207 protein-coding genes and 3 pseudogenes (2 of these 210 only partly in view) are annotated in these 230085 nt (G+C 65.3%); 98 read left to right on the top strand and 112 right to left on the bottom strand.

From position 1 onward, the window contains the following. Both OVY01_RS05795 and OVY01_RS05790 read left to right on the top strand, forming a co-directional pair. Positions 1 to 139, top strand: partial view of a VOC family protein gene (locus OVY01_RS05795; protein WP_267846350.1) — the end only. Its footprint begins 692 nt before the window's first position; the window shows 139 of its 831 coding nt (coding positions 693–831); the start codon falls outside the window, past its left edge; its stop codon occupies positions 137 to 139. Beyond that, positions 136 to 1785, top strand: a complete 1650-nt coding sequence (locus OVY01_RS05790; protein ID WP_267846348.1) for a class I adenylate-forming enzyme family protein — start codon at positions 136 to 138, stop codon at positions 1783 to 1785. The genes OVY01_RS05795 and OVY01_RS05790 overlap by 4 nt, the downstream gene beginning before the upstream one ends. Here the strand turns inward: OVY01_RS05790 and OVY01_RS05785 are convergent. From OVY01_RS05785 to OVY01_RS05775, 3 genes are all read right to left on the bottom strand, one after another. Further along, positions 1778 to 1987, bottom strand: coding sequence for a hypothetical protein (locus tag OVY01_RS05785; protein WP_267846347.1), 210 nt, complete (start codon positions 1985 to 1987; stop codon positions 1778 to 1780). The genes OVY01_RS05790 and OVY01_RS05785 overlap by 8 nt on opposite strands. Before the next feature lie 409 nt (positions 1988 to 2396). Then, on the bottom strand, positions 2397 to 2813 hold the full coding sequence (locus tag OVY01_RS05780; RefSeq protein ID WP_267846346.1) for a MarR family winged helix-turn-helix transcriptional regulator: 417 nt from the start codon (positions 2811 to 2813) through the stop codon (positions 2397 to 2399). Between the two features lie 85 nt (positions 2814 to 2898). Continuing rightward, entirely contained in the window at positions 2899 to 3219 is a 321-nt protein-coding gene (locus OVY01_RS05775) for a hypothetical protein (protein ID WP_267846345.1), read from the bottom strand. A gap of 91 nt (positions 3220 to 3310) precedes the next feature. On the opposite strand from OVY01_RS05775, the gene OVY01_RS05770 reads away from it, so the two are divergent. Both OVY01_RS05770 and OVY01_RS05765 read left to right on the top strand, forming a co-directional pair. After that, a complete protein-coding gene (locus OVY01_RS05770; RefSeq protein ID WP_267846344.1) occupies positions 3311 to 3523 on the top strand; it encodes an antitoxin MazE family protein in 213 nt (70 codons plus the stop codon). Next, positions 3520 to 3843, top strand: coding sequence for a type II toxin-antitoxin system PemK/MazF family toxin (locus OVY01_RS05765; protein WP_267846341.1), 324 nt, complete (start codon positions 3520 to 3522; stop codon positions 3841 to 3843). The genes OVY01_RS05770 and OVY01_RS05765 overlap by 4 nt, the downstream gene beginning before the upstream one ends. Before the next feature lie 328 nt (positions 3844 to 4171). Here OVY01_RS05765 and OVY01_RS05760 read toward each other — a convergent pair whose 3' ends face one another. Both OVY01_RS05760 and OVY01_RS05755 read right to left on the bottom strand, forming a co-directional pair. Continuing rightward, positions 4172 to 5437: a DUF1835 domain-containing protein gene (locus OVY01_RS05760; RefSeq protein ID WP_267846339.1), complete on the bottom strand. Its 1266-nt coding sequence runs from the start codon at positions 5435 to 5437 to the stop codon at positions 4172 to 4174. A gap of 196 nt (positions 5438 to 5633) precedes the next feature. Next, a complete protein-coding gene (locus OVY01_RS05755; RefSeq protein ID WP_267846337.1) occupies positions 5634 to 6254 on the bottom strand; it encodes a TetR/AcrR family transcriptional regulator in 621 nt (206 codons plus the stop codon). Positions 6255 to 6339: 85 nt separating this feature from the next. Here OVY01_RS05755 and OVY01_RS05750 point away from each other — a divergent pair, with 85 nt between their 5' ends. Continuing rightward, positions 6340 to 7446 (top strand): MBL fold metallo-hydrolase, encoded by a 1107-nt coding sequence (locus tag OVY01_RS05750; protein ID WP_267846336.1) that lies wholly within the window; start codon positions 6340 to 6342, stop codon positions 7444 to 7446. Between the two features lie 329 nt (positions 7447 to 7775). Beyond that, positions 7776 to 8312, top strand: a complete 537-nt coding sequence (gene traF, locus OVY01_RS05745; RefSeq protein ID WP_267846334.1) for a conjugative transfer signal peptidase TraF — start codon at positions 7776 to 7778, stop codon at positions 8310 to 8312. A gap of 68 nt (positions 8313 to 8380) precedes the next feature. On the opposite strand, the gene OVY01_RS05740 is transcribed toward traF, so the two are convergent. The 13 genes from OVY01_RS05740 to OVY01_RS05685 form a co-directional block, all read right to left on the bottom strand. Continuing rightward, the gene (locus OVY01_RS05740) at positions 8381 to 8686 is read right to left on the bottom strand and encodes a conjugal transfer protein (RefSeq protein ID WP_267846332.1); all 306 of its coding nucleotides are present in this window, start codon (positions 8684 to 8686) and stop codon (positions 8381 to 8383) included. A gap of 23 nt (positions 8687 to 8709) precedes the next feature. Continuing rightward, complete coding sequence (gene trbL, locus OVY01_RS05735; protein WP_267846331.1) at positions 8710 to 10137, bottom strand: P-type conjugative transfer protein TrbL; 1428 nt, start codon at positions 10135 to 10137, stop codon at positions 8710 to 8712. Positions 10138 to 10141: 4 nt separating this feature from the next. Continuing rightward, entirely contained in the window at positions 10142 to 10378 is a 237-nt protein-coding gene (locus OVY01_RS23235) for an EexN family lipoprotein (RefSeq protein ID WP_432422186.1), read from the bottom strand. A 14-nt stretch (positions 10379 to 10392) separates the two neighbouring features. Beyond that, complete coding sequence (trbJ, locus tag OVY01_RS05730; protein ID WP_267846329.1) at positions 10393 to 11154, bottom strand: P-type conjugative transfer protein TrbJ; 762 nt, start codon at positions 11152 to 11154, stop codon at positions 10393 to 10395. Further along, a complete protein-coding gene (locus OVY01_RS05725; RefSeq protein WP_267846328.1) occupies positions 11151 to 12539 on the bottom strand; it encodes a TrbI/VirB10 family protein in 1389 nt (462 codons plus the stop codon). Before OVY01_RS05725 ends, trbJ begins: the two co-directional genes overlap by 4 nt. Continuing rightward, complete coding sequence (locus OVY01_RS05720) at positions 12536 to 13039, bottom strand: conjugal transfer protein TrbH (protein WP_267846326.1); 504 nt, start codon at positions 13037 to 13039, stop codon at positions 12536 to 12538. Before OVY01_RS05720 ends, OVY01_RS05725 begins: the two co-directional genes overlap by 4 nt. A 2-nt stretch (positions 13040 to 13041) precedes the next feature. Beyond that, the gene (trbG, locus tag OVY01_RS05715) at positions 13042 to 13932 is read right to left on the bottom strand and encodes a P-type conjugative transfer protein TrbG (RefSeq protein WP_267846325.1); all 891 of its coding nucleotides are present in this window, start codon (positions 13930 to 13932) and stop codon (positions 13042 to 13044) included. A 15-nt stretch (positions 13933 to 13947) separates the two neighbouring features. Further along, a complete protein-coding gene (locus OVY01_RS05710; RefSeq protein WP_267846324.1) occupies positions 13948 to 14709 on the bottom strand; it encodes a VirB8/TrbF family protein in 762 nt (253 codons plus the stop codon). Beyond that, complete coding sequence (locus OVY01_RS05705; RefSeq protein ID WP_267846322.1) at positions 14658 to 17204, bottom strand: VirB4 family type IV secretion/conjugal transfer ATPase; 2547 nt, start codon at positions 17202 to 17204, stop codon at positions 14658 to 14660. The genes OVY01_RS05710 and OVY01_RS05705 overlap by 52 nt, the downstream gene beginning before the upstream one ends. Beyond that, positions 17201 to 17512, bottom strand: coding sequence for a conjugal transfer protein TrbD (locus OVY01_RS05700; RefSeq protein ID WP_267846321.1), 312 nt, complete (start codon positions 17510 to 17512; stop codon positions 17201 to 17203). The genes OVY01_RS05705 and OVY01_RS05700 overlap by 4 nt, the downstream gene beginning before the upstream one ends. A 2-nt stretch (positions 17513 to 17514) precedes the next feature. After that, complete coding sequence (locus OVY01_RS05695) at positions 17515 to 17907, bottom strand: TrbC/VirB2 family protein (RefSeq protein ID WP_267846319.1); 393 nt, start codon at positions 17905 to 17907, stop codon at positions 17515 to 17517. A 131-nt stretch (positions 17908 to 18038) separates the two neighbouring features. After that, the gene (gene trbB, locus OVY01_RS05690; RefSeq protein ID WP_267846317.1) at positions 18039 to 18998 is read right to left on the bottom strand and encodes a P-type conjugative transfer ATPase TrbB; all 960 of its coding nucleotides are present in this window, start codon (positions 18996 to 18998) and stop codon (positions 18039 to 18041) included. Between the two features lie 199 nt (positions 18999 to 19197). Next, positions 19198 to 19806, bottom strand: coding sequence for a hypothetical protein (locus OVY01_RS05685; protein ID WP_267846316.1), 609 nt, complete (start codon positions 19804 to 19806; stop codon positions 19198 to 19200). A gap of 405 nt (positions 19807 to 20211) precedes the next feature. On the opposite strand from OVY01_RS05685, the gene tkt reads away from it, so the two are divergent. Then, the gene (tkt, locus tag OVY01_RS05680) at positions 20212 to 22263 is read left to right on the top strand and encodes a transketolase (protein WP_267846314.1); all 2052 of its coding nucleotides are present in this window, start codon (positions 20212 to 20214) and stop codon (positions 22261 to 22263) included. Between the two features lie 70 nt (positions 22264 to 22333). Here the strand turns inward: tkt and OVY01_RS05675 are convergent, their stop codons facing one another. Next, positions 22334 to 22960, bottom strand: coding sequence for a LysE family translocator (locus OVY01_RS05675; RefSeq protein WP_267846312.1), 627 nt, complete (start codon positions 22958 to 22960; stop codon positions 22334 to 22336). Positions 22961 to 23073: 113 nt separating this feature from the next. Here OVY01_RS05675 and OVY01_RS05670 point away from each other — a divergent pair, with 113 nt between their 5' ends. The 3 genes from OVY01_RS05670 to OVY01_RS05660 all read left to right on the top strand — a co-directional run bounded on the left by OVY01_RS05670 (position 23074) and on the right by OVY01_RS05660 (position 28483). Beyond that, complete coding sequence (locus OVY01_RS05670) at positions 23074 to 24675, top strand: aminotransferase-like domain-containing protein (protein ID WP_267846310.1); 1602 nt, start codon at positions 23074 to 23076, stop codon at positions 24673 to 24675. Positions 24676 to 24801: 126 nt separating this feature from the next. Beyond that, positions 24802 to 25740 carry a glycoside hydrolase family 6 protein gene (locus OVY01_RS05665; protein ID WP_267846309.1) on the top strand — a complete coding sequence of 313 codons (939 nt, stop codon included), beginning with the start codon at positions 24802 to 24804 and terminating at the stop codon, positions 25738 to 25740. Between the two features lie 562 nt (positions 25741 to 26302). Then, the gene (locus OVY01_RS05660) at positions 26303 to 28483 is read left to right on the top strand and encodes a response regulator (protein ID WP_267846307.1); all 2181 of its coding nucleotides are present in this window, start codon (positions 26303 to 26305) and stop codon (positions 28481 to 28483) included. Between the two features lie 144 nt (positions 28484 to 28627). On the opposite strand, the gene OVY01_RS05655 is transcribed toward OVY01_RS05660, so the two are convergent. Further along, positions 28628 to 29002, bottom strand: a complete 375-nt coding sequence (locus OVY01_RS05655) for a gamma-glutamylcyclotransferase family protein (protein ID WP_267846305.1) — start codon at positions 29000 to 29002, stop codon at positions 28628 to 28630. Positions 29003 to 29191: 189 nt separating this feature from the next. Between OVY01_RS05655 and OVY01_RS05650 the strand changes: the two genes are divergently transcribed. Then, on the top strand, positions 29192 to 30016 hold the full coding sequence (locus OVY01_RS05650) for a phosphate/phosphite/phosphonate ABC transporter substrate-binding protein (protein WP_267846304.1): 825 nt from the start codon (positions 29192 to 29194) through the stop codon (positions 30014 to 30016). 438 nt (positions 30017 to 30454) lie between these two features. Then, positions 30455 to 31444, top strand: coding sequence for a fatty acid desaturase (locus OVY01_RS05645; protein WP_349293490.1), 990 nt, complete (start codon positions 30455 to 30457; stop codon positions 31442 to 31444). 283 nt (positions 31445 to 31727) lie between these two features. On the opposite strand, the gene OVY01_RS05640 is transcribed toward OVY01_RS05645, so the two are convergent. The 5 genes from OVY01_RS05640 to OVY01_RS05620 form a co-directional block, all read right to left on the bottom strand. Beyond that, a complete protein-coding gene (locus tag OVY01_RS05640) occupies positions 31728 to 33125 on the bottom strand; it encodes an LLM class flavin-dependent oxidoreductase (RefSeq protein ID WP_267846303.1) in 1398 nt (465 codons plus the stop codon). Between the two features lie 86 nt (positions 33126 to 33211). Then, complete coding sequence (locus OVY01_RS05635) at positions 33212 to 34468, bottom strand: ABC transporter substrate-binding protein (protein WP_267846302.1); 1257 nt, start codon at positions 34466 to 34468, stop codon at positions 33212 to 33214. 129 nt (positions 34469 to 34597) lie between these two features. Continuing rightward, positions 34598 to 35299, bottom strand: coding sequence for an ABC transporter ATP-binding protein (locus tag OVY01_RS05630; protein ID WP_267846300.1), 702 nt, complete (start codon positions 35297 to 35299; stop codon positions 34598 to 34600). Continuing rightward, complete coding sequence (locus tag OVY01_RS05625; protein ID WP_267846298.1) at positions 35296 to 38175, bottom strand: ABC transporter permease subunit; 2880 nt, start codon at positions 38173 to 38175, stop codon at positions 35296 to 35298. The genes OVY01_RS05630 and OVY01_RS05625 overlap by 4 nt, the downstream gene beginning before the upstream one ends. 149 nt (positions 38176 to 38324) lie before the next feature. Then, the gene (locus OVY01_RS05620; RefSeq protein ID WP_267846297.1) at positions 38325 to 40331 is read right to left on the bottom strand and encodes a putative bifunctional diguanylate cyclase/phosphodiesterase; all 2007 of its coding nucleotides are present in this window, start codon (positions 40329 to 40331) and stop codon (positions 38325 to 38327) included. A gap of 291 nt (positions 40332 to 40622) precedes the next feature. Between OVY01_RS05620 and epsC the strand changes: the two genes are divergently transcribed. Further along, positions 40623 to 41594, top strand: coding sequence for a serine O-acetyltransferase EpsC (gene epsC, locus OVY01_RS05615; protein ID WP_267846295.1), 972 nt, complete (start codon positions 40623 to 40625; stop codon positions 41592 to 41594). Here epsC and OVY01_RS05610 read toward each other — a convergent pair. Both OVY01_RS05610 and OVY01_RS05605 read right to left on the bottom strand, forming a co-directional pair. Then, positions 41573 to 41749, bottom strand: a complete 177-nt coding sequence (locus OVY01_RS05610; RefSeq protein ID WP_267846294.1) for a hypothetical protein — start codon at positions 41747 to 41749, stop codon at positions 41573 to 41575. The two genes, epsC and OVY01_RS05610, sit on opposite strands and share 22 nt — an antisense overlap. A 6-nt stretch (positions 41750 to 41755) precedes the next feature. Beyond that, positions 41756 to 42769 carry an aliphatic sulfonate ABC transporter substrate-binding protein gene (locus OVY01_RS05605; RefSeq protein ID WP_267846293.1) on the bottom strand — a complete coding sequence of 338 codons (1014 nt, stop codon included), beginning with the start codon at positions 42767 to 42769 and terminating at the stop codon, positions 41756 to 41758. A 296-nt stretch (positions 42770 to 43065) separates the two neighbouring features. Between OVY01_RS05605 and OVY01_RS05600 the strand changes: the two genes are divergently transcribed. From OVY01_RS05600 to OVY01_RS05585, 4 genes are all read left to right on the top strand, one after another. After that, positions 43066 to 44319: an acyl-CoA dehydrogenase family protein gene (locus OVY01_RS05600; protein ID WP_267846290.1), complete on the top strand. Its 1254-nt coding sequence runs from the start codon at positions 43066 to 43068 to the stop codon at positions 44317 to 44319. 86 nt (positions 44320 to 44405) lie between these two features. After that, complete coding sequence (locus tag OVY01_RS05595) at positions 44406 to 45425, top strand: ABC transporter substrate-binding protein (protein ID WP_267846288.1); 1020 nt, start codon at positions 44406 to 44408, stop codon at positions 45423 to 45425. Between the two features lie 142 nt (positions 45426 to 45567). Next, on the top strand, positions 45568 to 46413 hold the full coding sequence (locus tag OVY01_RS05590) for a substrate-binding domain-containing protein (protein WP_267846287.1): 846 nt from the start codon (positions 45568 to 45570) through the stop codon (positions 46411 to 46413). 85 nt (positions 46414 to 46498) lie between these two features. Further along, complete coding sequence (locus OVY01_RS05585; protein WP_267846285.1) at positions 46499 to 47275, top strand: L-iditol 2-dehydrogenase; 777 nt, start codon at positions 46499 to 46501, stop codon at positions 47273 to 47275. 30 nt (positions 47276 to 47305) lie between these two features. On the opposite strand, the gene OVY01_RS05580 is transcribed toward OVY01_RS05585, so the two are convergent. Next, complete coding sequence (locus OVY01_RS05580) at positions 47306 to 48649, bottom strand: MFS transporter (protein WP_267846283.1); 1344 nt, start codon at positions 48647 to 48649, stop codon at positions 47306 to 47308. Between the two features lie 145 nt (positions 48650 to 48794). Further along, on the bottom strand, positions 48795 to 50345 hold the full coding sequence (locus OVY01_RS05575; protein ID WP_267846281.1) for a sensor histidine kinase: 1551 nt from the start codon (positions 50343 to 50345) through the stop codon (positions 48795 to 48797). 632 nt (positions 50346 to 50977) lie between these two features. On the opposite strand from OVY01_RS05575, the gene OVY01_RS05570 reads away from it, so the two are divergent. Continuing rightward, positions 50978 to 51217 (top strand): hypothetical protein, encoded by a 240-nt coding sequence (locus OVY01_RS05570; protein ID WP_267846280.1) that lies wholly within the window; start codon positions 50978 to 50980, stop codon positions 51215 to 51217. Between the two features lie 46 nt (positions 51218 to 51263). Here OVY01_RS05570 and OVY01_RS05565 read toward each other — a convergent pair whose 3' ends face one another. Beyond that, positions 51264 to 55034 (bottom strand): hypothetical protein, encoded by a 3771-nt coding sequence (locus tag OVY01_RS05565; RefSeq protein WP_267846278.1) that lies wholly within the window; start codon positions 55032 to 55034, stop codon positions 51264 to 51266. A 280-nt stretch (positions 55035 to 55314) separates the two neighbouring features. Here OVY01_RS05565 and OVY01_RS05560 point away from each other — a divergent pair, with 280 nt between their 5' ends. The 5 genes from OVY01_RS05560 (at position 55315) to OVY01_RS05535 (ending at position 59791) form a co-directional block, all read left to right on the top strand. Further along, positions 55315 to 55743 (top strand): ester cyclase, encoded by a 429-nt coding sequence (locus OVY01_RS05560; RefSeq protein WP_267846277.1) that lies wholly within the window; start codon positions 55315 to 55317, stop codon positions 55741 to 55743. Beyond that, on the top strand, positions 55740 to 56192 hold the full coding sequence (locus tag OVY01_RS05555; RefSeq protein WP_267846276.1) for a MarR family winged helix-turn-helix transcriptional regulator: 453 nt from the start codon (positions 55740 to 55742) through the stop codon (positions 56190 to 56192). The genes OVY01_RS05560 and OVY01_RS05555 overlap by 4 nt, the downstream gene beginning before the upstream one ends. Positions 56193 to 56449: 257 nt before the next feature. Then, entirely contained in the window at positions 56450 to 58000 is a 1551-nt protein-coding gene (locus OVY01_RS23060) for a methyl-accepting chemotaxis protein (RefSeq protein ID WP_284700741.1), read from the top strand. 187 nt (positions 58001 to 58187) lie between these two features. Continuing rightward, entirely contained in the window at positions 58188 to 59282 is a 1095-nt protein-coding gene (locus OVY01_RS05540; protein WP_267846274.1) for an alpha/beta fold hydrolase, read from the top strand. Positions 59283 to 59386: 104 nt separating this feature from the next. After that, positions 59387 to 59791, top strand: a complete 405-nt coding sequence (locus tag OVY01_RS05535) for a cupin domain-containing protein (protein ID WP_267846273.1) — start codon at positions 59387 to 59389, stop codon at positions 59789 to 59791. Positions 59792 to 59812: 21 nt separating this feature from the next. Here the strand turns inward: OVY01_RS05535 and OVY01_RS05530 are convergent, their stop codons facing one another. Next, entirely contained in the window at positions 59813 to 60235 is a 423-nt protein-coding gene (locus OVY01_RS05530) for a nuclear transport factor 2 family protein (protein ID WP_267846272.1), read from the bottom strand. Between the two features lie 227 nt (positions 60236 to 60462). Between OVY01_RS05530 and OVY01_RS05525 the strand changes: the two genes are divergently transcribed. The 9 genes from OVY01_RS05525 (at position 60463) to OVY01_RS05485 (ending at position 71587) form a co-directional block, all read left to right on the top strand. Next, complete coding sequence (locus tag OVY01_RS05525; protein ID WP_267846271.1) at positions 60463 to 61419, top strand: LysR substrate-binding domain-containing protein; 957 nt, start codon at positions 60463 to 60465, stop codon at positions 61417 to 61419. Between the two features lie 50 nt (positions 61420 to 61469). After that, complete coding sequence (locus OVY01_RS05520) at positions 61470 to 61991, top strand: P-loop NTPase family protein (RefSeq protein WP_267846270.1); 522 nt, start codon at positions 61470 to 61472, stop codon at positions 61989 to 61991. A 307-nt stretch (positions 61992 to 62298) separates the two neighbouring features. Then, positions 62299 to 62394, top strand: coding sequence for a K(+)-transporting ATPase subunit F (gene kdpF, locus OVY01_RS05515; protein WP_267846269.1), 96 nt, complete (start codon positions 62299 to 62301; stop codon positions 62392 to 62394). Next, positions 62391 to 64247 carry a potassium-transporting ATPase subunit KdpA gene (gene kdpA / locus OVY01_RS05510; protein ID WP_267846268.1) on the top strand — a complete coding sequence of 619 codons (1857 nt, stop codon included), beginning with the start codon at positions 62391 to 62393 and terminating at the stop codon, positions 64245 to 64247. The genes kdpF and kdpA overlap by 4 nt, the downstream gene beginning before the upstream one ends. Positions 64248 to 64405: 158 nt before the next feature. Beyond that, positions 64406 to 66481 carry a potassium-transporting ATPase subunit KdpB gene (gene kdpB, locus OVY01_RS05505; protein WP_267847675.1) on the top strand — a complete coding sequence of 692 codons (2076 nt, stop codon included), beginning with the start codon at positions 64406 to 64408 and terminating at the stop codon, positions 66479 to 66481. 88 nt (positions 66482 to 66569) lie between these two features. Next, positions 66570 to 67223 carry a potassium-transporting ATPase subunit KdpC gene (kdpC, locus tag OVY01_RS05500; RefSeq protein WP_267846267.1) on the top strand — a complete coding sequence of 218 codons (654 nt, stop codon included), beginning with the start codon at positions 66570 to 66572 and terminating at the stop codon, positions 67221 to 67223. Next, the gene (locus OVY01_RS05495) at positions 67223 to 70018 is read left to right on the top strand and encodes a DUF4118 domain-containing protein (protein ID WP_267846266.1); all 2796 of its coding nucleotides are present in this window, start codon (positions 67223 to 67225) and stop codon (positions 70016 to 70018) included. Before kdpC ends, OVY01_RS05495 begins: the two co-directional genes overlap by 1 nt. After that, the gene (locus OVY01_RS05490) at positions 70015 to 70713 is read left to right on the top strand and encodes a response regulator (RefSeq protein ID WP_267846264.1); all 699 of its coding nucleotides are present in this window, start codon (positions 70015 to 70017) and stop codon (positions 70711 to 70713) included. The genes OVY01_RS05495 and OVY01_RS05490 overlap by 4 nt, the downstream gene beginning before the upstream one ends. Before the next feature lie 220 nt (positions 70714 to 70933). Beyond that, on the top strand, positions 70934 to 71587 hold the full coding sequence (locus OVY01_RS05485; protein ID WP_267846263.1) for a hypothetical protein: 654 nt from the start codon (positions 70934 to 70936) through the stop codon (positions 71585 to 71587). Between the two features lie 7 nt (positions 71588 to 71594). Here OVY01_RS05485 and OVY01_RS05480 read toward each other — a convergent pair whose 3' ends face one another. The 4 genes from OVY01_RS05480 to OVY01_RS05465 all read right to left on the bottom strand — a co-directional run bounded on the left by OVY01_RS05480 (position 71595) and on the right by OVY01_RS05465 (position 75048). After that, a complete protein-coding gene (locus tag OVY01_RS05480) occupies positions 71595 to 72743 on the bottom strand; it encodes an aromatic ring-hydroxylating oxygenase subunit alpha (protein WP_267846262.1) in 1149 nt (382 codons plus the stop codon). A 75-nt stretch (positions 72744 to 72818) separates the two neighbouring features. Then, positions 72819 to 74069: a flavin-containing monooxygenase gene (locus tag OVY01_RS05475; RefSeq protein ID WP_267846261.1), complete on the bottom strand. Its 1251-nt coding sequence runs from the start codon at positions 74067 to 74069 to the stop codon at positions 72819 to 72821. Between the two features lie 30 nt (positions 74070 to 74099). Continuing rightward, entirely contained in the window at positions 74100 to 74540 is a 441-nt protein-coding gene (locus OVY01_RS05470) for a type II 3-dehydroquinate dehydratase (RefSeq protein WP_267846260.1), read from the bottom strand. Positions 74541 to 74622: 82 nt separating this feature from the next. Then, positions 74623 to 75048, bottom strand: a complete 426-nt coding sequence (locus tag OVY01_RS05465; protein ID WP_267846258.1) for a RidA family protein — start codon at positions 75046 to 75048, stop codon at positions 74623 to 74625. 135 nt (positions 75049 to 75183) lie between these two features. On the opposite strand from OVY01_RS05465, the gene OVY01_RS05460 reads away from it, so the two are divergent. The 5 genes from OVY01_RS05460 (at position 75184) to OVY01_RS05440 (ending at position 80434) form a co-directional block, all read left to right on the top strand. Next, positions 75184 to 76158 carry a LysR family transcriptional regulator gene (locus OVY01_RS05460; RefSeq protein ID WP_267846257.1) on the top strand — a complete coding sequence of 325 codons (975 nt, stop codon included), beginning with the start codon at positions 75184 to 75186 and terminating at the stop codon, positions 76156 to 76158. A gap of 331 nt (positions 76159 to 76489) precedes the next feature. After that, entirely contained in the window at positions 76490 to 78013 is a 1524-nt protein-coding gene (locus tag OVY01_RS05455) for an amino acid ABC transporter permease/ATP-binding protein (protein WP_267846255.1), read from the top strand. An 81-nt stretch (positions 78014 to 78094) separates the two neighbouring features. Next, positions 78095 to 78928, top strand: a complete 834-nt coding sequence (locus OVY01_RS05450; RefSeq protein ID WP_267846253.1) for an ABC transporter substrate-binding protein — start codon at positions 78095 to 78097, stop codon at positions 78926 to 78928. A 55-nt stretch (positions 78929 to 78983) separates the two neighbouring features. After that, complete coding sequence (locus OVY01_RS05445) at positions 78984 to 79715, top strand: class II aldolase and adducin N-terminal domain-containing protein (protein WP_267846251.1); 732 nt, start codon at positions 78984 to 78986, stop codon at positions 79713 to 79715. 41 nt (positions 79716 to 79756) lie between these two features. Beyond that, a complete protein-coding gene (locus tag OVY01_RS05440) occupies positions 79757 to 80434 on the top strand; it encodes a DUF1028 domain-containing protein (protein ID WP_267846250.1) in 678 nt (225 codons plus the stop codon). A 101-nt stretch (positions 80435 to 80535) separates the two neighbouring features. On the opposite strand, the gene OVY01_RS05435 is transcribed toward OVY01_RS05440, so the two are convergent. Further along, the gene (locus tag OVY01_RS05435; protein WP_267846248.1) at positions 80536 to 81501 is read right to left on the bottom strand and encodes a CysB family HTH-type transcriptional regulator; all 966 of its coding nucleotides are present in this window, start codon (positions 81499 to 81501) and stop codon (positions 80536 to 80538) included. Positions 81502 to 81846: 345 nt separating this feature from the next. Further along, positions 81847 to 82905 (bottom strand): YeiH family protein, encoded by a 1059-nt coding sequence (locus OVY01_RS05430; RefSeq protein ID WP_267846246.1) that lies wholly within the window; start codon positions 82903 to 82905, stop codon positions 81847 to 81849. A gap of 544 nt (positions 82906 to 83449) precedes the next feature. Here OVY01_RS05430 and OVY01_RS05425 point away from each other — a divergent pair. Beyond that, complete coding sequence (locus OVY01_RS05425; RefSeq protein ID WP_267846244.1) at positions 83450 to 83788, top strand: HdeA/HdeB family chaperone; 339 nt, start codon at positions 83450 to 83452, stop codon at positions 83786 to 83788. 97 nt (positions 83789 to 83885) lie between these two features. On the opposite strand, the gene OVY01_RS05420 is transcribed toward OVY01_RS05425, so the two are convergent. The 5 genes from OVY01_RS05420 to OVY01_RS05400 all read right to left on the bottom strand — a co-directional run bounded on the left by OVY01_RS05420 (position 83886) and on the right by OVY01_RS05400 (position 89391). Beyond that, entirely contained in the window at positions 83886 to 84242 is a 357-nt protein-coding gene (locus OVY01_RS05420) for a cytochrome o ubiquinol oxidase subunit IV (protein WP_267846241.1), read from the bottom strand. Beyond that, a complete protein-coding gene (locus OVY01_RS05415) occupies positions 84239 to 84862 on the bottom strand; it encodes a cytochrome c oxidase subunit 3 (RefSeq protein ID WP_267846238.1) in 624 nt (207 codons plus the stop codon). Before OVY01_RS05415 ends, OVY01_RS05420 begins: the two co-directional genes overlap by 4 nt. Beyond that, entirely contained in the window at positions 84859 to 86970 is a 2112-nt protein-coding gene (locus OVY01_RS05410) for a cbb3-type cytochrome c oxidase subunit I (protein WP_267846236.1), read from the bottom strand. Before OVY01_RS05410 ends, OVY01_RS05415 begins: the two co-directional genes overlap by 4 nt. Further along, positions 86967 to 88010, bottom strand: a complete 1044-nt coding sequence (locus tag OVY01_RS05405) for a cytochrome ubiquinol oxidase subunit II family protein (RefSeq protein WP_267846235.1) — start codon at positions 88008 to 88010, stop codon at positions 86967 to 86969. The genes OVY01_RS05410 and OVY01_RS05405 overlap by 4 nt, the downstream gene beginning before the upstream one ends. 97 nt (positions 88011 to 88107) lie before the next feature. Continuing rightward, positions 88108 to 89391, bottom strand: coding sequence for a DUF2254 domain-containing protein (locus tag OVY01_RS05400; RefSeq protein ID WP_267846233.1), 1284 nt, complete (start codon positions 89389 to 89391; stop codon positions 88108 to 88110). A gap of 319 nt (positions 89392 to 89710) precedes the next feature. On the opposite strand from OVY01_RS05400, the gene OVY01_RS05395 reads away from it, so the two are divergent. The 3 genes from OVY01_RS05395 to OVY01_RS05385 are packed head-to-tail and all read left to right on the top strand — an operon-like array spanning position 89711 to position 93202. Further along, positions 89711 to 90301, top strand: a complete 591-nt coding sequence (locus tag OVY01_RS05395) for a DUF4396 domain-containing protein (RefSeq protein WP_267846231.1) — start codon at positions 89711 to 89713, stop codon at positions 90299 to 90301. Between the two features lie 43 nt (positions 90302 to 90344). Then, a complete protein-coding gene (locus tag OVY01_RS05390; protein WP_267847674.1) occupies positions 90345 to 91340 on the top strand; it encodes an SDR family oxidoreductase in 996 nt (331 codons plus the stop codon). Positions 91341 to 91369: 29 nt separating this feature from the next. Then, positions 91370 to 93202 (top strand): glycoside hydrolase family 15 protein, encoded by a 1833-nt coding sequence (locus OVY01_RS05385; RefSeq protein WP_267846230.1) that lies wholly within the window; start codon positions 91370 to 91372, stop codon positions 93200 to 93202. Between the two features lie 63 nt (positions 93203 to 93265). Here the strand turns inward: OVY01_RS05385 and OVY01_RS05380 are convergent, their stop codons facing one another. Then, the gene (locus OVY01_RS05380) at positions 93266 to 97645 is read right to left on the bottom strand and encodes a DUF748 domain-containing protein (protein WP_267846229.1); all 4380 of its coding nucleotides are present in this window, start codon (positions 97643 to 97645) and stop codon (positions 93266 to 93268) included. Further along, a complete protein-coding gene (locus OVY01_RS05375; protein ID WP_267846227.1) occupies positions 97646 to 99016 on the bottom strand; it encodes a sugar porter family MFS transporter in 1371 nt (456 codons plus the stop codon). It abuts the gene before it with no gap. A gap of 308 nt (positions 99017 to 99324) precedes the next feature. On the opposite strand from OVY01_RS05375, the gene OVY01_RS05370 reads away from it, so the two are divergent. Next, positions 99325 to 101502 carry an amylo-alpha-1,6-glucosidase gene (locus OVY01_RS05370; RefSeq protein ID WP_267846226.1) on the top strand — a complete coding sequence of 726 codons (2178 nt, stop codon included), beginning with the start codon at positions 99325 to 99327 and terminating at the stop codon, positions 101500 to 101502. A gap of 31 nt (positions 101503 to 101533) precedes the next feature. Here OVY01_RS05370 and OVY01_RS05365 read toward each other — a convergent pair whose 3' ends face one another. Beyond that, positions 101534 to 102121, bottom strand: coding sequence for a glutathione S-transferase family protein (locus tag OVY01_RS05365; protein WP_267846225.1), 588 nt, complete (start codon positions 102119 to 102121; stop codon positions 101534 to 101536). Next, on the bottom strand, positions 102118 to 102546 hold the full coding sequence (locus tag OVY01_RS05360) for a VOC family protein (RefSeq protein WP_267846223.1): 429 nt from the start codon (positions 102544 to 102546) through the stop codon (positions 102118 to 102120). The genes OVY01_RS05365 and OVY01_RS05360 overlap by 4 nt, the downstream gene beginning before the upstream one ends. Before the next feature lie 115 nt (positions 102547 to 102661). Here OVY01_RS05360 and OVY01_RS05355 point away from each other — a divergent pair, with 115 nt between their 5' ends. Continuing rightward, positions 102662 to 103570 (top strand): LysR family transcriptional regulator, encoded by a 909-nt coding sequence (locus OVY01_RS05355; RefSeq protein WP_267846221.1) that lies wholly within the window; start codon positions 102662 to 102664, stop codon positions 103568 to 103570. Between the two features lie 28 nt (positions 103571 to 103598). Here OVY01_RS05355 and OVY01_RS05350 read toward each other — a convergent pair whose 3' ends face one another. The 12 genes from OVY01_RS05350 to OVY01_RS05295 form a co-directional block, all read right to left on the bottom strand. After that, entirely contained in the window at positions 103599 to 104753 is a 1155-nt protein-coding gene (locus OVY01_RS05350; protein WP_267846217.1) for a porin, read from the bottom strand. A 258-nt stretch (positions 104754 to 105011) separates the two neighbouring features. Beyond that, positions 105012 to 106514, bottom strand: a complete 1503-nt coding sequence (locus OVY01_RS05345; RefSeq protein ID WP_267846215.1) for an amidohydrolase family protein — start codon at positions 106512 to 106514, stop codon at positions 105012 to 105014. 12 nt (positions 106515 to 106526) lie between these two features. After that, positions 106527 to 107471: an ABC transporter permease gene (locus OVY01_RS05340; protein WP_267846213.1), complete on the bottom strand. Its 945-nt coding sequence runs from the start codon at positions 107469 to 107471 to the stop codon at positions 106527 to 106529. Then, complete coding sequence (locus tag OVY01_RS05335; RefSeq protein ID WP_267846211.1) at positions 107464 to 108324, bottom strand: ABC transporter permease; 861 nt, start codon at positions 108322 to 108324, stop codon at positions 107464 to 107466. Before OVY01_RS05335 ends, OVY01_RS05340 begins: the two co-directional genes overlap by 8 nt. Beyond that, on the bottom strand, positions 108321 to 109376 hold the full coding sequence (locus tag OVY01_RS05330) for an ABC transporter substrate-binding protein (protein ID WP_267846209.1): 1056 nt from the start codon (positions 109374 to 109376) through the stop codon (positions 108321 to 108323). Before OVY01_RS05330 ends, OVY01_RS05335 begins: the two co-directional genes overlap by 4 nt. Positions 109377 to 109446: 70 nt before the next feature. Then, complete coding sequence (locus tag OVY01_RS05325) at positions 109447 to 110631, bottom strand: ABC transporter ATP-binding protein (RefSeq protein WP_267846208.1); 1185 nt, start codon at positions 110629 to 110631, stop codon at positions 109447 to 109449. A gap of 2 nt (positions 110632 to 110633) precedes the next feature. Further along, positions 110634 to 112082, bottom strand: a complete 1449-nt coding sequence (locus OVY01_RS05320; RefSeq protein ID WP_267846207.1) for an amidohydrolase family protein — start codon at positions 112080 to 112082, stop codon at positions 110634 to 110636. 4 nt (positions 112083 to 112086) lie between these two features. Further along, complete coding sequence (locus tag OVY01_RS05315; RefSeq protein ID WP_284700740.1) at positions 112087 to 112965, bottom strand: amino acid ABC transporter ATP-binding protein; 879 nt, start codon at positions 112963 to 112965, stop codon at positions 112087 to 112089. A gap of 21 nt (positions 112966 to 112986) precedes the next feature. After that, entirely contained in the window at positions 112987 to 113634 is a 648-nt protein-coding gene (locus tag OVY01_RS05310; RefSeq protein WP_267846205.1) for an amino acid ABC transporter permease, read from the bottom strand. 11 nt (positions 113635 to 113645) lie between these two features. Continuing rightward, the gene (locus OVY01_RS05305; protein WP_267846203.1) at positions 113646 to 114506 is read right to left on the bottom strand and encodes a transporter substrate-binding domain-containing protein; all 861 of its coding nucleotides are present in this window, start codon (positions 114504 to 114506) and stop codon (positions 113646 to 113648) included. 100 nt (positions 114507 to 114606) lie between these two features. Next, positions 114607 to 116097 (bottom strand): dihydropyrimidinase, encoded by a 1491-nt coding sequence (gene hydA / locus OVY01_RS05300; protein WP_267846200.1) that lies wholly within the window; start codon positions 116095 to 116097, stop codon positions 114607 to 114609. Then, positions 116094 to 116822 (bottom strand): maleate cis-trans isomerase family protein, encoded by a 729-nt coding sequence (locus OVY01_RS05295; protein WP_267846198.1) that lies wholly within the window; start codon positions 116820 to 116822, stop codon positions 116094 to 116096. The genes hydA and OVY01_RS05295 overlap by 4 nt, the downstream gene beginning before the upstream one ends. Before the next feature lie 418 nt (positions 116823 to 117240). Between OVY01_RS05295 and OVY01_RS05290 the strand changes: the two genes are divergently transcribed. Next, positions 117241 to 117951: a GntR family transcriptional regulator gene (locus tag OVY01_RS05290; RefSeq protein ID WP_267846196.1), complete on the top strand. Its 711-nt coding sequence runs from the start codon at positions 117241 to 117243 to the stop codon at positions 117949 to 117951. Positions 117952 to 118117: 166 nt separating this feature from the next. Here OVY01_RS05290 and OVY01_RS05285 read toward each other — a convergent pair whose 3' ends face one another. Next, on the bottom strand, positions 118118 to 118327 hold the full coding sequence (locus OVY01_RS05285) for an IS3 family transposase (RefSeq protein WP_432422185.1): 210 nt from the start codon (positions 118325 to 118327) through the stop codon (positions 118118 to 118120). A gap of 675 nt (positions 118328 to 119002) precedes the next feature. Here OVY01_RS05285 and OVY01_RS05280 point away from each other — a divergent pair. The 4 genes from OVY01_RS05280 to OVY01_RS05265 all read left to right on the top strand — a co-directional run bounded on the left by OVY01_RS05280 (position 119003) and on the right by OVY01_RS05265 (position 122670). Continuing rightward, on the top strand, positions 119003 to 119620 hold the full coding sequence (locus OVY01_RS05280; RefSeq protein WP_267846195.1) for a UbiX family flavin prenyltransferase: 618 nt from the start codon (positions 119003 to 119005) through the stop codon (positions 119618 to 119620). A 47-nt stretch (positions 119621 to 119667) separates the two neighbouring features. Continuing rightward, positions 119668 to 120159, top strand: a complete 492-nt coding sequence (locus OVY01_RS05275) for a pyridoxamine 5'-phosphate oxidase family protein (protein WP_267846193.1) — start codon at positions 119668 to 119670, stop codon at positions 120157 to 120159. A 150-nt stretch (positions 120160 to 120309) separates the two neighbouring features. After that, positions 120310 to 121812 carry a UbiD family decarboxylase gene (locus OVY01_RS05270; protein ID WP_267846191.1) on the top strand — a complete coding sequence of 501 codons (1503 nt, stop codon included), beginning with the start codon at positions 120310 to 120312 and terminating at the stop codon, positions 121810 to 121812. 138 nt (positions 121813 to 121950) lie between these two features. Next, positions 121951 to 122670: a DUF554 domain-containing protein gene (locus tag OVY01_RS05265; protein WP_267846190.1), complete on the top strand. Its 720-nt coding sequence runs from the start codon at positions 121951 to 121953 to the stop codon at positions 122668 to 122670. A gap of 113 nt (positions 122671 to 122783) precedes the next feature. Here OVY01_RS05265 and OVY01_RS05260 read toward each other — a convergent pair whose 3' ends face one another. Further along, positions 122784 to 123014, bottom strand: coding sequence for an IS3 family transposase (locus tag OVY01_RS05260; protein ID WP_432422184.1), 231 nt, complete (start codon positions 123012 to 123014; stop codon positions 122784 to 122786). 94 nt (positions 123015 to 123108) lie between these two features. Here OVY01_RS05260 and OVY01_RS23230 point away from each other — a divergent pair, with 94 nt between their 5' ends. Next, on the top strand, positions 123109 to 123324 hold the full coding sequence (locus tag OVY01_RS23230) for an integrase core domain-containing protein (protein WP_432422183.1): 216 nt from the start codon (positions 123109 to 123111) through the stop codon (positions 123322 to 123324). A 112-nt stretch (positions 123325 to 123436) separates the two neighbouring features. Here the strand turns inward: OVY01_RS23230 and OVY01_RS05255 are convergent, their stop codons facing one another. From OVY01_RS05255 to OVY01_RS05235, 5 genes are all read right to left on the bottom strand, one after another. Further along, positions 123437 to 123994, bottom strand: a complete 558-nt coding sequence (locus OVY01_RS05255; protein ID WP_267846189.1) for a GNAT family N-acetyltransferase — start codon at positions 123992 to 123994, stop codon at positions 123437 to 123439. A gap of 2 nt (positions 123995 to 123996) precedes the next feature. Next, positions 123997 to 124716 carry a haloacid dehalogenase type II gene (locus OVY01_RS05250; RefSeq protein WP_267846188.1) on the bottom strand — a complete coding sequence of 240 codons (720 nt, stop codon included), beginning with the start codon at positions 124714 to 124716 and terminating at the stop codon, positions 123997 to 123999. A gap of 315 nt (positions 124717 to 125031) precedes the next feature. Beyond that, on the bottom strand, positions 125032 to 125913 hold the full coding sequence (gene cysE, locus OVY01_RS05245) for a serine O-acetyltransferase (RefSeq protein ID WP_267846186.1): 882 nt from the start codon (positions 125911 to 125913) through the stop codon (positions 125032 to 125034). A 74-nt stretch (positions 125914 to 125987) separates the two neighbouring features. Continuing rightward, positions 125988 to 127256: an MFS transporter gene (locus tag OVY01_RS05240; protein WP_267846185.1), complete on the bottom strand. Its 1269-nt coding sequence runs from the start codon at positions 127254 to 127256 to the stop codon at positions 125988 to 125990. 3 nt (positions 127257 to 127259) lie between these two features. Beyond that, on the bottom strand, positions 127260 to 128726 hold the full coding sequence (locus OVY01_RS05235) for a M20 family metallopeptidase (RefSeq protein WP_267846183.1): 1467 nt from the start codon (positions 128724 to 128726) through the stop codon (positions 127260 to 127262). Between the two features lie 136 nt (positions 128727 to 128862). Between OVY01_RS05235 and OVY01_RS05230 the strand changes: the two genes are divergently transcribed. The 8 genes from OVY01_RS05230 to OVY01_RS05195 all read left to right on the top strand — a co-directional run bounded on the left by OVY01_RS05230 (position 128863) and on the right by OVY01_RS05195 (position 135634). After that, positions 128863 to 129771, top strand: a complete 909-nt coding sequence (locus OVY01_RS05230; RefSeq protein WP_267846180.1) for a LysR family transcriptional regulator — start codon at positions 128863 to 128865, stop codon at positions 129769 to 129771. Positions 129772 to 129968: 197 nt separating this feature from the next. Beyond that, a complete protein-coding gene (locus OVY01_RS05225; RefSeq protein ID WP_267846179.1) occupies positions 129969 to 130850 on the top strand; it encodes a PhzF family phenazine biosynthesis protein in 882 nt (293 codons plus the stop codon). An 85-nt stretch (positions 130851 to 130935) separates the two neighbouring features. Further along, complete coding sequence (locus OVY01_RS05220; protein ID WP_267846178.1) at positions 130936 to 131568, top strand: LysE family translocator; 633 nt, start codon at positions 130936 to 130938, stop codon at positions 131566 to 131568. 99 nt (positions 131569 to 131667) lie between these two features. Further along, entirely contained in the window at positions 131668 to 132102 is a 435-nt protein-coding gene (locus OVY01_RS05215) for a GNAT family acetyltransferase (protein ID WP_267846177.1), read from the top strand. Between the two features lie 146 nt (positions 132103 to 132248). Beyond that, positions 132249 to 132671 carry an FKBP-type peptidyl-prolyl cis-trans isomerase gene (locus OVY01_RS05210; RefSeq protein ID WP_267846174.1) on the top strand — a complete coding sequence of 141 codons (423 nt, stop codon included), beginning with the start codon at positions 132249 to 132251 and terminating at the stop codon, positions 132669 to 132671. A gap of 342 nt (positions 132672 to 133013) precedes the next feature. Beyond that, a complete protein-coding gene (locus OVY01_RS05205) occupies positions 133014 to 134348 on the top strand; it encodes an MmgE/PrpD family protein (RefSeq protein WP_267846173.1) in 1335 nt (444 codons plus the stop codon). A gap of 11 nt (positions 134349 to 134359) precedes the next feature. Next, complete coding sequence (locus OVY01_RS05200; protein ID WP_267846171.1) at positions 134360 to 135037, top strand: aspartate/glutamate racemase family protein; 678 nt, start codon at positions 134360 to 134362, stop codon at positions 135035 to 135037. A 24-nt stretch (positions 135038 to 135061) separates the two neighbouring features. Next, a complete protein-coding gene (locus tag OVY01_RS05195) occupies positions 135062 to 135634 on the top strand; it encodes a DUF4865 family protein (protein WP_267846169.1) in 573 nt (190 codons plus the stop codon). A 41-nt stretch (positions 135635 to 135675) separates the two neighbouring features. On the opposite strand, the gene OVY01_RS05190 is transcribed toward OVY01_RS05195, so the two are convergent. The 6 genes from OVY01_RS05190 to OVY01_RS05165 all read right to left on the bottom strand — a co-directional run bounded on the left by OVY01_RS05190 (position 135676) and on the right by OVY01_RS05165 (position 144557). Beyond that, positions 135676 to 137574, bottom strand: coding sequence for a potassium transporter Kup (locus tag OVY01_RS05190; protein WP_432422182.1), 1899 nt, complete (start codon positions 137572 to 137574; stop codon positions 135676 to 135678). 182 nt (positions 137575 to 137756) lie between these two features. After that, positions 137757 to 139115 carry a D-serine ammonia-lyase gene (gene dsdA, locus OVY01_RS05185; protein ID WP_267846168.1) on the bottom strand — a complete coding sequence of 453 codons (1359 nt, stop codon included), beginning with the start codon at positions 139113 to 139115 and terminating at the stop codon, positions 137757 to 137759. A gap of 53 nt (positions 139116 to 139168) precedes the next feature. Beyond that, on the bottom strand, positions 139169 to 140731 hold the full coding sequence (locus tag OVY01_RS05180) for an amidase (protein ID WP_267846167.1): 1563 nt from the start codon (positions 140729 to 140731) through the stop codon (positions 139169 to 139171). A gap of 203 nt (positions 140732 to 140934) precedes the next feature. After that, the gene (locus tag OVY01_RS05175) at positions 140935 to 141861 is read right to left on the bottom strand and encodes a LysR family transcriptional regulator (protein ID WP_267846165.1); all 927 of its coding nucleotides are present in this window, start codon (positions 141859 to 141861) and stop codon (positions 140935 to 140937) included. A 129-nt stretch (positions 141862 to 141990) separates the two neighbouring features. Beyond that, positions 141991 to 143235: an MFS transporter gene (locus OVY01_RS05170; protein ID WP_267846162.1), complete on the bottom strand. Its 1245-nt coding sequence runs from the start codon at positions 143233 to 143235 to the stop codon at positions 141991 to 141993. A gap of 221 nt (positions 143236 to 143456) precedes the next feature. Then, positions 143457 to 144557, bottom strand: coding sequence for a DSD1 family PLP-dependent enzyme (locus OVY01_RS05165; RefSeq protein WP_267846160.1), 1101 nt, complete (start codon positions 144555 to 144557; stop codon positions 143457 to 143459). Between the two features lie 279 nt (positions 144558 to 144836). Between OVY01_RS05165 and OVY01_RS05160 the strand changes: the two genes are divergently transcribed. Next, positions 144837 to 145079: a hypothetical protein gene (locus OVY01_RS05160; protein WP_267846158.1), complete on the top strand. Its 243-nt coding sequence runs from the start codon at positions 144837 to 144839 to the stop codon at positions 145077 to 145079. 67 nt (positions 145080 to 145146) lie between these two features. On the opposite strand, the gene OVY01_RS05155 is transcribed toward OVY01_RS05160, so the two are convergent. Beyond that, positions 145147 to 145725: a chorismate mutase gene (locus OVY01_RS05155; protein WP_267846156.1), complete on the bottom strand. Its 579-nt coding sequence runs from the start codon at positions 145723 to 145725 to the stop codon at positions 145147 to 145149. A 156-nt stretch (positions 145726 to 145881) separates the two neighbouring features. Between OVY01_RS05155 and OVY01_RS05150 the strand changes: the two genes are divergently transcribed. Beyond that, positions 145882 to 146151, top strand: coding sequence for a hypothetical protein (locus tag OVY01_RS05150; RefSeq protein WP_267846155.1), 270 nt, complete (start codon positions 145882 to 145884; stop codon positions 146149 to 146151). A gap of 87 nt (positions 146152 to 146238) precedes the next feature. On the opposite strand, the gene OVY01_RS05145 is transcribed toward OVY01_RS05150, so the two are convergent. The 3 genes and pseudogenes from OVY01_RS05145 to OVY01_RS05135 all read right to left on the bottom strand — a co-directional run. Beyond that, a complete protein-coding gene (locus OVY01_RS05145) occupies positions 146239 to 147795 on the bottom strand; it encodes a GMC family oxidoreductase (protein WP_267846154.1) in 1557 nt (518 codons plus the stop codon). Continuing rightward, positions 147792 to 149138, bottom strand: a complete 1347-nt coding sequence (locus OVY01_RS05140) for an alpha/beta hydrolase (RefSeq protein ID WP_267846153.1) — start codon at positions 149136 to 149138, stop codon at positions 147792 to 147794. The genes OVY01_RS05145 and OVY01_RS05140 overlap by 4 nt, the downstream gene beginning before the upstream one ends. Before the next feature lie 234 nt (positions 149139 to 149372). Further along, positions 149373 to 149528, bottom strand: a pseudogene (locus OVY01_RS05135) (IS3 family transposase); the annotation flags it as partial. 269 nt (positions 149529 to 149797) lie between these two features. Between OVY01_RS05135 and OVY01_RS05130 the strand changes: the two are divergent. Continuing rightward, complete coding sequence (locus tag OVY01_RS05130) at positions 149798 to 150124, top strand: hypothetical protein (protein WP_267846150.1); 327 nt, start codon at positions 149798 to 149800, stop codon at positions 150122 to 150124. 333 nt (positions 150125 to 150457) lie between these two features. Here OVY01_RS05130 and OVY01_RS05125 read toward each other — a convergent pair whose 3' ends face one another. Beyond that, positions 150458 to 151357 carry a LysR family transcriptional regulator gene (locus OVY01_RS05125; RefSeq protein ID WP_267846149.1) on the bottom strand — a complete coding sequence of 300 codons (900 nt, stop codon included), beginning with the start codon at positions 151355 to 151357 and terminating at the stop codon, positions 150458 to 150460. Positions 151358 to 151454: 97 nt separating this feature from the next. Between OVY01_RS05125 and OVY01_RS05120 the strand changes: the two genes are divergently transcribed. Genes OVY01_RS05120 through OVY01_RS05105 form a run of 4 tightly spaced genes read left to right on the top strand, consistent with a single transcriptional unit; the run spans position 151455 to position 154807 of the window. After that, complete coding sequence (locus OVY01_RS05120) at positions 151455 to 152333, top strand: alpha/beta fold hydrolase (RefSeq protein WP_267846147.1); 879 nt, start codon at positions 151455 to 151457, stop codon at positions 152331 to 152333. A 56-nt stretch (positions 152334 to 152389) separates the two neighbouring features. After that, the gene (gene leuC, locus OVY01_RS05115; RefSeq protein WP_267846146.1) at positions 152390 to 153802 is read left to right on the top strand and encodes a 3-isopropylmalate dehydratase large subunit; all 1413 of its coding nucleotides are present in this window, start codon (positions 152390 to 152392) and stop codon (positions 153800 to 153802) included. Next, complete coding sequence (leuD, locus tag OVY01_RS05110; protein ID WP_267846144.1) at positions 153795 to 154460, top strand: 3-isopropylmalate dehydratase small subunit; 666 nt, start codon at positions 153795 to 153797, stop codon at positions 154458 to 154460. The genes leuC and leuD overlap by 8 nt, the downstream gene beginning before the upstream one ends. Then, entirely contained in the window at positions 154421 to 154807 is a 387-nt protein-coding gene (locus OVY01_RS05105) for a hypothetical protein (protein WP_267846143.1), read from the top strand. The genes leuD and OVY01_RS05105 overlap by 40 nt, the downstream gene beginning before the upstream one ends. A 121-nt stretch (positions 154808 to 154928) precedes the next feature. On the opposite strand, the gene OVY01_RS05100 is transcribed toward OVY01_RS05105, so the two are convergent. Next, positions 154929 to 155186 (bottom strand): hypothetical protein, encoded by a 258-nt coding sequence (locus tag OVY01_RS05100; protein WP_267846141.1) that lies wholly within the window; start codon positions 155184 to 155186, stop codon positions 154929 to 154931. Positions 155187 to 155452: 266 nt separating this feature from the next. On the opposite strand from OVY01_RS05100, the gene OVY01_RS05095 reads away from it, so the two are divergent. Continuing rightward, positions 155453 to 156811 carry an LLM class flavin-dependent oxidoreductase gene (locus OVY01_RS05095; protein WP_267846139.1) on the top strand — a complete coding sequence of 453 codons (1359 nt, stop codon included), beginning with the start codon at positions 155453 to 155455 and terminating at the stop codon, positions 156809 to 156811. A gap of 41 nt (positions 156812 to 156852) precedes the next feature. Here OVY01_RS05095 and OVY01_RS05090 read toward each other — a convergent pair whose 3' ends face one another. The 4 genes from OVY01_RS05090 to OVY01_RS05075 are packed head-to-tail and all read right to left on the bottom strand — an operon-like array spanning position 156853 to position 162283. After that, positions 156853 to 158724 (bottom strand): ATP-binding cassette domain-containing protein, encoded by a 1872-nt coding sequence (locus OVY01_RS05090; protein WP_267846137.1) that lies wholly within the window; start codon positions 158722 to 158724, stop codon positions 156853 to 156855. 34 nt (positions 158725 to 158758) lie between these two features. Next, entirely contained in the window at positions 158759 to 159631 is an 873-nt protein-coding gene (locus OVY01_RS05085; RefSeq protein WP_267846135.1) for an ABC transporter permease, read from the bottom strand. Further along, a complete protein-coding gene (locus OVY01_RS05080; protein WP_267846134.1) occupies positions 159628 to 160566 on the bottom strand; it encodes an ABC transporter permease in 939 nt (312 codons plus the stop codon). The genes OVY01_RS05085 and OVY01_RS05080 overlap by 4 nt, the downstream gene beginning before the upstream one ends. Before the next feature lies 1 nt (position 160567). Next, positions 160568 to 162283: an ABC transporter substrate-binding protein gene (locus tag OVY01_RS05075; RefSeq protein ID WP_267846132.1), complete on the bottom strand. Its 1716-nt coding sequence runs from the start codon at positions 162281 to 162283 to the stop codon at positions 160568 to 160570. Between the two features lie 340 nt (positions 162284 to 162623). Between OVY01_RS05075 and OVY01_RS05070 the strand changes: the two genes are divergently transcribed. Both OVY01_RS05070 and OVY01_RS05065 read left to right on the top strand, forming a co-directional pair. Further along, positions 162624 to 163070 (top strand): ribosomal maturation YjgA family protein, encoded by a 447-nt coding sequence (locus OVY01_RS05070; RefSeq protein WP_267846130.1) that lies wholly within the window; start codon positions 162624 to 162626, stop codon positions 163068 to 163070. A 10-nt stretch (positions 163071 to 163080) separates the two neighbouring features. Continuing rightward, the gene (locus OVY01_RS05065) at positions 163081 to 163551 is read left to right on the top strand and encodes a YbaK/EbsC family protein (protein ID WP_267846129.1); all 471 of its coding nucleotides are present in this window, start codon (positions 163081 to 163083) and stop codon (positions 163549 to 163551) included. Positions 163552 to 163617: 66 nt separating this feature from the next. On the opposite strand, the gene OVY01_RS05060 is transcribed toward OVY01_RS05065, so the two are convergent. Then, entirely contained in the window at positions 163618 to 163755 is a 138-nt protein-coding gene (locus OVY01_RS05060; protein ID WP_267846128.1) for an N-acetyltransferase, read from the bottom strand. 172 nt (positions 163756 to 163927) lie between these two features. Between OVY01_RS05060 and OVY01_RS05055 the strand changes: the two genes are divergently transcribed. From OVY01_RS05055 to sfnG, 6 genes and pseudogenes are all read left to right on the top strand, one after another. After that, positions 163928 to 164755 carry an ABC transporter permease subunit gene (locus tag OVY01_RS05055; RefSeq protein WP_267846127.1) on the top strand — a complete coding sequence of 276 codons (828 nt, stop codon included), beginning with the start codon at positions 163928 to 163930 and terminating at the stop codon, positions 164753 to 164755. Next, on the top strand, positions 164752 to 165507 hold the full coding sequence (locus tag OVY01_RS05050) for an ABC transporter ATP-binding protein (RefSeq protein WP_267846125.1): 756 nt from the start codon (positions 164752 to 164754) through the stop codon (positions 165505 to 165507). The genes OVY01_RS05055 and OVY01_RS05050 overlap by 4 nt, the downstream gene beginning before the upstream one ends. Before the next feature lie 50 nt (positions 165508 to 165557). Beyond that, complete coding sequence (locus tag OVY01_RS05045) at positions 165558 to 166562, top strand: NrtA/SsuA/CpmA family ABC transporter substrate-binding protein (RefSeq protein WP_267846123.1); 1005 nt, start codon at positions 165558 to 165560, stop codon at positions 166560 to 166562. 14 nt (positions 166563 to 166576) lie between these two features. After that, positions 166577 to 167941, top strand: coding sequence for an NtaA/DmoA family FMN-dependent monooxygenase (locus OVY01_RS05040; protein WP_267846121.1), 1365 nt, complete (start codon positions 166577 to 166579; stop codon positions 167939 to 167941). A 29-nt stretch (positions 167942 to 167970) separates the two neighbouring features. Beyond that, complete coding sequence (locus OVY01_RS05035) at positions 167971 to 169236, top strand: acyl-CoA dehydrogenase family protein (RefSeq protein ID WP_267846119.1); 1266 nt, start codon at positions 167971 to 167973, stop codon at positions 169234 to 169236. A gap of 268 nt (positions 169237 to 169504) precedes the next feature. Then, positions 169505 to 170602: pseudogene (sfnG, locus tag OVY01_RS05030) on the top strand (dimethylsulfone monooxygenase SfnG); the annotation flags it as partial. 11 nt (positions 170603 to 170613) lie between these two features. Here sfnG and otnI read toward each other — a convergent pair. The 7 genes from otnI to OVY01_RS04995 all read right to left on the bottom strand — a co-directional run bounded on the left by otnI (position 170614) and on the right by OVY01_RS04995 (position 178001). Then, positions 170614 to 171399 (bottom strand): 2-oxo-tetronate isomerase, encoded by a 786-nt coding sequence (gene otnI, locus OVY01_RS05025; RefSeq protein ID WP_267846118.1) that lies wholly within the window; start codon positions 171397 to 171399, stop codon positions 170614 to 170616. A 27-nt stretch (positions 171400 to 171426) separates the two neighbouring features. Continuing rightward, a complete protein-coding gene (locus OVY01_RS05020; RefSeq protein ID WP_267846117.1) occupies positions 171427 to 172884 on the bottom strand; it encodes a GntT/GntP/DsdX family permease in 1458 nt (485 codons plus the stop codon). Between the two features lie 185 nt (positions 172885 to 173069). Next, complete coding sequence (gene otnC, locus OVY01_RS05015) at positions 173070 to 173723, bottom strand: 3-oxo-tetronate 4-phosphate decarboxylase (protein ID WP_267846116.1); 654 nt, start codon at positions 173721 to 173723, stop codon at positions 173070 to 173072. A 3-nt stretch (positions 173724 to 173726) separates the two neighbouring features. After that, positions 173727 to 175040, bottom strand: coding sequence for a 3-oxo-tetronate kinase (otnK, locus tag OVY01_RS05010; protein ID WP_267847671.1), 1314 nt, complete (start codon positions 175038 to 175040; stop codon positions 173727 to 173729). A 40-nt stretch (positions 175041 to 175080) separates the two neighbouring features. Next, positions 175081 to 175989 carry an L-threonate dehydrogenase gene (gene ltnD, locus OVY01_RS05005; protein ID WP_349293489.1) on the bottom strand — a complete coding sequence of 303 codons (909 nt, stop codon included), beginning with the start codon at positions 175987 to 175989 and terminating at the stop codon, positions 175081 to 175083. A gap of 273 nt (positions 175990 to 176262) precedes the next feature. After that, positions 176263 to 177159, bottom strand: coding sequence for a PfkB family carbohydrate kinase (locus tag OVY01_RS05000; RefSeq protein WP_267846112.1), 897 nt, complete (start codon positions 177157 to 177159; stop codon positions 176263 to 176265). Beyond that, positions 177156 to 178001 (bottom strand): BtpA/SgcQ family protein, encoded by an 846-nt coding sequence (locus OVY01_RS04995; protein ID WP_267846111.1) that lies wholly within the window; start codon positions 177999 to 178001, stop codon positions 177156 to 177158. The genes OVY01_RS05000 and OVY01_RS04995 overlap by 4 nt, the downstream gene beginning before the upstream one ends. Positions 178002 to 178407: 406 nt before the next feature. Here OVY01_RS04995 and OVY01_RS04990 point away from each other — a divergent pair, with 406 nt between their 5' ends. The 7 genes from OVY01_RS04990 to OVY01_RS04960 all read left to right on the top strand — a co-directional run bounded on the left by OVY01_RS04990 (position 178408) and on the right by OVY01_RS04960 (position 185605). Next, positions 178408 to 179478, top strand: a complete 1071-nt coding sequence (locus OVY01_RS04990; protein ID WP_267846109.1) for a LacI family DNA-binding transcriptional regulator — start codon at positions 178408 to 178410, stop codon at positions 179476 to 179478. Positions 179479 to 179601: 123 nt separating this feature from the next. Continuing rightward, positions 179602 to 180549 (top strand): substrate-binding domain-containing protein, encoded by a 948-nt coding sequence (locus OVY01_RS04985; RefSeq protein ID WP_267846108.1) that lies wholly within the window; start codon positions 179602 to 179604, stop codon positions 180547 to 180549. Between the two features lie 140 nt (positions 180550 to 180689). After that, positions 180690 to 181487 carry an ATP-binding cassette domain-containing protein gene (locus OVY01_RS04980; protein WP_267846107.1) on the top strand — a complete coding sequence of 266 codons (798 nt, stop codon included), beginning with the start codon at positions 180690 to 180692 and terminating at the stop codon, positions 181485 to 181487. Between the two features lie 2 nt (positions 181488 to 181489). Further along, positions 181490 to 182491 (top strand): ABC transporter permease, encoded by a 1002-nt coding sequence (locus OVY01_RS04975; RefSeq protein WP_267846106.1) that lies wholly within the window; start codon positions 181490 to 181492, stop codon positions 182489 to 182491. Between the two features lie 2 nt (positions 182492 to 182493). Next, positions 182494 to 183624 (top strand): phosphotriesterase family protein, encoded by a 1131-nt coding sequence (locus OVY01_RS04970; RefSeq protein ID WP_267846103.1) that lies wholly within the window; start codon positions 182494 to 182496, stop codon positions 183622 to 183624. Between the two features lie 68 nt (positions 183625 to 183692). Next, positions 183693 to 184448 carry a glutamine amidotransferase gene (locus OVY01_RS04965; RefSeq protein WP_267846100.1) on the top strand — a complete coding sequence of 252 codons (756 nt, stop codon included), beginning with the start codon at positions 183693 to 183695 and terminating at the stop codon, positions 184446 to 184448. A gap of 11 nt (positions 184449 to 184459) precedes the next feature. Beyond that, positions 184460 to 185605 (top strand): M20 family metallopeptidase, encoded by a 1146-nt coding sequence (locus tag OVY01_RS04960; RefSeq protein WP_267846099.1) that lies wholly within the window; start codon positions 184460 to 184462, stop codon positions 185603 to 185605. A 92-nt stretch (positions 185606 to 185697) separates the two neighbouring features. Here the strand turns inward: OVY01_RS04960 and OVY01_RS04955 are convergent, their stop codons facing one another. The 5 genes from OVY01_RS04955 to OVY01_RS04935 form a co-directional block, all read right to left on the bottom strand. Further along, entirely contained in the window at positions 185698 to 186543 is an 846-nt protein-coding gene (locus tag OVY01_RS04955; protein ID WP_267846098.1) for a DeoR/GlpR family DNA-binding transcription regulator, read from the bottom strand. 206 nt (positions 186544 to 186749) lie between these two features. Further along, the gene (locus OVY01_RS04950) at positions 186750 to 187913 is read right to left on the bottom strand and encodes an MFS transporter (protein ID WP_267846096.1); all 1164 of its coding nucleotides are present in this window, start codon (positions 187911 to 187913) and stop codon (positions 186750 to 186752) included. Positions 187914 to 187992: 79 nt separating this feature from the next. Further along, entirely contained in the window at positions 187993 to 188847 is an 855-nt protein-coding gene (gene ssuB / locus OVY01_RS04945; RefSeq protein WP_267846094.1) for an aliphatic sulfonates ABC transporter ATP-binding protein, read from the bottom strand. Further along, the gene (gene ssuC, locus OVY01_RS04940) at positions 188844 to 189635 is read right to left on the bottom strand and encodes an aliphatic sulfonate ABC transporter permease SsuC (protein WP_267846093.1); all 792 of its coding nucleotides are present in this window, start codon (positions 189633 to 189635) and stop codon (positions 188844 to 188846) included. Before ssuC ends, ssuB begins: the two co-directional genes overlap by 4 nt. Before the next feature lie 13 nt (positions 189636 to 189648). Beyond that, positions 189649 to 190617, bottom strand: a complete 969-nt coding sequence (locus OVY01_RS04935) for a sulfonate ABC transporter substrate-binding protein (protein WP_267846091.1) — start codon at positions 190615 to 190617, stop codon at positions 189649 to 189651. Positions 190618 to 190967: 350 nt separating this feature from the next. Between OVY01_RS04935 and OVY01_RS04930 the strand changes: the two genes are divergently transcribed. After that, a complete protein-coding gene (locus OVY01_RS04930; protein ID WP_267847670.1) occupies positions 190968 to 191858 on the top strand; it encodes an ABC transporter substrate-binding protein in 891 nt (296 codons plus the stop codon). Between the two features lie 28 nt (positions 191859 to 191886). Here OVY01_RS04930 and OVY01_RS04925 read toward each other — a convergent pair whose 3' ends face one another. Beyond that, the gene (locus OVY01_RS04925; protein ID WP_267846090.1) at positions 191887 to 192081 is read right to left on the bottom strand and encodes a hypothetical protein; all 195 of its coding nucleotides are present in this window, start codon (positions 192079 to 192081) and stop codon (positions 191887 to 191889) included. Between the two features lie 202 nt (positions 192082 to 192283). Here OVY01_RS04925 and OVY01_RS04920 point away from each other — a divergent pair, with 202 nt between their 5' ends. Further along, positions 192284 to 193117, top strand: coding sequence for an alpha/beta fold hydrolase (locus OVY01_RS04920; RefSeq protein WP_267846089.1), 834 nt, complete (start codon positions 192284 to 192286; stop codon positions 193115 to 193117). Positions 193118 to 193162: 45 nt separating this feature from the next. Here the strand turns inward: OVY01_RS04920 and dgoD are convergent, their stop codons facing one another. From dgoD to ssuD, 3 genes are all read right to left on the bottom strand, one after another. Then, positions 193163 to 194311, bottom strand: a complete 1149-nt coding sequence (gene dgoD, locus OVY01_RS04915) for a galactonate dehydratase (RefSeq protein ID WP_267846088.1) — start codon at positions 194309 to 194311, stop codon at positions 193163 to 193165. A gap of 40 nt (positions 194312 to 194351) precedes the next feature. Next, positions 194352 to 194900 (bottom strand): SDR family oxidoreductase, encoded by a 549-nt coding sequence (locus tag OVY01_RS04910; RefSeq protein ID WP_267846085.1) that lies wholly within the window; start codon positions 194898 to 194900, stop codon positions 194352 to 194354. A 173-nt stretch (positions 194901 to 195073) separates the two neighbouring features. Continuing rightward, on the bottom strand, positions 195074 to 196222 hold the full coding sequence (ssuD, locus tag OVY01_RS04905; RefSeq protein WP_267846083.1) for an FMNH2-dependent alkanesulfonate monooxygenase: 1149 nt from the start codon (positions 196220 to 196222) through the stop codon (positions 195074 to 195076). A 334-nt stretch (positions 196223 to 196556) separates the two neighbouring features. Here ssuD and OVY01_RS04900 point away from each other — a divergent pair, with 334 nt between their 5' ends. Both OVY01_RS04900 and OVY01_RS04895 read left to right on the top strand, forming a co-directional pair. Next, positions 196557 to 197750, top strand: a complete 1194-nt coding sequence (locus OVY01_RS04900; protein WP_267846081.1) for an acyl-CoA dehydrogenase family protein — start codon at positions 196557 to 196559, stop codon at positions 197748 to 197750. A gap of 1 nt (position 197751) precedes the next feature. After that, a complete protein-coding gene (locus OVY01_RS04895) occupies positions 197752 to 199155 on the top strand; it encodes an LLM class flavin-dependent oxidoreductase (RefSeq protein WP_267846079.1) in 1404 nt (467 codons plus the stop codon). A 17-nt stretch (positions 199156 to 199172) separates the two neighbouring features. On the opposite strand, the gene OVY01_RS04890 is transcribed toward OVY01_RS04895, so the two are convergent. The 5 genes from OVY01_RS04890 to OVY01_RS04870 all read right to left on the bottom strand — a co-directional run bounded on the left by OVY01_RS04890 (position 199173) and on the right by OVY01_RS04870 (position 205680). Next, positions 199173 to 200024 (bottom strand): carbohydrate ABC transporter permease, encoded by an 852-nt coding sequence (locus OVY01_RS04890; protein WP_267846077.1) that lies wholly within the window; start codon positions 200022 to 200024, stop codon positions 199173 to 199175. A gap of 55 nt (positions 200025 to 200079) precedes the next feature. Beyond that, a complete protein-coding gene (locus OVY01_RS04885; RefSeq protein ID WP_267846076.1) occupies positions 200080 to 200985 on the bottom strand; it encodes a carbohydrate ABC transporter permease in 906 nt (301 codons plus the stop codon). 35 nt (positions 200986 to 201020) lie between these two features. Beyond that, positions 201021 to 202292: an ABC transporter substrate-binding protein gene (locus OVY01_RS04880; RefSeq protein ID WP_432422221.1), complete on the bottom strand. Its 1272-nt coding sequence runs from the start codon at positions 202290 to 202292 to the stop codon at positions 201021 to 201023. Between the two features lie 86 nt (positions 202293 to 202378). Continuing rightward, positions 202379 to 204472 carry a beta-galactosidase gene (locus OVY01_RS04875; RefSeq protein ID WP_267846075.1) on the bottom strand — a complete coding sequence of 698 codons (2094 nt, stop codon included), beginning with the start codon at positions 204470 to 204472 and terminating at the stop codon, positions 202379 to 202381. An 11-nt stretch (positions 204473 to 204483) separates the two neighbouring features. After that, positions 204484 to 205680 (bottom strand): ABC transporter ATP-binding protein, encoded by a 1197-nt coding sequence (locus OVY01_RS04870; protein WP_267846073.1) that lies wholly within the window; start codon positions 205678 to 205680, stop codon positions 204484 to 204486. Between the two features lie 203 nt (positions 205681 to 205883). Between OVY01_RS04870 and OVY01_RS04865 the strand changes: the two genes are divergently transcribed. Then, a complete protein-coding gene (locus OVY01_RS04865) occupies positions 205884 to 206900 on the top strand; it encodes a LacI family DNA-binding transcriptional regulator (RefSeq protein WP_267846072.1) in 1017 nt (338 codons plus the stop codon). 34 nt (positions 206901 to 206934) lie between these two features. Here OVY01_RS04865 and OVY01_RS04860 read toward each other — a convergent pair. Further along, positions 206935 to 207576: pseudogene (locus tag OVY01_RS04860) on the bottom strand (LysR substrate-binding domain-containing protein); the annotation flags it as partial. Positions 207577 to 207661: 85 nt separating this feature from the next. On the opposite strand from OVY01_RS04860, the gene OVY01_RS04855 reads away from it, so the two are divergent. After that, positions 207662 to 208852 carry a YbfB/YjiJ family MFS transporter gene (locus OVY01_RS04855; RefSeq protein WP_267846071.1) on the top strand — a complete coding sequence of 397 codons (1191 nt, stop codon included), beginning with the start codon at positions 207662 to 207664 and terminating at the stop codon, positions 208850 to 208852. Between the two features lie 164 nt (positions 208853 to 209016). Then, positions 209017 to 209868 carry an archaetidylserine decarboxylase gene (asd, locus tag OVY01_RS04850; protein ID WP_267846069.1) on the top strand — a complete coding sequence of 284 codons (852 nt, stop codon included), beginning with the start codon at positions 209017 to 209019 and terminating at the stop codon, positions 209866 to 209868. A gap of 29 nt (positions 209869 to 209897) precedes the next feature. Here the strand turns inward: asd and OVY01_RS04845 are convergent, their stop codons facing one another. The 5 genes from OVY01_RS04845 to OVY01_RS04825 form a co-directional block, all read right to left on the bottom strand. Beyond that, positions 209898 to 210620: an oxygen-binding di-iron domain-containing protein gene (locus OVY01_RS04845; protein ID WP_267846068.1), complete on the bottom strand. Its 723-nt coding sequence runs from the start codon at positions 210618 to 210620 to the stop codon at positions 209898 to 209900. Continuing rightward, on the bottom strand, positions 210617 to 211342 hold the full coding sequence (locus OVY01_RS04840) for a DUF6875 domain-containing protein (RefSeq protein ID WP_267846067.1): 726 nt from the start codon (positions 211340 to 211342) through the stop codon (positions 210617 to 210619). The genes OVY01_RS04845 and OVY01_RS04840 overlap by 4 nt, the downstream gene beginning before the upstream one ends. Beyond that, the gene (locus OVY01_RS04835; protein WP_267846065.1) at positions 211343 to 211609 is read right to left on the bottom strand and encodes a hypothetical protein; all 267 of its coding nucleotides are present in this window, start codon (positions 211607 to 211609) and stop codon (positions 211343 to 211345) included. 93 nt (positions 211610 to 211702) lie between these two features. Next, positions 211703 to 213391 carry an amino acid adenylation domain-containing protein gene (locus tag OVY01_RS04830; protein WP_267846064.1) on the bottom strand — a complete coding sequence of 563 codons (1689 nt, stop codon included), beginning with the start codon at positions 213389 to 213391 and terminating at the stop codon, positions 211703 to 211705. 105 nt (positions 213392 to 213496) lie between these two features. Then, on the bottom strand, positions 213497 to 213706 hold the full coding sequence (locus OVY01_RS04825; RefSeq protein WP_267846061.1) for a hypothetical protein: 210 nt from the start codon (positions 213704 to 213706) through the stop codon (positions 213497 to 213499). Positions 213707 to 213779: 73 nt separating this feature from the next. Between OVY01_RS04825 and OVY01_RS04820 the strand changes: the two genes are divergently transcribed. From OVY01_RS04820 to OVY01_RS04790, 7 genes are all read left to right on the top strand, one after another. Then, positions 213780 to 214043, top strand: a complete 264-nt coding sequence (locus tag OVY01_RS04820; protein ID WP_267846060.1) for a D-glutamate cyclase family protein — start codon at positions 213780 to 213782, stop codon at positions 214041 to 214043. A 113-nt stretch (positions 214044 to 214156) separates the two neighbouring features. Beyond that, on the top strand, positions 214157 to 215950 hold the full coding sequence (locus OVY01_RS04815) for a site-specific integrase (RefSeq protein WP_267846059.1): 1794 nt from the start codon (positions 214157 to 214159) through the stop codon (positions 215948 to 215950). 192 nt (positions 215951 to 216142) lie between these two features. Then, positions 216143 to 216439, top strand: coding sequence for a hypothetical protein (locus tag OVY01_RS04810; RefSeq protein WP_267846058.1), 297 nt, complete (start codon positions 216143 to 216145; stop codon positions 216437 to 216439). A gap of 38 nt (positions 216440 to 216477) precedes the next feature. Then, positions 216478 to 216843 carry a hypothetical protein gene (locus OVY01_RS04805; RefSeq protein WP_267846056.1) on the top strand — a complete coding sequence of 122 codons (366 nt, stop codon included), beginning with the start codon at positions 216478 to 216480 and terminating at the stop codon, positions 216841 to 216843. 180 nt (positions 216844 to 217023) lie between these two features. After that, positions 217024 to 217923 carry a hypothetical protein gene (locus OVY01_RS04800; RefSeq protein WP_267846054.1) on the top strand — a complete coding sequence of 300 codons (900 nt, stop codon included), beginning with the start codon at positions 217024 to 217026 and terminating at the stop codon, positions 217921 to 217923. Between the two features lie 233 nt (positions 217924 to 218156). Then, the gene (locus OVY01_RS04795) at positions 218157 to 219086 is read left to right on the top strand and encodes a copper resistance D family protein (RefSeq protein WP_267846051.1); all 930 of its coding nucleotides are present in this window, start codon (positions 218157 to 218159) and stop codon (positions 219084 to 219086) included. 267 nt (positions 219087 to 219353) lie between these two features. Beyond that, complete coding sequence (locus tag OVY01_RS04790; RefSeq protein WP_267846048.1) at positions 219354 to 220955, top strand: methyl-accepting chemotaxis protein; 1602 nt, start codon at positions 219354 to 219356, stop codon at positions 220953 to 220955. Between the two features lie 116 nt (positions 220956 to 221071). On the opposite strand, the gene OVY01_RS04785 is transcribed toward OVY01_RS04790, so the two are convergent. Then, on the bottom strand, positions 221072 to 222124 hold the full coding sequence (locus OVY01_RS04785; protein WP_267846046.1) for a chemotaxis protein CheB: 1053 nt from the start codon (positions 222122 to 222124) through the stop codon (positions 221072 to 221074). 308 nt (positions 222125 to 222432) lie between these two features. On the opposite strand from OVY01_RS04785, the gene treS reads away from it, so the two are divergent. After that, entirely contained in the window at positions 222433 to 224499 is a 2067-nt protein-coding gene (gene treS / locus OVY01_RS04780; protein WP_267846045.1) for a maltose alpha-D-glucosyltransferase, read from the top strand. Here the strand turns inward: treS and OVY01_RS04775 are convergent. Then, entirely contained in the window at positions 224474 to 225175 is a 702-nt protein-coding gene (locus tag OVY01_RS04775; RefSeq protein WP_267846042.1) for a DUF998 domain-containing protein, read from the bottom strand. The two genes, treS and OVY01_RS04775, sit on opposite strands and share 26 nt — an antisense overlap. 189 nt (positions 225176 to 225364) lie before the next feature. On the opposite strand from OVY01_RS04775, the gene OVY01_RS04770 reads away from it, so the two are divergent. After that, positions 225365 to 227362 carry a putative bifunctional diguanylate cyclase/phosphodiesterase gene (locus tag OVY01_RS04770; RefSeq protein WP_267846040.1) on the top strand — a complete coding sequence of 666 codons (1998 nt, stop codon included), beginning with the start codon at positions 225365 to 225367 and terminating at the stop codon, positions 227360 to 227362. A 39-nt stretch (positions 227363 to 227401) separates the two neighbouring features. Here the strand turns inward: OVY01_RS04770 and OVY01_RS04765 are convergent, their stop codons facing one another. Continuing rightward, positions 227402 to 228232 (bottom strand): L,D-transpeptidase, encoded by an 831-nt coding sequence (locus OVY01_RS04765; RefSeq protein WP_432422220.1) that lies wholly within the window; start codon positions 228230 to 228232, stop codon positions 227402 to 227404. A gap of 312 nt (positions 228233 to 228544) precedes the next feature. On the opposite strand from OVY01_RS04765, the gene OVY01_RS04760 reads away from it, so the two are divergent. Together OVY01_RS04760 and OVY01_RS04755 are read left to right on the top strand one after the other, a co-directional pair. Next, positions 228545 to 229357 carry an ABC transporter ATP-binding protein gene (locus tag OVY01_RS04760; protein WP_267846036.1) on the top strand — a complete coding sequence of 271 codons (813 nt, stop codon included), beginning with the start codon at positions 228545 to 228547 and terminating at the stop codon, positions 229355 to 229357. Further along, positions 229350 to 230085, top strand: partial view of an FtsX-like permease family protein gene (locus OVY01_RS04755; protein WP_267846035.1) — the start only. The gene runs 1880 nt beyond the window's last position; the window shows 736 of its 2616 coding nt (coding positions 1–736); the start codon lies at positions 229350 to 229352; its stop codon lies off the right edge, out of view. The genes OVY01_RS04760 and OVY01_RS04755 overlap by 8 nt, the downstream gene beginning before the upstream one ends.

Raw genomic sequence — 230085 nt, 5'->3', positions numbered from 1 at the left:
GGCGTCGCTGTCGGCCCTCGCCGAGCGTGGCCGACAAGCCGGACTGCCCGTGCGGCACCACCCTGCGCAAGACGGCGCCGGCGCGCGACTCATGATTGCCTTGCCCACCTTCCATACGCTACTGGAGTTTCTGGGATGACGCGTACGACCAATCTCGGCACGATGCACGACGTGACGTCGGTGGCGAACCGGACCGCGTTCTTCAGTCTGAACGAAGGCGACGCGCAGGGCGAGCAGGGGATCACGTTCGCCGCGCTCGACGATCTGGCGAACCGCATCGCGCTCCGGTTGCGCGCGGATCCGCGGGACGACGGTTTCGCGCTTCTGCCGGGCGAGCGCGTGGTGATCCTCGCCGCGAACTCGATCCGCTATATCGCCGCGATACTCGGCATCATGCGCGCGGGCGGCGTCGTCGTGCCGGTGAACTTCAAGTTCCCGCGGCCGATGACCGATTTCGTGATCGATGACAGTGGCGCGCGTCTGGTCTTTTGCGATGGTGCCCGCGAGACCGCCGTGCCCGCGCATCTGCCCTGCATCGTGTTCGATGCGGCGGCGGGCGGGCCCGGGGCGCGGGATTTCGATACGGTCTTCGCGCCGCGCCGCGACGATCGTGGTTTCGTCGCTACGGCGCCGGCGCCGGACGACGTCGCGATGATCCTGTACACCTCCGGCTCCACGGGGACCCCGAAAGGCGTGCGGCTCTCGCATGCCAGTCATGCCTGGGTCGTGGATACCCGCTTGCGCGACACCCCCCTGCACGACGAGCGCGTCCTGATTGCCGCGCCGCTCTATCACATGAACGCACTGGCGCTCGCGTTGTTGAGCATCGCCGCCCGCGCGACCACGGTTTTGATGCCGCAATTCGACGCCCGCCGCTATATCGAGGCGATCGACCGCTTCCGCTGCACCTGGTTGACGGCAGTGCCGCCGATGATCGCGATGATGCTGCGCGAGCAGGCCGCGCTCGCGAAGGCCGATCTCCGCTGCGTGACGGTGGTGCGCATGGGGTCCGCGCCCGTCAGCGAAAGCCTGCTCGCCGGCATCCACGCTCTCCTGCCGAACGCCCGCGTCATCAACGCCTACGGTACGACCGAGGGCGGGCCGGTCGTCTTCGCCCGGGCGCCGGATGGCTGCGCGACGCCGCCGCTCGCGCTCGGCGTCGCGCACCCGGCGGTCGACGTCAGGCTGCGCGCCGAACCGGAATCGGCTCGGGAGTCGACCGATCCGAATCCCGCGAAGGCCGACTCCTTCACACGATCCGCCGATGATGACGCGGTCGCCGCGACCGGCGCGCGACAAGGCGTGCTGGAATTGCGCAGCCCGGCCCTGATGCTGGGCTATCACCAACGCCCGGACTTGCCCCTGCCATTCACCGAGGATGGGTATTACATCACCGGCGACGTATTTCGTCGCGACGAGGCGGGGTTTTATTACTTCGTCGGCCGCAACGACGACATGTTCGTCTCCGGCGGCGAGAACATCTTCCCCGGCGACGTCGAGCGCATGCTGGAAACCCATCCGGCCATCCAGCAAGCCAGCGTGGTCGGCATCGACGACGAGATCAAGGGCACCAAACCCGTGGCCTTCGTGGTGCGCAGCGTGTCCGACGAAAGCGCGTTGAGCGAGGCGGACGTCAAGACCCATGCGCTGACCCACGCGCCGGCGTACCAGCATCCGCGGCATGTCTGGTTCGTCGACAGCCTGCCCTTGGCGGCAACCCACAAGATCGACCGACGCGCGTTACGCGAGGACGCGATGCGGCGCCTGCGGGCGCCGTTTACGTAACGCGCGTGAACGGCATCGCGTGCATCACCGCGCCAGGGGCCCGCAGAATCCGTGGGACCCGCGCGGCCTGTCCTTCGAAAATTTCCTCGTGCGATCCGCTGGTGACGCCGATTTCGAGGAACGCTTTCTGCGCATGCGCGCTGGTGGCGCCGAATGGGAGCGTCAGGCCGGGAAGCGGGCCGGGAAGCAGGCCGAGAAGCACGACGATCGCGAATCACGTGCGACTTTTCGCCGATCCTTCGCTCGCCCAATTCAGGACGCCTGGTCGCGTTCATTCAGCCTGTGCACCTGGCGATCGTCTGGATGAAAAAGTCCCTATCCACCGGTTCTTGCCGCATGCGTGGCGGCGGTCCCGAATCCCGCGCACGTGATTGAAGGCACCGCTGCAGGTTTGCCCGGGCGCTTTGGGGCGCTTGCCAAGTCGCAAAAAAAACAATAAGCAACAACGCACACGCACTTGCGCATTGCCGGGTGCGACCGGCGCGATAGGTCGTTTCCGCAAAATGCCCCGACTGGCGGAAGCGCTTTGAAGGCATGGATCGTGACGATTGCTTCATATTCCTTCTCAACTGATTAGCAAGGCAACTATATAAGAAAATCTTTCGGTCTCGTTATCGCAGGGCGGTCCGCGTGTCGTGCATGCTGGAAACGGTCGCCTCGAATAACGTGGGTCCCACCCGAGCGCGCAGTGTTTGAGCGATCGCCGCGCTGGCTTCGGCGATCGGTTGCGCGAGTTTCGTGCCGTCTTCGGTGGGATAGACACACCATTCGCGCGCGTCTGACACCGCCTGGCGGCGCTCCACCAATCCTTTATCGCACAGTGTATCGATCAGGCGCGTGGCGGTGGAGCGGGCAATACTCAACGTATCCGCGATCTGGCTGCTGAGCGAACCAGGCGTTGTCAGAACGACACGCAACACGAACCCCTGCGCAGGCGTGAGGCCGAAGGGCGCATACGCGACGATCCATTCCCGCTCGACGAGGCGGGCGAGTGCGGCGGAATTGAAATAAAGGCAGTGATCGAACATGATGTTATTAAACCTCTATATGGTTAGCAATGCAACCATAAATGCGTGTTGCGCGAAGCATCCGGTAGGATCGGGCGCATTTTGGCTAAATTTTGGAATGCTTGGTTTTCGGGGCAGGTCGCGTGGTGTTGATAGGAATGAACAGCGGAGTTTCCCGGGGTTCAGGTGAGTGGATCCAGACCGCGGTAGGCAGTTCTGGCGGTTGTCGGCATTGCCCTTTGAAGCGGTGCGGGGTCGCGGTGAACGCGGTATCAAGGCTTGTTTGTCGCGCGAGGCGCACGTCGCGGGCGAGGCGATTGCCGGTAGCGGTGGCCAGATATCCGCCCACGTTGCGGATGTACGACGACGATGGAGGGCCGGTGCCGACACGAACAGTTCTAAGCAACTTACCGTCGACAAATTCCATCGGGCGTACGCCATCCCTTCCGTCGAGGCTCAGGAAACTTGACACGTTACATGTAACGTCCTATATTCGTTACATGTAACAGGAGAACGCTATGGCCGCAAACGTAAGTGAACGTGTGAGCACCTACCGCCAGAACCTTCGCAACGCCGGTTTGCGACCGATTCAGATATGGGTGCCGGATACCCGCCGCGCGGGCTTTGCAGAGGAGTGCGTGCGTCAGTCCCAAGCAGTGCGCGAAAGTCAGGGTGAAGCGGACATGCTTGATTTCATCGAAAGCGCTTCTGACCTGGACGGGTGGAAATGAAGCGAGGTAGCATCGTGACGGTTGCGCTGCAAGGCGATTTCGGTAAAGGGCGCCCGGCCCTTGTCGTGCAATCCGACCTCTTTGCCACGCATCCGAGCGTAACCGTCCTTTTGATGTCGCATGAACTGGTTGACGCGCCTTTAATTCGTATCCTTGTGCTTCCGTCCGAGAAAAATGGCTTACGCATGCCTTGTCAAATTGGTGTGGACAAGGCTTTTACCGTGAAGCGTGAAAAGATCGGTAGCGTCATCGGTGAAATGGAACACGAGACAATGCTCGCGGTAGATCGTGCTATGCCGGTTTTCTTAGGACTTGCATAGTCCAAGACTTAGAGCACGCAGACCGATATGGCAAGCTGCAAATACATTCGGATGCTCGTGAAGTAGCGGCACGCTCGCTTGTGGACTGGCAGCAAGCACTGGCGGAGCAGGCTTTGCCGGATGCGCTCGTGGCCCACGCGCATGCCATCGGCATTCCAAATGCTGCCAGATACGACGCCGACCATACGAGCGGCGGCGGCCGACGTGTATCTGGGCGACTTGCGCATCCAAAAGTGTGTTCTCGCAGGTGCGTTTGCTGGGTGCCCGCACTCGCCATTGGCAGTAACCGGAGCGCGACACACTGCGCTGTCGGCGCAGCCGGATGATGCTAAAACCGGCGATCACGCCAGACAGGCAGCGATGCATCATCGATAGTCCAGTGCGGTTGTCGCGGCGACACGCATATGCCACCGATCCAGCGAGATTCATCCGCGTGATCGAGCCAATAGGCGTCGCCGGCGAGCGTACGGCGTCCCAGTTCGGTCAGCGTCACCGGCCGGCGCTCCCAGGCCGTGTTTTCATCGGGTACGTGCAACAACGGATTGGCGCATTCGATCAAAGGCCGAATCAATGCGTAATACATGGCGTCCCCGAGAAACGGCAGGGGCTCGCTGATCAGCATCAATACACCGTATGCTTTACCCAGCGTCATGTCGCTTCGATCGCGGATGGTTTCGAGCGTCAACCGTTGCGTCAGCGAAAGGCCGTCGCGCGAGGATGGCAACTCCTGAAGTTGACGCCTCATGGCGGATCCTAAAAAAGGAAGGGAATCCGCCGCACGGCGGGCGATCTCCGCCCACGCGAGCGGGTCGGGTGCACGATAGGCATCCCATGCCTCACGGGCGAGAGCGAATGCCCGATCGTCGACCACCCTGCGTTTCTGCCAAAGCCATGCAAGGATACTGGGCGCCAACTGTCCGATGCCGATGAAGCGTCGCACGCCCGGCACCCGGTCTATTGCAATCACTTCCATTCGTTTTGGCCGGGGCCGGGCATTCGCGAGCACATACACCAGAAAAAGTTGGTCATACGCATCCGCGTCGCACCACAGGACCACGCGTTCGGCCTGGCCGATTGCCGCCAGTGCGCGGTATTCTTCGCCCAGCCGGTTTCGCGCTTCCGTGATCGAGAGGCTGAATACCTGGCTGACAAATCGACTGCGCACTTCCAGAAAGCGATCGGTGTCGAGGCGGCGCACCGGTCCCATGCACAACGGGTCTGTAAACGCCTGGAAGGCGCCCTGAAATCCGGCGGTACGAAGCGAGTGGGCGATGTCGTTTCCGCAACGCCAGTGCTGTGTTTCGCGTTCGTCATCGGCGGCAAATCCCGGATGCGCTGCTGCAAACGCCAGGGCATCGACGTGGGCTTTCAGCTTTGGCCAGTCGGCGAAGCCGAGGTCTTGCGCAATGAGCCATTGCGCGTCGGAGAGTCCGGGGAGCCGAGCAGGGTCGGACGACTTTCGTGTGAGTCGGGCCATTTGAGCCGGGGCGCTGCCGTCGCGCAGAAGCCGCAACAGCGTCTTTGCCCGCTTTCGCTCTATATCGAGGTCGATATGGCCATGGGTGGCGGCGTCGGAAAAGGCGTGATTCGGCATACGATCTCCACTGGAGCCGGTCCGCTACCTGGCCAGGAGTCGCATCGATATGCGGTGTAGAAATGCCGATTCCTGGGTCACACCCTTTCCGCGGACAGGTGGCGTGGAGTACGCACGCGATTATTCTACCCATATTCCAATAAAGTGGCGCGACAACCGATCATCGATCGCTGCAACCGCAGCACGAATACGCCGCTCATCTCACCGCGTATTGTGCGAGAAACATATCGGCCGTCGATTCCGCCACTTTCCGTTGCTCCGCGGGCGATAGCGGCGGTTGTCCCATCGCGACCTGCGGCCAGAAAGCGAACGCCTTGATCAGTCCCACCAGCTGCTGCGAGGCAAACAAGGGGTCGGCGATGCGCAAACGGGGATCGTCCGCCGCCGCTCGCATCCATACCGCCAAGTCCTCCTCGCGTTCGCCCAGGCGCGCCACCATGCCCCGGGCGCGCTCGGGCGAATGCATGCCCGCGGCAATGGCGACGCGCGCGAACGACAGCAGGGCTTCGTTGTCCGACAGGCGTACTTTTCGCATCAATAATTCGAGCAGTTGCGCATGTAACGGCAGGTCGGCGCGAAAAGCGGGCGCCGCACCGCTATGACTGCTGCGCCACAAGTGCAGCAGAATCTCTTCGAACAATGCTTCCTTGCTCGGAAAATGATTGTAGACGGTGCGCTTCGAGACATGTGCCCGCTCGGCGATGCGATTCATGCTGGTGGCATCGAAGCCGGCGAGCAGGAATTCTTCGATGGCGGAATCGATGATGGCGACGCGTTTACGGTCGGTGAGGCGTTGCGGTGTGCTGTTCGGTTCCATCGTTAAATTTTACACCGATCGGTTTACTTCCATCGCGCAAAAATTTACACTGAACGGTGTACTTTTTACTTCGGGATGCAGCCAGATGCCATCGTTTGCCGCTTCGATACGCCATGTCCTGGGTCTTACCGCTGCCCGCCGCGGACGGCGGCGGTTTCATGCGTCCGCCCAGCATGACGGCACGCGCTTTCGCAACGTCGCGCCGGCGCCCGTGGAGAGCGCTCGCACGATGGCCGGCATTGCTTGGCGGATGCTGTTCAACAAACCGGCGGATACCACGCCGTCGACGAGCCTGCCGGTGGACGCGTTGACGCGCGAGCAGCTCGACGCGGCGCCGGATCGCAGTCTGTATCGGCTCGGGCATTCGACGATGTTGTTCAAGTTGCGCGGCCGATTCTGGTTGACCGATCCGGTATTCATCGAGCGGGCATCGCCGTTTCGTCGCATCGGTCCGAAACGGTTTCATGCGCCGCCGATCGCGCTGGCCGATCTGCCGCCGCTGGCCGGGGTCATCCTGTCGCACGATCACTACGATCATCTGGATCGTGAGACGGTGATCGCACTGGCCGGGAAAACGACGGTCTTTCTGACGCCGCTGGGTGTGGGAGACCGCTTGATGGCGTGGGGTATCGATGCGGCAAAGGTCCGTCAGCTCGATTGGTGGCAGAGCGTCGAGCGGGACGGCGTGACGTTTTCCGCAACGCCCGGACAGCATTTCTCGGGGCGCAGCCTGCTCGACCGCAATAGCACCCTGTGGGCATCGTGGGTTATCGTCGACGACGACTTGCGCGTGTTTTTCAGTGGCGACACCGGCTATTTCGACGGTTTCAAGACCATCGGCGAGCGCCTGGGTCCCTTCGATGTCACGCTCGTCGAGACGGGTGCCTACGACGCGCAATGGCCTTATGTGCACATGCGGCCCGAAGAGACCGTGCAGGCTCACGCCGATCTACGAGGCCGCTGTCTCGTGCCCATCCACAACGGCACGTTCGATCTGGCTTTTCACGGCTGGCGCGAGCCCTTCGAGCGGATCACGGGGTTGGCCGCCGCGCGTGGTATCGCCATTTCCACTCCGCGCATGGGCGAACGGCTCGATCTCGCCGCGCCGCACCGTGGCGAGCGGTGGTGGCAGGACACGGGGGAGCGCGTCGAAGTACCGAATGAGGAGAGGCGGCGCGTCGCGTCCCGGTGAAAGGGCCGGCCGGCGGATCGCAGGTATTCGGCTGCGCCGCCTTCCAGAGCGGAGCGAATCCGCGCGGCAAGGCGGGGCGCGCTTCATGTTTCATGCGGGTCGAAGCCGTGCCGCACTTCTTCATGCGCCAGGTCTCCAGCGCGAATTCGAGGTGAGGGTGTGCATTTTTTCAAAATAATTTTATGATACGTTTAACTAAGTGTATCGAGATGCCGTATGGTGAAATCGCTTGCTTCGGCGAAGGTTTATCGTGTATGCCGTGCCGCCGGAGCCTCGGGACGGCAGCAGCGTGCGGTGCGTGATATGCCGGCAGGGTGGAGGATCGCAGGATGAGGCGTTTTATCGAACGCGTATTTCTGGTGTCGGTTGCGGGCGGTGTTGGCGTGATGATGGCGGGTGGAATGATGTACTACGCGGGCGCGCGCGTGAACACGAGCAAAAGTATTCCGCGTGGTCTGTACTGGACCAGCGGCGAGCCTTTCGAGAAGGGTAGATACGTCGCTTTTTGCCCGCCGCCGGATCCCTTGTTGGACACCGCCAGGGCTCGGGGCTACATCGGTTCAGGATTCTGTCCCGGCGGCTATAGCTACATGATGAAGACAATTTCAGCAGCCAAAGGCGATACCGTTTCGGTGACGTCGCAGGGCGTGACCGTCAACGGCGAATTGCTACGGGGCAGCGCGCCCCTGGCATTCGACGCGATCGGCCGACCGCTGCCACGTTTGCACGTCGCGCGACGCACGCTTGGCGATGCGGACCTGTTATTGATGGCTGAACGTAGCGCAACGTCGTTTGACGCGCGTTACTTCGGGATTGTCACGCGCGACCGGGTGCAATCCATAATCCGGCCGGTCGTGGTCTGGTAAATGGACGAATTGCGTCGGTGACGGCGGGTGGGTTCGTTGCGGAAGGGCCTTCATTCACTGTCATGGGGTCACAGGACGGTCGAACCGAAGCGGTCGTTTATTTTTCTCGCCCATCCGTCATTGGCGGAACACTCATTGAGAAAATCGAGCCGTTTTCGACCCATCGCATTGAAGTCGATGTGGCCGTGGCGATAGCTGACGATGTTGAAATAGTCCGCTATGGCACCGTCGCATCCGTCGGCCTTCCCCTGACCCTGAAGCATTCCGGCCATGCACAGGACGGTCGCGCATGCATCCTTTGCCTGCGATTCGGGTACCCACGCGCTTGCCGCCGCGGCGATAAGCAGGCCGAGTTTCAGGACATTGTCGGTCACTGTTCAATTCTCCGGTCCATCCCTCATAAGGGGTCGCTTCTACCGACGAAATCGGCCGATTCACCGGCACTCGGGGCTGCCCGCCCCGCATGGCCACCGTTTTCCGAGTTGCCCCCGCGCCGTTGCGCGTGCGCGACTTCGACAGGCGGCCCGGCTTGCGGCGTGTTCTGTCGAGCTTCGCGCGCGTGCGCCGTGGACCCGGGGATGCTGCTTTGCGGCGCGATCGTGCTTCCGTCGGCGTGTGCAAGCCGCTCTTTTGCTGTATTCGCCTTGGTTGCAAGGCCGTCTTTGGCGGTCAATTCCGCGTGTTTGGCGGCATTCGCACTCTTGTCGGCGGCGAGATGAGCGGCTGTCCCCATTGCGGACATGAAGCCGCGACTACCGCCGGACGAGCGGGCCGCGTGATTGCTGCTGCCGTTGCTATCGCCCGGGAACGTACCGGAACCTGCGGCCGTATGCTGTTGGGCTTGGGTAAAGGCCGCTTTGAGTGCAGAAGCGCCACCTGCTACCGAAGCACCGCCTGCGACCATCGCCGTACTTGCCGTAGCTGCGGCGCCGACAAGCGCACCGGCCCCCAGGTTACCGATACCCGCTGTGGAGCTGCTGCTGCCCACGATACTTGCCATCATCGGCGGAACCTTGTTCACAAGCACGAGTAAAAGAATCGATGCCACAAGCACGACGCATAAGCTTTTGAGGTTCATGCTGCCTGTCTGGACCAGTTGGTAATACTGGTCTATAAATGATTGTCCAATGCCTACGATAAAAATCATACAAAACAACTGGACACCCAAACCTAGTACGGTTTTGTAATAGTTGATGGCAATGTCGGTGGTCCAGCGACCTCCTCCGAAACCGAGAAGAAAAACGCCGCCAAAAGCAAGCATCCATCCCGCGATCAAGAGAAGAAGCATATTGACGGCGACCAAGGAGAGCACGCAAAGAATCACGATGCCTACCAATATTCCGACTGCGGAATCGACGGGTGACCAGAATGAGGAGTGATCGATCACTTTCGAGACGATGCGGAAACCGATGTCTGCGATTCCAGAGGGTGAGAATGAATCACTCGATCCGGAAGCGTTGGCTGCGATTTTCCGCATCGAATTGATAATTGACATTGCTATTTCCGGGCCGTTATACAGTAGCCACCAGAAAAAACCTGTCGTCGATAAAAATCGGACTGTTTCCGCAAATACTTCCGATATGTCCGAATTTTTCAACGCCAGCATGCCGAACGTCCATACCATGCTCAGTAGCGCCAGCGTCCAAAATAGCCAAGTTGCGTAATCGATAATTGCCGTCCGCCAGTGACTTGCTGCATTCGAAAATCGCTGAAGGATGTTGTCCATGATTCCCGAACTGTCTGCGGGTGAAGCATGTACCTGCACCGTGAAAAGAAAAAATGCAGTTGCCAGAAAAACCAGCAGCAATGATGGCGATTTTCCCATGCTGCTACCATTTCATTTCTGGGCTGCGAGTGAAGGTTCCAGACGAAGCTTCGGCATCGATAGCGTTCCGGCAGTCCTGATTCCAGTCAGCCCGATTCGCGACTTTCTTGCATGTCGCTAGAGTGGCGTTCCTTTCCGCCTCGTGTTGCCTGTACCATTCGATCGACTCAGGGGACTTTCCGCACGAGAAAAGCAGAGTCAACGCCGTTCCTACGCATATAAAGTTCAGTTTTTTTTCCATCATTAGTTCCTCGATTACCAAGATCTGGACGGACTTTCTGTATAGCTTCCTGATCTAAACTGCGAACCCGCTGCCGCCTCCATCGCTTCCCGATCGGCGACGTTCTGGGCACGCGTTGCCTGCGCCGTCGCCTGTGCCGCCAACATGCCGCGAATTTGCAGGAGCTGGTTGTTCTGCGCGCTTGCCAACTGGTTGGCGGCCTGGATCGCCTGCATCTGCCCTTGCGCACCCGTGGCTTGCGATTGAAGCAAACGCAGCTTTGCCGCATCGCTCGCAAGGGTCTCCTGCTGGACATCGACGGCTTTCAGCACGGCATCGTTGGCTATCTTTTGCGCGGTCGAACCGTTGGCGCGAGATGCCTGCAAAGCTTGCATTTCGTTGGACGAGCAACCGCCATCCTTGAAGCATGGGGACGTTCTGTAGTAATTCACATCGCCGAAGCGCGACAGATACGCATCGAGGCCGCCGGCCTGTTCCTTGAAAATCTTCAGCGTATCCTGAGCTTGCAGCAGCCTGGTTATCGTCTGCTGTGCCTGATCCCATACCCAGTCTGACGGCGCGAGCGTGTTCTGCATCATGTTTTGATACTGTCGCAACTGCGTTTTGTATTGCTCGATCTGTTTCTTGACGGCCGCTACGTTCTGGATGGCACTGATCGTGGTTTGCGATGCGGTTTTCAAATCAAGTACCGCGATCTGGGCAACGACCGAATGCGGATGACCGATACCGAGTACCACACCCACGTATCCGGCCGAGAAAATGGTCCTCATGCTCATGGCCGACCTCCTTCGCGTCGGTAGTCGAATGACATATACGGCTGCGTGAAATCCAAATCCTTGGTCACCACGATATTGAACCGGTAGCCAGGGCGAATTTCGATAGTCGGGGCGATGTTCAGGTTTTTCGCGATCATCTGCGCCGTTACATTGCCGAGTTGCTGACCGAGCGCCTGGCTCAATTCGCCGTTCACCGTCGGTTGCTGGTTGACGCCGCCGTTGCCGTCTCTGCGCGCGGTCGCGTAAGAGGCCGCAGCGGTCACGCCCGACATGAGAATCGCCGAAGCGAAAATGCGGAGGTAGTGGTTGTTGACCTGATCGCGGAATCCGGCATAACCGGCGCTGTCGGCACCCGGCATGGCGCCGATGTCGAGCGCTTTTCCGTCGGGAAATACCAGGCGCTGCCAGGCGATGAGCACCGCGTTCTGACCGTATGCGACATTGCTGTTGTAGGCGCCGATCAGGCGCGTTCCCTGGGGAATGAGCAAATGCCGCCCCGTGGCCGTATCGAACACATTTTGCGATATCTGCGCGAAGATTTGACCTGGAAGGTCCGAATCCACGCCGCTTATCATGACGCCCGGCAACACGCTGCCGGCGCGAATTTCAAAACGTGAACGGGGCGGCTGTACCGCTTGATCGAGCATCCAGCGGTCACTTTTTCCGCTGCCATCGAACTGTCGAACGTCGTTCCGCAAGTGGTCGGGCGTTCGGCGTCTTTCCGGGCCATCGTGCGGGGCGCCAGGCAGGTCACCGTCATGAGCGTCGTCGGCGATACCCAGTATCGCGTTGGCTTTCGTCAACTGTGCTTTGTAATCGAGCGCGGGATCGGCGGCGTCCGCCGCGTCGATTTGACGCCCGACGGAGGCGATGCGCGCGAGCAGGCCGTCGCGCGTCGGCGTCGCGGGATCGTGCGTGGCGGCTGCGCCGGAAAGCGCGACGCTTGTCCTGGCTTTCACCGCACGCTCGAACATTTGCATCTTTGCCGCGCGAATCTGCTGCAGATGCGGATCTTCGGTGACCGTGGGCGCGCCCGTGTCCGACCGCTGTAGAAGTGCCGGCGGGGTGTCGGCGTTGTCTACGGACGCTTCGGGTGCGGCGGCCGGGGCGGGTACATCAGCGGGAATCAGGCCGACCCGATGTTCTCCCATGATCTGGAGCGCCATGGCCGACGTGTCGGTGTACTGCCCTGCCGTTTGCGCCACGTCCTGCGGCGACGCGATAGCATCGTTCGAGCGTTTGACCGCCACCATGGCAATGAGCGCGGCAAACACGCCCAGCGCGCAAACCGCGAGAATCAACGGCACACTGTTGACCCGCCGCACTCCGCCTCCAGGTGTCGAGCCGGGTGACGTTGCGCCGGACATCTGGCCGTTGTCGTTCATCGTCCCGGCTCCTTGCGAATCCACAGGCCCGCGGGGTGAGGCATGCCGCTTTCGGTGATGCCGAAAGCCCGGCTGATCGACTGCGCGCCTATCTGCAGGGTCACGCGGTACAGAGCCATTGGCTCGACGGCGTCCACTGCATAGCGTAATGGGACGCCCGGCACGACAGGCGGCACCAAGGGCAAACTGGCGGCGTCCGCTACCGTGTCGGTCCCGGCGGACTGCGGTGACGGGTCGTACTCGAGAATGGCATAGCCTTTCTCGCGCAGGGACGACAGCAGTGTGCGGCCGTAGTCGTCGCTGGCCGGATGCTGTATGTCGAGGCGCGTATGCGCGGGCGGATACAAGACCATAAGTTGCGTTACCGTGTCATCCGCCATCGTCTTGTTGGCGTCTGACGAGGCTGCCGCATGATTGCCGTGCGGACGTTGCGTAACCGTGCAGCCTGCCAAGCCGACCAGCGCGGTCACCGCGACGGTGTTCAACACGAATCCGCGCATTGTCATCTTCCTTTCGTGATGGTGACCTTGTCCTGGCTCGAACCGACGCCGGACACCAGCACCGCCTTGTCGAATATCGTGTCTACGATGTAGCGGTCTCCTTGGACGCGATAGTTCACCATGTGCGTTTCGGGCTCGTGGAATGGTCCCCCCTCCTTGCGTAAAACGAGTAACGCCGGCGCTTCGCTTTGGCGCATGGCAGGCGGCATCTGAATGATGGTCTTGCTGCCATCGTTGTAGACGCGTATCGGCTTCCATCGCGCCGCGCCGTCGATCGCATAATCGAAGTCCAGGTCGCCGAGGTATTCCCCCGTCTTTGGCATCGTGCGCTGCTCGCGGGTTTGGGCCTCGCGCGCCCGGATCGTCTTCCACTTCGTCATCGCGTCCTCCGGATAGGTGAAGGACATGAATGGCATCAGATGCGAGCGGCTCGACCGCAGGCGGAAATGATACGTACGTCGATTCGTCGTCAATACGAGGGTGGTATCCAGACCGACGTCGAGCGGCTTCAGGATGAGATGCACCACCTGTTCCGCCCCCGAGCCCGTCACTGCCGGCTCGATCGTATAGCGAGGGTCTCCCACATTCACGCCGTTGACCTTTTCGCCAGCTTGCAGCGCAACGTCGCAAACATGTAAAACGGCGCACATCACCGGATATTGCTTGCCCGGCAAATAGGGCCAGTTGATCGATCCGTTCGTGCCCTGATAGGGTTTCACGTTCTGCCCTTCCTGCCACTTCTTGCCGATGGCGATGGCCGCTCTTTCCTGCGCGGTGAGCCGGGGTTCGTCGCGCGAGAAATATTGATCGGCAAATGGGCCGGTGCCGGGGGCAGCGTGAATCGCCGCCGGCAGCAGGCTGAAAAGCAGCGTGAAAATCGGCGTTTTTTTCATGGTTCTGTCCCGGTCCTAGAACTGCTTCGTCCAGTTGAAGTCGGTAATGAAAACATGGTGCGGGTTCCAGAACATGTTTTGATCCTGTAATTTCGCCCCGGTGTTTTGATAGATCGTGACGAGGGCACGCATGGCGTAGGGCGGTTCTCTGGGCGTGCCGTCCCGCGCGCGAATCGTTTCCATCCAGTCGACCTGCCAGGTATGACGTGATTGCTGCAACACCGACTTCAGCTCGATGCTCACCGTTTCGGTGCCGGCGCGGGCGTAGGGGTTGGCTTCCTTCGTACCGTTCAGGTATTCGTTCGCCTTGGAGATGGCCGGGTCGCCGGATGCCAGATAGGCGTAGGCATGCCGAACGGCTTTCCCCTGCAATTCCGCGTCGGGTGTGACGAGGCGCAGGTTGCCGATAAATTCACCTACCGCGGAACGATAGTCGGCGACTCTGGCGTCAGGAATGCGATCGGCGCGCGTCATCGAGATTTTGTTGCCGCTGGCGTCCTCCTGAAACACCAAAGGGATGAATTTCGACTGACTGCCGATGTAGATGATGCCGCCTACCGAGGCAAGCGTGATCAGCAGACACAGCAAACCGAGAAAGAAGCCAATCGTGCCGTACTCCATGACGCTGCCGACATGGCTGTTCCAGGAACGCCGGGCGTTCACATAGGGATTTGCGGTATCCGGTTTCGGTGGCTTCGTGCCGAATACGCCTCGCGGACCGATTCTCATGCGGCCGCCTCGTATCCGTTCAAATTCAATCCCTTGATACGCAACCATTCATGCACCCAGGCATCGCCGTGCGCCGCCTCGAGCCTTTTCATCGTGGCAATGGATTCCTTGTCGGTGGCGCCGACGAAGGCGAGCGCGAGAGGGCCAAGAGCCAACTGATACAGGCGCCGACCCTGTTCCGAAACGTAGTAGTAGTCGCGCTTTGGTACGGCCCCTGCGACGATCTCGATCTGACGCTGATTCAGCCCCATACGGTGATAAATCTCGGCGGTCCGTTCTTCGCGTGCGTTGGGGTTGGCGAGATAGATCCGGCACGCCGTGGATTCGGTGATGAGATCCAGAATGCCCGACCGTGCCGCCTCGGAAATGCTTTGCGTCGCCATGAGTATCGCGCAATTTTTTTTCGCCATCGAGCGCAGCCATTCCTCGATCTTGTCCCGGAAGGCGGGGTGGGCCAGCATCAGCCAGGCCTCGTCGAGAATCAGCAGCGTCGGCCGCGCATCTTCCGCGCTCAGCGACTCCTCGATGCGCATGAACAGGTACAGCAGCACCGGCAAAGCGTACTTCTCCCCTAGGCCCATCAACTGTTCGATTTCGAAGGTCATGAAGTCGGCCAGATCGAGGCCATCGTCTTCCGCATCGAATAGATGCCCCATGCCGCCATCCACGGTGTAGGGCCTGAGCGCTTCGCGGATGATTTCGTCCTGCACGGTTACGGTGAATTCCGACAGCGTGCGGGACTCGCTGGTGTGCATGTTCAGAATCGCTTCGGCGATCGCGTTGCGCTGCGCGGGCGTCGTCGTCACGCCCGTCAATGCGAGGATGGTGTCGATCCATTGCACCGCCCATGCACGGCGCGAACGGGTATCGAGGCGGGAGAGCGGCGCGAAGGCGAGCGTGTCGGCATCGGATGCGACGGTGTAGTGACGCCCGCCGGCAGCCTTGCAGGTGGGATACATCGACAGGCCTTTGTCGAACGCGTAGATCCGCGACCCATGATAACGGCGCCATTGCAACGCGATCAGGCCGAGCATCGTCGACTTGCCCGTTCGAGTGGGACCGAAGATGATGCCGTGGCCCAGGTCGCGGACGTGCAGGTTCACGCGGAATGGCGAATTTCCGCTTGTGACCGCGTGCAGCAGCGCGGGCGCATTGGGGGGGAATAACGGCGAGGGCGCGCGGTTTTCGCCGGTCCAGATGGTGCTGGTGGGTAGAAGGTCGGCAAGATTCAGTGTGTTCAGCAATGGCCGCCGTACGTTTTCCACGCCATGCCCCGGCAGCGAGCCGAGATAGGCATCCATCGTGTTGATCGTCTCGACGCGCGCCGTGAATGCCAGTGCATTGATGGTCTTTTCGAACCGACGAGCGGACAGCTCAAGTTCCGCGCGGTCTTCGCCCATCAATACGACGACACTGGTGTAGTAGCCCTGCGAAACCATGCAGCTATTGGTCTCGGCGATGGCCGATGAAGCGTCTGACACCATCGTCGCCGCGTCCTCGTCGACGTGGCTGGTGTGGGTGTTGAATACTTGATCGAAGAACCCGCGGATCTTTTGTTTCCACTTTTTCCGGAATTTCTCGAGTTTCGCGACGGCTTCGTGATGATCGAGAAAAATGAAACGCGACGACCATCGGTATGCCACGGGCAGTTCGGCCAGTGAGGAAAGGATGCCGGGGTAGGATTCCAGCGGGAAACCCTCCACGGCGACTACCTGAATGAAGTTTCGGCCAATTTTCGGTACCACCCCGGTATGGAGTTCCTGGCCGCCGATGAGCGAGTCGATATACATGGGGTTGCGAGGAAGCTGGATGGGATGATTCAGGCCGGTCACGCAAAATTGCAACCATTGCAGTTGCTGGTCGTGGGTTACGGTGGAGCCGTCTTCCCGCGCGAGCTTGACGCCGCACAGCCGCTCTAGCGCGACAGCCGCCGAAAGACGGCCTTCGACGTTGGCGACTTCCCGTTTGAACTGTTCGATGAGATGCGCCGTGCGGCGATTGCGATCGGGTTTTTCCGCCTCGTCGTCGAACATCAGTTCGACGAACCTGCGTTCGGCCAGCATCGGGGGGAACCACGTGATCGTGACGACGAAGAAACCTTCGTACAGCGTTCCCATATTCTCGAACAAGCGACGCCGTTCTTCGTCTATGGCCGCCGAGACCCGATCGGGAAAATGCGAAAGGCTCGGATCGCTGTAGTTCGGGGCGGGCCGGCGTATCGCATCGACATGCATCATCCATCCGTTTCCCAGTGGGGCAAGTGCCTGATTGATCCGGAATGAAATGATTTCGCGCTCGGCCTCGGTCGCGCTGGCATTATCCGAACCGCGATAAAGCCAGGACGCCATGAAAGAACCATTTTTCCCGACAATCACGCCGTCATCGACCACCGCGGCGTAATTGAGCAGGTCCGCCAGCCCGGCGTCCTTGGAACGATGCTTCTTCAGCCGCAAATCGGCGTTTGTTTGTCGAACGAGTAGGAATAAGCCTACCAGCAGCGCTGTGCCCGGCACCGCAATGACGAGAGTGATGACCGGGATCATGTATATTGCTTTCCCTGGGTGCCGGTGTTGTCGCGAAACGGGGTTGCGCGAGGCGGGTAGTAGGCGTCGTATCGCCGACTGCGCACGTAAACGAATCGCATCTTCGGATCCGCCTTCGCCATCTTTCGGAAAGTCCACAGGGCGATGCACCATGCGCCGGCGCCGAATCCGGCGGCAAGCCAATCCTGTGCGGCGAAGATCAGAACGGCAGCCAGTAATCCCGAGAACATCACCAGTTCCCGATCGCCACCCATGAACAGGTTTTCCCGGTTGCCTGCCCGCCGAATGGGAATCGCTCGCAGGGCCATGATCAGGCGGTCCGCGTGCGTCCGATGGTGGAGAACATGTTCGTCCAGGCCGTGATTTCGGCGCCTTGCCCGGTGATCCCGGAAAGCGTGTTCTGCGCGGCGATGATGAAACTCAGAACGAGCGTCAGAAAAATAATGGTGCGCAGGAAACCATTCATGTCGCCGCCGAAGATCAGCGTGGCGCCCGCGCCCACGATACCGAGAATCGAAATGGTAAATGCCCAGGGTCCCGTAACCGATTGCCGGATTTTGGTGAACCAGCCATCCGAGGGAAGGCCGCCGCCACTCGTGGCCGCCGCAATCGCGGATTGCACCGCAACCAGCAATAGCAGTGCAATCGCGAGGCCGAGTATGGTGCGGTTGCTGATATCGAAGCGGAGCCGAATGAACTGCATGTGAAGGATGTCCTCAAAGAATGCGATGCATTTCCGCTGGCGTGCGGAAGCGGGAAACCATCGTGGGCAGCGTCTGCATCGCCATAAACGTTTGATCCCACATGTGGGTCTGTAGAAGTGGATCACGGCGCCTAAAGGTTGCGGGTCATATAGCCGCCATCTTCATATCCATCGATTGCAATAATTTCCTGAACGCGGCGACCGCATGCGACTCTGGCGATGTGGACGATGATATGAACCGCCTCGCCGATCAGGGGCTCAATCTCGTCGGGTGCCGCATCGTTACGGGTCACGAGCGATTTGAGGCGAATCAGTGCGGCATGCGCGTCGTTGGCATGTAGGGTGGCCGCACCCCCCTCATGGCCGGTGTTCCAGCAATCGAGCAGGTCGAGCGCCTCGGCGCCGCGTACCTCTCCGACCACGATCCGGTCCGGACGCATCCGTAAAATGGTCTTCAGCAGCAGGGTCATCGTCACGTCGATCGTTGTGTGGTACGCCACCTTGTTTCCGGCCGTGCACTGCAATTCGCTGGTGTCCTGGAGGAGAGCGAATCGCTCGTATGGATCGTTCTGGACCATTTCATGCAGGACGGCATTCACCAGAGTGGTTTTGCCGGAACCCGTTCCGCCGATGACGAGGATGTTCCTGTGGGCCTTGACGGCGGCTTTGATGACAACGGCCTGGGAAGGGGTCAGGATGCCCGATTCGACGTATTGGTCGAGCGTGAAGATCGAAACAGCCTTCTTGCGTATGGCGAAGGTAGGCGCTTCGACGACGGGAGGAAGCTGCCCGGCGAAACGCGAGCCGTCGGTCGGAAGCTCGCTTTCAACGAGAGGCGTTGCGCGGGTAATGGTTTTGCCATGGTAGCCAGCGACGGTCTTGATCACGGCTTCGCCTCGTTGCGCGGTCATCGTGCCGATTTGCTGCATCCTTTCCCCCAAGCGTTCTTGCCACAATGCCCCGTCGGGATTCAACAGCACTTCGACTGTTTTCGGGTCCGCGAGAGCGTGCATCACTGTCGAACCGAGGTCGCGACGAAGTTTTTCCACCGCGCGTGCACGAACCGATGCCTGAAGATTTTCGTCCTCCATCGATGAGATATCCTAACGATAATCACGGGAGAGTTGCCAACGATATACAGAAAAGAAGCGAAGTGCAATATCGTACGCCCCTGTCCGAACGGCTAGGTTATGGTCGCTGGCCGTTCAGTCCCTGTCGCACCCGCTAGCTGAAAGTGCCTGGGCGACATGGCGCAAGTCCTGCGGCAAACTTATCGGCCGTACCCTGCCTTTATCGCACGACGAGCATTCGTTCGCTTGCGTTGTCAACGCTTCGCTTTGTGGCCCGGCCGGTTGGTCCGGGCACGGAATTATCGCGGTAAGTCACTTCTCCACTCCGCAAGGTCGTGTCCATCCCGCTTGCACCGCCAATGTCCCGCCGGACACCACGCCGCAGCGGGCCATTCCTCCTGCCATGCGCGGCGATCCGCGGCGCACGGCGACAGCCCGGGCCGACGGATGCGTGGTGATCGGGAGGCCGCCGGCATTTGGCGATGGGCGGCATACCTTGCCGTCGTACGGTTTCTTCGGCTGCGTGCGACGATGCCTTTCCGGTCGGCCGGCTCGGAGAGCGGGCCAGAAGCGCCGACAGGACGGCTGGCGTCCGATGCGACGGATGGGTGTTGAACGCCTGCACAAACCAGCAGGTTTGCGATTCGGGAGCCAGCGCCGCATAGGCGACGAGTATCGTCGCCTTGCGTACCAGGCAAACCTTGCAACGTTCGAGCATGCCCCGCACGCGGACAGGGTGCAGATCGGCATCGAGGATGTCACCCGCGCGCTCGGTATGCGCTCGCAAGGTAAGCAGATCGAGCGCGACGATTTCCTGGAGTGTCGTCAAGTCGTTGAATGGTGAAAGTACTGAATCGGGCCCCGGTCCAAGCGCAAATCTCCGCAGCGCTTGCTTCATTCCACGAAAGTACCATCGAACCGATCAACCTGCGGTCCCCTGACAGGGCGTCCCACGCGGCATTTTCATCGGACGTACTCGCACACGCAATGCCCTACAGTGGTATAAAAGCTGTTGAGGCGCCCGCGCCGAGGCCAGGCGTCGTGTCGAGACCGGGCGTATGGAGAACGCAGCGCGCCCTACGAACGCGCGATTTCCTCCTCCCGTTTGCCGACCGATCTGGCGCGAAACAGGCTCCCGCTCGCCGGTTCGAGCGAAACGCCGCAGCAGGCGCGATATCGCCAACCGTGGCCGGGTGGAGTGCGCCATCCGTTATTGACCTAAAAAGGTATACCGATGACAGAACAATCTTCCGCAGCACCCGTGGCACCGAAAAGCGTGCCCGCACCGCGTGACCAGCATCTTCGGGACATGGCGGACTGCATTCGATTCCTTTCCATGGACGCCGTGCAGAAGGCGAAGAGCGGTCACCCGGGCGCGCCGATGGGGATGGCCGATATCGCGACGGTATTGTTCAAGGATTTCATGCAGTTCGATGCTGCCGATCCGCACTGGATCGATCGCGACCGCTTCATTCTGTCCAACGGTCATGGGTCGATGCTGCTGTACAGTCTGCTCTATCTGACCGGTTACGCGGACATGCCGATCGAGCAATTGAAGCAATTCCGCCAGGTGGGCAGCAAGACCCCGGGTCATCCCGAATATCGGCACGCGGACGGCATCGAGCTGACCACCGGCCCGTTGGGACAGGGCATCGCGGAGTCGGTCGGCATGGCGCTGGGCGAGCGCATCATGAATGCGAGCTTCGGCAATGAACTGGTCAACCATTTTACCTATGTGTTCCTGGGCGATGGCTGTCTGATGGAGGGCATCAGCCAGGAGGCGATCTCGCTGGCAGGTCACCTGAAGCTGGGCCGTCTGATCGCGTTCTGGGACAACAATTCGATATCGATCGATGGCGCGACCAGCCTGGCGGTGTCCGACAACGAGGTGGAACGTTTCCGGGCGTCCGGCTGGCACGTGCTGGAAATCGATGGCCATGACACCGACGCCATCCGCGAGGCGATCACGACGGCGCGCGAGAACGACGGTCAGCCGACGCTGATCGCCTGCAAGACGATCATCGGTTTTGGCTTTCCGACGAAGGCGGGCACGCAGAAGGCGCACAGCGACGCGCCTGGCGAGGACGAGATCGCCGGGGCGCGCAAGCTGCTCGGTTGGAACTCGGCGCCGTTCGAGATCCCCGAGGCCTTGCTCAGCGAGTGGCGGGAGATCGGTTCGAAGGGCCGGTCCGCGCGCATGGCCTGGGCGGATCGCGTGAAACAGGCGCCGGAACCCCTGCGCGGCGATTTCGAGCGTCGCACCAAGGGCGAGCTTCCGGTCAACTGGAAGGACGCGATCGCCGCCGCGCGCCGGGAATTCATCGAGAAGGGTGGAGAACTCGCGACGCGGCAGGCCAGCGGCGCGGTCCTCAACCACCTGTTCGATGCCATCCCGGAATTGCTGGGCGGATCCGCCGACCTCACGCCGTCGAACAACACCAAGGCGAAAAACCAGGTCGAGGTGAAGCCGGGCAGCTATGACGGTTCGTACATCCACTATGGCGTGCGCGAGCATGGCATGGCCGCGGCGATGAACGGTCTGGCGCTCCACGGCGGCCTGATTCCCTACGGCGGCACCTTCCTGTGCTTCTCGGATTATTGCCGTCCGGCCATTCGTCTCGCGGCGATGATGCAGATTCGCACGACGTTCGTGATGACCCATGATTCGATCGGCCTGGGCGAGGACGGTCCGACGCACCAGCCGGTCGAGCATCTGGCGGCGCTTCGGGCGATCCCGCATCTGGGCGTGTATCGGCCAGGCGACGCGGTGGAAACGGCGGAATGCTGGGAACTCATCCTGGATCAGCCGCGCCGCGCGGCGTTGATCGCGTTGTCGCGCCAGCCCATGCCGCTGTTGCGCACCGAAGCGGGTACCGAGAACAAGTCCGCCCGCGGCGCCTACGTGCTGCTGGACGCGGAGGGCGGTTCCCGTCAACTGACGTTGCTGGCGACAGGCTCGGAATTGCATCTTGCCGTGGAAGCGCGGGAGATCCTGCAAAAGGAAGGCGTGCCGACGGCGGTCGTATCGATGCCTTGCAGGCTGCTTTTCGAGGAGCAGGACCTGGCGTACCGCAAGCAGGTGCTGGGCGAGACGCGGGCACGGGTGGCGGTCGAGGCAGCGGTTGAGCTGGGCTGGGACAAGTACCTGGGCCTGGAGGGCAAGTTCGTGGGCATGCACAGCTTCGGCGAGTCCGGCAAGATCCAGGACGTGTACGCGAAGTTCGACATCACGACCGACGCCGTCGTGCGTGCCGCGCGCGAAGTGCTGGCGAACGTGAAGGGTTAGCCGTTCATGGGGGCCGCCACTAGGCGGTCTCCGACGCGGTGGACCGGATGTAGCTGGACCACATCGCGCATCATTCGAGCGTCGACCACGCAATCAGGCTCCCAAAACCGATCAACACCGCGCCGGTGAGCCGTTTGCCCCAACGCGCGTTGCCTTCGCTTTGCAGAAGCGGCAATACGCGCGCGGCGGCCATCGCATAGCCGCCCAACACCAGCAACTTGATCGCGACGAACAGCGCGACCAGTCCGAGCAGCCTCGCCGGACCGGCACGAACCGGATCGACGAATTGCGGCAGGAGCGAGGAAAAGAACAGGATCGCCTTGGGATTGCTGATGCCGATCAGGAAGGATTTACCCCACAGCGCACGATCCGACGCACGACGAACGGTGTCCACCGGGTGGCGGGTCGCCCCACGCGCGCCGAACCACTGGTTCGCGCCGAGCCAGATGAGATACAGCGCGCCCGCCACTTTCAGGGTGGCGAACCATCGGGGATGGGCGAGCAGCACCGCGTCGACACCCAACAGCGACAGCAGCGCGAGCACGCCGATCGCCAGCAGGTCGCCGGTGAGAATGCCGACCGCGCGTGACCAGCCTAGCGCCACGGCGTTGTTGACGACGAAGACCGTCGAAGGTCCGGGCGAACCGACCTGCACCACGCAGATTCCGAAAAACAGCAGTGTGTGCGCGAAAGACATGGATCGAGCCAACCGAAAGAGTGAGGAAAAGCCGGGCAGAGCGACCAGCCCCACGATGAGGCCTTTATGGTCTAATGCATAGACCCGTTTGACCGTTACTGGAGTGGACCGCTATGGCGCGCGGCAAAACGCCGATTCCGCTGGATCTGCCATTGCTCGCCGCGCAGCCGGTGAAGGACGGCTGCGTGACCAAGCAGGAGGGCGCCTACCGCGCGCTGCGCGACGCGATCCTCGAGCGTCTGTTGCCCCAGGGCACGCGATTGCCGTCGAGCCGGGTGCTCGCGCAGCGCTGGCGGTTGTCGCGCGGCACCGTCGAGTGCGCGTTCGACCGGTTGCGGGCGGAAGGGTATGTGACGCGGCTGGGCGGATCCGGTACGCGCGTGTGTGCGGTGATCCCGGACAGTTATCTTCGACCCGCGCCGGGTCGGGCAGGGGGCGCGGACGCGGGCCGGGTCGCGTCCACGCCAAGCCCCCTGTGCGGCGTGGTCGAGGCATCGGCGGTGGGTGCCTCTATGGCCGGGGCACCGAAACTCGGAGCGCCGGAGGCCGAAACGGCGGTCCGTGGGATACCGGCGCCTGCCGCGCCCGTCACGGCGGGCGCGCAGGTCGGCGTGCCCTTCGTTGCGAAGCTCGCGAACCCGCGGCTTTTCTCGACCGCCACCTGGGTGCGGCATGTGCAGCGCGCGGTCGCGGCCGCCTCGCCCGAACAGTGGAGTTCGGCGCAAGCGAACGGGATGGCGGCCCTGCGGGAGCAGATCGCCGGCACGCTGCGCCTGCACCGCGGCATCGCGTGCGGGGCCGACGACATCATCGTGACGACGGGCATTCGCCATGCGATCGATCTGATCGCGCGCAGCCTGCTGGGTCCGGGTGACAAGGTGTGCGTCGAAGATCCGGGCTATCGGGCGGTGCAGTCGATTTTCGAGCTGGCGGGCGCCGCGCCGGTGCATGCGCCCGTGGATGACGAAGGCATCGATATCGACGTGATTCGCGGCCACGACGCGGTGCGCCTCGCCTATGTGACGCCCGCGCATCAGTCGCCCCTGGGCGTCACGATGTCCGCGTCACGGCGCCTGGCCCTGCTCGATTGGGCCGCGTCCCGCGATGCATGGATCGTCGAAGACGACTACGACAGCGAATTCAACTACCAGAGCTCGCCGCTGCCCGCGTTGAAAGCGATCGACCGCGCGGATCGCGTGATCTACTGCGGCAGTTTCAATCAGGCGCTGTTCTCGAATCTGCGCATCGGCTACATGCTCGCGCCGCCGGATGTACGTACGCGCGTGCTGGCGTTGTGGCGGACCATCGGACGATCGGTCGGCGTCACCGAGCAACTGGGACTCGCGGACTTCATCCGCGGCGGCGCGTTCGCGCAGCACCTGCGGGTCGCCCGGATCGAATATCTCGCATTGCGCGACATCGTGCTGCGAGAATTCGCGGCGCTGGCGCCAGGCCGGTACGGGATCTCCGGCAGCGAGGCCGGTTTTCATTTCATTTTATGGCTGCCACCCGGGTGGCGCGAGGCGGCATTTTGCGACGCGGCGGCGGACGCGGGCGTCGCATTGCAGGCGCTGGGCTCCCTGTGTCACCGGGTCGTGCTCCCGCCGGCGGTGGTCGTCGGCTATACGGGGCTGCGTCCCACGCAGGCGCGTTTCGCGGCACGCAAGCTGGGGCGCCTGCTGGCAAGCGAGCCGCCGGTTTCGCCCGGGACGTGATCGACGCTGCGCGTGACGCCTCGCCGCGCGACCGCCGGCGACGCTGGACGAGCGTCGCCGCGCGATGCATGCGGCCTCCTTTTGGTACGATCCGGCATAGACATGTCAATCCTGCCTCTTCGTACCATGGCGATCACGCGCACGACCATCCTCGGCCTGGCGGCCAGCCTGTTCATCGGATTTGGCCAGGGACATGCGGCCGAAACGTATTACGTCGACCCGAATTCCAGCGCAGCGGCCTGGGTACGACAACATCCGGACGATCCGCGTGCGCAAGCGATCGCCGCGCGGATCGCGCGGGTTCCCGCCGCACGCTGGTTCGGCGACTGGAACGCGGACATCGGCGCGGCGGTGGCGAAATTCGTGGACGCGGCCGCCGCCGCGCAACGGGTGCCGATGCTGGTGGCGTACGACATTCCCGATCGCGACTGCGGTGGCGCATCCACGGGCGGCGCGACGGACGCCGATACGTATCGGCACTGGATCGACGCTTTCGCGCGCGGCGTCGGCGCAAAGCCCGCCATCGTCATCGTCGAACCCGATGCGTTGGCCCAGGCCGAATGCCGTCACTCGCGTGAAGCCGGTGAAGCCCGGTTGGGTTTGCTGCACTACGCGCTGTCGAGCTTGCGACGCAATGCGCCCGGCGCGAAGGTGTACCTGGACGGCGGCAACGCCCACTGGGTTCCGGCAGCGGAAATGGCGCGGCGAATGGAGGCTGCCGGAATACGGGAAGCACGAGGCTTCGCCTTGAACGTGTCCAATTTCCATCCCACGGGGGAGGGGGTTGCATATGCCGCCGCGATCAACGCCGCGTTGGCACAAGGTTATGGTTTTACGAAGGCCGTCGTCATCGACACCAGCCGTAACGGCAACGGGTCCACCGGACAGTGGTGCAATCCGCCGGGCGCCCGGCTGGGTGAGACGCCGGTCGCCCAGTCGGCCCGGCTGCTACTGGTCTGGGTGAAAGGTCCGGGTACGTCCGACGGGCCCTGCGGGGTCGGACCGTCGCTGCGCGCGGGGACGTTCAGCCCGGATCTGGCCATACGGTTGATCGAAGGGCGGTGATACGCCACGCGCCGGTGCCGCATGCCGATGCTGTCGGGAATGGCGCCGAACGAACGATGTCTTGCCGCGGCCGTTCTTTCCGGATCCCTGCGTGACGCCCGGTGCGTTCACGACCTTGATCGCCCGGCGGTCAATATTTCGTTATGCAGAATATGACGTTTTCTTCGCGCTGGCACCGCGATGAGGGCACCGCGATGCACGTTCCCGCCGGGTCGCCACGTGCCCGCACGGCTTCCGGATCGTGCAACGCGAGAGGCGCTGCTGCACGGGGTCCGGGAACCGAGGAAAGCAGGGGCACGCGGTGCCGGATCGGTGCGGTCGACGTCCGGTGTCGTCGCGCATGAATAGGCACCCCTGCCACGGTCAGCGTCGGGAACGGGATTTGCTGCACTGTCCGGCGTACCTCCGTCGACATCGGGCTGTGGCACGATGTATCCTGAGCGGATTCTTGGCATACGAGATTGCGTGGTCGTGAAAAAGCGTGGGTCCGGTATTTTTTTGCGACAAACGCGCACCGAGCGTCCGATCGTCTGGCCGTCCCCATTCATAAATATTCTCACCCGTGTCAGAACATAACGAGAACGTTTCGAGGTCGGACGCAGCGCAATGGCTGGCACCGGGCACGCAGGTCGCGGACCGGGCCCGCCTGCCGTTCGAGAGCCGGGCGCGCAACGCACTGATCGAACTCAACGCCCGTTTGCTCAGCCTGGAGGAACCGGCGGACCTGTCGTTTGCCGCCGCGGAGATCGCCGCGCAGACGCTGGGCGTCAGCCGCGCCGGCTACGGAACGGTCGACAAGGCTGCCGAAACGATCACCATCGAACGAGACTGGAATGCGCCGGGCATTCTCAGTCTGCGCGGCGTGCTCAAATTTCGGGATTTCGGCTCCTATGTCGAGGATTTGAAACGGGGCGACACGGTGGTGTTCGCCGACGCGGAACTCGACTCACGTACCGGCGCCACCGCTTCGGCGCTGAAGGCGATCAGCGCCCAGGCGGTCGTGAACATGCCCGTGTCCGAGCAAGGCGGATTGGTCGCGCTGTTTTACCTGAATCACAAGGACGCACGCGAGTGGACGGAAGACGAGTTGCGTTTCATCCGCGACATTGCCTCGCGAACCCGAAGCGCCGTCGAGCGGCGCCGGGCCGAACACGCGTTGCGCGACCTCGCCATGTCTCTCGAATCCAAGGTTCAGGCTCGCACCGCCGAATTGCACGCCAGCGAGGCGCGGATGCGGGCGGTTTTCGAGACGACGTATCAGGTGCAGGGTCTGCTGTCGCCCGACGGCGCGGTGCTCGACGCGAATCAGACGGCGATGCGTTTCATCGGCGGGAGCCTGGACGATGTCATCGGTCTCCCGTTCTGGGATACACCGCTGTTTGCCACGACGTCGGGCACGCCGGAGCGTATCCGCGCGGCCATCGTGGCGGTGCGCAACGGCCAGGACTTCCGCGGCGAAGTCGTGCTGGATCTGCCAACCGGTACCCGGACGTTCGACCTGTCCATCCGCGCTTCGCGCGACCGCCAGGGCACGATCGTCGCGTTGGTGCTCCAGGGCGTCGACATCACCGAGCGTCGGCTGATCGAAGAGGCCCTTCGACAATCCCAGAAAATGGAAGCGGTCGGGCAGCTCACGGGCGGTCTCGCGCACGATTTCAACAATTTGCTGATGGGCATCACCGGCAGCCTGGAAGTCTTGTTGATACGGCTGGCGCAGGGCCGCACCGACGAACTCGAGCGATACGTGAACGTGGCGAAGGCCGCCGCGAAACGGGCCTCCGCGCTGACGCATCGCCTGCTGGCCTTCTCCCGCCGACAGACGCTCTCCCCGAAACGCACGGACGTGAATACCTTGGTGTCGGGGATGTCCGAATTGATCCGCCGCACGATGGGACCCGGCATCGTGATCGAGGCCGTCAGCGCGGCCGGACTGTGGACGACGCTGATCGATCCGCATCAACTGGAGAACGCGTTGCTGAATCTGTGCATCAACGCGCGGGACGCGATGCCGGATGGCGGCCGGCTCATGATCGAGACCGGCAACACATGGCTTGACGAACGCGCGGCGGCGGACAGGGATCTGCCTGCCGGGCAATACGTCTCCCTTTCCGTAAGCGATACCGGCTCGGGCATGCTTCCCGAGGTAGTGCGGTGTGCATTCGATCCGTTTTTTACGACCAAACCGCTCGGCATGGGAACGGGACTGGGTCTCTCGATGGTGTACGGCTTCGTTCGGCAGTCCGGGGGGCAGGCGCGCATCTACAGCGAACCCGGCAAAGGGACCATGGTATGTCTTTACCTGCCGAGGCATGCGGGCGACGCCGAACTCGACGATGCGCCGCTTCCCGAGCCGCAAATGGCGCGCGCGCATGACGGCGAGACGATACTGGTGGTGGATGACGAACCGGCCATCCGCATGCTCGCCAATGAAGTGCTCGCGGATCTGGGCTACCGGGTGCTGGAGGCCGGCGATGGCGAGGCGGCTTTGAAAATCATCCGCTCTTCCGCCCGTATCGATCTGCTCGTCAGCGATGTCGGTTTGCCAGGCGGCATGAACGGGCGCCAGGTGGCCGAGGCCGCGCGGGTCGAGCGGCCGGCGTTGAAGGTGCTGTTCATCACCGGATATGCCGAGAACGCCGTCCTCAGCCATGGCCATCTCGACGTGGGCATGCATGTCCTGACCAAACCGTTCGCGCTGCAGACGCTGGCCGATCGCGTAAAAACGCTCATGGGCGGTGCCTAGGGCGGTCGATTCGCGCGCCACGGCGCGGTCGTGCGACGGCCGGGCGCGTATCGGGGTGCCTATCCGGGCGCGTATCGGGGTGCCTATCCGGGTGCCTATCCGGGCGTGACGGCCGGTGGCGAACGGATCCGGTCGCGCCGCCGCTCACCCCTGCCGGGGCGAGGTCGCGTCCACGTACACCCATGCCGCGATCCCCGAGGCCAGCACCACGCGGTCGCGTCGGTAGGCGCTGACCTCGTAATCGTCCGATTGCCTCAGTTCCTCCGGGGTGATGGCGAATACCATGCCTTCCACCTTGTCTTTCGCATCGCCGCTGTAGCGGACCACCGGGTGATGTGTCTTGCCGCTGGTCGCGACGACTTCGGGGTCGTCGATCCGAAGCATGTCGAGAGAGAAACCGGGCATCTCGTCCGCTTTGCCGTCGAGCTTGCGGCCGAACGTGGCGAGTTGCACGGGTTCGAGTTGCAGCGTGCCGTATGAAAAGAGATTTTCCGTGGCGGTCGGATCGGTCTGGGTCATCGTGAATGAATTGACGGAAAAGGGGAGGGGAAGGAAATTTCCGACAGAATACGGATTTACCTGGACGGTGTACAGTCGCCGCAACGTTCCCGATGCCGCCGCCCGGGCGACTTTTTTCCGGCCGAGGCGCACGTGCTCTGCGCATGACACCCGCCGCCGCGGTCTCGACAGAGGACAGGACGATCGATCATGAAGGAATGGCGCATCGCATTGCCGATGTACGGCATTACGCCCGTGGCGCGCGCGAACCAACGGCATCTGCTCGAGCGCCTGACAGGCGTGCTCGAGGAGCGCGGATGGACGGAGACGATTCGCATCGTCGACCCGCCGGCGCCGCTCGCGACGCACTGGCTCGACCCGGGGTTGCTGCTGTCGCAGACTTGCGGCTATCCCCTGATGACGACATTGCGGGACCGCGTCGCGCTGCTCGCCACGCCCCGCTATGACTGCGAAGGCTGCGCCGGGGGGGAGGCGGCGAGCCGTTTCGTCGTGCGGGCGGATGCGCCCGGAGACACGCTGGTCGATTTCCGTGGTGGTGTGGGGGCGGTCAACGGCATGGATTCGAACAGCGGCATGAACGTTTTCCGGCATGCGCTCGCGCCGCTGGCGCAAGGCCGCCCCTTTTTCTCGAAGGTGGTGCTCACGGGCGGCCACCGCGCCAGCGTGGACAACGTGCTCGCGGGAGATGCCGACATCGCGGCCATCGACCCGGTGACCTGGAGCCTGCTTGCGCAGGACGGCGGCGGCAGGCTCATGGGTTTGCGGACCCTGGGGTTTTCCACGCATGCGCCGGGGCTTCCGTTGATCGGCTCGCGTCTGCTGGGCGAGCCGCAGCGCGCGATGGTGCGCGACGCCCTCGATACGCTGGCGCAACGCGAGGCCGGGTTACTGCGGACATTGTGCATCGGCGGCTTTCAGGCGGCGAACTGGACGGACTACGAGCGTATTCTGGATATCGAGCGCGACGCGTTGCGGCATGGAACGGCAAGCGTTTTCGCAGAGGGATGGCCATAGCGGAGCCAAGAGCAGGAAGGCGAGCGGTGGACGGTGCGTTATCTCGAATAGTGTCGTAACCGGTTCATTTCGTGCATTGATTGATCTGCGGAAAGCAGTCGACGATCCGAGTCGGGGGACCAGGATGCGTGGCCCGGATGGCAAGAAGCGCTGGATCGTGTGTCATCCTCCTTCGCATGACGGGGGATGACAAGCGACATTGGCATGCTCGGCCGTCTCTCGCGTGGTGATCGCCGGGCGAAATTGCCGTGGCGAGGGCGCGCGGTTTTCCCGTTCGCATCGAAGCTAATGCCGAATCGTTCGTTGCCGGCGCGTTGGGGGCGGCGAACAATGGCATCGTGACACGCGCGGGGCCGACCGGCCGGCGCGTGCGCATACCGGGCACGTATCGGGCATGCAGGGCCGGTGCGCGCCGGGAAACCGCTTCGGGAATCTGACTTGGCCGACTATTTCGACCCCATGCACCAGGCCGCGGTGGGCCGGATGCGCCGCGGTCTGACCGCGCGCACGGAATGGCCCACCTGGGCACTCGTGCTCGTCATCTACGGCGGATGGCTCGGCACGATGACGGCGTTGCACCGGCACGCGCTGCCGCCCTGGCTGGCGACGCCGCTGCTGATCGTGCTGACCGTCTGGTATCTGTCGCTGCAGCATGAACTGCTGCACGGGCATCCCACGCGTTCCGTCATCTTCAATAAAATGCTCGGCTTCGCGCCGCTGGCGGTCTGGTATCCGTACACCTTGTACCGGGACAGTCATCTGCGGCATCACCGCGACGAGGACCTGACGATGCCCGGCATCGATCCGGAAACGAACTACGTGCATCCGGATACGTGGCGGGCGATGCGCCGCTGGCGTCGCGCGCTCTGGCACGCCAGAAAAACTTTCCTCGGCCGGTTGCTGCTCGGCGCGCCGCTGGCCGTCGCGGCGATGGCGTGCGATGCGTTGCGCGCGTTGCGCCGGGGCGAACTGCATTATCTGCCGATGTGGCTGACCCATCTCGCGGCGGTGGGCGCGCTGCTGTGCTGGGTCGCCCGCTACACGGGCCTGCCCGCCTGGCATTACCCGCTGCTGGTCGCCTGGCCGGCGCTCGCGCTCGCGATGGTGCGCTCGTTCTACGAACATCGCGCCGCGCCCGGCGCCGCCTCGCGCATTGCCATCAACGAGGCGGGCCTCTTCATGCGTTTGCTTTACCTGAACAACAATTATCATCTGGTGCACCACGACCTGCCGGCGCTGGCGTGGTATCAGTTGCCGACGGTCTACCGGATGCGCCGGTCGGCCTATATCGAGAAAACCGCGGGGTTCTGGATCGAGGGCGGGTATTGGTCGCTGTTCCGCCGGTACGCGCTGCGGCAGATCGATGGGCCGGTCCATCCGTTCGTCGTTTGTACGGACGGCGCCGAGCCCGGTTCGACCGGTCGCTGACGCGTCCACGGTGGGCGGCCATCAGCCGGATCGGCACGCTCGGGGCGCAGAAAGCGGATGCGTGCCCGACCTGCTGGGAAGACGCCGCCGCCGGTCCGGCCGTTCTCCGGTTTGTTTCCCGCCTCGTTCTCCAGGACCCCGGCGCCGAAGATGCGGGCGTAGAGGGCGGCAGTGGCGGCGGGTGCCGACGAACGGAACACGAAGCCCGCGATGTCCGTCACGCCGTTCGGATGCCCGCGCCATTCGTCCCGCCAGATCAGCTGCGGCGTGAACGCCACGCCGCTCACGCCGGCCGCGGCACGGTATCCACTGCATCCAGTGCGCGCACCGCCGCGCGCGTGCGGCGCGCGGGATGGTGATCGGGAAGAAAGGCGCCGCGCCCGTGGAGCTTTTCCCGCAGCGTGCCGGGGGTATAGGCGGTCTGCATCAGCCCACGACGCTGCAGTACCGGCACGACCTCGTCGACGAATTCGTCCCACCATCCCAGCGTCGCGACCGGAAAGACGTTGAAGCCATCGACGCCGGCCGCGGCGTAGCGTTCGACCTCGTCGGCGATCTGCTCCGGCGTGCCGGCGAAGCGCGCCGAGTTGGTTTCCTTGAGCAGGTCGCCGAAGGTGAAGGCGTGTTTCGGCGCGGATTCGACGAAGGCGCGCACGTTGCCGCGCACGTGATTGGTCGCGAGCAGGTCCGACAAGGGGCGCGCCGGATCGATGTCGGCCAGATCCACCCCGAGACTGCCGCTGTAGAACGCCTGCAACGCTTCCAGGCTCAGCCACGCCTTGATCTCGCTGCGGCGCCGCAGCGCTTCGGCCTCGGTGGGGCCGATGACGGGCGCCAGCGCGACGATGATCTTCAGTTCGTCGTCCGCGCGTCCGAGCGCCCGCGCCCGGGCGCGCAGGTCCGCGACCGTACGGGCGGCGCTCTCGGGCGTGCGCGAGGCGATGAACGTGGCTTCCGCGTGGCGCGCGGCGAAGTCGCGCCCGGCCTCGGAGCCGCCCGCCTGGAAAAGCAGCGGCGTGCGCTGCGGCGACGGCTCCGACAGATGCGGCCCTTCCACCGCGTAGCGCGCGCCGCGATGATGGATTTTGTGGACCTTCGCCGGGTCGGCGAAGACGCCCCGCTCGGGGTCCGCGACGAGCGCGTCGTCCTCCCAGCTCGCTTCCCACAGCTTGTAGGCGACATCGACGTATTCCTCCGCCCAGCGATAGCGTTCGTCGTGATCGGTGAGCCGCGCCGCACCGAAATTGCGCGCGGCGTTGTCGAGATAGGACGTCACGATGTTCCAGGCGACGCGCCCCCCGGTCAGGTGATCGAGGGTCGACATCTTGCGGGCGAAATCGAAGGGATGACTCTGGATGACGGAACTGGTGACGGCGAAACCGAGATGTTCGGTGGCGGCGCCCAGGGCGGAAACGATGCTGGCGGGATCGAGGCTGGGAAACTGCATGCCGGTGCGGATGGCGGTGTCGCCGTTGCCGCGGAAGGTGTCGTAGACGCCGACGACGTCGGCCAGGAATACCGTGTCGAACTTGCCGCGTTCGACGGTGCGGGCGAGGTCGATCCAGGGCTGGAGCCGGTGGTAGTCGCGCTGGATGCGGCCGTCCGGATGGCGCCAGTAGCCATGCGTGTGGTGGTTCGGCGTGATGTGGGCGAAGGCGTTGAATAGCAGGCGTCGGGTCATGGCGGCAGAGGGGCGGAAAGTGGAAAGGGCGCGACGGCGCGAGCCGCGCACCCGTGAGGCGCGGGTGGCGCCGTGGCGCGTGATCTTCAGTGACCGGTGGCCGCCTGGACCTGGGCGGGCGTCCAGGGCATGACCGGGGTTTTCTCCCACGCGCTGAACGGCGTGACGTCGTCGACGACCTCGTGCCCGCCGGCGACGTGTCCGGCGAACGCCCAGATGTTCTCCTGGCGCGGCATGCCTTCCACCGGCGCCTCGCGGGTGAAGTCGATGGGATGCAGCACATCGACCGCGAAATGCCGGTCCTGACTCACGCGCTCGCGAAAGCTGTCCACGGTCACGGTGGGCAGCTCGCGGGCGATCTGCGCGAAAGTCCAGACGGCGAGCCAGTCGGTGGTGACGCTGCCGTCGGTCGGGCCCTTGACCGCGCCCTGCGGATCGTATTTCGCGAGTTGTCGCTGGTATTCGGCCCAGGTTGGAAAACGCCGGGCGTCCTCGCCTTTTTCCAGCGCGATCGAGTTGGGGAAGGGGGCCTTGCTCAGCGCGGCGAGCGTGGCGTTTTCGATCACGTTGTTGCTGCTGACGAAGGGGATCGTCACACCCTGCTGCGCAGCCGCCTCGACCAGCAGCGTCTGTTGCTCGGGCGGATACAGCATGCCGCCCCAGACGTCCGGATGCAGCGCCTTGATCTTCGCGACATACGGCGCGAAATCCGTGGTGCCGGGAGGAATCTCGACGATCCTGACGTCGGAGACCCCCGCCTGCGCGTAGCCGAAGCGGGCGGTGCCCTGGTAGGTCGTGTTGCCGAGCATCGAGACATAGACCGCGCTGTGCGCGCCGAAGCGCCGGGCGCCCAGATACGCGCCCTGCGCGGCGCCGGCGGAATTCAATGCCGTGATGAAGGCAAGCGGATTGCGGATATCGGCCTGGTTGCTGCCCATCGGGAACCAGGCCGCCATCTTCCGGGCGCGCAGGATCTTGTCGACGCCATTGCCGCTGTTGCCGCCGATCAGCGTGATCGCGCCCGCGTCCGCCAGACGCCTGGCGCAGGCCAGGCTCGCCGCGGCCTGACCCTTCGTGTCGCAGATATCGACGACAAGCCGGCGGCCGCGGATGCCGCCGCTGTCGTTGACCGCGCGCGCGGCGATCTGCGCGACGCGGCCGGGGTCGGTGACCGCGAACGGCGAATTGGTCTGCGCGATGATGAAGCCGACAAGGATCGTGGGGGCGTTCGCATCGACGGGCGCGGCGACGGCGGAAACGGCGGCAGGTGTCACGGCGGGTGCGGTGGATGCGGCGCTCGCGAGCGCGGGCGACAGGCCGGCGAGAAGCGTCGCCGACAGCATGGCAAGCGGCGTCGCAACACGTGCCCCGATAAGTGCGGACTGTCGCGAGCGGTGATGGCGACGAGGGAATCTGGACATCATGGAGTGCGGGTATCCCGGTGGAAGGTTGGAAAAAAAAGGGCGCGGGCGTCAGACGTCCACCGGCAGACCCAGGTAGATGGCTTCGATCTCGGCGGCGCGGCGCAGCAGTTCGTCGCGGTGCAGATGCAGCCGCACCACGCCCTCGCCGATCACCGCGGCGTGGGTGGCGATGCGTTCGGCGATATGGATATGCTGTTCGACCGCGACGACGGCGATGCCGTCGCGCGCGGCCTGCGCGAGCACGGCGTCCACGACGCGGCGCGACATCGAGGGGCTGAGGCCGAATGTCAGTTCGTCGAGCAATACCAGTTGCGGCCGGCGCAGCAGTGCCCGGCCGACGGCGAGCATCTGCTGTTCGCCGCCGCTGAGCTGCCCCGCGGCCACCGTCATGCGGCGTTCCATCTCGGGAAACAGTTCCAGCAATTCCTTGCGCGAGACGCCGGCGAGCCGCAGGTTGTCGGCCACGCTGAGCGAGCCCGACAGGCTGCGCCCCTTCACCACGAGCCCGAGCGCCTGACGCATGCGCGCGTGCGGGGGTCCGCACAGCGGCTGTCCGTTCAGCAGGATTTCGCCTTGCGTGTTCGGGACGAAACCGGCGATCGCGAGCAGCGTGGTGGATTTGCCCGCGCCATTGCGGCCGAGCAGCGTCAGGACGTCGCCAGCCGCCACGTTGAACGTCACGTCGCGCAGAACCTGGCGCCGGCCATAGGCCGCCCGCAGGCCGCGCACTTCCAGCACGGGGCGGCTCATGCCCCGGCCTCCACGGGGCGGGGGGCGGAATGGGCGTCGGGACCCGCTTCGGGACCCGCGGCGGCGGTACCGGCGTCGCGATCTTTTTCGGGACGGCTGTCGCGGCCGGGGTCAGGGGGGGCGTTGCGACGGCCGGCGGGCGCCACGTCGGGCGACGGTTCGCCGAGATAGGCGCGTATCACCTCGGGACGGCGCAGCACTTCGGCGGGCGGGCCCTGCGCGATGACGCGCCCGGCGTCCATGACGATCACCGTGTCGCATGTCGCCAGCACCACGTCCATGTTGTGTTCGACCAGCAGGATCGCGATACCGAGTTCGCGCGCTGCCGCGCGGATCGCGTCGATGACATGCCGCCGCGCTTCGGGGCTGAGCGCCGCGGCCGGTTCGTCGAGGCACAGCACGCTCGCACGGGCGGCGAGCGCGCGCGCCAGCGTGACGCGCGCGTGCCAGCCCAGCGAGAGGGCGGCCACGATCTGGTCGAGGCAGGTGTCGGTGCCGGTCAGCGCCGCCGCCGCGGCGACCACTGCACCGGGCGCGGCGGCGGCGGAAGACACGCTGTGTCGCGGGCGCGGCTGAGCGCGGGCGACGTCGGCCGCCGCGAGCAGGTTCTCGCGCACGGTCAGGTCCTCGAACAGCAGATGGTCCTGGAAGGTACGGGTGAGGCCCCGAGCGACGCGCGCGTGCGGCGCGAGCGCATCGAGCGCGGCGCCGCTCACGCGGACCTCGCCGGTACGGATAGGCACGAAACCGGTGATGGCATCGATCAGGCTGCTTTTGCCCGCGCCGTTCGGACCCAGGACACCCAGCACCTCGCCCGGACGAATCGTCAAGCTGACATCGTCGACCACGACGATGTGTCCATACCGCACGCTCAGATGGTCGACCTGCAATGCGGCAGCGTTCGCGCCGCCGGGCAACCGCGGCCGCAGCGTGTGGACGAGCGCGGCGCGATCCGGCGGGGCGGCGCATGCCGCGGCGTTGGGTGCCGTGCTTCGGTGTCGATGGCCGTGCCGCGGCGCCAAGCCCAGCCGCGCCGCGCCGCGCAGGAATTGCGCGACTACGCCGTCCGGTTCGCCGAGCAGCACGAAGACGAGGTTCGCCGCCAGCAGCAGCGCCAGCCAGTCGTTGACCCGGGGTCCGAAAGACAACCACTGCGCCAGCAGCCCGCCCGGCACGAAAACCCCCGTGAGTACGCCGCCAACGAGATAGCCGGCGCCCGACAGCACCGTCATGCTGATCAGCGCGAGCGAATCCGCGTACAGAAAGCCTTCGCCGAAGCGCTGTCCGCCCACGGTGCCGCCCTGCAGCGCGAGAAGCGCGCCGGCGAGACCGGCGAGCGCTGCCGCGACGGTCATCGCGAGCTGTTTCGCGCGGGGCACGGAGACGCCGCTGGCGGCGGCGCCGCGTTCATCGGAGCGGGCGGCGAGCAGACGCCGTCCGGCGGCGCTGCGTCGCAGTGCCGCGAGCAGCAGTCCGGCGGCCAGCACCAGCGCCCAGGCGAGCAGGGCGAAGCGCTGCGGCGCCACCGCGTTGTCGAAGGACAGGCCAAGAACCGACATGTCGCGCACCGTCCAGCCGGTGACATCGTTGACGAGACGGCTCGATGTGAACGCGCCGGTTTCCACGATGGCCGTGATCGCCAGCGTCGCGATCGTCATGCCGATGCCGCGCAGCCGTGCGGTGACGCCGCCGATCACGCCGCCCGCGACACCCGCGGCCCCGGTGGCAAGCGCCAGCGTCAACGGCAACGATGCGCCCCGCTGACTGACCCAACCCGCGAACAGCATCGACAGCGCCGCGAGCGCCAGCGGCAGCAGGCTGATCTGTCCCGCGTAACCGGTCGACACGACCACCGACAGGCCGACGAGCGCGAAGATCGCCGTGAGTGCCAGGGTGTCGGACCACTGGTCGGGGAGCGCGGTGGCCGCGGTCACGACGAGCGCCGCGCCCACCGCGATACCCGGCCAGCTCACGTGCCCCGATCCGACGCGGAACAGACGCGGTGCATCGACGGTGCCGCGCCCGGGCAGATGGCGTCCCGCGATCACCAGCGCGAGCAGCGTCACCGCGTAGGGCAGCGATTTGCCCACGCCCGGCGCCACGCCGAAACCGATCGCCAGGGACTCAACCAGGCCCGCGAGCAGGCCCACCGGCAGCGCGATCCAGAAGTGGCGAAAGGCGGCGATCAGTGCCGCGCCGAGCGCGGGAATCACGAGCGTGCTGAGCGCGTTCGGGCTCAATGCCGTCACGGGCGCGAGCAGGATGCCGGCCGCGGCGGCGAGCACGCCGCTGATCGCCCAGGCGCATGCCCCCCAGGGATGCGGCGAATAGCCGAGCGACTGCGCGCCCATCGGACTGTCCTGCAACGCCGTGGTCACCCGCCCGAAGCGGGTGTATCGAAACAGGCCGTGCAGCGCCAGCGTCAGGAGCGTGGCCGTGACCACCAGCGCGATCGACAGGTCGGGCACGGGGGTGCCGGCGATGCGCGTGGCGCCGGGGAACAGGACGCTGTCGACCCGCTCCTGCTGATTGGTCCAGAAGATGCGGACGACGGCCTGCAGCATCAGCAGCAGGCCGAGCGTCACCAGCGTTTTCGTCGTGGCCGACGCGCCGATCAGACGGCGGCCGACGAACGCGTAAAAGACGACGCCGATCAGCGCGCCGACCGCGAGTCCGAGGACGACGGCCGCCCAGAGCGGCACGCCCGCATGCGCGTAGAGTTTCCAGAACGCGTAGGTCGACGCCATGCCGATCGCGCCTTGCGCGAAGTTGACGACGCCGGTGCCACGGTAAACCGCCACGAGTCCGAGGGCGATCAATGCATAGGCGCCCCCGGTGGTGAGGCCAAGCAGGGAGAATTCGAGGAACTGGGACATCGGTGTGGCGAGGCGGCAGACCCCGGGAGACGGCAATGCGCCAATCATCACACGACGTGCGCGTCGCGCTAACCAACGATCATTGGTTAGCTATCCACGCTTCCTTTCCCGTCGTCCGGTCTGCCCGTGCCGGCCAGGCTGCCGCGGGTTCAGCCCGCCCGGTTCGCGATCCACGTCATGACCGCGGCGGCCGGCATCGGCCGCGCGAGATAATACCCCTGCATGTTTTCGCAGCCGAGCCCGCGCAGGATATGCAGGTCCTCCGCGCTCTCGACGCCCTCGGCGACGATATCGATATCGAGCGAACGGCCCAGATTCAACACCGCCTCCACCAGCACGCGGTTGTCGGGCGTGGCGGTCAGGCCCGAGACGAAGGAGCGATCGATCTTGACGCGCTGCACCTGCCGGTGCCGCAGCGAGGCGAGCGAGGAAAATCCGACGCCGAAATCGTCGATGGCGATGCGGATGCCGGCCGCGCCCAGCGCGGCGAGCTTTCCCTGTACCGCGTGGACGTCCATCGCGGTCTCTTCCGTAATCTCGATTTCCAGCAGGTCGGCCGGCACGCCCAGGCGCGCCAGCGTCTGCGGCACGATGCGTTCGATGTCCGCCTGCGCCATTTCCAGCGGCGACAGGTTCATCGCGACGCGTACATGGGCGTGGCCCGCGTCCTTCAGGTCGCGGATCATCGCGCAGACCCGCGCGAGAATGTAGCGGGTCAGCGTTTCGGACATGCCGGTGACGGCGGCGGTGAAGATCATCTCGGGCGGCGGCACCCAGCCATGCGCGGCGTGGTTCCAGCGCAGCAGCGCTTCGAGACTTTCCAGATCGCGGCCGCCTTTCTTGAAAATCGGCTGAAACCAGACCTCGAGGGATCCGGCGTTCAACGCCGCGGGCAGGTCACGCTCGATGTCGCGCCGCATTTCGAGACGTACCAGCAGCGCCGCATCGAACAGACGGAATTGATTGCGCCCGGCGCTCTTGGCGGCGTGGAGCGCCTCGTCCGCGTACGCGAGACGGTCCGTCAGGGCGACTTCGGCCGCATGATGGACGCCGATGCTCGCTCCCAGACGGCCACCATCGAAAATCGAAAATGGCACGACGCTGATCAAGCGGCTGGCGAGGGCCGTGGGCGCTTCCTGCAGCGCATCGGGATCGTGCAGAATCGCGAACTTGTCCCCGCCCAGGCGGCCGAGAAGGGCACTGTCGGGGACGGCCGCGCGCAGGCGCCGGGCGACTTTGATCAGCACCTGATCGCCCGCGTGATGTCCGAACGCGTCGTTGACCGCCTTGAACCCGTCGAGATCGAGCAGCATGAAGCAGAAGTGCTTGTGCGGGTGCGCATGCAACCGCTGCTGTGTCTCCTGCATGAAGCCCGTGCGGTTCAGAATTCCGGTCAAACCGTCGTGCCACGCCAGATCGCGCATCCGGTCGCTGACCTGCAATGAATGCGCATGCGAGCGGTCCAGCGATTCGGCCAGCGCGGTCGCTTCGTTCTTTCTTTCGCTGGATTCGCGAAACGCCGCCTCGTTTTGGCGGGCGCTGCGCAGCAGCGCGGCCAGGTACAGTGCGGCGGCGGCGGCCAGGCAGTCATGGTCGAATCCGCCGACGTACACCAGACAGCCGACGACCGACGCAAGTGGCGGGATGATGAAGCAGGTGGGAATGAGCGCACAGGCCGTGCCGTGCGTTACCGAACCCGCGGTGATGCCGCAGACGACGGCCAGGAAGAAGATCGCCTCGGGGTGGGTGTAACCGGCACAGAGGGCCGGCACCCACGCCCAGACCGTGCCCGACAGCCATGCGGTGACGGCGTGGAGCCGCAAGTGACCTGTAACCGACGGCATCCAGGCGTGTGGCTTTCCGTTCCGTGGGCGGGGGTTTTCCGGGAAAGCGGGTAGCGACCAGCGACATACCGTGATTCGTACGAGATTGACGAGCGAGGAGGCCAGGAACCAGACCGTGGCCACGCGGCCCAGACCGTGGTGGCTCGCCATCAGCCAGCACGCCGCACCCAGCAGGACGTTGATGGGGAGCGCGATCGAGACGCTGCGGCGCAGGGCGACCAGCTGGTCGCGGCGGACGCGCTCGCTCAGTGCCGGGCCGGCCTCGCCGAAAGCACGCGGCGTGGCGCCTGAAGAGAGTAGAGGAGAATTCATGTATGAGGCCGTGCCAGGAAGGTCGGGTTGGCGGACGCCCGACCGATTGGCCGTCATCATAACGTCAGATGTGCCCGACAGGCGGGGCGCGGGTGGAAAATATTGCCGGTGTATGCGCAATTGCCGGGCGTTCGGTCCGCCGCCGCGGGCATATCGAATCCACGATTGCTTGGTTCGCATGCCGGCACGATGGCGCTACCCTCGGGGGGCACGATGGCGGCGCGACGGCATTCCGGCCGCCGCGCGCGCCGAGCGTCGGTCTTGCCACCGGCGACGATCAGGAGGGCGAACGTGACCGCATTCGATATCGACGAGATTGTGTCGTCGCTGCGTGGCGTACGTCAGGAATGGCGCACGCAGCAAAAGCGCTCTCGCGAGGCGGGCGGGCGCGACCTGCCGACGCGCGAAGCGTTGCAGGACATCGTCGACGCGCTCAAGGGCGCGTTGTTTCCCATGCGCCTCGGGCCGCCGGACCTGCGTCAGGAAAGCGAGGATGTCCATGTTGCGCATGCGCTGGACACGGGGCTGCATCGCCTGCTCGGGCAGGCGCGGCTGGAGCTGCGATTTCGCGCCCGGCATCTGACGCGCGACGACGACGCGATCGAGCGTCGGGCGGGCGACGCGGTGCGGGCTTTCGCGAAGGCGCTGCCGCGCGTGCGGGCACTGCTCGACAGCGACGTGTCCGCCGCCTTCCAGGGCGATCCGGCCGCTGGCAGCGTCGACGAGGTGCTGCTGTGCTATCCCGGCATCCTGGCCATGATCCACCACCGGCTGGCGCATGTCCTGTATCGCCTCGACCTGCGGCTGCTTGCGCGCATCGTCGCGGAAATCGCGCACGGCGCGACGGGCATCGATATCCACCCCGGCGCGCAGATCGGGGCGGGTTTCTTCATCGACCACGGCACGGGGGTGGTGATCGGCGAGACCACGGTGATCGGCGAGCGCGTACGTCTCTACCAGGCGGTCACGCTGGGCGCGAAGCGGTTTCCTCGCGACGCGGATGGGCATTTGCAGAAAGGCTTGCCGCGGCATCCCATCGTCGAGGACGATGTCGTGATCTACGCGGGGGCGACGATCCTCGGACGCGTCACGCTGGGACGCGGCGCGTCGATCGGCGGCAACGTCTGGCTGACCGACGACGTCGCCCCCGGCGCGCGCGTGACCCAGGCGGTGTCGCGCAACGAGGCACACCCGGCGCGGCGGCCGTCGCCGGAAAGGGGGAACGGACTCGGGTCGGGCTCTCAGGCGAGCACGTCGGTATAAATGCGCTGCGCGAACTTCGCGGAATCCGTGCTCTTGTTCAACACGTGGATCAACTTCAGGTCGTCAGCGTAGGCGGCCAGTTCCCGCTGCAGTCCCGGGTCGTGCGGGTGGTGGTGGTGATTCATCGATTGCAGCATCGCAACCCGATCGTCCACCGGCACCTATCGGCCGGCGGGATGCAGCCGTTTGCCGTCGACGTCCCACAGTTGCGCCTGGGCGGGGTCGACCGGTTGCGGCAGCAGCCGGGCACGATGGAACGCGTCGGCGATGGCCGCCTGTTCGCCGAAATTCTGCGTCAGCACCGGCCGCACCGCATAGCTGCGGCGTGCGTTCGCACGCTCCGCCGTCGCCGCGTCCAGCCCCCAGACCGGCGCGAGGAGGCGCGCCGCTTCCTCGGGATGCGCCTTCACCCAGCGGCCCGCGTCCGCCAACTGCGTGTAGAGGAGCGCGAGCAGATCCGGATGGGCCTGCGCGAACGCCGTGCTCACCAGGTAATAGCGTTGATACGAAGCGAAGCCGTCGCCTCGCGTCAGCACGCGCGCGCCGGCCTCCCGCTCGACGGAAGCGACGTAGGGATCCCACGTGAACCACGCGTCGATGTTGTTGCGCTCGAAGGCCAGCCGGGCGTCGGCGGGCGTCAGGTAACTGATGCGGACGTCATCGTCGGACAGTTTCGCCCGGGCCAGCGCCGCGAGCAGGAAGTAGTGGCTGCCCGCCGCCTTGGTGACCGCGATGCGCTTGCCCTTGAGATCGCCCAGGGCGCGGATCGGACCGTCGCGCTGGACGATGACCGCCTGCGCGCCGGGAGACGGCGCTTCCTGCGCGAAATACGCGAACCGCGCGTGGGCGGCCTGCGCGAAGATCGGCACCGTGTCGGCGACGTCCGCGGTGACATCGATCGCGTCGGCGTTCAGCGCCTCGGTCAACGGCAGGCCGCTGGCGAATTCCGCCCACGAGAGTTTTACGTGCAGCGGCAGAAGTGCCTGCGCGAGCGTGCCGCGCGCCTTGAGGACCGCCATCAGGGTCGACGATTTTTGATAGCCGATGCGCAAGGCGGTCTCCTCGGCGGCGGCGGGCGGCGTGAACAATGCGGCGGCGGCGGCCGCGATCGCGATCGCCAGCATCGCGACACGGTGCGCGGAAGAGACGGGGAAAGGACGTGTGGGATGCTGCATCGGCTTGGGCGGGCGGCGAGGGCGCGTAGTGAGACGAACGCGGATACTAGCGCGATCGACGGGCGCCGCCATATGATGAATTGTGCTATCGATATCCTTTTTTCGGGGTGGCGCGGTCCGTTTCACGCGTGCGTGCCAAGCCCGCGCGGCAATACCTGCGAGCTGCCGCTGCCTTTCTACAAAACCGCCTAACGCTAGCACCATCGCTTGTTTGTGCGGACCGGGCATTGTCGCTAAGGTGACGTTTTCTCATTGTTGTGTCCCTGGAAACAGGGGCGGACTTCCTGGAAACTGTCATGGCGCTGTTCGATTTCAACCCGGCGACGGCAAGCGACGCCGCTTCCGCCGCCCCGTCCGGCGAGAGCGCGCTGCTCGCGCGCTTCGCGCCGGTCTTCGACAGGATCGCCGCGGGAGCCGTCGAGCGGGAACACAACCGGACATTGGCCTACGACGCGGTCGAATGGTTGCGCGAGGCCGGTTACACGAAGCTGCGGATACCGAAGCGATATGGTGGCGATGGCATCGGCCTCGCGGCGTTCTTCTCGCTGGTGACCCGCCTGGGCGAGGCGGATTCCAATCTGCCGCAGATCCTGCGCGTGCATGCCGGCTTCATCGAGGCGCTGCTCGAGGACAGCGACGAAACCGCCCGTGAACGCTGGTTCAGGGAAATCGTCGACGGCGCGATCATCGCCGGCGCGGTTTCCGAGCGCACCGGGACCACGAACAATTCGGTACGGTTGAGCCGGCGGGCCGAGGGCCCGGACTGGCAACTCGACGGCGAGAAGTTCTACACCACCGGCAGTCTGTACGCGGACTGGATCGACGTATCGGCGAACGACGGCGAAGGCGACGTGCGCGTGCTGGTGCGGGCTGACACGCCCGGTTTGCAGCGCATCGACGATTGGGACGGATTCGGTCAGCGGCTCACGAGCAGCGGCACCGTGCGGTTCGATGCGGTACGGGTGCCGTACGATCAGGTGTACCGCCGCTTCGACGCCAGCAGGCCGCGCCGGCATACGTTGCAGACCGCCTTCTTCCAGCAGATTCATCTCGCCAATCTCGCAGGCATCACGCGCGCGATCCTGCGCGATGCGGTGGGCTTCACGACGCCTCGCACGCGCACCTTCGGCGTCGCGGGCGCGTCGCGTCCGGCGGAAAACCCGCTGGTGCAACGCGTGGTGGGGCGGATCGCGAGTCTGGCCTTCTCCGTGCAGAACACCAGTGAAGCGGTGTCGCGCGCCCTCGATGCGGTGTCGGTGGCGCGGGCCGCGGGCCGCACCGACGACGGGACGTATATCCATCTCGAAATCCAGGTGTTCCAGGCCCAGCAGATCATTCTCGAGCAGACCTTGCAGGCGGCCACCTTGTTGTTCGAGGTCGGAGGCGCCACCGCCACCAGCGAAACGCGGCGTCTGGACCGGTATTGGCGCAATGCCCGCGTGCTCGCCTCGCACAACCCGGCGACGCTGCGCGAGGCCGCGATCGGTGCGTTCTATCTGAACGGGCGGGGCCAGCAGGAAACATTCGGGCTGGGTCGTCTGGAACGGTGACGGTTCGCCGCCAGCGCGGTGCCGGGCCGGTGTCACCGTGCTGGCGGCGACGCCTCCCATCCGGCGTTTTTTTACAAGGGCCATCCATGCCGCTGATCGATTACCCCGTGGGTCATTCCTCCGAGCGCCTTGCCGGTCGCCGGCGCGCCCTGCGGCTGCTGGGCTGCGCGCCGCTTGCGGCCGCGTGCGGCGTACCCCGCGCGAGCCAGGCGCGCGTCGCCGATGCGGCGCTCGCCAAAGTCACGTTGATCCTGGGCGACCAGGCAACGGGCACGCGGTCCCTCGCGCAAGCCGCGGGGGTGCTCGACGACACCCCTTATCGATTCCGCTGGGCCAACTTCCAGGGCGCCGCGCCCCTGTTCGAAGCGCAGCGCGCGGGGAGCGTCGATCTCGCGCCGGCGGGCGATCTGCCGGTGCTGGCCGCCGCCACGGGCGATCCCTCGCTCAAGATCGTGGCGACGCGCGCCGGTTCGGCTGCGGCGCTGGGCATTCTCGTTCATCAGGCTTCCAGCGTCCGGCGGGTCGCCGACCTGAAGGGCCGCACCGTCTTCGTATCGTCGGCGCGCGGCAGCATTTCGCAGTTCCAGCTCTACGGGGCATTGGCGGAAGCGGGACTGTCGGTCAACGACGTCACGATTCGCTTCGTATTGCCCACCGATGCCTTCTCCGGCTTCACCTCCGGCGCGATCGAGGTCTGGGCGACCTTCGATCCGTATTTCGGCATCGCGGCGCAGCACGGCGCGCGCGTGTTGCGCGACGGCGTGGGCATCAATAGCGGATTGGGCTTTTTCACCGCGTCCGCGAGCGCGGTGGCGGACTCCGCCAAGCGTGCGGCACTGGCCGATGTGCTCAGACGCTTGCAGCGCGCGGGCGACTGGGCGCTGGCGCATCCCGCGGCCTATGCGCAGGTCTATTCGACGACCACCCGCGTGCCCCTGGAAGCGGCGGCGCAGATCACGAAGCGCGCGCCCTTGCAGCAGCGCTTCGTGACCGATGCCGATATCGCCGCATTGCAAAGGGTCGCCGATGTCGCGTGCCGCAGCGCGATCCTGCCCCGTCGCATCGACGTCCGGGCGATTTCGGATCCGGGGCTCGCGACGGCGTGACGCTTCGCCGGGGGGGATGGTGAGGAGGTGACGCGGTCAACCGCGCGCCGACGGCGGACCTGCCAGGAAAGCCGTGATATACGATGGTATATTACGAGCCCATGATGTTCCCTTCCTGGCTTTCCCACGACAAGAACCCACAATGAGATCCAACGGACGCGCGGCGCGACACGTGAAATTTTCCATCGCGGTGGCATGGGGCGCCGCGACACTGGGACCGTTCGCGCCCGCATGGAGTGTGGAGCCCGCTCGCGTATTCGCGGCCGGCAGTCTGGTCGCGGCCGTCAACGATGCCTTGACGTCATCGGGCATCGCCGCCGCTGACTTCGCCAAACCGGTATTCGGGCCGGCGGGCGCCCTGCGCGCGCGACTGGAGGCCGGGGAGCAGGCCGATCTGTTCCTGTCGGCGGATCTGGCGCAGCCGCGCGCTCTGGCGCGAGGCCATGAAGGCACCTATGTCGTGCCGTTCGCGCGCAACCGGATGTGCCTGTTTTCGCATCGTCCGCTGGGCGCGAACGCGGCGGACGTCGTCGCCACGCTGCTTGCGCCCGATTTCCGGCTGGCAAGCTCCACGCCGAAGGCGGACCCGGGCGGCGACTACGCGTTCAAGGTGTTCGCGAAGGCGGATGGCGTGAAGCCGGGCGCGACGCAGGTGCTCGAGAAAAAAGCCCTGCTGCTGCTTGGCTCGCCGAACGCGATGACGCCCATCGCCGGGAAATCGCCGGCGGCGTCGATCTTTCTGTCGGATCGCGCGGATGCCCTGCTGTATTACTGCAGCAATGCCGCCGACATCAAACGCGAGGTGCCCGATCTCCTGGTGGCGCCGCTGCCCGCCGCGCTCGACGTGCCGGTCGTCTACGGCATGGCGCTGCTCTCGGACCAGCCGGGCGCCGAGCGTTTCGCCCTCTTCCTGTTGTCGGAAAAAGGGCAGGCGATATTCTCGAAATACGGCTTGCTGCCGTTGTCGCCCGCGCCGGATAGTCTTTGACGGCCTGTCCGATCGAAACTAAGATCGTCCCAAACAAAACACACGGGCGCGTCATCCGCGCGCAGTGTTTCAATGGGAGACAGGCATGCAGCTCGAGAACAGGATCGCCATCGTCACCGGCGGCGGCGCCGGTATCGGACAAGCCGTCGTGCGTCGCTACCTGGCGGAGGGTGCGAGGGTCGTCGTCGTCGACGTCAGGCCGTTGTCGGACATGGCAGCGGATTATCGCGACGTGCCGGCCGAGCACATCGCGTTGCTCCAGGAGGACGTCACCACGCGCGACGGCATCGAGAACATCGTGCGGGCGACGCTCGAACGCTTTGACCGGGTGGACATCCTCTTCAACAACGCGGCGATCTTCGACATGCGCCCGTTGCTCGACGAATCGTGGGACATCTTCGATCGCACCTTCGCGGTCAACGTCAAAGGCATGTTCTTCCTGATGCAGCGTGTCGCCCGGCAGATGGTGGCCCAGGGCGACGGCGGCAAGATCATCAATATGGCCTCGCAGGCGGGGCGCCGCGGCGAGGCGCTCGTCTCGCACTATTGCGCGAGCAAGGCGGCGGTCATCAGCTACACGCAGTCGGCCGCGCTGGCGCTCGCGCCCCATCGCATCAACGTCAACGGGATCGCGCCCGGCGTCGTCGACACGCCGATGTGGAAGAACGTCGACGCGCTGTTCGCGCGTTACGAAAACCGGCCGGTCGGCGAGAAAAAGCGCCTGGTGGGCGAAGCGGTGCCCTGGGGCCGGATGGGCCGTCCGGACGAACTGACCGGCGCGGCCGTGTTCCTGGCCTCGGCGGATGCCGAGTACATCACCGCGCAGACGCTGAACGTGGATGGCGGCAACTGGATGAGCTGAGCGTGTGCGGCGGTGGCGCGTGCGCTGCCGCTACACACGCCGATTCTCGTTCGCCGCGGCCGGCGTCGCCCCGCCCGGCGCCTCCACGTAGCGCCGGACGACGACGGTCAGCAGCACGCCCAGCAGCAGGACCCCCGCGGCCAGAAAGTATAGTCCGTCGGCGAGGCGGCCGGTGTACTGCTTGATCGCCCCCACCGTGAACGGACCGAGATAGCCTCCCAGATTGCCGATCGCGTTGATCATCGCGATACCGGCGGCGGCCGACGTTCCGCTCAGAAAGCGGCTGGGCAGGGTCCAGAAAATGGGTTGCGCGGCGTACAGGCCGAAGGCGGTCAGGCACAGCGCGGCGAGCTGCACGACATGCGAATGCGCGGTTGCCGATACGGCCAGCCCGATCGCTCCCAGCGCCGCGGAGCCGGCGATGTGCCACATCCGCTCATCGCGCCGGTCCGAACTGCGGGGGACGGTGAGCAGGCCCGCGATCGCGAAAAAATAGGGAATCGCCGACAGGAAGCCGGTCGTGAGATTGGACACGCCGAATGCCTTGATGATGGTGGGCAGCCACATCGACATACCGTACACCGCCAGCGGATAGGGCAGAAAATAGAGCGCGAGCAATACGATGCGGGCGTCCCCGAGCGCGCGCAGCGGATGCGCCTGCGCTCCCGCCGCATCGAGGACGGGGCCTTTCTCGCGACGCTCGCGTGCCAGCTCGGCGTCCAGCCAGACGCGGTCCGCCGCGGGCAGCCAGTGCGCATCGCGCGGCCGGTCCGGAAGCAGCCGCAGGGTCGGCCAGGCGAGCAGCATCGCCGGCAGGCCCGTCAGAATGAACAGCCACTGCCAGCCGTGCAGTCCGGCGATCCCTTCCATGCCCAGCAGGCCGCCGGACAGCGGGCCGGTCACGATCAACGCCAACGGCTGCGAGAGCAGGAACAGCCCGAAGATGCTGGCCCGGTGCCGCGCCGGAAACCATTGACAGAGAAAGTACACGACGCCGGGATAAAAGCCGGCTTCGGCGGCCCCCAGCAGAAAGCGCAGCAGGTAGAAACTCGCGGGCCCGCGGATCAGCGCCATCGCGACCGTGATCGTGCCCCACGTGACGAGGATGCGCGCGAACCAGCGGCTCGCGCCGATGCGGACCAGGAAAACGTTGCTTGGCACTTCGAACAGGAAGTAAGCGATGAAGAAAAGCCCCGCGCCGAAACCGTACGCGGCATCGCCGATGCCGATGTCGGCATTCATCTGCAATTTCGCGAAACCGAGCGTCGAGCGGTCGATATAGGCGGCGAGGTAGAGCAGCACCAGGAACGGCACCAGCTTGAACGTGATGCGGCGGATCGTGCGGGTTTCCTGGCGCGTGCCGGTCTCGTCCATGGCCGAAATTCCTGTGTGGGGCCGGCCATTATAGTCAGACTATTTTGGGATTAACGTTCGGGTATACGCCCATCGCGGCATGGGTTCGGCGGGGGGATGCCGCCGCCGCGGGTGGCGGGCCCGGCATCGCATCGCTGTGCGCTTCCTACACCTTGAACGTCACGATCAGTCGGCTGAACGGCACGGTACGGTCGACCAGGATCGACCCGTCGCCGAAACCGGCGTAGGTCTTCACCAGCCGCATTCCGAGACCGGTGCCCTGCGGCTTGGGAAAGTCCTTCGGAAACCCGCTGCCTTCGTCGGCCACGGTGAGTTTGACGGCGTCCTGCGTGCGTTCCAGATCGACGGTGATCCGGCCCTTGCCATATTTCATCGAGTTGGTGATCAGCTCGCAGGCGATCAGTCCGAGCGGCGCCAGACGGGAAGCGGGCAGCACCATGCTCGACGCGTGCAGGGTCACGGGCCGGTCTTCGTATCCCGCCTGCAGGTCGTCGAGCAGACTGGCCAGATAGGTTGCGGCATCGTTGGCGGCGCCGCCGTCTTCCCGATACAGACGCTCATGCACCGAGGCCACGCTCAGTACCCGGCGCGCGGCCACCTTCAACTCGCCCTTGACGCTCTCGTCCGCGCTCAGATTCGCCTGCAGCCCGAGCAGCGTCTGCACGAGTTGCAGGCTGTTGCGCACGCGATGATGGACCTCTTTCATCATCAGTTCGCTGGTGCGCAGTTCGTCCTCCCGCACCGACAGGAGCTGGCTCAGTGCCACCTCCTGCTGGTGGCGCTCGGTGATGTCGCGCGATACCGAAACGATCCGTTCCACCTGCTCGTTGGCACCGAGGATCGGCGACACCGAGACGTCCCACCACCGCGGCTCTCCCTTCGTCGTGGGACAGAAGGCCTCGAACCGGAACGGCCGTCCGGCAACCGCCTCCGCGATCGCCGTTTCGATCTCGGCCCGGGCGGATTCGGGCCAGAGGCTCGTCCAGGGCAGGCCGTCGAATTTCGAGAAATCGTCGATCTGCATGTGGCACAGACCATTCTCGTTCATGAACTCGAGTTCGCCCTGTACCGACATCACCTTGATGCAGTCATGGCTGGCGTTGAGGACGCTGGACGAAAACAGACCGGCATCGCGTGTCTCGGTCTGCGCCAGATCGCGGTCCAGTGCCATCGCGATCACGTTCGCGACCGCTTCCATGAAGATGATGTCGGTCTCCGTGAAATCGGCCGTGTCGTCGCTGTCGGCTTCGAGCACCCCGTAGGCGTTCATGCTGCTGCGAATGGGCACGTTGATGGCGCGTTCGATACCGTATTTCACGAGGATCGCGGGCGTGCGAAAGCGCAGCTCGTTGCCGAGATGGTTCGAGATGACCGGTTTGCCGCTCGAATAGGCATAGCCGGCCGGGCTCGCATCGTCCGCGCCCATCGAGATGGTGCCGATATCGGCGGGCATCCAGCCCAGACCCTCCACCAGCAGGAATTCGTCGGTCTGCGGCAGATAGCGCAGCACCTTGGCGAAACGGGCGCCCAACCCGCCGGCCGCGACCCGCACCGCTTCGCGCAGGATTTTCGCGAAATCCTGTTCGCCGAGCGCGAAGTAACCGAATTGCGCCGCGAGTATGTGCTGACGGCGCAAGCGCGAGACGGACAGGCCCGCCGCATTGCGGGCAATCTCATCTACCGATAAATTTTCCATAAAACCTGGGGAAAGAATCGGCTCCCTTGGGTCCGATGTCAGGGTTGAACATTGATGCTGCGCGTGCTGCCGGTCGCGGCGCGCCGCCCGGTATGAGCGGCGGGATCATGCCCGGGCTGCGGCAGGCGCGAGAGTGCGTGTTCCTGTTCTACGGGAACGTTCGAGAGCGGCGGGACCCGATGCCGGAGATCAGGCGAGCGGCGCCCGCCGTGTGGGTGTTGCAAGGGCATTCCGGTTGCCAGCCGCCATCATACCAATAGCGGCGCCTTGATGGATAGAGGGGGCCGGATGCGGGGAGCGCGGGAGGTGCGAAAGGTGCCGCGGCAAGGCCGTCAGAATACCGCAAAGCGGGCAACGGTGCGGCCTTGCCCGATGCGACCGAAAGCTTTGTAAAGCATCGCCCGAAATAGCGGGACGCGTGGTCGACCCACCGAATCGTATAAAACCGGAAGTCCTAAGCACTTGATCTTATATAATGGGTTGCGCGGCGCTTGTATGGCAGACCGCACCGCCATGCGACATGTACTACCCACCAAAGCACACCGGCTGCTGTCCACGCGTTTCGGTCTTTGGAAAATACGATCGGAACGCTGTTCCGGAACCATTGTTCCTTTTCTCGCCCATGCCCCTTTATGGCAGAATTCAGCAACTATGAATTCGTCTCGACGGTTGCTTTCTGCGAGTCCGCCAGGGTACTGAACAGTTTCGCTGCGCTGTCGCATCGTCAGGCATTGATCGCGGCCATCGTGCTCAATCGGGCGGACTGGCTCTGGGATCAAAGCTATACCATCGTCACCGCGATGCGCGAACTGGGACCCGCCGGTCTGGCGCTGGTCTATGCGGTGGAACAGGTGGTGTGCCGCGGGTCGTAAATGATTCGGGGCCGGCGACGCACACGGTAACGGACGCGGTAACGGGCTAACCGCCCGGCGCCGGGTCCCGTCGAGGAAGGACGCGGTCCCTCTCATCCATCGTCTTGAACGAGACATTCTGTGCGACGAATTCCCGCGTCGACGCCACCGCCTTGCGCGTGCTCACGTGCAGGAAAGCGTTCGGGCCGAGCAGGCGTTCGCGATCGACGCTCTCCTTGCCTTTGAGTTCGACAGGCATATAGGATGCCGCGTCTTCCAGGATGCGTGCGTCGGCCAGTGTCAGCGCTTGCAGCGCGGCGGGCGTGTCCCGCCCCGCGGGCGCGAGCTGGTCGCGCAGCGCGGCGTTCAGGTCCAGCATCCGCGCGGCATGTTCCCGCAGGCGGTGGCGGGTAAACAGCACCTGATTCGGCCGCCAGTTCGCCCGTGCATTCGCCAGGTGTCGGTCGATGACGACGTGCGCTTCTTCGAGCGCGGTGGCGTAGGGCGTGCCGTTTTTTCGCATGTGTTCCGTGGCGAAGAGCATCGCCCATTGCGCGCGTTCGCTCTCGACCGCGCGGATATAGGCGCTCGGGCCGGCGAATTCACGGTCGAGCACGCAGGCGCGATGGTTGAGCCGCCGTTCGTCGCGTACCAGTTGCAGCCGCGCGGACATGCGCGTGTTGCGAAAGGTGAAATGCATGGCCGGCGTATCCAGGGTCAGCAGCCCCAGGCCGATCGAACGGCCGGTGCCGTCCACGCTCACCGGCAGGTTCGAGTTCGTACCCACGCCCAGACGGCCGACCCAGCGGCTGCCCCCGCCGTGGCGGTGCTGCTCGACGCGGCGCGCATCCTGGCGTACGACGGTGGCGGCCGGGTTCGCCGGCGTGGCGTCGGCCGCGGGCAGGGCGGCGTCCTGCCGCAGCCCATGATCGCGAATATACGCCAGTCCCACGGCCGGTCCCAGACCGAGCGGCAGCGTCGCGCGCGCGGCGCCGCCGGCGTCGGCTCCGGTATCCGATCCGGCCGCGCCGTCGTGGGCGGGCTCGGGCAGGCGCAGCGTCATGCCCGCGGCGACGGATACGCCTGCGCTATATCCCTTGTCGCGGGTATCGGTCCAGGAGAGGGTCAGGTCGGCGTCGTCGAAATGGCGTGCGAACACGCGTTGCGCGGCCGACGTGGACGCCGCTTCGTCCACCTCTGCCGTGCGTTCGCCCTCCGCATGGGCATCTTCGCGCGTTGCCGCGGCCGCGAACAGTTCCGCGACGATCCCGGTGGCCTTTTCCAGCATGGCGTCGTCCTGATAGCCCGTCCCGGCCTCGTTGGGGCGCCGCGCGATGCCGATGGACACGCCTGTGACCTCGCCGCGCTCGCTGGCGTGAAGCAGGGCATTCACCGTGGCCCCGGCGCGGGCCTCGGCCAGTCCCAGATCGAACCGATAGCCCGCGAAAACGCCCGCCTCGACATGCGTGGCCGTGCGCCTGGCGGTGCCGACGAAGATTTCGACGCCTTGCAGCGAGCGGCTGATCTCGACCACCGCCTCCTTGCCGCGACGCGCCTGTACGTTGAGTTGCGCGGACACTGGAACCGAGGAGAGATGCAGAAAATTGGTGACGGTCGCCGACAACCCGCGCGTGCTGAAACCATATCGGTGCCCGTCGCTCAAGCGCAGCCGTGCGCCGGCTTTGAGCTTACCGATGACGTCGATCAGCAGGTCGCGTCCATGCGTTACGCTGCGTTGGTCGAGACGCGCTTCCGGGGGCTCCGCGAGTTTCCGCAGGCTATCCACATGATTCCAGAAAGGCGCTTCCCCGGTTTTGGGTATGCGGGCGATCGTTCCCCAGCGTTCCAGCATGTCGGCCGTGTAGTGGCGCCCATCGAGGGCGGCGAAAGGGGCCACGCCGCGCAACGCTTCGCCGTTCCGATTCGCGAACGCGGCGAGCGCCACGCCCTCGGGTGCATCCGGGGTCGCGGCCTCTGCGAGCGTCCGGGCCTTCCCGGCGATCACGGGCAGGTCCGCCGCCGTGACCCGGTCCTTCGTCAGGCCGCCCTCGAGCCAGACGTGGAGCGCGGCCAGTTCCACCAGCGAACCGATCGGGTCCGCGTGCCGCAGCGCGGCCGTCGCGTCCAGGGGAGATGTTCCGCCCGCGGGCGCGCGGGTCAGTTCGTCGAGCGCCTCGCGCATCCCGGCGCGCAGCTTTGCCTGCTCATTTTGCAGCGTGTCGCGCGGCACGCCGCCCAATCCGAGCGTCGGCGCGCTCAACGGCGATTTGTCTTTCCCCAGGATGCGCCGCGGCAGGTTCCGGGCGCGCTCCCAGCGCGATTGCGCCAGACGCGGGATGGTGCGCGTGACGAATTTCTCCAGCCGGTGATTCTTGCGCGCCAAATCGCTGCCCGGCGCATCGTCGCGGTCACCCTGGCGCCACGAGAAGAGGTCGTAGCGTTCGCGCTCGCTCAGTGCCTGTGCGCCCTCGTTCAGCAAGCGCGCGGCGGCCCCGATCGTACGGTGGGACAGCGCGGCGGCGGGGTCATGGCGGTGCGTTTCCAGCTTATCGATCAGGGTATCGACCGCGGGTGCGGCGTACGCGGGGATAGGGGCGGTGTGCCGGCGCGCCGCTTCGTGCGGCTCGCCGCGGGGCGCGGCAGGGGCAGGGGCAGGGGCAGGGACCGCCGTGGCGCCGAGGCTCGCCTGCCCGGCCGCGCCGAGAAGCGCCTGTACGGCGTGGGCATGGAAGGCGGCGTCCACCGGATGTCCCGCATCGGCGCGCAGCGCCGCGAACGCATCGAAGTTGCAGCCGTTGCCCCGCGCGAGGATCGTCATGAGTTGTACCGCGCGTCGGCCGGCCTCGTCCAGCGCGCGCAGCGCCGTCGCCGACGTCAGGGTCGCGAGCGGCAAGGTGGCGCAACGCGCCAGCACCGCGAGCGCGACGCGCGGCTGGCCGATGCCGGTGTGCGCCAGGGCGGCGGCGATCAGCGCGCCATGCATCGTCTCACCGGCGGCGTGGGGGCCGCCCAGCCGTGCCAGACGCTCGGCAAGGGCGGCTTGCGCCTGTTCCGGCGTGCCTGCGACACCTCCCGCTGCGACGGCGTCCGCCATCACGCCGGCAAGCGAATCCCCCTCGACATCCGCGGTCTCCCATCCCAGCGCGGCGGCCACGTCGGCGGCGAAACCGGACTGCGGGGGTATTGCCGGAAGGACCGGGGGGAAATCGGATGCGGCCCCGACACGCGGCGCGTGCGCCATGGGCGCGGCGCCCGCGGCGGCGTGCAGGGGCGAAGCGGCGCGCACGGGAAATGCATTGTCGATGAATCGGCGTAGCGCCAATGCGCCCGTGGCGGCTTCCCGTTGCCGGGCGATGTCCGGTACGGTGCCGCTACCCTGCGGCGACTGTGCGCTCGCGGCCGGTGGGGACGCGCTGGCGGCCCGGTTCTGCACGCGCGTCGCGTAACGCTCGATCCGGTCGTGTTGCGTGGGCGGCGCCTGCGGATCGATGTCGGCGTGATCGGTCCGCGTATAACGGGGATGCGCCACATCCTGTGGGCCGATCGGCTGGCCGGTATGGCCGGTCTGGAAAAACGGTATGGTGAAATCGCGACGCCGGTGTCGCATCTTGTCGCGCGTGTGTGCCAGGCCCGAGCGGGGCGGCGGCGCGGGTTTCAGGCCGGCCAGCGGCGCGGAAAGGGTCCGTTCGCGGCGTGGCGGCGTGGCCGCGGCACGTTCGCCGTCGGTCAGCGGTGCGGTATGGGGCACCCCGCTGGCAGCGGGCGCGCCGTTGGGCGGCGCGGGGGGCGTCGCTTCTGAAGCGGTGGACGTGAAATGTCGGCGAAAACGATCGAACATGAGGAAATGGGCACACGGATGACGTGATGATGATGCCGCGTTTATGTGTCAATCATATGCCCGGAATCGACAGGATGCTGCCCGGTGCGAAGGCGCGGCGTGCACGATCCGTCGCGCCATCGTCATCGATCATGACATTCGGCGCGCGCCATGGCCATGCACGCGTCGCGACACTGTGTCGCTTACCGCGATATATACAGCATTGCTGTACAATAGCGTTTCAGTCGACGCGTTGGCGAATTTCGCGAACTGGCGAATCGATACCCACATGAGGTCCGGCATGCACAACAATCATCCAAAGGCCGTGGTCGAGCGGTTCAACTACGAAGTGATCCGGGATGGCAACCGCGCCGCTTTCGAGGCGCTCATGGCGCCCGACTTCGTCAACTGGTCGGCACCGAACGAGCAGTTGCGAGGCGCGGAAGCGATGTGGACGACGTTTGCGTCCGTGCTTCGTCCCGCGATCGCGGACATGGAGGTTCGGATTCACGAGCAGTTATGCGACGGCGACAAGGTCACTACCCGAAAAACGATCTCGGGCAGACATGTCGGAACATTGATGGGCGTCGAAGCCACCGGTGCGGCGATATCGATCGACGTGATCGATATCGTTCGTGTGGAGGGCGGCCGATACGTCGCGCATTGGGGCATCAACACGCTGGCCAGCATCGTGGCGCAACTTCGCGGACACCAGGCATCGCCGAAATGAGCCAGGTCAAGCGCCAGCCTTCGCCAGCCCATACCGGCGACGCCGCGCTTCTCGGCGAATCCCTTCGCGACGTCGTCAGTCGCCTCGTCAAGACCACCCGCGAGCAAAGCGGTACGCACTCGAACGCCCGCAGCGAAACGCTGGCGCTCCTGGAGCGTGCCGGCCCGATCAGTATTGCGACGCTTGCCGTGTCGCGCAGCGTGACGCATCAGACGATGCGGCTCATCGTGATGAAGCTGGTCGAACAGGGGCTGGTCACCCTGACACAGGACATCGCGGACAGGCGCGCCTATGTCGTGGCCTTGTCCGACATGGGCCGAACCCACACGATGCATGAACGCGCCACGCGTTCCCAATGGCTGACAGACCAATTGCTAAAAAAAACCAGCCCCGAAGAACGCGCGATTCTGGAGATCGCGGTGCGAACGCTTCGCAAACTGCTCGACTGATCCACGGCAAGGCGCCATCTCGCCTTTCCACCCGGTTTCGTTGCCGTCGCGCACGAGATGTTCGGGTGCGAGGGTGTCCCGTGCCGAGAAGATGATGGCGAACCTTACGTCATTGTCAGGACCCCGCGCGATTCCGTGCAGGTCGCGATTCATCGAAAGCCCGGTTCAGGTTTCGGTTTCCCTGCCGTAAACCCCATGGAGTCCGCGATTTGCCGCCGGGACATTTCCCGTCATGGTTGTGTTTTTTTGAGGCGTCTATGCTCTCCAACATCTCGATCCGTTTGCGTTTGGCTTTCGCGATGGGTTTTCTTGGCTTGCTGATGGCGGTCGGCGCGGCACTGGGCCTGTCCGGGATTGCGATGAGCAATGCAGATCAAGAAGATCTGTACTCGCACCAACTGGCATCGGCGCTCGAGCTTGGAAAATTCAACTTCTTCTATTCCCGGGGGCGGCTGGTGCTCGACCGGATAGCGGCCAAGCCCGATCGACCCGACATTGCCAGCCTGGAAGCCCATGCGCGCGAGCAGTTCGCGATCGCCGACAAGGCCTGGAAAGAATACCGCGACCTTCCTGCCGACGCGGAGGAACGACAGTTATCCGACGCCGTTGAATCCAAACGTCAGCTTGCGATGAATGGGCCGGTCGCCGATGTGTTCGCCGCCATCGACCGACGCGACACGGCGCGGCTGGCCGACCTCATTTCGAACAGGATGACCAATCCTTTCAATGAAATTACGGACCGTTCGGGAAAACTCGAAGCGATGAAATCGGTGCAGGCCCGTGCCCGCTACGACGCCGCCCAGGACCGCTTTCATGCCATTGTCTGGTTGGCGGCGGGCGGCCTGTTGATCGGTCTGGCGATGGCGGTACTCGCATGGCATGCCTTGGTCAAATCGATTGCCGGTCCGCTCGACGAGGCGCTGGCGCACTTTCACGCCATGGCCCATGGCGATCTGAGCCGACGTATCGAAGCGCGTTCGAAGGATGAGATGGGAAAGCTGATGGAAGGCCTGCGCATCATGCAATCCCGTTTTACTGGCATGATAGGCTCGGTACGTCATGGCGCGGAATCCATTTCCGCCGCCACCGCCCAGATCGCGGCAGGCAACACCGATCTCTCGCAACGCACCGAGGAACAGGCAGCCTCGCTCGAGGAGACCACGGCAAGCATGGGCGAACTGACCACGGCCGTGCGTCAGAACGCCGAGAACGCGCGGCAGGCCAGCGGTCTTGCCCGCGACGCGGTGGACGTCGCGCATGAAGGCAGCGAAGTGATCACGAAGGTGGTATCGACGATGAACGAAATCAATGCGCGCTCGAACGAGATGGCCGAGATCGTCGGCATCATCGAGGGCATCGCATTTCAAACGAACATTCTCGCGCTCAACGCGGCGGTCGAGGCGGCGAGAGCGGGCGAACAAGGCCGGGGCTTCGCGGTGGTGGCGGGCGAGGTACGCACGCTCGCGCAACGCAGCGCCACGGCGGCGAAGGGCATCAAGACCTTGATCGACGACTCCGTTCAGTGCGTGGGCGGCGGCGCGGCGCTGGTGGGTCAGGCCGGACAGACCATGACCAAAATAAACGATACGGTGCGTCGTGTCACCGACATCATGAACGATATCTCCCTGGCGTCGAAGGAACAAAGTGATGGCATTGAACAAGTCAACAAAGCCGTCGCACAGATGGACGACGTGACGCAGCAAAATGCGGCACTGGTCGAAGAGGCCGCGGCGGCCGCGTCTTCCCTCGCGGAACAAGCCACGCGCATGACCGATGCCATAGGGGTGTTCCAGCTTGCGGCGCATTGAGGTGACGTAGTCGAGGCACGACATCGTGCGTGCGGAAGCGGCGCCCGGTAGAGTCGAAGCAGTTTTCTTGTCATGCGTGTCCGTGGCCGATGTGCGATGACGCCACGGATTTTCAAAACCATCGACGGTCACGACTGCGGTCCCGCGTCGCGGCGATGACCGTTCATTGCCAGGGGCCTGGAAAAGCATGTTGCCATCAGGATTTTTCAAGATCGCGGTCGGGTTATGTGTGGCCGCCCTCGTCACCATCGACACGGCGCATGCGGCCGACGCCGATGCGGTGACCGTTCCGGAACAAAGCGCGGACTTCACCGCGCGTGATTTCCACTTTTCCGAGGGCACGACGCTGCCGGAAGTGCGGATTCACTACGTGACCATCGGTACACCGCGGCGCGACGCGCAGGGGCGCGTCGACAATGCGGTGTTGTTGATGCACGGGACGACGGGCACCAGCAAGGAGTTTTTGACGCCTCTCATGCGCCGCGAGCTTTTTGCCCCGGGTCAACCGCTCGACGCGCAACGCTATTTCATCGTGATCCCGGATGGCCTGGGCCGCGGCGGTTCCAGCAAGCCCAGCGATGGCATGGGCATTCGCTTCCCGCGCTACGGTTATAACGACGTGATCGAAGCCAATCATCAGCTGCTGGAGGATGGCCTGCACATCACGCATTTACGTCTGGTGCTCGGCGTCTCGATGGGCGGCATGCAAACGTGGATGTGGGGCGAACGTTATCCCGATATGGCCGACGCGTTGATGCCCGTGGTCAGTCAGCCGATCCCCATCGCCGGGCGCAACTGGCTCTGGCGACAGATGGTGGTCGGCGCAATCCGCAACGATCCTGGCTGGCAGGGCGGTGACTACACGACCGCGCCGGTTCAATGGCTGCGCGTCATGCCGATCTTCGCCGTACTCACCGTCAACCCCACGCAGTTGCAGGCCCAGGCGCCCACCCGTGAGGCGGCTACCCATCTCTACGACAGTTTGGTGAAGGAGGGCGGCAAGAACGACGCGAACGATGTGCTGTACTGGTTCGAATCCTCGTGGGATTACAACCCGACGGCGCGCCTGAACCAGATTCGCGCGAAGCTGCTGGCCGTCAATTTTGCCGACGATCTGCTCAATGCGACCGATCTCGGCGTGATGCAGCGGCTGATCCCCTCCGTACCGCACGGCCGTTACGTCGAAGTACCCGAGACGGCCGGGCACTCTTTCGGACATCAGACGCAGACGCATCCCGAGGCATGGAAACAGTATCTGATTCAATTGCTCGCCGAGCATTGAGTCGACGAGGCATGGTGCGTTGCAGACGTTTCGCGGGTCTCCATCACGGAGGTCCGCGAAACGTCGTACCTTTGATTTGCGAACGAAAACCGAGAGGAATTTGCATGAAAACAGCACGGCACTTGATTATGGGGATGTTACTCACGGCATCGGCATCGGTCTGCCTTTCCCAGACCGTGGGCGTGACGCGCACGGAGGTTTTGAAGTCCGACATCTCGGTGCCCGGTCGCGAGGCGGTCGTCTCGCGCGTCACCGTGCTGCCGGGCGGCAAATTGGGCTGGCATACCCATCCGGGCGACGAAATAGCCTATGTCGAGTCGGGCGCGCTGAAGGTGCTGGTGGCGGGAAATCCTGAACGGGAGGTGGCGTCGGGCGGCAGCTTCGTCGTGCCCGCCGGCGCGATACATGGCGTGCGCAACGATGGCAACGTTCCCGTCCAGCTTGTCACCGTGCACGTTGTCCGCAAAGGGGAGCCGCTGGCCACGCCCGCTGTCCCTCCGACGCAGTAACGGCAGTCGCCCGCGAACGGTTCACAAGCTGCGCGACTGATCAAGGGGAACGAGCCGCATGGCCTTCCCGCCCAATTTCGGCGCCAGCCTCTGCTGGACTGCGACGATGGCCGGAAGCGGGCGCCATGCCACCGTCATGCTATCCACCAGGCCTGCATCGTTCAGATGCATATGATCCATGCCGTCGATGACGTGGTCGCCGAGTCTGATCGTGAAAACGGCGACGAAATCGGCGCCGTCGCGCAGGAGCAGCCTGGGTTCGAAGGCCTCCACCAGGCCGAGAAGATGATGCAGAACCTCGCCGACCCGCGCTTTCCCTTCGAAAGGAGCAGGCACGATCGGGCTTCTGAGGACGACGTTATCCGCCATATGCGCCTTGGTTCCTTCGACATCGCGCCGGCCCATGGCGTCGAGGTAGGCATTGAGGTGTTCTGTGCTGATCATGCGCGTTCTCTCCTGGCCGGACCGTCTGCCCAGCCTTGCGTTGCGTTGGCGGAACGCCAGGCGTTCCGGGCGATTGCTCGCGTGAATCCCGAATCCGGATAAGCAGCGCGCAGATGTGAGCGCCGGTTTGCCGGCCGTTGATGGGCAGCGACCAGTCGTCATCCTAATGCCCTCCGCCGGTTATGATTACCACGGTCCAGGTTCATCCCAGCCAGGACAAAAATGTCATGAATGGCCGTCGAGAGGTGACTGTGGAGCATTTCGGGGCATTGGGCGGTCTGGAAGTCTTCGTTCAGACGGCGCGCACGCAGAGCTTCGCCGCCGCTGGCCGTGCGTTGGGGATTTCCGCTTCGGCAGTGAGCAAAAGCGTTTCCAGACTGGAAGAACGCGTTGGGGTACGGCTGTTTCAACGCAGTACCCGCGCGGTGCGCCTGACCTCTGAAGGCGACGTTTTCCTGGAAAGGTGCAAGCGCATCCTGGGTGAGGTTCAGGCCGCGGAAGACGACTTGAGCGCCATGACCGCGCACCCCCGAGGCAGGCTGAGGGTGGGATTGTCGCTATCGGCGGGGCTGGCGCTGCCGGTGCTGTCGGCGTTCATGGCACACTATCCGGAAATCGAACTGGATCTCGATTTCACCGACCGCCTGGTGGATCTGATCGATGAAGGATTCGATGTGCTGATTCGTGGCAGCGCGCTCAATGACTCGCGCCTTGTATCGCGCGCGCTCGGTCGCTATCGCGGCTGTCTGGTGGCGTCTCCCGCTTACCTGGAGAAAAAGGGCACGCCGACGAAACCGGCGGACCTCCTGAGCCATGCGTGTCTGCACTATCGTTGGTCGACCACGGGGAAACTCTACCGATGGCCGCTGTCACATGCGACTACCGGTGCGTCCGGTTTGGCACTGCCTACTACCCTGGTGTGTACCAGCCTCGATGCGCTGCTGCATATGGCGCTGGCGGGACGCGGGGTGACCTGTGTGCCCGATTTTTCCGTGAGGCACGCGGTGGCGGATGGCCGCCTGAAGACGTTTATGGACAATTATTTGACGGACTCGAATACTTTCCACGTGGTGTGGGCCAGCAATCGGCAATTGCCGCCGAAAGTGCGGGTGTTCGTGGATTTCATGATCGCGCATTTCAGTGCGCATCTGGTCACCAAATCGGAAAAGAAGAAACGCGCGTGAGTGCCGGCGTTGCAGCGATATCTCGTCGAATCCAATGTGAACCCTAACGAATGAATCTCGCAAAAACCCTGGTGATCGGAAACTCGGGGTCGGGAAAGAGCTGGCTCGCAGAGCGATTGGCCGTTTTGCAAGGTGGCACGTGGATCGATCTCGACCTGTTCAATTGGGAGTCCGGGGGATATGACCTGGCCCGGAAGCGAGAAGACGTGATCGCGATGGCGCGCGCGGCTGCTGACGCGGAGCGCTGGGTGATCGAGGGCATCTACGGTTGGATCGTGTCCGAGATTCTTCCCGCCGCCACCGCGCTGGTCTGGCTCGGCATCGACGAGTCCGAATGTGTCGCAAACGTTCAACGACGCGGCATGCGGCGCGGCGCGTCAGCGCAATCTTTCGAGTCATTATTGGAATGGGCGAAGACGTACCGGTCGCGTAGCGGATCGAGTTCGTACTCTGCCCATGCGGCGATATTCCATACCTTCACGCGTGACAAGGTACGTTTGACCACCACCGACCAGGTCACGGCATTCGCCCGTGATGCCGCGCGACCGCATCGGGTCGAACACGGCCGCTGACCGGGATCCTCCCTCCCGGACCTGTTCGACATCTCGCGTGCGGCAAGCGCGAACGCCTCCCGACCCCGCTGGAATCGGCCGCACCCCGACGCCTATCGAAATCTTTACGGTTTCTTGATGACGCCGCCCCGATTCTTGTCAAGAAATTGATACGCGTTCGGATACGCTTCGATCCAGTCAAATGGGTTCCCGAGGTCGAAGAAAAAATGGACGTGTTCTATCTCGCCGGCATCGCCGGTTTCTGCGCGTTGAGCGCCTTGCTGATCATTGCCTGCGACAGGCTGCGCCGCGCCCCCGGGGGCCGGCCATGATCACGTGGACGGTATGGCTGGCCGGCGCGTCGTCGTTGCTGTTGTTCGTCTATCTCGTCTACGCACTGCTCAAGGCAGAGGATCTGGAATGAACGCGCCTACCTTGCTGCAGCCGCTTCTGGTCATCGCGGTCCTGCTCGTGCTCGCCTTTCCGCTGGGACGGTACATGACATCCGTTTTCGACGGGTCCGCCTGGGCGGTCCGCCGGCTGGGCCGCCCGCTCGAAAGCGGGCTCTACAAGCTCGCCGGCGTGGACCCCGACGCGGAAATGTCGTGGCGGCGTTACGGGTTCTCGCTGCTGCTCTTCAGCGGGTTGGGAACGGTGTTCCTCTACGCGATTCTGCGCCTGCAACAATGGCTGCCGCTGAATCCCCAGGCAATGGCGGCGATGACGCCCGACGCCGCGTTCAACACGGCGGTGAGCTTCGTCACCAATACGAACTGGCAGGAATACGGCGGCGAAGGCACGCTCGGCTATTTCGCGCAGATGGTCGGGCTGACCGTGCAGAATTTCCTGTCGGCGGCAACCGGCATCGCGGTGGCGGTCGCGTTGATCCGGGGTTTCGCGCGGCACGGCGCGGCGACGATCGGCAACTTCTGGGTCGACCTTACGCGCATCACCCTGTACGTGCTGGCGCCGCTCGCGGTGGGGGTGGCGCTCGTGCTGGCGAGCCAGGGCGTGATCCAGACCTTCGCGCCGTCGCGGGAGGTGGCGACGCTGCAAACCACAACCTATCAGACGCCGAAACTGGACGCGGCGGGCAACCCGCTGAAGGATGCGCAAGGCACTCCGGTGATGCAGGACGGCAAGGCCGACCGGCAGACGCTCGCGCTCGGCCCCGTGGCCTCCCAGGAAGCGATCAAGCTGGTCGGCACCAATGGCGGCGGATTCTTCAACGCCAATTCCGCGCATCCCTTCGAAAACCCCACGCCGCTCAGCAATGTCGTCCAGGTGCTGGCGATGCTGCTGATTCCCGCGGCGCTGTGCGTGGTGTTCGGCGAGATGGTCGGCGACCGGCGGCAGGGCAAGGCGTTGCTGGCGGCGATGACGATCGCGTTCGCGGTGGGGGTGGGCGCCGAACTGGCGTTCGAACAGTCGGGCAACCCGGTGTTCGCGACGCTGCATGTCGATCAGGACGCGGGCGCGCTGCAAGCGGGCGGCAATGCGGAGGGCAAGGAAACGCGCTTCGGCATCGCGCAGTCGGCGCTCTTCACGGTGACGACCACGGCAACGTCCAGCGGCGCCACCGATGCGGCGCACGATTCGCTGACGCCGCTGGGCGGCCTGGTGCCGATGCTGTTCATGCAGCTGGGGGAGATGATCTTCGGCGGCGTGGGGTCGGGGCTTTACAGCATGCTCGCCTTCGCGGTGCTGGCGGTGTTCATCGCCGGTTTGATGATCGGCCGCACGCCGGAGTATCTCGGCAAGAAGATCGAGGCCTATGAAATGAAGATGGTGGCAGTGGCGGTCCTGCTCACGCCGTTCCTGGTGTTGATCGGGACGGCCATCGCCGTCATGTCGCGCGCCGGCGCGGCCGGGATCCTGAACCCGGGCGCGCACGGTTTCTCCGAGGTGCTGTACGCGTTCTCGTCGGCCGCCAACAACAATGGCAGCGCCTTTGCGGGACTGACGGTCAATACGCCGTTCTACAACGTCCTGCTGGGCATTGCGATGTGGCTGGGACGCTTTGTCTGGATCGTGCCGGTGCTGGCGATCGCGGGGGCGCTGGCGGGCAAGAAGCGGCTGGCGCAGACCGCCGGGACCCTGCCGACCCATGGCCCGCTGTTCGTCACGCTGCTGCTGGGCACGATCGTGCTGGTGGGCGCGCTGACCTATGTTCCCGCGCTCGCGCTCGGCCCGGTGGTCGAGCACCTGACGATGCGTGCGACTCCCCAGGCCCGCGACCCCCTGAGCCCGCGACTCGATAAGCCCGCGACTCGATAAGCCCGCCACCCCATAAGCCTCTTTCCGACCAAGGAAAAACGATGACGTCGATCATCCAGAAAACGGCGGCAGCGGCCGCCGCGCCCGGCAGCGCGAGCGCGCCCGGCGGTCCCCCGGATCCGGAGCGCAACGGCGTGCCGCGCTCGGCCACGCGTGCGATGTTCGATCCCGCCCTGCTCAGGCCCGCCTGCATCGAGGCATTGCGCAAGCTCGCACCGCGTACCCAGTTGCGCAACCCGGTGATGTTCTGCGTCTACGTGGGCAGCCTCCTTACCACGGTGCTGTGGCTGGCCGCGTTGACCGGCGTCGCGGCGGCGCCCGCGGGTTTCATCCTGGCCATCACGCTCTGGCTCTGGTTCACGGTGCTGTTCGCGAATTTCGCCGAGGCGCTGGCGGAGGGCCGCTCGAAGGCGCAGGCGGCATCGCTGCGCCACGCCAAGCGCGATGTGATGGCGCGCAAGTTGAGCACGCCGCCGGCGCAGCCCTTCGTGCACGCGCAGGCCGCCATCGCCCTGACGAACGCTGCCGCGCTGCGCAAGGGAGATGCGGTGCTGATCCAGGCGGGCGATACCGTGCCCGCCGACGGCGACGTGATCGACGGTGTCGCGGCGGTCGATGAATCCGCCATCACCGGCGAATCCGCGCCGGTGATCCGGGAGTCGGGCGGCGATTTCTGCGCGGTGACGGGCGGCACGCGTGTGTTGTCGGACTGGATCGTGGTGCGCGTCACGGTCAACCCGGGCGAGGCGTTTCTGGACCGGATGATCGCGATGGTCGAGGGCGCCAGGCGCCAGAAAACGCCCAACGAGATCGCGCTGACGATCCTGCTGGTGGCGCTGACGCTGGTGCTGCTGTTCGCGACGGCGACGCTGCTGCCGTTCTCGATGTTCGCCGTCGAGATCGCGAAAGCCGGACAGGTCGTCAGCATCACCGCGCTGGTGGCGTTGCTGGTGTGCCTGATTCCCACCACGATCGGCGGCCTGATGTCGGCGATCGGCGTCGCCGGCATGAGCCGGATGCTGCAGGCCAACGTCATCGCCACGTCGGGGCGCGCGGTGGAAGCGGCGGGCGACGTCGACGTGCTGCTGCTCGACAAGACCGGCACCATCACCCTGGGCAACCGGCAGGCGTCGTCGTTCGCGCCGGCGCCGGGGATCGGCGAGGAGACGCTCGCGGACGCGGCGCAATTGGCGTCGCTGGCCGACGAGACGCCCGAGGGGCGCAGTATCGTGGTGCTGGCCAAGCAGCGCTTCAATCTGCGCGAGCGCGACATGACGCAGTTGCAGGCCACGTTCATCGGCTTCAGCGCGCAGACCCGAATGAGCGGCGTGGACCTTCCCGAGCGGGAGATTCGCAAGGGTGCGGCGAGCGCGATGCGGCAATATGTCGAGGCGCACGGTGGCCACTATCCGGAGGGCGTACGCACGACCGTGGACGAGATGTCGCGTCGCGGCAGCACGCCGCTGGTGGTCGCCGAGCGGCGCGACGGGTCGGCCCGCGTCGTCGGCGTCATCGAGTTGAAGGATATCGTCAAGGGCGGCATCAAGGAACGGTTCGCGGAATTGCGCAGGATGGGCATCGAGACCGTGATGATCACCGGCGACAACCGGCTCACGGCGGCGGCCATCGCCGCGGAGGCGGGCGTCGACGATTTTCTCGCGGAAGCCACGCCGGAGGCCAAGCTGGCGATGATCCGTGCGCATCAGGCAGAGGGGCGGCTGGTGGCGATGACCGGCGACGGCACCAACGACGCGCCCGCGCTGGCCCAGGCCGATGTCGCGGTGGCCATGAACACCGGCACGCAGGCCGCGAAGGAGGCCGGCAATATGGTCGACCTGGATTCGAACCCGACCAAACTGATCGAGATCGTCGAGATCGGCAAGCAGATGCTGATGACGCGCGGCTCGCTCACGACGTTCTCGATCGCCAACGATGTCGCCAAATACTTCGCGATCATTCCCGCGGCCTTCGCGACCACCTATCCGCAGTTGCGGGCGCTCGACATCATGCATCTGCACTCACCGTCGTCGGCGATCCTCTCGGCGGTGATCTTCAATGCCCTGATCATCGTCGTGCTGATCCCGCTCGCGCTCAAGGGCGTGACGTACCGGCCACTGGGCGCCGCCGCGCTGCTGCGCCGCAATCTAGTGCTCTATGGCGTGGGAGGGCTGTTGATCCCGTTTCCCGGTATCAAGCTGATCGACATGCTCATGACCGCGTGCGGCTGGGCATGAAACGCACGTCCAGGCATGCCCTCGGTCACGCCCCCAGGCACGTGCACCCCGTCCCGATGTTTTCCCCCGTCTTCCCCGGATTCCGACAATGAAAAACACACTTCGTCCCGTACTGGTTCTCTTCGCCGCCCTCGTCGGCGTGACGGGAGTGGCCTACCCGGCGTTCGTCACCGCGTTCGCCCGGGTCGCGTTCCCCGACCAGGCCGGCGGCAGTCTGATCACGCGGCAGGGCAAGGTGGTCGGTTCCCGGCTCATCGGTCAGCAGTTCGACGCGCCGTATTATTTCTGGGGACGGCTGTCGGCGACGGCGCCGAACCCGTACAATGCGAGCGCGTCGGGCGGTTCGAACCTGGGTCCGACCAACCCGGCGCTGGTCGACGCGATCAAGGGCCGGATCGCCGCGCTGCGCGCCGCCGATTCACGCGACGCCGCGCCCGGTCGGGCCGGACCGGGCCAGGCCGACCCAGCGCCGATACCCGTGGACCTGGTGACGTCGTCGGCCAGCGGCCTGGATCCCGAAATCAGCCCGGCCGCGGCCCTTTACCAGATGCCGCGCGTGGCCCGGGCACGCGGTCTGGCGCCGGAGCGGGTCCGCGCGCTGATCGCCGAGCAGACCCAGGGCCGGCAGTTGGGGGTGCTCGGCGAGCCGCGCGTGAACGTATTGGCACTGAACCTCGCGCTCGATGCCGCCCAGCCCGGCTTCCGAGCCGCCTCGCCACCTGATTCCCTGCCAGGTCATTGATGGAACGGCCCGACCCCGACGCACTGCTCGATCGCCTCCAGCGCGACGAAGAGAAACGCCGGCGCGGGCGGCTCAAGGTGTTCTTCGGCGCGTCGGCCGGCGTCGGCAAGACTTTCGCGATGCTGCAGGCGGGCCGCCGTCGTGTGCAGGAGGGCGAGGACGTCGTCATCGGCGTGGTCGAGACGCATGGCCGCGAGGAAACGCGCGCGCTGCTGGACGGCCTGGAAACCGTGCCGCTGCGGGACGTGGTCCACCGCGGCCGGGCCTTCCCCGAATTCGACCTGGACGCGGCGCTGGCGCGGCGGCCCGGCCTGATCCTGATGGACGAACTCGCGCATTCGAACGTCGCCGGCACGCGGCACGCCAAGCGCTGGCAGGACGTGCACGAATTGCTGGACGCGGGCATCGATGTGCATACGACGGTCAACGTCCAGCACCTCGAAAGCCTGAACGACATCGTCGGCCAGATCACCGGCGTGCGCGTACGCGAGACCGTACCGGACCGCGTCTTCGATCTAGCCGACGAAGTCTCGCTGATCGATCTGTCCGCGGAGGAGTTGCTCGAACGGCTGCGGGACGGCAAGGTCTATCTGCCGCAGCAGGCCGCGCGGGCGGTCGATCACTTCTTCCGCAAGGGCAACCTGATCGCGCTGCGCGAACTCGCGCTGCGGCGTACTGCCGATCGCGTCGATGCGCAGATGCGCGAATACCGGGCGGACCGATCCATCGAGCGCCTCTGGCAGGCACGCGAGCGGCTGGTCGTCTGTATCGGTCCGGGCACGGAGAGCGCGATGCTCGTGCGGTCCGCGTCCCGGCTGGCGGCCAGTCTGAAGGCGGACTGGCTGGCGGTCTATGTGGAGACCCCGGCGCTGCAGCGCCTGCCGGACGCATTGCGCAAACGCACGCTCGACGCGCTGAAGCTCGCCGCCGAACTCGGGGCCGAGACCGTCACGCTGGAAGGCGCGGACGCGGCCGCGACGCTCGTCGCCTATGCGCGCATGCGCAATGTCTCGCGACTGGTCGCGGGAAAACCGACGCGCCGCCGCTGGGCGAGGCTGCTCAAACCGCCCTTCGCCGACCAGCTGGCGGCGGTGGCGGGCGACTTCGATCTGACCTCGATCGCCGATCCGCGTGCCGATGGCGTGCCGCGTCCCGCCCAACGCCCGACCCTGTTCGCCACCGTCGCGGCGGGCGAGCCGCGTCCCGGATGGCGGGCCTACGCCGCCGCCAGCCTGATCGCCGCGGCGGTGTCGGCGCTCGCCGGGGCCGTCTCGGATCACATGGATCTGGCGAACCTCGTGATGCTGTATTTGCTGGGCGTCGTCTTCGCCGCGTTTCGTCTGGGGCGTGGGCCGGGCGTCTATCTGTCGTTCCTGAGCGTGGCGGCGTTCGATTTCTTTTTCGTCCAGCCGCGCATGTCGTTCGCCATCTCCGATACGCAATACCTGCTGACGTTCGCCGTGATGCTGATCACCTCGCTGAGCATCAGTCACCTGACCTCGCGCCTGCGGCATCAGGCGCGCGGCGCCTCCCGGCGCGAGCGCCGGACCGCGGCGATGTACGCGATGGTGCGCGAACTGGGCGCGGCGCTCACCGACGCGCAGATCATCGAGATCGCCACGCGTCACATCAGCGAAGTGTTCGGCGCGCGCATGGCCATCCTCCTGCCCGACAGCGCGGAGCGGGTCCGGCCGAAGCTCGAGGAACCGGACCCCGCGACGGCGTTGCCGCCGGACGCCTTGCGTCCGGACGTTGCGCAATGGGTGTACGACAAGCAACAGGCCGCGGGCTTCGGTACCGACACGCTGCCCGCCAGCGCGGCGTATTATCTGCCGCTCAAGGCGCCGATGCGCACGCGCGGGGTGCTGGCGCTGATCACCGCGCGCCCGGACGAACTGGCGCTGCCCGAACAGCAACGGCTGATCGATACCTTCGCCGCGCAGATCGCGCTGGCGCTCGAACGGGTGCACTACGTGGAAATCTCCCGGGACGCGCTGGTCGGCATGGAGTCGGAGCGTCTGCGCAATGCCCTGCTGGCGACGATTTCCCATGACCTGCGCACGCCGCTCACGGGTATCGTCGGACTGGCGGCGGTGCTGTCCGGGGGGCTTCAGCGGGCGGACGTGCCCGGCGCGCAATCGGTGGAACTGGCGGAGGCGATCCATGACGAAGCGCTGCACATGGTGAGTTTGGTGAACAATCTGCTGGACATGGCGCGTCTGCAGGCGGGGGGCGTGCGGCTGGACCGGCAGTGGTCGATGCTCGAAGAAGTGGTGGGCGCCGCGCTGGCGGTGTGCCGCCGCGTGCTGGGTTCCCGCGCGGTCACGGTGCGCATGCCCACGGACCTGCCGCTCGTGAAACTCGATGCGGTGCTGATGGAACGCCTGCTGGTCAATGTGCTGGAGAACGCCTGCAAATACGCGCATCCCGGCACGGCGCTCGCGATCGATGCCGCAACGGTCCGGGAACCGGACGGGACGTTCCTGAAAATCACGATCGACGATCTGGGCCCGGGCCTGACGCCCGGCTCGGAGGCGGCGATTTTCGAGAAATTCGCGCGCGGCGAGAAGGAATCCGCACAGCCGGGCGTGGGCCTCGGGCTGGCCATCTGCCGTGCGATCATCGAAGCGCACGGCGGGCGGATCGGCGCGCGCAACCGGCGGGATGGCGGGGGACAGGTCGTCGGCGCGAGTTTCTGGTTGACGTTGCCCGCGAACGAAGCGCCGCCCGAAGGCGCGCCGCCGGAAATGCCGGAAGACGACCCCCAACCGCCCACGCTCGACCACGCACCATGACCAAGCCATCCATCTCCGTCGTTCTGATCGAGGACGACAAGCAGATTCGGCGTTTCGTCCGCACCGAACTCGCCTTGCGCGACATGACCGTCACCGAGGCGACGACCGGCCGGGAGGGCCTGCAGGCCGCCGCGACGCGCAAGCCGGACCTGCTGATTGTCGATCTGGGACTGCCCGATATCGACGGCCTCGACGTCATTCGCCAGATACGCACCTGGGCCGACATGCCGCTGATCGTCCTCTCCGCGCGCAGCCGGGAGGCCGAGAAGGTTGCCGCGTTCGAGGCCGGCGCCGACGATTACCTGACCAAGCCTTTCGGCGTGGGGGAGCTCACGGCGCGCATTCACGCATTGCTGCGGCGCCGCAACCGCGTCGGCGAGGCCGGCGCCCAGCAGGTGCGCTTTGGCGAGGTCGTGCTCGATCTGGCCGCGCGCAGCGTCACCCGCGCGGGCCGGCATCTGCACCTGACGCCTGTCGAATTTCGTTTGTTGACGACGCTGGTCCGCAACGCGGGCCGCGTGATGACCCACGGCCAGTTGTTGACGCAGGTGTGGGGACCGGCGCACGCGGAGGACACGCATTACCTGCGCGTGTACATGGGCAATCTGCGGCAAAAACTCGAACGCGACCCCGCGCAGCCGGCGCACCTGGTGACCGAGACCGGTGTCGGTTATCGGCTGGCCGGCGTCGAATAGTCCACGCGAGGGCGCCGGATCGTCGAACTTTCGAGATGGAGGTTGCCGGCCCGGCCCGTGTGGCGTCGTGCGCAAGCCACGATATGGCCACCGCTCGGCCGGCCGGCGAAAAAATAAGATGAAACAATTTAATTTGACATTTTACACTGGCTCCCAGGAGATCCAGCGTAACGTCTGGCTTTCCCTGGCGCCCGTCATCTTCTTTGAAAGGAAGCGAACCATGAACAAACGCTGGGTTGTGTCGATGTTCGCTTTCCTTGCCGGCGCCAGCACGCTGGCGCACGCGGATGGGCAGGCCGAAGACTACGATCATGGCGAAACGGCGGTCGCGCGCACGCTGTCACCCAATGAATACCTGGTCAACGCGGACGGCATTCAGGAGGATCCGAAGCATCGGATGACCGATGTCGCCCGAGCCTATCGCAACGGCCTGATCGCGGGGCGCAAGGAGGCCGAGGCGAAACAACGCGTGGCGGAACTTCCGCCGCTGCCCGCGCAGACGCGTGTCGCCGAGGTCGACGTCGATCCGAGACGCGTGGCGCCTCCCCCCGCCGCGTACGTCGATCCGCGTGCGGCACCCGGGCAGCGGTATGCCGGGTATGCGGTCGCGCAACCCGTGCGATCGCCGCCGATGCAATACGTCGCGCAGCAGAACGTCTACGCGGGCGCGCCGCCTTACGCGGCGGATCCAGAGGAGGACGTCGAAGCCTATGCGCCGCCGCCTCCGGTCTATGTGCGGCCCGCGCGTTACGTCTACGTTCGGCCGGCGCCGCGCGTCTGGATGCCGGCGCCGCCGCCGCCGATGGACTACTCGGGGCGCGGCTATGGCCCGGTCGAGTCCGTCGAAAGCCCTTACGCGTATCGGGCCTACTGAGCGCGTTTCACGTGACCAGCCGCGCCGCCAGATAGCGTGCGAAATCGTAATTCGGCCGCTCGAGATGGCTCAGATGCCCGGGGCGCGCCAGAGGCGCCTGCACGCCGCGAAACACCGCCTCCACCCCGCGCCTGTCTTCGGCGTTCACGTCGTCGAGCAGCGTCTTCAGCGCGCGCATATGGTCCGCCGCTTGCGGGTCCGCGATGAACTCGGGCGCCAGTCCTCCGCCAAAGCGAATGTGGACGCGGTCGGTCCCGACGGGCTGCAATACGAGATACCAGAAATAACCCGGCGTCAGCGTGATGAAGTGGGATGGGTAGACCGCGAGCAACGCCGTCGTCCTGCGCCAGTGCCCTGCCAGACGGGTGTTGTCGGGATGCGCGTTGCCGATAGGCAGCGACGCTTCCTTGGTGATCCAGTGGTAGTTGAACGCCGGCAATCCAGGCGGACATTCCATTTCCTCGAGTTTCGAATGCGGACCGACGGTCGCGCGATGCAGCATGGGCAGGTGGTAGCTCTCCATGAAGTTTTCGGCGAGCAGCTTCCAGTTGGTGTTCCACGTATGTTCTTCGTAAAACGTCTCCACGTAGGACGCCATGCCGTAGTCGTCGATCAAGGCCGAGAGCTCGGCCAGTTGCTGCGCGACCGCCGGTGCGTCTTCGTTCAAGGTCACATAGACCCACCCCTGCCAGACTTCCGTGCGGATTTGCGGCAGCCGGTAGTGCGCTTTGCAAAACCCTGCCTGGCGCTCCATCAGCGGTGCGGCGCGCAACGCGCCATCGAGCGCATAGTTCCACGCGTGATAGGGGCACACGATGCGCCGGACATTGCCGCGGCCTTCCAGCAGGACAGACATACGGTGCAGGCAGACGTTCGACATGGCGCGGATCGACCGATCCTCGCCGCGCAATACGACGATCGGCTGATCGGCGATGGTCGTCGTCAGATAGTCTCCGGCATTCGGCAGCGCGCTCGCCCGGCCCACGCAAAGCCATTCCTTTTTAAAGATTCGTTCCTGCTCGAGCGCCAGGAATCCCGCGGAGGTGTACACGCCGGGGGGCATGGCCAGCGCATCGTCGAAGGGGCGTTCGCAGTTCGCCTGGAGGTTGCGTACGATGTCCTGGGTGTCTTGGGGCAAAGCGGAAGCCACTGTCATCGCTGTTCCTTGTCAAAGGCCCGTTGTCGAAGAAAAGGGTGGGGCAGAGTCGATTCGACGGATGCGCGTTTCGACTCAAGGTTTCCCGTAGGACAGGTACGCGTTCTGCAGGGTGATATGGTCGGCGATGAATTTCGCATCGTGCCAGACCCCGTAAATGAAAGAAGACGCCCGGTTGACCAGGTTTGGCAAACCGAGAAAATAGATGCCGCTTTCCGCCGAGATACCGCGTTTATGAAACGGTTCGCCGCGCGCGTCGAACGCGTTCACGTGCAGCCAGCTGAAATCGAACTGGAAGCCGGTCGCCCAGAGAATCGTGGCGATGCCGGCTTCCTCCAGATCCAGAGCGAGAATCGGATCTGTAAGACAGTCGGGATCGGGCAGCAGCGTCCAGGCGTCGGGCTCCGGCGGAAACGGCAGCCCATTTCGCGCGATATAGGCGTCCGCCTCGCGCAGCACGTCGAAGTATGCCCGGTCTCCTTCGGCGACATTGGCGGCCAGGCCGGGCGCGAACGTCATGACCCCGTCGTGGCAGGCCTGCGTCAGGCCCACCAGGGTGATCCCCGCCTGTGCCAGGCGGCGAAAGTCGATGGTCTTGCCCCCGTCGTAGCCGCTGACGGCGAAGGCGACGTGCTTCTTCTTCGGCGTGATCCTGACTTCGTCCCACAGGCCCAGCGCCCCCAGCCACCAGCAGTAATCGCGACCGCGATACGCGCGGGGAGGGCGGTAATGCTCGCCGACGGACAGGTACACCGTTTTCCCCGCCCGGCACAATTCCTCGGCGATCTGCGAGCCCGAGGCGCCCGCGCCGACCACCAGTACGGCGCCTGCGGCGAGCTGTCCCGGATGTTTGTACGCCGACGAGTGGAGCTGTTCCACCCGGATATGGCCGGCAACGATGCCCGGGATCGCCGGCGTATGAAAGGGGCCGGTGGCCGCCACGACGTTGGCTGCGTGGATGACCCCGGCCGACGTCGTCACCGCGAAACCCCGGCGCCCCGCCAGACGTTCCACGCGCTGCACGTCCACGCCCGTGCGAACCGGTGCCTTCAGCATCTCGGCATAGCCCTCGAAGTAGGCGGCCATGCGTTCCTTCGCCGGAAAGCTGTCGGGCGACATGTCGTCGAATTGCATGCCGGGAAAGCGGTCGTGCCACGCGGGGCCGTTCGCTACCAGGGAATCCCAGCGCTCGGAGCGCCAGCGTTCCGCGATGCGGTGGCGTTCCAGCACGATATGCGGAACGTCCATGAGCGAGAGATGCTCGCTCATCGCGATACCCGCCTGACCGGCGCCGACGACCAGGGTGTTGATTTCTTCTACTGACATAGGCATTTCTCCAAAGGCGGTCGACCCGGATCAGGCTTCCAGCAGTTCGGCCAGGGCGCTCAACGCCAGGCAATAGCCCGATGCGCCCAGACCGGCGATGACGCCGGTGGCGGCCTTGGACACGAAGGAATGGTGGCGAAAGCTTTCGCGTTTCCAGATATTGCTCATGTGCGCCTCGATGATCGGGCCGTCGAACGAGAGCAGGGCATCGAGGATGGCGATCGAGGTATAGGTGAGGCCGGCCGCGTTGATGACGATGGCGTCGGCCTGCGAGCGCGCTTCCTGGATCCAGTCGACCAGCACCCCTTCGTGATTGCTCTGCCGGAATGCCAGTGCCAGCCCCAGCCCGGCCGCGTGACGCTGACAGCGTGCTTCGATGCTGGCGAAGCTGTCGTGGCCGTAGGCGCCGCCCTTGTCCCGCCCATACAGATTGGCGTTGGGGCCGTTGAGAAAAAATACGGTATGGGGCATCGCAACTCCTTGCGCCGGACGGGCGGCCACATGTTGTCAAGCGGGAAGGGCGGGCGATTGCGCGCCGCTGCCGTGAACGGATTCACGTGGGAGACGGCGCATCGGGGATGACGGCGATCACATCGATTTCCATGAGCCACTCCGGTTGGCCCAGGCCCGAGATGACGAGGCCGGTGGAGACCGGAAACACGCCTTTGAGCCATTTCCCCACCTCCCGATAGACCGGCTCGCGGTAGCGTGGGTCTGTGATATAAGTGGTGGTCTTGACGATATGGGACAGATCGGAGCCCGCTTCCTCGAGCAGTTGCCTGACGTTTTTCATGGCCTGTTCCGCCTGCGCGCGCGGGTCGCCCAGCCCCACGAGGTTGCCATCGAAATCCGTGCCGATCTGGCCGCGCAGATAGACGGTATTGCCCGCGCGCACGGCCTGGCTGAGGTCGTTGTCGAGCGACTGGTTGGGATAGGTTTCCCGGGTATTGAACATGCGGATACGGGTATGGGTGGGCATGGCGGGCGGCTCTCGGCGGGGGCAATGAACAGAGCTTCACATCTGCCGCGGTTCGAGGAAACTAGCATTTGCTTGGGTATTGCTTAGGGAAACCCGAAGCTCCCGTGAAAGGTCGGTTCATGCCGTGGAGACGTGATGTTTAGCCGTATCACCCAGCGCCAGCTGGAATATTTCGTGGCGTCCGGCGAGGCCGGGAGCATCAGTGCGGCATCCGAACGCATTCATGTATCGTCCCCCTCCATCTCCGCGGCCATCGCGCACATGGAGGCGGAGCTGGGGATACAGCTGTTCATTCGCCATCATGCCCAGGGCATATCGCTCACCGCGGTCGGACGCCAGGTGTTGCAGGAAGCGAAGCTGATTCTCGAACAGACGCTCAACCTGTATACGATCGCCGCGAATTCCCTGAACATGGTCCGCGGAACCTTGCGTGTCGGCTGCCTCGAATCGCTGGCGCCCATGATCACGCCGGAACTGGTCTTCGGTTTCGGCCGCGCGTTTCCCGGCGTGCGGGTCACGCAGATCGAAGGCAACCACGAGGAATTGCTCGAAAAACTGCGCGGCGCCGAAATCGATATTGCCCTGACCTACGATCTGGCGAGCAGCGACGACATCCACTTCGAGCCGCTCGCACAGCTTCCCCCCTATGTCATGGTGGGCGCCTCGCACCCGCTGGCGGACGTCTCGGCGGTCAGTCTGCAGGAGCTCGACGCCGAACCCATGATACTGCTCGACATTCCCTGGAGCCGGGAGTATTTCCTCAGCCTGTTCATGCATACGGGCGTGACGCCGAATATCGTCATGCGCTCGACCAACCTGGAAACGATACGTTCCATGGTCGCCAATGGCATCGGGTACTCCATCGCCAACGCCAGGCCCAAGGCCAATCTTTCGCTGGACGGAAAACGGTTGGTCAGGATTCGTCTCGCCGGCGCGCTTCGGCCGATGCAACTGGGCGTGTCCGTCGCCCGTACCGTCCGCGAGTCGCGCGTGGTGGCGGCATTCACCGAGCGTTGCCGGATGTTCGTTTCCGATCAATACATACCCGGCATGGCCGCGCCCAGCTTCTTCGATCCGCATGCCGTGCGTCCGCCCCTGGACGCGGCGTGAGCGATCGGCCGCCATCTACCCGGGCACCGCATCGACCCCTGCTTCGGATTTTCTCGCCCCAGTCGTAAACCATAAACGAATTTAAGCGGCCGGCGCACGCGTGCACACTGCGTCCAGGTAATGGCGCCGCCGCTGCCTCCCGCTTGCGCCGGAACGCGGCGGGCGGACGATTCGCCCGGTCGGAACCCGCGTGGCGTGAACAAAGGAATTTGACCATTGGACGCGACGGCGCCGCAGGCGGCAACATGGAAGCGTTCGGTACGGACCACGGCGTGGCTTCCCATCCGGCTCCTGGTGGCATCCTTCCGTTTTCCCGATCAGCGCGGTGACGATGACATTCAACTGGCAATACATGTTTGGCTTGCTGGGCTATGCCGAGTTCTGGCGTGCCTCGTCGCTGGTCATCCAACTCAGTTTTCTGACGTGGGTAGTGAGCATCGGGCTGGGGTTTTTTCTGGCGCTTGCCAAACAGTCGGACAATCCGCTCGTCAATCTGCCCGCGCGTGCCTATATCTGGTTGTTCCGCAGTCTGCCGCTGCTCGTCCTGCTCATATTCGTCTACAACCTGCCACAGGCGTTTCCCGCCACCTCGGTGGTGCTGGCGGACCCGTTCCGGGCCGGTTTGCTCGCCATGGTGCTGAGCGAAACCGCGTACATCGCGGAAATTCATCGCGGCGGCCTGTTGTCGGTATCGAAGGGTCAGCGGGAAGCGGCGCGGGCCCTGGGATTGGGATTCCTGGGCGTTCAATGGCGCGTGATCGTTCCCCAGGCACTCAGGGTGGCGCTGCCGTCGCTGGCGAACGAATACATTTCCATCGTCAAGCTCACCTCGCTGGTATCGGTGATCTCGCTCGCCGAAATTCTGATGGTGGGTCAACGGCTCTACTCCCAGAACTTCCTGGTGATGGAGACCATGGCGGCGGTGGCGATATATTACGTGCTGATCGTCACCGTGATCGACTTCCTGTTGAAACGTCTGGAGCGCTTTCTGGACGTCAACCGGCGCAATGTGTCGCGGGTTCCGGATGCCGCCGTGCTGGCACTGGCGACGCAGCCGCGTATCGTGCCGGCGCGCGCGGCCGCCGCCGAACCGCATGGGCCGGCACTGCAGGCCATCCGGCTGCACAAAGCCTACAACGATGTCGAGGTACTGGGCGCGGTCGATCTGCAGATCCGGACCGGCGAGGTCGTGTCGGTGATCGGACCCTCCGGTTCCGGCAAGACCACGCTGATTCGCCTGCTCAACGGGCTCGAACGGATCGATAACGGGGAAATCCGCATCAATGGTCAACCGTTCATCCATCTGAGCCGGCAGGGGGCGAACAAACCGCTCTACGTCGAGCATGCCGAGCACCGCTTGAACATCGGCATGGTCTTTCAAAGCTTCAATCTCTTTCCGCATCTGAGCGTGCTCGACAATTTGCTGATGGCGCCCCGATACCATCGGGCGGGGTCCCGACAGGCGCTGCAACAGCAGGCCTACGCCCTGCTGCACAAAGTCGGCATGCTCGATCATGCCTGGAAATATCCCCATCAGCTGTCCGGGGGCCAGCAGCAGCGCGTCGCCATCGCCCGTGCCCTGATGATGCGTCCGCAGATCATGCTGTTCGACGAACCCACCTCGGCGCTGGATCCCGAAAAAGTGAACGAGGTGTTGCAGGTCATCGAACAACTCGCGCGGGACGGCATCACCATGGTGATCGTGACCCACGAAATGAACTTCGCTTTCAAGGTATCGGACCGCATCGTGTTCATGGAGAAGGGCCGCGTGGTCTGCGACGACACGCCTCGCATGTTGCGTAGCGGCCGTCATCCCCGCGTGGAAGCCTTCCTCAAGGATGTCTCGATGGCATGACCGCGCGAACGTGCGCCATGAACCGATACCCGCCCGGCTCCCTCATCGCTTGACCTCCCTCAAACCCGGCAAGGAATCACCATGACAGCATTACACAGGATTGTCCGTCCCATCGCCCTGGGCCTGATCGGCATCGTCGTGGCGACGGGCGCGATGGCGGCTTCGGGATTCAAGCAGGACGGCACGATCGTCGCGGGTTCGGACGCGACCTTTTTTCCGTATGAATACATGAACAACAATCAGCCTGCGGGATTCGATATCGAACTCCTCGACGGGCTGGGCAGGATCATGGGACGCAAGGTGGAAACCGTCGATACGCGGTTTCCCAACCTGATCACGGGGCTCGAGGGCGGGCGTTTCGACGTGACGAATTCGTCCATGTACATCACGGCCGAACGCCTCAAGGTGATCGACATGATCCCTTATCTGAAAAGCGGCGAGTCCATCCTCACGCTCAAGGGAAGCGACTATCAACCCAGGCGCCCGGAAGACTTTTGCGGCCACAAGCTCGGCTCGATGGGCGCCACGTCGTGGTTGCAGCAGATGCACAGGCTGTCGGACGATTACTGCGTCAGGAACGGCCTCAAGCCCATCGCGGTGAGCGAATACGCCACCGACCCGGAAACGACCCAGGCGCTGCTGGCGCACGCCGTGGAGGCGCAGATCACGGACGCGGCGGTCGCCCGCGGCGTGATCGAGAAGCTCGGCGGCCGCGTGGTGATCTCCTCCAGGACGCTGATCTATCCGGTGTTGAATGGAATCGGTGTTCGCAAGGGCAACGACGCCGTCAAAAACGCCTTGACCGACGCACTGAAGAAATACCGTGCCACGCCGGAATACGCCGCGCTCCTGAAAAAATACCACTTCGAAGCCCCCACCGACGCCGACATCCGCGAACTGATGCCGAAGTCCTGACCGATTGCCCTGCGTGGCCTGGATGCGTCGGGGTCACGCAGCACGGAGAACACGCATGGCCTTGTCTGTCGAGGAACAAGCCCGCATCGACCTTGCGGCAACCTTCCGTATCCTGGCCCATCTGGGCATGCACGAAGCGGTGGCGAATCATCTGAGCGCGGCGGTCTCGCCGGATGGCAAACGGTTTCTGATCAACCCGAAGTGGAAGCATTTTTCGCGCATCCGCGCCAGCGATCTGCTGTTGCTGGATGCCGACGATGCCGCGAGCGCGCACCACCCGGACGTGGATGCGACCGCCTGGTCCATCCACGGGCAGATTCACCGGCGGCTGCCGGACGCGCGCGCCGTGCTGCATCTGCATCCGGTCTACACCACGGCCGTCGCCTGCCTCGCCACGCCGCACGTTCCGCCGATCGATCAGAACACCGCCCGCTATTTCAACCGCATCGCCATCGACGACATGTACGGCGGCATGGCCGACACCGAGGCCGAAGGGGCGCGCCTCGCCGCGCTGTTGGGCGACAGGCGGCGTTTGTTGATGGGCAACCACGGCGTGATGGTGATCGGCGCGAACATCGGCGAGGCGTTCGACGATATCTGGACCCTGGAGCGTGCCTGTCAGATCCTGGTGACGGCGTGGTCGACGGGCAGGCCGCTGCGCATCCTGTCCGACGATGTCGCCGAGAAAACGGCGCGCGGCTGGGAACAGATCCCGGATTTCTCCCGCCGGCATTTCGAAGAAATGAAACAACTGATGATCGAAGCCGATGCCTCGCTGCTGGACTGACGGGTCCCGTCGAGACGATACGAGATGAACAGGATTCCCCCATGACTTTTTCCTTGGCGGCACGTTGTGCCGAAACCGGCCAGTTCGGCATCGCCATCAGTTCGTCGAGCATGGCCGTGGGCGCACGCTGCCCCTGGCTGCGCGCGGGCGTGGGCGCGGTGGCGTCGCAGAACATCACCTTGCCCGCGCTGGGCCCCGCGACACTCGATCTGCTGGGGCAGGAAACAAGGCCGGACGAGGCGTTGGACATCGTGCTCGCCGGGCAGCATCACGGCGAATTTCGTCAACTCACCGCGATCGACAACCTGGGTCGGACCGCGCATTTCAGCGGCGCGAAAACGCTCGGCATCCACCATGCCGTCAGTGGTCAGCAATGCGTGGCGGCAGGCAATATGCTCGCCCGTCCGGGCGTGGTCGAAGCGATGGTGAACGCCTTCGAAAACGCCCCCGGGCATTTGGCTGACCGGCTGCTCGTCGGCCTGGGCGCGGGTCTGGCCGAAGGGGGCGAAATGGGACCCGTGCACTCGGCCGCGTTGACCGTGGTCGGCGAATTCACCTGGCCCATCGTCGATTTGCGGGTGGACTGGGCCGACGACGATCCGATCGGCGCGCTCGCCCGGCTCTGGCAGGCCTATCGCGGCCAGATGCAGGACTACATCGACCGTGCGATCGACCCGTCGCGGGCGCCGGGCTATGCGGTGCCGGGGGACGATCGCTAAGCGGGCCGGACGGACAAGGGTGTCATGGCTTTGCCGCCAGACGCGGCACGCAATGATGTCGATCCCTATCTCCCGGTGGCCACTATCGGGGAATTGCAGGACTACTCCGCGGCGTCAGCCGGCCAGGCCGTATCCCTATCGCTCCAGCCCGAATCCATTCCCGCATCCACCACGTCGCGCGTCAGGTGCGGCGCGAACATCTCGATCATCCGGTAACCGTAGGCACGCAGATAGGCGCCGTTGCGCACGCCGATCCGCGTCGTGCTGGCGGCGAACATGCCCGGCGTATCGAGCACCACCAGCTCGCCCGCGGCCGTCGGTTCGATCGCCATGGCCGACACGATGCCGACGCCCAGCCCGATTTTCACATACGTCTTGATCACGTCCGCGTCGGTGGCGGTCAGCGCGATCGACGGCACGACGCCCGCGTCGGCGAACGCCGCGTCGATTTGCGCACGCCCCGAAATTTCGGCGTCGTAGGTGACGATACGGTGCCGGGCGATGTCGGCCAGCGAGGGGCGGGGCACCCGCGTGAGCGGATGCTCCTGCGGCACCACCACGGCGTGTTGCCACGAATACGCGGAGAAGGTGGTGAGGCCGGGGTGCCGGTCCAGGGCTTCGGTGGCGATGCCGATATCGGCCACGCCGTTCGCGACCATCGCCGCCACCTGGGCGGGGCTGCCCTGACGCAGCGCCAGGCTCACCAGCGGAAAGGCCCGGCAGAATTGCTGGATGACGTCCGGCAGCGCGTAGCGCGCCTGCGTGTGGGTGGTGGCGAGGATCAGGCGGCCTTCGTTCTCGCACGCGTAATGGTCGGCGGCGCGGCACAGGTTCTCTTTTTCGCACAATACGCGTTCGACCAAATCCATGACGCCGGAGCCGGCGTCGGTGAGGCCGGTGATGCGCTTGCCCCGCCGGATGAAAAGCTGGATGCCCAGCTCGCTCTCCAGGTCCTTGATCTGCTTGCTGACGCCGGACTGCGAGGTCTGGAGCACATTCGCGACCTCGGTCAGGTTCAGGTTCTGCCGGACCGCTTCGCGCACGAAACGCAATTGCTGGAAATTCACGACATCACCTCTTCGGCGCGAGGCGGCGCGATGCGCGACAGGGACGCACGCCTGGACGGGCTGCGGGATGAACGGGCGAAAGGACCGCGGAAACGCGGTTTGCGGAAGCGACATGGGGTTTCACGGTCCCTCCTCGTAGCGGTGCGGCATCGGGGATACAAGCGTAGCAAGGCCGCGCGTGCCGGTGTAACGATCTATTCAGCTTAGGAAAGCGTCGACGTGCATAAGCGGCGATGGCAGTCCGGTGAACTCTCGCGGTTGACCGTGCACGGCGTAGGGAGTGGATGGCGCGCGCAAACGCGTCTCGATGCAGGGGCAGGATCGCCGCCGAGTTTCGTGACGGCCTCAGGCAACGCCGAGCCAGTGGATCGCCCCGGCGCTCAGCAGCCCCAGAATCACCAGCGACAGGATGGCCGCCAGGATAACGCGCCCTCCGGCGCTCGCCACGGACCGGACATCGACGCCCAGCCCCAATCCCGCCATCGCGACGACGGTCAGCATGTTCGACATCGCGTGCACCGGCGCGCCGACGAGCGCCGGTATCGCGCCGAGCGAACGCAATACCGCCAGGCCGAGGAAACCGACGATGAACCAGGGCAGGAGTTGCGTCACGCCCGGGCGCCGCGCCGGCGCCGGATTCCGCGATACCGCGTTGTCGTCCTTCGGGCCGGCATCGACGCGTCCTCTCGCGCGAGCGCTTCCCCGGTTGTACAGAAAAGAGACCGCCAGCAGCACCGGACCGAGCATCAGCACCCGGACCAGCTTGACGAGGGTACCCATCTGCACGCTGGCCAGGGACACCGGCGCCGTCGCCGCGAGCACCTGGGGCACCGCGTAGACGGTCAGTCCGGCAAAAATCCCGAACTGAGTGTGCGACATCCCCGTCGCGGCCGCGAGGCGGGGCAGCAGCAGCACGACGATGACGCCGAGTACGGCCGTGAAAGCGATCGAAGCAGCCACGTCCTCGCCCTGTGCATCGATCACCGGCGCGACCGCCGCGATGGCGGAGTTGCCGCAGATCGAATTGCCGCAGGCGACCAGCAGCGCCAGCGAGCGGGACAGCCCGATCGCGCGGCCGATCCAGAAACTCGCGACGATCGCCAGCGCCACCACGGCGACGATGGCGAGCAGCAGCGGCGCGCCCTCGGCGAGCAGCGCGCGGGCACTGATCGCGGCGCCGAGCAGCATGACCGCGACTTCGAGGAGGACTTTCGCGCTGAAGTCGATGCCGGGCGTATAGCGCGCGCCAGGCGACACGGTGCTGCGAAGCACCGTGCCGATCAGGATCGCCAGCACCAGGCTTTCCAGCCACGCACGGCCCAGCAGGTGACGCTGGAGCGCTTCCGCCGCCAGCGCGGTCAGTGTCACCGCGATGCTCAGGCCGAGCCCGGGCAGCAGTGCCACGCATCGCGCCCGTCGCGGCGCCGTTAGCGAGAGCCGGTGGCACCACGTGGCGAACCGCGTGGCGTCCCGGGATACGCGGTCAAGCCCGGGGGGATTATCCTGAAAAACCTGGGTCGTGGCGCCGGCGCGGGGGAGGGGATGGGGAAGGATGGCCATGGGGTCGCCTGCGGGAAGATTCAGTGGCCCTATTCTCTTATCCCGATATGGTTATATCCATCGAATAATTACGTTTATAACGTTAAATTTAATCGAACGATAGTCGTTTTCAGGTCATCGACTGTCGCCCCGATGCGATATTCGCCGTGCTCGCCGACAATCCATTCAGCAGGTTTTCATTCGCTTCCTGCGAGCTTCCTGCCTGCTTTCTACCCGGTTGCCGCGGGTCGAACGGCCCCGGCTCGTGTTCTCCACATGCCGAAATAAATCGCGGCTCGCAGGACCACTTCGTGCTGGTTTCCGTATGTGCACGCCGCTTTACGGCATGCGCCATCCGGCGCGCACCCGCGCTGCGCCGCAGCGCAGTCCAAAAATTTAGGATGACAACATGAAACGCCTTACTGCCGCGCTGTTGCCGTGTATTCTGCTGGCTTTCACCAACGCCTCATTTGCCGCAACACCGATGGAGGTCACGCCGTCGAAGATGAAATGCGAAGATTTCGTTGCGATGGGTTCCGCTTACCAGCCCGCGATGATTTACTGGGTAGTGGGCGTCGACAAGCTCGGCGTGCGGGAAACGGACAGGCTCGTCGTGGACACGGTTCAGCCTGTCGCCGACGTGATCGCCGAATGCAAGAAAACGCCCGATGCGATGTTCATGGGCAAGGTCCGGGAAATGGTCAAGGCGAAGAAACTGCCGTTCCTCAAGACCTACGCCCATAACTAAGTCGTGAGCAGCCCGAGAGACACACGCCGGTTGATCTCGGGCCGTCGCAGGGCGTGCCCAACCGCTGCATGCGCCAGCCTCGCGCATTTGCCTTTCTTCAAGGCATCGACGACATCGCCATGCGCAGCGCCAGCCCGCCCATGATCCACACCGTGCCGGCCACCATGATGGTGAGCACCAGTGTCGAGAACAGGATCAGGTGGAGATCTTCCCGTTTGTGGGTAAAGCCGATATGCAAAAAGCAACGAAAATGCACGACCATCTGCACCAGCGCGAGCACGCCGATGATGATGCCCGCGGGCAAACGCATCGTGCCGAGCGGATGCAATAGCGCGAACGACGCCAGCGTCAGCAGCAGCGCCAGGCCCGCGCCCGCCAGATAGACGCGCAGATCGTGGCGTTCCTGCCGCTTCAGCTCCGCGGCGTCGTCGGCGTCCTGCTGCGTATTCGTCATGTCAGCGCCGTCAGGTAAACAATCGAGAAAATCGCGATCCAGACGATGTCCAGAAAATGCCAGAACAGGGCCAGCCGCATGATGCCCAGCTTTGTCTTGCTGTCCAGGCCGTAGCGCGCGATCTGGCCGAACAGGGCGAGCAGCCAGATACAGCCCCCCAGGACGTGAAGCCCGTGCAGGGGAACCAGGTCGAAGAACGCGGAAAGAAAGCCGCTACGGCCGGGAACGCCTCCCTTGGCGAACATGTCGCTGAAATCGTGAAGTTCCAGGACCAGAAAGGCGATGCCGAGGAGCAGCGTCACGGCCAGCCATGCGACCAGCCGCGTCGTGCCCCGCTTGTATTTGAGCGCGAGCGACGCCATGCCGAACGTCAGGCTGCTGATCAAGAGCAGCAGGGTCTCGATGAAGATGCTGCCTGTGTCATACAGCTGACGCGGACCGGGACCGCCCGCGGTCGCGTGCAGCGACGTCACATACGTGGCGAAAACCATGCCGAACAGGATGGCATCGCTCATGAGGAACACCCAGAAGCCGAATATCAGCGTCTCGGCCGCTTCGTCGTCCTTGCCATGCGTGGCGCTCAGGTTCAAGCCGGGATACTTGGGTGCTTCGTGTTTCATGGTGCGGTCCCGTGAACCGGATGCTGCGCCAGACCCTGGTTGGCCGGGGTGCCCTCGACGGCACGCGATATGGCCGCTGTCGCGAGCGCCGCGTCGATCCAGCGATCATGCGCTTCCTGCACCTCCCGCGCGCCGACCAGCCGGGTGGTATCGCGGGCGAAACCGCGCAGTATCATCGTGGCGAGCGCCGCCGCCGTCGACAGGATCGTCAGCCACCAGATATGCCAAACGAGACCGAAGGCCAAGACAAAGCCGATGGCACCCACCACCGGTCCCAGCGCGCTGTTCCTTGGCACTTCGATGTCCTCGTACGTCGCATGCCGCTGGTAGGCGCGGCCCGCCGCCTTGGCGACCGTGAACGCATCCCGCTCGCCGACCTCGGGAATCTTCGCGAAATTGTATTCCGGAGGAGGGGCCGAGACCGACCATTCGAGGGTGCGTCCATCCCAGGGGTCGCCCACGAACACCCGGTTCGCGTCGCGGTGCGTGATCGAGACCCATAGCTGCACGACGAGCGCGACGAGCGCCACCACGACGATGCACGCGCCAAGCAGCGCCACCCACTCCAGCGGCACGTACGCGGGTTCCGAATATGCCACGGTACGCCGCGGCAGCCCCATCAATCCCAACGCGTAGAGCGGAAAAAACGCCAGCATGAAACCGACGATCCAGCACAGCGCGGAGATCCTGCCCCAGCGCTCGTTCAGACGAAAGCCGAATGCCTTGGGGAACCAGTAGTGATAGCCGGCGAGCATGCCGAAGAGCACGCCGGGCACCGCCACGTTGTGGAAATGTGCCACCAGGAAGACGCTGTTGTGCACTTGATAGTCGATGCCGGGGTCGGCGAGCAGAATGCCGCTCATGCCACCGAGCACGAACAGCAGCATGAAACCGATCGAGTAGATCATCGGCGGCGTGAAACGGATGCGGCCGCGAAACATCGTCAGCATCCAGTCGTATATCTTGACGCCCGTGGGGATGCCGATGAGCATCGAGGCGATGCCGAACACGGCGTTGATGTCGGCGCCTTGTCCCATCGTGAAAAAGTGATGCACCCACACGGTAAACGACAGCACGGCGATGGCCATCGTGGCGGTGACCAGCGCGCGATAGCCGAACAGCGCCTTGCCGGAGAACGTCGACACCACTTCCGAGTAGACCCCGAAAGCCGGGAGGATCAGGATATAGACCTCCGGATGCCCGAACAGCCAGAACAGGTTGGCGAAGTGCATCATGTTGCCGCCCAGTTCGTTGGTGAAATAATGAAAACCGAGATAACGATCCAGCGCGAGCTGGGCCGTGGCGACCGTGAGGGGCGGCATCGCGAAAATCATGAGGATGCTGGTGCATACCGCGGTCCACGTGAAAAGCGGCATCCGCATGAAGGACATGCCGGGCGCACGTTCCTTGTAGATCGTGACCGCGAAATTGATACCCGAGAAGGTGGAGCCCAGCGACGCGAGCGTCAGCGACCAGATCCAGTAGTCGGGTCCCACGCCGGGGCTGAAGGTCGCCTCCGTGTACGGGGGATATCCGAACCATCCGCCGGTCGAAAACGTGCCGATGCAAAGGGAGATCATCACCAGGGCCGCGCCGGCTGCCGTCAGTCCCAGGCTCACCGAGTTCAGTACCGGAAACGCCACGTCGCGCGCGCCGATCTGCAGCGGCATGACGTAGTTGATCATGCCCGTGAGAAACGGCATCGCCATGAAGAAGATCATGATGGTGCCATGCGTGCTGAACAGTTGCGCGAAGTGATCCGGCGAAAGAAACCCTCCGCCCAGTCCGAAGGCCTGCTGGGTACGCATGAGGAGCGCTTCAATCAGCGCCCGTATGAGCATCACGAAGGCAAGCGCGATGTACATGATGCCGATTTTCTTGTGGTCGGGGCTGGTCAGCCAGTCCGACCACAGGATGCCCCATTTGCGATAGTAGGTGATCAGCGCAAAAGTGACGATCGCGCCGATCACCACCATCGATGCCGCGCCGGTGGCGATGATGCCGTTGATGACATGGGTAGGGCTGGGGTCCTGCAGCATTTGCCAGAAGGGCAGCGCCGGCAGGTCCAGGCGTCCGAGGGGATTGGCGAAGAGGTCGCGGGCGCTCATGGATGGGATCCCTGCGAAGGCGGCGTGAGCGATGCGCCGCCGGAGAAGCGTTCCGATGCGGTCGTCTGATCCAGGGCCGGGGAAGCCGATCCGGTGCCTTTCATCGTCGCGTTCACCACGCCGGTGAACAGTGTGGGACTGACATGGTTGAAAGCAATGCCATCGTTGCCGGTCGCAGGAACTCCCAGGGCGGCGACGAGTTGTGCGCGTGTGGAACGTTCCGATATCCGACTCAGCGCCGCTGCGTCCAGCGGTCTTTCGTTCGACTGCACGTGTTTCACCCAGTCGCTGAACGCAGTCGCGGTCATGGCGACGGCCGTGAAGTTCTGCTGGTGGAATCCGTTGCCGCTATACATGGTGTTCTCGCCCATGAACCGTCCAGGTTTGTCCGCCAGAAGATGCAGTTGGGACACCATGCCGCCCATGGCATAGATTTGCCCGCCCAGCGCGGGAATGAAAAGCGACTGCATCACCGTTGCCGAGGTGATGTCCATTGCCACGGGACGATCCACCGGCAGAGGCAAAATGCCGATGCTGGCGATGCCCAGGTCCGGATAGATGAAAAGCCATTTCCAGTCGTAGCCGATGACCTGAATGCGCAGCGGCGGCGCGGCCGATGCAATGGGTTTGTAAGGGTCGAGCGCGTGGGTACTGCGCCATACGAGCACGGCGAGCAGCGCCACGATGACGGCGGGGCCACTCCAGGCGACGATTTCCAGGGATCGACTGAACGACCATTCGGGCGTGTAGCGCGAGGACTTTGCATCGTAGCGATAACGCCAGGCGAACCAGGGCAGAAGAATGAAGATCGGGATTGCGACCAAAACGCTCAGTAGCGCGAGCATTTCGATGAAATGGGTGCGCTGGATCGATGCGATGGGACCCTGCGGGTCCAGAAAGCTCAGGTGCCGGCCACTGGTGCAGGCGCTGAACAGAAAAAAAGCGGGGAAGACGGCTATGAAGCGAAAGGTGCTTCCGATGCTTGCAAAGCTGCGGAGAAGACACGGCTTTTTCGGAAGACTGATCACACGCTCGCGCATGCGTTCCACCGGTTTGTCGAAGCGGCGACGGGTAGGCAAAATGGCATTGTCCCGGTGTCCTGCGGTCCACCTGTCATCGGTGTTCGTTGAGTGTACATTACTGTCGCCACGATGCGATGTTTCCAAATTCGTCCTGACTGCGCACTTGAAGGCTGCGTAGCCGCGTTTTGTCGCTTTCGAGGCTCAGGGCCATTTCGGCGCGCTGCAGGGCCAGGGCCGAGTGCCTTTGCGCGGCGAGGCGAAATCCCGGCGAATCGATTCGTGCCAGGGCCGCCAGCGCTTTCTGTAACCGCATGCCCACTTCCACGGTCCCGGCACCGTCTCTCGCAATCGGTGCGAAAAAATCGTCGAAGACATCCTGCAGGTCGATGCCGCGCACGAAAACGCGGGCGCATTCGGGTGACTTCGGCGGCGCATCGCCCGGATTGGCCAGCAGGGAGAACACTCTTATCCCTCTTCCGATCACATCGATCGCGGTCCCCGGATCGTTGACGGCCGGGGATAGGGCACGCGACGCGATCTCGGCCATGACCGACACGCCGAAGCGGGGGTCCTGTTCGTACGAGCGCCGTGTACCGATTACAAAGGCGGCGATGATTCCTTCTTCCTGATGCGCATCGATATCGTCTACCCATGCGATCGGCATCGTCGTTTCCGCAAAGGTGCCCGGTATCGCATGAACATAAATATGGCCGGAAGTCTTATCGGAAATTTTTCGTAACGACGGCATGTCGATCAGTTGAACATACCCGATTTTCCTGGCGTACAGCGGGCGAGCGGTGAGCGGAAGGCTGCTGCCGGCGGGAAAGGCGCGGCCGCCCATGTACGGCCGTCGCGCCCGATCCATGATGGCGCCTTTCGCCGCGCCCTCGACGCGGTCGGTTGTCTCGCCAAGGTGACCTAATCGCGACAGGTGGTCGATCCATGTCAGGAGCGTATAGACGATCAAAATGATTACGCCGATCGTTACGATGAACAGAACGACGCGCCCCTTGCTGCCATACGCCCCGGTACTGAGAGTAATGATTCCCACCAGACTGAAGAGAAACGAACCGATGAAGGCGGACAGCGCGTTTTGCGTGGTGGCATCCTCCACCAGCAAGGACGTCGCGCGAGGCGTGGCGTTGCCGGTGGCGGAACCGTAGGCGGAGACCATGGTGCTGAGCGAGAACGTCGTCACGGCGAGCATGCTGGACGCGATGATGCCGAGAATGTTGTCGACCGCATCGGCACCGATCTTCGTCGACATCGAATCGGGGATGTACTGCCGCAAACCGACCGATACCAGTGCGGAGACGACCCCCAGGAGCGAAAAAAGGGTGGCCCGGAACCAGATCCGTTTGAAAATACGTCGAGCGATCCAGCGCCATTTTGCGTACATTACATCCCTTTTAAATCGTTGATAAGGATTTCGTGCTTAACGAATGCGAACTGAAAATATTCGATTCCGAACCATTTATTACGTTTTCCTTTTTACTGGATTACGGTGCTATGCCAATCCTTTGGCAGCGCAGTCTTATCGGGAATGGAACTTGCGAAAGCTTCGGGATGGCGGGATCTTCCCATGCCGGAAATTCCCACCCGAGAGTCGCATGCGCAGCCTGTCTTTCGAAACACTCTCCTTTGCCTACATCTGTCTCAGTCTAGCCTGTGCGCTGGGCGTGGCGAGTGACATTTTTTTGAGCGGTCGGCGGCAACAGATGAAGATCATGGAGGCGGTGTGGCCGCTGACGATGCTCTACTGGGGCCCGGTCGGCATCGCGGCCTATCTCTGGTTCGGGCGGGCCGAGCGATCCGGCCAGCACGACCACCGCGGCGGGTCGATGGCGATGAACGGTCACGGCAAGGAAAAACCGATGTGGCAGGCCACCTTCGTGGGGGCAAGTCATTGCGGTGCGGGCTGTGCGGTAGGCGACTTCATCGGCGACTGGTTCGCCTTCGGCCTCGGCATGACCGTTTTCGGGTCGTTGCTTGGCGGTACCTATCTATGCGCTTTCGTGCTGGCTTACCTGTTCGGCGTTTTGTTTCAGTACTTCTCCGTGGCACCGATGCAGGGTCTGAACGTTCGCGACGGCATCATCGCCGCGATCAAGATCGATACCTTGTCGCTGCTCGCCTATGAAGTCGGCATGTTCGCGTGGATGGGTTTTCGCGCCTGGCGCTTTCCCGACATGGTGCCGACCCAGTGGTCTTACTGGTTCATGATGCAGATCGCCATGATGATCGGATTCGCCACCACCTATCCGCTGAACTGGTGGCTCATCAAGCGTGGCATCAAGGAAAAAATGTAGCGTTGTCTCATACCGCAGTCGTCGCGTAAAACAAGGATTTTTTATGACGCAAATTGTCGTGATCACGGGCGCCGGCGCCGGTGTGGGCCGGGCTACCGCCGAAAAATTCGCCAGCGAGGGCTTCGCGGTCGCGCTGTTGTCGCGTGATCCGCAACGCCTCGACAGGGCGGCGCGAGAATTGCACGAACGCTACGGGGTGCGCACCTTGGCGATTCCCACCGATGTCGCCGATGCCACGGCCGTGGATGCCGCGGCAAGCAAAGTGGAGAACGAACTGGGTCCGATCGACGTCTGGGTCAATATCGCGATGGCAACGGTATTCGCGCCTGTCTCGAAGCTGACGCCGGAGGAGTTTGAACGCGGCACGCGCGTGACCTATCTCGGTCAGGTCCATGGCACCATGTCGGCGCTCTCGCGCATGCGCGTGCGCGACCGCGGCACCATCGTGAACGTGGGTTCGGCGCTGGGCTACCGCTCCGTTCCGTTGCAATCGATTTATTGCGGCGCCAAATTCGCGATACGCGGTTTCACCGACGCATTGCGTTCGGAAATCATCCACGACAGGCTCAAGGTTCACCTGACAATGGTCGACCTGCCCGCCGTGAACACGCCGCAATTCGACTGGGCGAAAAACAAGATGGGCGTCAAGGCCAAGCCCGTCGCACCCATCTTCGAACCGGAGGTGGCTGCGCGGGCGATCTTTTTCGGGGCCACGCACAAGCGGCGCGAAGTCTGGCTGGGTTTTCCTACGGTCAAGGCGATTCTGGCAAACCGCATCGCGCCGGGTTTGATCGATAAATATCTGGCGTCTTCGGGCTATTCGGGGCAACTGACCGATGAACCGCTCGCGGCGGACGCGCCCAGTAACTTGTTCGAAGCCGTACCCGGCCATTATGGCGCGCATGGCCGCTTCGACAGCGAGTCTCGGGAACACAGCTGGGAGATGTTCACCGATCGCCATCGGGGGTTTTTCTGGGCCTTCGCCGCGTTGAGCCTGGCCGGCGGTATCCACTGGCTGGCGAAGAAATCCAAAGTCTGATCACGCGGTCCCGGGCGGAAACCCTACACATGAGCAAGCCGATCGAAGATTACGCCCTGTTGGGCGATGGTGAAACGGCTGCACTCGTCAGCCGCGACGGCGCGATCGACTGGCTCTGCTGGCCTCGGTTCGACGACGATGCGTGCTTCGCCGCGTTGCTGGGTACCGAAAAAAACGGTCACTGGACCGTGGCTCCCGTCGCAGCGGTTCGTCATCACAGCCGCCGCTATCAGGAGGATAGCCTGATCGTCGAAACGGATTTCGAAGTGGACGGGGGGGCGATCCGGGTGATCGATTTCATGCCGATGCGAACGACCTTTTCTTCTGTCGTACGAATCGTCGTCGGCCTGCGGGGCAACGTCAAAGTCCGATCGACGCTGTGTCTGCGCTTCGACTACGGGGCGTTGCCCCCATGGTCGGCGCTCCAGGACGACTGCATGGTCGCGAAGGTCGGGCCGGATCTCGTGATTCTGCGTGCGCCGGTGCCGCTCGATGTCTCGGCGCTGGCGACGGTGGCGGAATTCGACGTTGCGCAGGGAAGCCGGTTGGCGTTCGTGATGAGCTATGGGCCATCCCATCAGCCCGCCCCGGGCGCGATCGATGCGGAAGCGGCGTTATCTTCCACCCAGCGTTTCTGGCGTGACTGGATCGACCGGTTCGACGATGCGAAGACGGACTGGCCCAGGGAAGTCAGACGCTCGCTGCTGACCTTGAAGGCGTTGATTCATCAAACCAGCGGCGGTTTGATCGCGGCGCCCACGACCTCGCTGCCGGAGGCGCCTGGCGGCACCATGAACTGGGACTATCGATATTGCTGGCTGCGCGATGCGAGCTTTACCCTGGGGGCGCTCCTCAATGCCGGCTTTCATGAGGAAGCGCTTGCCTGGAGAGACTGGCTGCTACGCGCCGTCGCGGGTTCGCCCGAACGCGTGCGGATCATGTATCGCGTCGATGGTGCACGGCATCTTGCCGAGTGGTCCGTCGATTCATTGCCGGGGTACCGTTACGCGCAGCCCGTGAGGGTCGGCAACGCGGCGTCCACGCAACATCAAATCGATGTTTTCGGCGAGCTGCTGGATTGTCTCGATCTGGCCCGCCGGGGGGGCGTGCCGGTGTCCGCGCAGGAAGCCGCGGTCATGCTGAAGATCGTCGAACACCTCGAGACGATGTGGGACAGCGAGGGTTCCGGCGTGTGGGAGTCCCGCGCCGCGCCGCGGCAGTACACCTATTCGAAAGTCATGGCGTGGGTGGCGTTCGATCGCTTTCTGCGTCATGACGGTACGAACGCCGGCGCGGAACCGGTCGCGCGGCACGTGATCGAACGCATCACCGCGTTACGAACGGTCGTCCATGAGCAGGTCTGCCGCGAGGGCTGGAACGAGGGACTCGGCAGTTTCACCCAATATTACGGGGGGCAGGAAATCGACGCGAGCCTGCTTTTGTTGCCGCTGGTGGGTTTTCTCCCGGCCGACGATCCACGCATGGCCGCGACCATCGCGACCATCCAGAGAGAACTCGCCGACGGCGGGTTGATACGGCGCACCAGAGCGCGTCGGGAGGGACCGAGCGAGGGGGCATTTCTCGCCTGCTCCTGCTGGATGGCGGACTGCCTTCATCTGCAGGGCCGCACCGACGAGGCACGCGCGCAACTGGACCGCGTGCTTGCCGTGGGCAACGATCTGGGCTTGTTCTCCGAGGAATACGATGTGCCGGGCAAGCGTCTATCGGGAAACTTTCCGCAGGCGCTGACGCATCTGGCCATCGTCAATACGGCGCTTCGCCTGTGCGGACCGACCCTCGCTCGCGACGGTGGCGCTTCTCCGAACCAGACAAGCGAGCGGGCGAAGCACCTGCCCGCCTAGCGGAAGACGGGAACATATGGGTGGGGGGGGCGCGGGCATGCCCAGCGCTGCCGCTTGGCGTCATCATGGCGCAGCGGCAAGTACGGTCAGCTGCGCATCGATCAGTCCGACATCGTCCTTCGAAACCTGTTGCACCTTGCCCGTCTGCACCCGGCTTCGTGCGATGCCGTGTTGCGTCAGATAGTCGGCGATCCCCTCGGCCCGGCGGGTCGCCAGGATCTCGGCGGCATCGGCGTTCAGGGTCTGCCCTTTTGAAACCCGGTCGAACATGGCCTGATACGCGGCGTGGCTGTCCGCGGCGGGACCTGTTGGCGATTCTGGGAGCGGTCCGTTATTTTGTTGCGCGAGCATCGCGCCCAGTGCCCGGCGCGTGCCGGGATCGTCGAGCGCGACGATCGACGCGTCTGCGTCGTCGGCGCCGGGGGACGTGAGCCGTGCGGCGAGCTGACGGCGGGTTTGCGCCTGCTGGAGGGCGAGGGTGTCCATACGTTCGTCGTAGGGCGCGCCGATCGAGAGTTGCAGGAGCGGTCGTTGTCTCAGCGCGCCGACCAGGGCGTCGAGCTTTTCACGCTGCTCGGGCGCGAGCGATGCGTTTCCCGCGGCGAAGCCGATGCTGGCCAGCGATGTCTTGTCATTGCCGAAAAGTTTTCCGAGCAAATGAAAGGGTGCCGCGGCGACGCGCAGAAGGGTATGGCGTAACGCGTCGGTTATCGCGCTGGCGATGTCGAAATGGGGATTGTCGAGGTTGCCGCGCACGGGCACGGAGAGGTGGATCTCCCCCTTGGAATCCGTCAGGAGCGACACCGCCAGGTTGAGGGGAATGTCCTTGGCGGTGGGGCTTTTCACGCGCTCGCCGAGCGTGAAATCGGACAAGCGGACATCGTTCTTGCCCAGCAGGTTGCCGTGATCGATTTTGTACTCGAGGTCGAGCCAGAGTTTGCCGGCCTGCACCTTGCGTCCGGCGAAGGTCGCGGTGTACGGCGAGAGAGGCTGTACCCGCACGTTGGCGAACCTGACGCGAAGGTCCGTATAGCGTCGCGGGTCGAATGGCACGATGCTGCCATTGACGGTCGCGGAACCGTACGACTGTATCGTGCCATCGGCGGTCACGTCGGCGTGCCGATCGCCATGATTGAACACCCCGACGATGGTCGCCTGCACCGCGCTCACCTTCGTGGAGAACGGCAGGACCAGACTTTGGTCGGAGAAGTCCACGCTGCCGCCGCGCACGCCAATGCGATGGATCGCCAACTGGAACGGGGCGGCGTGCGGGCCCGTGCCGGACGGCGGTTCGGCTTTCGGCGTCGCGCCGGCGTCGCGTTTGAGGAACCGTTCCAGGTTTACGCTGTGGTTCTTCTCGACCGCGATCTTCGCATCCGGATGGACAATCTGGATATCACCGACCGTCAGGCGATTGTCCTGACCCGAAAAGGCGATGTCCCGTGCATCCAGCCGCTCGAGCGAGAGTGCATGGGCATTCGTGTCGGTTTCGTTCAGGATGATGTTTTTCAGGCCAAGCTGGCCGGTGACCTGGATTGCACGTCCCGCGTGGGCGGCGTGGACGATTGCGAGGTCGCCGCTCGCTTGGCCGGCGGCCAGGGCGAGCCGGGTGTAACGCGTGAGAACCGGCTGCAGGGGCGCCAGTGCGATGGCCCTGGCGACCACATCGGCGTGAAATTCGCCCGTATCCGGCGTTCCCGTGCCGCTTGCCTTGACGCTGCCGCCGGCGTCGGCGAGCGCGAGCGTGGCGTCGAAGCGAGCCTTGCTGTCGTTCGCCACGTCATGGGCGGTCGCGTCGAATGTCGCGCCGAGGGCGAGTGCCGGCGTGTACGCGCGGTCCGCCACGTTCGTCGTGAAATGCGCGATCTGAATCGTGCCAACCGAGTATTGCCAGGCCCGTCCGGCGGCGGGAGCGGCGGGAGCGGCCGCGCTTTTTCGGGATTCGGCGTCGAGCAGGTTGAGGCGCCCGTTTGCATCGCGCACGATCCGGGCGCTGCCGCCGCGCACGGTGAGCGTGGACGCCGTCATGCGGCGGGCGTGAAGATTGAATCCCCCGTTTGAAAGCGACGCGGACGTAATCGAAACGGCCGGCTGCTGACTGCCGTCCATCGAGAACCTGGCCTCGTGCATGCTTGCCTGGAGGTTTTGCGCTGCGACCTGTGCCTGCGCTCCGCCCACCGACATTTGCATGGCCATGGCGATATCGAACCGGTCGACGTCGAGACGTCTGGACACCGCGCCGCTGAGGTCGACGAGATGCGCTGCCATTGCGCGCGCCTGGAACGTTGCAACGCGTATATTCCAGGCGTGCGCGGGCGTGGCGGCACGAGCGGCGGCGGGCTGCGGGGCGATGCGCGAGGCCGGGTACGCAACCTGCCAATCGAACCGACCGCTCTTTTGTACCTGCGCGCGCACGACGCCTGTCGCGAGCGAGAGTTCACCCACCACCACCGTGCGCTGCGAAAAAGCGACCTTCGCGCCTTGGATGTTCAGTCGCGCGGCTGCAAACAAGGGTTCGGTTTCCCGGGGGCGGCGCAGCGTGAAGTGGGGCAGACTGGCATTCAGATCGTCGAGCGTCCAGCCCCCGGCATCGCGCAAGTCGGCCGATAGCGTCAGCGGACCGCCGGCGGGCGTGAAGCCGGTACGGCGCAGCGCAAGGGCGCTGAACGGCGTCAGAACGAGTTGGTCGAGTTGAACGTGCGCCTGGAGGTTGGTGCCCTGCGGGGCGATGCTGCCATGGGCATCGAGCGTGCCGCCGTCATGCGCTGCGATCCGCGCGTCGAACCGGACGGGCGTCGAGCCACTGTTTGCGACGTCGTGCGCGGTAAGGGACCGGAGGTGCAGCGGATAGTGGAAAACGGGCGTCATGCTGCGGTCGGCCAGCGCCACATCGATGTTGCTGATGCCGATTCGCGCGAAGTCGTATTGCCAGGGGTGTCGTCCAGCGGACGTCGCCGCGTGATGTCCGGGTGCCGCCGCAAAGCGACGCTGCCAATCGATCGAGCCGTCCGTGTTGCGTGCGACCGAGACCGTGCCGTCCTGCAACGCAATGTCGGATGCCGCGACCGTCATGCCCGCAAGATCGAAAGACCCTCCCGTGACGGATGCGTCGTCGAGTTTCAGCATCGGTTGGCCCGGGAGCGCTGCGTCGTGGATGTGCAGGGCAATGTCCCGGCCTGCAACATTGCCATGCGCGCCGGTCGTCGCGTCGATCCGCAGCGCGCCGCCGATGCGGGCAATGCTGGCGACGAGCGGGGGCTTACTCCGCTGGTCGTCATAGTCGAGGCCAACGCGGTCCAACCGCATGCTTTTCACCGCGAGATGCCAATCCGGTAGAGCGACGCTGGGCGGCACGCCGACGCGCGCCGCGTCGTTGCGTACGATAAGTTGCGACCAGGCAAGTTGGCCATTCGCGTCGATACGCACGGCAACGCCGCCTTGCGCCACGTCCAGGCTGGCGAACGAGACCGCATGTTTCAGCGGATCCACGCTGCCGCCGTTGGCGGCAAGCTTCTTCATCGTGATGAGAGGCATCTTCGCTGTGGGCGTGCTCAGCGCCAGGTCAGTGAGGCTGAGCGCCACGTCGGCAAGCTGCAGACTGCCGGTGCGTGTGAAGGCATAGCGCGCGGACAGATCCGCGCGGCCTTTCAACGCATCGATGCGCAGTATGCCGCGCAGAAACGGCAACCACGTCGAGGCCTGCAGGCCATTCAGCGCGAACTCGCCGCTTGCCGACAGCGCGGGTTCGAGTCCAATCTCGCCATGTGACCGCAGATTCGTGCCGTCGGGCAATACCGCCGTGAGCGTCTCTTTCGCTTTCACCGCGCTCAGGGTCGAGAGGTTCGTCATGCTCAGAGCAATGGGCGACATCAAAATCTTCGCTGGCGCGGCGTTGTGGAGGTCGGTGAACAGGATGCCCGCGCGAACGATGTCCAGCTTTGCGATCATGACCCGCGGCGTCGTGGTGTGCGCGCTTCCGGCCGGCGTCAACCGATGAAGAAGTTCGATCAGGTTGAACGTGCCGTCTTTCGCCAGCACCAGATTCACCGTCATGCCTGTCAGCGCGACGTTGTCGATTTTCCAGGTGTCATGAAGCAGAGCGCTGGGCGCGTCATTGATCGCGAGATGGGCGATTTCAAGAAACGGCGTAGCGCCAGGATTGCGCAATACGACATTGTCGGCCTGGATCTCGAATGTGAACGGGTTGAAACGCACCCGGCCCAGGCCGAGGTGCAGTCCATAGCGCTGGGTGAGCCAGGGGGAGAGGTGCGTTTCGACCAATCGCGGCGCGCCCCAGAATCCTGCGACGGCATAGATGCCGAGCAGGCCGAGCAGTGCCAACGCGGCGAACCCATATTTATGCCAGCCAGGATGCTCCCTGGCAGGCGGTTCGCCGGGAGGAGGGACAGGCGTTTCGGCGGACTGTCCCTGAATCGAAGACATTTACCGTTCCTGATTTGCGGGCGGCGTCAGCCCTTCGCGCCGCCGCCACAGGGCATCCACCGCTTCCAGACTCAAGCCCATGGTCTCGGGAATCAGGCGATAGGCGAAAAGAAGGGCGGCGAAAGACAGTGCAGCGAAAATGAAGAACACCCCCGGGCGTCCCAGCAGCGCCGTCAAATTGAGAAAGCTCAACGCGACGGCCAGATTGGCGAGCCAGTTCGCAATCGTCGCCGCGGACATCCCGCGTGCGCGTATCGCCAGGGGGAAGATCTCCGAGAGCAGCAACCAGAATACGGGTCCCAGCCCGATGGCGAAAAAGCCGATGTACGCCGTCAGGCTGGCGGCGGTAAGCCAGCTCAGTATCGGACCTTTCCCGAAAAGAAACACGCAAGCGAGCAGCGACAGGCTGACGCCCATGCCACCCACGCCCCAGAGCAGCAGCACGCGTCGTCCCACCCGGTCGACCAGGCGGATGGCGACGACGGTCATCAACACGTTCACGACGCCGATGCCGGCTGTTGCCAGTATCGCCGCCGATGCGGAAGAGAGCCCCGCTGCCTGGAAGATCATCGGCGCGAAGTAAATGACCGTATTGATGCCGGTGACTTGCTGGAAAATGGCGAGGCCCACGCCGACGATCAAGGGCAGGCGCTGCGCCAGTCGCTCCTTTTTGCTGGGCGCTTCATGCTGGGCGGTCTGGCGATCGCTCTTAAGATCTGCCCGGAGTTCCGCGACCTCGGCATCGATGTCGACATCGGCACCCCGTAATTTGCGTAGCGATGCGCGTGCGAGATCGGTGTGACCGTGGCCCGCCAGCCAGCGCGGCGTTTCCGGCAGCAGATACATGCCGAGCGCAAGCAGCGCGCCCGGTACTGCGCTGAGGCCCAACATCCAGCGCCACGAGCCACTGGCGGCCAGCGCATAGCCCACGAGGTAGGACAGCAGGATGCCCAGCGTCACCGCCAACTGGTTGCACGATACCAGCGCACCACGCGTCTTGGCGGGCGCGATCTCCGCCAGATACAGCGGCGTAAGCATCGACGCACCGCCAATCCCGATGCCGACCAGCACGCGCCCGACCAGCAGCATTGGGAGGTCCACGGCACACGCGGAAACCACGGCGCCCGCGAGGAACACGGCGGCGGTCCATAGCAAGGTGGGACGGCGTCCGAAATGATCCGCGAGACGACCCGCTACGCCGGCACCGCCCGCGGCGCCCGCCAACGCAATGCTCGTGACGATGCCCACCATGAGCGTGGACAGATGAAAGGCGGTACGCAGGAACAGCAGTGCGGCGGAAATGACGCCGGTATCATAGCCGAACAGGAGACCGCCGAGTGCTGCCGTGGCAGCGATGATGACGATGTGCATCGGAAGTCCCCCTGGTGGATGGTCCTACATTGCCGCAGCATGCGGCCGCTGTCGGGAAAACCTCCCGATCCACGTCTTCCGTTCGGTCTTTTCTATTGGTTATGCAGAAGGAGCGCGTTGCGCCAGGCTCACGGCGAGCTTCAGGGTACACGATAGAACGTCCTGCAAGTAACTATCCTTCATTCATTAGCCATCCCCTGTAATTTCCCGATACGCGCGGTGTGCGTGGGGTCACGCTGCCGGCACGTTTGCCGTGCCATGATGATGACTTTCGCCGGCTGCGGCGAAGACCCTTCAAGAGGCTTACGATGACAGTGAAAATTCAAGTGGGGTCGCCGCAGATCGCGATTCACCAGGGGCATTCCGTCCTGCTCACCGAAACCGATGGACAGATCGACTCGCCGAGCGACAAAGGCCTGTTTTTCTACGACACGCGCCTCGTCAGCAGTTGGCGGGCCTATGTCAATGGTGCGTCATGGGAGTTGCTGAACGGCGCGGCGACGAGTGCCTTCGCGGCGCGGGTGTTCATGACGAACCCGCCGATCCTGACGGAAAAGGGGCCGGTGGCGGCACATACGCTTGGACTCTGTTTGACGCGCCATATTCATGGTGGCGTTCACGAAGACCTCGATTTGACAAATCAGAACGACGCGCCCGTCCGTATCGCGTTGGAGATCGCGGTGCGCAGCGACTTCGCGGATTTGTTCGAAGTGAAATCGGGACGACTGGTCAGACGGGGGCATGTGTCGACGCAATGGTCGGACGATGCCCAGCGGCTCGCGACGACATACCGCAATGCGGCGTTCGAACGAACCATTGCCATCACGTGTTCAAACACAACGTGCCCCGCGGTCTATGCGAATGGCCGCATCGCGTTCAGCGTGGATCTTCCGCCACATGGGTCCTGGCATACGTGCCTGCGCTATGATCTCTCGGACGGGCACCACGTGTACACCGCTCCCGGGGAATGTTACGGCACGGGACAGCCGACCCTCAACGAAGTTGAATTGGAGAAATGGCAGGCGAGCGTGATCAAGCTCGAGAGCAGCAACAACGGGTTCGAACGGTTTTTCCGGCAGGCGATCGACGACTTGGCGGCGCTGCGTCTGCCGGTGCGGGCGGCGGGCGAAACGCATACGGTGCCGGCCGCAGGTCTGCCCTGGTTCGTCGCCTTGTTCGGGCGCGATACGCTGATCAGTTCCTTGCAGACCGCGTTCGTGCATGCGGAATTCGCGACCGCCACCCTGGCGGCGCTCGGGGCGTGGCAGGCGACGGAGCGGGACGACTACCGGGACGCGGAACCCGGCAAGATATTGCACGAATTGCGCCTGGGCGAACTCGCGGCGCTGAAACTGGTGCCGCATACGCCGTACTACGGGTCCGCCGACGCCACGCCCCTGTATCTCATCGCACTCCACACCGCGTGGATGGCCACGGGTGACGACAGCCTTCTGACGCGCTACCTTCCCGCCGCAGAACGCTGTCTGACCTGGATCGATGAATTCGGGGACCGTGACGGAGACGGTTTCCAGGAATACGAAACGCGATCCTCGGCGGGTCTGGAGAACCAGAGCTGGAAGGATTCCGGAGACGCGCTGGTCTATCCCGACGGCTCGCTCGTGAAAGGGCCGAAAGCGCTCTGCGAATTGCAGGGCTATGTCTACGATGCGTGGCTGCGCATGGCCACGATCTACGATCATCTGGGGCACGGCGCAAAGGCCGACGCGTTGCGGGGCAAGGCGGACGATCTGTTCCGGAAATTCAACGAGGTTTTCTGGGACGAAGAAGCGGGATTCTACGCGTTCGCGCTGGACGGAGAGAAAAACAAAGTCATGAGCGTGGCTTCGAACCCGGGGCATTGCCTGTGGTCCGGAATCGTGCCCGAAGATCGCGCCCGGCGGGTGGTCGCGCGACTCATGCAGCCCGACATGTTCAGCGGCTGGGGTATCCGCACGCTCTCGTCCGACCATGCGGCCTTCAACCCTTACGCGTACCAGAAAGGGGCGGTATGGCCGCACGACAACGGCATGATCGCGCAGGGCATGCAGCGCTACGGATTCGCCGCCGAGGCAGGCACCGTCGCCAAGGCGATTTTCGAGGCCGGTGAATTTTTCGCCCTGGGAAAAATGCCCGAGCTGTATGCCGGACTCACGCGCGACGCCACCAACTTTCCGGTTCAATACCTGGGGGCGAACGTGCCGCAAGCCTGGGCCGCGGGATCGATTTTCTCGCTGGTGCAGGCGATGCTCGGCCTGGAGCCAGACGCCCCGGCGCGCAAGCTGTATGTCGATCCCTGCCTGCCGGTCTGGTTGAAGGATGTGACGCTCAGGGCGTGCCGCGTCGGCGATCAGACTTTCGACATCCGTTTCTGGCGCGAAGATGACGGCACGACCCGTTTCCAGGTGCTCAAGGGGGATGCCGCCGCGGTCAGCGCCCGGTCTTCCGCCGCCGCGCGTCGGCTGCTGGCCGGCCGGGCAACGGTGTAGCGCCCGAGATCGCGACCGCCGTCCGAAGCCGTCAGGGTTGCCGCAGATAGCCGGGAAGGGCCTGGATCCGGTCGATCCACCGTGCGATATGGGGATAGGGCGCGAGATCCACATCGCCCTCCGGCGCCAGCACGACATAGGGGTAGACCGCGCAATCGGCAATCGAGGGTCGGCCGATCGCGAGCCAGTCATGGCTTTCCAGATGTTGCTCGAGCACGGCGAGCACGATCGCCGATTTTTCCTGCGCCGCCGCCATGTCCAGCGTGGCCCCGAATTGCCGCACGAGGCGCGCGGCGCAAAGGCTGTGCTGAATGTCATTGCTTGCGAAAGACAGCCATTGCACGATGTCGGCCTGACCTTGCGGATAAGCCGGCCACCACGCCAGGCCGCCATGGACGCCTGCCAGATAGACGAGGATCGCCTGGGAGTCCCTGACGACGCGCGCGCCGTCCTCCAGGATGGGCAACTGTCCCAGCGGATTCAGATCGGAAAGTGGCGGCCGCGCATGCGCGCCGTGCAGAAAATCCACCGCCACCGTCTCCAGCGGGATATTCGCCAGCGCCGCGAAAAGCCTCACCTTGTAGCAGTTACCGGAGCGCGCCAGATCGTGTAGTTTCATTGCGTGTTTCCCTCCATCAGTTGGTTGAACTCGAGAACATTGCCATCGGGGTCGCGGATGAACAGCGCGATTCGCCTCGGTCCGATGGGGTGGGGTCCCTCGGTAATAGGGATCGCCCGCTCGGTCAGCCAGGCCTGGAGCGCCGCAAGGTCCGCCACGACGAAGGCGGGATGCGTCATCCCCGGCAGCTTCACCGGTGCGTCCAGCAGGGCGTTGCGCGCCCCCGGCACCCGTGCCCCGTTGAAGATCAGGTTGATGCGCACACCGTCCGGGCTGAGCATTTCGTTGGCTTCGTGCAGCGGAAAACGCGCGCGCTCGATAAATCCCAGAGACTGGTAAAACGACATCGCGCGGTCTCTATCGCTGACGCGAATGCCGATATGGTCGTATGCGAGAATACGGACAGGACTGGATGGTTGGCTCATGCGTCGAAGCTCCGGGTGATGACATGCCGTGAAGTTTCCGCCAGGTCGCCGTGTTTATCCATGCCGCGAAGCTGACAATACCTGTGCGGTTATCGCATGAATGGAAAAGGTGACGATGGACAGACTCAAGGCAATGGCCAATTTCGTTCGGATCGTCGAGTGTGGCAGCCTGAGTGCGGCGGCGAATGCCACCGGTCAGTCGGTCGCGTCGCTCGTGCGCTCGCTGGCGGCGTTGGAGCGCTATCTGGGCGTTCGATTGCTGAACCGCACCACGCGGCGCATCGCGCTCACCGACGATGGCGAGCACTATCTGGCCTGGAGCCGGCGCATGCTCGCGGATTTCGACGACATCGAGCAGCGGCTGGCAGGGCGGGATGGCAAAGTCCAGGGCCTGCTGCGTCTGACGGCACCTGTCGAGTTCGGGCAACGCCACGTCGCGCCGATCGTCAATGCGTTTCTCAGGGAGCATCCCGGCATGCGGGTGGATTTACGTCTGAGCGACCGGATCATCCCGCTGCTCGACGAGCGTCTCGATGTCGCGCTGCGTATCGGTTTGCTGCCGGACTCCGGCATGGTGGCGCGTCAGGTGGGTGTGACGCGGTTGGTCACCTGCGCGAGCGCGGATTATCTGCGCGCCGCGCCGCCGCTCGACCGGCCGGAAGCGTTGCGCGACCATGCCTGCATCGCCCTGGCGTCGCAAGGGCAGCACTGGTTCTACCGGCACGGCGAAAAGGCGTCGGGCGAGAAAATCTCGCCGAAGCTGGTTTGCAACCAGGTTCGAACCGCGAGTCTCGCCTGTGTTCAGGGGATAGGGGTGGCCAGACTGATGCACTATCAGGTGGCCGAGGAGCTGCTCGACGCGCGTCTGATCAGGGTGCTGCGCGATTTCGAACCGGTGAACATCCCGATCCAACTGGTCTACCCGCACACGTTGCAACGCTCGCCGCGCGTGAAGGTATTCGTCGAATGGGCGTGCCGCCAGTTGGAGAATCTCACGCCCCGACCCGATGCCCGGACGCGGTGAAGCCGTTCGCCGCGGGAGGCCGCGGCGTTCAGAACTTCGTGCGTATGCCCACGGCGACGATCGCCTGGCGGTTCGACGACGAGGTGCCGAAGGAGTAGATGCCGGCGTCGCTCAACGCGGCCACCGAGGTATTCGTCACGCGCTGATAGGTGCCTTCGAGATAGACGTCGGTGCGGCGGCTGAGCGCGTAATCGGCCTGCAGCATCAACTGGTTCCACTTCGGCGAGACGCTGCTGGACGCGCCGACGAAATGCCCCTGCGTGTAGGTGTAGGCGCCGCCGACGTGGAACGCGGGCGTGACGGCGTACCGCGCATTGAGTTCGTAGTTGTAGAACGTGATCCAGTTGCCCACGAGCGGCACGTACGCGCCGCCATGTGCAATCTCGCTGGGGCCGTCCAGCGAGGTACGGGTGAAGACGAAACCGACTTCGGTCGCGCCCAGCACGTAGTGCGCGGCCGCGGCATAGATGCGCTGCCGGTCGCCCACGAGTTGCGCGTCCGTGTCGCTGCTGCTCAACGCGCCGCCGGCCGTATTGCCCGAATTCACGCCGCCGGGATGGTTCGCCTGAAAGAAGGCGGCCGCGAGCGACAGGTTGCCCCGGTCGTAACTGGCGGCGGCGGTGAACGCGTTGTTTTGCCGGAAGCCGGTCGCCGAGTTGCTGAAGGCATAGCCGCCGCCGACTTTCAAACCGCTGTAATCGATGCTGCGGAACATCACCGCGTTGTTCATCCGCGCGCTGAGGGCGAGATTGTCGTTGTCGAACGGATGGGACGCCAACACCCCGCCGAAGCCCAAGCCGGCCGCGGACAGGGGGCTGATGAAGTTCAGGACGTCGTCGTATTGCCGACCCAGCGTGACCTGCCCGTATTGCCTGCTGGCGAGTCCCACGAAGGCCTGGCGGCCGAACTCGTCGCCGCCTTGCCCGAATTTGCCGTTGTTGAGCGTGAAGCCGTTTTCCAGCGTGAAGATCGCCGACAGGCCTGCGCCGAGGTCCTCGCTGCCGCGCAGGCCCCAGCGGTCCGGGTTCAGGTTGCCGCTTTGCAGGCCGACGGATTTGCCACTGCCGCCGCTCGTGCCTTTCTGGTTGCTGATGTAGTCCACGCCGACATCGAGCAGGCCGTAGAGGGTCACGCTGCTTTGTGCATGGACGCCGCCCGACGCCACGGCGGCACCGATGGCCATGGTCGCGAAAATCCTGCTTTTTCTCACGCTCGTTCCTTTTCTCGAAATCGTGTCTGGAAAGACCTGGGTCGTTCGGCGGTAGTCTGTCACAGCGAAATCGAATTGTCCCCCGCGCGGGCGCCAACACGCGTCGTGGAGGCAATGCGCTGAAAGAAAGCGTTGTACCGAACGCGAAAACGGCGCGACGGCGCGCGCGGTTGCCGTCCTGAAAGTGCGAGGCGGGCGCGGCCCGCGGCGGCAGGCCCGCGGCCGCCGCGTCTACAATTTGGCGGGATAGGTGCGCCATCCGGCCTGCAGCGCCATCGCGCGCTGCACGACCTGCTCCATCGCGGCGCGCAGCGGCGCCACCGACGCGTCGCCACGGTCGAACTCCTCGCGCAACGCGGCGTAGGCGTCGTTGATCTCGTGCAGCAGCGCGTGCTCGTCGACGCCGGTGAGACGGCCTTCGCGCATCACGCATCGGCCGGCGACGAAGACGCTGTCGATGGCGCCGCCCCGTTCGGCATAGACGAGTTGCCGAACCGGATCGGTCAACGGCGTGAAGGCGAGCGTATCGGTGCGGTACGCGACGAGGTCGGCGCGATGGCCGGGTGCGATCGCGCCCAGCTGGCCGGCCATCCCGAGCGCGCGCGCGCCGCCCCGGGTGCCCGCGTCCAGCGCTTCGGCCGCCGACAGCCAGCGGGAATAATCGTCGCCACGAATCTTCGACAGCGCCGCGGCGCTCCCCGCCACGTTCAGCATATTGCTGGTGTGCGTCGACGCGCAGCCATCGGAACCCAGACTCAGGTTGACGCCCGCATCGAGCAACTCGCGCACCGGCTGCACGCCCGAACCGAGCATCAGATTGCTCCACGGGTTGTGCTGCACGCTCGCGCCGCGTTCGGCGATGCGGCGGATCTCGTCCGCCGACAGCCAGACGGCGTGGATCAGCGAGGTGTTGGGGCCGAGGAAACGCTGGTCGTCGAGCCAGGCGACCATCGGCTTGCCGTAGAACGCCTGCGCGGTGACGACTTGCAGCCGCGTTTCCTGTACGTGGATGATCACCGGCAGCGCGTGGCGGTCGGCGAAGGCGCGGCAGCGCGCGAGGAAGGCGGGCGTGCAGCGCTGCGGTGCCGACGGCGCGACGAGAATGCCGACGCGGTTGCGCTGCGGATGCCGCGCGGGCAAAAGGCCATCGAGGAAAGCGAACCACGCATCGGGCGTCGGGCGCGGCAGCGCGCGCATGCGCGCGAGCAGGTCCGGCGGGAAGATCGCGTCGACATCGGGGAAATTGTCGACCAGCGCGCGGTCCATCATCGAGAAGCCGATGATCGCGCGCACGCCGGCGTCCTCGTACGCCTGGAACAGCGCGTCGACCGCGCCGGGGTCGATCGCGCCGCCCAGATTGACGTCGTCGACCACCGTCGTCGCGCCGCTGCGCAGCGCTTCCAGTGCGCCGATCATCGTGCGCAGGTAGACCTGCCGCGGCGACAACCGCACTGCGTGCGGGGCGCGCACGTAATGCATCCACAGTTCGAGCGGCAGGTTCTCCAGCCGTCCCTTGTGGAAGTGCTCGTGGGAATGCTGGTGCCCGTTGATCAACCCGGGGACGAGCAGACGGCTGCTCAGATCGACGAGCGTGTCGCCCGCGTGTACCGGCACGGCCCCGGCCGCTTCGAGCGCGACGATCCGGTCGCCGTCGAGGACGACGTCGAGCGGGGCCGGGCCAACCCGCTGCCCGGCTCCGGCGATGACGCGTGCATTACGCAGGATCGTTTTCATGCGGGATGGCTTTCATGCGGAATGGTTTTCAAGATGGGGTATCGCCGTGGAATTGCCGCGGAATGGCCGCGAAACGCCGGCGAAGCGCTCCATGATCAGCATCGACAACACCGTGACGGCGATCAACACGCCCGAGGCGGCCGCCGCGCGCACGTCCAGGCTGTCCTCGATGATATGCCACAGGCGGATCGGCAGCACCTCGGTGCGCGCATCGGAAAGAAAGAGCGACAGGGCGACGTTGTCGAACGAGTTCATGAAGGCGATGAAGGCGCCCGAGGCGATGCCGGGTCCGAGCGCCGGCAGGACGATGCGGCGAAACGTGCGCCACGACGACGCGCCCAGGCACCGCGAGCTGTCGAGCAGCGCGGGGTCGAGCTGCGCGTAGCTCGCGGACGTCGTGTACAGGACATAGGGCGCGCACAAGGCGATGTGCCCGGCGAGCAGGCTGTAAAAGGACAGCCCGGCGCTCTCCAGGTTGAACAGCACGAGGATGCCGAGCCCGAGCGCGAGTGACGGGACGGTGAGCGGCGCCATGAAAAAGGAATCGAGCAGGCGCGCGACCACGCTGCGCCGGCGCGCCAGTACGACCGCCGCGGCGACGGCGAGCAGTGTCGCGATCGACGTCGCGGCCAGCGCCACTTTCAGGCTCACCCAGAGGGCGTCGAGGATTTCCGGGGAGTCGAAGGCCAGCGCCCGGTACCAGCGCAGCGAGAACCCGGGCGGGGGAAAGCGCAGCGAATAGCCCGAGGTGAAGGACGTGACGAGGACGATGACCGTGGGCAGCAGCAACAGCAGCAGACCGAGCGCCCCGGCCATGCCCATCGTCACGCGAAAGGACGGTACCCAGGATACGCGTCGCGCCAGGGAACCGGAGCCGCCCCGCCGCCGCGCGCGGCGAAGGGCGGGACGAGGGGTGGAACGACGCGCGGGCGAGGAGGGAGGATCCCGATCAGCCATGGACGAATCCGCTGGCCTTGCGGCCGAAGTAGTTGAGCAGGGTCACCATCAGCAGGATGCCGACCAGCAGGATCATCGCGACGGCCGCCGCGAAGGGGTAGTCCTGGGACTGGATGGCCTGCTGGTAGATGTAGAACGGCATGTACATCAATTGTCCGCCGCCGACGAGGGTCTGCACGACGAAGGCGCTGACCGCGCCGGTGAACACCAGCAGCGTGCCGCTCAGGAGGCCGGGCACCGACAGCGGCAGGACGACGCGCCACCAGGTGCGCCAGGCGCTCGCGCCCAGCGCGTGCGACGCCTCGGCGAGCCGGGCGTCGATCGCGCCCAGCGCGGTGACCAGCGGCAACACCATCAACGGCAGTTCGATCTGCGCGAGTGCCAGCACCACCGCGGTGGGGGTGTAGAGCAGCTTGAGCGGCGTGGTGGCCCAGCCGAGCGCGAACAGCAACCGGTTCACCAGGCCTTCGTTGCCGAGGATCACGACCCAGGCGAAGGTCCGCACCACCGAACTCGTCAGCAGGGGCAGCAGGATGCACATCAGCAGCACGCGCCGCCACCGGGCGCCCGCGGCCAGATACAGCCAGGCGATCGGATAGCCGAGCACGATGCAGGCCAGCGTGGTGACGAGTCCGAGGCCGAGCGTCGACCACAGCACGCCGCGGTTGAAACCGTCGGCGAAGAACCGCACGTACTGATGGCCGCCGATGTGCTGCATGCCGGCGTCCGTGTGCAGGCTGATGAACGCCAGCAGCAACAGCGGCAGCGCCACGAACACCATGAAAAACAGCCCCAGCGGCAGGATCAGCAGCCAGTCCGCCGCGGGGCGCGACGGGCGCGTGACACGCTTCACGCTTTCACCAGCCGGTTGAAGCGGTCGATATAGCCGGCGCGGCGCGGGTTGAGTTTCTCCCAGTCCACCTGCACGAAATGCTCCAGTTCGGTGGCGGAATGGGCGATGGCCGCCAGCGCCGCGCCGAACGGCACCTTGGTGTTCGTCGGCGCGACGAAGTAGGGGGCGGCGGTCATCTGTTGCTGGACGTCGACGCTGAGCGCGGTGTTGATATAGGCGGCCGCGAGGTCCGGCATGCGCGTGTTCTTGACGATATTCATCGTGCTGCGCACGAGCCCCCAGCCGCTCTCCGGCCGCGCCAGGGCGAGCGGCACGCCCTTCGCTTTGAGGGACTCGACATTGTTGATGTAGTGGCACGAGACGTCGATCTGTCCTTGCTGGAAGAGGGCGCCGAGCGCGCCCGGGTTCGCCGCCACCGCGCCGACATTGGGCATGAGCCTGCGCAGGAAGTCGAACGCCGGGTCCATGTGGTCCTCGTCGCCGCCGAGCATCTTCGCCAGCGCCACCATCCAGACGATGCCCAGCGTCGAATCCAGGCCGACGATGCCCACGCGCCCCTTGAACGCGGGTTTGAGCAGATCGTTCCACGAAGCCGGCTTCTGCCTGACCCGTTCGGCGTTGTACGCGATGCCGTAGACCTGGCCGGACACATAGGCGCCCATCTTGCGCGGATCGATGAAGCGCGGCGGCAGGTCGGCGAGGTTCGGCACCTTCGCCGCGGGGATGACCTCGAACAGGCCGAGCGCGACACCGCTCAGATAGGGGCCTTCGTCCATCATGACGACATCGAACGGCGGGTTCGCGCGCGCCGCGGTCAGCTTGGTCAAGGTGTCCACCGCCTGCGAGGCGGTGAGCGAGACCGTGGCGCCGGTCGCCTTGCGAAACGCCGGCAGCAGGATCTTGCGGTGGGACTCTTCCCAGGCACCGGGAAAGGTCGTGGCCGCGAGCGGGTCCGCGGCGAACGCGGCGCGGCTGTCTGCCGCGAGACTCACCGCGCCGAGGGCGCCGAGCGCCTGCAAAATCCTGCGCCGTTCAAAATCGATCGTAGACATCACAGCTCCGTTTTCAAGGGGGGGACGGAAATAGTCCGGTCGTGTTCAGGATGAGAGGCCGGTGGCGGGTTCAGCCGGCGGCGGGCGCGGCGAAAATCCGGATCGTCGCGTCGGGCCGGATACGCAGGACAATGCGATCGCCGGCGCGGCAGGCGCCGCCGGCGCCGCGCGGCGCGGTGAGTTTGATCGGCAATGCATCTCCCAGCGACGCCTCGGTCAGCAGCGTCGGCCCGAGCGGCAGCACCAGCTGCACGGTGGCCGTGAGCCGTTCGTCGGAGGCGTCCGGCGCAGAAGCCGCGTCTCGTGCCTCCCATTGTTCGGGGCGCACGGCGAGCAGGACCGGTATGCCCACGTCCCGCTGCGCGGCGGCGTCGAGGCGTGCGAGCCCGGCCCGTACCCCCGGATCGCACGCCGGGCGCGCGAGCGCCAGCCAGCCGTGTTCGCCGATGCGCGCCGCCAGCTGCTCGCCTCGCACGACGAGACGCGCGGCCAGCAGATTGGCGGTGCCGACGAAACCGGCGACGAAGGGCGTGGCGGGACGGTCGTAAAGATCGGTCGGCGCGGCGAACTGTTCCAGGCGTCCCTGATGCAGCACCGCGACGCGGTCGGCCATGCTCATCGCTTCTTCCTGGTCGTGCGTCACCATGATGGTGGTGATGTTCAGTTCGCGCTGCAGGCGGCGGATCTCGATCTGCATGTCCAGGCGCAGGCTTTTGTCGAGCGCGGCGAACGGCTCGTCGAGCAGCAGGATGCGCGGTTCGACCGCCAGCGTGCGCGCCAGCGCGACGCGTTGCTGCTGGCCACCCGACAACTCGCGCGGATGGCGCGTGGCGAAGGCGTCCATGCGCACGCGTTCGAGCATCGTCATCGCCCGGCGCTCGGCCGCGGCGCGTTTCATGCCGTTCGCTTCGAGCCCGTACGCCACGTTCGCGAGCACGCGCATGTGCGGAAACAGCGCATAGTTCTGGAACACGATGCCCACGCCGCGCTGGCGGGGCGAAAGACCGTCGACGGGCTCGCCGCCGATGGTGACCGTGCCGCCGGTCTGCGGCTGCAAGCCCGCGAGGATGCGCAGCAGTGTGCTCTTGCCGCAGCCGGACGGGCCGAGCAGCGCGACCAGTTCGCCGCCTTCGATCGTCAGGTCCAGGGTGTCGATGACCGTGGTGGCGCCGAACCGGTGGCGGATTTTTTCGAAACGCACGGCGCTGCCGGTGACTGGCCGGGGCGCGGGAGGATGCCGTAGGGTGTCCGTCATGATCATGCCTGCGCTCGCTTCCAGAGTTGTCGGGCCGCATGGTGACCGGCTTCGATGACCTGCCGCGCATCGCACCGGGTCGGCAGGCCGTCGTCGACGACGATGCCGCCGTCGACCACCACCATCTCGACGTCGCGGCCCATGCCGGTATGCACCAGCGTGCCGAGAGGATTCGGATGCGGGGTGAGATGCGCGCGCCGGAAATCGAATACCACGAGGTCGGCGAGCCAGCCCGGGGCCAGGCGGCCGAGGTCGTGCTCCCGTCCCATCGCGGCCGCGCCGTGACCGGTGGCCATCGCCAGTGCGTCGGCGGGCTGCCAGGCGGCGTCGACGCCGCCCAGCTGGATGCGGGCGATGGCCAGCGCCCAGCGCATGACTTCGGTCATGTCGCCGTGCATGTTGTCGGTGCCGAGCGCGATGCGCGCGCCCGCGGCGCGCAGCCGCGGCGTGGGCGCCATCGTTCCGCCCGTCGCATTGCCTTTGGGGATATGGGCCACGGTGATGCCGGCGGCGCCGACCCGGCGAATGTCGTCGTCGTCGAGAAAGAGGCAGTGCGCGGCGACCAGCCGCGAGTCCAGCAAGCCGACGTCGTCGAGCAACTGCGCCGGCGTCATGCCGGAACGGCGCAGCACCTGCGCGACCTCGGTGCGGCTCTGGGCGAGGTGGGTCGCCACGCCGAGGTCGCGCGTGTGCGCCGCGGCGGTGATCGTTTTGAGAAAGGCATCGGAGCAGGTGTCGGGCGCATGCACGGCGAGCTGCACGCCGGTGCGGCCGTCGGCCGTGCCGTGCCAGCGGTCGGCGAGGTCGAGCGCCTCGCGCAGCGTGCGCTCGCCGATCGCGACGTGGTGCTCCCAGCGGCCGTCGGCCACCCCGGAGAAGTCGACGTCGTGCAGGCGGCCGCAGGCATAGACGCGCAGACCCAGGTCGGCCATCGCGCCCAGCGTCAGGTCGGCGTGGACATAGCTGTCGTTGATCAGGGTCGAGCCGAACAGCATGGCTTCCATCGCGCCCAGGCGTGCCAGCGCGATCGCCTCGTCGGGCCGCACGTCGTGGCCGTGCGGGATGCCGGGCGTGTAGGCCGGCGCGAAACCGAGGTCCTCGGCGACGCCGCGCACCATGCTCAGGATGGTATGCGTGTGCACGTTGACGTAGCCGGGCACGATCAGGCGACCGTCGAGCCGGCGCGTGACGCGGGCCTTGGCCTCGCGCGGCAGCGCCGCCGCCGGTCCGACATAGGCGAGCCGCTGACCGACGATGCCGAGCGCCGCGTCGACCACGGGCGCCTCGCCGGCAACGCCGGAGAGAACCGTCGCGCCGAGCAGCAGGAGGTCGTAATGAGGCGGTGCGGCAGCGGGCGGTGCAGTCGCGGTACCTGGCGTTACGGCCGTCCCGGCCGGCGCTTCGGATGGCGTGTCAGACGACGCGGCAGGGGAAATCGGGTGGTCCGGCATCGGGTCAGGCCTTGACGTCTTGAGAAAGGTGCTGAAGAAAACGGCGCGTGCGCGCTTCGCGCGGCGCCCCGAAAAGTTGTTCCGCCGGGCCCGCTTCCACTACCTCGCCGCCGTCCATGAAGACGACGCGATGGGCGGCCTGGCGCGCGAAGGCCATCTCGTGCGTGACCACCAGCATCGTCATGCTGGCGCTCGCCAGGTCGCGCATCACGTCGAGGACCTCGCGCACCAGTTCGGGATCGAGCGCGGAAGTCGGTTCGTCGAACAGCAGGAGTTCCGGCTGCATCGCCAGTGCGCGGGCGATCGCGACGCGCTGCTGCTGCCCGCCCGATAACTGGCCAGGACGTTTGTCCCCATGCGCGCTCAGGTGGACCCGGTCGAGCGCCGCCCGGGCGCGCTCCTGCGCGGCGTCCTGGGACAGGCCCAGCACGCGCCGCGGCCCGCAGGCGACGTTGTCGCGCGCGCTTAGATGGGCGAACAGATTGAAGCGCTGGAAGACGAAACCGAAGCGCCGCCGCTGGCGCGCGAGCGCGGCCTCGGGCAGGGCGGCGCCGTTCGCCGTGCGGCCGATGATGTCGTCATGCAGGCGGATCGTGCCGCCGTCCGGCGTTTCGAGAAAATTCAGGCAGCGCAGCAGCGTCGTCTTGCCCGAGCCGGACGGGCCGATCAGCACCACCGTTTCGCCTTTGCCCACTTCCAGCGATACCGCGTCGAGGATCACCTTCTCGCCGAAACGCTTGTGCAGGCGGTCGACGCTGAGCAGCGGGGCGAGCGGGGCCGTGCGCGCCGCGTCCCCGGGCAGGGGTGCTGTGCCCGCGGGCAGTGCGGACCCGCGCGGCGCATCGGCGGGTGCGGCAGCATGGATGAAACCGGGCATCGGCATGGCGGGGCGCTCCTGGGCGCGTCAGTATTGCGGCAGGCGGCGTTCGAGATACCGCGACAGCCAGGCCAGCGCGGAGATCAACGCGTAGTAGTACAGCGCGATCAGCAGAAAGATCTCAAACGGCGAAAAGTAGGTGGCGATGATGGCCTGCCCCGCATGGGTCAACTCATACACCGAGATGGCGGACAGCAGCGCGGAGCCCTTGATGAGCGAGATGAGTTCATTGGTGAGCGGCGGCACGATGCGTCGCCACGCCTGCGGAAACAGGATATGCAGCACGGTCTGCCGGTGCCGCATGCCGATCGACTGCGCGGCCTCGATCTGCCCGCGGTCGATCGATTGCAGCGCGGCGCGGATGATCTCGCAGATGAAGCCGCCCGCGTTCAACGCGAGCGCGGTCACCCCCGCCCAGTATTCGTTGAAGTTGACGCCGATCACCGGCAGCGCGAAGTACACGAGAAAGATCTGGATCAGCAGGGGCGTGCCGCGCACGAAATCGACATACGCCAGCACCGCGAAGCGGATCGCCTTGTGCCGGCTCATCGCTCCCAGGCCGAGCAGCGCGCCCAGCAGCATGCCGAGCACGATCGCCACCGCGCAGATCTTGACGGTTTCGAGCATGCCGGCGCCAAGCAGGGGCACGGCCATGAGGATCAGTTTCCAATCCATGTCGGTGGCGCTCAGGAGAAGGTAGGGATCGCGTCGGGCAGCGTCATCGGAAAGCCGAACCATTTGCGCTGCAAGGCCGCGAGCGTGCCGTCCTGCTTGAAGCGGGTGATCTGCTGGTTCAGAAAACCGATCAGGGCCGTATCTTCCGGGCGCGCCGCGAGCCCGGCCCAGTTGTCCGCGCCGATGCCCTTCACGATGGCGAATTTGCCGGGCGCGCTTTTCATCGCGAGCCCGAGGGTGGGCAGCGTGTTGAGCACGCCGTCGACCCGCCCCTGCGCGAGCGCCATGTAGGCGGCCGGATGGTCGTCGAATTCCTTGACTTCGGCAAAGCCGGCGCCGCCTGCCGCTTTCAGGGCGGCGTCGAGCCTGGGCTCCAGGATCTGACCCGGCGAGCCGCCCTTGATGCCCAGTTTTTTGCCGTTCATCCGGGCGATGCCGGTGATATGCGCCTGGTCGCCCGCGCGGATCAGCATCGCCTGCGAGGCTTCGACGTAGGGAATCGAAAACGCCACGCGTTTTTCGCGTTCGGCGGTGTAGCTGAGGCTGCTCATCACCAGATCGAATTTCTTCGCGTAGAGCGCCGGGATGACGCCGGCCCAGACGGTGTCGACGAAGACCGGTTTCACGCCCAGGGGCTTGCAGAACGCCTCGGCCAGATCCACGTCGTAACCGGCCAGCACGCCGGCCTGCCGGAAAGTGAACGGGGGATAGGTGGCTTCGCAGCCGATGCGCAACACGCCCGTGCGCTTGATCTCATCGAGCGTGAGTCCGGCCGTGGCGGCCGTGGCGAAGCTTGGCAGACCCATGGACAGCAGGAGGGATCCGGCGCCGAGACGACCGACGAATTGACGACGCGTGAGGCTGTTGGACATGACTTTTCTCGTGGAAGCGGGGCAACGGTAGGACGACCAGACAACGGCGGTGGCAACGGCAACGTCCAGCGGACCAGGCGGTGCCGTGAAGGCGCGTGTTTCAGGGCCGGTAGGCCGCCGGAAACGCGAAATTCGACAGCACCTTGTGTGCGCCCACGCGCGCGGCGAGCGGCGGCCGGGGCTGTGCCGCCGCGGGGGCGAGCGCCGCGAGGAAGCAACCGCGACCGTGCGCGCGCGACGCCTGCGCGCCGTCCCAGACGACCACGCCGCGCGAGAGCGTCATCGCGGGCCAGGCCTGCATGGCCCATCCTTCGTAGGGGGTGTAGTCGACGTTGTGATGGAGCGCGGTGTTGTGCAGCGTGAACGCCGTCGTCGTGTCCCAGATCACGAGATCGGCATCGCCGCCGATCGCGATCGACCCTTTCTGCGGATACAGGCCGTAGAGCTTGGCGGCGTTCGTCGCGCTCAACGCCACGAAGGTGTGGATGTCGATCCTGCCGGTCAGCACGCCCTCGGACATCAGCAGCGGCAGACGCGTTTCCAGGCCCGGCGTGCCGTTGGGCACGCGGTCGAAGGGGGGATGTTCGCCGGCGCTCAGCTTGCCGCCGGGGCCCGCGTAGGTGAAGGGCGCGTGGTCCGACGACACCACCTGGAAGGTACCGTTGCGCAGGCCGTCCCAGACGGCCTGGCGGTTCGCCTCGTCACGCGGCGGCGGGCTGCAGATGCATTGGTAGCCGCGGGGCCCGTCTTCGAGCATGTCTTCGGTCAACAGCAGGTAATGCGGACAGGTCTCGGCGTAGACGGCCAGCCCCTTGCCCTGCGCCCAGCGGATCTGATCGATCGCCTCGGCGCCGGATACATGCACGACCAGGATCGGCGTGTCGACCAGTTCGGCGAGGCTGATCGCGCGGTGCGTCGCCTCGCGCTCGACCAGCATCGGCCGGGACAGCGCATGGCCGATCGGCGCGGTGATGCCCTGCGCGAGCAGCGCCTCGGTCAGCCAGGCGATGCAATCGATGTTTTCCGCATGGATCATCGTCAGCGCGCCATGTTTGCGCGCGGTCGCCAGGACGTCGATGATCTGCCGGTCGTTCAGTTTCAGGGCATCGTACGTCATGTAGATCTTGAACGACGTATAGCCCTCGGCGATCAGTCCGGGCAGCTCGTCCTGGATGACCTCCGGCGTGGGATCCGTGACGATCAGATGAAATGCGTAATCGATCACGGCCTTGCCGGCGGCGCGGCGATGGTAGTCGTCCACCGCGGCGCGCAGCGACTGCCCTTTTTGCTGGCAGGCGAAGGGAATGACGGTGGTCGTGCCGCCACAGGCGGCGGACACCGTGCCGCTCGCGAAATCGTCGGCCATGACCGTGTCGTCGCCGGTGGGCTGATCGAGATGGCAGTGGCCGTCGACGCCGCCCGGCGTGACCAGGCGTCCCGCCGCGTCGATTTCGGTCGCGCCCGCCGCCAAACCCTGCCCGAGCGCAACGATGCGGCCATCGACGATGCCGATGTCCGCGTGGAAACGGTCGGCGGCTGTGGCGATATCGGCGTTGCGCACCACCAGATCGAACGCGGCGCGGGGTGTCATGCCAGCTCCTGGAACAGGCGGCCCCAGCCCGTCACGCGCGCGGGGTCGGCGCCGGCGAGGCGCAGCGATTTCCATACCACGGTCGAGATCGTGTCGTAGATGGGAATGCCGAATTCCGCTTCCAGTTCCGCGACCAGCGGGGCACCCGCGAGATTGGTGCAGAAGATCGTGATCGCGTCCGGCCGGGACGCGGCGACGTCGCGCACCATCTCGCGGATCTGCGTGGCGCTGACTTCCGAGAACGAGAAATTGTCCTGCAGACGCAGATGCCGTTCGCCCACGCAGGCGTACCCCGCGCCGCGATAGGTGGCGATCACCCGCTCCTGAACGTCGTCGCGGTACGGCGTGACCAGACCGAAGCGGCGCACGCCGGTGCGCGCGAAGATCTCGTTGAGCGCCAGCACCGATGTGCAGGCCGGGATGCCGGTGCGTTCGGTGATGCGCGCGCACAGCCGTTCGTCGGCATCGAAACCCAGCCAGCCCGACGACGTGCCGTTCCAGGCGATGACGTCGAGCCGCGCGTCCGCGAGCAGTTCGGCGGCGGCGAGAATCGCCTGATCGTCGAATTGCGCGAGCGCCTGGTCCGACAGGGCGATCTCGGTCACGCGAAAGCGTCCGAAGTGCGCGCTGGTATCGGTCAGGCCGTCCAGCATCGCGGCGGTCACCGGTTCGAGCGTCGTGTTCGACGACGGCGTCAGCATGCCTAGCAGGTGTCGTGGGGTCATGAAAAATCGCGAGAGATGTCAGGATGGCGCGGGGTGCGGCGCATACCGTTCAAAGCAAGCGTTATGCCAACAATGCCGAATGTCATTGCATACAATATTTTCATCATCGTATACAAACGTTTGACGCGAATCGGCAGCGTTGCCGGTCGTCACGCTGTCGGCCCGGGAGACTTCACGGGTTCCCGGGGATGGTGCGCGAATGCACCGGGTCGATTCATTCCAGCCCCTTAACGGACAGAGGTCGCTTGGGTCATGGCGTGGCGCACTCGCGCGCATCCTCTTGGCATTGCCCCGTCCCGGCTTTGCGCATGACGCATGGCGGGGTACAATCGTGCCGGAATCGGTGGAGAAATGCCGACATGTTGTATACAAAGCGGAATGGCCGATATGGGTGACTACCGTGGCGCTGGAAAAGATTTTGAGTAGACCCGCATCGAAAGCCGCCGCAACGGCGCCGGCTGAAAAACCGTTCAGCAACGAGGTGATCTACGCGCGTCTGCAGAAGGCCGTGCTCGAGCATCGGCTCACGCCCGGCACGCGTCTGGTGGAGGATCGTCTCGCCGAGGCGGCCGGGGTCAGCCGCACGAAAATCCGCGAGGTGCTGGGACGTCTCGCGCACGAAGGGCTCGTGACGCTCGTGCCGAACCGCGGGGCGTTCATCGCCAGCCCGAGCACGGAGCAGGCGCGCGACGTCTTCGTCACGCGCCGCATGGTCGAGCCCGGCATCGCCCGCATGCTTTGCGAGAGCGCGACGGCGGCGCAGGTGCGTACGCTGCGGCGGCACAGCCGGCTCGAGGAAGCGGCGCGCGCGAAGGACGACCGGCCCGCGATCATCCGGTTGTCGGGCGAGTTCCATGTATTGATCGCGCAGATGGCCGGCAATGAGATTCTGTTGCGGCTGATGCGCGAGATGACCTCGTTGACCTGCCTGATCATCACGCTGTACGACAAACCGAACACGCCCGCCTGTCCCCATACCGAGCACGTGGCGCTGATCGATGCCATCGAAGCCCGGGATGGCGCACAGGCCGCTGCCTGCATGACGCAGCATCTGAACCATATCGAGCACACGCTCGACCTCGCGTCGCACAGCATCGCCTCGCCCGACATCGAGGCGCTGTTCGACTAGCGGGCGCGGTGCACCGTTTCGTCATGCACTTCGACGGGCCGCTTCAACGGGCCGCGGCCAGGAAGTCAGCGCAGGTGTTTCACCATGTGATCCTCGTCGTAGAACCGCCCGTCCACCTGCATGGCCTGCGGCTCGGTGACCATGTCTCGTTTTCACGTACAGCAATTCACGCTGCTTTTTGCATGGCCTCGTAATCGCACGGCGTGCGATATTCAATCGACGAATGGATGCGTTGTCGATTGTGGAAGCCCTCAATCCAATCCACCCCATCCAGCTTCGCCTGCGCCCGTGTTTCGTATCGATGCCGAGACGTCTGCTCGACTTTCAACGTCTTGAAGAAGCTTTCCATCCCTCCGTTCAACAGATTATCCAACATCTCCGCTGTACGTCGTTTCGAGGCATGGTCAGTGAAAACGATGCATAGTCATTGATGGCGCTGTGGAGTCATTGCCACTGGAGTAGGACGAGTCGATCATGAATTTTTACCGATTTTATAACTAAATATTTTTATATTATTTATTGATCGGGCCAATAAGCGTATCGCGCCTGAATGGACCGGTTGCGGCAGGGAGCTGCTGTTATCGAGCTGGAACTGATTGACTGGTTCGAAACGCACCGTGCTGCCGACACGCGGATCCTCGCTGCCTCCGGCTCCCCATAGACCGGGCCCGGCGGGTCCATCGTCCATCCTGTAGTCATGCTCGCTTGCATCATTGCCGACATACGTCGCGCTGGTGTCCACCATTTCCCCACCACGTCATACCACCCTGCGCGAAAAAGAAAGCCATACAAATTACGCCAATCACGACAACCATCGCTCGACTCGCTGGCCGCCATAAAAATTACAGCAAAGCTGAATCGTAACTTGCAGGAAAGGTTTTATTTCCCCGGAACCTGTATATTCTTCTCTTTGGAAAAGATATTTTCATGTCTTATGAATAATTAACTGAAATTTCCGTAATTTAAAATTCACAATTGATTTGAATCAATGTGTCGTGAATGATGGGAATCTAGAATCATGCAATTCAGCCCAGCCGGCCAGGAGAGTGCAATGTCGAACGTGGGATCCGTCACGCCTCGCATCATCGTGGGAATCACCGGTGCAAGCGGAATCATTTATGGCATCCGCGCCCTCGAGATGCTGGGTGAGTTGAATGTCGAACGTCACCTAGTCATATCGCGCGCAGCTCACATCACGCTGGCACACGAATCCGATTACACGCGAAAGCAACTCGACTCGCTTGCCGAACAGGTTCACCCAATCGGCAATGTCGGCGCATCCATTGCGAGCGGCTCGTTCCGGACCCTGGGCATGCTCATCGCCCCTTGCTCGATGCGAACCCTCGCGGAGATCGCGACGGGGCTGTCCAGCACCCTCCTTACCCGTGCGGCAGACGTAATTCTCAAGGAGCGTCGCAGGCTCGTTCTTATGCCGCGGGAGACACCTTTGCACGCGGTGCACTTGCGCAACATGCTCACGGTGACAGAACTGGGCGGCATCATTCACCCGCCGGTTCCCGCCTTTTATACCAAGCCAGGAACCATTGACGACATCGTCGATCATTCGGTGGCGCGAGCCCTCGATGCATTTGGTTTGGATGTGCCGTCGCTGCCGCGGTGGGGAGACGACATCGCGGCAACCGGCGCTGGCGTCAGCGATGTGGCATAGCATCCGAGCGTTCCTGAATGGATATCTTTAACAGCCGAGAGATCTTGATGGATACAACCTATACGTACACACCGCCGCGTCAACTCGAAGACATTTCCGCTTCACTTGCGCAATACCTCGATGGTGGACAACTTCGCGCGACGCCTCATGAGGCGGTCCGGCTGACCACGCTCGGTGGGGATGGTTGGCCACACGCAGCGCAACTCAGCCTGGGCGAGGTGTTGGCTATCGATCGGCGCCATTTCCGCTTCCTCATCGATCCACGCTCGAAGACAACACGCAATATCGAAGACAGCGATCGGGTCGTTCTTTCGGTAGTGCACGGAGGAGAGTCGTGGGAGATACGTCTGAGCGCGAAAAAGATCGGCATGAGCGGCGTGGGCCACAACACTGCCCTTTTTTCCGCGGCTGTCGTCTCCGTGACGGTTCACAGCGTCCCGTACGCGACCGTCGACACGGGGATGACCTACCATCTCCGGGACCCGGAAAACGTCATCAAGCGTTGGGAAGAACAGATCCGAGTATTGAAATCAGTCTGACTCCAGTGCCAGAACCCTTGGCTGCGTCATCGACCTTGCTAGGCATGGGCGCTATCAGGGGCGCGGTCGATGCATCGATGACGCTTGCCGCTCCGGCCTGCGGATCGCCGCAACCGTGACGGCCACCATTTTTCCAAAATGAGAAACAGCATGAACAGCCCCGAGGATTCAAATTTTCCCGTCTGCGATCTTCGTTCCGCTCTCGAATTCCTCAAGCAGATTCCAGGCGAATATATCGAAACCAGCGAACCGGTCGACCCGCATGCCGAACTGTCCGGCGTGTACCGCTACGTGGGCGCCCATGGCACCGTGATGCGGCCGACGCAGTTGGGGCCCGCGATGGTTTTCAATAAGGTCAAAGGCTATGACGACGTGCGCGTAGCCATCGGTGTGCTGGCTTCGCGCAAGCGTGTCGCGGCTCTGATGAACACGACCCAGGAAAAGGTCGCTTTCATGTTCAAGGACGCCGTGGCCACGCCGATCGCGCCGGTGGTGGTGTCGGCCGAAAAGGCGTTGTGCCAGGAAGTCGTGCACAGGGCCATCGATCCCGATTTCGACATCCTCAAGATATTGCCGGCACCGACCAATACAGAGCACGATGCAGGACCCTATTTCACCATGGGTTTGGTCTATGCCGAAGATCCGGAAAACGGCCAGCACGACGTGACCATTCATCGTCTGTGCGTGCAAGGCAAAGACGAAATCTCGATTTTCCTGCAGCCCGGCGGCCGCCACATCGACGTATTTCGGAAAAAAGCCGAAGCAGCCGGCAAAGCTCTGCAAGTGTCTATCAGCATGGGGGTGGACCCGGCGATTTACATCGGCACCTGCTACGAAGCACCCACGACGCCACTCGGCTATGACGAATTGGGGGTTGCCGGCAGCATTCGACAGAAAGCGGTCGAGCTGGTGCAATGTTTAACCATAAATGGCCGGGGTATCGCCAATGCCGAGATCGTGATCGAAGGTGAAGTCTTACCCGAGATGCGCGTCGAGGAGGATCAGCATACGCATACCGGTTACGCCATGCCGGAATTCCCGGGGTATAACGGGGTGGCCAATCCCTCGCTACCGATCATCAAGGTGAAGGCTATCACCCACCGCAGGAGTCCTATCCTGCAAACCTGCATTGGACCGAGTGAAGAACACTGCAGCATGGAGGGTATCACCACGGAGTCCAGCATCCTGACAATGGTTGAGCGGGCGATGCCGGGATTTGTAAAGAATGTCCACAATCCCGCTCCCGGAAATGGCAAGTATCTTTCCATCATCCAGGTCAAAAAATTGCAGCCAGTCGATGAAGGGCGTCAGCGCCAAGCGGCGCTGCTGGCTTTTGCCGCCTTTTCCGAGCTAAAACACATAATCCTGGTCGATGAGGATGTCGACATCTTCGATCTCAGCGACGTGATGTGGGCCATGACCACGCGATATCAGGGCGACGTCAGCACCATTTTCATCCCCGGCGTACGCTGCCATCCGCTGGACCCGTCTTCCGATCCTGCCTTTTCCCACAGCATTCGCGATCACGGCATAGCCTGCAAGACCATCTTCGATTGCACGGTACCGTTCGCCCTCAAGGGAAAATTCCAGCGTTCCGAGTTCATGGAAGTGGACGTCAGCCGCTTCATTCCAGGCTTTCCGAAGCATCAGTGAAGTCTGACCCGGCGACGCTGTTCCATCCAGGATATCGAGTCGCCAGGGCGGGGACGGTGTCGCCAGATCGTCTCGCACTCATGTGGATGCCTTTGGCACCGCACGCGGACAAAAATACCTAAAGAAAAGAGGACCTCCGTGATCATTGGACCGTATGTTGATGCTGGTAGTGTGTTGACCGGCGGTTTGGCAGGCGCCGCGATCGGCGTTCATTTACCCAAGCCGCTGCGCAGTACCATGACGTCGATCTTTGGTCTCTGCTCGATGTGCATGGGGCTGCTGGCGATCATGAAAGACGCAACGCTTCCGGTAATGGTACTGGCTGTCATTCTAGGAACGCTGATCGGAGAATTGATATTTCTCGAACGCGGGATCGGCGTCATCGGAAAGCACGTCGATATTCTCATGAACAGGCTGCTGCCGTCTTCAGGGCATGGGGGGGTGTCCGGGGAAGCATTTCTGGAGCAGTTCGTCGCGATCATCGTGCTTTTTTGCGCAAGCGGGACAGGTATATTTGGCGCTATGCACGAGGGAATGACGGGTGACGCCAGCATTCTTATTGCAAAGTCGATTCTCGACCTTTTTACGGCGGCTTTTTTTGCGGCAGCACTTGGATATGCCGTTGCAACCGTCGCGCTGCCTCAACTCGCCATCTTGCTCATCCTCGCATACTTGGGCGGCTATATCGTGCCGCTAACCAATGCAACCATGCAGAGTGACTTTTTTGCGGTTGGCGGTGTGCTCATGTTCGCAACCGGCCTGCGCATTTGCGGAATAAAGTCTTTTCCGGTGGCAAGCATGCTTCCTGCCTTGGTGATCGTCATGCCACTATCATTGCTGTGGGGTCGTCTGATTTAGCGGTCACAGCGACTGATTGTTGCAAAGCAAACCACGGCGCACCGATCGTGTGTGAATGCAAGGGGCCGACCATACCTCGATGAGGTGCGCCGTCAATAATGGACACAGCTGTTTCAAGCAGCTTGCCCGGTTTTACGGAATTTTTCTGCGAACCGTGCGGGCGCTTCATAACCGGGACGGGAATGCCGTCGTTGGCGGTTATAAAAGATTTCGATGTATTCCATGATGGCGGACTCGGCATTCGCCCAAATAGTGTATTTTTGATGGTGAACCATCGCGTTTTTCAAGCTCCCCCGGAAGCTTTCCATCGGCACATTGTCATAACGGTTGCCCTTGCGCGACATGGACGACAACGTGCCGAATAGCCGCACTGACTTGCGGTAACCGTCAGCACGATATGCAAGTCGAGCGCATCGGCAACTGCTGGCCGACTTCCGGATGAAACAATCGATGAATCGGCGGGCACACTTCCGGGACAATAGCGCAGTGGACAGCTTCTTCAAATCGCTGAAAGTTGAATGCGTATATCAGCAAGGTTACGAGAATCGCGACAAAGCCCGACAAGACATTGTGGCGTGGATCGAAGGGTTCTACAATCGCGTGCGATTACATGCGGCGCTCAAATATAAAGCACCAGCACGGCCGAAGCGTTAGAGGTGGCAGCGTAGTCCTGCCGAACGTGAATGCCGGGCCGGATCACGGGTTTGATGCACCGTTTTTCGTCATGCACTTCAACGGGCCGCTTCAACGGGCCGCGGCCAGGAAGTCAGCGCAGGTGTTTCACCATGTGATCCTCGTCGTAGAACCGCCCGTCCACCTGCATGGCCTGCGGTTCGGTGCCGAAACAGGTGAAGCCGTGCGCGACGTAGAGTTTCTTCGCGGCGATATTCGCCGAATTGACGCGCAGCTGGAGCTGCAGGCAACGCCATTCGGCGGCGGCGTGTTCCGTGGCCGCGCGCAGCAGGCTCGCCGCGATGCCGCGGCCGCGATGCCCGGGTTCGACGAACACGCCCCAGACGCTGGCCTTGTGACTGATCTGACGCAGCGTTTCGCGGGCCAGGCCCGTGACGCCGACCAGCGCGTCGTCGGCGAACGCGCCGAATACCACCTGATCCGGCATCGGCCGGATGCGGGCGACGATGTCCGGGATCGACCGGCGGGCTTGTTCGTCGCGGGTGGGCCAGATCGCGGTGGGCGAATCGTCGATCGCGCGCAGGCGCAAGCGTTGATAGCGGTCGGCATCCAGCGCGCTCAGGATGCGCACGGTGAAGCCGGGGGCCGCGGCCGGTGCGCCGTCGCCGGTGTCGGGTGCAAGGTCGCTCATGGTCAGCATCCCAGCGCATCGGCCGCGGCGACCAGACTGTCGGCGACGATATCCCAGTCCTGCTCGGCGTTCAGATCGCTCCGCTGGCCGGCGCCGTGTTCGAGCGGCCGCCGCACGAATACCGTATGCAGGCCGCACTCCCGCGCCGCTTTGAGATCGTTGTTGTGCGCGGCGACCATGCCGACCTGCGTGGGCGCGAGGCCGACGGCCTCCGCCGAACGCAGATAGGTCTGCGCCTGGGGTTTGTAACTGCGCGCGATCTCGGCGCCCACGATCACGTCCCAGGGCAGGCCGCCGAAGCGCGCGAGCCGCATCATGCCGGCGAGATGGCCGTTGGACAGGGGCCCGATCGCGAAACGGCGTTTCAGCCGCGTCAGCCCTTCGACCGCGTCGGGCCAGGGATCGAGTTCCTGCCACGCCAGATTCAGCGCATGCAGCTCCGCCGCGGGAACCGTGGCGGGGTCGAGACCGTGCCGGCGTAGCACCTGTTCCAGGTTCTCGCGATTGAGCACGTCGAGCCGGACCCAGGGCCGGCGCCCGGCACGTACTTCCTCCATCGCCGGGTCATAGCGCGAGCGCCATTCGTCGGCAAAGGTCAGCGGATCGACGTCCAGACCTTTCGACCGCAGGAAGGGTTCCGACTTGCGTGCCACGCCGGCGCGCCAATCGACCACCGTGCCGAACACGTCGAAACCGAGAAAACCGACTTCCGCCATCGTCATGAAGCGTCTCCTGCGAATACCGTGACGCGCGGGGCGCCGGGACGTTTCATTATGCACGCCGCCATGCGCTCCGCCGGCACCGGAAAACGACATATCTCAAATTACGCAACTAACAGCCATATTAAAAAGAAACAGAATACAACAAGCCAGGCACGGCGCAACCAGGGGAAATCGGGCGCACGTCAGACCCAGCGTCGGCCGACCGACGATGCGCCGCTGCCGCTGCCGCTGCCGGTTCCGGTCCCGGTCCCGGTCCCGGTTCCGGCCGCCTCGGCAATCCATCGTTCGAACGATGCCACGGCGATGACTTGCCCCCTAGCCGATGGGACAGGAACGCAGGTCGTGCCCGCGCGGCGCAGCTGTGCCGACAGCGGTGCCTTGCGCATCGCCAAAACAGCCCGCGGTGGGCTCCTTCAGGAAATTCTGGTTCATTTCATCGGCCGCGGCCGCCATGGCGCCGCCCGCCTGGCCGACGATGCGCGCGGGAATGCCCACCACGGTCATGCCGGGCGGCACGTCGTTGAGGACGACGCTGCCCGCGCCCACCTTCGCGCCATGACCGACGATGAGGTTGCCCAGCAAGGTGGCGCCCGCGCCGATCAGCACCCCGTCGCCGATCTTCGGATGCCGGTTGCCGGTCTGATTGCCGGTGCCGCCCAGCGTCACCGCCTGCATGATCGATACGTCGTCGCCGATCACGCAGGTCTCGCCGATCACGATGCCGGTGGCGTGATCGAACATGATGCCCCGGCCGATCCGCGCGGCGGGATGCATGTCGACGCCGAGCGTGCGCGAACTGGCGCCCTGCAGCCAGCGGGCCAGCTCGCGCCGTCCCGCGTTCCACAGGGCATGCGCGAGACGGTGTGTCTGGATCGCCTGGAAGCCTTTCTGGTCGAGCAGGATGTGCAGCAGGGCGTCGCTGGCCGGGTCGCGGCGCAGCACGGCCTCGATGTCGTGCCGCGCCTGCTCGACGAGCAGGGGGGCATCGCGATGTACGGCGGCGAAGATATCGAACAAGGCCTGCTCGCCCACCTGCGCATCCGCCAGGCGCGCGGCCAGCAAGCGGCACAGCATGGCGGAAAATGTCGGCGGCGTGAGGATGCGGTGCTGCAGCAGCGTCGCGAAAATCGGTTCCCGCCGCTGTAGCGCGGCGGCTTCCTGGCGCAGCAGGACGGCGAGTTTTTCGGTGGCGGTCACGCCCGTCTCCTTCGACGAAATGATGGAAACGTTAGCAGAACTCCCGCGATGCCGCTGCGTGCGCGCACGCGGCGTCACACCGGGACGGCGTGCACCGCGCGCGGCCGGCGGCTCAGCGCGGCGAGCGCAGAGAGGCTGATCACCGCCGTGAACATCAGATAGAAGCTCGGCGCGCTGGCGTTGCCGGTGACGCTCAGCAGCCAGATCACGATCGCGGGCGTGAAGCCGCCGAACACCGCCACTCCGACGTTATAGCCGATCGACATGCCGGTCGCCCGGGTCGCCGCCGGGAAAATCTCCGACATCAACGCCGGCAGCGCGCCGAAATAGATCGATTTGAGCAGCGACAGCCACGCCACCAGCGCGAACAAGGCCGGCGCACCGGGGTGCGAGACGACAAAAACGAATGCGGGATAGCCGGTCAGCAGGATCAGCAGCGCCGTGAGCGACATCTGCCTGAGGCGGCCGATGCGGTCGGAGAGATGGCCCGCGAGCGGCGTCACGCCGGTCAGGATCGCGCCGCCCAGCACGGCGGCGGCGAAGCCGCTGGAGGCGGGCAGATGAAGCTGCCGCACCGCGTAGGTCGGCACGTAATGCAGCATGTAATTAACCGCCGTCGACACGGTCAGGGCGCCGATCGAGACCAGCAGCATCGCTTTTTGCCGGAAGAAAACGTCGCGTACCGGATGCGCCGTGTGCGCCGCCGCGGTGAAATCCGGCGCATCTTCGAGAAAGCGTCGCAGGTACAGTCCCACCGGCCCGATCAGCAAGCCGAAAAAGAACGGCACCCGCCAGCCCCACGCCGCCAGTTCCGCCGGCGTCAATGCCCGGGAGAGGACATAGCCGAAGAGTGCGGCGGTCAACGTCGACAAGCCCTGCGTCGCGAACTGCCAGCTGGCGAGAAAGCCGCGGCGCTGCGGGGCGTGCTCGATCAACAGGGCGGTGGACGCACCGAATTCGCCGCCCGCGGAGAAGCCCTGGATCAGCCGCGCGATGAACACGGCAACCGGCGCCGCGAGGCCGAGGGTCGCGTAACCCGGCATGACCGCGATGATGGCCGTGCCGACGGTCATCAGCACGACGCTCAGCATCAGCGCCGCCTTGCGGCCGCGCCGGTCGGCGTACGCGCCCAGCACCATGCCGCCCAGCGGACGCACCAGGTAGGAGGCGCCGAAGGAGCCGAAGGTCAGCAGCATCGACGCGGTTTCATTCGCGGCGGGGAAAAACTGCTTGCCGATATAGACCGCGAAAAGGGCATAGATCGCGATATCGAACCATTCGAGCGCGTTGCCCGCGGAGGTGGCGACGACGACCTGCGTCAGACTGAGGGGTTTTTTCCGCATGGCTCAGGCACCCGCCGGCGGCATGGCGGGAGCGGCGCCGCCGGCCGGGGTGCGGGTGGCGACGATGGCCGGTGCGGCATCGGCGAGGTCCCACCACAACCCGGCCATGATCGCGAGGGATTCGCGCGCGACCGAACCCAGCAGGTGCTCGTCGGGCGCGTGCTGCGCGCATGCCGGATAGGAGTGGGGCACCCAGAGCGTGGGCAGGCCCAGGGTACGGGCGAACACATCGTTCGGCACCGTGCCGCCGAGATTGGGCAGCAGCGCCGGGCGCTTGTCGGTGGTGCGGGCCATCGAATCCAGCGCCCAGTGGACCCAGGGGTCGTCGAGTTCCAGACGCGTCGCCGGGCTCGCGGAGCGGACCGTGACGCGCACGTCGACGAAACCCAGACGCGCGAAGTGCGCGTCCAGATGTTCCGCGAGACGTTCCCAGTCCGTGCCGACCACGAAACGCAGCTGGCAAACCGCCAGCGCCGTCGGCGGAATCGCATTGACTGGGGCGTCGGCATTGCCGGACTTGAACGCCAGCACTTCGAGTGCGTTCCAGGCGATCACCCGCTCCGTGGGCGTGAGGCCGGGTTCGCCCCATTCGGGATCGATGGCGGGGGAGCTGGCGTCGCGTCCCAGTTCGATATCCGCGAGCGCGTCGCGCACGGCAGCGGAGACGGGCGGCGGCCGCAAGCCGTCGACGAGAATGCTCCCCCGGCGATCGACGAGGCTGGCGATGGCCTGCGCGAGCACCACCGCCGGATTCTTCAACACGCCGCCCCAGTTGCCGGAGTGGTGGCCGCCGTCGCGCAGCGTCACCTCGAGCTGAAACAGCACGCCGCCGCGCGAGCCGAGGAAGAGGGTGGGGCGTTCGGCCGACACGCGCGGGCCGTCCGATGCGAGGAAGACATCGGCGGCCAGTACCGCGGCGTGTTCGGCGCAGACGGCGTTCAGGCCCGGCGAACTGATTTCCTCTCCGGTCTCGAAAATCACCTTCACATTGAAGCCGAGCTTGCCGCCGCGCGCGGCGATGACCGCCGCGAGCGCGGCGAAGTTGACCGAATGCTGGCCCTTGTTGTCGGCGGTCCCGCGCCCGTACCAGCGGTCGCCTTCGACGGTGACGTCCCAGGGAACCAGGCCGTCGCGCCACTCCTTGTCGTAACCGCGCACGACGTCGCCGTGCCCGTAGGTGAGTACGGTCGGCAGCGCATCGTCTTCGTGGCGGTGCGCGATCAGCAGGGGCGCGTGCGGCGCGACCGGGTTCGGCACGATGCGGTGGGTGAAGCCGAGCCGCGCGAGCGTCGGCGCCATCTCCTCGACGAGATAGGCGTTCAGCGCCGCTGCGCCGGTGGAGGTCTGGCTCTCGCTGCGGTAGGCAACCCGGCGTTTCAGGTCTTCCAGAAACGTGCCCGAATCGAAGCCTGCCTGTGCGTCTGCGATCGCGGCGGCGCGACCGTGCGAATCATTCCGTGTCGGGGGCATGGCGGGTTTCCTTGAATGTCTGCCGGTATCGAATGGCCGTCGCTCAGTCTAGAAAAACCAAAAATTGACGACAATTGCAATTTTTGCGCATAGCATTGCCGAAAAAGCAAGGCACCAAAAGCGAGGCACCCACCCCATGCTGCATGGCATCGCCCTCACGTATTTTGTCGAAGTCGCGCGTACCGGCTCGCTCGCCGCGGCGTCGGAGACCCTGCATGTCGCGGTATCGGCCATCAGCCGGCAGATCGCCAAGCTCGAGCGCAGCGTCGGGACGCCGTTGTTCGAGCGGCTGCCGCGCGGCATGGCGTTGACGCCGTCGGGCGAACTGCTCGCGCAGCATGCGCGCCGCGCGTTGCTCGATGGCGATACCGTTCTCGGCGAGATCGCCTCGGCGCAGGCGATCGGCGCGGGCATGGCGCGTATCGGCTGCACGGAGGGTTTTACCCGCGACTTCCTGCCGCGCGTGTTGGCCACGCATCATGCCCATCATCCGCATACCCGGTTCGTGCTGCGCGCGGGTACGCCGCAACAGGTCGAGCAGTGGGTGGCGCACGGCGAGGTCGATCTGGGACTGTCCTTTTCGACCACGAGTTCGCCGCTGGTCGCGGTCGAATTCAGCGCGGCGGCGCCGATCTGCGCGTTGATGCGAGCCGACCATGCGCTCGCCGCCCGGCAGGTCGTCACCCTCGACGCGGTGCTCGCCTACCCGATCGCGATCCTGGAGCGCGGCAGTACGGTGCGGGAACTGATGGACTGGTGCTGTGCGATTCGCGGGCGACACCTGGAACCGCTACTGACCAGCAACAATTCCAGCGCGATGCACCAGTTCGCCACGTTGAGCGGCGCCCTCACGCTGGGCAGCCGCGTGGGTCTGGACGACATCGCGGGCGCGTCCTCGATGGTCGCGCGGCCGATCGACGAGCCGCTGCTCATGGAACGGTATGTCCGGTTGAGCGTGATGAAGGAGCGGCGTTTGGCGCCGACGATCGGCGCGCTGGTCGCGGCTTTGCGGGAGGCGCTGACGGCCACGCTGGCCATGCCGTGAGCGCGCGTGTCTCGCATCGGTCGTCCCCGGTCGCAGCAGCCTGGGCGCAACACATGAACTGGCTTGGTGCCGGCGGTCCGAACTGGCCCTGTTCAATCCGTTTTGCACTGCTGCACAATCCGTGGAGCGTCGAATTTCGGGGTCTGCCGCCATACGAGTCGTCCCCCTTGCCATTATCTCCATTGGATTGACTGCCCATGACCACTCATGCATTTCGCCTGCTGAACGTCTTCGCCGAATCCACCTTCGGCGGCAACCCGCTCTGTGTGTTCGAGGACGGCAGGGGACTCGACGACGCGACCATGCAGGCGCTGGCACGGCAGTTCAACCTCTCGGAAACGACCTTCCTACTGCCGAGCGAACGCGCCGCGGCACGCGTGCGCGTTTTCACGCCCGACTATGAATTGCCGTTCGCCGGTCATCCGACATTGGGCAGCGCGCACGTGGTGCGCGACAGGAGCGAGGCGGGTGATGCGTTCATGCTGGAATTCGCTGCGGGTCCGGTCCCGGTCAGCGCCAGCGGTGACGTCTGGACGCTGACCGCACCGGCCGGCGGGCACCCGGGTATTGCCGCGTGCGTGAAGCCGGGCGCGGCGCTGACCGGCGTTTTCGGCCTGGGTGCAGGGGACTTGGCCGCTGTGCCGACATGGGTCGACACCGGTGTGCGGCAATTGCTCTTGCCGCTCGCCACCCCGGAGGCGGTACGTCGCGCCCGTCCCGATGCGTCCCGTCTCGAAGACTGGCCTGGCAACGGCGTCATGCGGCGGTCCGCCTACCTGTTCGCCTTCGACCCGGCACGCCCCGGCAAGGTCGTCTCCCGGTACTTTTTCGAGATGCAGGGGAGCGTCATCGAGGACCCGGGCACCGGTTCCGCCTGCGCGAACCTCGGTGGCTGGCTGCTGTCGCGCGACGCGCCGCTGCCGCTCGCGTATGCAATCGAGCAGGGCGACGCCGTTGGCCGACCCTGCCGGCTGAGCCTGAACGTCACGCCGGAACGCACGGTGCGGGTCGGTGGACGCGTGATCGAAATCGCGCGCGGCGTCGTCACGCTCCAGGATTCGCCCCATTCAACGAAGTGATGTTCAGACAGCCCCGGCGATGGCATCATTCGCTGACGGCGGTCTGATCCGGCGGTCCGATTCATTACCCACGCAGGAGCGGCGTATGACGTTTCACACATGGTGTCTCTTTGCGCTGGCCTATCTCGCGACGACGCTCTCGCCGGGGCCGAATGTGCTGCTGGTCATTCGCAACACGATCCGCTATGGAAGCCGCGGCACGGCGGCGACCATCGCCGGCAATCTGGTGTCGCAAGCGGTCGTCGTCACGCTCGTCGCGCTCGGGGTGGGCGCGGTGCTCGCCGCCATGCCGCCGTTGTTCATCGCCATGAAGATCGTCGGGGCGGTGTACCTGATATACCTCGGTGTCAAGCAACTGCGCAGCGCCGGGCCGCGCGCAAAACCGGGCACGGGTGCGCCGTCCGCGCCGGTGCTGGACAACCGCAAGGTCTTTCGCGAGGCGCTGATCGTCTCGGGCAGCAATCCGAAGACGCTGATTTTCTTCTGTGCCTTCATGCCGCAATTCATCTCGCACGACCACGCCTTGCCATTGCAGTTCGTGGTGATGTACCTGACCTGCGCGGGCATCGTGGCGCTGGTGTATACCGTCTACGCCTTCTCCGTGCGCCGGCTGCACGGCGGACTCGGCAAGCGCCGCTGGCTCGACACCGTCAAGCGCGGCAGCGGCCTGATCTTCGTGGCGCTGGGCATCAAGCTGCTGACCGCCCGTCAGGCGTGACGTCAGGTCTGACGCAAGGTCTGACATGCGCTCAAGCGCACGCCGGGCCGGTGCGATGCCGGTCCTTTCACAACGAACGCGTACCACGATGGATGCACGATGGAAATACGCCCCTACGCCAACGCCGACCAGGATGCCGTGATCGCACTCTGGCATGCGTGCGAACTCGTGCGGCCATGGAACGACCCCGCGCGCGACATCGCCCGCAAACTCACCGAACAGCCCGAATTGTTCCTCGTCGCCATCGAGGGGGACGCGCGTGTGGGCAGCATCATGGCGGGCTTCGAAGGCCATCGCGGCTGGGTCAACTATCTCGCCGTCGCGCCGTCGCATCGCGGTCGCGGTCTGGGCCGCCGACTGATGGCGGAAGTAGAGACGCGGCTCGCCGAGCGGGGCTGCCCGAAACTCAACCTGCAGGTTCGCGCATCCAACGCCGCGGTCATCGCCTTTTATCGCCAACTGGGTTATGTGCAGGACGACGTGCTGTCTTTCGGTCGCCGTCTCATAGAGGATGCGCCCAGCCAGGTGGGCTGAACGGGAGGGGCCACGCGCCACGCGCGTATCCGCTGCCATGGCGTCGACTATAATCTCCCCACCGGCGGAAGCGGCGCGGACAGCACGCCGTGCGCTTCCGGTCCTCCCTGCGCCCGCCACCGGGCGTGCTTACCGCAAAGGCTTCAATGAAATCGATTCGCTTGGTATGTGCCGCATCGCTCGCATTCGCTTGCTTCTCCACCGCCGTACTGGCCGCCGCGCCGGGCGGCGCCACCGACACCCTGCCATCGGGCGTCACGGTCCAGCATCTGCGGGCCGGCACCGGCGCGAGCCCTTCGGCATCGGACACGGTTACCGTGAACTACCAGGGCACGCTGAACAACGGCACGGTGTTCGACAGCTCCTACAAGCGCGGCGAACCCACTTCCTTTCCGCTGAACCGCGTGGTGCCGTGCTGGACGCAGGGTATCCAGAAAATGAAGGTCGGCGAGAAAGCGCGTCTGGTCTGCCCGCCCGCCACGGCGTATGGCGACCGGGGCGTGCCGGGTGTGATTCCGGCCGGCGCGACGCTGACCTTCGACGTGGAACTGCTGAGTATCCAGCACTGAGTCGCTGATCCACGGAGGCGCCGATACCCGCCCGGCATCGACGCGCGCCAACGTCGAGCCCAGGAAAACGGCGTAGGCGCGCGGCGGGAATGTCGCATTGCTTGTATTCTGTTCGAACCGTAATGGCGCGGTCGAGCCACAGACTATAAGCGGAGACGCCCAGCATGCAACCCGTAGATCGACGCAGTTTCCTCAAGGCCGGCGCAGCCGTGTCCCTGGCCTCCACGACGCCCGTGTTCGCCGCCCTGACCCCCCGACGGCAAGGCCGCCGCCGGCGCTCCCGGCGCCGACGCTCCCCCCGCGGGCGAACCGGGGGCCGCCGGCACGAAAGCCGTGCCGCGCGTGACCCACATCCTCGCGAAGTATCTCGTCGACGCGCGCTACGAAGACCTGCCCGCGAACGTGCGCAAGGAAGGCGTGCGCACGCTCATGAACTGGGTGGGCGTGGCCGTCGGCGGCTCGCGCGAAGACCCGGTGAAGCGTTCGATCGCCGCGTTGCGCCCGTTCTCGGGGCCGCCGCAGGCGAGCCTGCTAGGGCGCACCGAGCGCTTCGACATCATGAACGCGGCTTTCATCAATGGCGTCAGCAGCCACATCTTCGATTACGACGATACCCATCTCAAAACCATCATCCATCCCGCCGGGCCGGTGGCATCGGCGATACTCGCGTTCTCGGAGTACCACCCGGTATCGGGCAAGGATTTCCTGAACGCGCTGGTCCTGGGCGTGGAGACCGAATGCCGTATCGGCAATGCCGTGTACCCGAACCACTACGACGTCGGCTGGCACATCACCGGCACCTGCGGGGTGTTCGGTTCGGCGGCGGCGATCGGCAAGCTGCTGGGTTTGAGCGAACAGCGGATGGTCTGGGCGCTGGGCCTCGCCGCCTCCCAGCCGGTGGGCTTGCGCGAGTCCTTCGGCTCGATGAACAAGAGTTTCAATCCAGGGCGCGCGGCCACCAACGGCATCTTCGCGGCGCTGCTCGCCGCACAGGACTACACCAGTTCCGACGGCATGATCGAGGCCAAGCGAGGCTGGGCGAACACCATCAGCACCAAGCAGGACTATCGCGAAATCACCGAGGGCCTGGGGCAACGCTACGAATCCCTGTTGAACACCTACAAGCCCTTCGCCTGCGGTATCGTGATCCACCCGGCCATCGACGCCGCGATCCAGTTGCGCAACCAGTACCACCTCACGCCGGACATGATCGCGCGAGTCGATCTGCGCGTGCACCCGCTGGTCATCGAACTGACCGGCAAGAAAACCCCGCAGATCGGCCTCGAAGGCAAGTTCAGCATCTATCATTCGGTGGCCGTCGCGCTCATCGACGGTGCCGCGGGAGAAAAACAATACAGCGACCAGGCCGTGCGCGACCCTCGCACGGTTGCCTTGCGGGAGAAAGTCACCGCGACGATCGATCCCGCGATCCAGCCGCAGCAGGTTGATATGACCATCACGCTGAAGGACGGACGCAAGCTGCACAAATTCATCGAGCACGCGATCGGCAGCCAGGAAGTGCCGATGACGGATCAGCAGCTCGAGACCAAGTTCGAGGGCCTGACGGACGGCATTCTGTCCCAGGCCGCGACACGCGTGCTGATGGATCGCTGTTGGCAGGTGGAAAGCCTGCCGAGCGCGGCGGCCATCGCGCAGGCGGCGGTGCCGCAGGGGTAGGCGAGGCTGGCGTGCGAATCGCCTGCCTTCACACGGCCTGGAGCAACGTTGCGGTCTTCGACGCGGCTGCGCGGGACCTGGGGCTGTCCGCCACCGCGCTCGCGCATTTCGTCGAGCCCCGGTTGCTGGAGGATGCCGAGGCGGCGGGAGGGCTGACACCGGCCCTTCGGTCGCGAACCGCCGCGCGGCTATTGTCGATGGCGGCCGATGCCGATGCGGTATTGCTGACGTGTTCGACGCTTGGGCCGGTCGTCGATGCACTGAACGCGAAATCGCATGTACCGATCCTCAGGGCAGACGCCGCGCTCGCGGTGGCGGCGGCCGCGCATCATGGGAAGGTCGCGGTTCTGTGTGCAGCCGCGACGACCGTGCCTGCCACCCGCACGCTTTTCGAACATGCGGCCAGCGGGTCGGATGCGCAGATCGAACTGACGCTGGTTCCGAATGCGTGGCGGTGCTTCAAAAGCGGCGACAGCGAAGGCTATCAGTCGCTGCTCGTTGGCGCGATAGAACGGGCGTACGTGGATGGCGCGAGCATCGTTGTGCTCGCGCAAGCGTCGATGGCGCCGGCAGCGGCGCGGTGCCGGCTAACGCCCGTGCCCCTGACGGTTCCGGCGAGCGCGCTGGCCGCCATCCTGGCGTTCCTCGAATCGCCCATGACCGATAGCGAGTACGACGTGAACCAATAGAAGTTGGACCTCCCGGAGTCGATGATGATCGCCATGCAATACAGCTTCGTCCTGCCGGCCGACTACGATATGTCGATCATCGAACGCCGTGTGCGGGAACGCGGGCACGTGTTCGACGACATGCCGTCGCTGGCCTTCAAGGCCTTCCTGATCGCCAGAAAGGACGGGGCGACGCCCGGCCGCCACGAAAATCTCTATGCACCCTTCTATCTGTGGGAAAACGACCAGGCGATGACGGGCTTTCTGTGCGGACCCCGTTTTCGGGCCGTGGTCGATGCCTTTGGCTGGCCGCTGGTGCGGACGTGGACGACGATGGCGGCGGAGCAGGGCAGCGCGCTCGGCGCGGCGCGCTTCGCCACCCGGGAGATCGTTCCCGTCGCGCCGTTTACGTCCCTGGATGCGTTACGCGACCGGGAACGCCGGTCGAGCGCCGCGGCCACGCGTGACGAAGGCGCGTTGTACGCGCTGTCGGCGTTCGAGCCCACGGGCTGGACAGTGGTGCGCTTTCGGCTCTGGCGCGACGCGACGGCAAGTCACGAGACCGGCGGCGCGCAGGTGTACGAGGTGGCGCATCTGTCGAATCCGGCCGGTCTGTGAGAACAACCGGCGCGCCCCCAGTCAGGCGCAGGATTCCCGCGTCATATGTTGATCTGACCGCCGAGTTCGACCACGCGATTCGGCGGCAGACTGTAATACTCGGCGGCCCGCGCCGCGTTGCGTCCGAGGAAGGCGAAGAGCTTGTCGCGCCACAAGGCCATTGCGTGGGTCTCGCCGGTCGCGATGATGGTGTCGCGTGCGAGGAAAAACGACGTGTCTTCCACTTCGTATGTCCATCCCGGGATATCTTTCTGGGCCAACCGCAGCAGGGCGGGAACGTTCGGTATCTCCATGAAACCGTGCCGGACGGTGACGGCGAAGCAGCCCTCGCCGAGCGATTCGACCGTTAACCGCTCGGCCTCCCGGGTATAGGGCACGTTGTCGGTGGCGCCGGCGAGAAAGATATTGGTGCGATGCAGCACCCGGTTGTGCTTGAGGTTATGCATGAAGGCCGTCGGCGTCATGCCGACGACGCTGCCGGGGAACACCGCCGTGCCTTCCACATGCGACGGCGCATGCGAGCCTTCGCGCAACGAAGCGAGCAGATCGCGAAGCGGCGGGTTGTCCGCTTTCATTTGCGTGATGAGGGCCGCGCGCCCGCGGTGCCATGTCGTCATCACCGTGAACAGCAACGCGCCCGCGGCCAGCGGAAACCAGCCGCCATCCAGGATTTTGCTGACGTTGCTCGAAACGAATGCCAGGTCGACGATCGCCATCGGACCGATCACCGCCGCCGTCGTCAGCGGCTTCCAGCGCCACAACGAATGCGTGACGAAAGACATCAGCAGCGTGGTCAGCAGCATCGTCGACGCCACCGCGATCCCATATGCGGATGCCAGATTATCGGACGATTTGAAGAACACCACGAGGAAAACGACGGCGACGAACAGGGACAGGTTGACGAAGGGCACGTACACCTGTCCTATCTCTTTTTTCGAGGTGTGCACGACCGGGGTGCGCGGCAGGAAACCGAGTTGCACGGCCTGCTTGGTCATCGAGAACGCGCCGGAGATGACGGCCTGCGACGCGATCACGGTCGCCGCCGCGGCCAGGATCACGAGCGGCAGCAGCGCCCAGCCCGGCGCGAGATTGAAAAACGGCTGCTGGACGAGCTTGGGATGCGCGAGCACGAGCGCGCCCTGACCGAAATAATTCAGGATCAGACTCGGCCAGACCAGAAACAGCCAGGCGAAGCGGATCGGCGATTTGCCGAAGTGACCCATGTCCGCATACAGGGCCTCGCCGCCCGTGAGTGCCAGGAAAACCGAACCCAGAACGATGAAGGCGGTGGCGGGGCTGTGCGCGATGAAGGCCAACGCGTACTGCGGCGACGCCGCGCGCAGGATATCGGGATGTTCCACGATGTGCAGGACGCCGAGCGCCGCGAGCACGAGAAACCAGACGATCATCACGGGCCCGAAGATCTTGCCCACCGCCCCGGTTCCGCTTTTTTGAATCGCGAAAAGCCCGGTGAGAATCACCAGCGAGATCGGAACGATCGCATGCGACAGCCCCGGATGGATCAGCGTGACGCCTTCCACGGCGGAGATCACCGAGATCGCGGGCGTGATCATCGAATCGCCATAGAACATCGCCGCGCCGAACACGCCGAGCGTCAGCAGCAGGTGCCGAAGCCTGGCCGGGGCGACGCCCGAGGCGAGCGCCGTCAGGGCCAGGATGCCGCCCTCGCCGTCGTTGTCGGCGCGCATCACGAAGCTCACGTATTTGAGCGTGACCACCAGCAGAATCGACCACAGGATCAGCGACACGATGCCGTAGATGTTGGTCTGCGTGACGCCCCCGGCCGCCTTGAGGCATTCGCGCAACGTATAGAGAGGGCTGGTCCCGATATCGCCGAACACGATGCCGACGGCGCCCATCAAGAGTGCGGGGCTGACCGATTTCGTCCCGTCGGAGGGATGTCTCACGGATGATCGCATTGTTTTGTAATGTAAGTGTAATCGTCGAAACGGCAAAAACGAGTCAGCTTACATCGTCGCGGGACAATCGGGTCGGCGGCGTGCGGAAGTACCGATACGAGCCGGCCCCGTCCCGCTGTTTGTTGCGCGGCATTCACGCATGCCGCGCCGGGCATCGCGGCGGCGTCGGGCTGCCGGGCCGCTTATCCGCGTAACGCGGCGCGTCCCTTTTCGAGATAGGCATTCATCTCCGGCGCCGGCACCATGCCGCCGCCGGTCGCCCAGATCACGTGAGTGGCATGCGCCAGCGCCGCGGCGTCGAGACGCATCCGGTCCCGATATCCCTGGTGCGCCGACAACACATGCGTGAACCCGGGCGCGCCCGCGAGCGCCGAGGGTTCGAGACGGATCTGCTCGGTTTGCGCCATCGTCGCGAGCAGCGCGTAGAGTTCCTCGTCCGGCACCGTGTAATAGCCGTCGATCATGCGTCGCATCGCGCGCCCGACAAAGCCGGAAGGGCGGCCGACCGCGAGGCCGTCGGCCGCGGTGACGTTGTCGATGCCGAAGTCCTGCACGGCGACCCGATCGTGGAGACCGGTATGCACGCCCAGCAGCATGCAGGGCGAATGCGTGGGTTCGGCGAAGAGGCAATGCACCGCGTCGCCGAACGCGAGTTTCAGGCCGAACGCGACGCCGCCCGGGCCGCCGCCGACGCCGCACGGCAGGTAGACGAACAGGGGGTGCGCGGCGTCGACGACCTGGCCCATCGCATCCAGTTGCGACCTGAGGCGCTGGCCGGCCACCGCATATCCCAGAAACAGGGTCGTCGAGTTCTCGTCATCGACGAAATGACAGGTGGGGTCGGCCTCGGCCAGCGCACGGCCCTGTTCGACGGCTTCGCCATAATCCCCCGCATATTCGACGACGCTCACGCCATGCGCGCGCAGACGGTCTTTTTTCCACTGACGGGCGTCCGCCGACATATGCACCGTCGTCGTGAAACCCAGTGCCGCGCTGGCGATGCCGATGGCCATGCCCAGATTGCCCGTCGACCCGACGGCGATGCGGTGCCGCCGAAACAGCGCGCGGCAGGCGTCGTTGTGCAGGATGCGATAGTCGTCGTCCCGTGTGAGCAGGCCGTGAGCCAGAGCCAATCGCTCCGCGTGGCACAGCACCTCGTAGATGCCCCCGCGCGCCTTGATCGATCCCGAGATCGGCAGATGACTGTCCTGCTTCAGGAACACGTTCGCCGGGGCTGCGGTGCGATACCGCCGGGCCACCGCCTCCGCGAAGGCCGGCACCGCACGCAATGGCGATTCGATGATGCCACCGGCCTCCCGCACGTCGGCAAACAGATCCGCCAGCAAGGGTGCGAAGCGTTGCAGGCGTGCGCTGGCATCGGCCACGTCGTCGGCCGTCAACAGAATATCATGCAGGGCGACCGACAAAGGGGCGACGTCGGGATTGAACCAGCTCACGGGCGTCAGGGCGGTGAGCGGGGCCAGCAGGGGGAATTCGGTGATCCATTCGGCAAGCGATTTGCCGTGTATCGAAGCGGTCATGGGCTGTGGGGAAATCGGAGTAAGGGTCGGCGCGGCATGTGTGATCGGCACCGTCAGACGCCGGGCGCGGCGCCGCCCCGGGCGCTGCCCGCGTCGGTATGGAAGATGGGCGGATGCGTGACGAAGGCGCGCAGGTCCGCATCGCTGCGCAGCAGTGCGGCGATGTCGGGCTTTGGTCGTGCCGTGAGCGGTGAACGCTCGAACACCGCTTCCATCGACCGCGCGGCCAGCAACAACGACAGATCGCCGTGGCATGGACCGATGACCTGCAGGCCGAACGGCATGCCGTGCCGGTCCACCCCGCAGGGCAGCGACAATGCCGGATTGGTCGCCAGGGTCACCACGTACGTCAACGCGAGCCAGCGATAATAATTCTCCAGCGCGACGCCGTTGACCGACGCCAGATACGGCTGCGTCCAGGGGAAGGGCGACACCGGCGTCACCGGCGACAGGATCAGATCGTAGCGCTCGAACAGGCGCTGGAAACGCCGGAAAATGCGGGTCTGTTCGGCATGCGCCCAGACGCAGTCCTTGAGACCCAGACCGATGCCCAGCTCGTAATTGGCGCGGGGATTCGGGCCGAGCGAATCGGGGTCGGCCTCGTAGGCTTTCTGCAAGCCCGCCACGAACGCCTCGGCGCGCAGCACGTCGAAGCAGCGATGCGCGTGCGTCATCGCGACATCGATCGGTTCGCAGACCGCGAATTGCCCCTGCATCGCGTGAATCTTCGCGCGGAAGACCTCGCGAATACCGTCATCCACTTCGCACACGCCGAAATCCTCGGTGTAGCCCACGCGCAGCGTCGACAGGTCCGTTTGCGCGCAGTCCTGCATGCGCGGCATCGGGGGAACGGGGAAACTCTGTGGATCGGTCGGCGAGATACCGGTGGTCGCGGCCAGTTGCAGCCACGTATCCGCGACGTCGCGGCCCATCGGTCCGACGACCGCGAGCGGCGTCCAGCCCAGTGGCTTGCGCTCGCTCGGCACCAGGCCCGGGGAGGTGCGCAGGCCCACGACGCCGCATTTCGCGGCGGGGATGCGCAGGGACCCGCCGGTGTCGGAGCCACTGCAAAGCGGCACCATATCCACCGCCAGCGCGGCCGCCGAGCCCCCCGACGAGCCTCCCGAATTCAGCCGCGGATCGAAGGGATTGCCCGTCGCGCCCCAGACCGGATTGAACGTGTTGGCGCCGGCGCCCATTTCCGGGACGTTCGTCTTGCCGACGACGATGGCACCGGCGGCGCGCAGACGCCGTACGAGCGTATTGTCGGCTGCGGGCACATTCGCGCGGTAGATCGGCGAACCGAATGTCGTCAGCAACCCCTCGGTGTCCTCCAGATCCTTGATGCCGATCGGCAAACCTTGCAGCAGCCCCGTGCGCTCGCCTTTCGCGAAGGCGGCATCGGCGGCAGCGGCCTCGCGTCTCGCGCGGTCGTAGCACGTGGCGGTAAAGGCATTGATCTTCGGATTCAGGGTGTCGATCCTGTCGATGCAGGCATCGAGCAGTTCGACCGCGGAGATTTCCCGCCGATCGAGCATTGCGCGCAACGCGACCGCGCTGTACGTGGGCAATGCTTCAAGGTCGGCGGCTTCAAGGTCGGCGTGTCCTTCGGCCATGTCTGTCGTTTCCTTCGCGTAGGGGCTGTGTTGCCCGATGGATGGCCGGTAGCCAGCGCAAAATGTAGCGGATTGAAATTCGTGCGACCAGTGCTCTTTGTCGAAAGCAGACATCCCTTTTCGACAAGGCGCTCCCGGAACCGTTTACCTTTGCGCCTGTGGCCACGCTATCTTGACTTCAGTGCACGGCCCCGGTGCGGGCGTCAGGCCGCGGGCGCCGTATCCGGGAGGGGCAGGCTCAGGCACAGCTGCTCGACGAAGGTCTGCAGCAGGGGCGGTAGTTGCCGGCGCGCGAGCGTCTGTACCTCGATCCAGCGGTTGCTTGCACGCAGTTCCGGCACCGGCAGGACGATGAGCTGGCCGCCGGCCAGCCGCTTTCGGATGAACAATTCGCCGCTGAAGGCGACGGCATCGCCGGCGAGGACGAAGCCGAGCAGCGTCTCGAGCGTTTCGCTATTGAGCGCGCCGTTGCAGATCAGGCCTTCGCGACTGCAATGGACATCGATCAGGCCGCGCAGCGTCGAACTCGGCCCCGGGAGCGCCAGAGGATAGTCGAGCAGATCGCGAAAAGAGACCTCGTCGCGCTGCGTCAACGGATGGGAGCGGGCGACGACCGCCAGAATGGGCGAGGGGGCGGAGAACGCCACGTGAATGTCCTGCGCCGGCTCCAGACTGAAAGTCAGGCCCACGTCGATATCGCCTTCACGTACCCGTTGCGTCACGCCCGCGGCGGTGTCGACGATCAGGTCGAAGTGGGTACGCGGGGCATCGTGGCGAAAACGCGCCATGGCCTGCGGCAGGAAATCCACCGCGAAACCCTGGGTGCAGCCGATGCGGATCTTGAAATGGGCATGGTCGCGCAGCGCGTCGATTTCCGTACACACCTGTTCCGCGTCGAGCAGGGAACGGCGTGCATAGGCTGCGAGCAGGACTCCCGCCGCACTGGGCACCATTCCCCGGGACTGACGAACGAAAAGGGCGGTGTTCAGTTCCCTTTCGAGCCGGCTGATTTGCCGGCTCACGGCGGACGGCACCACATTCAGACGTTCCGCGGCATCGCTGATCGAGCCGGTATTGACGACTTCGAGGAAGTAACGAACCGCTGCTTCCTGCAGGATGCGGGCTTTCATGGGCGCGGGTTCGAAGCGCTGCTTGCGCGTCCCGTCCTGCGGATGGCGCAGCGCCCCGGGAAATTGTACACGCAGGGAATCATACGCCTGTTGCCGCACGTCCCCGCGCCCCTGCCGTCCCGCCGGGCGTCACACCGCTTCGCCGAGGGCGGTCGCGCGCAGCGTGTGGATGTTGGCGCTGCTGATCGTCAGGCTGACCACCATGGCGAGCATCGCGGCGGCGATCAGGAACATGAACGCCGCATCGTAGCCACCGAACGTGGAGACCAGTACCCCGATGACCGCCGGCGCGACGAAGCCCGCGACCTGCCCTCCGAAGTTGACCATGCCGGCGCCGGTTCCCATCAAATGCGTCGGCAAAAACTTGGTCGGCAGGGCGAACACCGCCGCGAACACGAACGATTTGAAGAAATAGACCACCGCCTGATAGGCGATCACGCCGCCAATCGTCTCGGCCGTATACATCCTGTAGAGAAAGAACGCCGAGATGGCGCAGCAGGCCCCCATCAGGTACTTTTCCTTGCCGTCGAAGTACCGCACCAGCAGCCAGCCGCCGAGCGCAGTCGAGACACTGGCGGCGATGAAGGGCAACGGCGTCAGCAAACCGACCGACTTCAGGTTCAAATGGCGCGCGGTCATCAGATAGGCAGGCATCCAGGCATCCAGGCCCTTGTTGACGATGCCCATGCCGAACCAGACGGTCAGAACCTTCCACATCAGCGGCATTTTCAACAACGCGCGGGTGGCGGCGGCATCGATACGCTGCCGCGCGGGCATGGCTTTCGCGGCGCCTTCGCGCTTGCGCTCCCTGACGACGACCAGATACACCAGCGCGAACACGATACCGCCGATGCCGGCGACCACGAAAGCATGGCGCCAGCCAAGCGTCAAAATCAGCGGTGCGATGATCAGCGGCGCGATGAAGCTTCCCACGTAGTTCGACGACATCAGCAACGCCGACATTTTCGGACGCTCGCTACGCGCGTAGGCTTCCGCCACGCCCTTGACCGCCGCGCCCGGGTAACCGCCTTCGCCGAAGCCGAAAATCACGCGAATCACGATCATCGAAGCCAGCGACCAGGCAAAGCCCGTCAACAGGGTGAACACCGACCAGAAAATGATCGATGCGACGATCACCACCTTGCTGCCCCACCGGTCGGCGATCCAGCCCCCGGGGATCTGCATCGCAGAATAGCTTACATAGAACGCGCTGAGCACGATGCCCAGTTCGGCGGGGGAGAGGTGAAATTCCTTGCCGATATCGACGAGCGATAGCGAGATGGCGGAACGGTCGATGTAGGAGATGCAATAACCGATGTAGAGCAGTACGAATACCCACGTCCGGGTGCTGTTTCGTTGACGCGCGTCAATCATGCGAAGGTCCGGAAAGAGTCGAATGATATGGCGCGGGATATCACGGTGGCGCGATGGCACGATGCTTTCGTGGCGCCATCGCGACGATGCCGATGTCGTCGGTACCGTACAAAAGCATGGGACGCCCGCGCTTGGAGGAGTGAGCGGATGGTATGAAGCCATAAATCGCGAAACAAGTGACATATTCGGAAGGCTTCCTTGCCGAAAAAGCACTCGCCCGGTCAGTACGCGGCACCCCGCGCAGCCACCGGCCAGACCGCTTCCACGCGTCCCTGGCGCACGCCCACGTACCAGTCGAAACGATCGACGGTGGGATCGCAGTGGCCCGGAATCAGGCGAATTTTCTCGCCGAGATCGACGCCCGGTAAGCCCGCACCCGCGCCTGCACCCGCGTCCCAGCGCAGATTGCCATGTTCGTCCGATGCGCCGATATATCGGATATCGCGGCCGTGCACGAGGGGCAGACCGCTGTCGACGGCCAGCGCCTTGAGACCCGCATCCACGACCGCGCGGCCAGGACGGGTCTGGCTCATGACCGTAGTGAGAACGAACAGCGCATGCGCGAAGCCGGCCGCGTGTCCACCGTGATTCCGGGCGTAGTCGGCATCCATGAAGCAATAGCTGCCCGCCTGTATTTCGGTATAGATGCCGCTGTCCAGTTCGAACTCGAAGGTGCCGGTTCCCGCGCCGCCCACGATCTCGCATGCCAGACCGGCCGCACGGAGGGCGTCGAGTGTGTGGCGGGTATGCGCCACGGTGGCCCGAATCGCGGATTCCCGTTCCTGGGGCGTGCGCAGGTGCTGCGCGCCGCCGTGGTAAGCCTGCAGGCCTTTGAACCGCAGATGGCGCGAGCGGGCGATACGCTGCGCCAGCTCGACCGCGGGCGCGCCGGGCGCAACCCCGCAGCGATCCATGCCGACATCGATCTCGACGAGCACGTCGATGCGGCGCGCCGCATCCGATGCGGCCGCTTCAAGCGCCTCGACATGGCGGAAATCGTCCACGCAGATCGCCACCTCGGCCATGCGCGACAGCGCGACGAATCGCGCCAGTTTGCTGCTCCCTACCACCTGATTGCTCAGCAACAGATTGTCGACGCCCCCCCAGATCAACGCCTCGGCTTCCGCCACTTTCTGAACGCATTGACCGATGGCGCCGCGCGCCCGCTGCCAATGCGCGATCACCGGCGATTTGTGCGTCTTGGCGTGCGCGCGCAATTTCGCGCCGGTCGGCGCGATCAGTCGCGCCATGCGGTCCAGATTGGCTTCGAGAGCATCCATGTCGACGATCAATGCCGGCGTGTCGACATCCTGTTCGCGCATGCCAGGATGGGCAGGGGGAGATTGCTGCATCTTGAAAGTTTCGCTATCAACAATTGAAAGCGCATATTAACGCGCATGAATGACGGCTGTTTTCCTTTCCCGTCAGGTACTGTACGGACATACCGTTTTGCAGGAAAACGCCTCGTGATTGTTTTCGGGTCGAATTGACGGGAACCGCAATGAAAATGGCACTTGATTTCCCGCTTTTCGTGCCCATATGCGATTTCGGCCCGGGCGACGACGCCACGGCGACAAAACGGCAAGTCAGGACGCAATACGATGGGATCGGCAAATTGGCAAAAACACTCTCCTCGCCGGCAAGGCCCACAGCCGAAAGACGAAAATAAAACCGCCGCCCGCGCGGAGTTCGACGCGCTGTTCGAATCCCCGGCGTCGCAGGAGGCAAAGCGGCGCGAGGCGGATGCGCAGATCCGCTCGGCGGTGATCGCGGAGGTACGACTACAGGTCGAGCGGTACGCATTCCAGCCCGCTGAACTGGGCTTTGACGCACTTTCGGCCTAGCATCGACAGCGCGGTAGCGCTTCAAAGAGCGCAAACCGAAGCGATCAGCCGATTGGCGCACTGCACCTTAATGCTCGCAAAAGCGCGCCAGGGCCCGATCCAGGGCAATGGAGTAAAGAGGCGAAAGCCCCTTGTCAATCGCATATTTGCCCGATAATTTCGCCATGTGAACGGGGCATTGCGCACTGCTCTGGAATACTTGTACGGCTGCCAGTTCCTGAATAAATCCCTTCTGCAGCCGGTCGAGTTCCGGACGAATGTCGTTCAACAGATTTACCCTTTCGTCGGGAGGGGCGATGCCGGCGCGCCGCCAGTCCGCCAACAACCCGTACTGAACCAGCTTGTTCGCCTCAATCTGATCGGAAAAGAAACCGGTCGCGACAGTCGGCGAGATTCCCACCTGCTGCGCTTCCTTGACCGCCGCGGCAATGACGATAGCTTCACGGGCCGAATCCTCCACCGGTTTTTGGCTATCCCATTTGGCCAGAGCGACCTGACGAGCGATCTTCAGTCTGGAAACGGTCATATCAAGAATTGAAACGAGTGCTTTATCCTGCATGGCGGCTCCGTGTGATAGCGGCGATAGACACATCAGCATGATGGCGGCGGCGCAAAGGGTGCGTGTGTGCCGGCGCTGCGTTTTCATAAACTGTCCTTTCGATTCATGATGGGGATAGGGAATGCGGGCAACCTGTCGTCACTGCGATCGTCGACACTTGCTTTTGACGCACGCATCCGTCCTTGTCAACCGCTGCTGCCATCCCGTGGAGAAATTCGCGAAGTTCGTCCTCCGCCACACCGGATGCGGACACGAGCCGCGGGTGAGAACCGCGCCGACCTCTTCAGGTTGCCAACCCTCGCGGACGTGCCGGAAAATGGCCTCGCGCTATCCTCGGGATCGCTCGGCGACGATCTGGAAAACGATCTCCCCGCAAGGGTCCGGGAATTCAGGAAGCGCGGCCGGCCGGACTCGGGGCTCCCTGACCGCACGCTGGGCACGGTGTATGTCGACGGGCTGTGGGAGGCGAGCGTCAGGGCGTTGCGCAGCCGCGGTCCTGCCCGCGCCGGCTGAAGCGGGTCCGTGCGCGTGGTCGAGCCCGACGCGCGTGGGTTATCGCGCTTTTCCCGCATCGCGCGAGGTCGGGCAAAAAACGCGCTGCTATGCGTCGACCATGCGATCGGCGGTTCGCAGCGACAATGCCATGATGGTCAGTGCCGGATTGGCGATCAGTGCGCTGGGAAACACCGAGTTGTCGCAGATCCAAAGGTTGCCGATCTCGTGGCTGCGGCCGTCGGGGCCGACCACCGAGCGCTCCGGGTCCGTACCCATGCGACAGGTGCCTATCGTGTGCGCGGTGCGGGGCAGAACGACCGTATCGCGGGCGCCGGCCGCCTCGACGATGCGCAGCATCGTGTGCGTCGCATGGCGGTCGATGGCGCGTTCATTGTCGCCCATGCTGTAGCTTGCCACAGCCTTGGGTACGCCAAAGGCGTCGAGCTCCTCGGACAGTTCAATGCGATTGCGCTCGGAGGGAAGGCATTCGGCGTTGATGCCGATACCCGCCATGAAGCGGTAGCCCTCGATCATTTTGACCAGCGGCTCGCCCCACAGCGATGTGCCGCGCACGAGGCTCGTGGCCCACGCGAGGGGCATGACGCCGAGACTCTGCATGAGATAGCCGCCGGCGAAGTCGGCGTCGGCCGGACGACGGAAATCCTCGGATATCAGCGAGGAAGGATAACCGCGATGGCTGAGCATTTCGCGGTCGAAGCGTCCCCAGACCTGCGTCGCGCCATGGACCATGAAGTTGCGGCCCACCTGACCGTTGGCATTGGCCAGACCCGCGTGTAGCAGCAGGCGCGGCGTTTCCACGCCGCCCGCGCTCAGGACGAGCGCGCGGCAGCGCTGGCGTCGTTCCGCGCCGTCCTGTCGATAGATCACGGCCTTTACGCGCGAAGCGCCGTCCAGCTCTATACCGATCACGCGGCACGCGTCACGGATCTCCGCACCATTGGCAACGGCGAAGGGCAGATAGGTCGTATCCATGCTTGCCTTGGACGCATTGCGGCACCCCTGGTGGCAGGCGCCGCAATTCACGCAGGCCTGGCGCAGCCCGCCGCCCGCCTGCAGCCAGTCGCGGGAAACCAGGGCCGCGGGCGCATCTGCGGTGGTGATGCCCGTCACTTCGCAACCGGCCGCCATCATGTGCGCGGAGGCGTTACGCTTGGCCGGCGGCAACGGGTACCGGCGCGAAGGATCCCATGGGTAATGGGCCGGTCCCGAAACGCCGAGGAAGCGTTCGACCTGCTCGATGTAAGCGATCAACTCCTCGTGAGGCATCGGCCAGTCCAGCCCTTGCTCGCTGCCCCCCGCGCCGCTTCGTAGCCGCAGGTCCAGCGCATCGGGACGAGGCACGAAGGCGCCCCAGTGCAGCGTGGAACCCCCCACACCGATACCGCTATTGTTGACGCCGAAAGCCGTCGGCGTGCTTCCGCCGCTCAGGCGTTCTTCCAGCCAGTTGAGGCTGCCAGCCGCATCGCTTTCGTCCGGCGTATGCTCGGCGGGTTGCCAGTGCCTGCCGGCTTCGAGGGCAACGACGCGCAGCCCGCGCTGCGCCAGGCGTGCCAACAGCGGTGCGCCGCCCGCTCCGGTGCCGATGACCACGCAATCGACCATCTCGTCTTCGCCATAACGGCGCATCGTCCCGGGCTTCAAACCGCATTCTCCCAGACGTCGCGATCGCCGGACGAGAGCCGGTCGAAGCCTTGGGGTCTGAGCACATCGCCGCCATTGGCGAAGCCATGAAAACCGATGTGGGCAGCCGTCGCGGGGTGTGACAGCCAAAGGCGTAGGAGGTCGTTACGCACGTCCTCGAACCACTGCCGAAACTGCTTCGGGGTAAGCGCTGCGTTTTCTGTCATATAGGCGCCTGCGGCGATGGCATCCAGGCATTGGTCCTGGGCCGATCGCCCGATCGCTTCGAATCCCGACAGCGTGTCGAGCGCCGCGGCGTAGGCCTCGCCGTCGCACGGCATATCGGCGAAGCGCCATCCGTCCGAGTTTCCCTCGGCCAGACAAGCGTCGAGTCGTGCGGCCAGATCGATGCCCGGTTCGGGTTGCGGAACGACACGAGCGGCGATGGCGCGCAGCGTCGCAAGCTGGCCGGACGTCAGCACTCCGGATCGCGCGGCCACGGCATCCGGTAGCGCACGCTGCGCCAGTAGGGCACGGGTGCGACGCGTTACGCGCTCGGAACCAATGAGCTGCGCGGTGGCCGCTGGCACCGCAGGCGCGCGATCGGCGATGTCGCGCCAGAAGCGGGCGATGGCGCCGGCTACCGCTTCGCTTCTTTCCAGTGGCAGCAAATGTCCCGCACCGTCGAGCGTCACGAATTCGGCTCGCGGGTACACCTGCAGATTGGTCTCGCGCTGGCCCGCTTCTCCCAGGTCGCCATCTTCGCTGCCGACGATAATGAGCGAGGGCCACGGCAAAATACCGACTTCGGCCGACCAATCCTCGCGACTGCCGCGCTCGAGCCAGGCGCGCCACGCGTGCGGGGAACACCGCTTCAGATCGGCCACCGCCATGGCCTGTTCTTTCGGCGCGAGCGGCGCGCCGACGTTGGCGTCGATGAACGTGCATGCGGCCATATCGTCCAGTGAACCCTGCTCGACCCAGCCAATCATCCGTTCGCGTCGCGCTTCATCCATCGGCTCGGGCGAGGGCGGAGAGCCGGCCAGCAGCACGACACCCATCAGACCGAAAAGCCCTTGCTCGCCCTGCATGGCGCGCGAGGCGACCACCGTGGCGATCTTGCCGCCCATGCTGTGGCCAACGAGCAACCAGCGGGCGGCGGCGCGCGATCGAATGACGTCCGCGACCACATTGGACATTTCCTGGACCGTGGTACCCGCTCGGGTATCGCGATCACCAAAGCCGGGCAGGTCGATCGCGATCACCTCGAATGCATCGCCCAGTGCCGACCGCATCGGATCGAAGGCCGCGCGACTGCCTCCCAGCGCATGCAGCATGAAAAGGATCGGTCGATCGGCAATCATCGGGGGTCGGTGCTCCTTGGTGTGGCCCGGCGATCGCCGGCGCTCGCGGCCGATCGAGCAAGTTGCGTTCCCGGAGTCCGAAACGCGGTTGGCTGATGGGAGCGGATCCGGAAGTCTGCTCATACCAACCCTGGATTCGTCCGATTTGGCGAATCGTCAGATGAGTACGACGTTGCTACGTATGTCTGATACCTGAAAAGTCGATAAATTACATTATGTTAAATTAACCATAATCCGTTCATCGCGCGATAAGCCTGCATTTTGCCCCGGGTCGACTTCGTCCGGCTTGACCCCACCCACCAGCGTTTGCGGCACACAGCCGATCTTCGGCGCGATCGAGTCAACTACCGCCCACGTCGGGGGATATTTGTCCCGGTGCTCATGCACCATGCGCACCGCGCACTCGCATGTCTCCCGCGAAAATTGCTCCCGTTTTCATGGCCCGAGTCTCTCAGGAATCGGTGCTGCCGCGAACCTCGGAGGCCATTCGCACATAAAGGAAATCACTGAATCTCCGCTATCGAGACAGCGGGAGGCCTCCTTTCGGTCGGTAACGGGTGGCGTCGGGTGCATTTCATCTCAAGACAGCCAGCCGCGTGCCGCTATCTACGGTAAGGCTCTGAAAGCGATTGCTGGAGTCATGGCGGACCGAAATTGAAATGAAACGATCGACGCAAAACTATTTGGTCTGGGCTGCGGTGACGCTGATGTCTTCGCCCGCTCTTGCACAGCCGAGTGAAGGCCAGGTCGCGACGTTGACGCGCAGCGGCGTTCTCTTCGCGCAGGTCACGCTGCGCCCCGACTCCTTGTCGCTCGAGTTTGCGGCCTGCCAGCCGATGAAAGGCGCCGCCGTGACCGTGCTGGGTTTTCAGCAAAAATCAAGCAGCGCGCCGGGGGTGAGCGTGGCGCGCGTACGCGTGCTGGACGGAAAGTGCACAGGCGAAGAGGGTTGGATCCGGTCCAGCGGTCTTGCAACCCGTACGTGATCGCCCTTTGAAGGAAAGTCGATGACGACGACACCCGGTTCGGTTGCACAGACCACCACCGGCGTCGCCGCCGGACTCGCCATCGTGTATTTCCTTCGCCCCGTGTTGGTCTCCCGTAGAGACCGATCAGAGCCAGCGGTGCCGCCAGATAAAACGGCAAGCGCCAACCCCAGGCGGCCAGGCACGCATGGTCGAATACGAGGTGAAGCAGACTCCGCGACAAGGATGTGGCACCCGATCGATGTCCGTACCGACGCCACGGGCGAAGGCCTGCTCGTGATGTAGCGGCGCTGCCGTAGTCGTCGAGCGCGACGCCCACGGCGTTGGAGATCGTTATTTGCCGGATGAGGCTTTCAGATACTCACCGAGAAAATCGACGAAGGTTCCGAGCTTGACGGACAGCTGATTGCGCTCGAGATAGATGGCATGGATGTTGGCGTTCGGCAGCGACCAGTCTTTCATCAGCGGCAGCAGTGCACCGCTGCGCAGATGTTCGCCTACTTCCCATTCCGAACGCACCGCGATGCCATGTCCTTTCAACGCCCACTGCAGCACGGTGCTACCGTCGTTGCTCGATAACGGTCCGTCCACTTTGACCGTCTCTTCGCGCTTTCCGCGTGAAAAATGCCAGGTGCCGTAAGCGGTATTGTTCTCGCGCAGGACGATGCACGCGTGGCGAACGAGGTCATTCGGCAAGGCGGGCTCGCCATGGCGCGCCAGATACATCGGCGACGCGCAGACGATCCGGCGATTTTTCAGCAGAAAACGCGCGTTGATGCGTGCGTCCGGCACCTCCCCGAAACGAATGCCGACGTCGAAGCCCTCTTCCTGCAGGCTCATCGGCCGCTCGGTCAGATGCAGCTGTATCTTCATGGCCGGGAAGCGCGCCAGAAAATCCGACACCGCCGGCACGATGCGCGCGCGGCCAAATCCAAACGACGCATTGACCCGCAGCAAACCGCTCGGCTCGCTGCGGCTGCGCGTCACCAGCAATTCCAGCGCCAACAATTCGTCCAGCAGACGGGATCCGTTCGCGAGATACAGTTCACCTTCGGGCGTCAGGCTGAGGCGCCGGGTCGTGCGGTGCATCAGCCGCACGCCCAGGCGTCGTTCGAGGTGCGCAAGCCGCTTGCTCACGGCGGGCGGCGTCACGCCCAGTTCCCGCGCCGCCGCGGCCAGGTTGCGATGCCGTGCCACCAGGGCGAACATCGTCAAATCGGAAAAGCCATCCATCGCGCATTCGTTCCTTCAGGTTACGACCCGATTGATTTTTCGGAAACCCAATCGGTGTGTTCATCAATTAAACTTCAAACTCGTTTTGGAGACAACCATGTTCGAAGGTTTCAGGGACGCCTCGGTGCACACCGACGGCATCAGAATCCATGCAATCAAGGGCGGCAGCGGTCCCGCCCTGCTGTTATTGCACGGGCATCCGCAGACCCATGTGATCTGGCATAAGGTCGTACCGCAATTGCTATCCCGTTTCACCGTCATCGCGGCGGATCTGCGCGGCTATGGGGACAGCGGCAAGCCTGCCGGCACGCAAGACCATGCGCCCTACGCAAAGCGGCGCATGGCGCAGGATCAGGTGGATCTGATGCGCGAACATGGTTTTTCCCGATTCGCGGTGATCGGGCACGATCGCGGCGGCCGCGTCGCGGCGCGCATGGCGCTGGATCATCCGGATGCCGTGACCCGGTTGGTGACGCTGGATGTCGCGCCGACGCTGTCCATGTACGAACAGACGTCATTCGCGTTCGCGCGCGCGTACTGGCACTGGTTCATGCTGGTGCGCCCCGCGCCGTTCCCGGAAACCTTGATCAGGGCGGATCCGGATCTGTACCTGAAGCAGACGATCGGCGCCCGCAGCGCGGGCCTTGCACCCTTCACGCCCGCCGCCTATGCCGAGTACCTGCGCTGCCTGTCCGACCCCGCCACGGCGATGGGCATCTGCGAGGACTACCGGGCGAGCATCGGCATCGACCTCGAGCACGATCGCGCAACGCTGGCGGCGGGACAACGGATACGTTGCCCGTTCACCGCCCTGTGGGGCGCGCACGGCGTCATCGAACAATGCTTCGATCCGCTGGCGGCATGGCGTCCCTATGCACCGCACGTGCAGGGCGAAGCGCTTCCTTGCGGGCACTATATTCCGGAAGAAGCGCCCGATCTGCTGCTGGATCGCGTCCTGCCGTTTCTTTCCGCCTGATTCTTCCTGCCGCGACGTCGCCCTTTCAACCCACGTCCGCCGACCACGAGCACACCATGTCAAAGACGCTTTATCGGAAACTTGTGGCCAGCCACACCGTTTCCCGAGTCGACGATGCACACGTCCTGCTCTATGCCGACCTGCACATCATGAACGAATACACCAGCCCGCAGGCATTCGCGGGACTGGACGCGCGTGGGGTCGGCGTGGCGCGCCCGGCGCAGCAAATGGGCGTGGTGAGCCACGTGATACCCACCAAGGCCGTCGCGGTTGCCGATCGAACGATCGTGGTCAGCGCCGCCGCCCATCAGGCGGCCAACTTCACACGCAATTGCGCGAAGCATGGCATCCATCTCTTCGACGTGGCGGATCCCGAGCAGGGCATCGAGCATGTCGTCGCCCCCGAACGCGGCCTGATTCGCCCCGGGATGGTCGTGCTCTGCGGGGACAGCCACACCACGACCTACGGCGCGTTGGGCGCGCTGGGTTTCGGGATCGGCACATCGGAGGTCGAACATGTGCTGGCCACGCAAACGCTCGTCTATCGCGTTGCCGGCGATATGCGCATCCGCGTGACCGGCGGGCTTGCCGCGGGCACGACCGCCAAGGATCTGGTTCTCTACATCATCAGCAAAATAAGCGCACAGGGCGCGCGGGGCATGGCCGTCGAGTACTGCGGAGAGGCGATCGACGTCTTGTCCGCGGAGGCGCGCATGACGCTGTGCAATATGACGGTGGAGGCGGGCGCGCGGGCGGCGCTCATTGCACCGGACGACACGACGGTCGATTATGTCGCCCAGCGCATCGAAGGCCTGTCACCCCGCGAACTCGAACAGGCCATTGCGGCGTGGCGCACCTTGGCCTCGGATACGGATGCGGTGTTCGATGTGGAACATCACTTCGATGCGGATCAGGTCGCACCCTTCGTGACATGGGGCACCAGCCCCGACCAGGCCATCTCCATCACGGATTTCGTACCCATGAATCCGACCGAACCCGCCGCGGCCGCAACCAACGGCAAGGCGCTCCGCTATATGGGCCTCGAGGCCGGCATGCGCATCGAGGGTCTGCCCATCGACCATGTCTTTATCGGCTCCTGCACCAATGCCCGTATCGAAGACCTGCGTGCCGCAGCCCGTATCGTCGAGGGTCGCACCGTCGCGCCAGGCGTCAGAGCCATGGTGGTGCCCGGGTCGGGCCGGGTCCGCGACCAGGCGGAACAGGAAGGTTTGGCCAGGATCTTCACGGACGCCGGATTCGAATGGCGTCAGCCGGGGTGCTCGATGTGCCTCGCCATGAACGACGATGTGCTGAAACCGGGCGAGCGCTGCGCATCCACGACCAATCGCAACTTCGAGGGGCGGCAGGGACGCGGCGCGCGGACCCATCTGATGAGCCCCATCATGGCCGCGGCAGCCGCCCTCGCGGGTTGCATCGTCGATGTTCGAAAGGAGAAATTGCATGCTTGAATCGCCAGCACACGGTTCCGCGATCCGTAGCACCGTCGATGCCGTCGTCGCCGGTACGGCGGCCCCCCTGCCCTACGACAATCTGGATACGGACCAGATCATGCCAAAACAGTTTCTGCTCGGCATCGACAAATCCGGGTTGGCGAAAGGCGTTTTTCATGACCTGCGCACGGATGCGGGCGGCCGGCCGAAAGACGACTTCGTACTGAATCGTGAAATATATCGCGATGCCGGGATATTGATCGCGGGCGCCAACTTCGGTTGCGGATCGAGTCGCGAGCATGCCGTGTGGGGCTTGCAGCAGGCGGGCTTTCAAGCGGTGATCGCATCCAGCTTCGGCGAGATCTTTTACTTCAATTCGATTGCGAATGGTTTGCTTGCGCTGACGATGGAAAACCGTGCCGTCCAGACGCTGCTCGCGCGCGCCGCTGGGCCCAACCGCTTCGTGATCGACGTGGCGAGCCAATACGTGGAAACCGGTGACGGCGAACGTTTCCACTTTCAGATGCCGGAACGGCAGAAACGCATGTTCCTGGAAGGCCTCGACACCATCGGCCTGACGTTGAAGGACGGTGCGGCCATCGACCGCTTCGCGCAACGGCATTTTCGGGATGCGCCATGGATGAAGATCGATCTGCCGGCGCAAAGCGCTTTGTGACGATGGCGACGCTGCCCGTCGTACTCACGGGCAGCCTCGATGAAAGGCCGTTTTTCTTTCAGGAAACGCTTCACCGTTTCGTCGAAAGAGGTGCCGTTTTCCGCGGCACGCTTCTCCATCAGGCGCCAGGCGTCCTTGAATACCCAGATCCCTATGTCCTCCGAAGATCGATTTTCGAACACTCGATCCGCAAGAAATGCATCAGGGGCATGTATCGACGTTATTCCATCGGTGAAGCCGAGCGATGCGTCACCGCGCCACGGCTCGCCGGACCATGCGGCGATTCGTGGCGACGCCCATGGGATACTTCGGCGTGCGCCGGCGTCACTCCCGCCACCTCCGCCTGAGCGAACGCTGCGCCGAGCGCCACGCCGTGCTTTGCAAACCGGCGCAGGATGCAAAGCAGGCGGCTGCGCGGCCCCTGCTCCGTGCCTGGCCTGCCGACGGTCGGACTCTCGCGCACCGGTCTCATCTTGCGCTCTGACGGCGCACCGCGTCCCGTGCCATCGGCGTGTCGCGTATCTCGTCGCGCGCATCGTTTTCACGCGGTGCGGCTTCGTATGCGAAAGCCATCTGGCCGGCCAGCAGGATGTCGAAGTAGCCGGACGTGGACAACGCCTCCCAGGACCACGAAGAAAACGTTCGCCGCAGCGCCTGCACGGCGCGCGCGCGCCGCGTCGCCCGTGGCGGGGTACACGTCGCGCAGGACATGGATGGAATGGACATGATGGCGCCTCCGATGAGTGTTTCCCAGGATACAAAGGCCGTCGCGCGCTGTGAATCACGCAATGCAGCGATGCATATGCGAAAAAATGCTGAGCAAGGCGCCCGCCCCCCGTGGCCGGGTGCCGCATGTTTATCTGGCGGCGGTATATCGATACGCGGAATGATTCGTCGCCCTGTCGCGAAATCGCGCCGAGAATGCGTCGAGCCGCCCGATCGGACCGCTCCCCGGACACGATGGCCGCGAAGGTGACAACCGGAGTGCCTGCATGACCGCGATCTCGCCGCGCCCGCAACTGCATCTGAACATCAATGCCCTGCATTCGGGATTCGTGCCCTCGGCATGGCGCCGGCCCGAGGCTGACCCGCGCGCCTTCGTCGACGTCGCCCATTACGTCCGGATCGCGCGCATCGCCGAGGCGGGAAAGTTCGACGCAGTGTTTCTCGCGGACAGCGCGGCGATCGTCGATCAGATCGACTTTCGCCCCATCACCGCGCTCGAACCGACGGTGCTGCTGGCGAGCATCGCCGCGGCGACGACGCATATCGGGTTGATCGGCACCGCCTCGACCAGTTACAACGAGCCCTACAATATCGCCCGTCGCTTCGGCACGCTCGACCATGTCAGTGGGGGCCGCGCCGGATGGAACATCGTCACGACCGCCGATCTGCCGTCCGCCCGCAATTTCGGCCGGGATACGGTTCCGGACCATGCCGAACGCTACGCGCGCGCGACGGAGTTCACCGAAGTGGTCAAGGCGCTGTGGCGCAGCTGGGACGATGACGCGTTCGTCGGCGACCCGATCAGCGGCCGTTTCGTCGACCCGCAGCGCGTGCATGCAATCGCGCACGAGGGTCGCTATTTCAAGGTGGCGGGGCCGCTGAACCTGCCCCGTTCGCCGCAGGGTTCGCCCGTCCTGGTGCAGGCGGGCGCTTCCGCCGACGGTCTCGCGCTGGCCGCGCGGCACGCGGAGGCGGTCTTCTCGGCGTCGCAATCGCTGGAGGAGGCGATTGCCTACCGGCGCGATCTTCACGCGCGCGCCGCGGCGCACGGCCGGGGACCGCATGCGATCAAGGTGCTGGCGGGACTCGCCACCATCATCGGTGCCACCGAGTCCGAAGCGCGACGGCGACGCGACGCGCTGATCGACCAGATTCCCGAACACTACAGCCTCGCCCGCCTGGCGGGCACCCTGGGCGTGCCGGCGGATGCGCTGGAACTCGACCGGACGCTGCCCGACGATCTGCCGCTGCCAGGTGGCGGCAACGGCAACCACACCTTCTTCCACGCGACCCTGGCGCGGGCGCGCGCGGGGCGGCATACCGTGCGCGAATTGATTCGCACGCTGGCGGGCGGCGGCGGCCATCGCGTGGTCGTCGGCACACCCGAACAGATCGCCGACGACATCGCGCAGTGGTTCGCCGCGGGCGCGGCGGACGGTTTCAATCTGATGCCCGACTGCCTCCCGGGCGGCCTGCAGGATTTCGTCGACGGGGTCGTGCCGATTCTTCAGAAACGCGGTATTTTTCGTACCGAGTATGACGAAACGACGCTACGGGAACGTTTCGCCGCGTCGCGTGCGGGAGAGGGCGGCGACGTCGGGATGCGGCAACGGCATGTCGCCTGAGCGCGGCGCGGGCGATCGTCGAACGCCATTGCGACGGTTTCTCACCACGCCGGCGTGTCCGCCAGCAGCGTCCGTGTGTACGCATGCCGTGGGGCGTCGAACACGGTGCCCGTTTCGCCCGACTCGACGATGCGACCGTCCCTGAATACCAGCACCCGGTCGCTGACGTGCCGGATGACGCCCAGATCATGCGAGATGAACAGGAGCGACATCTTCAGCCGGGCCTGAAGCACGGCCAGCACATCGAGGACCTGTGCCTGAACGTACACGTCCAGCGCGGACACCGGCTCGTCGCAGACGATGAGCGCCGGTTCCGGCGCGATCGCACGAGCGATCGCGATCCGCTGGCGCTGTCCCCCGGACAGGGTCTCCGGGCGCCGCGCGAGAAACGCGGCATCCAGTCCGACCTGTTCGAGCAGGTCGACACTGCGTTCGCGCCGCTGGCGCGCATCCAGACGATGGCAATGCAGGCTTTGCGCGAGCAGTTCCGCCACGGTATGCCGCGGATCGAAAGAACTCAGCGGATCCTGCGGAATATATTGCAGGCGCGGACGCCGCGCGTGGCGTGCGCCCTCGGTCGCGCCCCCGCCCGCCCAGGGTTCGTCCAGGAACGTCACGTCGCCGGCGTCCGGCGCGAGCAGCCCCAGCACGATATTGCCGCAGGTCGTTTTGCCCGAGCCGGATTCGCCGACGATGCCGAGCACCTCCCCCTGTTGGATGGCGAACGATACATCGTCCAGCGCCAGGCCCGAACGACACCCGGCGATTGACGCGCCGGCATCGGCGTTCTCCCCGTCGGCGTCCGCGTCCGCGTCAAACCGTGCCGACGGCGTGAAGCCGTCCCTGCGTCCGGACGTTGGGGCGTCACCGCCCTGCAGCGTGCCGGCATACCGCTTGACAAGCCCGCGCACCTGCAGCACGACCTCGCCTCGCGTTGCCGGACGCGCGGGCAAGGGCTCGCGGATCACCTGTACGAGGCCGGCAGCGGCATCGCGGCCCGGCACGAGGCGCGCCGAACTCAGCCGGTGCCCGCGCGAATGCGCCGACGGCCGCGCGGCGATGAGCTGCCGGGTATAGGGATGCGACGGCGCGCGCAACACGTCCCGTGTGTTCCCGTCGTCCACCACCTCGCCGCGATGCATCACCAGTACACGGTCCGCCATACCGGCGACCATACCCAGGTCATGACTGATCAGCAGCAATCCCGCGCCCTGTTCGAGCCGCTCGCGCAAGACCGCCAGCACCTGGGCCTGCACCGAGGCGTCGAGCGCGGTGGTCGGTTCGTCGGCGATGATCAGCGCGGGCGCCGCGGCGATGGCCGACGCGATCAACGCGCGCTGGCGCAGGCCACCCGACAGCTCATGCGCATACTGGCGCGCCCGGCGCGCCGGTTCCGGAATGCCGACATCCCGCATCACGTCGAGCACGCGGGCGACCCGGTCCGCCCGCGTGCGGCGCAGGCGATGCTGCGCCAGCACCTCCCCTACTTCGGCACCGATGCGTCGCAACGGGTCGAGCGACACCAGCGCATCCTGCACGACGAGGCCCGCGAACGTGCCGCGCAACGCCCGCCACTCGCGCGCCGAGAACGTCAACGCGGCGCGCCCGTCGATGTCGAAGCGCCGCGCGTGGATCCGCGCGCCCTCGCCCGCGAGACCCAGCAGGCTGCGCGCGGTAACGCTTTTGCCGGACCCCGATTCGCCGACCAGCGCCACGCATTCTCCGGCGGCGATGCGCAGGTCGACGCCGCGCACCAGCGGGCGGCCGCCGTTCGCCCCCGCGAAGCCGATCGACAAGCCTTCCACGTTCACCAGCCAGCGGCGCGTGCCATGATCCGCGCCGGCGGTGGCTGCCGTGGTTGCCGTCGGGGGTTTTCGGGCCGCTGCGCTGGCCATTTCGGTCTGTGCCACCATGTCTGCCTCCGATGACGATGCGCGGTTCATGCGCCTACGCTCCGGAATTCGCGCCGCTCGAGCGGCGCAGATGCCGGCCCAGCACCGAAAACGCGATGACGGTCAACGTGATCGCGAGACCGGGGAAGACGCTCGGCCACCAGGCCACGCGCAGCACGTCGCGCCCCTCCGCGAGCATCACGCCCCACTCCGGCGTGGGCGGTTGCGGCCCCAGGCCCAGAAAACTGAGCGCGGACACCGCGATGATCGCGCCGCCGATATCGATCGTCGCGATGACGGGCACGACGGCCAGCACATTCGGCAGCACGTGCCGAAAGAGGATCCGCGAGCGCGACAGGCCGAAGATCACCGCGTGCGAGACATACTCCGCGCGGCGCACGCCGAGCGTCTGGCCGCGCAACACACGGCCGAATTTGGGGATGCCGGCGATGCCGACCGCGATGGCGATATTGACCATGCCCTGTCCGAGGAAAGTGATCACGAACAGCGACAGCAGCACCGGCGGGAACGCCGACAGCACGTCGAACACCCGCGAACAGGCTTCGTTCGCGAAGCGGCGTGACAGACCCGCGCCGATACCGAGCACCGCGCCGATCACGAGGCTCACGAGCATGCTCGACAGACCGATCAGCAGCGAATAGCGTGCGCCGTGCACGACGCGGGCGAAAACGTCACGGCCGATGCGGTCGGTCCCGAACCAGTGCGCGGCGCCCGGCGCCCGCAGCGTTTGCGCGATCTCGCCATTGAGCGGATCCGCACGCGCGACAAGCTGCGGAAAAGCGATCGCGAACGCGAGCAACATCAAGAACGTCAGCGCCAGCAAGACGCCGGGCGGCAGCGCGCGCAGCGACTGGACGAGGCCGCGTGGCGTGCTTTCCTGAACGAGGGAGGGGGAGAGAAAATTCATGACGTGCGCAGTCTCGGATCGATCAACAGATAGAGGACATCGAGCAGCGTCGACATCACCACGTGCACGAAGGCGGCCAGCAGAACGACCGCGAGCACCACCGGCACGTCCTGCGACGTCACCGCATTGAGCGTGACGCTGCCGATTCCCGGACGGCCGAACATTTTTTCGGTAATGACCGCCCCGCCGAGCAGGCCGCCGATCAACCATCCGCCCAGGGTCAGCACCGGGGGCATGGCGTGTCGAAGCAGATGCGTGAAGCGCAAGGTCAGCTCCGGAACGCCGCGGGCACGCACCGTCACGACGAAGGGTTTTTCCAGCGCCGCTTCGAGCGCCTCGCGCATCACTTGCGACAGCACGCCGGCGGTCGGCAGGGCCAGTGTCACCGCGGGCAGGACCAGCGCGCGCCAACCCTGTGCGCCCGATACGGGAAAAAGATGCCATTCGAAAGAGAAAACGATCAGCAGCAGCATGCCCAGCCAGAAGACCGGCGTGGACGCGCACACGAGTTCGAGCATCGAGGCGCAGCGGTGCGCCCAGTCGATGCGGCGCGACACGCGCCGGCCCGCGCCGGCGGTAAGAATCGCGGTGGTGGCGGCAAGCACGAAGGCGAGCAGACCCGCCGCCCCGGCGAGCTGCGCGGTCGGACCGATCTGGCTGCGCAGCACCTCGGTCACCGGCTCCTGCATCACGAACGACGTGCCCAGATCGCCCTGCATGAGGCGCAGCAGGAAACGGCCGTACTGCCAGGGCAGACTGCGGTCCAGCCCCCACTGCGCGGCGACCGCTTCGTGCAGGCCCGGATAGGACAGGTCCCCGGCCAGCACGTCCTCGATTTTTCCGGGCAAGGCGTGGATCGCAAAAAAAGTGGCCGTGGCCGCGAGCCACAAAACCAGCAGGCCGGTGAGAAGCCGCACCAGGATTCGACGCGTCATGTCAGTGGCCCCCGCCGTCCATCCAGATGTCGTAGGCGCTGGCGGGGCCGTCGAGCTGCGGCTCGAAACCGACGCCGTGTATGCCGATGCGGCTGGCGAGGTGGTACGCCGGCGCGAACAGCGGCACGATGAAGGCTTGGTCGACCGCCTGTTTCTGGATGTCGTCGAGCAGGCGGCGGCGTTCCTCGCCGACGGGCAATGTCCGCGCGCGGTCGATATCGGCGACGATGCGCGCGTCCGGATGCGGTATCGCGCCATAGAGAAACCCCTTGTCGCCGAGCATGTCCCACAGCTCCATCGCCGTATCCGACGGATTGTCCGTATTCGGGTAGATCTGCCAGTCGCCGCTCGCCTTCTGGCTGGCGAACTCGCCGGCCGTCGTGATGCGCAGGCCCAGATCGAGTCCGAGATTCTGGCGCAGTGCCGATTGCACCGCCCGGATCAGTACGTCGCGGCTGTCGCGGATATAGGGCTGCGGGTATTGCACCTCGATGAAGAGCCGCCTGCCGTTGCGCGTGCGGAAGCCCTGCGGGTCGCGCTGCGTCCAGCCCGCCTCGTCAAGCAGCGCATTCGCCGCGGCGACGCGGTTGCCCCACGTTCCCGCGAGTGCTTTATTGGTATCCGGATTGTCCGGTCCGATGTTCGACCATGCGCGCCGGACCGTTCCCAGATACACGCTCCTGACGATGGCGTCGAGATCGAAACCGTCGCGCAGCGCGCGCCGTACCCGGACGTCGTCCGCCGGTGCGCGCGTGTAGTTCACGTTCAGCGTGAAAGACGTCGTCGCCGACGGTCCGCTCAGATAGGCGAAACCGTCGACGTGGTCGAACAGGGGCGCGTCGGTCGGCTGTACGCCCTCGATCAGGTCGACCTGCCCCGAGCTGAGCGCGCCGGTGCGCACCGCCGCCTCGGGCAGAAAACGATAGCTCACCGCGTCGAGGTAGGCCGGCCCCTGGTGCGCGGCATTGCCGGGCGCCCACCGATAATGCGGATTGCGGGCGAAACGCGCGGCCTGCCCGCGCTGATAATTCTGGAACACGAACGGCCCGGTGCCGACGAGGGCGGCGCCGCCCGCGCAAAGATCCGGGTTCTGCGCCAGCGATTTCGGCGACAGAAACCCCAGCTTGACGCTCGACAACGACTCCAGCAGCGTCGAGTCGGGCGATTTCATGACGAGGCGCACCGCATGGGGCGACACTACCTCGGCATGGTCGAAATGCGCGAGCAGGGACGCAGACGCCGAGGTTGTGCTCACATTGGCGAGGATGTAATCGAAGTTCGCCTTGACCGCCGCCGCGTCGAAAGGGGTGCCGTCGGTGAACGTGACATCGTCGCGCAGATGGAAGGTATAGGCGATGCCGTCGGCGGACGTCTCCCAGGACGTCGCCAGCCAAGGCGCGAACCGACCGTCGGTGCGCTTGCTGATGAGTGAATCGACGAAATTGCGGATGATCCAGAAAGCGTTCTGTTGCGAGGAGCGATGGGGATCGAAGCAGGCGGGCTCGGTGGTCACGCCCCAGGTAAGGGCCCCGCCGGAAACCGGCGTGCCGGGGTGGGTCGCGACCTGCGCGGACGCTGCCGGTGCCGCCTTTCGCGCGGCGCCATCGCCGGCGTTGCCGGTGTCGGCATTCCCGGTGTCCGAGCGGGAGCACCCTCCCAGCGTTGCGGCACTCAACATGGCGAGCGCGGCGCTCCATGCGAAAACGTTTGCCTTCATGTACTTTCCTATCGTCCAGGGGCTGTCGACGTCGCGCCCGTACCCAGGGGGCACGTGGCGTTCGGCGGGCGGGAGGCCCGGCCCTTGCGGCATCCGGATTGCATCTTATGTCCCGGCCTGCTGCCTGCAAACGTAGGATTCGTGCTTTGGTTATCGTTTTCCAGTGCGTGTGCGGATGGTCCGGCGCCTGGCGGGAGCACGCGCGGTTCGATGATTCGACCGGCCGTCCCGCTAGGCAACGCGCCGGCTGTCGTCTTACAATCATGAACGCGTCGGTCCGTCGCCCGCGCGACCCAGGTTTCGCCACCGGGACGGTCCCCATCGAAGGAAACGCCTCACCGTGAAAACGCACTTCGCGCACGCCGCCCCTGCGCCGCGCCGCCGGATCAGGTATTTTGTGTACGTGCTGGCCGTCATCGCGCTCGGTCTCCTGTCGCGGCGCTATGCATTCGTTTTTCCCACCCATCTCGCGAAGTACCCGGGCGACGCGTTGTACGCGTTGATGCTGTTTTTCGGCTGGGGCATGCTGTGCCCGTCGCACTCCACGCGGCACATCGCGTTCCTCGCGCTCGCCACCTCGTTCGCCGTGGAGTTCGGTCAGTTGTATCGCGCGCCCTGGATCGATGCCATCCGTGCGCAGCCATTGGGGCATCTTGTATTGGGGGCCGGATTTTCGCCCCGCGACCTGCTTGCCTACATCGTCGGCGTCGGCGGCGGCTACGCCGTCGAGCACCTGGTACGCGGCCCGGATGCCCGTGAACGCCGTGGCGCCTTCCCTACCCTATGAGATTTTCGGCATGAGCTTGCAATCGGTACAGACCTTCCTCGACGAACACGCGCGCGATATCGTCATTCTGGAGACGCCGACGAGCACGGCGACCGTGGCCGAAGCCGCGCAGGCCCATGGCGTGGCGCCCGGACAGATCGCGAAGACGCTCGCCTTGTGGCTGAACGACGAGGTCATCCTGCTGGTCATGGGCGGTGACGCCAGGATCGACAACCGCAAGTACAAGGAACGGTTCGGCGGCAAGGCGAAGATGCTGGGGGCCGACGACGTCGTCGCCTGGACCAGCCACCCCGTCGGGGGCGTCTGTCCCTTCGGTCTGCCGGGCGACCTGCGGATCTTCACGGACGTGACGCTGCGCGCGTTCGATGTCGTTCTGCCTGCGGCGGGCGCGATCAACGCGGCGCTGCGCATCGCGCCCGACCGGCTCGCGCAGCTCGTGAAAGCGGAATGGGTCGACGTCGCGCAAGACCGCGCCGCGTGAGCGACTTTTAACATACCAAGCGCGGCGGACCCTCCCCGCCGGCAGCGGCCGTTGCGAGGCAACGCGTCAGACGCGCGTTTGCATGAATACCACTTCTTCCGTGGAATCGGCCGACACCTCGACGAAGCCCAGGCTTGCGTACAAGTTCAATGCGACCACGTTGTCCCGGTAAGCGCGCAATGTAACGGTCGGCGCGACGATCATCGTACCGCGCGCGTGCGGCCCGGTCGCGCCGTCGACCTCGCCTGGTCATCCCACGATTTCAGCAAACCAAAGCACAAACCAATGTTTGCCACCTCGGTCGGGGCGGGCTTTAATCGACCCCTGCCGACGCTGCCGTACGTCGGCATGCCATTTCTCACGAACCCGAGGTGATATGCCGGATGTCGGAACTTGCGGCGCGAGCGCGCTACGCCTGCCGCGCATCTCGAAACGCGCGCTGTATTGGTGGTTGTCGTGGGCCGCGCCGGTCGCGCTGGTCTTGTCGTGGGAAGCGCTGACGCGTACCGGCCTGATATCGGCGCAGGTGCTGCCGGCGCCGAGCCGCATGGTGGAGACGGCGTGGAACCTGGCGAAGACGGGCGAACTGTTCGTCGATCTCGGCGTCTCGCTGCTGCGCGCGCTGACCGGTTTCGTGATCGGCGGCGCGATCGGATTCGTGCTGGGCGTGGCCGTGGGTTTCTCCGCGCTGGCGATGGCGTTGTTCGACCGCTCGATCCAGATGGTCCGCGCGGTACCCTTCCTCGCCATGCTGCCGCTCGTGATCGTCTGGTTCGGCGTGGGCGAGAGCGCGAAGATTTTCCTGGTGGCGCTGGCCGTCGTGTTTCCGATCTATATCAACACGGTGCTGGGCATCCGTCAGATCGATCCCAAATTGATGGAGCTGGCGAAGGTCGTCGGATTGAGCCGGTCGGCCGTCATCCGGCGCATCATCCTGCCGGGAGCGATGCCCTCGATTCTGACGGGCGTGCGGTATGCGCTGGCCCACGCCTGGCTGGCGCTGGTGATCGCCGAAACGCTGGCGACCACGAAGGGCATCGGTTTCCTGGCGATGGATGCCCGCGAATTCCTGCAAACCGATGTGATCCTGTTGACGATCGTCATCTACGCGATCATCGGCATCGTCGCCGATTCGCTGGCCCGGCTGCTCGAGAGCCGGCTGCTGGGATGGCATGCGAATTTCGCGAAAACGGAGCGCACATGAGCACGCCGGTACTGACCGCACACGATTTTGCACGATTGAACCCCGTCGGCGAACGGACCCGCGACGGCGCCGGCGACACGTCCCTGTCGGTGTCCGTGCGCGGCCTGCGGCGCCGCTACGGTACCCGCACCGTGATCGACGCGCTGGATATCGACATCCACCACAATGAATTCGTCGCGCTGCTGGGGGAAAGCGGCTGCGGCAAGACCACCTTGCTGCGCGCGCTGGCGGGTCTCGATCGTCCCGACGCCGGGAAGATCCGCGGCGCGGCGCGCACGTCGGTGGTGTTCCAGGAGCACCGCCTGTTGCCCTGGGCCCGGACATGGGAAAACGTCGTGCTCGGCCATGAAAAAACGATCGGACGCGCGGGCGCGACGCGCGCACTCGCCGAGGTGGGCCTCGCGGGGCGGGAGGAAGACTGGCCCCGCAACCTCTCCGGCGGCCAGTCGCAACGCGTGGCCCTGGCGCGGGCATTGATCCACGAACCCGGTCTGCTGCTGCTGGACGAACCGTTCGCGGCGCTCGATGCCTTGACGCGAATCAAGATGCACGGTCTCGTCAAGGAACTGGTGGCACGCCATCGGCCCGGCGTGCTGCTGGTCACGCATGACGTGTCGGAGGCGATCGCGCTGGCCGATCGGGTCCTGGTGATGCGCGCGGGCCGGATCGACGCCGCCTATCGCCCTGCCGACCATACGCCGCAGGATCTGCAGCACCTGCTGCTCGAAGAACTGGGCGTGCAGCGTCACTGAACCATCGCGGCGTCGCCGCGCCGACAACATTCAAAACGGGAACGATTCATATGAAGGAATCCTCAATGAGCCGCCGCGCGTTGCTGCGTGGCGCCGCGGGCTTGCTGGCGGGCTCGGCGGCCCAGGCGCTGCTGCCCGCCCGGGCCGCCGCGCCGCGCACACTGACGCGCAATACCGACAAGGTACGCATCGGCTGGGGCCAGGGGGGCTTGTCGCTGGTCGCCAGGCAACGCGGCGTTTTCGAGAAAACCCTGGCGGCCAGGAACATCAAGGTCGAGTGGGTGGGCCCGTTTCCGAACCATGCCCCGTCGATCCAGGCGGTGGTGGGCGAAAGCGCCGATTTCGGGTTCTGGGGGTCGACGACGCCCGCGCTGGCAGGCATGCTGGCCGGCTCGCCGATCGTTTTCAATACGTTCCAGGTCTATGCGCCGCGCTCCACCGCCATCATCGCGAAAAAGTCCAGCGGCATCCGTTCGGTCGCCGACCTGGTCGGACGCAAGGTCGCGGTCAATCGCTCGGGGCTGGGCGAGTTCCTGCTGGTCGCGGCGCTGGAAAAGCATCATATCGATAAAAGCAAGGTGGAATTCGTATATTTGAATCCGCCGGATGCCGCGCCTGCGTTCGCGCAGGGCAAGGTCGACGCGTGGTCGATGTGGTCGCCCGCGGTGGACATCTCGCGCTTCAAGGACGACGCGCAGGACATCTTCAACGAAGGGCGCGACATGGATTTTCTGGTGGATTACACGTCGCTGGTCACGCGCCGCAAGTTCACGCAGGAGAATTCCGCGCTGGTGCGCGCCGTGATCGATGCGTACTACACGGAAGGCAACTGGCAATCGACGCACGTCGCCGAGGCCGAACAGCTCGCGCAGCAGGTCGGCAAATATCCGGATCAGGTCCGTGACTATCTTGCCGGCCTGAAACGCGTCAACACGTTCCACGAACCCGACGACGCGGCGTTCATGGGGCAATTCCAGCGTGCGGCGGACTGGCTGTCGGAGCGCAGGATCATCCGCTCGCCGATCAAGGTCGCGGACTACAGCGTCAAGGTGTGAAAGGGAGATCGACCATGACCGCATCGAGCAAAGCCCCCCCGATTCGCCTGGGTGTCAACGTTCTGGCGTCGGGGCGCCATGACGCCGCCTGGAAAACGTTCAGCGACAAACGCAGCCTGCCCACCGATATCGACCATTTCGTCGCGATCGCCCAGGCGGCGGAGCGCGGGCTCTTCGATGCGATCTTTCTGGCGGACGGCCCGGGCGGGCTGGTCTCCGAGGCGTACACGCGCCCCTGGCGCGCGCTGGACCCGATCGTGCTGGTCGCGCATCTGGCCGCGCACACCCGGCATGTGGGGCTGGTATGCACGACCACTTCGTTGTTCGGTCATCCGCACACGATCGCGCGGCAGATCGCGTCGATCGATCACCTGAGCCACGGCCGCGCCGCGTGGAACGTCATCACCTCGCAAAATCCGCCCGCGCTGGCCGCCTACGGCGTCGACCAGGGATGGGACCAGGCGCAGCGCTACCAGCGCGCCGAGGAATTCGTGCAGATCGTCACGCAATTCTGGGACAGCGTGCCGGACGAGGCGGTGGTCGCCGATCCGCACAGCGGCGTATATCTCGATCCGTCGCGCCTGCGACAACTGGATTTCCAGGGCACGCATTTCACCGCGCGCGGCGCCTTGTCCGTGCCGCGGACGCCGCAGGGGCGTCCGGTGATCTTTCAGGCGGGACAGTCCACCGACAGCAAGGCGTTCGGCGCGCGTTACGCGGATGCGCTGTTTACTGGGCAACGGGTTATCGAGGCGGCACGCGCCTTCTACGGGGATGTCAAAGCGCTGGCGCAAGGCTATGGCCGGAACCCGGACCATTTGCTGGTCATGCCCGGGCTGTTTCCCATTCTCGGATCGACCGACGAGGAGGCGCACCGCCACAAGCGGCGGCTCGACGACCTGCTCGACGCCCAGGCATTGCGAACGCTGCTCGCGCATCATCTGGCGGTGGACGTGGACGCGCTCGCCGATCTCGACGCGCCGATTCCGTATGCGCAGACGCAGGCGAACGAGCATCTGGTGCCCGTTGCATCGCGCTGGCACCGCAATGAAATGCTGAAAGAAGCGCGGCGCAACGACTGGAACATCCGCGACCTGCTGTTCTCGAACATCACCGGCGGCCACCGGGTCTACACCGGCACGCCGGAAGGCTTTGCCGGGGACATGATTCACTGGGTCGACAGCAAGGGCGCCGACGGTTTCAACCTGAACATCGACGTGCAACCGACGGGGCTCGACCTGATCGCCGACGAAGTGATCCCGGTGCTGCAAAAGCACGGACGGTACCGCCACGCATACGAAGGCCGGACCCTGCGCGACAATCTCGGCCTGCCGCGCTTCGTGGCGGATGCCGCCCATCCATTGGCCTCGGCGGCCTGAGCCGCCGCCCCCACTCCCACCGAGCCACCATGTCCGAAACGACCTGTGCCCACGAAGCGGCGCCCACGGCGCCCCATGCGTCGGCCCACCCTCTGATTTCGCCGCTGTCGGCGCGCCTCGGTTTCGCGCAGGCGATCACCGATATCGGCAGGACGGCCGCCGAACGCGAACTCGCGCACCGCTTGCCGCACGAAGAAATCGCGCAGCTGAAGGCGCTCGGCTTCGGCGCGCTGCGCCTGCCCGACGACGCGGGCGGCCAGGGACTCTCGCTCACCGAGCTGTTCGGCGTGGCGCGCGATGTCGCCGCCGCGGATGCCAATGTCGCCCATGCGTTTCGCAATCACCTGTTTCTGGTGGAGAGCGCGCTGCGGCGCGCCGATCATCCGTTCCATGCGCGCGTGCTGACGCTGGCACGCCAGCATAAAACGCTGGGACTGAGCTTCACCGAAACCGATGTGCCCGGCGCCGGCGCGCGGCCCAGCCGCGTATTGACCATGCTCGCATGGCAGGACGCGCGCGGCTGCTACACCGGTTCCGGCAAGAAGGTCTACGCCACGGGCAATCTCTATAGCGATGCCTTCGTCGGCACGGCGGTGGAAAGTCGTCACGGACGGACCGTGCAATATGTGTTCGACCGCGGCCCGGGCGTGGGCAGCGACGACGATTGGGACGGTTTCGGTCAGCGTCTGACCGGCTCCGGTACCGCCAGGTTCGAGCAGGTGAGCATCCCGGCGGCGCAGGTGTTCGCGGTCGACCCGCCGCCACGCGACGACGCGGCACCCTGGGGCTATACGTTCCATCAGGTGTATCTGACGAACTGCATCGCGGGCATCGTGCGCCGGGTGCTGCACGATGGCGTCGCGGTCCTGCAATCGCGCAAGCGCAACTTCTACCATGGCGACGCCGACCTGCCCGCCGACGAGCCTGTACTGCAGGCGTTGCTGGGCCGCATCCGCGCCTATGCCGCGAGCGTGGAAGCGACGATCGACCGCGCGATCGCGGCGCTGCAGCAGGCGTGGGACAGCCACGGCACGGCAGGCGAATACGACGCCGCGCTCGCCGCGTCGTTTGCAGCGGCGGAGGCCAAGGTCGTCATCGACGATCTGGCGCCGCAGATCGCCAGCTGGCTCATCGATCTGGGCTCGGGCTCCGCCGTGTCGCGGCAGGCCGGGCTGGACCGCCACTGGCGCAATATCAAGGTCATCGCGTCGCACAATCCCCGGCTCTACAAGGAACGCCTGCTGGGTCAGAACGCGTTGCACGGGCGTCTTCCGCCCACCGGCGCGTTTTTCTGAAGCGCGCAGACCGGCGCGGGACGGGCGTCGTCAGGCGGAGCGCGTGACGGGTAACGCCGTAGGGGACCCGCCGCCCCATTCGAAAAAATCGTCATGAGCAATCCCGGATCGATTCGTAGTAGTGGGCCGCTCACGCCCCTATACTTTTTTCCATGACTCGTCCGATCCGGCAAAGCGCGGCAGGCAAGCACGGCCCGGACGGCACGAGTCGGACCGCGACGCCGTCCCCCCGCGCTCGCGCCCCTTCCACCTCGATCCGGAACCGCTCATGAGCCATCCGAATGCGCAACCCGACGCCCTGAAGTTCGCCTACTGGGTACCTAATGTCAGCGGCGGCCTGGTGGTGAGCAACATCCCCCAGCGCACCGACTGGGGCGTGCAGTACAACCAGCAACTGGCCCGCGCCGCGGAGCAGGCGGGATTCGAATACGCGTTGACGCAGATCCGCTTCACTGCGGGCTATGGCGCCGAACACCAGCACGAATCGGTGTCCTTCAGCCAGGCCCTGCTGGCCGCCACCACGACATTGAAGGTGCTGGCCGCGATCCTTCCCGGCCCCTGGCACCCGGCGGTGGTCGCCAAGCAGATCGCTACCATCGATCACATCTCCAACGGCCGCATCGGCATCAATGTCGTGAGCGGCTGGTTCAAGGGCGAATTCACGGCGATCGGCGAACCCTGGCTCGAACACGACGAGCGCTACCGCCGTTCGCACGAGTTCATCGAGGCGCTCAAGGGCATCTGGACGCAGGACCATTTCACATTCCGCGGCGATTTCTACCGGTTCAACGATTACACGCTGAGTCCGAAGCCCGTCCAGAAGCCCCATCCCGAAATCTTCCAGGGCGGCAGTTCACGCGCCGCGCGCGACAACGCCGCCAGCGTCTCGGACTGGTATTTCACGAACGGCAATACGCCCGGGAATCTGAAGCTTCAGATCGACGACATCCGGCAGAAGGCGGCGGTCAATCGGCACACGGTGCGCATCGGCGTGAATGCCTTCGTGATCGCACGGGATACGGAGGAAGAAGCGCGGGCGGTGCTCGCCGACATCATCGATCATGCCCATGTGGAAGCGGTGCATGCGTTCGGCGACGCGGCGAAGCAGGCGGGAAACGCCTCGCCCGAGGGCGAGGGCAATTGGGCGAAATCGACGTTCGAAGATCTGGTGCAGTACAACGACGGTTTTCGCACGAATCTGATCGGCACCCCCGAGCAGATCGCCGATCGCATCATCGAATTGAAAGCGGTGGGCGTGGATCTGGTGCTGGCGGGCTTTCTGCACTTCATCGAGGAGGTGGAATACTTCGGCGAGAAAGTGCTGCCGCTCGTGCGGGAACGCGAACAGGCGCTTGCCGCGGTCGCGAAGGCTTCGCCTCAACCCGCGCGCCGCCACTCCCGCAACCATTCCAGCCCCGCCGACGTGTCGCCGCGCGGCCGATACTCGCAGCCCACCCAGCCATCGTAGCCCAGCTCGTCGAACACGCCGAACAGATAGGGGTAGTTGACCTCGCCCAGATCCGGTTCGTGGCGGTGCGGTACACCGGCGATCTGGATATGACCGATGCCGGCGAAATCGCGGCGCAGTTTGCTTTCGATGTCGCCTTCGACGATCTGGCAGTGATAGCAGTCGAACTGTACCTTGAGATTCGCCGCGCCCACTTCCCTGCAGATGGCCTGCCCCTGATCCTGACGATTCAGGAAAAACCCGGGCATGTCGCGCGGGTTGATCGGTTCGAGCAGGACCGTCACGCCGACCTGCGCCGCCTGCGCCGCAGCAAAGGCCAGGTTTTCCAGATACACGGCGTGGTGCGCGTCGCGACGCGCCGGGTCGGGCAACAACCCGGCCATGACATGGATGCGGTCGTTCTTCAGCACCGCGGCATAGTCGAGCGCGCGCTGAAAGCCTGCGCGGAACTCGCCTTCCCGGCCGGGCAGCGAGGCAATGCCGCGCTCCCCCGCCGCCCAGTCGCCCGGCGGGGCGTTGAAGAGCGCCTGCACCAGCCCGTTGTCATCCAGCCGCTGGCGCAATTCCTCGGCGCGGTGGTCGTACGGGAACAGATATTCGACCGCATCGAAACCGTCCGCCCGGGCCGCGGCGAAACGGTCCAGAAAATCGTGTTCCGGATACAGCATCGAAAGATTGGCAGCAAAGCGAGGCATGAAAATTCCTATTCGAAATCGAAAAACTCAAACAAACGGCCAGAGCGCCAGCGTCATCAGAAAGCCCAGCACGCCCAACAAGGTGACGAGGAACGTCCATGTGCGCAGACCGTCGCCCACGCTCAGGCCGGCGAGCTTGGTGAAGATCCAGAAACCGGCATCGTTGACATGCGACATCGCGAGACCCCCGCCGCCCATCGCCAGACACAACAGCGCCAGGTGATTCGGGCTTAGGTGAAATTCGGCGACCATCGGCGTGAGGATGCTGGCGGTGGTCACCAGCGCCACCGTGGTGGAGCCCTGCACGGCACGCAACAGCACGCTCAGCAGGAAGCCCAGTGCGAGGATCGGCAAACCGGTGGTACGCAGCGCGTTCGAGACGACGGCGCCGATGCCCGTGTTGACCAGCACGTTGCCGAACACGCCGCCGGCACCGGCGATCAGGATCACCATGGCGACACCCGGCAGGGCCGAGCCGATGACGTCGGACACTTGCGCACGGCTCCAGCCGCGGCGCGAACCCAATAGCCAGGCGCACAGCAGCGTGTCGAGCAGCAAGGCGACCAGCGGCGCGCCCAGCACCAGCAAGGTATCGCGCAGCAGCGAACCGGCGGGCAGCAGGGGCGGCACGAGCGTGCCCACCAGGATCAGTACGATCGGCAGCAGGATCAAGGCGACGATCAGACCGAAACCCGGCGCCGGTGCGGGCGGCAGCTTCGCGGCGAGCGTCGTCGCGCTCTCCTCGGCCACCAGCGTGCCGGGGGCGGCATGGGACGCGGTATGCGCGTAGTCGCCGTTGCCCCAGGCGACAAGATCCGCATTGCTGACATTCGGGCCGTACACCTCGGCACGGACATCGTCGGCCATCGGGTAGGTACGGCGCGTGATGCGACCGGCCACCGCATAGCCGATCAGGCAGAGCACGGCGACCATCGGCAAGCCGAACATCAGCACCCGGCCCAGATCCGCGCCCAGTTGCGACGCGGCGGCGACCGCGCCGGGGTGCGGCGGCAGGAAGGCATGCACCGAGAGCAGCGCCGCGCACATCGGCAACGCGAAGATCAGCAGCGGTTTGCGGGTGGCGCGGGCCACGCCGTAGGCGAGCGGCATGAAGATGATGACGCCGACCTCGAAGAACACCGGAATACCGACGATGAAGCCGGCCACGGCCAGCGCCAGCGGCGTGCGCCGCCCGCCAAAACGCCGGATCAGGGTCTGCGCCAGCACCTCGGCGCCGCCCGAGAGCTCGATGACGCGACCGATCATCGCGCCCAGCGCGATGATGATGGCGATGTGACCGAGCGTCTTGCCCATGCCGCCTTCGATCGTCGACACCAGGGCGCTCGGCTTGACGCCCGCGACCAGCGCGACGACGATGCTCACGAGCATCAGCGCCACGAAAGGCTGGAATTTGAACTTCAGCACCAGAACCAGCAGCGCCACGATGCCGGCGACGGCGATGGTCATCAACAGGAAGGGCGTCATGCCGTGGCCCTCCCGCAGAGGGTGGGGGCGCGCGCGGCGCGCGCTGCCGCGTCGGGGTGATAAGACTGCGTCATGCGGTGGTCTCCTATAGTTATCGTTCTTTCCGCATGCGCGGAAGCGCCGGACGCGTGGGCGCGGGGGCAAGGGTTAAGCACACGCCGCCGCCGTATCGACCGGCAAATGCGTTACCAGCGCACGCCGAAGGTGGCGTGCAGTTCGTCGAGCGCCGCCTGTGCGAGGGGCGCGGGTTTCGGATCGCTCATCAACCAGAGCCGCGCGGTTTCCTCGAGTTCCTCGAGCGCGTAGGAGGCTTTCGCGACCGAGCTGTCCCAGATGACGGGGCCGAGCCGTTCGAGCATCACGCCCCGCACGCTGTTCGCCAGCCGCGCGACCTGCTCGGCGACGTTCGGCGAACCCGGCCGTTCGTAGGCGATCAATGGAATGTGTCCGACCTTCATCACCTGATACGGCGTCAACGGCGGGAGAATGTCGTCCGGGCGCCAGACGCCGGCGAGCGTCAGGGCCACCAGGTGCGTCGAATGCGTGTGCACGACGCCGCCCACGCCCGGGTTGCGGTCATAGACCTGCCGGTGCAGCGCCAGGGTTTTCGAGGGCTTGTCGCCGGACACCCACTCGCCCGCCAGGTTCACCTTGGCGATCGACGCCGGGTCGAGCCGGCCCAGGCAGGCATCGGTCGGCGTGATCAGCCAGCCGTCTTCCAGACGCGCGCTGATGTTGCCGGCGCTGCCCACGGTGTAGCCGCGGCCGTACAGCAGACGGCCGACGTCGCAGATTTCCTCGCGCTGGGCGTTTTCGCGGGTATTGTCGCTGATCATCATGGTTCAACCCCGTGCCAGTTGCGTCAGGGCCTTCGCGAAGAAATCGCGGCCGCCGAAGTTCCCGGATTTCAGCGCGAGCGCCAGGGTGTGCGCGCCGCCGCTGCTGACGGTGGCGGGCACGCCGGGATCGATCTGCGCGCCGATCTGCAGCATGCGCACATCCAGCGCCTGCACCACCGCACCCGACGTTTCACCGCCGGCGACCACGAAGCGGCGTACGCCGGCCTCGCGCAGACCGACGGCGATCTCGCCCAGCGCCTGCTCCACCAGCGTGCCGGCGCGTTCCACGCCGAGTTGCGCCTGGACGGCCCTGACTTCCTCGGGGCTGCTGGTCGCATAGATCAGCACGGTCTCGCCGGCATCCCGGGCGAACGCCAGCGCCTGCGCGACCACAGGGTCGCCCGCCGCGAGCGCGAGGGGATCGATACGCAGGGCGGGACGCCCCGCCTCCCGCCAGGCCGCGACCTGGCCATTGGTGGCCACCGACGCGCTGCCGGCCAGCACCGCCTCCGCCCCGCTCACCGCAGGCAGTTCGGCGACGTCGGCCGCATCGTTGCGCGCCAGCTTGCCGGCGCGGCGGAAATTCTCCGGCAGGCCGAGCGCCAGACCCGAGCCGCCGGTCAGCAGCGGCAGGTCCGCGCACGCTTCGCCCAGGGTGATCAGGTCCGCGTCGGAAAGCGCGTCCGCGATCGCCATGCCCACGCCGTCGGCGCGCAGCGCGGCGATCCGCGCGCGCACCGCGTCGGCGCCCTGCGCCAGGGTGTCGTAGCGCAACAGACCGACCTTCATCGCCGTTTGCGACTGCAGCACGCGCACGAGATTGGCGTCGGTCATCGGCGTGAGCGGATGATTCTGCATGCCCGACTCGTTCAACGGCACATCCTGCACGAACAGATGACCGCGGAAGATCGTGCGGCCGTTCTCCGGAAACGCCGGGCAGGCGATGGTGAAATCGCCGTGCAGCGCGCCCAGCAGCGCTTCGCTGACCTGGCCGATATTGCCCGCCGGGGTCGAATCGAAGGTCGAGCAGTATTTGAAGAAGATCTGCTCGCAGCCGCGTTCGCGCAGCCAGGCCAGCGCCGCCAGGGATTCGGCCACCGCCTCGGCGGCGGGCGTCGTGCGCGACTTCAGCGCGATGACGATCACGTCGGCGTTCAGTCCGGCCGCGAGTTCCGGGCCGGGAATGCCGATGCTCTGCACGGTGCGCATACCGCTTCGCACCAGCATGTTGGCGAGATCCGTCGCGCCGGTGAAATCGTCGGCGATACAGCCCAGCAGGGGGCGATGCGCCGGGGGGGTGGCGGTGCCGGCGGCCATGTCCGTGGCGAGGGTCGTTGCGGTATTCATCGCGCGGTCCTTACGCTTCGTTCTTGCCGGCGGGCAGCGTGATGCCCGGGAAAATCTTGATCACGGCGGAATCGTCCTCGCGGCCGAAACCGGCGCTCGACGCCTGCATGAACATCTGATGCGCGGTGGCGGAAAGCGGCAGCGGAAACTTGCTGGTGCGCGCGGTGTCCAGCACCAGGCCCAGGTCCTTGACGAAGATGTCCACGGCCGACAGCGGCGTGTAGTCGGCGTTCAGGATGTGCGGCACGCGGTTCTCGAACATCCACGAGTTGCCGGCGCTGTGGGTGATGACTTCGTACAGCGCGGCGGCATCCACGCCTTCGCGCAGGCCCAGCGCCATCGCCTCGGCGCTCGCCGCGATATGCACGCCGGCCAGCAGTTGATTGATGATCTTGACCTTCGAGCCAATGCCGTGGACGTCGCCCAGGCGGTAGACCTTGCCGGCCATGCCGTCGAGGATCGGCTGCGCCTTCGCGTACGACGTCGCGGGGCCGGAGGTCATCATCGTCATCTCGCCGGACGCGGCTTTCGCGGCGCCGCCGGAAATCGGCGCGTCCAGATACAACAGGCCCTTTTCTTCCAGGCGCTTGCCGAGGTCGACGGCGAAGGCCGGCGCGACGGTCGCGCAGCCGATCACCAGGCTGCCGGGGCGCAGCGCCGCCACGGCGCCCTGCTCGCCGAACAGCACCGTCTCGGTCTGCTCGGCGTTCACCACCACCGTCACGATGACGTCGCATGCCGCCGCCAGCGCGGCGGGCGACGCGCACGCCACGCCACCCTCGCCGGCGAACTGCTCGGTCACGCTGGCGCGCACGTCGCAGGCATGCACGTTGAAACCGGCGCGCAACAGCGAGCGGGCAATGCCCAGGCCCATCGCACCCAGACCGATGACGCCTACGTTTTTGTCGTTCATTTGCATTTTCCTGGATAGCGTGCGTCGCCCGGCGGGGTGGCCCGCGAGGCGCACCGGCCGTTTGACGTGCACGGTGTTGTTAAGTATTTTCAAATATTAACAAAAATTCACACTGGTGTATGTGCTTTCACGTACAGAATTCCTGGTGAGGAATTGTGTTTTCGCTCGTCGGCGCCGCGTGGCGCGCGAAGGCGCGCGGCGGCAATGGCACCATGGTGTCGACGCGCGCAGGTGGCGAGAAGAAGCGAGCAGAAGCGAGAAGGAAGCGAGGGGCGTGCCTCACCCTTCGGCGATGTGCGCCATTTCCTCTATGGACGGGATGGCGGCGTACGTACCCGCACGCGCCACCGCGATCGCGGCCGCTTTCTGGCCCGCGTGGATCGCATCGGTCAGTGACCGGCCTCGCGCAAGGGAGGCGACCAGCACACCGGAGAACACGTCGCCCGCTCCCGAGGTATCGGTGACGCTGGCGGGATGTCCGGCAACGGGGAGCGTGCCGCTCTCACTGGACACCAGGCAGCCGTTCGCCCCCAGCGTCACGATGACCCAGCGGGGTCCCCTGCCCCGTAACCACGCGGCCGAACCTTGTACGTCGCCCGGCCCATGGATCTCGCACATTTCACCTTCGTTCGCGATCACGCCCTCGCACTTCTCGAGGATCGCCGTTCCGTCCCAGTGCCATGGCGCCGCGTTGATCACGATTTTCGCGCCACGGGCACGGGCGAAGTCGACGACTGCATGGGTGGTGCGCATCGACAGGTTTCCCTGCATCAGCACATAGTCGTCCCGTCGCAGGTCGTACAGCAATGCCGTGAGATTTTCGGGGCGGCTTGCCTGGGTGCAGGCCACCGTGGTGACGATCGCGTTTTCCCCGTCCACGGTGACCGTCAGGATCGATACGTCGGTGTCGTGCACGGGCTTGAGCAGGCGCAGGTCGGCGAATCCCTCGCGGCGCAACGCATTTTCGATCTCGCTCGCCGTCGCATCGGTGCCGAGCGCGGAGACGAAAACCACGCTGGCGCCCGCGCGCTGCGCGGCCACCGCCTGGTTCAATCCCTTGCCACCGGGCGCGCGCACGATCGATTCGGCCAGAACGGACTCGCCCGGCCGGGGAAAACGCCGCACCTTGAGGGTCACGTCGGATACCGCGTTGCCGACGACGAAAACGCGGGTCATGACCGGGCGTGGTTCGCTGCGGCCATGAACGCCTGCAGACGCGCGGGATCCACGTCGTTCCACCACAGGCCATCCGTTTTGAGATAGCTCGCCACGATGACGGCATCGGCGATGCTGAACATGTCGCCGACGTTCTCCGGCGTGACACCCGATCCGACGACGACCGGCAGCGAGGTGCCCGATCCGATCGCTTCCAATTCGTCGAGCCGTGCGGCGTCGCCCGTCCGCTGGCCGGTCGCCACTGCGGCATCGGCATCGAAAAACTCCACGTCCCGGGCGAGTTCGGCGACGGATCGATCGCCGGTAATGGCATGCGCGCCGTGCTTGACGTGCACGTCGGCGAAAATCTTGATGTCCCGCGCGTGCAGCCATGACCGGTAGCGGGTCGCCTGCGCGGCCGGTCCCTCGACGATCCCTTCGTTTGCGACATAGGCGTTCGCCCACTGGTTCACGCGGATGAACGACGCGGACGCGGCTTTCGCGATCGCGAGGGCCTGGATCGCGCCGTTGGCCAGGACATTGATGCCGACGGGGCACTTGACGGTGTTCTTCACGGCCGCCGTGACCATGGTCATCGCCGCCACCGTCTCCGGGCCGATGCTGTCCGGCTTGCTGAACGGAATGTCGCCGTGATTCTCCACGATCAACCCGTCCACGCCGCCTTCGACGAGAAGGCGCGCCTCGTTGCAGGAAAACGCGATGATGGCTTCCATCGTTTGTCCATCGTATCGCGCCGAACCCGGGAGCGGCAGGCAGTGGAGCATTCCGATCACCGCTTTCCTGCGCCCGAACAGGGTCGCGATCACGTTCGGCTTTTGATTCAAAACGGGCTTTTGTGCCATGGACGAATGTTCCTGGTCATTTCGTGAAGAGACGGGTTCGTACGCGGCGTTATGACAGCCCATGCCGAGCGGCAACGCTTTTTCGAAGACCCATTCGCGCGTTCGAAATCGCCATCACGCTCGGGTATGACGCGCTCGCAAATTGAAGATTGTCATAAAATTCGCGTCAAGGGGGTTTCCCGCCGCCTGATCGATGCCGGGCCGGGCCGGGCCGCGCGCCGATGCGGGCTTGGGCCTGGCTGACCGACGATACGGGTAGTTGGGCACGGCGCTCGCGCTGGGGAGCCGTCATGAAGCATCGACGATGCAACGCGATGGGACACGCACGCCCCGGCGCGCAGGCCAGCATCGGCCGAAGGCCGCTTGCGTTGCGTTACACTCCCAACCAGCATTGGGGGAATTTCTTTTGGGCAAGCCATCCACTATCCGCGACGTCGCCGAACTCGCTGGGGTATCGAAGTCGACCGTGTCGCGTTATCTCAATGGCGACCTGATCCTGCCGCCGGACACGGCGAAGCGCGTGAACGACGCGGTACGGGCGCTCAAATACCAGCGCAACAGCCTGGCCAGGCGCCTGAGCATGGGGAGCAGCGAGACGATCGGACTGGCCATTCCCGATATCGCCAACCCGTTCTTCGCCGAACTTGCCGACGCCGTCGAATCCGCCGCGGCCGGGTTCCGCATGGGTCTTGCCCTATGCATCACCCGAAACGAGCTGGAACGGGAAGCCGTGTATCTGGGCTGGCTGGACACGCAACGGTTCGACGGTCTGATTTTCGCGACGAACCGCCCCGATGACGGCGCCCTGCGCAGATTGATCGGCGACAGGCGAAATCTGGTTCTGGTGGATGAGGACGTCAGCGGCCTGCATGTACCGAAAGTGTTCACCGACAACGAAACCGGCGGCTATCTGGCGTGCCGCCACCTCATCGAAGCGGGTCATCGCCGCATCGCCCATGTCACGGGGCCGGTCGGCCTGTTTTCGGTGCGGGAGCGCCTGGCGGGCTACCGACGCGCGTTGCGCGAAGCCGGTATCCGCTTCGATGCGACGCTGGTCCGATACGGCGCTTATGACCGCCCGTTCGGGCGGCACGCCGCGCAGCAGTTACTGGCGCTCGGCAAGCGCCCCACGGCGATCTTCGCCGGGAGCGATTATCTTGCCGTAGGCGTGCTCGAAACCCTGCGCGAGCAGGGTCTCGACGTACCCAGGGATATGTCGCTGGTCGGTTTCGACGACATGGAGTTTGCCGGCCTGCTGATGCCGCCGCTCACGACCTTGCGTCAGTCAGTAGGTGATCTGGGCCGGGCAAGCGTCGAAATATTGATGGCGGCGCTCGCCGGCGAACGTTCCGAAACGCGCGCTCCTGCGGTTCACGGCCCGACGGAAACGGTACGCCGCCTGCCGGTGACGCTCATGCAGCGTGCATCCGTCGGGCCGCCCATTTTGCGAAAAAACTCCCCAGCGCACCTCGAATAACTTTACGGTTGACAAACGAATATCAGCCACATAAATTTAGTAAACCGGTTTACAAGAAATCCATCGCACTCGGTTTTCGGGAAACGGCCGGCGCCTCCCCTTACCTTCATGGAACGCATTCTGATGATCGCAAAAAAACGCTTCCGCCTGCGCGTACTCGTAGGGCTCGTTTCGTTTGGGTTACTGGGATGCGGTTTTGCCGTGGCGGCGCCCGTACCCAAGCTGGCATTGGTGCAGATCAACCAGGAGGCGTTGTTCTTCACGCAAATGAACGCCGGCGCGCAAGCTGCCGCGAAAGCGGCGGGAGCGCAACTGAGCATCTACAACGCGAATAACGACCCGAGCGCGCAGGCCAATGCGATCGAAACCTACATTCAGCAGAAAGTCGACGCGATCCTGGTGGTCGCAATCGACGTGAACGGCATCAAGCCGGCCATCGCGGAAGCGAAAAAAGCGGGTATTCCCGTCATCACCATCGATTCGATCGTGCAAGGTGACAACGCGGTTCAGGTCGGCGTGGACAACAAAAAGGTCAGCGAATCGATCGGCAAACTGAGCGCCGACTACGCGAGCAAGAACCTGCACGGGCACGCGCAGGTGGGCGTCGTCGGCGCGCTGAATTCGTATATCCAGAATGTACGCGCGGACGGCTTCAAGGCGGGTCTCGCCGCCGCGCCGGGGAGCAGGATCGTGGCCACGGTTGACGGGCAGAATGTCCAGGATCAGGCACAGTCCGCATCGGAAAGCCTGATCACCGCCCATCCGGACCTGCAGATCGTCTATGCCACCGGCGAGCCGGCCCTGATCGGTGTCGTCGCCGCCTCGATGGCACAGGGTGGCACGCCGCCGTACAAGGTCATGGGATGGGATTTGAGTTCGCAAGCCATTGCGGGCCTGGACTCGGGACTGGTTCTCGCCGTGGTGCAGCAAAGCGGGATGGGCGAAGGAACGGCCGCAGTGCAGGCGGCGATGAAGCTGATCGCGCACCAGGCGGTGCCGAAGAATGTCTCGGTGCCGGTCACGATCGTGACCAAGGCGAACGTCGATCAATTCCGCGCCCAGTTCAAGTAGGCAACCGTGGAGCGCGCGGCCGAACCGCTGCATGGACGTCGGTCGCGCTGCATGGACGTCGGGCGGCACGGGGGTCCTCCATCTTTCGCCTCGATCCCACACGCCGTGAAAACTGATTCGGTTTTTGTTAGGAGCGGTATATGTCCGATGAGTCCACGCCACGGCCCGTGCCCCGCGTGCGGATGCGCAATATCGTAAAAAGCTTCGGCGCGGTGCAATCGCTGCGCGGCGTCTCGCTCGAGGTCGCTCCGGGCGAAGTGCTGGGTCTGGTGGGAGATAACGGTGCGGGCAAGTCGACCGTATCGAAGGTGTTGTCGGGCGCGGTCGTTCCCGATGGCGGCACGATCGAAATCGACGGTCAGGCCGTTCATTTCGACCAGCCCGGCGACGCGCGCCGGCATCATATCGAGATGGTGTATCAGGATCTGTCGCTGTGCGACACGATCGATGTCGCGGGGAATCTGTTCCTCGGGCGCGAGCCGACCAAACGCGTCCTCGGCGTGAACGTGCTGGATCATCGGAAGATGCATCGCGAGGCGCGGCAAATGTTGCAGGGGCTCGGTATTCGCATTCCGGATACCCACGTCGACGTCGAGCATCTCTCGGGCGGACAGCGGCAGGCCATCGCGATATCGCGGGCGATCTCCTTCGGCCCGAAGGTGCTGATCATGGACGAACCGACCGCCGCACTCGCCGTCGCCGAAGTCGAGGCCGTCCTGGAACTGGTTCGCGTCATCAGCGCCAGTGGCGTGAGCGTCATTCTGATCAGCCACCGGCTCCAGGATCTCTTCCTCGTCTGCGACCGCATCAGCGTGATGTACGAAGGCAAAAACGTGGCTGACCGCAACATCGGCGAGACCAATCTCGAGGAAGTCGTCGAGTTGATCGTCGGGCACAAGTTCAGCGCCCGTTCCGCGCGCGCGCTGGCGGAGCACTGATCATGGATATCGCGATGGAGAAAAAAACGACGACCCGCCGCCATGATCTGTCCCACTTCCTTTCGCGCAATGCGGGGGTCGCCAGCATTGCCGGATTCTTCCTGTGCTGTGTCGTGGTCTTCTCGCTGGCGGCCGGGACGTTCCTGACAAGCGGGAATCTGATCAATATCCTCCGCCAGAGCGCACCGCTCCTGATCGTCGCGGCGGCAATGACGTTCGTGATCACGACCAGCGGCATCGATCTGTCCGTCGGTTCGGTGGTGGCATTGGTCGGGGCGATCGCGGCGATCGCGTTGCGGGCCGGCGTGCCCGACCTGGTGGTCATCATCGGCGGTCTGGTCCTCGGCGCGTCCATCGGCGCGGTGAACGGGTATTTCGTCGCGTTCGCCGGCATGCCGGCCTTCATCGTGACATTGGGCACGCTATCCGTCGTGCGGGGAATCGCGCTCCTGTTGACGCAGGGCTATTCGATACCGGTGAGCGGAACGGGCATCTTCACTCAGCTGGGCCGCGGCCGCATCCTGGGACTGCCCGCGCCGGCGCTGATCGCGATCGCGGTTTTGCTCGTCGCCTGGCTGACATTGCGACACACGCGTTTCGGACGCTATGTCGTGGGGATCGGAACGAATGCGGAAGGCACCCGTCGTTCGGGCATCAACGTACGGCGCGTGACGATGCAGGTCTATATGCTGAGCGGGGCCGCGGCGGGACTTGCGGGAATGATCGAAACGGCGCGCCTGGGCAGCGGCTCGTCCAATCAGGGCGGCGGATTCGAACTGGCGGTCATCACCGCCGTGGTGCTCGGCAGCACGAATCTGTTCGGCGGGCGCGGAACGATCCTGGGGACCCTGCTCGGCACGCTGACCATCGCGGTCCTGGGCAACGGCCTGATCCTGGTCAACGTCTCGCCGTTTTATACGCAGATCATTCAAGGCGCAATCATGATCCTGGCAATCTGGCTCAATACCCGCATCTTCACGCCGCAGCGTCGAAAGAAGGCCTGAGCATGACCTCTCTCTTTCAGCCCTTCCCTTCCGGTGGTCCGGCCATCGGCGTGGAAAGCGGGCAGGTCATGACCGTCACGGGTCCCATTCCGGTCGAGAAAATGGGCGTGACGCTGATGCACGAGCACATCCTGGTGGATGCCTCGGGCAAGTGGGTGCCGCCCAGTTGTTGCGGCGAGCGCGATATCGCCGAACAAAAGGTCCACATCGGCATTCTCGGTGCGCTGCGGATGAATCCGCTGATGAATCTGGATAACTGCAGGTTGTTCGATCCCGAAGTGGCGATCGAGGAGTTGATGATCTACCGCGGTCTGGGCGGCGAAACCGTGGTCGACCCGACCAATCTCGGAATTGGACGCGACCCCGCCGCGCTGCAGATGATTTCACGTCGTACCGGATTGAACATCGTCATGTCCACCGGTTTTTATCTCGAGCCGTCGCATCCTTTTTACGTCGACGAAAAATCGGTGGAGGCCCTGGCCGATCAGCTGATCTTCGACGTTGGCGGCGCAGATGAACGGCCCGAGGTACTGGCGGGTCTCATCGGCGAAATCGGCGTCTCGGCGGCATTTACCGCGAACGAAGAAAAATCCCTGCGCGCGGCGGCGCGCGCGAGCGCGGCAACCCGGGTGCCGCTTTCCGTCCATCTTCCGGGCTGGGTTCGTCACGGCCACCGGGTGCTGGATATCGTGGAACGCGAAGGGGCGGACCTCCGGCATACGGTGCTCTGTCACATGAACCCCAGTTTGCGCGATCACGCCTACCAGCACAGCCTGGCCGAGCGGGGTGCATGGCTCGAATACGACATGATCGGCATGGACTACTACTATGCCGACGAAGATGCCCAGTCGCCATCGGACGAGGAAAACGCCCGCGCGATCGTCGCGTTGATCGACGCGGGATTCATCGGGAACCTGCTGCTGTCGCAGGACGTCTTTCTGAAAACGATGCTGACCCGGTTCGGTGGTCACGGGTATGGCTACATTCTCAAGCATTTCGTGCCCCGGCTACGGCGCCTGGGGGTCACGGGCGCTCAACTGGAGACATTGCTGGTGGTCAATCCCCAGCGCGTCTTCAGCGCCCGACGCCCAGGCGCACTCGTGAACACCGCTCGCAGGCAATCTGCTCCGTAAGATTTGTAAACCGGTTCACTGCCGTCCCGTCGGACGCGTCGAACCGCTCGCGATACAGGAGAAGTGGCATGACACGTCGTTCCGTATTACTCGCCGGCGAAAGCTGGACCAGTACCGCCACGCACATCAAGGGATTCGATCAGTTTCCCACCGTGACCTATCACAATGGCGCGAAGACATTCCTGGCGGCCGTCAAGGACAGCCCCTACGACGTGCAGCACATGCCCAGTCATGAGGCGCAGGAGGACTTTCCGACCACGCTCGAAGGCCTGCTGCGGTACGACGCGATCATCCTGTCGGACATCGGCGCCAACACGTTGCTGCTGCATCCCGATACGTGGGCGAAAAGCGCGCGCACGCCGAATCGACTGAAACTGCTGCGCGAATACGTTGCGGCGGGCAAGGGTCTGATGATGATCGGCGGTTATCTCAGTTTCCAGGGAATCAATGGGGTGGCCCGGTACCGCAACACGCCCGTCGAAGAGGTGTTACCGGTGCGCTGCCTCCCCTACGACGACCGGTGCGAAGTGCCGGAAGGATTCACGCCGGAGCTGGTGGCCGATCATCCCATCACGGCCAACCTCGGCAGCGCCTGGCCGCATCTGCTCGGCTACAACGAGGTCGAGGTCAAGCCCGGCGCGACGGTGATTGCGCGGGTGCCGGAGACGGGACACCCGCTGCTGGTCGCCGGGACCCATGGCAAGGGCAGAACGCTTGCCTGGACGAGCGACATTTCGCACCACTGGCTGCCCCCGGAGTTCTCCGACTGGGAAGGCAACGCGACGCTCTGGCTGAACTGCCTCTCCTGGCTCACGTCGCAGTAGGCGAACGCATCATGCCCATCGTCGATCCCGTCGCCCTGACGCAAAGCCTGGTGACATTCAACTCGGTCAATCCGCCCGGTGATGAAGAGGCATGCGCGCGGTTCCTGAAAACCGTGCTCGATGAACTGGGGTTTCAGACCGTCCTGCATCGTTTCGGCGCGCGTCGCTTCAACCTCGTCGCCACGCTCGCCGGCAGGAGGGGCGACGCCGCAAACGGGGACGCGAACGCTCCTCTGGGGTTCACGGGGCACCTGGACACCGTGCCGCTCGGCAATGCCGACTGGACGCAGGATCCGCACGGAGGACGGATCGTCGACGGACGTCTGTATGGCCGTGGCACGAGCGACATGAAGGCGGGCATCGCGAGCTTCATCGCCGCCTGCGCGCCGATGATGGATGCCTTGCGTGACGGCAGCGGCTTGCAGCTCATCCTCACGGGGGGCGAGGAAACCGGATGCGATGGCGCGAAGGCGCTGCGGGCGGAGCAGCCGGCGCTGCTGAAGCAGCTGGGCGCCCTGATCGTCGGCGAGCCCACGGAGAACCGCGTCGTCATCGGACATAAAGGCGCGCTGTGGCTGAAGGCCGTCGCGCGTGGCGTGACCGCGCACGGCGCGATGCCGCAGGAAGGCGTCAACGCCATCTACGGCGCGGCCCGTGCCATCACCCGCATTCAAACTTTCGAGATGGGGGAGCCGCATCCGCGGATGGGCGCGCCCACGCTCAATGTCGGCACGGTCGCCGGCGGGTTGAACATCAATTCGGTGCCCGACCACGCGGAGTTTTCCATCGACATGCGGACCGTGCCGGGCATCGATCATGCGTGCCTGACGACGCGACTGCACCATCACATCGGCGACGTCGCGCTGTCGCCCATCATCGATCTGCCCTCTGTCTATTCCGATCCGGAACAGTCCTGGGTCGCGCGAATGACCGCCCTCGCCGAAGACCTCGTCGGGCCGTCGGGCCCGGTACGCACGGTCCAGTATTTTACCGATGCCGCCGTACTGCAACCCGCCTGCGGGTATCCGCCGACGATCATCGTGGGGCCGGGAGAGTCCACGATGGCGCACAAAACGGACGAATACTGCCGCGTCGACCGTCTTCACCAGGCGGTGAGTCTGTATGGCGCGATCCTCGCCGACTGGGTACAGCAGTGAGATAAGACCGGGGGCGGCGCGGCGCGGGGCGCATCGGCGCATGCTGGCGTGCCCCGCGCCCCATGCCCCGTGCGGCTGGGCACGACCCAGGTTCAGCGGCCCGTCCCCGCTCTGGCCGGAGCGCCCTCGGCGAGCGCGGCCAGCATCAGTTCCATCCCCTGCTTGCGGATGCCATCGGCGGCGGCCGCACCCAGATCGGTGTCGCTGATGATCGTGTCGAACTGGTCGAGGCCCGCGATGCGGTACATGCTGAAGGTACCGTACTTGGTGCTGCTGGCGACCAGCACGCTCTGCGACGCGGAGTGCATCGCCACCTGCTTCACCTCCACCTTGAGCGCCGACGGCGTGGTGATGCCGCGATGCAGATCCCAGGAACTGGTCGACATGAAGGCGATGTCGGTGGCGATCTGGCGCAGCGTCGCGACGGCCAGGCCCCCGACGCACGAGCGGTTCGGGTGGTCGAGCAGGCCGCCGGTGTGAATGACGTTCACGTGGGTCGCGTCGGCCAGCGACTGAACGATCCCGAAATCATTGGTGACCACGGTCATGCCCGCCAGCGCCGTGATGTAGCGCACGATTTCAAGCGTGCTGGTGCCCGCGTCCAGATAAACCGTCATGTCGGGCCGCAGCAGCCCGGCGGCGAGACGCGCCATCGCCTGCTTCTGCGGCAACTCGGCCACGGCCTTGAGCCGGTGGCTCGGCTCGCTGTGCACCTGGCTGGCGATGCGCACGCCGCCCGTCACCGAATAGGCCCGTCCCTCTTGTTCGAGCAGGGCGATGTCGCGGCGCACGGTCATATGCGAACACCGGAACATGTCCACGAGCTGATGCACGCTCAATACCTGGTGCTTGCGGAGCTGACGCAACATCATCTCGCGGCGCTGATCCGGGATCATCGGCGTATCGCCGATCATGGCGATGTCCTCTTCGTTAGACATTCGGGTTCCTGGGCATCCATTGTTCGATCCACCATGCGTGCTGAATGCGCGCCGCCACGCGCGGCGGGGACGACGACCCGCGTCACATCACATCACATCACACGAGCATCACATCGCGCGCAGATAGTACATCTTAACCACGGGCGCCGATAGAAAGGAGGCAGCGTGCGGATGGTCGACCGCACCCGCCACCCCGGCCGCCGCGTTCAGATCCGCAGCAGCCGCGCGCTCGCCGCCACGCCGAGCAGCAGCGCGGCGACCCCGAACAGCGCGAAAGACAGGCTGGTGCCATGGGCCAGGAAACCGATCAAGGCCGGCCCGGCGAGGATGCCGGCATAGCCGAGCGTGCTGATCGCGGGCACCGCGATGTTCTCGGGCATCGTGGTCTGGCGGCCGCACAGCGAATACATGACGGGCACGATATTGGCGCAGCCGGCGCCCACCAGGGCGTATCCCGCGAGCGTGGCGGGCCAGCCGGGGACGGTGGTGGCGAGCGCCAGCCCTGCGGCCGCGAGCAGCGCGCCGCCGGCCACGACCGCGTGCTTGCCGAAACGGCTCACGACCGCATCGCCGGTCAGACGGCCGGCGGTCATGGTCGCCGCGAAGGCGACGTATCCCAGGCCCGCGTAGGCCGACGGCACCTGGCGCACGCTGCTCAGGAACACCGCGCTCCAGTCCAGCATGGCGCCTTCGGTGAGGAAGACGATGAAACAGAGCACGCCGATGAAGAGGACGATGCCGCGCGGCATCGCGAAAGCGGGACCGCTGCGCGCGCTGCCATAGTCCAGCGCCTGCGCCGCCGCCCGTACGGTGGCGATCGCGGCCAGGGCGCTCACGCACAGCGCGGCGCCCGGTGGCGGCACGCCGGCGCTGAGCAGCCCCGTCATCCCCGCGGCGCCGACGATCCCGCCCAGACTGTAAAGCCCATGAAAACCCGACATCATGGTTTTGCCACTGGCGCGCTCGACGATCACCGCCTGGATGTTCACCGTGCAGTCCAGACAACCGAGCGCGACGCCGAACAGAAACAGTGCGATGGCGAGCAGCGGCAGCACGGCGACGACGGCGAGCAGCGGCAGCATCGCGCACATCGCCAGCGCCGCGCAACCGATCACGCGGCGACACCCGAAGCGGCTCGCGAGCCCGCCCGCCACCGGCATCGCCAGGATCGAGCCCACGCCGATGCACAGCAGCAGCAGACCGAGGGCACCGTCATCCAGACCGGCGCGCGCCTTGGCGAACGGCACCAGCGGCGCCCAGGCGGAGACGCCGAAGCCGGCGACGAAAAAGGCGATGCGCGTCGAGAACTGCGCGGGCCGCCCCGGAACGGGGCGTGGCGGGGAGGGATTCGGAAGCTCGCGCGATACCATGCTGGCCGCCCTTTTGAAGGTGGATGACGGCGATCATTTTAACCACGCAGCGGAAAGACTCGTAAGAAACGCTTCCGCTTTACTTCGCCGCGGCCTGTCGCCAGCCGGTGTGGCGGACAACGGCGGTTTCCTTGCGCGGCGCCGGCTCGCGTTCCGGCGGTGCCATGACGCGGTCCAGAACGCTCGCTTCCAGCGCCGCCAGATCCGCGGACCCGCGCGGCCGCGGCCGCGGCAGGTCGACCAGCAGGTCCAGCCCGATGCGCCCCTCTTCCACCAGGATCACCCGGTCCGCCACCGCGACCGCCTCGCTCACGTCGTGCGTGACCAGCAGCACCGTGAAACCCTGTTCGCGCCAGAGTCGTTCGATCAGTTGCTGCATCTCGATGCGGGTCAGCGCATCCAGCGCGCCGAGCGGCTCGTCGAGCAGCAGCAGGCGCGGGCGGTGCACCAGCGCGCGCGCCAGCGCGACGCGCTGTTTCTGTCCCCCGGACAGCGCCGCCGGCCATTCGTTGGCGCGGTCCGCAAGCCCCACCGCCTCCAGCGCGTGCAGCGCCGCCTCGCGCCAGTTGCCCGACAGGCCCAGACCGACGTTGGCGATGACCCGCTTCCACGGCAGCAGGCGGGCGTCCTGGAACATCAGGCGGCTGTCCTGCCGCGCCGCGGCGAGCGACGCGCCGTCGGCGAGCAGCTGTCCGCCATAGGCGGCGTCCAGCCCGGCCAGCAGGCGCAGCAGGGTGCTCTTGCCGCAGCCGCTGCGTCCGACGATGGCGACGAACTGTCCGGCGGGCACCTGCAGATCGATATTGCGCAGGACGTGCCGCGCGCCGAAGCGCTTGTCGACGGCGTCCAGCGTCAGCGCGATGCCGCGTCCCGGGCCGGCGTGGGCGCCCGGGCGGTCCACGGAGGTCGCTGCTTCTCGATGATCGGATGTCATGCCAGCTCCAGACGCGGTTGGTAGGCCGGATGCCAGCGCAGGCACACCCGCTCCAGCAGCCGCGCGGCCAGGTCGGCCAGTTTGCCGAGTACGGCGTAGAGAAGGATCGCCAGCACCACGACATCGGTCTGCAGGAACTCGCGCGCGTTCATCGCGAGATAGCCGATGCCCGAACTGGCGGAAATGGTTTCCGCGACGATCAGGGTGAGCCACATCAGGCCCAGCGCGAAGCGCACGCCGACAAGGATCGACGGCAGGGCGCCGGGCAGGATGACCTGGACGAACAGCGGCAGGCCCGAGAGACCGTAGCTGCGCGCCATCTCGACGAGGTTCGCGTCGACGTTGCGGATGCCGTGATAGGTATTGAGATAGATCGGGAACACCGTGCCCAGCGCCACCAGGAAGATCTTGGCGCTTTCGTCGATGCCGAACCACAGGATGACCAGCGGAATGAGCGCCAGATGCGGCACGTTCCGGATCATCTGTACCGAGCTGTCGAGCAGGCGCTCGCCCCAGTGGGACAGGCCCGTGATGAAACCGAGCACCAGGCCGATGCCGCCGCCGATCGCGAAACCGACCCCGGCGCGCCAGGTGCTGATCGCCAGATGCTGCCAGATCTCGCCGCTGCGCACCAGCGCGACACCCGCGGCCAGCACGGCGCTGGGGGCGGGCAGTATCCGGTTCGACAGCCAGCCGACCTGCACGGCCAGTTGCCAGACCACCAGCAGGCCCACGGGCAGCACCCAGGGGGCGATGCGATAGGCGATGTCGTGAAATGTCTTTTTCATATTCCGGTCCTGGTTACTTCGCGGCCACGACGCCATTGCTGCCGCCCGGATGCCAGACCACGTCGTCGATGCGCAGTTTCCGGGGCACCAGCTTGAGCGCCGTGAAGGTGTCGGCAATGCCTTGCTGCGTGGCGACGACCTGCGGCGACAGCGTGGCCGCGCCATATCCCTGGCGCTGCACGGCAAGCAGGGTGATGTCCTCCGGCAATCCCAGCAACGGCGCGACTTGCTTCGTCACGGCCTCGGCATGGTCGTGCACGTCCACGTCCACCTTGCGGATTTCGTCGACGACGGCTTCCAGCACCTCGGGGTGGCGTTTCGTGTAGTCGCCCGTCGCGAGATAGAACTGGTGGTTGTCCACCAGGCCGGTGCCGTCGCGCAGCACGCGTGCGTGCAATTGTTTCTGGGCGGCGGCCAGGAACGGGTCCCAGATCGCCCATGCGGCAACGCTGCCCCGCTCGAATGCGGCGCGCGCATCGGCGGGCGCGAGATAGACCGGCTGGATGTCGCCATAGTCGAGTCCGGCTTCGCGCAGTGCGCGCACCAGCAGGTAATGCACGTTGGAGCCCTTGTTCAAGGCCACTTTCCTGCCCTTGAGGTCCTTGACGGAGTGGATCGTCGAGTCATGCTGAACGACGAGCGCCTCGCTCGTGGGCGCGGGCGGTTCATAGGCGACGTAGCGCAGGTCCGCGCCCGCGGCCTGCGCGAACACGGGCGGCGTCTCGCCGGTCACGCCGAAATCGACCGACCCGACGTTGAGCCCTTCGAGCAACTGCGGCCCTCCTGGAAACTCCGTCCATTGCACGGTGACGTGCTGCGGCGCGAGCCGTTTCTCGAGCGTGCCTCGGGCCTTGAGCAGCACCATCGTGCCGTACTTCTGATAACCGATGCGCAGCGTATCGGCACGGGCCGGGACGGCCGCGACGAGGGTCGCGACCGTCGTCAGCAACGCGGCGAAGCCACGCAAAGCAGTGCGAGCCATGCAGCTTTCTCCTGGAGTGCGGGGGCACCGATACGGGATGCGGCGCCCGGGAGGGTGTGAAAAGCGATCACCACAGGGGAAATCGTTCGCAGGCTGCCACTATGCGCAATCGGCCGGGAAAACGGAAAGAAGCATTCGCGCTTTACTCATTCCATTTGGAGAGAAGCCGCAGACGCCTTCGGCGAAGACGTGCGATGTGACGCCCGGGCATAAGCAAATCGCGAATCGTCGTTTCGCCATCGCGGCCCTTGCCCCTACAGTGGCGCTTTCATGCCGAACTTCTGGAGAACGTCTTGTCGTCTCGTTTTTTCCGGGCCATCTGCGGGCTCTTGTGCATCGCCCTGTGCGGCATGGGCGGCATCGCAGACGCCGCGCCGCTGACCCTGCGCATCGCCGATCAGAAAGGCAACATGCGCGCGCAGCTGGAAGCCGCGAACGCATTGCAGAACCTGCCGTACAGGATCGAATGGTCGGAATTCCCCGCCGCGGCGCCGCTCGCGGAGGCGTTGAATGCCGGTGCCGTCGACGCCGGCATCATCGGTGATGCGCCCTTGTTGTTCTCGATCGCGGCCGGCTCGCAGGTCAAGGCGATCGCCGTCGACCGGTCGGATCCCTATGGAACCGCCGTGCTCGTCAGACAGGGGTCGCCGCTGAAGACCGCGGCCGATCTGAAAGGCCGCAGCATCGCCACCGGCAAGGGCTCGATCGGCCATTACGTCGCCCTGAAGGCCTTGCAGTCGGCGGGATTGCGCAGCGAGGACGTGCATTTCCGCTTCCTCGCGCCGGCCGATGCGCGCATGGCGCTGGCCAGCGGCGACGTCGACGCCTGGGCCACCTGGGAACCCTATACCGCGCTGGCGGAAACCGTGGATCACGCGCGGGTGCTCGTCAGCGGCCGCGGATTGTGGGCGGGGAACTCGTTCCTGGCCGCCACCCACGCCGCCCTGGCCGACCCGGCACGCCGGCGCGCGCTGCAGGACTATCTCGACCGGCTCGCCGCCTCGCAGATCTGGGCGTACCGGCACCTGGACGACTATTCGCGCCATCTCGCGCAGATCATGGGTTTTCCGGAAAACGTCGCGCGGCTGCAGTTCGAGCGGCGGCATCTGCGCTGGGAGGCGCTATCGGATCAGGCGGTCACGGAACAGCAGGCCACGGCGGATTTTTATCGACAGAGCGGCCTGCTGCCGAAAGCGCTGGATGTGAAGCCGACCTTCGATCGCGGTTTCACGGTGCACTGACGGCGCGCCAGCGGCGTGCGTGCCGGATCTACTGCGGCGGCGCACCAACGCCGGATTTTCCCAGACGCGTCGGCAGATTGCGCTGCCGTACGCGCCGGTCCCGCGCGGCGGCGCGTCCGCGCGGCGTGATCATCGTCAGCGCGAAATAGCCGATCGAGCCGATGCACACCGCGCCCCCGATGACTAGCAGGTACGCACACGCCCACTCCAGTGTCTCTCGCATGATTCTTGTGGTTATTTGTTAGGCCCGACATGTCGGACACGCGCCCGTCGCGTGAACGCACTATAGGACGGATGCCGCCCGCCGTTCCGTGCGGTGTCGCGCGTTGCGCCGGAAAACCACACCGGTACGGGTGCGGCACGCCGGGCGACGTGGTACGCCGGTTGCTTGCCAACGCCTACCCATTTCCTCGAAGGAGACAGACATGCCCAAGATCGACATCGACGCGCCCGGCAAGGAAGCCGTTGAGCTTCACTATGAGGACTACGGCAGCGGCAAGCCGGTGGTGCTGATCCACGGCTGGCCGTTGAGCGGCCGCTCCTGGGAAGCCCAGGTACCCGCGCTCGTCGGCGCGGGCCATCGTGTGATCACCTACGACCGGCGGGGTTTTGGCGCATCGTCGCAGCCCTGGTCCGGGTACGACTACGATACGTTCGCCGCCGATCTGCATGCGCTGGTGACGCATCTCGATCTCCACGACGCAACCCTCGTCGGTTTTTCGATGGGCGGCGGCGAAGTGGCGCGCTATATCGCCACCTATGGCACCGAACGGGTCGCGAAGGCGGTCTTCGCCGCCGCCGTGCCGCCCTACCTGTACAAAAGCGCCGACAACCCCGAAGGCGGCCTGGACGACGCCGCCATCGCCCAGTTCGAGAGCGGCGTGACGGGCGACCGGCTGGCGTTTCTGGAGGCGTTCAGCAAGGCGTTTTTCAGCGTCGACGGCGCGTTGCTGGTCAGCGAGGCGCAGCGCGCCCATGCCTGTCAGGTCGCCGCGTTCGCCTCGCCCAAAGGCACGCTGGACTGCATCGGCGCGTTTGCCCGCACCGATTTCCGTCAGGATCTCGCCAAGATCGCGATTCCGACGCTCATCATCCACGGCGATTCCGACGGCACGGTGCCGCTGGGGGTCAGCGGCGCGCGTACCCACAAGGCGATTCTGGGCAGCACGCTGGCGGTCATCGCCGGCGCGCCGCACGGCCTGAATCTCTCGCACCCGAAGGAATTCAACGCCCATCTGCTGCGCTTCCTCGCCACCTGATCCGCGGGATGCACCGAAGCGGCACGGCAGACCGGCCGCCCGGCATCACCATTCGGCGAAACTGCCGTCCCGATGCCGCCAGACCGGGTTGCGCCAGCGGTGCCCGATCGCGGCCTGTTCCCGCACGTAGGCCTCATTGATCTCGATGCCCAGCCCCGGCCCTTGCGGTATCTGCACGAATCCCTCCCGGTACGCGAAAACGCTCGGGTCCGACAGATAATCCAGCAGGTCGTTGCGTTCGTTGTAGTGAATGCCCAGGCTCTGTTCCTGGATAAAGGCGTTGTACGCCACCGCATCCACCTGCAGACACGCCGCCAGCGCGATGGGACCGAGCGGACAATGCAGCGCGAGGGCGACATCGTAGGCCTCGGCCATCGCCGCGATCTTCACCACCTCGGTGATGCCGCCCGCATGCGAGACGTCCGGCTGAATGATGTCGACATAGCCCTCGGACAGGATGCGCTTGAAATCCCAGCGCGAATAGAGCCGTTCGCCCAGCGCGATCGGCGCGGAACTCAGCGGCGCGAGTTCCTTCAAGGCTTCGTAATGTTCGCTGAGCACCGGCTCCTCGATGAACATCGGCTTGAACGGCTCCAGTTCCTTGATCAGGATCTTGGCCATCGGCTTGTGCACCCGACCATGAAAATCGACGCCGATGCCGATCTCCGGACCGACCGCGTCGCGTACCGCCGCCACGTTCTCCAGCACGCGCGACACCTTCGCGTGACTGTCGACGAACTGCATCTCGTCGCTGCCGTTCATCTTGATCGCCGTGAAGCCGCGGGCCACCGCCGCGCGCGCGCCCGCGGCGGTGTCGGCGGGACGGTCGCCGCCGATCCAGGAATACACGCGGATGCGCTCGCGCAGCGGCCCGCCCAGCAACTCGTGCACCGGCACCCCGAGCGCGCGCCCCTTGATATCCCACAATGCCTGATCGATGCCGGCGAGCGCGCTCATGTGCACCGCCCCGCCCCGGTAGAAACCGCCGCGGTACAGCACCGTCCAGTGGTCCTGAACGTGGCGCGGATCCTTGCCGATCAGATAGTCGGCAAGCTCCTCGACGGCCGCGGCCACGGTGTGCGCACGGCCCTCGACGATCGGCTCGCCCCAGCCGCTGATGCCTTCATCGGTTTCCACCTTGACGAACAGCCAGCGTGGCGGCACGACGAAGGTGGTCAGTTTGGTGATTTTCATATCGGTTCGAAGGGTGAGGTGGACTTATAGGGTTACGTGTCTAGAGGGCGGCATGGTAGAGCACCGAACGGCCGCCATCCACGGTGATGCAGCTCGCGTTGATGAACGGCGCCTCGTCGGACGACAGGAACACCGCGGTCATCGCCACCTCCTCCGGCCGGCCGATCCGCTTCATCGGCGACAACGCCAGGGTGGCCGCGCGGGCGGCGGCGGGATCGGCCGCGCGGTTCCACTCGTCGTGCGCCAGCTGCGTCTCGATATAGCCCGGCGCGATCGCGTTGACGCGGACGTTGCGCGCCGCGTACTCGATGCCGGGCGCCCGGGTGAGGCCGATGACCCCGTGCTTGGCGACCGGATACGGAAAACACCCGGGAATGATCTGGAAGCTGTGCGTGGAAGCGATGTTCACGATACTGCCGCGCCCCTGCGCCGCCATGTCCGGCAGCACCGCGCGACAGCCATGCCAAACGCCGTCGCGGTCCACCGCGAAGCAGGCACGCCAGTCGCGGGCGAATGCGCGTGCGATGGCCGCGCCGATGCCGCGGCCCGCACCGGTAATCACGGCGACCTTGTTTTCCAGCCGGCCCATCGTTGCTCCTCGGTGGCGGTGACCGCCCATCCTACCGGCACGAGGGGATCGCAGGCAATGGTGGCAATCCCGAGGATCGGGACGCCGGCAGCGTCGGTCGCACCCCGTGCGGCAACACGGGGGCGAGCGCGGCGGCCGGGAACCGCGGCACTGACGGCAGCCGCCGCGCGCGGTCAGCCTTGCGCGGCGCGCGGCAGATAGGAGGTGCCGACGACTTCACCGAACGGCCCCGACAGCGGACCGGTCGCGCCCGCGCGTTGCGCCCGCGGCAGCAGCGGAAAAACCAGTTCCGCGAAACGGTACGACTCCTCCAGATGCGGGTAGCCCGAGAGAATGAAGGTATCGATGCCGAGCGCCGCGTATTCCTTCATCAGTCCGGCGACCTGCTCGGGGTTGCCGACCAGCGCGGTGCCCGCCCCGCCCCGCACCAGACCGACGCCGGCCCACAGATGCGGATAGATCTGCAGCTTGTCGCGCCGTCCGCCATGCAGCGCCGCCATGCGCCGCTGCCCCTCGGAGTCCATTTTCGCGAAGGAGGCCTGCGCGCGTTCGATGGTCTCGTCGTCGAGCTTGCTGATCAGCCGGTCGGCATCGGCCCAGGCTTCCTCCTCGGTTTCCCGCACGATGACGTGCAGCCGGATGCCGAACCTGATCCTGCGGCCCTTGTCGGCGGCGCGCCGGCGGATATCGGCGATCTTCCTTTCGACTTCCGCCGGTGCTTCGCCCCAGGTCAGATAGGTATCGATATGGTCCGCGGCGATCGCATGCGCGGCCGGGGACGAACCGCCGAACCACAGCGGCGGGTGGCCTGCCTGTACCGGCGGATACAGGATCTTGCCACCGCGGCTTTGCAGATGACGGCCCTCGAAATCGATCGTCCCGCCGGTATGCGAGGCTTCGAGCAGACGGCGCCAGATGTGCAGGAATTCGTCGGTGACCTCGTACCGCGTTTCGTGATCGTTGAAGACGCCGTCGCCCGCCAGCTCGACCGGGTCCCCGCCCGTGACCACGTTGATCAGCAGACGACCGCCCGAGAGGCGGTCGAACGTCGCCGCCATGCGCGCCGACAGGGCCGGCGACGACAGACCCGGGCGCACCGCCACCAGGAACTTCAGCCGCTTCGTGGACGAAATCAGGCTCGACGCGACCACCCACGCATCCTCGCAGGACCGGCCCGTGGGCAGCAGCACGCCTTCATAACCCAGCGAATCGGCGGCCTGCGCGATCTGCCGGAAATAATCGAAATCCGCGGCACGCGCGCCTTGCGTGGTACCGAGGTAGCGGCTGTCGCCATGCGTCGGAATGAACCAGAAAACATCCATCGTGAACTCCTTGCCCGTCGGCGCGCCTCGCGCCCATGAAAATCGCCGACGCGGTACTGCATCGGGGTCACCATGCTAGCGGGCCGTCGGCGGCGCTCGAACGAATGGTTTCGTCTAAGGTTTCCCGGAACCGTTCTTTAGGCCGAGCTTTCGAACGAACGGCCCAGTCCAGGAAATCGCCTGTCCTTAGCCGAAAATCTTGTTTAGCGCAGACCCGCACCCTTGTTAGTGTGTGGGAACGATCCCTGCGCATCGCTCGCGTCCTTCACTATCGGGAGACCACGTTGACCCGCATCGCTTTCCCCCTGCCGCGTGCCCGCGGCCGGCAGCGCCCATGAGCCGCGCCGCCCCCCTGCACGACGACAGCGCCCCGCCCTGGGACGACACCGTGGCGGCGCTCGCCGAAGCGTTCGCCCGCACCGCCACGGCGCGCGACGCCCAGGGCGGACATGCCGCGCACGAACGCGCGCTGCTGCGCGACAGCGGCCTGCTCGGCCTGAGCACGCCGAGCGAACTCGGCGGTCTGGGCGCGGACTGGCACGCGACGCTCGGCGTGGTGCGCCGCTTCGCGCGCGTCGACAGCTCGCTCGCGCACCTGTTCGCGTTCCACCATCTCCTGCTTGCGACAACGCGCCTCTTCGGCCAGCCGGGCCAGTGGCAGCCGTGGTACGCGGACAGCATCCGGCACCGCTGGTTCTGGGGCAACGCGCTCAATCCGCTCGACACCCAAACCCGCGCGACGTTCGATGCGCACGGCCGCGCCTGGATCGACGGACGCAAAAGCTTCTGCTCCGGCGCGACCGGCTCCGACATGCTGCTGGTCTCCGCGCTCGATCCCGACGACCGCCTGCTGATCGGCGTCGTTCCGACCGCCCGCGCCGGCATCGTCACCCTCGACGACTGGGACAACATGGGGCAACGCCAGACCGACAGCGGCACCGTCACCTTCGCGCACGTGCCGGTCGAGCCGGCGGAGTGGCTGCGCGATCCGGGGCCGCTGTCGACGCCGTTCGCCTGCCTGCGTCCCCTGCTCGCGCAATTGATCCTGGCCAACCTGTATCTGGGCATCGGCGAGGGCGCGTTGCAGGAAGCCCGCGCCATCACGCAACGCGCAGAACGGCCCTGGATCGCCTCGGCGGCCGCCCGCCCGCGCGAGGATCCCTATGTCCTCGCGCACTTCGGCGATTTCTGGCTGGCGCTGGAGGGCGCCCGCGCGCTCGCCGACGCCGCCGCCCGTGCCTTCGACCGCGCCTGGGCGCGCGGCACCGCGCTCACCGCCGCCGAGCGCGGCACCGTCGCCATCGCCATCGCGGCGGCGAAGGTTGCCGCCACGCGCGCCAGCCTCGACGTCACGCACCGCATGTTCGAGGTCACCGGCGCGCGCTCCACCACCGCCGGGCTGCGGCTCGACCGCTACTGGCGCAACGCCCGGGTGCATACCCTGCACGACCCGGTGGACTACAAGGTTCGCGAACTGGGCGACTGGGCGCTGAACGATCTCCCGCCGAAACCTTCTTTCTATTCCTGAAATGCCCACCCACGCCGTTTGCCCGCCCGGCAGGAAAAAACAGATCCTCCTCAACGCGTTCGACATGAATTGCGTGGGCCATATCAACCACGGTCTCTGGACGCATCCGCGCGACCGTTCGACCGACTATCGCACGCTGTCCTACTGGACCGATCTGGCGCAGTTGCTCGAACGCGGTCTGTTCGACGGACTGTTCATCGCCGATATCGTCGGCGTGTACGACGTCTACGGCGGCTCGGTGACGCTGCCGTTGCAGGAATCCATCCAGTTGCCGGTCAACGATCCGATGATGCTGGTCTCGGCGATGGCCGCCGTCACGCGAAACCTGGGATTCGGCATCACCGTCAATCTCACCTACGAAGCGCCGTATCTGCTCGCGCGGCGTTTCTCCACGCTCGACCACCTCACCGAGGGCCGTATCGGCTGGAACATCGTCACCGGATATCTCGACAGCGCCGCCCGCGCGATGGGACTCACCGAGCAGATCGCGCACGACGAGCGTTACGACCGCGCCGACGAATACCTCGACGTGCTCTACCAGCTGTGGGAACGAAGCTGGGAAGACGGTGCCGTGGTACGCGACCGGAACGCCCGGATCTTCGCGCATCCGGACAAGGTGCATCGAATCGTGCATCACGGCAAATACTACGATGTCGAGGGCTACCATCTCGCCGAGCCGTCGCCGCAGCGCACGCCGGTACTGTTCCAGGCGGGCTCCTCGGGACGCGGCCAGGCCTTCGGCGTGCGTCACGCGGAATGCGTCTTCGTCTCCAGCCAGAGCAAGGCGGGCACCCGCGAACTCGTCGCCGCCTTGCGCGCGCACGCCCTGGCGGCCGGCCGCGATCCGGCGGGGCTGAAGGTCTTCATGGGCGTGACCGTCGTCACAGGACGTACCGAGGCCGAGGCGCGCGACAAATTCGCGGAATATGCCCGTCATGCCAGCCCGGAGGCGGGTCTCGCGCATTTCGCCGCGGGCAGCGGCATCGACTATTCGACTTTCGCGCCGGATGCCCCGCTCGCGCCGCCCGGCGGCCACAAGAGCCGCGGCATCGAATCCTCGGTGAAACGCGTCACCGACGACGCGCCGGGCTGGACCGTGGAACGCCTGCTCGCGCAACTGACGCTGGGCGGGCGTTACCCGACGATCGTCGGCGACCCGCGACAGGTCGCCGACGAACTCGAATCGTGGATGGACGAAACGGGCATCGACGGTTTCAACCTGACGCGCACGGTGACGCCGGAAAGCTATGTCGACTTCATCGATCTGGTCATCCCGCAATTGCAGGAACGGGGCGTATACAAGACCGCTTATGCCGAGGGGACGCTGCGCGAGAAACTCTTCGGCGCCGGCCCGCGCCTGCCGCCGGAGCATGTGGGGGCAGGCCATCGACGGCGAAACGGCTGACGCAATGCAGGCGCCCGTTACCCTTTCGTCGCGCCGAACGTCAGCCCCGCCACGAAATGCCGCTGCATCGCGAAGAACATGAACACGGAAGGCAGCGCCGCCAGGATCGACCCCGCCGACACCAGATTCCACGCCGTCACCCACTGTCCCTTGAGCGCCGCGACGCCGACGGTGAGCGGCGCCGCCTCGTCGCCCTGCGTCAGGCACAGCGCCCAGAAGTAATCATTCCAGACGAAGGTGAACACGAGGATCGCCAGCGCCGCCAGCGCAGGCCGAATCAGCGGCAAGACGATGCGGAAAAATACCGTCCACTCACCCGCCCCCTCGATCCGCGCCGCCTCCACCAGTTCGAACGGCAACTGCTTGATGAAATTGCGCAGGAACAGCGCGCAGAAACCGGTCTGGAACGCGATGTGGAAGAGGATCAGCGCGCCCACCGTATTGAAGATGCCCAGTTGCAACGACAGATCGCGCACCGGGATCATCAGGATCTGAATGGGCACGAAATTGCCCGCGACGAAGGTGGCGAACAGCGCCGTGTTGCCGCGAAACGGATAGATCGCGAGCGCGAACCCCGCCATCGCGGCCAGCGTGATCGCGCCGATCACCGACGGCACGGTGATGAGCACGCTGTTCCAGAAATAATGCAGCATCGGCGAGGTGGTCAGCGCGTCACGGTAATTCGCGATCAGGGAGAAGTGCCGCGGCCAGCCCCAGTAGTTTCCCTCCACGAGTTCGTCCGACGAGCGTATGGACGTGACCAGCACGGCGATCAGCGGCAATAACCATATCAGCAGCGCGAGCGGCAGGGTCAATTTGTACAACACACGATTGAACGGCCGCCATTTGGCGATCGGCGCGGGAAACATGGCGTGCTCCTTCGATGGACAGGGGTGCGGAGGCAGGGTGGCGGGGTGCCGGGAATCAACGTTCCTGACGCAGCATCCGTCGCAGGTGATAGACGATGTACACCATCATGATCGCGAACAGGACGACGGCGATGGCCGCCGAATACCCCAGCCGGTAGTATTTGATCGCCTGGTCGTACATGTAATACGCCAGGACGGTCGAGCTTTCGAACGGCCCCCCGCCGCTCATGACCGCGATCAGATCGAAGCTGCGCAACGCGCCGATGATCGTGACCACGATCGCCATGAACGTGGTGGGCCGGAGTTGCGGCAGGATCACGTGCCGCAGCATGGCCCATCCCTTCGCCCCTTCCATGCGCGCGGCTTCGATCTGCTCGGCATCGAGCGAGGTCAGCCCGGTCAGATAGAGAATCATGCAATAGGCGGTCTGGGGCCACAACGCCGCGAAAATGATGCCGAAGGTCACGTAGCGGGCATCGCCGAGCACCGGAATGCCGTGCCCCAGCACGACCTTCAGCAGCCCGAACGTCGGATCGTAGAACCACGAAAACATCAGGCCGACCACCACGCCGGAGAGCACGAAGGGGGCGAAAAACAGCGATTTCACGATCCGGATGCCGGGCACGGCCTGATTCAGGTAGAGCGCCACGGCCAGGCCCATCGGCGGCGCCAGCAGGAACAACGCCAGCCAGATCACGTTGTTTTTCAACGCGGTGTAAAAAGTGTGCGAATGGAACAGTTCCGTATAGTTCGCGAACCCGATGAATTCCCTCGGCGACATCCCGTCCCAGTTGTAGAAGCTCAGGAAGATCGACGACAGGATCGGCCAGACGACATAGATGCCCACCATGATGCAGGCCGGCGAAAGAAACAGCAATGCGGCCAGACGCTGCTGGCGCGCCGCCGCCGACGCGCGTCTGCGCGGCCGGGCCGCGGGCAGGGCCGGATTTTCCAAATTCATCGCTGACTCGCTCATCGCTGGCTCGCTGACAAGGGTTATTTTTTATAGATCCGCCTGCGTGTCTCCTCGAGCCGCGCGAGGATGGCGTCCAGTTGTCCCGGATCGGACATGAACTGCTGCATGCCCTCCATGCCCTTGTCCGCCATTTCCTTGGTCATGTCCCGGTCGTAGAACTGGGCGATGCCGCCCTTGGTGTTCGCCAGGATCTGAAACCCGGTGCGGGAAATGGGATCGTCCGGCGGCGCGGACCGACTGTTCGCGGACAGCGAACCCAGCCCTTTCGCCAGCTCCGCACCGATGGCCGGCGTTTCGACGAAGGCCAGGAACACGTGCGCGTCCGCCTTGTTTCCGGCCTTCGCCGGAATATGCATGGACTCCACCGGCCCGTCCTCGGCGGTGGGCACCTTCGCGTCGATGATCGGAAACTGGAAGTACCCCATCTCGGGCCTGATGCTCGCCGGGAATCCCGCCGTGATGAAGGTTCCCATCAGCATCATCGCGGCCTTCCCCTGGAAGAGGAAAGGCTGCACCGCGTCCAGATCGTAGGAAAGCGGGTTCTCGATGAACACCTTCGCGTCGATCAGTTCCTTCCATGCCGCGTAGACCTTCCTGACGCGGGCGTCCGTGTAGGGAATCGTACCGGCCATCAATTGCTGATGGAAGGCATTGCCGTTCAGGCGCAGATCGAGATAATCGAACCATCCCGCCAGTGTCCAGGCATCACGCCCCGCGACCGCCACGGGCGTGATCCCCGCCGCGCGCAGTTTCTTGCAGGCATCCAGGAATTCCGGCCAGGTCTTCGGTTCGGCGGCAATGCCCGCCTTCCGGAAAAGATCCTTCCGATAGAACATGCCCCACGAGTAGTACACGGTGGGCGCGGCATACTGCTTGCCGCGATAGGACGACGCTTCTTTCGTGGAGGCATACATGCCGTTCCAGTCGTTCCTGCTCCAGTCCGCGCTCAGGTCCTCGAACAGGCCGCGCTGCGCGTAATACGCCATGCGTTCGCCGTCGTGCCAGGTGATGACGTCGGGCGGTGCGGTGGACAGCCAGCCCGGCAACTGCACCTTGTACGCTTCCTCGTCGACGAAGGCCACCTTGAGGGCGATGTCGGGATGCGCTTTCTTGAATTGATCGAAGACCTGCTGCCACACGGCGCGTTGACTGGCGCCCTTGAATGCCACATTGACCGCCAGCGTGCCTGCCTGCACCGGTGGCGTCATCCCGCAGGCCAGCACCGCCGCGCACAGCACCGCCAAAGCCGCCCTGCGTTTTATCGCGAACCTTGCGGCGATGCCCTGGGCCATGCCTCGGGCCATGTGCGTTGCGCCGCCCGATTGCCCCGCGCGCACCAACGAATGTTCTTTCATGCCTGTCTCCCAATATCGTTTTTTTATGCAACGTGGCGGAATATCGCAACCTGCTGCGGGCCGACCACCCGCTCTCCCACCAGAAATTCCGTCTGTCCGGTGGGCGCAGGCGCGCTTCCCGGCGGGGCGTCCCTCCCCGCGGTGTCGGACGGCGCGACGCCGGGCGACACGATCGTATAGGGCGTCGGCCCGTAGTTCACGACATAGGTCAGTGCGCCCAGCCGGCTGAACCGCACGCCGTCGGGCAACGGCACCGCGGGCAGACCGGCCGCGCGCGCCGCGTGCAGAAACAGCGTCTGCGTGAAATCCGCGTCGAACAGGCTGGCGAGATACCGCACGCGCCCGTGCCGCAGGACCGCCGGCAGTCCGTCGTTGAAGCGCGTGACGATCTCCGTGCCCTCGCCCGCTTCCACGAAATCGCGCCAATGCCGCGCGTATCCGCCCTCCACGGGCTCGGTCGCATTGGGCCGCAGCGACTCCACGCGCCAGACGCGGATCGGCAGGATGTCCGCCAGCGGGCCGGGCGGCAGGGTCTCGGGTATCGTCAAGTGGGGCGTCTTGGAGCCGGTGCGCGGTCCGACGATCACCTCGGCGCCCGACGCCGCGAGCCGGCGGGCGAAGTCGTCGGGCACGATCGGCAGCGGCGGCACCACCACCAGCCGATAGCCGTCGAACGACGCACTTCCGGGCACGATATCCACATCGAGACCGAGGCTGCGCAGCGCGCTGTAGTACTCGAAGGCGAACCGCGGATAATGAAAATCCCGCCCCTGGGGGTGGATCTCGAAAAGCCATTTGCTTTCATAGTCCCAGACCAGGGCGACCCGGCCCGGTGCGGGGTGCTCCGCATCGGGTGCCGGGCCGGTCGCGACGGTGGCGGCAGTGGTGCCGGCCGTTGCAGCGCCTCCCACCGCCCCGGCCCCGCCGACCGCCCCGCGCCGCCTGAGCGCGTCGATTTCCGCCGCCACCTGCGCGGCCTCGCTGCCACCCACGTCCAGACGGTTGTCCGGCGTATTCAGGCCCGCGTGCATCTGTTCCTGCGCGAACGGCGCCTGCCGCCAGCGGAAATACGAGACGCAGCCCGCGCCGTGCGCGAACGCCTCCCAGCTCCAGAGCCGGACCATGCCGGGCAGCGGCGCCGGATTCCAGTCCGCCCAGTTGACCGGCCCCGGTTGCTGCTCCATCACCCAGAAAGGCAGGCGGCTCATGCCGCGATACACATCGTGGTTGAACGCCGCGAAATCGGGATGGCCGGTACGCAGCCAGCGCGCCTTGACGGCGGGGTCGAACCATTGCTCTTCGAGCGCGCCCAGCGGATAGCTGTCCCACGCCGCGATGTCGAGGTCGGCCGCCACGTCGTAATGATCGAACTCGGTGAACAGCTGCATGAAATTGTGCGCGACCGGACGGCCCGGCGACCATTCGCGAATGATGTCGACCTGCATGCGATTGAAGCGGGCGAGCTCGTCCGAGGCGAACCGGCGGTAGTCGAGCCGGTGCGTGGGATGCGCTTCCGTGACCGTGCCCACGGGCGGATCGATCTCGTCGAAACTCCGGTACTCCATGCTCCAGAACACCGTCCCCCAGGCGCGGTTGAGCGCGTCGACGGTGCCGTAGCGGGCTGTGAGCCACAGACGGAAACCGGCGCGCGCGGCGGCCGAATAACTGACGACCGTGTGATGGCAACCGTATTCGTTGTCGGTCTGCCAGAACGCGACGGCGGGATGCGCGCCGTAGCGCCGCGCGATCGCAACGCAGATTCCCGCGGCGGCTTCGCGGTACGCGGCGGAAGAGAAATCGTAGTGCCGCCGTGAGCCGAAGGCGCGCGGCCGGCCCTGCGCGTCGATCGCGAGCATATCGGGATGCCGGTCGACGAGCCATTTCGGCGGCGTCGCGGTCGGCGTGCACATGACCACCTGCAGACCCGCTTCGGCGAGGACCGCCACCGCCCGGTCGAGCCATTCCCACTGGTAGACGCCCGCCTCGGGTTCGATGCGGCTCCACGCGAACTCGGCGATGCGCACGCGCTCGATACCCAACGCGCGCATGCGCGCCGCGTCGTCCCGCCAGATCGATTCAGGCCAGTGCTCCGGGTAATAACAGACTCCGAGATGCATGCGACGCGCTCCTACGCAGGGTGAAGGACAGGGGCCGAGGCGACGGCGAAACCGTCTTCGGTGAACAGATGGCAGAAAGCGGGGGGGACGCGCACGGCAACGCGCGCGCCGGCTTCGCTCGGCCAGTCGCCGGGCGCCTTGGCGATCAGGACGGTGCCGTCGGGGGCGTCGAGGTGCAGATAGCAATGCTCGCCCAACCGCTCCACGAGCGTGACGGTGCGCGCCATCTGATCCATCGCGCCGCGCGACGACGGGGCGCCGGTTTCGTGCGTGGCGGACGACACCGGCACCAGATGTTCGGGACGCACGCCGAGCGTGATCTTCTGGCCGATCGCCAGACCGAACGACGCGGCGCCGCCGCAAGGCGCCGCGCCGGGCGTCGTGCGCAGCGTTTCGCCTGTCGCATCCAGCCGGACGACAACGTCGTCGCCCTCGATACCGGCAACCTGCGCCGCCAGGAAGTTCATCTGCGGCGCGCCGATGAAACCGGCGACGAAACGGCTGCGCGGGCGATGGTACAACGCCAGCGGCGTGCCCACCTGCGCGATGCTGCCGAATTGCGCCGTCTGCGCGCCGGCATGCAGCAGCACGATTTTGTCGGCGAGCGTCATTGCCTCCACCTGATCGTGCGTCACGTACACCACGCTGGCTTTCTCGAACTGCTTGTGCAGCCGTGCGATCTCGATCCGGGTCTGCCCCCGCAGCGTGGCGTCGAGATTCGACAAGGGTTCGTCGAACAGAAAGACGCCGGGACTGCGTACGATCGCGCGGCCGATGGCCACCCGCTGTCGCTGTCCACCGGAGAGCGCCTTGGGGCGGCGGTCCAGCAACGGCTCCAGTTGCAGCGCGCGGGCCGCCTCGCGTACCTTGCGATCGATCTCCTCGCGCGGCGTTTTGGCGAGCATGAGCCCGAATGCCATGTTTTCGTAGACGCTCATATGCGGAAACAGCGCATAGCTCTGGAAGACCATCGCCACGCCGCGTTGCGCCGCCGGCACGTCGTTGACGAGCGCGCCATTGATGCGCACCTCGCCGTCGGTGACCTCCTCCAGACCGGCGATCAGTCTCAGCAGCGTGGACTTGCCGCATCCGGAGGGACCCAGGAACACGCAGAATTCGTGTTCGCCGATTTCGAGATTCACGTCGCGAACCGCCGGCGCGTGATCGCCGTAGGCCTTCTGCACCGCCCTCAACGAGATACTGGCCATCGTCCCCGGCTCCATGTTTTAATCCTGAAACGGCATGATTAAGCGCTTAATCATTTTGTACGGCGTAATGCTATACATTCACCGCGCCGCGCGTCTCGCGCCGTCCCGCACGTTTCCCGTCCGACTTTCTTTGGGCGAATGTAGCGGTTTCACCGATGAGGCGCAATTGGTAATCCACCGTAGTTCATCTCGATAACAATCCCATGACGACGCTTCTCGACGTTGCCCGCCTCGCCGACGTGACCACCGCCACCGTCTCCAACGTGCTGCGCGATCGGGGACGATTCAGCGCCCGCACCCGCGCGCGCGTGCTCGAAGCGGTCGCGCAACTGCAGTATCGTCCGCACCTCACCGCGCGCGCGCTGGCCGAAGGCCGTCCGCCTACCATTGCCCTGATGGTGTCGAGCATCGCCAATCCGTTTTATCCCGAATTCGCGCTCGCGGCGGAACGTGCGGCGCGGCGCGACGGCTATTTCCTGATCATCTGCAATACGAACGACGACGCCGATGTCGGGCAGGCCTACTTCGACCAGATCGGCGGCACGCTGTCGGAAGGGATCCTGATCATGAACAGCGCGCTCGATGTCGATGCGCTGTACCGTGGGCACGGGGATGGCTCGCCGGTCGTGCTGTGCATGTGGGAGCGGCCGGATCGCGCGCCCACGCTGCCGTGCGTCGCCGTCGATTTTTTCCTGGCGGGCCGGCTCGCGGCGGCGCATCTTCTCGAACTCGGTCACCGGCGCATCGGCGCGATCGTCGGCAGCGCGCGGCACGGTATCCACGCCGCGCGCTACGAAGGATTCTGCCAGACGCTGCGGGAGGCCGACATCGCGGGATTCGCGGACGACGTCCGCTTCACCGACGATTCGATCCAGGGTGGACACGGCGCGGCGCAGTCGCTGTTGCGCGCGAACCCCGCGCTCACGGCGATTTTCGCGACAAACGACCTGCCCGCGCTGGGTGCCGTCTACGCGGCGCTCGATATGGGGCGCGCCGTGCCGGATGCGCTCTCCGTCATCGGCATCACGGACATCCGGCTCGCCCGCGAGTCGCGGCCGGCGCTGACCACCATCGCGGTGCCCACGGCGGCGGCGGCGGATCTCGCGGTGGCGCTTCTGCGCGAGCTGATCCGCGATGCCGACATGACCGACAGCACCCTGCGCGTCGCCCCCGCGCCCAGGCTCGTCCAGCGCGATACGACGGGGATCCGGCGGGCGTGAGGCCGGTGCCGCCGTTGCCGGGAGCAGGCCGCCACTACCCTCCCGCCAGCAGATCGCGCAGCGCGTTCAGCGCGGCCGAGAAATGCCCGTGGCGCCAGACCAGCAGCGTGTCCACCCGTCCCAGATCGCCAAGCGGGTGAATCTCGACTTCGCCGTCGAGGCGAGACAATGCCAGCACCGAGCGCGGCGCCACGGCGACGCCCGCCCCTGCCGCCACGCACGCGACGATCGCGTGATACGACCCCAGTTCCAGCACCCGCGCCGGCCGGATACCCTGCAATTCATACCAGCGCATGGCATAGGAGCGGTACGCACAGCCGCGCTCGAACGCCACCAGCGTGAGACCCGCGTCGTCCCGTGCCATTGCCGGCGGCGGTTGTCCGCGCGGCATGAGCAGCACCAGTTCTTCGCTGAACACCGGCACGCATGCGAACTGCTCGGCCGGCAGCGCGTCGGGCAGGAGCGGCCGCGCGATCACCGCGGCGTCCACGTCGAATGTGCGCACGTCGTCGATGAGCGTCTGCGTCACGCCCGTGGTCAGTTCGAGCGCGACCTCTGGCCAGCGCTGGTGGTACGTCGCCAGCACGCGCGGCAGGCGGCTCGCAGCCGTGCTTTCCATCGTCCCGAGACGCAACCGGCCTTGCGGGCGATGGTCGCAGACCGCGTGCCGGGCTTCCGCAGATTGGTGGCATCTGCATTATTCATTTTTCAAGATACACGGGTCAAGTTAGGATCGCCCCATTGCTTCTTTCGATCGACCCATGTCTACCACCGCAGCCGTGCCATCCCCCTCTCGTCGGTCCGCGCGCCGCGCCGCGCTCGCCTGTGCCGTCGCATTCGCGGTGGCCCTGGGCGTCGGGCGCTTCGCGTTCACGCCCCTGCTGCCCCTGATGCTGAACACCGGCGCGCTGGACATCCGCCACGGCGGCTGGCTCGCGTCGGCCAATTACACCGGCTATCTGATCGGCGCGCTGTCGTGCGCGACCATCCGGCTCGCTCCCGGGCATATGGTACGTCTGGCGCTGGCGTCGACCATCGTGCTGACGCTTGCCATGGGACTCGTCGATGCCTTCTGGCTGTGGGCGGCGATCCGGTTCGCCGCGGGCATCGTCAGCGCCTGGGCCTTCGTGTTCGCATCGCAGTGGGGCTTGCGGAGGCTCGCCGAACTCGACGCGCAGGGCTTCGCCGGCGTGATGTACGCGGGGCCGGGCGTCGGCATCCTCGCGACGGGCCTGCTGGGCGCCGCGGCCGCGGCATTCGGCATCCCGCCGCCTGCGGTGTGGATCGGGTTCGCGGTGTGCTCGGGCGTGGCGGGCGCCGTCGTCTGGAAAACCTTTACACCGGTAGCCGCAACACCCCACGCCCACGGCCGGGCGCCCGACACCGCGGCGCCGGTGTCGACCCGCGCCGACGCAGCCTGGCTGGTCGGCCTCTACAGCCTCGCGGGATTCGGCTACATCATTACCGCCACCTTTTTGCCGGTCATCGCACGACAGGCCTTGCCCGGGTCGTCGTGGCCGGATCTGTTCTGGCCGGCGTTCGGACTGGCGCTGGTCGCCGGCGCACTGGCCGCCGCGCGGCTGCCGCTTGCGTGGGACAACCGGCTGTTGCTGGCCGCGTGCTACGTCGTGCAGGCATCGGGACTCATACTGGGCATCATGTGGCCGACCGCGCTCGGTTTCGGGCTGGGTAGCGTGCTGCTGGGCCTGCCCTTCACCGCCATCACCCTGTTCGCGATGCGCGAGGCGCGCCGGCTGCGCGGCGACGATGCCGCCGGCCTGATGGGCTATGCGACGGGGAGCTATGGATTGGGGCAGATCGTCGGCCCGCTGGTCGCCGCGCCGATCGCCGAACGTACCGGATCGTTTGCCATGGCGTTGTGGATCGCGGTGGCGGCATTGGGGCTGGGTGCGGCAGGCCTGGCCTGCCTGGGCATGCGGACCCGCCGCTGAGGGGCGAGGCCGGCAGACCAGGCGGCCACCGTGCCACCGGCGCCCCCACCGGCGCGCCTCCCTCGCCCCCGCCAACCGTCGCGTTTCATCGACTGACCGCTGCTTCTTTCGCTGTCTTACGCGATTTTACGGCTATGATGTCGGGTCAATACCACGAGGTCAACGTGTCAGATAGCATCAAAGTCCTGTCTCAATACCTGCTGCCGAAGCAGTTGCTCACCACGTTTGCCGGTCGCGTCGCGGGGGCGCAGGGCGGCGCGATGACGACAGGGCTGATCCGGTGGTTCGTGAAGCAATACGACGTCGATATGAACGAAGCGCAGAACCCGGACATCGCGGGCTATGCGAGCTTCAACGAATTCTTCACGCGGGCGCTGAAACCGGGGGTACGTCCCCTTGCCGATGCCGCGTTCGTGTCGCCCGTGGACGGCGCGATCAGCCAGTTCGGGGCGATCGACGACCACCACATCCTGCAGGCGAAGGGCCATCGCTTCACCACCACCGAACTGGTGGGCGGCGACGCGACGCTGGCGGCCCGGTTTCGTCACGGCAGTTTCGCCAATCTCTATCTGTCGCCGCGGGACTATCACCGCCTGCACATGCCCTGCGAGGGTCGCCTGACCCGCATGATCTACGTGCCGGGCGCGCTGTTTTCGGTCAATCCCGTCACGGCGCGCGGCGTGCCCGGTCTCTTCGCCCGCAATGAGCGCGTGGTATGCGTATTCGAGAACGACGAACACGGGTCCTTCGTCATGGTGCTGGTGGGCGCCACCATCGTTGGCAGCATGGCCACGGTATGGCATGGCGCCGTCAACCCGAAGCGCCCGCAGAAAATTGCCGAGTGGGGCTATGCGGACCGCGACATCGTTCTCGGGAAAGGCGAGGAAATGGGGCGCTTCCTGCTCGGCTCCACGGTCGTGATGCTGTTCGAGGCGGGTCGCATCGCCTTCAACCGGGACTGGGCGCCGGCACGCGCGGTGCGCCTGGGAGAAGAGATGGGCATCAGGCCGGAGTGAAATCGTGTCGCTCGGCCCGCCGTCGTCCTTCAGCGAAGGGCGGCTTCGACGGGGCGCGTTTTTTCGCAGTAGGCCGCCAATCCGTCGATCGTTTCGGGTATCGCTTCGTGGAGGGCCGCTCCATGCATCGGAAATACCCGGTCGATATCGTATTTCCTGAGTTTTCCCAGTGCGTCGGCGAGGTAATCGAGCGACGGCAGATAGCCGGATTTTTCGATCGACCGCACCATGGCGTCCAGTGTCGGGCCGGCACCGTCGACCGGACCATAGCTCATGAAAATGTCCGACGAAAACAGCGCCTTGAGCCGGGGCAGGTATACGACGAGCGAATCCCATTGATGCACGTGCTTGACGTGGATGGGAACGACTACTTCCCCGTTGATCGTGACGGGCGTCTCGTCTTTCAGTATTCGGGTTTTGACCGGAAAAATATCCGCGAGCGCGTGCGCGCAGATCGGGTGGGCATACGCCACCAGCGCCGGATTCCGCGACAGAAATTCGGGAAGCGCCGCCATTTCGTCCGCCTCGAAGTGGGGAACGATCAGCGCGGCGATGGCGGCGACATCGATGCCGACCGCCTGCAAATTGCGCTGAAAACCGTCGAAATCGGCGCGCATCCCGGCCGAAATCGCCAGCCGCGCGCCCGTGGGCGAGCGCACGACGAACTGCGAGAACGCCAGATCGAGCTTTTCGATGTAGACACTGTTTCTGACGATGTCGCCACCAAAGGCGTCGATCCGGGCGTCACTCACTTATGGGCCTCCTGTGCCATTGCGAACTGCCGCAACGCCGTGACCCCGCGGCTGCCGAACTCGTCCAGATAGGATTTCAGCAACGAGGCGTCGTGGTGCAGGAAGGCGACATCCGTCGGCACCATGCTGCGAATCGCCAGCAAGGGCACCGGCGTCTGCAGCGGCCGGAAATCCTTGTTCCAGAGTCCCGGTTCGTTGCAGTCCTGGAAAAATTGCCCGAGCATCAGATGGCTCTCGACGAACAGCGGCTTCAGCTGGCGCTGCACGATCTCCACCGCCCGGTCTGCATCTTCCAGGCAGGTCGGCAAGATCATGCGGGAACGATAGATATTGGACTGGTCGCCCGCGCTGAAGTCCACCAGATGCATTTTGATGTCTTCTTCCAGGCCCGCCACATCCGTGGAGGTGTTCCGGAAGAACTCGATCGCATTCTTCGTCATGGCTGCCCGAGCGAACGGACACACGTCGCCCTCGCGCCCGAGCGCGGGATGAGGCGCGCAGAGGAACAGCTCGATCCAGTTGATGATCTGCGAAAAGTTGGGGTCCGTCGACGCCTCTTGGAACGACAAGCGCTCCGACTGCAACATGTTCGCGTGCATGGACGTCCTTACCATTTGTAATATATGAAATAAAAAGCGGTGGCGCCAAGGCCGGGCATTATTGCCGTTGACGAGAAGCGAAACGACGGCAATAACGACCGTAAACCGGGTGCCCGAAAACATTCACAAGGCTAACCCACAATGGCGCAAACCATTGTGGTGTGGCGTACATAGCGGCGTGGAAAGTACAGGATGGCCGCTCAAGCCGGTCGCGCCAACGCAACAACCGCTTTTTTTCATACCAATTCGCCGAAAAAATAACGACTCACAATTTTCGGATATCTTCGGAAAAATACGCCGGGGATCGCCGCCGCCTTTTTTCCTTCCCATCTTTTCATTTTTTTCTTTCGCAACGTAACGCAATTTTACCAAAACAAATATATCGCTCAAAAGGACATCGCTCAGGCACGCCCTTTTGATCGATATCGATGCTCGGAGCGTTGACCCGTGCGCGCGGCTCCACCGTCGAGCGGGATACACGCGTTAACGCGCCTTCCTTTCATTGGCGTGCAGATACTGACGCGTCAGCGCGAGCCGGTCGAGTTTTCCCGCGAGGTTCAGCGGAAATTCATCCAGATGCACCACCTGTATCGGTACGGCAAACGCCGGTAATCTCGCGCGGCAGCCTTGCAGGACGGTCGCGTTCCAGGCCGCTATGGCGCCGTGGTCGTCGGCGTCGAACTGCGATGGCGCGCTGACAAAGCCGATGATACCCAGCGAGACCCCAAGGGCATCCGCCGGCAGCGCGATCGCCGCCGTCATGGCCGCGCCGCTGGCGGCGGCCAATACCGACTCGACCTCCTGCAATTCGATACGGTTGCCGCGGATCTTGACCTGCGAATCGATGCGGCCGAGGAAACGATATTGCAGGTCGTCGCCCGCATCCACCCGCAAGGATTGCGCAGTTTCCCTGCTCGTGCAGACCAGATCGCCCGTTCGATACCAACGCGTTGCTTTTTTGCCCGCGAAGGTCATCGCGACAAACCGCTGCATGTCGTCGGCGCTCGCGCCGATATAGCCGATCGCCAGCTGCGGCCCGCCGATCAGGAGTTCGCCCGGTTCGCCCGACGGTACCGGTTCTCCATTCTCATCGACGATCACCAGCTCGACGCCCGCCATCGCTTTGCCGATCGGCAGCACACCCTCGAATCTGTCGTCCACGTCCGCGGCGGCGATGGCGAATTTGGCGACCGCCACCGTCGTTTCCGTGGGGCCATACATATTCCGTATTTCCGCATTCGGCGCGGCTTCCGCCCACGAGCGCAGCAATTCACCGCGAAAAGCCTCGCCACCGAAAATCGATAATTTCAGATGCGGAAACATGCCGGGTTTCAATTTTCGATATTGCTTTAAAAAAGCAATTGTCGAAGGCACCGAGGAAAAATGCGTCAATTGATGTTCGATCAAAAACGCCGATACGCTCAGAGGATCGTTTTTGGGCATGGTGTAAAGACATGCGCCATTCGCCCAGCATAAAAACGTTTCTTCTACGGAGGGGTCGGTGGTGAGATCGAAGAATTGGCTATATCGGTCGCCCGCCGCACGCGGACGTAACATCGACTCGTTGCCGATATAGCTCGCGATGCTCGTGTGACTGATCTTCACGCCTTTCGGCGTGCCGGTCGAACCCGACGTAAACAGGATATATGCCAGGTCGCCGGGGTCGCGTCGCGCATCGGCGCACGCCGCCTCGCGCAGGCCCGCCGCCGACAGCACCTCGGAAAGATGTTCGACGTCGACATGCACGATCAGAAAATCGTCGAGAAAGCCCTCCGGTGCCTTGGCCGCCAGGCTGTCCCAGTCTTCCTTCCATTTGCCATCGACCAGGACGATTCGCGAACCACTGCTGCGAATGACCTGAAGATTGCGCTCGTCGGGAGAATGGGGGCTCAGCGGAATGTAGCCGTAACCGGCGTGCAACGCTCCCAGCAGTCCCGCGTAGGCGTTGACCGAACGCAATGCGAACAACAGGCAGGCCCTGGGCGCGGCGATGTCCCCTGCGGATGGCGCAACGACGCCGCGCCGGGCGGTCAGGGCTGCCTGCAACTGGCGGCTTACCGCCAACGCCCTTTGCGCGAGATCCGCGTAGGAATACGTGATGCTGTCCACCCAGAGCGCTGGTGCGGAAGGATTGGCGAGAAATGAATTAAAAAAGTATGCATCGACAAACATTGCCGAATCCTTCGTGCTGAGCATTGATTTCGGTATTTTCCATTGGCTCAACCGCGGATTGTACCACGCATCAATCAAAGAAATAAGCACAGTAAATACGGTGTGTCAAGCGCCCGACAGATCCGAATCGTACTGGATTTCCCGAATATGCCTATTTCCCTCGACGAATGCACGGGACCCGTCCGGGGCGCCGCTCACCCCGAGCCGGCACCCGCCGCCATCGCTTCGCCGTTCGGGTTTCGCCGGTGCCCCGCGTCGATCGCGGCCAAGCCCCCGCGCGGCGGCGGCCAGCAGGATCCAACGGGTGGCGTCCATTCTTTCAATCCTGATAATTAGTATTATCAGGATGGGATTTCGACCGTCGAATACGCCACCGGTTTCCTGATGGATGCGCATCGGCGCCAAGAAAACCCTGTGCCGCATCATGGTGCTGTGGGGGCTGATTTCCATGGGAATGGGCATTCGCGACGTCATGCGGCCCGATGAAGGCGAGCCCACCCGGATCGAACCCGGCGAAGTGCCGGTCTTCCGGGCCTGCGGCGTCACCCCCCAGGCGGTCGCCGTGAAGGCGCGTCCGCCGTGTTGCATCACGCACGCGCCCGGGCATATGCCGATCGACGACGTCAGAACCGAGGACCGCGTTTTGTTGTAGGGGACGCCCGCGCCCTGACCTGTTCTCGATCGTCGTCCTGTTCCCGTCTTGCGCGCCGCATGCGGCGTATATTATGGAGAATGTCGATCAACGACGGTTAGTTGCATTTTTTAATGAAAGAAACGATTACCCTTACCCGCGGCTTCACGACGAAGGATTTCGCCGCGCTGCGCGCCTATGTCCAGCGCGTTCCGCCGCGCGTCATCGCCCGCACGTATTACGACGCGGACGAAGACCGCCACGCCGCCACGCCGGCCGCGATGGACAAATATCTGCGGCACATGCTGGACGCGCTCGTCGCGCTCGCCATCGAGCACGGTCCGGCGGCATCCGCCGCCGATCTCCGGGCAGCGGTCCGGCAACACGGCAGCGCCCGCCTCACCGCCGCCAGTCTGCGCCGGGTCTTCGAGATCGCGGAACTCGCGACGGCCGCCCCCCTGCCCGCGCACGGCATCGGCATGTGGTTGCGCCCGCTGGTCGCGCGCCATCTCAAACTCGCCGGCGTGCATTCCCTCGGCGATCTGATCGATTTCTGCAACCGGCGCGGCGGCAGCTGGTGGCGGGCCGTGCCCCGGATCGGCATCGGACGCGCCCGCATCGTCGTGCAATGGCTGCGCCAGCACGCCGCCACCCTGGGAAAATCCGTCGATGCCGACGTCGACCAGGCCGATCCGCTCGTCGCGGCGCACAGCGATCTCGTCGACGTCCTGGCGCCCGAACGGCGGCTGGCTCCCCTGGAGCGCATGCAGGTGCACGATGAAAGCCTGTCGGGCCGCCACGGATTGAACCGCGCCACGGCCTTTCCCTATATCGCCGCACAGCACGATCTGGAAGCGGTACGCGCCTACCTGCACCTGTACCGCGACCAACCGAAAACGCTGCGGGCCTATACAAAGGAACTCGAACGTTTCCTGCTGTGGGCCGTCACCGAACGCGGGACCCCGCTGAGTTCCCTGCTGGTGAACGACTGCGAGGCCTACAAGGATTTCCTGGCGGCGCCGTCGGCGCGTTTCGTCGGGCCGCGCGCGCCGCGTCACGCCACCCGATGGCGGCCCTTCGCCGCCGATCGTCTGAGTCCGGAAAGCCAGCGCTATGCCGTGCGCGCGCTGCGCGCCGCCTTTACCTGGCTGGTGGAAGTGCGCTATCTGGCCGGCAACCCCTGGAAAGCCGTGAAGGATCCGGTCACGGTGGAGCGCGAAGCGGCGATGCGGATCGACCGCGCGCTGCCTGCCGCGCTCTGGAAGACGATCCAGGATCACCTCGACCGGCAGTGCGCGGCCCCCGACCACGTGCAGTGGCGCACCGCCCGCGCTTTCCTGCGGCTGATGGCGGATTCGGGGTTGCGCCGGGAAGAAGCGCTCAACGCGCGCCGGGAGGCCCTGCACCCGGTCGACACCGGCGGCGAGGAAACGGCGGTATGGGCACTCGTGGTCGTCGGCAAGCGCAATCGGGAACGCACCGTGCCGGTGAGCCCGGACGCCATCGCCGCGCTCCGGGCGCATTGGGCCGATCGCGGCGAAGCGTTCGATCTGCCCGTCGCGGCGGGCCCGCTCCTCTCGCCCGTGTTCATTCCGCCGACGCCGTTGGCGCGCAGGAAACACCACGATGACACCGCGCAGGGGTACTGCGCCGACGCGGGCAACAAGATGGTGGAATGGGTGCGACGGCGGCTGCTCCGGGAACTGCCCGGCCTGTCGCCGGAGGCGTTCGCGGCACTGTCGCAACTCAGTCCGCACGCGTTCCGCCACACCTTCGGCACGCAGGCCGCCGCGCAGGACGTCCCGCTCGACGTGGTGCAGCGCGTGCTGGGACATCAATCGATGCAGACCACCAGTATCTACGTGCAGGCGGAAAAGCAGCGGATGATGCGCGAAATGGGGGACTACTATCGGGGCGTGAAACCGTGACGAGCGGTTTGGAAGCGGCGCGAGAAGCACGCCGAACAGGCGTTTGATCTTTTCTCCTCTCAAGTCGGACACACCGCTGCCGTTAAAGGGCCTGGATGTCACGATCACTCAGCGTCTTGTATTGATCCTCGGCTCTGGCGTTACCGCTGCGATGAATTCCTCCAACCGTCAAATCGTTCAAAGAGCCTTGCCATGCAAGAAACCATTGCTTTACCGCGCACCATTGGATCGACCACGCTGGTCAAACTCGATGCGGGAAAGGATTTACATATTTTTCTGATCGATGCGGACCTGCCGCTATTCAATGTGAGATTCGGCCAATTGAAATTTTTCGCCAACGCCGATCAATTGCGCCAGCAGGTCACGGCCTACCGTGAGGCGGGAACCGGAGAAATGCCCGTGCCCACCTGGAAATGGCAATTCGACTCGGGTTTCGAAAAATCGATCGACGGCAAGGCCGACAAGGGTTGGCGTCTGCTGGACGTTTGAGCTTCCCGAACCCTTTCCTCGTCACAGGAAGAACCATCATGTCCGAAGTGCCTCACGTTCTGTGGACCTTTCTGCCAGGACAGCGCGAAGTCGATTCCTTTGCCTATCTGAACGATGTGCGGCTGGCGCTTCGCGACATCCGTCTGTCCGGCGTACGCCCGATCACGCAGGTACCCACCACCGGCGTCGTGTCGGCGGAATGGGATTCCGTCATCAAGACCTATTCGATTCCTTTCGTGACGGCGATATGCCCGGTACTGATGGCCTGCGCCGCGGCATGGTTGCAGGAAAGGGAGGGCCGTTCGCTGCGCGTCAAGACGGGTCACACGGAGGTGGAGACGGCCGCCCTCGGTGATATCGAGAGCGTGTTGGGAGAGGTCTGGGCGGAAAGGATGCCGGCGTAGATGCACGGCCCACCCGCGCAGGGCCTACCGTCGCACCGCGCGCGGCTGCCACGCGAAAACGCTTATATCCGCGCGCGAATTCCTTAGCGGAAAAGATCGTTATCCGCAGCGCAGCCGGCTTGCTACGCTTCGGCGACGAGTCGCGGCGTCCGAGCCGTGACGCTTCTCCAAGGATCACCCGTGACTGCACGCCCCTCCCTTCCCCCCGATCCCGGAACGAACGATCCCGGCCCGTGCGGGACCATCGACGCCCCCGCGCCGCCAGCACCGCACCCTGGCTTCGCGGACATGAAGCGGCGCCTGGCAAGCCAGCCGCCGCTCGACGAATGGATCGACATCCAGCAGGACCGTGCGGTCGGCATCCTGGAACACGGCCGTTTCGAGACACGTTTCACGGCTCTGCTCGACCTGCAGCGTACGGGCGGCGACACGTCGGGAACCACCGCGGCACACGGGCACGCCGCCCATCCAGGATGGCGCGCGCAATCGCTGGCGTTCGACCGCACGGCGGTGCTGGTTTCGAGCGCGGCGCTGTTCGCATCGATCGGCAAGACGTCGCTGCTGCTCTCGCTGGACCGGATGACGCGCGCACTGCACGCGATCAATTTCTTCGCGTCGGGACGGGAAGGCCTGCTGTTCCTGCCGGTACACGAACGGCTGCTCAACGGCGTACGGCACGACCACGGCCGGTATTTCGCGGCGGTGCTGGTTGCCCTGGGCATCGACGCGGCGCGCGTCGTCATCGAAATCCCCCGGGCCTGTGCGACCCACGCGCCCTTCCTCGACTACCTGGTCCGCAGTTATCGCGGCCATGGCTTCAAAGTGGCGGTCAATGTCTCCCGCCCGGATGGTATCCTGGCAGCACCGCCATCCAACCTGCCGGATTTCATGATCGCCGAAATGGGAAGTGCAACGGACGAGAGCCGCATTCCGGCCTGGATCGCCTCGCTGGATGAAGCCGCCGCCCGAGGGGCCACGACGCGATGCCGGCTCATCGTGGATGGCGTCGAGGACGATACCGCGCTTGCGCGCCTGCGGAAACACGCGCTGCGCTATGCGTTCGCGCCCGCCGCGCGCTAGCGTTCGGACGGGCCCCGCCTGTCCGGCTGTGCGCTTCTTCTGCGCTTCTTTCGCGCTTCTTTCGCGCTTCTTTCGCGCTTCTTTCGCGCTTCTTTCGCGCTTCTTTCGCGCTTCTTTCGCGCTTCTTTCGCATTCATTGACCATGCCACATCCATGATGATGTTGCCGCCGTTGTCCTTGCCGCCGGTCCCACCCCTACCCGCCGTGCCCGATGCCGTAACCCGGACAAGGTGATGTCGGCGCTCGTCCTCGGCGAGATCGTCGTGGCGGCCGTGCAGAACATCCTGTTCGCGCTGGGCGTCGGCATCCTGGCTTGCGGGCTGCTGCTGCCTGCCGGCGGCGCACCACCGGGGGAAGCGACGCCTGGCGGCAGCCGGCGAGACGGCGACGCCCTCCTGCGCTGGCGTCCCCGCGCGTTCGGCGCCGTGGCGATCGCCGCCATCATCCATCTCTGCCTGCAGACCCTCCTGATGAGCGGCGGGGCATTCGCCGACGCCGTCGCCATGCTGCCGGTGGTGCTGCGCCAGTCGCATTTCGGGGCGGCCTGGACGCTGGGCTTCGCCGGCACGCTCATCGCGGCGGCCAGCGGCCGGCGGCCACGCGGCGCACCGGCGGTTTTCGCGGCGCTGGGCGCGCTTGGCTACCTCGTTGCGAAGGCCGCCGCCAGCCATGCCGCCGACGCGGGCGACGGGACGTTGCGCGAGGCCGTGCATGCCGTGCATCTGGGCGCGACCGCGGTCTGGGCGGGATCGGTGATGGTCGCGGCGCTTGTGTTGTTGCCGCGGCGGGCCGGGACGTCCGCCGATGCCGCGGCGCGGCGCGCGGTCTTCTGTTCCCGGCTGTCGGATCTCGCGACCTATGCGCTGGCGACGGTCGCGCTCACCGGCCTGTATGACGTTGTGCGTACTACGGCAGCCAGCGGCGTGCCGCTCTTCGATACCGCCTATGGTCGCGTGCTTGCAGTGAAACTGGCGTGCGTCGCGCTGGCGGTCGGACTGGGCGGTTACAACCGGCTGACCTACCTGCCGCGTCTGGGGAGCGACGACGCCTCGCGCGCACGACGCCGCTTCGGGCGTCTGCTGGGAATGGAGGCAGTCGCGATGCTGTTCATCCTGGCAATCGCCGCCCTCCTCGGTCATCTGGCACCGTCCGGTAACGACTAGAGGGGATGCGATACCCAGGCAAAAGGGATGCGCGAGGCCACGCCCCACCCCTGCGCGCGGCATCGCCGATGCCGTCGACGTTGCGCACTCCCGAACTTACGCGGTCCATCGTCTGCCGTCGACGAGCGAATTTCCGTTAGCCGAATGAATTCCTCAAGCTTTGACAAAATACGCCGTAACAGTGGAGGAATGCGAAGCGTCCATCCTTCCATTCGAGCGATTGAATCCCATCCATCATCTGTCCGTTTCCCCTCACTGGAGCTTCCCATGCACGATCCCGGCGCCCTTCCCGTCACAGTAGGCTTCGTACCGTCCACGCTGTCGGTCAAAGCGCGGCTCTCGCTGGCTTTCGGGACCTTGACACTGCTGACGGTCGCGATGGCCGGGCTCGCGCTGGCGGATCTGAACCAGGCGAATGCGCGCTTCACCGGCTATGTGGAGGGGATCAACGCGCGGATGGAAATGGTCTCGCGTATCCGCAGCGCGGTGGACGATCGCGCGGTGGCCGCCCGCAACATGGTCATCGCCACGGATACCGCGGATATCGCCCGCGAGAAGGCCGCCGCGGTCGCCGCGCAGCAGGACGTCGAGGGCCTGCTGTCCAAGTTGACGACATCGATCGCCGCGGCACAGGACAGCACCACGCATGCCCGGGAACTCGTCGCGGAGATCGGTCATGTGGAGGAACGTTACGGACCGGTCGCCATGCATATCGTCGAACTGGCGGCGGACGGCCATCAGGACGAAGCCCGGCAGCGCATCGCCACCGAGTGCCGCCCGCTTCTCGCCGCGCTCATCAAGGCGACGAACGACTACGCCGCTTCTACGCATTCGCGTGAGGAAAGCGTGCGCAGGCAGATCGACGAGCATTACCGGTCCGCCCTTGCCATGATGATCGGGCTGTGCGCGTTCGCGCTGGCGGCGTCGCTGGCGGCGGGTTTCCTCATCACCCGCAGCCTGCGACGCTCGCTGGGCGCCGAGCCCGACGCGCTGAACCAGGTGACGCAGCGCATCGCCGCCGGGGATCTCGGTCCGGTACCCGGTGCCGCGCATGCGCCGGCCGGCAGCATTCTCGCGGCGATGGGAGCGATGCAGGAAGGGCTGGTCCGATTGGTCGCCCAGTTGCGCGACGTGGCCGCCGGCATCGCCACCGGTTCGAGCGAAATCGCGCTGGGCAACGCGGATCTTTCCGCGCGCACCGAGCAGCAGGCCGCCGCGCTCCAGGAAACGGCATCGAGCATGGAACAGCTGACCGCCACCGTGCAGCAGAACGCGGACAACGCGCGGCAGGCCAGCGTTCTGGCGGGCGATGCGACCACGGTCGCCGTGCGGGGCAATCAGGCCGTCGGCCAGGTCGTCGACACGATGACCGAGATCAGCGCGAATTCGACGCGTATCGCCGACATCACCGGCATCATCGACGGCATCGCGTTCCAGACCAATATCCTCGCGCTGAATGCCGCGGTGGAGGCGGCGCGGGCCGGGGAGCAGGGCCGCGGCTTCGCCGTCGTCGCCAGCGAGGTGCGCAGTCTCGCGCATCGCTCGTCCACGGCGGCGAAGGAAATCAGGGATCTGATCGCGACCTCGGTGCGCAAGATCCAGGACGGTTCGAGTCTCGCCACCGACGCCGGCAAGACGATGCACGATGTCACCCAGGCCGTCACCCGCGTCACCACGCTGATGCAGGAATTCGCGACCACCTCGCAGGAACAGAGCCGCGGTATCGAACAGGCCAGCCTGGCCATCTCGCAAATGGATGGCGTGGTGCAGCAAAACGCCGCGCTCGTCGAACAGGCCGCCGCCGCGTCGCACTCGCTCGAGGACCAGGGCCGTCACCTGAACGCCGCGATGGCGATGTTCCACGTCTGAGTCGACTGGCGCCGTGCAACGGGCGCCGTGCAACGGGCGCCGTGCAACGGGCGCCGTGCAACGGGCGCCGTGCAACGGGCGCCGTGCAACGGGCGCCGTGCAATGGACACCGCCGGCTAATCCCCGTCGCCGACGGCTCCGAAAACCGCGGCCCCGACCGCCTCGCTCCCGACACGCTGCTCCGACAACACGAGACGCCGCAACTCGCGGCTTTGCATCTTCGCACGCGCGGCTTCCTCGCGGAAAAGGGTTGCCGTTGCGCGGTCGCCCACGGCGTTCTGCGTACCGCCCACCGCGTCGAGCAGCATCGCCGCCTCCTCCAGACCGCGCATCACGGCCCAATAGCCCGCCTCGGTCTTCTCGACGATGCCGATGATCAATGCCCCGCTGGTATAGCCGTGTCCGGTATGACAACGAAACCGCGCGCCACCGCCTTCGCGCACACGGACCAACACGCCGGCGCACTCCGGACAGGTAAACGGCGTGTAGTCGCCCAGTTGGGTCACGCCCTTGCTGAAGGCGTCGCCATCGGCCAGGATCGAGGTTTCCAGACGCATGCGTTGGCGGTCCGCCTCGACGCCGTCCGGCGCGCGCGCCACCGGCTCGGCGGCAAGCCGCATCACCAGTTGCGCCATCGCCGCTACCGGCAGGCTGTAATCGATTTCGACATGCTCGATGGCACTGACCGGCATCGAATCGAAGGTGGCCTCTGCGGGGTCCTGTACCACCGCCACGCCGCCCAGCCGCTTGATGCTCCATAACCCGGACGTCCCGTCGTCGAGCGCCCCCGAGAGCACCACACCGATCGCCCGCGGCCCGTACACATAGGCCACCGAACGGAAAAGCGCGTCGACCGACGGCCGGAAGCGGTTTTCCTTCGGACCGCGCGCCACGAAGACGCGGTCGCCCTCCACCAGCAGATGATGATCCGACGGCGCAACGTAGATCATGCCCCGCTCCACCACCATGCCCTCGGTGGGCGGATGCACGGCCTTCAGCCGGGTACAGCGGTTCAGGACGCTCGGCAGCTTGCTCTGATAGCTGGGCGACAGGTGCTGCGTCACGAAGAAAGCGGCGTCGACCGATGCGGGCAGATGCTCGAACAGGGCGCAGAGCGTCTCGATGCCCCCCGCCGACGAGCCGATTGCGACGATGCGATTGGGGAGCATGGCGGGGAGCTCCAGGACACGAGGCGCAGGGGTTGGAACTTCAATGCCCCAGTGTAACGCTCGCCCGGGCCCGCGTCATGTCTCGCGAGAATAGAAGGCACGGAAAGAAGGGGCGGCGACCGCGGTCGGATACCTCGTCCCCGATGACCCACGCACCGCGACGAGACGCGGGAACGTTGTCGGCACAAAGCTTGCGTTCCCCCGGCTCCTCGCAGCGCCTGCCCCGCGCGCTCGGGCCCCGCGCCGCGCCGCACGCGGCGATTTACAAGACAGGCGCCATTCTTTCCGCTCCCCTCACGAGATCCACAGTGTTTCCCGACGAAGACTATATCAACTGGCTGCTCGACCGCTCCATGCTTCAGCAGGCGCGCACGCGCGCCAAGGCCTATGGCGGCCAGGCCCGGCTGTGGATGCACCCCTACGCGGAAACCCGCCCGCGCGTGGCGTCGGCGATGTCGTCGGTCTGGTTCACGGCCTATCCGGGTTCCGTGATCACCGCCCCCGGCGAGTCGGTCCTCAAAACCCTCGGCGATGCGCATCTATGGCACGCGCTGTCCTCGATCGGCATCCAGGCGATCCATACCGGTCCGACCAAGCAGGCCGGCGGCATCACCGGCAGAACGGTGACGCCGTCGGTGGATGGCAACTTCGACCGCATCAACTTCTCGATCGACGCCCGCTTCGGCACCGAGGAAGAGTTCGTCAAGATCGGCCGCGCCGCAGCGGCGCACAACGCGATCGTCATCGACGACGTGGTGCCGGCGCATACCGGCAAGGGCGCCGATTTCCGGCTCGCCGAGATGGCGTACGGCGACTACCCGGGCCTCTATCACATGGTGGAAATCAAGCCCGAGGACTGGGGCCTGCTGCCGGAGGTGCCCGAGGGGCGGGACGCCGTCAACCTGTCGCCCGAGACCGTCGACGCGCTCAAGGAAAAGTGCTACATCGTCGGCCAGTTGCAGCGGGTCATTTTCTTCGAGCCGGGCATCAAGGAGACCGACTGGAGCGCGACGGCCCCGGTCGACGGCGTCGACGGCAAGACGCGGCGCTGGGTCTATCTGCACTATTTCAAGGACGGACAACCGTCGCTGAACTGGCTCGACCCCTCGTTCGCGGCACAGCAGCTGATCATCGGCGACGCGCTGCATTCGCTGGACGTGATGGGCGCGCGCGGCCTGCGGCTCGACGCGAACGGGTTTCTCGGCGTCGAGCGGCGCGCGCACGACAAGGCCTGGTCCGAGGGCCATCCCTTGTCGATCGTCGGCAATCAGTTGCTCGCGGGCGCGATCCGCAAGGCCGGCGGCTTCAGCTTCCAGGAACTGAATCTTACCGTGGACGACATCGCGGCGATGTCCAAAGGCGGCGCGGACCTGTCGTATGACTTCATCTCGCGCCCCGCGTATCACCACGCGCTGCTCACCGGCAACACCGAGTTCCTGCGGCTGATGCTGCGCACGGTGCATCAGTTCGGCATCGATCCGGCATCGCTGATCCATGCCTTGCAGAACCACGACGAACTGACGCTGGAGCTGGTGCACTTCTGGACGCTGCACGCCACCACGTCCTTCACCTACCAGGGCCAGACCTGGCCGGGCGGCATCCTGCGCGAGCATATCCGCGAAGTGATGTACGAGAAGCTGAGCGGCGAGCACGCGCCCTACAATCTGCGCTTCGTGACGAACGGCGTGGCCTGCACCACCGCCAGCGTGATCGCCGCCGCGCTGGGCATCCGCGAACTCGATGCGATGTCGGACGCCGATATCGAGCACATCCAGCAACTGCACCTGCTGCTGGCGATGTTCAACGCGCTGCAACCCGGCGTGTTCGCGCTCTCCGGCTGGGATCTGGTGGGCGCGCTGCCGCTGCCCGCGCATACGGTCGAGACCATGATGGCGGACGGCGACACGCGCTGGATCCAGCGCGGCGCCTACGACCTCGCCGGCCGCAATCCCGAAGCCACCGAATCGGGCGAAGGCCTGCCCAAGGCCGTCTGTCTCTACGGCAGCCTGCCGAGCCAGCTCGAACGTCCGGATTCGTTCGCGAGCAAGCTCAAACATCTGCTTGCGGTACGTCAGGCCTATGGCATCGCCAGCAGCCGGCAATTGCCGATTCCGGATGTGATCGCGCCGGGGCTGCTGATCATGGTGCATGAACTGCCGGCCGGGCGCGGGACGCAGATCACGGCGCTGAACTTCGGCGCGACGCCGATCCAGGAAGCCATCCACCTGCCGGACGTCGCGCCGGGCCCGGTCGTCGACATGATCCACGAGACCGACGAAGGCGACCTCACCGACAGCGGCGAACTCGTCATCAACCTCGACGCCTACGAGGGGCTGTGCCTGCGCGTGGTTAGCGCGCTGCCGAGTCCCGTCTGATTCCGTCCATGCCGCCCGCCTTTCCCGGCGCGGCGCGGATGACGGCGATGCCGAGCAGGATCTCCCACGTCATGATCGTATAGACGGCGCCGCGCTCGGCCATACCGGCCGGTACGACGTCGGCCGCGCCCAGCAGAAGCCCGGCACTGATCAGACCGAAGCCGCCCAGCGCCGCGCTGACGGCAGCCATCCAGGGGCGCGCGCCCATGCGCCATGCCACCCATCCCGCGGCGATGGCCGCGATGTTCCCCGCGGCGATGGCGGCCGCCGCCCCCGCCGCGTGATAACGCAGCGTCCCGTCCCCCAGGGCCGCCTGCGAGCCGTTGAACGTGCCGACCAGCAGCATTCCGGCCCCATGCACCAGGCCAAGCATCGGCGCGACGGTCCGCCAGGGCCGCGGCACGACCCGCGCGAGGCACAGGCCGCCCAGCAAGAACAGCATTCCCTCGACGCTGAACGCACCGTTCATCCATGCATGCCGGGGCGAACAGATCAACCGGCCGTGGAACAGCATGCCGCAGCCGGTCACGCCCAGATCGCTGATGTAATTGCGCGCATAGCTGTAGCGCGGCGTCGCCCAGGCCGCCGCGGCGAGGGTTTCCGCGAACAGGTATTGCACGCCCGCCAACAGAAGGGCGCATGCGCCGGCGAGTGCCCAGACACGACGCCGGCTCATGACGCTGCCCCGCGCACACGTCGCGTCCGCTCACCGGACGCGGAAATTACGCCGCCACGCAACGCCGCGTAACGTCGGGGATACCCTAGGTGCCGCCACGGTGGCATCAAGATTCTCGCGATCCTGCCGTTACAAGGGTGCATTACCGTGCTTTCCCATAATCTGATAATCGGTCGCCCGATCCGCGTCATGCGCTCTCGTCTTTCCGTCCGGTCCTTTTTCGCGCCACGCAGCGCCGAGCTCGCGCGCTCGCAGTTCGAAGCGTTCTCGCGGCAGATTCCCCTGCTCTACTTCATCCTGAGCGTGAACACGGCGTCGCTGGCCTTTACCCACCGGCACGTCGCGCCGCGCCTGCTGGCAGTCTACCTGCCCTGCCTGCTGTGCGCGCTGTGTATGGTACGCATCATCTCCTGGCGCCGGCGTCAAAGACGTCTCACCGATCCCGAAATCACGCAGCGTCTGCGCGCTTCGATTTTCATGACGTTTTTCATAGGCTCGGGCTTCACGATCTGGAGCCTGTCGCTCTTTCCTTATGGAGACGCGTACGTACGGGGTCATGTCGCCTTCTACATGGCCTTCACCGTCATCGGCTGCATCTTTTGCCTGATGCATCTGCGCGCCGCCGCGCTGCTGCTGACGGCACTCGTCATCGTGCCGTTCACGGCCTTTTTCGCGATGAGCGGCAACCCGGTGCTGATCGCGATCGCCGTCAACGTGTTGCTGGTCTCGCTCGCGATGGTGACGATCCTGCTGATCTACTACCGCGATTTCAACAGCCTCATCGAATCGAAGAAATCCCTGGTCGACAAGCGCGACGAAATGCAGCGCCTGAGCGACGAGAACTTCAAGCTCGCCAATCTCGACAGCCTGACGCTGCTGCCGAACCGGCGGCGTTTCTTCGCCGACATCGAGACGCTGCTCGCGAGCAGCGCGCTCAGCGGCCACAGCTTCGCCGTCGGCGTGCTCGACCTCGACGGTTTCAAACAGATCAACGACCTCTACGGCCACGGCGTGGGCGATGCGGTCCTCACCGAAACCGGCAAGCGGCTCACCGGCCTGGCGCGTCCCGACGTCGCCTTCGCGCGCCTGGGCGGAGACGAATTCGGCATGATCATCCCGTGCGCGCGGGACCGCGAGGGCTTGCTCCAGCTCGCCGAGGCCATCTGCCATTCGCTGGCATTGCCCTATATCCGTCCGAAGGCAACGGTGCGTCTGTCGGGTTCGCTGGGGCTGGCGATCTATCCCGACGCCGGCTCCCATGCCGAGCAGCTGCTCGAACGCGCCGACTACGCGCTCTATTTCGCCAAGCAGCATCGGCGCGGCGGCACCGTCGTGTTTTCCGCAGAGCATGCCACGCAGTTGCGCAAGGTGGCGCTGGTCGAACAGGAACTGCGTCAGGCGGATCTGGACAGCGAAATGTCCCTCGCCTTTCAGCCGATCGTCGACACCACCCAACGCCGCATCGTCGCGTTCGAGGCCCTGGCGCGCTGGCATAACCCCACGCTCGGCATGGTCGATCCGGCAACCTTCATCGACATCGCCGAGCGCTGCGGGCTGATCAATCTGCTGACCGAGGTGCTGCTGCGCAAGGCGCTCGCCTTCGCCCGCGCGTGCCCGCCGGACATCCGCATCGCCTTCAACCTTTCGACGCTCGACATCACGTCGAAGGGCGCACTCGCGCGCATCATCGGCATCACGCAGACGAGTGGCGTCGCGCCGCATCGTATCGATTTCGAGGTCACCGAGACGGCGATCATCAACGATTTCGACCAGGCGCGCGAGGCCTTGTACGCGCTCAAGGCCCTGGGCGTGCAGATTTCGCTCGACGATTTCGGCACCGGCTTTTCCAGCCTGAGCCGGGTACACCAGTTGCCGCTGGACAAGATCAAGATCGATCGCAGTTTCGTCACGAACATCGAAGCCGGCCAACATGGACGTGCGATCGTGCGAAGCATCGCGAATCTGTGCGTCAACCTGAACGTCGCCTGCGTGGTCGAGGGCGTGGAAACGCAGGCCCAGCTCGGCATTCTGCGCAGCCTGGGGTGCGATCTGATGCAGGGCTACTTCTTTCAGCGGCCGGTATCGGCGGATCAGGCGCTCGGCCTGCTGGAGAACGGTATCGCCGCTTTCGCGCCGGCACCGGCCGAGAGCGCGCCGGCAGCGGCCGAAAGCGACGCGCTCGCCTGACGGCGGCCGGGGCCGCCGCCCGCACGCCGCCGCGCACATTCAGTCGGCGGTGTCCGCATGCGCGGGCATCCGCGCCCGGGCCCGGCTGTCCGGCAGGGGCGACCAGTACGGCCGCACATGCTGGCGGGTGTCGACGACCACCATATAGCGGCCCGCCCAGGGCGTGGGTTGCCGCTCCGGCTTGAGCACCCACATCGACCGGCCGCCCCGCAATTGCGCGTCGTAATCGGCATCGAGCACTCCGTGCCGGTCGAGGAACTGGTTCAACGCGCCGGGGATGCGCACGCACCCTTTCGAATGCCGCATGCCGAGCAGGGGCTCGAGTACGTCCGGGTCCGTCGCGTGCATCTGCAGCCGCATCTGCGAGACACCGCCCTTGCCCCAGCCGCGCTCGCCTTGCTGCCAGCCGAAGTCGTAGATGCGCATGCCGTGCTGGCCGTAGCCGCGAATGTGGTTTTCGTTGAGCGTGCCTTCGGCACGGTAATCCATGTTGGCGGGCGTATGCACGAAAACGCCCGTCGGCGTGACGAAATGATCGTAGCTGCCCGGGCGGCCGGTGGAGACCGGCGCGGCGCCGATGAGGCGCCAGGTGTCCCCGGACCGGGCGCGGAAATAGATGAAGAGGGCCTCGACGAACGTATTGCGGTCGACCAGGACGACATACTCGTTGGACAGCGCCCCCGCCTTGCCGGCCGTCAGCGCCTGTTCCAGTACATCCGCATAGGCGGCCTGCGTGACGGCGGGTACCTTCAGGCGCCGCGGCACCTCGTCGACAAAGGTCTGCCGCAACGCCAGCGCGCCCGGCGCCGCGCCGCCGGCGATGTGCGCCGCGTGCGCCGGCGACGGCGTCAGACCGAGGCCAAGGCCCATGGCGGCCATCGCCCGAACGCCCCATCGTACTGCTCTGACCACGCGCATTCCTCGAAAATGTCCGACCTGTCCGACCTGTCCGACCTTCAGCCGCGCATTCGCGGCCAGCCGCATTCTAGTACCTCGCCGGTGTCGCGTACAGTGCGGATAGGGATCGGCGCGATCGAGGCAAGCGCGCAACGCGCCGGCGCAGGCCCCTGTGTCAAGGCCCTGCGTCGGGGCCCTGCGTCGGGGCCCTGCGTCGGAGCCCTGCGTCGCGGCCCTTGCGCCGGACGGCACGCGCGGATGCGCCATCGACGTTATGCTAGCGGCATGACTCTCGACAACCGCGCCGCCGTCTCCGGTCCCCGCGCCGCCCCGGCCGCTTCAGCCCTTGGCGGCCCCACCCGCGCCGCGCCCGCGCTCGAATGCCGCGGCCTGAGCAAGACCTACGGCAGCGGCCGGGTCGTCCTCGACCACCTGGACTTCACGCTCGCCTCCGGGGAGTTCGTGGCCGTGATGGGCGACTCCGGGGTCGGCAAATCGACGCTGCTCAATCTGATCGCGGGCCTGGACACCGCCGACAGCGGCGAGGTGCGCATCGACGGCATGCCCATGACGCAACTCGACGACGATGCGGCCACGCGGCTGCGACGCGGCAAACTCGGTTTCGTGTTCCAGGCCTTTCACGTGCTGCCGCATCTCACGCTCGCGCAGAACGTCGCCGTGCCGCTGTTGCTCAACGGTCTGCCGCGCGCACGCGCAACAGAAATGCTCGACGCCGTCGGCCTGCGCGGCCGCGGCGGGGACTTCCCCCGCCAGTTGTCGGGCGGCGAACTGCAGCGCGTGGCCATCGCCCGCGCGCTGGCGCACCGTCCCCGCCTGATCCTCGCCGACGAACCCACCGGCAACCTCGATCCGGACACCGCGCACGAGGTGCTCGCGCTGCTGCGCGCGGAAATCAAGGCAACCGGCGCCGCCGCCATCATGGTCACCCATTCCACGCAGGCGGCGGCCAGCGCGGACCGGGTGCTGATCCTGCGCGCCGGCGGTCTGCACGACGCGCGCGCGGGTGACGACGGGCGCGACGCGCACGAGCCAGGCAGCAGCCCCGATACGCGCCTTCCCGGTCACGACCATGCGTGACGACCCAAGCGCGGCCGGCGCGCGCGGCGCCACGGCCGCCGGCATGCGCACCCTCGCGCGCTGGCTGCTGGGCGCCGAGTGGCGCAGCCATCCCGGCCGGGTGGGCGTGGCGATCGCCACGATCGCGCTGGGCGTGGCGCTCGGCTATGCCGTGCAGCTGATCAACGGCGCGGCATTCGCCGAGTTTTCCGCGGCGGCACGCAGCCTGTCCGGCCAGGCCGATCTGGAAGTGCGCGGCACCCAGGCGACCTTCGACGAACGCGTCTATCCGCAACTCGCCACGCTCGCCGGGGTCGTGCTCGCAAGCCCGGTCCTCGAACTCGATGCCACGGTGCCCGCGCGCGACGCGCCGCTCAAGCTGCTCGGACTGGACGTGTTCCGCGCCGCCGGACTCACCCCGGAACTGATCGGCGTGCCGGCAGCGGGGCGTCCCTTCGACACGCTCGCCGACGATGCGGTCTTCCTCTCCGCCGCCGCGCAACAGTGGCTGGACGCGGCGCCCGGCCAGGCGATCCGCCTGCGCAGCGGCACGGCGGACCGTTCGTTCCGGGTGGCGGGCGGCCTGGTCCGCACGCGTCCCGGACAGCGCCTCGGCGTCATGGACATCGCCGCCGCGCAATGGCGTTTCGGCCTGGTGGGACGACTCTCGCGAGTCGATCTGAAGCTCGCCCGCGGCGTGGACCGCGAGGCGTTCCGGCGCACGCTCCAGACGCGCCTCGGGCCCGCCT

This window comes from Robbsia betulipollinis (assembly GCF_026624755.1).
GTDB lineage: Bacteria > Pseudomonadota > Gammaproteobacteria > Burkholderiales > Burkholderiaceae > Robbsia > Robbsia betulipollinis.
This window is presented reverse-complemented; position numbering and strand designations above follow the sequence as displayed.

Coding starts and splice junctions, on each gene's coding strand:
- OVY01_RS05790 (WP_267846348.1), top strand. CDS start 136: ATGACGCGTACGACCAATCTCGGCACGATGCACGACGTGACGTCGGTG.
- OVY01_RS05780 (WP_267846346.1), bottom strand. CDS start 2,813: ATGTTCGATCACTGCCTTTATTTCAATTCCGCCGCACTCGCCCGCCTC.
- OVY01_RS05775 (WP_267846345.1), bottom strand. CDS start 3,219: ATGGAATTTGTCGACGGTAAGTTGCTTAGAACTGTTCGTGTCGGCACC.
- OVY01_RS05770 (WP_267846344.1), top strand. CDS start 3,311: ATGGCCGCAAACGTAAGTGAACGTGTGAGCACCTACCGCCAGAACCTT.
- OVY01_RS05765 (WP_267846341.1), top strand. CDS start 3,520: ATGAAGCGAGGTAGCATCGTGACGGTTGCGCTGCAAGGCGATTTCGGT.
- OVY01_RS05760 (WP_267846339.1), bottom strand. CDS start 5,437: ATGCCGAATCACGCCTTTTCCGACGCCGCCACCCATGGCCATATCGAC.
- OVY01_RS05755 (WP_267846337.1), bottom strand. CDS start 6,254: ATGGAACCGAACAGCACACCGCAACGCCTCACCGACCGTAAACGCGTC.
- OVY01_RS05750 (WP_267846336.1), top strand. CDS start 6,340: ATGCCATCGTTTGCCGCTTCGATACGCCATGTCCTGGGTCTTACCGCT.
- traF (WP_267846334.1), top strand. CDS start 7,776: ATGAGGCGTTTTATCGAACGCGTATTTCTGGTGTCGGTTGCGGGCGGT.
- trbL (WP_267846331.1), bottom strand. CDS start 10,137: ATGGGAAAATCGCCATCATTGCTGCTGGTTTTTCTGGCAACTGCATTT.
- OVY01_RS23235 (WP_432422186.1), bottom strand. CDS start 10,378: ATGGAAAAAAAACTGAACTTTATATGCGTAGGAACGGCGTTGACTCTG.
- trbJ (WP_267846329.1), bottom strand. CDS start 11,154: ATGAGCATGAGGACCATTTTCTCGGCCGGATACGTGGGTGTGGTACTC.
- OVY01_RS05725 (WP_267846328.1), bottom strand. CDS start 12,539: ATGAACGACAACGGCCAGATGTCCGGCGCAACGTCACCCGGCTCGACA.
- OVY01_RS05720 (WP_267846326.1), bottom strand. CDS start 13,039: ATGCGCGGATTCGTGTTGAACACCGTCGCGGTGACCGCGCTGGTCGGC.
- trbG (WP_267846325.1), bottom strand. CDS start 13,932: ATGAAAAAAACGCCGATTTTCACGCTGCTTTTCAGCCTGCTGCCGGCG.
- OVY01_RS05710 (WP_267846324.1), bottom strand. CDS start 14,709: ATGGTTGCGTATCAAGGGATTGAATTTGAACGGATACGAGGCGGCCGC.
- OVY01_RS05705 (WP_267846322.1), bottom strand. CDS start 17,204: ATGATCCCGGTCATCACTCTCGTCATTGCGGTGCCGGGCACAGCGCTG.
- OVY01_RS05700 (WP_267846321.1), bottom strand. CDS start 17,512: ATGGCCCTGCGAGCGATTCCCATTCGGCGGGCAGGCAACCGGGAAAAC.
- OVY01_RS05695 (WP_267846319.1), bottom strand. CDS start 17,907: ATGCAGTTCATTCGGCTCCGCTTCGATATCAGCAACCGCACCATACTC.
- trbB (WP_267846317.1), bottom strand. CDS start 18,998: ATGGAGGACGAAAATCTTCAGGCATCGGTTCGTGCACGCGCGGTGGAA.
- tkt (WP_267846314.1), top strand. CDS start 20,212: ATGACAGAACAATCTTCCGCAGCACCCGTGGCACCGAAAAGCGTGCCC.
- OVY01_RS05675 (WP_267846312.1), bottom strand. CDS start 22,960: ATGTCTTTCGCGCACACACTGCTGTTTTTCGGAATCTGCGTGGTGCAG.
- OVY01_RS05670 (WP_267846310.1), top strand. CDS start 23,074: ATGGCGCGCGGCAAAACGCCGATTCCGCTGGATCTGCCATTGCTCGCC.
- OVY01_RS05665 (WP_267846309.1), top strand. CDS start 24,802: ATGGCGATCACGCGCACGACCATCCTCGGCCTGGCGGCCAGCCTGTTC.
- OVY01_RS05655 (WP_267846305.1), bottom strand. CDS start 29,002: ATGACCCAGACCGATCCGACCGCCACGGAAAATCTCTTTTCATACGGC.
- OVY01_RS05650 (WP_267846304.1), top strand. CDS start 29,192: ATGAAGGAATGGCGCATCGCATTGCCGATGTACGGCATTACGCCCGTG.
- OVY01_RS05640 (WP_267846303.1), bottom strand. CDS start 33,125: ATGACCCGACGCCTGCTATTCAACGCCTTCGCCCACATCACGCCGAAC.
- OVY01_RS05635 (WP_267846302.1), bottom strand. CDS start 34,468: ATGCTGTCGGCGACGCTTCTCGCCGGCCTGTCGCCCGCGCTCGCGAGC.
- OVY01_RS05630 (WP_267846300.1), bottom strand. CDS start 35,299: ATGAGCCGCCCCGTGCTGGAAGTGCGCGGCCTGCGGGCGGCCTATGGC.
- OVY01_RS05625 (WP_267846298.1), bottom strand. CDS start 38,175: ATGTCCCAGTTCCTCGAATTCTCCCTGCTTGGCCTCACCACCGGGGGC.
- OVY01_RS05620 (WP_267846297.1), bottom strand. CDS start 40,331: ATGAATTCTCCTCTACTCTCTTCAGGCGCCACGCCGCGTGCTTTCGGC.
- OVY01_RS05605 (WP_267846293.1), bottom strand. CDS start 42,769: ATGCAGCATCCCACACGTCCTTTCCCCGTCTCTTCCGCGCACCGTGTC.
- OVY01_RS05600 (WP_267846290.1), top strand. CDS start 43,066: ATGGCGCTGTTCGATTTCAACCCGGCGACGGCAAGCGACGCCGCTTCC.
- OVY01_RS05595 (WP_267846288.1), top strand. CDS start 44,406: ATGCCGCTGATCGATTACCCCGTGGGTCATTCCTCCGAGCGCCTTGCC.
- OVY01_RS05590 (WP_267846287.1), top strand. CDS start 45,568: ATGAGATCCAACGGACGCGCGGCGCGACACGTGAAATTTTCCATCGCG.
- OVY01_RS05585 (WP_267846285.1), top strand. CDS start 46,499: ATGCAGCTCGAGAACAGGATCGCCATCGTCACCGGCGGCGGCGCCGGT.
- OVY01_RS05580 (WP_267846283.1), bottom strand. CDS start 48,649: ATGGACGAGACCGGCACGCGCCAGGAAACCCGCACGATCCGCCGCATC.
- OVY01_RS05575 (WP_267846281.1), bottom strand. CDS start 50,345: ATGGAAAATTTATCGGTAGATGAGATTGCCCGCAATGCGGCGGGCCTG.
- OVY01_RS05570 (WP_267846280.1), top strand. CDS start 50,978: ATGGCAGAATTCAGCAACTATGAATTCGTCTCGACGGTTGCTTTCTGC.
- OVY01_RS05565 (WP_267846278.1), bottom strand. CDS start 55,034: ATGTTCGATCGTTTTCGCCGACATTTCACGTCCACCGCTTCAGAAGCG.
- OVY01_RS05560 (WP_267846277.1), top strand. CDS start 55,315: ATGCACAACAATCATCCAAAGGCCGTGGTCGAGCGGTTCAACTACGAA.
- OVY01_RS05555 (WP_267846276.1), top strand. CDS start 55,740: ATGAGCCAGGTCAAGCGCCAGCCTTCGCCAGCCCATACCGGCGACGCC.
- OVY01_RS23060 (WP_284700741.1), top strand. CDS start 56,450: ATGCTCTCCAACATCTCGATCCGTTTGCGTTTGGCTTTCGCGATGGGT.
- OVY01_RS05540 (WP_267846274.1), top strand. CDS start 58,188: ATGTTGCCATCAGGATTTTTCAAGATCGCGGTCGGGTTATGTGTGGCC.
- OVY01_RS05535 (WP_267846273.1), top strand. CDS start 59,387: ATGAAAACAGCACGGCACTTGATTATGGGGATGTTACTCACGGCATCG.
- OVY01_RS05530 (WP_267846272.1), bottom strand. CDS start 60,235: ATGATCAGCACAGAACACCTCAATGCCTACCTCGACGCCATGGGCCGG.
- OVY01_RS05525 (WP_267846271.1), top strand. CDS start 60,463: ATGAATGGCCGTCGAGAGGTGACTGTGGAGCATTTCGGGGCATTGGGC.
- OVY01_RS05520 (WP_267846270.1), top strand. CDS start 61,470: ATGAATCTCGCAAAAACCCTGGTGATCGGAAACTCGGGGTCGGGAAAG.
- kdpF (WP_267846269.1), top strand. CDS start 62,299: ATGATCACGTGGACGGTATGGCTGGCCGGCGCGTCGTCGTTGCTGTTG.
- kdpA (WP_267846268.1), top strand. CDS start 62,391: ATGAACGCGCCTACCTTGCTGCAGCCGCTTCTGGTCATCGCGGTCCTG.
- kdpB (WP_267847675.1), top strand. CDS start 64,406: ATGTTCGATCCCGCCCTGCTCAGGCCCGCCTGCATCGAGGCATTGCGC.
- kdpC (WP_267846267.1), top strand. CDS start 66,570: ATGAAAAACACACTTCGTCCCGTACTGGTTCTCTTCGCCGCCCTCGTC.
- OVY01_RS05495 (WP_267846266.1), top strand. CDS start 67,223: ATGGAACGGCCCGACCCCGACGCACTGCTCGATCGCCTCCAGCGCGAC.
- OVY01_RS05490 (WP_267846264.1), top strand. CDS start 70,015: ATGACCAAGCCATCCATCTCCGTCGTTCTGATCGAGGACGACAAGCAG.
- OVY01_RS05485 (WP_267846263.1), top strand. CDS start 70,934: ATGAACAAACGCTGGGTTGTGTCGATGTTCGCTTTCCTTGCCGGCGCC.
- OVY01_RS05480 (WP_267846262.1), bottom strand. CDS start 72,743: ATGACAGTGGCTTCCGCTTTGCCCCAAGACACCCAGGACATCGTACGC.
- OVY01_RS05475 (WP_267846261.1), bottom strand. CDS start 74,069: ATGTCAGTAGAAGAAATCAACACCCTGGTCGTCGGCGCCGGTCAGGCG.
- OVY01_RS05470 (WP_267846260.1), bottom strand. CDS start 74,540: ATGCCCCATACCGTATTTTTTCTCAACGGCCCCAACGCCAATCTGTAT.
- OVY01_RS05465 (WP_267846258.1), bottom strand. CDS start 75,048: ATGCCCACCCATACCCGTATCCGCATGTTCAATACCCGGGAAACCTAT.
- OVY01_RS05460 (WP_267846257.1), top strand. CDS start 75,184: ATGTTTAGCCGTATCACCCAGCGCCAGCTGGAATATTTCGTGGCGTCC.
- OVY01_RS05455 (WP_267846255.1), top strand. CDS start 76,490: ATGACATTCAACTGGCAATACATGTTTGGCTTGCTGGGCTATGCCGAG.
- OVY01_RS05450 (WP_267846253.1), top strand. CDS start 78,095: ATGACAGCATTACACAGGATTGTCCGTCCCATCGCCCTGGGCCTGATC.
- OVY01_RS05445 (WP_267846251.1), top strand. CDS start 78,984: ATGGCCTTGTCTGTCGAGGAACAAGCCCGCATCGACCTTGCGGCAACC.
- OVY01_RS05440 (WP_267846250.1), top strand. CDS start 79,757: ATGACTTTTTCCTTGGCGGCACGTTGTGCCGAAACCGGCCAGTTCGGC.
- OVY01_RS05425 (WP_267846244.1), top strand. CDS start 83,450: ATGAAACGCCTTACTGCCGCGCTGTTGCCGTGTATTCTGCTGGCTTTC.
- OVY01_RS05420 (WP_267846241.1), bottom strand. CDS start 84,242: ATGACGAATACGCAGCAGGACGCCGACGACGCCGCGGAGCTGAAGCGG.
- OVY01_RS05415 (WP_267846238.1), bottom strand. CDS start 84,862: ATGAAACACGAAGCACCCAAGTATCCCGGCTTGAACCTGAGCGCCACG.
- OVY01_RS05410 (WP_267846236.1), bottom strand. CDS start 86,970: ATGAGCGCCCGCGACCTCTTCGCCAATCCCCTCGGACGCCTGGACCTG.
- OVY01_RS05405 (WP_267846235.1), bottom strand. CDS start 88,010: ATGCGCGAGCGTGTGATCAGTCTTCCGAAAAAGCCGTGTCTTCTCCGC.
- OVY01_RS05400 (WP_267846233.1), bottom strand. CDS start 89,391: ATGTACGCAAAATGGCGCTGGATCGCTCGACGTATTTTCAAACGGATC.
- OVY01_RS05395 (WP_267846231.1), top strand. CDS start 89,711: ATGAAGATCATGGAGGCGGTGTGGCCGCTGACGATGCTCTACTGGGGC.
- OVY01_RS05390 (WP_267847674.1), top strand. CDS start 90,345: ATGACGCAAATTGTCGTGATCACGGGCGCCGGCGCCGGTGTGGGCCGG.
- OVY01_RS05385 (WP_267846230.1), top strand. CDS start 91,370: ATGAGCAAGCCGATCGAAGATTACGCCCTGTTGGGCGATGGTGAAACG.
- OVY01_RS05380 (WP_267846229.1), bottom strand. CDS start 97,645: ATGTCTTCGATTCAGGGACAGTCCGCCGAAACGCCTGTCCCTCCTCCC.
- OVY01_RS05375 (WP_267846227.1), bottom strand. CDS start 99,016: ATGCACATCGTCATCATCGCTGCCACGGCAGCACTCGGCGGTCTCCTG.
- OVY01_RS05370 (WP_267846226.1), top strand. CDS start 99,325: ATGACAGTGAAAATTCAAGTGGGGTCGCCGCAGATCGCGATTCACCAG.
- OVY01_RS05365 (WP_267846225.1), bottom strand. CDS start 102,121: ATGAAACTACACGATCTGGCGCGCTCCGGTAACTGCTACAAGGTGAGG.
- OVY01_RS05360 (WP_267846223.1), bottom strand. CDS start 102,546: ATGAGCCAACCATCCAGTCCTGTCCGTATTCTCGCATACGACCATATC.
- OVY01_RS05355 (WP_267846221.1), top strand. CDS start 102,662: ATGGACAGACTCAAGGCAATGGCCAATTTCGTTCGGATCGTCGAGTGT.
- OVY01_RS05350 (WP_267846217.1), bottom strand. CDS start 104,753: ATGGCCATCGGTGCCGCCGTGGCGTCGGGCGGCGTCCATGCACAAAGC.
- OVY01_RS05345 (WP_267846215.1), bottom strand. CDS start 106,514: ATGAAAACGATCCTGCGTAATGCACGCGTCATCGCCGGAGCCGGGCAG.
- OVY01_RS05340 (WP_267846213.1), bottom strand. CDS start 107,471: ATGGCTGATCGGGATCCTCCCTCCTCGCCCGCGCGTCGTTCCACCCCT.
- OVY01_RS05330 (WP_267846209.1), bottom strand. CDS start 109,376: ATGTCTACGATCGATTTTGAACGGCGCAGGATTTTGCAGGCGCTCGGC.
- OVY01_RS05325 (WP_267846208.1), bottom strand. CDS start 110,631: ATGACGGACACCCTACGGCATCCTCCCGCGCCCCGGCCAGTCACCGGC.
- OVY01_RS05320 (WP_267846207.1), bottom strand. CDS start 112,082: ATGCCGGACCACCCGATTTCCCCTGCCGCGTCGTCTGACACGCCATCC.
- OVY01_RS05315 (WP_284700740.1), bottom strand. CDS start 112,965: ATGCCGATGCCCGGTTTCATCCATGCTGCCGCACCCGCCGATGCGCCG.
- OVY01_RS05310 (WP_267846205.1), bottom strand. CDS start 113,634: ATGGATTGGAAACTGATCCTCATGGCCGTGCCCCTGCTTGGCGCCGGC.
- OVY01_RS05305 (WP_267846203.1), bottom strand. CDS start 114,506: ATGTCCAACAGCCTCACGCGTCGTCAATTCGTCGGTCGTCTCGGCGCC.
- hydA (WP_267846200.1), bottom strand. CDS start 116,097: ATGACACCCCGCGCCGCGTTCGATCTGGTGGTGCGCAACGCCGATATC.
- OVY01_RS05295 (WP_267846198.1), bottom strand. CDS start 116,822: ATGACCCCACGACACCTGCTAGGCATGCTGACGCCGTCGTCGAACACG.
- OVY01_RS05285 (WP_432422185.1), bottom strand. CDS start 118,327: ATGTTGGATAATCTGTTGAACGGAGGGATGGAAAGCTTCTTCAAGACG.
- OVY01_RS05280 (WP_267846195.1), top strand. CDS start 119,003: ATGTCGAACGTGGGATCCGTCACGCCTCGCATCATCGTGGGAATCACC.
- OVY01_RS05275 (WP_267846193.1), top strand. CDS start 119,668: ATGGATACAACCTATACGTACACACCGCCGCGTCAACTCGAAGACATT.
- OVY01_RS05270 (WP_267846191.1), top strand. CDS start 120,310: ATGAACAGCCCCGAGGATTCAAATTTTCCCGTCTGCGATCTTCGTTCC.
- OVY01_RS05260 (WP_432422184.1), bottom strand. CDS start 123,014: ATGTCGCGCAAGGGCAACCGTTATGACAATGTGCCGATGGAAAGCTTC.
- OVY01_RS23230 (WP_432422183.1), top strand. CDS start 123,109: ATGAAACAATCGATGAATCGGCGGGCACACTTCCGGGACAATAGCGCA.
- OVY01_RS05255 (WP_267846189.1), bottom strand. CDS start 123,994: ATGAGCGACCTTGCACCCGACACCGGCGACGGCGCACCGGCCGCGGCC.
- OVY01_RS05250 (WP_267846188.1), bottom strand. CDS start 124,716: ATGACGATGGCGGAAGTCGGTTTTCTCGGTTTCGACGTGTTCGGCACG.
- OVY01_RS05240 (WP_267846185.1), bottom strand. CDS start 127,256: ATGCGGAAAAAACCCCTCAGTCTGACGCAGGTCGTCGTCGCCACCTCC.
- OVY01_RS05235 (WP_267846183.1), bottom strand. CDS start 128,726: ATGCCCCCGACACGGAATGATTCGCACGGTCGCGCCGCCGCGATCGCA.
- OVY01_RS05230 (WP_267846180.1), top strand. CDS start 128,863: ATGCTGCATGGCATCGCCCTCACGTATTTTGTCGAAGTCGCGCGTACC.
- OVY01_RS05225 (WP_267846179.1), top strand. CDS start 129,969: ATGACCACTCATGCATTTCGCCTGCTGAACGTCTTCGCCGAATCCACC.
- OVY01_RS05220 (WP_267846178.1), top strand. CDS start 130,936: ATGACGTTTCACACATGGTGTCTCTTTGCGCTGGCCTATCTCGCGACG.
- OVY01_RS05215 (WP_267846177.1), top strand. CDS start 131,668: ATGGAAATACGCCCCTACGCCAACGCCGACCAGGATGCCGTGATCGCA.
- OVY01_RS05210 (WP_267846174.1), top strand. CDS start 132,249: ATGAAATCGATTCGCTTGGTATGTGCCGCATCGCTCGCATTCGCTTGC.
- OVY01_RS05195 (WP_267846169.1), top strand. CDS start 135,062: ATGATCGCCATGCAATACAGCTTCGTCCTGCCGGCCGACTACGATATG.
- OVY01_RS05190 (WP_432422182.1), bottom strand. CDS start 137,574: ATGCGATCATCCGTGAGACATCCCTCCGACGGGACGAAATCGGTCAGC.
- dsdA (WP_267846168.1), bottom strand. CDS start 139,115: ATGACCGCTTCGATACACGGCAAATCGCTTGCCGAATGGATCACCGAA.
- OVY01_RS05180 (WP_267846167.1), bottom strand. CDS start 140,731: ATGGCCGAAGGACACGCCGACCTTGAAGCCGCCGACCTTGAAGCATTG.
- OVY01_RS05175 (WP_267846165.1), bottom strand. CDS start 141,861: ATGAAAGCCCGCATCCTGCAGGAAGCAGCGGTTCGTTACTTCCTCGAA.
- OVY01_RS05170 (WP_267846162.1), bottom strand. CDS start 143,235: ATGATTGACGCGCGTCAACGAAACAGCACCCGGACGTGGGTATTCGTA.
- OVY01_RS05165 (WP_267846160.1), bottom strand. CDS start 144,557: ATGCGCGAACAGGATGTCGACACGCCGGCATTGATCGTCGACATGGAT.
- OVY01_RS05160 (WP_267846158.1), top strand. CDS start 144,837: ATGGGATCGGCAAATTGGCAAAAACACTCTCCTCGCCGGCAAGGCCCA.
- OVY01_RS05155 (WP_267846156.1), bottom strand. CDS start 145,725: ATGAAAACGCAGCGCCGGCACACACGCACCCTTTGCGCCGCCGCCATC.
- OVY01_RS05150 (WP_267846155.1), top strand. CDS start 145,882: ATGCGGACACGAGCCGCGGGTGAGAACCGCGCCGACCTCTTCAGGTTG.
- OVY01_RS05140 (WP_267846153.1), bottom strand. CDS start 149,138: ATGATTGCCGATCGACCGATCCTTTTCATGCTGCATGCGCTGGGAGGC.
- OVY01_RS05130 (WP_267846150.1), top strand. CDS start 149,798: ATGAAACGATCGACGCAAAACTATTTGGTCTGGGCTGCGGTGACGCTG.
- OVY01_RS05125 (WP_267846149.1), bottom strand. CDS start 151,357: ATGGATGGCTTTTCCGATTTGACGATGTTCGCCCTGGTGGCACGGCAT.
- OVY01_RS05120 (WP_267846147.1), top strand. CDS start 151,455: ATGTTCGAAGGTTTCAGGGACGCCTCGGTGCACACCGACGGCATCAGA.
- leuC (WP_267846146.1), top strand. CDS start 152,390: ATGTCAAAGACGCTTTATCGGAAACTTGTGGCCAGCCACACCGTTTCC.
- leuD (WP_267846144.1), top strand. CDS start 153,795: ATGCTTGAATCGCCAGCACACGGTTCCGCGATCCGTAGCACCGTCGAT.
- OVY01_RS05105 (WP_267846143.1), top strand. CDS start 154,421: ATGGATGAAGATCGATCTGCCGGCGCAAAGCGCTTTGTGACGATGGCG.
- OVY01_RS05100 (WP_267846141.1), bottom strand. CDS start 155,186: ATGTCCATTCCATCCATGTCCTGCGCGACGTGTACCCCGCCACGGGCG.
- OVY01_RS05095 (WP_267846139.1), top strand. CDS start 155,453: ATGACCGCGATCTCGCCGCGCCCGCAACTGCATCTGAACATCAATGCC.
- OVY01_RS05090 (WP_267846137.1), bottom strand. CDS start 158,724: ATGGTGGCACAGACCGAAATGGCCAGCGCAGCGGCCCGAAAACCCCCG.
- OVY01_RS05085 (WP_267846135.1), bottom strand. CDS start 159,631: ATGAATTTTCTCTCCCCCTCCCTCGTTCAGGAAAGCACGCCACGCGGC.
- OVY01_RS05080 (WP_267846134.1), bottom strand. CDS start 160,566: ATGACGCGTCGAATCCTGGTGCGGCTTCTCACCGGCCTGCTGGTTTTG.
- OVY01_RS05075 (WP_267846132.1), bottom strand. CDS start 162,283: ATGAAGGCAAACGTTTTCGCATGGAGCGCCGCGCTCGCCATGTTGAGT.
- OVY01_RS05065 (WP_267846129.1), top strand. CDS start 163,081: ATGAGCTTGCAATCGGTACAGACCTTCCTCGACGAACACGCGCGCGAT.
- OVY01_RS05060 (WP_267846128.1), bottom strand. CDS start 163,755: ATGATCGTCGCGCCGACCGTTACATTGCGCGCTTACCGGGACAACGTG.
- OVY01_RS05055 (WP_267846127.1), top strand. CDS start 163,928: ATGCCGGATGTCGGAACTTGCGGCGCGAGCGCGCTACGCCTGCCGCGC.
- OVY01_RS05050 (WP_267846125.1), top strand. CDS start 164,752: ATGAGCACGCCGGTACTGACCGCACACGATTTTGCACGATTGAACCCC.
- OVY01_RS05045 (WP_267846123.1), top strand. CDS start 165,558: ATGAAGGAATCCTCAATGAGCCGCCGCGCGTTGCTGCGTGGCGCCGCG.
- OVY01_RS05040 (WP_267846121.1), top strand. CDS start 166,577: ATGACCGCATCGAGCAAAGCCCCCCCGATTCGCCTGGGTGTCAACGTT.
- OVY01_RS05035 (WP_267846119.1), top strand. CDS start 167,971: ATGTCCGAAACGACCTGTGCCCACGAAGCGGCGCCCACGGCGCCCCAT.
- otnI (WP_267846118.1), bottom strand. CDS start 171,399: ATGCCTCGCTTTGCTGCCAATCTTTCGATGCTGTATCCGGAACACGAT.
- OVY01_RS05020 (WP_267846117.1), bottom strand. CDS start 172,884: ATGACGCCCTTCCTGTTGATGACCATCGCCGTCGCCGGCATCGTGGCG.
- otnC (WP_267846116.1), bottom strand. CDS start 173,723: ATGATGATCAGCGACAATACCCGCGAAAACGCCCAGCGCGAGGAAATC.
- otnK (WP_267847671.1), bottom strand. CDS start 175,040: ATGGCCGCCGGCACCGCCACCCCCCCGGCGCATCGCCCCCTGCTGGGC.
- ltnD (WP_349293489.1), bottom strand. CDS start 175,989: ATGCAAATGAACGACAAAAACGTAGGCGTCATCGGTCTGGGTGCGATG.
- OVY01_RS05000 (WP_267846112.1), bottom strand. CDS start 177,159: ATGACCCGCGTTTTCGTCGTCGGCAACGCGGTATCCGACGTGACCCTC.
- OVY01_RS04995 (WP_267846111.1), bottom strand. CDS start 178,001: ATGGCACAAAAGCCCGTTTTGAATCAAAAGCCGAACGTGATCGCGACC.
- OVY01_RS04985 (WP_267846108.1), top strand. CDS start 179,602: ATGATCGCAAAAAAACGCTTCCGCCTGCGCGTACTCGTAGGGCTCGTT.
- OVY01_RS04980 (WP_267846107.1), top strand. CDS start 180,690: ATGTCCGATGAGTCCACGCCACGGCCCGTGCCCCGCGTGCGGATGCGC.
- OVY01_RS04975 (WP_267846106.1), top strand. CDS start 181,490: ATGGATATCGCGATGGAGAAAAAAACGACGACCCGCCGCCATGATCTG.
- OVY01_RS04970 (WP_267846103.1), top strand. CDS start 182,494: ATGACCTCTCTCTTTCAGCCCTTCCCTTCCGGTGGTCCGGCCATCGGC.
- OVY01_RS04965 (WP_267846100.1), top strand. CDS start 183,693: ATGACACGTCGTTCCGTATTACTCGCCGGCGAAAGCTGGACCAGTACC.
- OVY01_RS04960 (WP_267846099.1), top strand. CDS start 184,460: ATGCCCATCGTCGATCCCGTCGCCCTGACGCAAAGCCTGGTGACATTC.
- OVY01_RS04955 (WP_267846098.1), bottom strand. CDS start 186,543: ATGTCTAACGAAGAGGACATCGCCATGATCGGCGATACGCCGATGATC.
- OVY01_RS04950 (WP_267846096.1), bottom strand. CDS start 187,913: ATGGTATCGCGCGAGCTTCCGAATCCCTCCCCGCCACGCCCCGTTCCG.
- ssuB (WP_267846094.1), bottom strand. CDS start 188,847: ATGACATCCGATCATCGAGAAGCAGCGACCTCCGTGGACCGCCCGGGC.
- ssuC (WP_267846093.1), bottom strand. CDS start 189,635: ATGAAAAAGACATTTCACGACATCGCCTATCGCATCGCCCCCTGGGTG.
- OVY01_RS04935 (WP_267846091.1), bottom strand. CDS start 190,617: ATGGCTCGCACTGCTTTGCGTGGCTTCGCCGCGTTGCTGACGACGGTC.
- OVY01_RS04930 (WP_267847670.1), top strand. CDS start 190,968: ATGGGCGGCATCGCAGACGCCGCGCCGCTGACCCTGCGCATCGCCGAT.
- OVY01_RS04925 (WP_267846090.1), bottom strand. CDS start 192,081: ATGCGAGAGACACTGGAGTGGGCGTGTGCGTACCTGCTAGTCATCGGG.
- OVY01_RS04920 (WP_267846089.1), top strand. CDS start 192,284: ATGCCCAAGATCGACATCGACGCGCCCGGCAAGGAAGCCGTTGAGCTT.
- dgoD (WP_267846088.1), bottom strand. CDS start 194,311: ATGAAAATCACCAAACTGACCACCTTCGTCGTGCCGCCACGCTGGCTG.
- OVY01_RS04910 (WP_267846085.1), bottom strand. CDS start 194,900: ATGGGCCGGCTGGAAAACAAGGTCGCCGTGATTACCGGTGCGGGCCGC.
- ssuD (WP_267846083.1), bottom strand. CDS start 196,222: ATGGATGTTTTCTGGTTCATTCCGACGCATGGCGACAGCCGCTACCTC.
- OVY01_RS04900 (WP_267846081.1), top strand. CDS start 196,557: ATGAGCCGCGCCGCCCCCCTGCACGACGACAGCGCCCCGCCCTGGGAC.
- OVY01_RS04895 (WP_267846079.1), top strand. CDS start 197,752: ATGCCCACCCACGCCGTTTGCCCGCCCGGCAGGAAAAAACAGATCCTC.
- OVY01_RS04890 (WP_267846077.1), bottom strand. CDS start 200,024: ATGTTTCCCGCGCCGATCGCCAAATGGCGGCCGTTCAATCGTGTGTTG.
- OVY01_RS04885 (WP_267846076.1), bottom strand. CDS start 200,985: ATGAATTTGGAAAATCCGGCCCTGCCCGCGGCCCGGCCGCGCAGACGC.
- OVY01_RS04880 (WP_432422221.1), bottom strand. CDS start 202,292: ATGGCCCAGGGCATCGCCGCAAGGTTCGCGATAAAACGCAGGGCGGCT.
- OVY01_RS04875 (WP_267846075.1), bottom strand. CDS start 204,472: ATGCATCTCGGAGTCTGTTATTACCCGGAGCACTGGCCTGAATCGATC.
- OVY01_RS04870 (WP_267846073.1), bottom strand. CDS start 205,680: ATGGCCAGTATCTCGTTGAGGGCGGTGCAGAAGGCCTACGGCGATCAC.
- OVY01_RS04865 (WP_267846072.1), top strand. CDS start 205,884: ATGACGACGCTTCTCGACGTTGCCCGCCTCGCCGACGTGACCACCGCC.
- OVY01_RS04855 (WP_267846071.1), top strand. CDS start 207,662: ATGTCTACCACCGCAGCCGTGCCATCCCCCTCTCGTCGGTCCGCGCGC.
- OVY01_RS04840 (WP_267846067.1), bottom strand. CDS start 211,342: ATGTTTTCGGGCACCCGGTTTACGGTCGTTATTGCCGTCGTTTCGCTT.
- OVY01_RS04830 (WP_267846064.1), bottom strand. CDS start 213,391: ATGTTTGTCGATGCATACTTTTTTAATTCATTTCTCGCCAATCCTTCC.
- OVY01_RS04825 (WP_267846061.1), bottom strand. CDS start 213,706: ATGGACGCCACCCGTTGGATCCTGCTGGCCGCCGCCGCGCGGGGGCTT.
- OVY01_RS04820 (WP_267846060.1), top strand. CDS start 213,780: ATGCGCATCGGCGCCAAGAAAACCCTGTGCCGCATCATGGTGCTGTGG.
- OVY01_RS04815 (WP_267846059.1), top strand. CDS start 214,157: ATGAAAGAAACGATTACCCTTACCCGCGGCTTCACGACGAAGGATTTC.
- OVY01_RS04810 (WP_267846058.1), top strand. CDS start 216,143: ATGCAAGAAACCATTGCTTTACCGCGCACCATTGGATCGACCACGCTG.
- OVY01_RS04805 (WP_267846056.1), top strand. CDS start 216,478: ATGTCCGAAGTGCCTCACGTTCTGTGGACCTTTCTGCCAGGACAGCGC.
- OVY01_RS04795 (WP_267846051.1), top strand. CDS start 218,157: ATGTCGGCGCTCGTCCTCGGCGAGATCGTCGTGGCGGCCGTGCAGAAC.
- OVY01_RS04790 (WP_267846048.1), top strand. CDS start 219,354: ATGCACGATCCCGGCGCCCTTCCCGTCACAGTAGGCTTCGTACCGTCC.
- OVY01_RS04785 (WP_267846046.1), bottom strand. CDS start 222,124: ATGCTCCCCAATCGCATCGTCGCAATCGGCTCGTCGGCGGGGGGCATC.
- OVY01_RS04775 (WP_267846042.1), bottom strand. CDS start 225,175: ATGAGCCGGCGTCGTGTCTGGGCACTCGCCGGCGCATGCGCCCTTCTG.
- OVY01_RS04770 (WP_267846040.1), top strand. CDS start 225,365: ATGCGCTCTCGTCTTTCCGTCCGGTCCTTTTTCGCGCCACGCAGCGCC.
- OVY01_RS04765 (WP_432422220.1), bottom strand. CDS start 228,232: ATGGGCCTTGGCCTCGGTCTGACGCCGTCGCCGGCGCACGCGGCGCAC.
- OVY01_RS04760 (WP_267846036.1), top strand. CDS start 228,545: ATGACTCTCGACAACCGCGCCGCCGTCTCCGGTCCCCGCGCCGCCCCG.